The organism is Pseudomonas sp. HLMP (genome assembly GCF_046365545.1).
GTDB lineage: Bacteria > Pseudomonadota > Gammaproteobacteria > Pseudomonadales > Pseudomonadaceae > Aquipseudomonas > Aquipseudomonas guariconensis_B.
The window spans coordinates 2,237,826-2,465,922 of sequence record NZ_JBDLLR010000001.1; the positions used below are offsets into that span (position 1 = coordinate 2,237,826).

Here is a 228,097-nt window from a genome sequence, read left to right on the forward strand (position 1 = left end):
GATGGTAGTGTGGGGTTTCCCCATGTGAGAGTAGGTCATCGTCAAGATTCATTTCGCAAAACCCCTATCTGCGCGAGCAGGTAGGGGTTTTGTCTTTCTGGCGTCTGGCTGGGGATTGGCGGTAGCCCCATCGCTGGCAAGCCAGCTCCCACAGGTACAGCGCAGACCTGCAAGCCAGCGCCATCCCTGTGGGAGCCGGCTTGCCGGCGATGGGGCGCAAAGCGGCCACAAAGGCCAGCTCAGCCGACACCCCTCCAACGCAAAGCTCTTTTGCCCACCACCCCCTCACACTTCCTCCCGCCGGGTGCGACAATTAATGCCGCCAATTGACGTGACTTCTCCGTACCCAGCCTGCGTCAAGGCTTAGGTTCGGGGCAATTCCGGCTTCCGGACCGAGCGATGCCAGCGCACCGTGCTGCGCATTCCTGGACTTCACCACCGTCCTATCACTTGAGGTAGCAAGCAAGATGGCCAAGGCCGCCGATGTCGTAGTGCAATGCCTGGAAAACGAAGGTGTCGAGTATGTGTTCGGCATTCCCGGCGAGGAGAACCTCGACCTGCTGGAGTCCCTGCGCAAGTCGAAGATCAAGCTGGTCCTGACCCGCCACGAGCAGTCCGCAGGCTTCATGGCCGCCACCTACGGCCGCCTGACCGGCAAGACCGGCGTCAGCCTGTCGACCCTCGGCCCTGGCGCGACCAACCTGGTCACCGCCAGTGCCTACGCCTATCTGGGCGGTATGCCGATGATGATGATTACCGGCCAGAAGCCGATCAAGAAGTCCAAGCAGGGCCGTTTCCAGATCATCGACGTGTGCGGCATGATGGACCCCATCACCAAGTACACCCACCAGTTCGCCTCGGCCGACAACATCCCCGCGCGCATGCGCGAAGCCTTCCGCTTGGCTGAAGAAGAAAAGCCTGGCGCCGTGCATCTGGAGTTGCCAGAAGACATCGCCGCCGAGCAGACCGACTCGATGCCGATCCCGCCGAGCCTGCACCGCCGCCCGCTGGCCGAGCACAAGGCCGTCGAGGCCGCGGTCGAGAAGCTGCAGGCCGCCCGCAGCCCGATCCTGGTGATCGGTGCCGGCGCTAACCGCAAGATGACCGCCAAGGTCCTCAAGCAACTGATCGACAAGACCGGTATCCCCTTCATCACCACGCAGATGGGCAAGGGCGTAGTCGACGAGCGCCACCCGCGCTTTCTCGGCAACGCCGCACTGTCGGCTGGCGATTTCGTGCACCGTGCGGTCGAAGCCGCCGACCTGATCGTCAACATCGGCCACGATGTGATCGAGAAGCCGCCGTTCTTCATGGTTCGTGGCGGTACCGAGGTCATCCACATCAACTTCCGCTCGGCGGAAGTCGATGCCGTGTACTTCCCGCAGATCGAAGTGATCGGCGACATCGCCAACGCCGTCTGGCAGATCGGTGAAGCCCTGACCGACACCAGCCACTGGGACTTCACCCGCCTGCTGGCCATCCGCGAAGCCAACGAAGCGCAGGTCGCCGAAGGCGCCGACGACGACCGTTTCCCGATCTACCCGCAGCGCATGGTCGCCGACATCCGTCGCGCCTTGCCGTCCGAAGGCATCGTCGCCCTGGACAACGGCATCTACAAGATCTGGTTCGCCCGTAACTACAAGGCCCACAAGCCCAATACCGTGCTGCTGGACAACGCCCTGGCGACCATGGGCGCCGGCCTGCCATCGGCCATGGCGGCGCACCTGGTGTACCCGGACCGCCCGGTGATCTCGGTGTGCGGTGACGGTGGCTTCATGATGAACAGCCAGGAACTGGAAACCGCGGTGCGCCTGGGGATGCACCTGACCGTGGTGATCCTGCGCGACGATGGCTACGGCATGATCCGCTGGAAGCAGGCCAACATGGGTTTCACCGATTTCGGCCTGGACTACGGCAATCCGGACTTCGTCAAATATGCCGAAGCCTACGGCGCCAACGGTCACCGCGTGGAAAGCGCCGAGGGCTTCCTGCCGCTGCTCGAGCACTGCATCAAGACTCCGGGGGTGCATGTGATCGACTGCCCGGTCGACTACAGCGAGAACGATCACATCCTCAACCAGGAACTGCGTGAGCGTGCGCTGGCGGTTTAACGCCTGACGGCCCTATTTGCAACAAGCCCGTTCCCACAGGTACAGCGTACTTCTGCAATTCAGCGCTATCCCTGTGGGAGCTGTGGCTCGGTGCCTTGGCTGACCCGCAAGTAACCTCAATATTTACTAAAGCGGCGCTTAAATGCCTGTAGGGCTTGCTTGTAATAGCATTAGATCAGACAACACTGATCACGATTCGACGATAAACATCTACCGCTCCCTACCTTGCTAGCTCCGGCATGATCAGGTTTCTCATCTTCCATGGAAACCCGAGATCATGACCATCGGATCGACTCATAACCATCCCGCTGATCTGGCTATCGAGCCAGCATCCCCCGGCCAACCGTGGAGCGCGCGCTTTCCCAATCCTCCCGACCTGTGTTTCGACTACCGTCGTCTCGTTGAACAGCATGGCGGAGTTGGCCGTGCCTCCCGGCCAGAGCATCGCATCTGCATCGTCGGTGCCGGTGTTACTGGTCTTACGGTAGCTCGAGAGCTACTGCGTTGTGGCTTCACCCGAATTACTCTTATCGAACAAGCCCAGCGCATTGGCGGTCGCCACCTGACCGTGAGGAATAGTTCTGGTGATCAGAGGCAACCCTCGGCACCTTTCGAAATGGGTGCTATGCGCATGCCTTTCTTCAACCGAACCGGTGAGTCGCCAAAGGATGGTCGATCCCTGATGGCGCATTACGCGAATCTGTTCGAGCTGCGTCTCTCCGACTTTCCCAACCCAGGCACGCCTTGGGTCAATGCTACTGGGATCTATCTACGCGAGGGGCAGCTTGAAGGAGAGGGCGAGCCCAAGCTGCTGATCTGGAAAAACCCTGAAGGCCACACTTCACCACCTACTGCAGCACTGCAGAGGATTCAAGGAAAATGGCGGCGTTTTGCCGAGCGTTTCGCTGAGAAGGTAGCCGCTGTCTATGGTACGGAAGGCTGGGCACAGATGTGGACGGCGATCGTCGAGCGATACCACAGGTTGTCTTTCCGTGACCTTGTGTTCCTCCCTGCCCTAGATGCCTGGGACCCGGCGGATCCGGGGGATTTCGGTGGGCTAGGCATGGATCGCGATGAATCGGCGATCTTCTATGCAATTGGCATCGGCGATGGTAGCTGGGGAGCATTCTACGACGTTTGTTGCCTATATCCGTTGCGTACCGCGATTTTCGGTTTCAGTAGCCACTTGCAACTGGTGCATGGGCGTGTGGACGAGCACGGGATACCTCTCACAGCTCCCTATCTTGATGTCGATGCGGTGCGTGACAGCAAGGGCTTGTATTTCCAGGCACCAGCCTACGTTGGTCTTGCTGCTATGGATGAAGCTCTACTGTTCATGAACATCGAAGAGCTCGGCACATCGCTATACAGCCAGTGCGTGGCACGTGAGGATGGCTTGCTGACGGACAGTTCGGTTTGCGGCTTGCACAAGCTGGCCGACGGCCGTATTCGGGTTGAATATCGTTGGCACCAAAGTAATCCGGCCAAGGCGCAATTACTGAGCGATGAGTTCGACAGTGTGGTGCTCACCACTCCATCCTGGTTGATCGAGACAGGGATGTGTCTCGACGGCTTCACAAGGGAAATGCTGCCACAGCACATCATTGATGCCTGGAAGCATGCCCATTGGGAAACCAGTTGCAAGGTCTACGCGCCACTGCAGAAAAGCTTCCTCGATCGCAACCCACAGTTGCCACAGATTCTGGTCACCGACAGCTTCGTCCACGACGTCTATGCCTATCGCTATAGCGGTAGCTATGCCCAAGACTGCATACTACTCAGCTACACTTGGGAAGACGATGCCTCCAAACTAGCAGTGTTTTCCGATAGTGAGCTGGTGGACAAGTGCGTGAAAGAACTCGACCGGATCTTGCTGCGTTGCACAAATATCGGTGAGCCGATCTCGCCTTACATCGATACTGGAAACATCTGCATACAACGGTGGATTACAGACCGGAATGCGTTGGGTTGTGCGAAGTTGTACCGGGCTGGCACCTACTACGACGCTGTGAGCCTAATGAAGTATAACCGTGACCTGAGCAGCATTTCTGGGCTCTATCTGGCCGGCGAGTCGTTCTCTGTCGATGCCGGCTGGACCGAGCCCTGCCTGCGTACAGCTATCGATACTGTGATTAACCTCTGTGACCGCACTGCTGCACAATTCAACGGTGGTTTCAAGCTCGAATATTATCCGCATTACCAAGCGCGTTAAGGGAGAGTTTGAAACAACTATGTAGGACCGCTCTTTCTACTATCTTTGCTTTTTCTTCCAGATACATCGGACTGCCCTGACTGTCGCTCAGCAAGCAGCCCCCGTTCTACTGGCGGCTTCCATAACAACTCCAAGAAGGAAGCCACCATGCCCGACCACAGCATCCCCATCAGCCCCGTTCGAATCGCAGTCATCCAATACGATCCCCAGGTAGGGCTCGAGCACTGCGAGGGGAACCTGAGCAGGGGGCTGGCCTTGGCCCGGCGTGCCGCACGCGAAGGGGCCAACCTGATCGTGTTGCCGGAGCTGGCCAATACCGGCTACACCTTCCACTCCCGCGCCGAGGCCTACGCCCACGCCGAGACCTTGCAGGACGGTCGCAGCCTGCTGGCCTGGGCTGACTTCGCCCAAGGGCACCAGGTCTATCTTGCCGCCGGATTTGCCGAGCGCGACGGACTCAAGCTCTATGACAGCGCCGTACTGTTCGGGCCCGAGGGCCGCTTGGGGCATTACCGCAAGGCGCACTTGTGGAACCAGGAGAAACTCTGGTTCACACCAGGCGACCTGGGTTTCCCGGTATTCGAGACCCCCATCGGCCGCATCGGGCTGTTGATCTGCTGGGACATCTGGTTCCCAGAGGTCCCCCGGCTCATGGCCGCGCAAGGTGCCGACCTCATTTGCAGCCTCAACAACTGGGTATGGACGCCACCACCACTGTTCGATGAAGCCGGGCGCTGCATGGCGTCATACCTCACGATGAGTGCCGCTCACGTCAACAATGTCTACATCGCTGCGGCCAACCGCATCGGTCGCGAGCGTGGCGGGCGCTTCCTGGGTTGTTCGCTGATCGCCGGCACGAACGGTTGGCCTATCGGAGAGGTGGCGAGCGCCGAGCAGGAGGGCATCCTCTATGCCGACGTGGATCTCAGTACCGCACGCTCGGCCCCCATCTGGAACAGTCTCAATGATCTTCCCCGAGACCGGCGTACGGACCTCTACGACGCCATGCTGGGGTATCGGCTTCATTCACCGATGCCACGTTGAGGAGAGCGCCATGGAACAGACCTTCCCATCGCGTCGACCCCATACACCAAGCGTGATCCTGAGTGGTCTGGCAGTACTGCTCATTGTCAACCTGGCGCTGGGCCAGTGGCCAGACTACGCACAGCTCACAGCGACTCTGGACCAGCCATTGAGCAGGCTGCGCTGGATCATCGGCGACATCAGCGAAGTCGCTTTCTACAAGCACGAATTGCCGGCTCTCGGTTTGCTGCTGGGCGCTGGCCTGGCACATTGGACCCATGTCCGTGGGTACCGCTGGCAAGGCTTCGCCATCTGCTACGGTACAGGCCTGTGGCCATGGCTGTTCACCAGCTCTCTGCTTGGCTTGTTGCTCAGTCATGCGCTATGGGGGTGGACCCTCTCCAGTGGTACCTGGCAGCCGACGTTCGTCGCTTTCGTATCACTACCGGCGGCCATGGTGCTGCTGTTCGGCGGTGGCTGGCGGGTAGCGATCAATGGCGCGCTGCTTGGTGCATTGCTGGTAACGCCCATGAGCCTGTTGCTGGTCAACTACCTGTGCTATCCCCTGCAGTTGCCGGTGGTGATCGGCAATGTCAGTGGCATGGCGCTGGCAAGCGTGGTGGCTTTCCTGCTGTGCCGACGTTTCCCTTCGTTGGTACGTGGTGGCTTGCAACCTGCCACGCCGGTACCCTTTGCGACAAAACCGGATTACGGCGTGTTGTGGACCTTGCGCCGGGTACTGGCCGATTTCAGCGAAGCACCGTTCTTCGGCAATGAACTGGCCAGCCTAGGGCTGCTCCTGGGGGTATTGCTGGCCTACGTGTTGACCCCAGCAGCACCGGCCTATGGCTCGCATCTGGTGCTGCAGATGGTGATTGGGCAGGCACTGGCCTCGCTGGTTGGTGTGCTGGTCTGGCGGCGGCAGTGGATGGAGCATGGCTGGTATCCCACCTATATTCCCATCGTGTCGATCGTTCCTGCCGCAGTGCTCACACTAGGAGGCAGTTGGCAAGTGATAGTCGCCAGCGCGGTCCTGGGAGCATTGGTCGCACCGCCCTTGGCCGTGGCGATCAGCCAGCGGTTACCGGCCTACATGCACGGTTATATCGGCAATGTTTTGTCCATGGCCATCAGCACCCTGGGGATCTTGCCCCTGGTCGGGTTGCTTGCAGGAGGTAATGCATGACACAGAAGACAGAACTACCAAGGTTGTCGATCGGCAGTCTGGGCGGCACGGTCAGCATGCAGTGCGCAGCACCTGGGCAAGGGGTGATACCGAAGCTCGATTGCGAGGCGTTGCTGGCGTCACTGCCGCAGTTGGATGGGCTTGCGTGGTTCAGCACCGCCACGCTGTGTCTGGAGCCAAGCGCATCGCTCGGCTTCCAAGCACTGCTGGAAGTGCTGGCCTGGGTCCGTGGTGAGGTGGAGCACGGCGCTCAGGCCGTGGTCCTCACCCAAGGCACCGACACCCTTGAGGAAACGGCTTATTTCCTCGACCTGCTCTGGCCTTTCGACACCCCGCTGGTCATGACCGGTGCGATGCGTTCGGCCAGTCACCCGGGTGCTGACGGTCCGGCGAACCTGCTGGCGGCGGTGCAGGTGGCGATAGATGCGGGCAGTCGTAGGCGTGGCGTGCTGGTGGTGATCAATGATCACGTTCACTCGGCCGCCAGGGTTCGCAAGGTGGCCAGCCTGGCGATGGCTGCTTTCGAATCACCCGGTGGTGGACCTATAGGGGAGGTCGTGGAGGGAGATGTGACCTACCGCCACCCGCCCTTGCCGCGCACGGTGCTGCCTGCACCACGGCAGGTGGAGCATCGCGTCGCCTTGCTGGAGGCATGCCTCGATGCAGACACGGCGCTGCTGCAGGTACTCCCCAAGTTAGGGTACGCAGGGTTGGTGGTTGCCGGCTTTGGTGCAGGCCATGTCTCTAGCGCCTGGGCTGATGCGATGGCCAACGTTGCTCGGCACATGCCGGTCGTCGTGGCCACACGCACTGGCAGCGGTCCGACCGCGAGGGCGACGTACGGCTTTGCAGGTGGAGAAATCGATCTTCAGGCCAAGGGCATGCGTATGGCTGGCGCATTGTGCCCTCGCAAGTGCCGCATCCTGCTCTGGCTGCTGATTGGAACAGGCGACCCCGCGCTATTGGACACGTGGCCCCGGCACTTGTGCTAGGGTGCACGCACATTTACCCAGGACACGCTGCCCATGCTTCCCGCTCTCAGCGACAAAGAACTCGACCGCCTCGAAGACCTGCTGATCACCTACGGCAACGACTATTCGGTCCTCAACCTGGCCGAGCTCAATGGCTTCTTCACCGCCTTGGCCAGCTCGCCGGTCAAGGTCAACCCCGAGCAATGGCTGCCTGCGGTCGCTGGCGGCAAGGTGCCCAAGTTCAAGAGCCAGGCCCAGGAAGAGGCCTACACCGCATTGATGCTGCGCTATGCCAACCAGGTGGCTGGCGAGCTGGCCGACGACCTCGAGCATTTCGCGCCACTGTTCGAAGAGAGCGAAGGCGAGGAGGGGCCGGCGATCATTCTCGAGGAATGGTGTTTCGGCTACATGCGCGGCACGCAGGTGGCTGAATGGGGCGAGCTGCCGCCTGAGCAGGATCGTCTGCTCAAGGCCATTTCGTTGCATGGGTTGGAAGACAACTTCGAGCTGCTCGATTCGATGAGTTTCGACGAGCATCAAGCCTGCGTGCCGCAGGTGGTCGAGGCGGCCCGTGGGCTGTACCGGTACCAGAAGCAGCAGCGGCATTGAGTTCCAGATTGGGCAAGCCTTGCGAGAGGCCTTGTGGGAGCGGGCTTGCCCGCGAATAGGCCGGTGCCGTCTCCCATTATTCCGCCTACCGAAATTATGGATTGCTCCCCGCAACGATTCTGCTGCCAGCCGAACCAGTGCAGCATGTTCTCCAGCAGCGCCACTCCCGGCGCTGACCAGGAGCCGAGAACATGCCAAGCCCGATCAAACTCTATAACTTCCCCAAATCCGGCCACGCCCACCGCATCGAGCTGATGCTTTCGCTGCTGAACCTGCCCACCGAGCTGGTCTTCGTCGACCTGGCCAAGGGGGCCCACAAGCAGCCCGACTTCCTCGCCCTCAACCCCTTCGGCCAGGTGCCGGTGATCGACGACAACGGCACCGTCATCGCCGACTCCAACGCCATCCTGGTCTATCTGGCCAAGGCCTACGGCGGTGAGCGCTGGTTGCCCCAGGACCCAGTCGGTGCCGCGCGTGTGCAGCGCTGGCTGTCGGTAGCCGCCGGGCCGCTGGCCTTCGGCCCCGCCGCGGCACGCCTGGTGACGGTGTTCGGCGCCACGTTCAACACCGACGAAGTCATCGGCCGCGCCCACGCCCTGCTCAAGGTGGTCGACGCCGAACTGGCCGAGCGCCCGTTCTTGGTCGGCAACGAGGCGACCATTGCCGATGTCGCCAACTATTCGTACATCGCCCATGCACCCGAAGGCAATGTGTCGCTGGAACCGTACCCCAACGTGCGCGCCTGGCTCGCCCGGATCGAAGCGCTGCCGGGCTTCGTGCCGATGCCGCGCACGGTCATTGGCCTGCAGGAAACCCTCTGAGCCGAAGGCTCCGCGAGGAATGCCACCATGCACGACCGCCCCGAACATCGCACCTCGCCCTGGCACGCAGGTGAAAAGCAGTTGCAGGTGCAGGCCGGTGTCGCGCAGCGCATGGAGGTGTTCGGGCAGAAGGTCATCCGCGACTACATGCCCGATCAGCACCGCGCGTTCTACCATCAGTTGCCATTCCTGGTCGCAGGTGCAGTGGACCCGGATGGCAAGCCTTGGGCGACGCTGCTCGAAGGCCCGGAAGGCTTCGTTCGCTCGCCCGATGCGCGGCAACTGCTGATCGCTACCGATCTCGTCGCCGATGACCCGGCTACGCCAGGGCTGGTCGCCGGGGAGGCGATCGGGTTGCTCGGGATCGAACTGCACACCCGGCGGCGCAATCGTCTCAATGGCCTGATCCGCCAGGCCAACGGCGGCCAGTTGGAGGTCGGGGTGGAGCAGTCGTTCGGCAACTGCCCGCAATACATCCAGCAGCGTGACTACACCCGGGTCGACGAGCCTGCCCAAGGGCGCATCGACGCAGTGAACCTGGATGCCGACGCCATCGCCATGATCGAAGGCGCCGACACCTTCTTCGTCGCCAGCTACATCGAGCAGGTCGACGGCCAGCGCTCGGTGGACGTGTCCCATCGCGGTGGCCGGCCGGGCTTCATCAAGGTCGAAGGCAACCGCCTGACCATCCCCGACTACGCCGGCAACCTGCATTTCAACACCCTCGGCAACCTGCTGCTGAACCCCATCGCCGGCCTATTGTTCGTCGACTTCACCAGCGGCAACCTGCTGCAGCTGTGCGGGCGAACCGAGGTGATCCTGGACAGCCCTTCGATCGCTGCCTTCGAAGGCGCCGAGCGGCTCTGGACGGTGCAGGTCGAGCAGGTGGTGTTCCGTCCGGCCGCCGTGTCGCTGCGCTGGGCCTTCCAGGCATACGCCCCGACTAGCCTGATGACCGGCACTTGGGCCGAGGCCGAGCAGCGCCTGCAACAGCGCGAACGCCAGCGCCAGTGGCTGGCCTGGCGCGTGGTGCGTATCGAACAGGAGAGCCGCGAGATCCGCTCGTTCTACTTGCAGCCCGAGGATGAAGCGCCGGTAGACTTCGCCCCGGGCCAGCACATCCCCGTGCGCCTGCGGCTCGCTGGCGAGACGCCGCTGATCCGTACCTACAGCCTCTCCAGTGCACCATCCGACGGCTACCTGCGCATCAGCGTCAAGCGGCAGGGGGCGGTATCGCGGCATCTTCATGAGCACCTGAAGGTCGGCCACCGGCTGGACGTGCGTCTGCCCATGGGCCGCTTCACCCTCGATCGGCAGAGCCTGCGGCCAATCGTGCTGGCCGGTGCGGGCGTCGGCATCACGCCACTGATCGCCATGCTGCGCGAGCAACTGAACACCGGACAGGGGCGCCGTATCTACCTGTTCCATGGCGCACGCACGCTGGCCGACCTGCCGTTTCAAGAGGAGCTCGCCACGCTGAGGCAGCGAGCCGGTGGCCTGTTGAGCCTCCATCGCGCCCTGAGCCAGCCCGAAGCCCAGGCGGTGCAAGGTCGCGACTATGAGTTCGCCAGCCGCCTCGGTATCGAGCAGATCAAGGCCACCCTGGCGCTGGACGACTACGACTTCTACCTGTGTGGCCCAGCCAGCTTCACCCAGGATCTCTACGAAGGCCTGCGCGGTGTGCACGTGCCCGACGCGCGCATCCACGCCGAGGCCTTCGGCCCCTCGACCCTGCGTCGCCATACCGACGACCAGCCCGCCCTGCAACAGCCACCAGCGGCCACCGAATCGGTGCCGGTGTACTTCGCCACTTCCGCGAAGGAAGCTCGCTGGTCCCCCGGCAGCGGCACCCTGCTGGAACTCGCCGAAAGCCGCGGCCTGTCCCCGGACTTCAGTTGCCGTGGTGGCGCCTGCGGTACCTGCGCGACACGGTTGTCCAGCGGCCAGGTCCACTACCCGAACCCGCCCGCCGAACTGCCGCCCAGCGGCAGCGTGCTGATTTGTTGCGCCGTCCCGGCCCAAGGCGAGGAGGGCACGCAACCGCTGGTGCTGGAGCTCTAGCCCCGCCACTGGAATAATCGATCGACCACAACCACAGGGGCGCGGCATGGACCAGATCCACCTGATGAAGGTGTTCGTCGCGGTCGGCGAGCTGGAGAGCTTCGCCGCCGCCGCGCGTCGCCTGGGCATCTCGCCAGCGGCGGTTACCCGCGCCGTCAGCGCCCTGGAAGAACAGCTCGGGGTCAAGCTGCTGCAGCGCACCACCCGCAGCGTACGTTTGACCGAAGCCGGCGGCCGCTACCTGGAAGACACCCGGCATATCCTCGCCAGCATCGTCGAGGCCAACGAAGCCGCGGCCGGCATCAATGCGGCGCCCAAGGGCGATCTGGCGGTGACCGCGCCGATCCTGTTCGGCAAGAAGTTCGTCATGCCCTGCATCGTTCGCTACCTGCAGCAGTACCCCGAGGTGGACGTGTCCGCCTACTTCCTCGACCGTGTGGTGAACCTGGTGGAAGAGGGCATGGACGTCGCGGTGCGCATCGGCCAGCTCCCCGACTCTGGCCTCAAGGCGCTGCGCGTGGGCTCGATGCGCCGGCTGCTGTGCGCCTCGCCCGAGTACCTCGAGCGCCACGGTACACCGCGTCATCCGTCCGAGCTGCAAGGCCACGCGGTCATCGCTGCCGGCAATCTCTCGCCGCGCACCGACTGGCGCTTCGGCGCCCTCGACGATCCGACTCAGGTCCGCATGAAGCCGCGCCTGACGGTCACTGGCAACGACGCCGCCATCGCCGCTGCCAGTGCCGGGCTTGGCATTGCGCGGTTGTTGTCCTACCAGGTGGCCGACGAGCTGGCGGACGGGCGTTTGCAAGTGATCCTGGCTGCGTACGAGGAAGCACCGTGGCCGATCCATGTGCTGCACCGGGAGAGCAAGTACGGGGCGGCCAAGGTGCGGACGTTCATCGATATGCTGGTGGAGCATCTGCGGGGGCAGGTGCATTTAGGTTGAGGTACGCAGATTTCGGGTGCCCTCAGCGGCCCCAACACCACAAAGTACCGCTTGGCAGAAGTTCACATTCTTCAACACATCGCCGCCTCTGCATTGACCACCATCCAGACACCAACCAGGGACACCGCCGTGCCAAGTGCAATCTGCCACGAGAGCGGGTCGCCGAACATGGCCCAGGCCCACACCAGGGTAACGGCGGGGCTGAGATACAGGACGCTCGCAACCCGGGTGGGCGTGGAGCGCTTCAGGCATATCCAGTACAGCCCGTAGCCACCCAGGCTGGAGAGCAGTGCTGTCCACAGCACGCTCACGGCGAAACCCTGCGTCGGTAACGGAGCCAACCCGCCCTCGATACTCGCGAGCCCGGCGAAAATCACGCTGCAAGCGCAGCAGTGAAGCCACAGATTCGGCAACAGTCCGACGTTGGTCGCCACCTTCGAATGCTTCTGCCAAAGGGTCGCCAGCGCCAGGGACAGCATGCCGAGCAAGGGCAGTGCGTAGGCCCACAGCGGGGCGTGCCCCAGGCCCAGGGCATCGGCAGTCACCAGCAGCACGCCTGTCAGGCCGATCGCCAATCCGCCCCAGGTGCGCAAGCTCAGCCGCTGCCCCAGCAATCCGGCGGACAGCGCGGCGACACCCAAGGGCAGCAGGTCCGCCAGCAACGCGGCAAGGCCCGCCGGCACGCCCAGTGCGATGCCCTGCACGACACCGGCCAGGTACCCCGCCATGGCCAGCAGGCCGCTGCCTGCGGTGTGCAGCAAGGCCCGCGGTGACATGCGCAGCAGAGGGCGCCAGACGAACGGCAGGAGGATGAGCATGACGGCAATGCAGCGCCAGAAGACGACCAGCATTGGGGGCGCTTGGTCGACGGAGAAACGCGCGCCGACGAAACCAGAACTCCAGGCGAACACCAGCCCAGCTTCCAAGAGGGGCAGAGGCAGGGCAGTGGGCAAGCAACCGCAGTTCGAGGACAGGCTCATGACGGCTCCCAAGAGCAGAGGCATGCGCACACACTACGAATCAGCGCTAATCTAATAAATCAAAATTAATGGAAATACTGGTTCAGGATTCATGAACGATGAGCGCCATTCTGGATATCGAGCTACTCCGCACCTTCCACGCGGTCTCCCGTAGCGGTCGCTTCAAGGCGGCGGCCGAACAGCTGCACAAGAGCCCGGCCGCCATCAGCGTGCACATACAGCGGCTGGAAAGCATCGTAGGTGGGCGCTTGCTGGAGCGCGACAACCAGTCGGTCTCCCTCACGGCGCTCGGCAGGCGGTTGCTGGTCTCGACCACCGAGCTGCTCCACACTCATGATCGGGTGCTGTCCGAAGTGCAGGGCAGCAGTGTGACGGGGCGTATCCGCCTCGGCGTGCCGGATGAATATGCCGACCACGTCATCCGCGACATCCTGCCCTGTTTCGCCGAACAGCGTCCGAACGTGGTACTGGAAGTCAAGACCGGGCCCAGCCTCACGCTGCGCGAGCAGGTCCGGCGCGGCAGGCTCCATGCGGCGGTGGCCGTGGTGCCCAAGGGAGAACCTGTGGACGGGCAGAAGCCGCTTGCTGGCACCACGCCGGTGTGGGTCGGCGCAGCCAACGGCCCATCGGTTCTGGCCGACCCACTTCCCCTGGCGCTCTACGCAGCGGAGTGCCCCTATCGCGAGGCGATGCTGAGCGCACTTCGCAACAGTGGGCGGAAATGGCGCGTCGTGCTGGACAGCCCATCCAGCCAGGCAGTGAAGGCATGCGTGGAGACGGGCATGGCGATCACCCTGCTGGACCGCTCGCGTGTCACCGGCCGGATGGTGATATTGGCAGGCCTGCCCGAGGTCGCCGAGCACGACGTCGTGTTCCTCACGTTCGCCCAGGCCCAGTCGGAAGAGCCGGTGGTACTGCTCTCGCAGATGATCGGGCAGTACTTCAGGCTTTGAGCCCTCAGCCATCCGTGGAACGGGTGAGGGTTTCCCAGGCGGCGATTTCCTCCCCGAGCGCCCCGAGTTTCTGGCGAACCAGGCCAAGGGCATCGCTGCCGAGCAGCAAGTGGGCTGGCGGATGCTGCGAGTCGATTACCTCCAGCATGGCGCGGGCAGCTTTCTTCGGGTCTCCAAGCTGCTTGCCGCTTTTTTCCTGTCGCGCCTTGCGCACAGGGTCGAACAGCGTGTCGTAGTCGGCGATGCAGCGAGGGCTTCGCACCATGGAGCGGCCGGCCCAGTCCGTGCGGAAGGAGCCGGGCGCCACGGCGGTCACGGCAATGCCGAAGCCTTCGACTTCCTTGCCCACCACCTCGGAGATGCCCTCCAGCGCGAACTTGCTGCCGCAGTAGTAGGCGATGCCGGGCAGGGTGATGAAACCGCCCATCGAGGTGATGTTCAGGATATGGCCGCGCCGCCGTTGGCGCATGTACGGCAGCACGGCCTTCATCATCGCCACGGCGCCGAACACGTTCACCTCGAACTGCCGGCGCATTTCCGACAGCGGAGATTCTTCGAGGATGCCTTCGTGGCCATAGCCGGCGCTGTTCACCAGCACATCCACCGAGCCGACGGTCGTTTCGACCTGGGCGACCACCTGGTCGATGGCCGCGAAATCGGTCACGTCCAGCAACCGTCCGAATGCCCGGCCGGGGGCGAGCGCTTCGAGCGTGGCCTTGGCCTGCTCGCTACGAACCGTGCCCACCACACGATGGCCATCGGCCAAGGCTTCTTGGGCAAGGGCCAGCCCGAAGCCGCTGCTGGCTCCGGTGATCAACAGGGTTTTGCGAGGTGGCATGGCGATGGCTCCATTGCAGGGGGAATGAGCGCATAATACTCAGCCGCCAGCCGCTGCCAGAGGGCGTATCTTCTGACTTTATTGCCTAATTCTATGAAAGATGCCGTATCCGAACGCCACGATCACCAGGTGTTCCCGAACCAGGCGCGCATGGTTGCCCTGCTCGAGGCGCTGGCACCTAGCGAGGGGTACAACCTCACGCCCCTGGCCAGCGTCCGCCTCCTCAGATCGAATCGCCCCCTGGCGCGGACACCCGTTCTCTACGATCCCGGTATCGTGATCGTATGCCAGGGCTGCAAGCGCGGGTATTTCGGCGATCAGGTCTATGTGTACGACGAGCAGCACTACCTGGCCGTCGCCGTGCCCGTTCCCTTCACCATGGAAACGGACGCGACGGCCGAGCGTCCGCTATTGGCCATCTACCTGCACCTGGACTTCCAGCTCGCCGCCGAGCTGATGGTCCAGATCGACCAGCGGCAGGCGCCCTCGCCGAAGCAGGCGCCGCGGAGCATGATGTCGAGCCCCATGGATGAGCCGCTCGCCGATTCCGTCCTGCGCTTGCTGACGGCGATGAACGACCCCCTCGAAGCGACGATCCTCGGCCCCGCTTTGCTGCGCGAGCTGTATTTCCGCGTCCTGACCGGCGCCCAGGGTACTGTCATGCGTGCCGCGTTGGCCATGCAAGGGCAGTTCGGCAGGATCGCCAAGGCGCTTCGGCGTATTCACACGGCCTACGCGCAGCCGCTCGACCTTGCGCAACTGGCCGACGAAGCCGGCATGAGCGTGCCTTCGTTCCACAGCCACTTCAAGGCGATCACCCAGACGTCGCCGATGCAATATGTGAAATGCACCCGCCTGCATCAGGCCCGCTTGCTGATCGTGCGCCAGGGCATGACGGCGCAGGCTGCCAGCCATGCCGTGGGCTATGCCAGCGCCTCGCAGTTCAATCGCGAGTTCAAGCGGCTGTTCGGACGCTCGCCCCAGGCGGAGGCCAGGCGCATGCGCGAGAGTTTCGCTATTCCACCGGCGCATGCGCAGGCGTCGTATGTGTCTTCCCATTAGGTTCCGCTGCGCGGTGCTCTTGCCGGAGCCGTTCAGGCCGGCAAAAAACTCAATTCAGGCGCGCCCATGCAGTTTGCGAACGGTGAAGACCTTGCCCGTCGTAACCTTGCCCCGAGGCTTGGTTTCGCCAAACACTTCAACGCGACCGTCGGCATGGGGCGCGATAGTACGCTAGATGTGTGGCGGCGGCAGCTATTTCCGGGATCTGATTCTCCGGGCTCTCGATAGCCGCTTCGCTGAGTGGGTTCTTCGGAAGGGATGCCATTTTTCTCCTGGGGCCTGTCAGACGCGAAGACTCGTGTAGTTGTGCCGACGCTTACCCACAGGCAAAAGGGCTTCCTCATCACAGGACTGCGTCAAAAGCTTGCAAGATGCATGAGCGTGGGGATGTGGACGCTGCAGGCACAAAAAAGGCTGCCATTTGGCTAATGCCGTTCACTTAAGCCATTGGGGCCGCTTTGCGGCCCTTCGCGGGCAAGCCCGCGAAGGGCTGCAAGGCAGCCCCAATCGATGTCACATCAGACTTAAGTGAACAGCATTAGCCATTTGGCAGCCCTTTAGGTTTAATCCCAGCTCAACGCCCCACCCGTCTGATACTCGATCACCCGTGTCTCGAAGAAGTTCTTCTCCTTCTTGAGGTCCATGATCTCGCTCATCCAAGGGAACGGATTGGTCGTCCCGGGATACTCTTCCTTCAACCCAATCTGGGTCAGTCGACGGTTGGCGATGAACTTGAGGTAGTCCTCCATCATCGCCGCGTTCATGCCCAGCACGCCGCGTGGCATGGTGTCGCGGGCGTATTCGATCTCCAGCTGGGTCCCTTGCAGGATCATCTGGGTCGCTTCTTCCTTCATCGCCGCATCCCACAGGTGCGGGTTCTCGATCTTGATCTGGTTGATCACGTCGATACCGAAGTTCAGGTGCATCGACTCGTCACGCAGGATGTACTGGAACTGCTCGGCCACGCCAGTCATCTTGTTGCGGCGGCCCATGGACAGGATCTGGGTGAAGCCGCAGTAGAAGAAGATGCCTTCCAGCACGCAGTAGTAGGCGATCAGGTTGCGCAGCAGTTCCTTGTCGGTCTCGACGGTGCCGGTGTTGAATTCCGGGTCGGAGATGGCGCGGGTGTACTTCAGGCCCCAGGCCGCCTTCTTAGCGACCGACGGGATCTCGTGGTACATGTTGAAGATCTCGCCTTCATCCATGCCCAGCGACTCGATGCAGTACTGGTAGGCGTGGGTGTGGATCGCCTCTTCGAAGGCCTGGCGCAGGATGTACTGGCGGCACTCGGGGTTGGTGATCAGGCGGTACACGGCCAGGGCCAGGTTGTTGGCCACCAGGGAGTCGGCGGTGGAGAAGAAGCCGAGGTTGCGCATCACGATGCGGCGCTCGTCCTCGGTCAGGCCGTCCTGGCTCTTCCACAGGGCGATGTCGGCGGTCATGTTGACCTCTTGCGGCATCCAGTGGTTGGCGCAGCCGTCGAGGTACTTCTGCCAGGCCCAGTCGTACTTGAACGGTACCAACTGGTTGAGGTCGGCGCGGCAGTTGATCATGCGCTTCTCGTCGACACGCACGCGGGCGCTGGAGCCTTCCAGCTCGGCCAGGCCTTCGGCGATGTCCAGTTCGTCCAGGGCGGCCTTGGCGCGCTTGACCGCGTCGGAGTCGGCGGCGCTGGCCTGGCGGGCTTCCTGGGCGGCGGCGTCACCGGCGCTGTCCAGTTTGTCGAGGGTGGCAGCGGCGGCGTTGCCCTGCGCAGCGGTGTTGCCTTTGGCGGCGACTTCGCCGTCTTCTTTATCGAATTCGTCCCAGCTCAGCATGGTAAGTGCTCCTGCTCGAGGGCCATCTACAAGTATGGCCGGTGGATCTTGGTTGCGGTGCTTGAGCCCCGGTTCGGGGGTACTGCGGTGCACGCAAATCTGATGTGCCCGGGGAAGGGCTGACCGGGGCGGTGGGGCCCCGGCTTGTTGTGTCTGGCTGTAGGAGGGCGGTGGCCCTTTCGCGGGCAAACCCGCTCCCACAGGGTCTGTGCCGTGGCACAGAAAAGAGGCTTCCCGGAGGAAGCCTCAGCGAGCCTTACTGGCAGGCTTCGCAGTCAGGCTCGTCGATCGCGCAGGCCTTCGGCACCGGGGCTGGGCCAGCAGCCTGGAGCGGGGCGCTGTCGCCGCCGCTGGAGACGGCATTGAGCTTGCCGGTGTTGATGGTCGACTTCTCGGTGCTGGTCGCGGCCAGGGCACGGAGGTAGTAGGTGGTCTTCAGGCCACGGAACCATGCCATGCGGTAGGTCACGTCGAGCTTCTTGCCCGAGGCGCCGGCGATGTACAGGTTCAGCGACTGGGCCTGGTCGATCCACTTCTGGCGACGGCTGGCCGCTTCGACGATCCAGCGGGTCTCGACTTCGAAGGCGGTGGCGTACAGGTCCTTCAGCTCTTGCGGGATACGCTCGATCTGCTGGACCGAACCGTCGTAGTACTTCAGGTCGTTGATCATGACCGAGTCCCACAGGCCACGGGCCTTGAGGTCGCGGACCAGGTACGGGTTGATCACGGTGAACTCGCCCGACAGGTTCGATTTCACGTACAGGTTCTGGTACGTCGGCTCGATCGACTGCGACACGCCGGTGATGTTGGCGATGGTCGCGGTCGGCGCGATGGCCATGATGTTCGAGTTGCGGATGCCTTTCTTGACGCGCTCACGCACCGGCGCCCAGTCCAGGGTCTCGTCCAGGTTGACGTCGATGTACTTGGCGCCACGGGCTTCGATCAGGATCTGCTGGGAGTCCAGCGGCAGGATGCCCTTGGACCACAGCGAGCCCTGGAAGGTCTCGTAGGCACCACGCTCGTCGGCCAGGTCGCACGAGGCCTGGATGGCGTAGTAGCTGACCGCTTCCATGGAGCGGTCGGCGAACTCCACGGCAGCGTCCGAGCCGTACGGGATGTGCTGCAGGTACAGCGCGTCCTGGAAGCCCATGATGCCCAGGCCGACCGGGCGGTGCTTGAAGTTCGAGTTCTGCGCCTGCGGCACCGAGTAGTAGTTGATGTCGATCACGTTGTCGAGCATGCGCACGGCGGTCTTGACGGTACGCGCCAGCTTGGCGGTATCCAGCTTGCCGTCGGTGATGTGGTTCGGCAGGTTGATCGAACCCAGGTTGCACACGGCGATTTCGTCGGCGTTGGTGTTCAGGGTGATCTCGGTGCACAGGTTCGAGCTGTGCACCACGCCCACGTGCTGCTGCGGCGAGCGCAGATTGCACGGGTCCTTGAAGGTCAGCCACGGGTGGCCGGTCTCGAACAGCATCGACAGCATCTTGCGCCACAGGTCCTTGGCCTGGACGACCTTGAACACCTTGATCTTGTTGTACTCGGTCAGGGCTTCGTAGTACTCGTAGCGCTCTTCGAAGGCCTTGCCGGTCAGATCGTGCAGGTCGGGGACTTCCGAGGGCGAGAACAGGGTCCACTTGCCGTCGTCGAAGACGCGCTTCATGAACAGGTCCGGGATCCAGTTGGCGGTGTTCATGTCGTGGGTACGGCGACGGTCGTCACCGGTGTTCTTGCGCAGCTCGAGGAATTCCTCGATGTCCAGGTGCCAGGTTTCCAGGTAGGCGCAGACCGCGCCCTTGCGCTTGCCGCCCTGGTTGACCGCGACGGCGGTGTCATTGACCACCTTCAGGAACGGCACGACGCCCTGCGACTTGCCGTTGGTGCCCTTGATGTACGAGCCCAGGGCACGCACCGGGGTCCAGTCGTTGCCCAGGCCACCGGCGAATTTCGACAGCATGGCGTTGTCGTGGATGGCCTTGTAGATGCCCGACAGGTCGTCCGGCACGGTGGTCAGGTAGCAGCTCGACAGCTGCGGACGCAGGGTACCGGCGTTGAACAGGGTCGGGGTCGAGGCCATGTAGTCGAACGACGACAGCAGGTTGTAGAACTCGATCGCACGGGCTTCGCGGTCTTTCTCCTGCAGCGCCAGGCCCATGGCCACGCGCATGAAGAACACCTGCGGCAGCTCGAAGCGCACGCCATCCTTGTGGATGAAGTAGCGGTCGTAGAGGGTCTGCAGGCCCAGGTAGGTGAATTGCTGGTCACGCTCGTGGTCGATGGCCTTGCCCAGGCGCTCCAGGTCGTAGCCTTTGAGGGCCGGGTCGAGCAGCTCGAACTCGACGCCTTTCTCGACGTAGGCCGGCAGGGCCTTGGCGTACAGCTCGGCCATCTCGTGGTGGGTGGCGCTGTCGGCCACGTCCAGGAAGCCCAGGGCCTCGGCGCGCAGGGTGTCCATCAGCAGGCGGGCGGTGACGAAGGAGTAGTTCGGTTCACGCTCGACCAGGGTACGGGCGGTCATCACCAGGGCGGTGTTGACGTCCTTGATGGCCACGCCGTCGTACAGGTTCTTCAGGGTGTCGCGCTGGATCAGCTCGCCATCGACCTCGGCCAGGCCTTCGCAGGCCTCGCTGATGATGGTGTTCAGGCGCGCCATGTCCAGCGGCGCCAGGCTGCCGTCGGCCAGGGTGATGCGGATGGTCGGATGCGGCTCGACCACGCTGTCGGTGTTGGCGCGGGTAGCACGCTCCTTGGCGCGTTGCTCGCGGTAGATCACGTAGTCGCGGGCGACCTTCTGCTCGCCGGCGCGCATCAGGGCCAGTTCGACCTGGTCCTGGATTTCTTCGATGTGGATGGTGCCACCCGACGGCATGCGGCGCTTGAACGTCGCGGTGACCTGCTCGGTCAGGCGGGCGACGGTGTCATGGATGCGCGACGAGGCGGCGGCGGTGCCGCCTTCAACTGCGAGGAACGCCTTGGTGATGGCCACGGTGATCTTGTCGTCGGTGTAGGGGACGACAGTGCCGTTGCGCTTGATCACACGCAGTTGGCCTGGGGCGGTGGCAGCCAGATCCTGGTTCGAATCGGCGGCCTGCGGCGCCTTGGCCTGCGGGTTCTCGCGAGTTGTGTCGGTTTGCATGGGTGGGTGTCTCCACAGTTTCTATATTGTTCAGGCGCCTTTTGGGCGCCCACCGTTCCGTCCACTTGCTCGATGACCCGGGCGGGGATGCGTCGTGCGCGCGCATCCGCCCGCTCGGGCGTACCGACTTCGGGACAGACTCAGGAATAAGGGGCAATAACCTGCCGCTCCCTGGCCGAAGTCAAAGGTTCTGGGCTGCGCCCAAAAACTGTTGCTGATGAGTGCCCGGCGTAGCCTGCAACACCCATGCCCGAACAAGGCCCTGCAAGGGCTTGCCTCGGTCGCCTCCGCAGGAGCGGTTTGGCTGCTGAAATCACCTGAAGTTCAGCCAGAAAAATCGCTTGAATTTGCCTGGCGACTTGTGTTTGTGATTTTGCGCGAAACCCAATATCTAGTGGTCCGCTGCGATGGGGATACAAGATAATGCGGTATCGGGGTCTTTGCAAGGCGAGCGCCTGTGGATAACTTGTGCGTACTTTGTGTGTGATCCGTGGGTATTCGCTGTAGGCCTTATGCCCAGTGGTTTTCACCTTTTTTCTGCGTCCCAATGCCTCGCTGCGGATTTTGGCGGGCGCGAACCCTATCACAAAAAACGGTTCAGTCCAGGGGCGAGGGCGAGGTTGGCAGTACCCGGCGCGGAACGTAGTATCCGGGGGCGATGTTGCGCTTCGGTGACGGGCAATGGGCTGCGAAGCGGCCCGCCTCGGCAACATGGCAGCCCCAGCCCTGCATAACGACAACAACATCGAGGTAGGCCCATGGACCAGCCCAGCAACCGCATCCTGATCGTCGAGGACGACCAGCGCCTGGCCGAGCTCACCGCCGAATACCTGCAAACCAACGGTTTCGAGGTGGCGGTGGAGGGCGACGGTGGCCGTGCCGCGCGGCGTATCGTCGACAGCCAGCCGGACCTGGTGATCCTCGACCTGATGCTGCCTGGCGAGGACGGCCTGAGCATCTGCCGGCGGGTGCGTGGCCAGTACGCCGGCCCCATCCTCATGCTCACCGCCCGCGGCGACGAGCTCGACCAGGTGCAAGGGCTGGACCTGGGCGCCGACGACTATGTCTGCAAGCCGGTGCGCCCACGGCTGCTGCTGGCGCGCATCAATGCCCTGCTGCGCCGCAGCGAGACACCCGACAGCAAGCGCCAGCAGTTGCAGTTCGGCGCCCTGCGCATCGACAACCGCCTGCGCGAGGCCTGGCTGGGCGAACAGGCGATCGACCTGACCGGCGCCGAGTTCGACCTGCTCTGGCTGCTGGCGAGCAACACCGGGCGCGTGCTGTCGCGCGAAGAGATCTTCACCTCCTTGCGTGGCGTCGGCTACGACGGCCAGGACCGCTCCATCGACGTGCGCATCTCCAAGATCCGTCCCAAGATCGGCGACGACCCGATCCACCCGCGTCTGATCAAGACCCTACGCAGCAAGGGCTACCTGTTCGTCGGCGAGGCTGCCCAGGCACCCGGCCCATGAACTCGATCTTCCTGCGCATCTATGGCGGCATGCTCGCGGTACTGGTGCTGGTGGCCGTGCTGGGCGTGCTCAGCCTGCACCTGGTCAACGAAGTGCGTGCCGGCCAGCACCGTGAGCGCCTGGCCCAGGGGACATTCAGCCTGATGGCCGACAACCTGGCGCTGCAGAACGAGGTGGAGCGCAAGCGCTCGCTGGTGATCTGGGAGCGCCTGCTCGGTGTGCCGTTGGACTTGCAGCCCCTGTCGGCGCTCACCCTCGATGGCAGCCAGCGGGCCCGCCTGCGCCGTGGCCTGGTGGTGGTGGAGAAGACCGGCCCGCATGCGGTCCGGGTGCTGCGCCAGGTCGGCCAGGAGGACGAGCTGCTGGTCGCCCAGGTCAAGCAGGTCAGCGAGCAACTGGCGCGCGCCACCCTGTTCCTGCTGGCCGACGAGCTGGTGCGCTACCCGGTGACCGAACAGCAGCGGCGCCTGGCAGAGATCAAGCAGAGCAAGGGGTTTGGCTTCGACATCGCCTTGCAGCGCCTGGAGCGGGTCGGCCTGGACGACGACCAGCGGCGTCGGGTAGAGGAGGGCGACACGGTGATGGCCCTGGGCAAGGATGGCGACGCCATCCGGGTGTTCTCGGGGCTGGCCGGCTCGCCCTGGGTGCTGGAGATCGGCCCGCTGTACCAGCTCAACCTCTACCCACCGCAGTTGCTGGTGCTCATCGCCTTCCTCGGCCTGTGCCTGATCGGCCTGGTGGTCTACCTGCTGGTGCGCCAGTTGGAGCGGCGCGTGTCGGGCCTGGAGATCGCCGCCACCCGGTTGGCCAAGGGCAGCCTGGATACCCGCGTGCCGGCGGGCGATGCCGATTCGGTGGGGCGCCTGGCGACCGCCTTCAACGACATGGCCGAACACCTGCAGCGCTCCCTGACCATGCAGCGTGAACTGGTGCGGGCGGTGTCCCACGAGCTGCGCACACCGGTGGCGCGGTTGCGCTTCGGCCTGGAGATGATCGAAAGCGCCAGTACCGAACAGGCCAGGGCCAAGCACCTGGCCGGCATGGACAGCGACATCCAGGACCTGGACAAACTGGTGGACGAGATGCTGACCTACGCCCGCCTGGAGCAGGGCGCACCGGCGCTGACGTTCCAGGCGGTGGACCTGGATGCCCTGCTGGATCGGGTGATCGAGGAACTGGCCCCCCTGCGTGCCGAGGTCAAGGTGGTGCGTGGCGAATGCCAGGGGGGCGAGGCCACGGGGGCCTGGGTCGAGGCCGAGCCACGCTACCTGCACCGAGCCCTGCAGAACCTGGTGGGCAATGCCATGCGCCATGCCGAGTCGCAGGTTCGCTTGAGCTACCAGATCGGCCAGCAGCGCTGTCGCATCGACGTGGAGGACGACGGGCCGGGGATCCCGGAGGGCGTCTGGGATCGCATCTTCACGCCTTTCACGCGCCTGGACGACAGCCGCACACGTGCCTCGGGCGGGCATGGCCTGGGGCTTTCCATCGTACGGCGGATCATCTACTGGCACGGCGGGCGGGCCGTGGTGGGGCGCAGCGAGCAGTTGGGCGGCGCCTGCTTCAGCCTGAACTGGCCACGGGCCCAGGCGCCGGAGTGAAGGTCAGACGCTGACCAGGCTGAGCAAGTGGCCATCGGCGACGCGGAACTGGCCTTCCAGTTCTCGGCCGTTGTGCCATTGGGGGGACAGGTCGGTGAGCAGGCGCAGGCGGGCGAAGCCGTCGGTGGACCACTCCAGCAGTTCGGCGTGCTCGAAATAGAAGCGCTGCCGGGTCAGCGGGTAGAGCGTCTTGAACAGGCTTTCCTTGAGCGAGAAGGTCAGGGTCACGGCCAGGCCGACCTGCGCGCGATCCAGGCGCTGGAGCTCTGCCGGCGTGAGGATCTCGCCGGCCAGGCGCTCGGCGCGCTCGTCGTCCAGCAGGCTCTCCTGGTCCAGGCCCAGGCCTTGGCAAGCGCCCTCGGCGGCCACCACCGCGGCGGCCCAGCCCTTGCCGTGGGTGATCGAGCCATGGATGCCGGCCGGCCAGATCGGCGAGCGGTCCTCGTGGGTGCCCGGCACGTAGTCGCGCCCGTCCAGGCGTTGCAGTGCGGCGCGGGCGCAGACCCGGCCGGCCAGGTACTCGGCCTGGCGCTTGGCCACCGAGCGTTGCAGGCTAGCGCTCTGCTCGATACCGGCGCGCTGGAAGTCGTCGGCGGCCAGGTGGCTGGGGTCGAAGGTGCAACTGACCAATACCGCGCCGGGGACCGGGCGGGGCAGGGGCCAGTGGTGCTGGAGGGGGGTGCAGCAGGACGGGAGTTTGTTCATGCAGGCTATTGTGCCAGCCGATCAAGCGGCATGGGAGCTTGATCTACCAGGGAGCCTTGCAGCCCACCGCCGACAAGCCGGCGATGGGCCGCACAGCGGCCCCAATGCCTCGTCAGTCGAACAGTTTTTTGAAAAACGCCTGCATGTCCGCCCAGGAGCTCTCGTCCGCCGCCTTGTTGTAGGCAATGTCCGGCCCGCCATGTTCCCCATGGCTTAGCCGGTCGGCATCCGGGTTGGTGAAGCCATGCTTGGCCCCGGGGATGCTGACGAACTCGAAGCTCGCCCCGGCGGCGTCCATCTCCTTCTTGAACGCCTTCACCTGCTGCTCGGTGATCATGCTGTCGGCCGCGCCATGCTCCACCAGGATCCTGGCCTTGACACTGCCAGGCGCGGCCGGGGCCTGGGTGGCCAGCGCGCCATGGAAGCTCACCACCCCGGCCAGCGGCACGCCACGGCGGGCAGCGTCGAGCACCACCTTGCCGCCGAAGCAGTAGCCGATGGCGGCCAGCTTGGCCTCGTCGGTATAGGGCTGCAGCTTGAGCAACTCGAGGCCGGCATCGAAGCGCCGGGTCGCGGCCTTGGGATCCTTCATCGCAGCGGCCATGAAGGCCTGGGCATTCTCGGGATGCTCGGTGTTCTTGCCATCGCCGTACATGTCGATGGCCAGGGCGCTGTAGCCAAGGGCGGCAAGGTCCCGGGCACGGCGCTTGGCATAGTCGTTCAGCCCCCACCATTCATGCACCACGACGACGCCGGGGCGCTTGCCTTCGACGGCGTCGTCGTAGGCGTAATAGCCCACCAGGCGCTGGCCGTCGGCATCCTGGTAGGGGATTTCACGGGTCTGCACCGCCGCCTGGGCGAGGGCGGTGGCGCACATCAGGGCCAGGGCAAGCAAGGAACGCATGGTCGGTACTCCTTCACAGGGTGCAATTCGTTCAGCCAGGGTTCAGCCAGGGTTCAGCCAGGGTTCAGCGGCGGTTCAGGGCACCTTCCCTACTCTAGCCCCCAGACACAGACAACGCATCCAACTGGAGTAGCCAACCCATGAAAACACTCAACACCCTGATGGTCGCCATGGCCGTTTGCGCCGCCAGCCTCACCGCCCAGGCTGCCGATGACACCTTCGCCAGCCTGACCTACGGCCAGACCAGCGACAAGGTACGCAAGTCCGGCCTGCTGCAACGCAACGCCGGCCACCTGAACAGCGACGGCATCATCGGCAAGGACGACACCTGGGGCGTGCGCCTGGGCAAGGTGAACGACCAGGGCCGCTATTACCTGACCTACGACAACGTCTCGGGCGAGCACAGCGGCCTCAAGCTGCGCCAGGAGAACCTGCTCGGCAGCTACGATGTGTTCCTGCCGGTGGGCGACACCACCCAGCTGTTCGGCGGTGGCAGCCTGGGCGTGACCAAGCTGTCCCAGGAGTCTTCCGGCTACAGTCGCGACACCGACATGGGCTATGCCGTGGGCCTGCAGGCCGGTGTGTTGCAGCAGGTCACCGACAACGCTTCGGTGGAGCTGGGTTATCGTTACCTGCGTAGCAATGCCAGCACCGAGCTGGTGGAACACGGCGGTCCGAAGGTCGGCACCCTGCGCCTGACCAGCAGCGCCCAGACCTACCTGTCGGCCAACTACCGGTTCTGACCCTCGCTGGTATGCTGTAGCGGCCCCACGGTGCTTGGTCATTTGGGGCCGCTTCGCGTCCCAGGATGACGAAGCCGCGATACGGAAGGCTTCAGGCAGCGACGCCGGCGTCGTAATTTAAGGAGAGTGGCATGAAATTGCTGGTGGTCGAGGACGAGGCGCTGCTGCGCCATCACCTGTACACGCGCCTGAGCGAGAGCGGGCATGTGGTCCAGGCGGTCGCCGAGGCCGAAGAAGCGCTTTACCAGGCCGATCAGTACCACCACGACCTGGCGGTAGTCGACCTGGGCCTGCCGGGCATGAGCGGGCTGGACCTGATCCGCCAACTGCGCAGCCAGGGCAAGAGCTTTCCCATCCTGATCCTCACTGCACGTGGCAACTGGCAGGACAAGGTCGAAGGCCTGGCCGCCGGTGCCGACGACTACGTGGTCAAGCCCTTCCAGTTCGAGGAGCTGGAAGCCCGCCTCAATGCCCTGTTGCGCCGTTCCAGCGGCTTCACCCAGCCGACCATCGCCGCCGGCCCGCTGGTGCTGGATCTCAACCGCAAGCAGGCGACCCTGGACGACCAGCCGCTGGCGCTGACCGCCTACGAATACCGCATCCTCGAGTACCTCATGCGCCATCACCAGCAGGTGGTGGCCAAGGAGCGCCTGATGGAGCAGCTCTATCCGGACGACGAGGAGCGCGACCCCAATGTCATCGAAGTGCTGGTCGGCCGCCTGCGCCGCAAGCTGGAGGGCGACCGTGGCTTCAAGCCGATCGACACGGTGCGCGGCCTGGGCTACCTGTTCACCGAGCGCTGCCGATGATCCGTTCCCTGCGCCTGCGGCTGATGCTGGCCGCCGCGCTGCTGGCCCTGCTGTTCATGCTGGCGCTGTTGCCGGCCTTGCAGAAGGCCTTTAGCCTGGCCCTGCAGGAGTCGATCGAGCAACGCCTGGCCTCGGACGTGACCACCCTGATCTCGGCGGCGCGCATCGAGCATGGTCGCTTGCACATGCCGACGCTGTTGCCGGACGAACGCTACAACCTGCCCTATACCGGCCTCCTGGGCTACATCTTCGACCGTGAGGGCCGGCTGGTCTGGCGCTCGCGGGCCACGTCCGACCAGAACATCAACTACCGCCCACGCTACGACGGGCGTGGCAACGAGTTCGCTCGCATCCGCCAGGACGACGGCGAGGAGTTCTTCGTCTATGACGTCGAGGTCCAGTTGCTCGGTGGCAAGAGCGCGGCCTTCAGCATCGTCGCCCTGCAGCCGGTGCGCGAGTACCAGCACACCCTCGACGGCCTGCGCGAGAAGCTCTACCTGGGCTTCGGTGCGGCGTTGCTGGCGCTGATGGTGTTGCTCTGGGCCGGGCTGACCTGGGGCCTGCGTTCGCTGCGGCAACTGAGCGTGGAGCTGGACGAGGTGGAGGCGGGCGTGCGCGATGGCCTGAGCCGCGAACACCCGCGCGAACTGCTGCGCCTGACCGGTTCGCTCAACCGCCTGTTGCACAGCGAGCGCGAGCAGCGCCAGCGCTATCGTGATTCCCTGGATGACCTGGCGCACAGCCTGAAAACCCCGCTGGCCGTGTTGCAGGGCGTAGGCGAGAGCATGGGCCAGGGCAGCGGCGAGCGCGAGCAGGCGCGGGTGCTGCAAAGCCAGATCGAGCGCATGAGCCAGCAGATCGACTACCAGTTGCAGCGCGCCAGCCTGCGCAAGAGTGGGCTGGTGCGCCACCGGGTGATCCTGCGGCCGCTGCTCGAGACCTTGTGCAGCACGCTGGACAAGGTCTACCGCGACAAGCGCGTGAGCGTCGAGCTCGACATTGCGCAGCAGGCGTGGGTGCCGATGGAGCAGGGGGCCTTGCTGGAGTTGCTCGGCAACCTGCTGGAGAACGCCTACCGCCTGAGCCTCGGCCGGGTGCGCGTGGGCCTGGAGACACCACCGGGGCGGTTGGTGCTGTGCATCGAGGACGACGGCCCTGGCGTGCCACCCGACCAGCGTGAACGCATCCTCCAGCGTGGCGAGCGCCTCGATCGCCAGCACCCGGGGCAGGGCATCGGCCTGGCGGTGGTCAAGGACATCATCGACAGCTACGACGCCGAGCTGAGCCTGGACGATTCCCCGCTGGGTGGGGCGGCCTTTCGCATCGTCTTCCATCTTGATTGAGCGTAGGCTCGGCCCAATACCCGTCCGCATTGGGGCTGCGAAGCGGCCCCAGCATTCTCCAAACCCAACACTGCAAGTGCGCGAATGACGCGGTAAAGCCCACCGCCAACCGGGCGGATTCCCGCCAACCCTGCCTGTTCGATTCCCGCCGGCGGGCGGAAATCCGCCAACCTCCTCCTGCGCGACTGCCCTGTCATTGGGCAGCAAAGCCCCGAAAACACGGGGCCTGCACCCATGCTGGGCATTTTGGCACCGCCCTTGCTATCGACCCTGCAGACCTGCCCAGGCAGCTCGAACACAACGACAAATCCCTCCAGGTGCAGGAGGGTTCGCGCTTTAGGTGCCCCGACACCCTGGGAAGGGTGGAGCCGGCACACTTGAGGAAAATTAGCCATGACGACACGTCAGCCGCTGTACAAATCCCTGTATATCCAGGTGTTGGTCGCCATCACCATCGGTATCCTGCTCGGCCACTACGCCCCGGAAACCGGCGTCGCTCTCAAACCCCTGGGTGACGGATTCGTCAAACTGATCAAGATGGTCATCGCCCCGATCATCTTCTGCACCGTGGTCAGCGGCATCGCTGGCATGCAGAGCATGAAGTCGGTCGGCAAGACCGGCGGCTACGCGCTGCTGTACTTCGAGATCGTCTCCACCATCGCCCTGATCATCGGTCTGGTGGTCGTCAACGTGGTCAAGCCGGGCGCCGGCATGCACGTCGACGTCAGCACCCTGAACGCCAGCAGCGTCGCCGCCTATGCCGCCGCCGGCGCGCAGCAGAGCACCGTCGGCTTCCTGCTCAACATCATCCCCAACACCGTGGTGGGAGCCTTCGCCAATGGCGACATCCTGCAGGTGCTGATGTTCTCCGTGCTGTTCGGCTTCGCCCTGCACCGCCTGGGTAGCTACGGCAAGCCGGTGCTCGACCTGATCGACCGCTTCGCCCACGTCATGTTCAACATCATCAACATGATCATGAAGCTGGCCCCGATCGGTGCCTTCGGCGCCATGGCCTTCACCATCGGCCAGTACGGCGTCGGCTCGCTGGTGCAGCTGAGCTACCTGATGATCTGCTTCTACCTCACCTGCCTGCTGTTCATCCTGGTGGTCCTGGGTTCCATCTGCCGTGCCCACGGTTTCAGCGTGCTGAAGCTGATCCGCTACATCCGTGAAGAGCTGATGATCGTCCTGGGCACCTCCTCCTCGGAGTCGGCCCTGCCGCGCATGCTGGCCAAGATGGAACGCCTGGGCGCGAAGAAGTCCGTGGTCGGCCTGGTGATCCCCACCGGCTATTCGTTCAACCTGGACGGCACCTCGATCTACCTGACCATGGCCGCGGTGTTCATCGCCCAGGCCACCGACACCACCATGGACATCACCCACCAGATCACCCTGCTGCTGGTGCTGCTGATCGCCTCCAAGGGGGCGGCGGGGGTCACCGGTTCGGGCTTCATCGTCCTGGCCGCCACCCTGTCCGCCGTCGGCCACCTGCCGGTTGCCGGCCTGGCGCTGATCCTGGGTATCGACCGCTTCATGTCCGAGGCCCGTGCCCTGACCAACCTGATCGGTAACGCCGTCGCCACCGTGGTCGTGGCCAAGTGGGTCAACGAGCTGGATACCGACCAGCTGCAGGCCGAGCTGGCGTCTGGCGGTTCGCCGCTGGTCGACCCTCGTCCGGTCGACGACCTGGGCGTGGCCGAAGGTCCGGCCCGCTGATCCTTGTTTGAATGGAACAGGCGACCCTTGGGGCAATGCCTGTCAGTTAAGCGGCGTTCTGTCATTTTTGGGGCTGCCTTGCAGCCCATCGCCGGCTTGCCGGCGATGGGGCGCGAAGCGGCCCCGAATGGCAGCAAGAACCGCCATTGAGGCAAGCCCGCTCGCCGGCTACTCGAGGCGAGTCTCCCCGCTGTACACCAATATCTGCCGACACCGCCGGCACAGGTAGCGCCGCCCCTGGCGCACCAGCTTGTGCCGCTGCGCGGTGAACGGAAAGTCGCTCTCCGGGCATGGGCAGCGATAGATGTAGCGCATCGTCGTGCGCCGCTCCACGGCATAGTTGTGGCAGCGATGCGGCGGCAACTCGTACACCCCGCGCATGATCAACTGCCATTCCTCGCCATGGGGCTGGATGCTGTCGCCGAACAGCTGGTGCGCCACCAGGTGGGCGACCTCATGGGCCACGGTCTGGCGCAGGAAGTCTTCCTGGTTCTCGCGATACAGCTGCAGGTTGAAGCGCAGCAGGTTCTCGTGCAGGTGGGCGACGCCGGCCTTCTGGCCGCGCAGCTTGAAGCTGACTTCCGGGCGCGGGAAGGGGCGTTTGAAGAAGGCTTCGGCTTGCTGGTAGCAGGTTTCGACGCGTTGTCTGAGCAGTTCGGGCATGGCAGGCGGGTTCTCCTGGCCGGGCATTATGCCGCAAGCGCCAGGCGCCTGCCGAGCCATCGGTCTGCGCACGGCCAGAGGCCGCCTTGCGGCGGCCCCTGGTGATGCCCCAGTGTTGGAATCGATCTAGTTGGTATAGACAGGCCCTACGCCCAGGCCCCAGATGATCACGGTGGCGGCCATGATCGCCACCAGCACCACCAGGCCTACCGCCAGCACCGAACTGGAGAACAGGAAGCCCTCGTCGGTGGGGATGTTCATGAAGGTCGGCAGGCCGACATACAGCAGGTAGACCGTGTAGCAGATCGCCGCCGTGCCCACCAGCATGCCTAGCCACAGGTGCGGGTAGAGCGCCGCCAGACCACCGATGAACAGTGGGGTGGCGGTATAGGTGGCGAAGGCGATGCATTGCGCCATGGAAGGGTTGGCATCGTAGGTGCGCGCCATCCAGTGGATGAAGGCGCCCATCACCGCGACGCCGGCGAGCATCGCCAGGTAGGACATGATGCTCATCCATAGCGCACTTTCCATGGTCAGCATCACCGCCGGCCTGTCGCCGATGACCCAGCCGACCTGGGTCGTGCCGATGAACGCCGATACCGCCGGGATCGCCGCCAATATCAACGTGTGGGTCAGGTACATGTGGCTGATGCTTTCTTCCTCGCCACGAATCTCCCGCCACTCCTGATCAGGATGGGTAAACAGCCCCAGAACGTGATGGATCATGCCGGTCACTCCTATCGTCGTTGCCAAACGCCCCCCAAGTGGAGCGCTTGTGGCCCGAGGCCAGGACACCGATGCAAGCGGTCTTGTGGCCTTATGTCGCAGTATAGGAAGCCGTTACCCGCATAAAACCGGCTTTTTAGAGCAAATTGCGCTGTCAGGCGGGCTCTTGATTCTTTATCGGAATGGCCTACGCCAACGCTCGGTTTGTGCGTAAAATAGCCGGCTTTTGTCACACCTCGCGGATCCAAGCGCTATGGGCACCCTCTCGGTCAACCAGAACAAACTGCAAAAACGCCTGCGGCGTCTCGCCGGCGAAGCCATCACCGACTACAACATGATCGAGGATGGCGACAAGGTCATGGTCTGCCTGTCCGGCGGCAAGGACAGCTACACCATGCTCGATGTTCTGTTGCACCTGCAGAAGGTGGCGCCGATCCGCTTCGAGATCGTCGCGGTGAACATGGACCAGAAGCAGCCGGGCTTCCCCGAAGAGGTGCTGCCGGCCTACCTCAAGACCCTGGGCATCGAGTACCACATCGTCGAGAAAGACACCTACTCGGTGGTCAAGGAGCTGATTCCCGAGGGCAAGACCACCTGCTCGCTGTGCTCGCGCCTGCGCCGTGGCACCCTGTACACCTTCGCCGACGAGATCGGCGCGACCAAGATGGCCCTGGGGCACCACCGCGACGATATCGTCGAGACCTTCTTCCTCAACATGTTCTTCAACGGCTCGCTCAAGGGCATGCCGCCCAAGCTGCGTGCCGACGACGGCCGCAACGTGGTGATCCGCCCGCTGGCCTACTGCAGCGAGAAGGACATCCAGGCCTACTCGGACATGAAGCAGTTCCCGATCATCCCCTGCAACCTGTGCGGTTCCCAGGAGAACCTGCAGCGCCAGGTGGTCAAGGAGATGCTGCTGGAGTGGGAGCGCAAGCACCCGGGGCGTACCGAGAACATCTTCCGGGCCCTGCAGAACGTGGCGCCGTCGCAACTGGCCGACCGCAACCTGTTCGACTTCGCCGGCCTGAAGATCGACGAGAGCGCCACGCCGCGCTTTCTCGACGTGCTGAATATCTGACCCATGCGCGACTATCGGTGGCTGCATGAATACTGCCTGAACCGCTTCGGCTCGGCGGCGGCCCTGGAGGCCTTCCTGCCGCAGCCCAGGACGCCGGCCCAGTTACGCGACATCAGCGACGATCGCTACCTGTCGACCCTGGCCCTGCGGGTGTTCCGCGCCGGGCTCAAGCACAGCCTGGTGGACGCCAAGTGGCCAGCGTTCGAGCAGGTGTTCTTCGGCTTCGACCCGCACAAGGTGGTGCTGATGGGCGCCGAGCACCTGGAGCGGTTGATGCAGGACGAGCGCATCATCCGCCATTTGGGCAAGCTCAAGAGCGTGCCGCGCAACGCGCAGATGATCCTCGACGTGCAGAAGGCGCACGGCAGCTTCGGCGCGTTCATCGCCGACTGGCCGGTGACCGATATCGTCGGGTTGTGGAAGTTCCTGGCCAAGCATGGCAACCAGTTGGGCGGGTTGTCGGCGCCACGCTTCCTGCGCATGGTCGGCAAGGACACCTTCATCCCCACCGATGACATGAGCGCCGCCTTGATCGCCCAGGGCGTGATCGACAAGCAGCCCACCAGCCAGCGCGACCTGGCGCTGGTGCAGCAGGCGTTCAACCAGTGGCACGAGGAGAGCGGGCGGCCGCTGTGCCAGCTGTCGGTGATGCTGGCGCATACCGTCAACCATTGAGCCTGCGGCGCCCCCTTCGCGGGCACGCCCGCGAAGGGTTCAACACCCTTCCCCAGCCAGCCTCCGCTCATGCTGGAACTTCCAGCGCACATAAAGAAGCCCGCTGACGAACAACCCCAGGCTCACCAGCACCTCGATCCAGCCGAACACCGCCCGCGCCGGGTCGAACGCCGCCAGCACGCCCTTGATGAAATAAATGTTCACCACGAAGCAGGTCCAGGCGTGCGCCCGGGCACTGCCCAGCAGCATGCCCGGCAGCAGCAGGAGCAGGGGCACCAGTTCGATGGCCAGGATCACCTCGACCCGTGCCCCATGCAGGTTGGCGAAGAACAGGTTGTTCACCACCAGCAGGGCGATCAGGCCGAGAAAGAACGCCAGCCCCAGTGCCCGCGCCAGGCGCAGGCGAGGCTCAAGCCAGGCCAGTGGGGGCAGGGGCTTCTTAGCCACGCTGGCTCTCCAGGGCCTTGGCGGTATTCCCCAGGCGTTGGCCGAGCGCACGGCACAGGGCGATCTCGTGGTTGTCCAGTTCGCGCTTGCCATCGGCACCGGCATGGTGGCTGGGCCCATAGGGCGTACCACCACCACGGGTCTCGAGCAGTGCCGATTCGCTGTATGGCAGGCCCATCACCAGCATGCCGTGGTGGATCAGCGGCAGCATCATCGACAACAGGGTGGTTTCCTGGCCGCCATGCAGGCTGGCGGTGGAGGTGAACACGCCGGCCGGCTTGCCGACCAGTTCGCCACCCAGCCACAGGCTGCTGGTGCCATCGAGGAAGTATTTGAGCGGCGCCGCCATGTTGCCGAAGCGGGTCGGGCTGCCCAGGGCCAGGCCTGCGCAGTGGCGCAGGTCGTCGAGGGTGGCGTAGAGCGCACCGCTGGCGGGAATGTCCGGCGCCACCGCCTCGCACTCGGTGGAGATCGCCGGCACGGTGCGCAGGCGCGCTTCCAGGCCGGTCATCTCGACACCACGGGCGATGTGCCGGGCCATCTCGCTGGTCGAGCCGTGGCGGCTGTAGTACAGGACCAGGATGTACGGATCGCTCACGGCAGGATCTCCAGTACCTTCTCCGGAGGACGACCGACCACCGCCTTGTCGCCGGCGACCAGAATCGGCCGCTCGATCAGTTTCGGGTGCTGGACCATGGCCTCGATCAGTTGCGCATCGGTCAGTTCCGGGTTGGCCAGGCCGAGGGCCTTGTACTCGTCCTCGCCGGTGCGCAGCAGCTGGCGTGGGGCGATGCCCAGCTTGCCGAGCAGGGCTTCGAGGGTGGTGGCGTCCGGCGGGGTTTCCAGGTAGCGCACGATGGTCGGGGCTAGGCCGCGCGCTTCGAGCAGTTCCAGGGCGCCGCGGGATTTCGAGCAGCGCGGGTTATGATACAGGGTCAGGTCGGTCATGACGGGTCGCATCCAACGGGGTGTGGCGGCTATTCTAACCGCAGCGACTGGCGCATAGGCTTTAAAACTTCGAGAAGGATTGACCCATGGCAAGGCGTTTGGCAGCTGTACTGGCCATCACCGCGAGCCTGTTGCTCGGCGGTTGCGGTGCAGACTACGGCGTGGACCAGCACGGCAACACGGTAAAGGCCGAGCAGCTCGACGGACAGTGGCTGGTGCTCAACTATTGGGCCGAGTGGTGCGGCCCGTGCCGTACCGAGATTCCCGAACTCAACGCCGCGGCCCGGCAGTGGGAAGGCCAGGGCATCAAGGTGGTCGGGGTGAACTTCGATGGCCTGCAGGGCCAGGACCTCAAGCAGGCCGCCGAGACGCTGGGCATCGCCTTCACCGTGCTGGCCCAGGACCCGGCCGAGCGCTACGACCTGCCACGCAGCGAGGCGCTGCCGGTGACCTACATCATCGACGACAAGGGCAAGGTGCGTGAGCAACTGATGGGCGAGCAGACGCTCGAAGGGCTGCAGGCGAAGATCAAGGCGCTTAGGGGGTAAGCGGCAAGCTGCAAGCCGTCACCCTTCCTCAGGCCAGAAGCGCAGAGGCTTGCCCTCGGCAGGCCAGAAGCGTACCTGTTCGATCGGCGAGACATCCCAGCGTTGCACCGTCTCCAAGGCTTCCAGGAAGCGTCGCTCCTGGTCCATCAGCGCCGGCGCGCAGAGCTTGCGGGTCTTGCCCACCTTGCCGAAGCTCAGGCGTTCGCCCTCCAGCGTGTAGGACGCGAACCAATGGTTGCAGCCGGCATTGCCGTAGGCACGGCCATCGCTGGCGAGGGTCAGGGTCAGGCGGCTGTAGTCGATCAGCGGGCGCTCGCCGATCCATTCCAGCACGTAGCTGCGCTCCTGCTGCAGCTTCGAGGGCTCGGCGGCGCAGCCGAGCAGGCCGCAGGCCAGCAGCGCGGCGGTCAACAGGTGTTTCACCGGGCGCTCTCCTGGCATTGCGGGCACAGGTGCTGCTCGCCACGGCTGGCCCAGCCCAGCTCGGCGATACGTGCACTGGCCGCCGGCTGGCGGGCCTTGTTACCGAGCTTGGCATCCACGGCGAACTCGAAGTCCAGCACGGCATCGCAGCTGTCGCACTTGACCTGCCAGTTGAGGATTTCCAGCTCGTTGAACACCGGGCCACTGGCCACGGCGACCCATTGACCAGGGGGGTTGATCAGGTGGCGTACGCTTTCCACGGCCAGGCGCATGGACAGGCCCTTGCTGCCCTTGAGGGTGACCAACAGGGCATCGTCTTTCTGGATCGAGCCACCGTTGCCGGTCACCTGGTAGCGGCCCGGCGCCAGCGCGCGGCACTCGATCAGGGTGTGTTGCGGGTTGAATAGGGTGTAGCGGAAATCGTGTTCGACCATGGGTCCTCCAGAATTGCCGCGTATCCTAGCATTAACCTTCCACGGTGTTGCGCGGATCGCCCGCCGCCCAGCGGACGACATTGTCGAGCGTGGTCGCGGCGATCGCGTCCAGCGCCTCGCGGGTGAGGAATGCCTGGTGTGCGGTGACGATCACGTTGGGGAAGGTCAGCAGCCGCGCCAGCACGTCATCTTGCAGCGGCAGGTCGGAACGGTCCTCGAAGAACAGTTGGGCCTCCTCTTCATAGACATCCAGCCCCAGGTAGCCCAACTGGCCGCTCTTGAGCGCGTCGATCAGTGCCGGGGTGTCGACCAGCGCGCCCCGCCCGGTGTTGATCAGCATGGCGCCGGGCTGCAGCCAGGACAGGCTTTGGGCGTTGATCAGGTGGCGGGTCTGCTCGGTCAGCGGGCAGTGCAGGCTGATGATCTTCGCCTCGCGCAGCAGCTCGGGCAACGCCAGGTAACGCGCCCCGAGGGCCAATAGCTCGGGGTTGGGGTGGGGGTCGTAGGCCAGCAGCCGGCAGCCGAAGCCCGCCATGATGCGGGCGAAGGCTGCGCCGATCTGGCCGGTGCCGATCACCCCGACGGTCTTGCCGTGCAGGTCGAAGCCGGTCAGCCCGTGCAGGGTGAAGTCGCCTTCGCGGGTGCGGTTGTAGGCCCGGTGCAGGCGGCGATTGAGGGCCAGGATCAAGGCCACGGCATGTTCGGCCACGGCATGTGGCGAATAGGCCGGTACTCGCACCACCGCCAGATCCAGGCGCCGGGCGGCTGCCAGGTCGACATGGTTGTAGCCGGCCGAGCGCAGGGCGACCAGGCGGGTGCCGCCGGCGGCCAGGCGCTCGAGGACCGGTGCATCCAGTTCGTCGTTGATGAAGGCGCAGACCACCTCGAAGCCGGCGGCCAGGGCGGCGGTGTCGAGGGTCAGGCGCGCGGCCTGGAAATGCAGCTCCAGGCCGCTGTCGGTGGCGGCCCGGAGGAAGCTTTCCTGGTCGTAGTGCTGACTGCTGAACAACAGGATGCGCATGGCGGCTCTTCCTTGTTGGTGGTGTCGGCAGTCTAGCCAGCCTGCCGGGGCAGGTGTTGATCTGGGGCGGGCAAATGGATGGATTGCCTTGTGTCGCGAACAGGCTGCGAAGCGGCCTCAATGGCGCAGTCAGGCGCTCAAGCGCGCCTGTGCAGCCAACCGGGTGATGGCCCTGTCCAGCTCGTCCAGGGCCTGCTGCACCTGGGGGCTGTCCTGCTTGAGCAGGGTCTCGCTGCGTTGGCAGGCCGCGCGCAGCTGCGGTACACCGCAATAGCGCGAGGCACCGTTGAGGCGATGCACCCGCTCGATCATCGCCGTGCGATCACCGGCTTCGCGGGCGGCACGGATGGCTTCGCGATCGCTCTCCAGCGACGCCAGCAGCATGGCCAGCATGTCGGCGGCCAGGTCCGGTTTACCGGCAGCCAGGCGCAGGCCCTCCTCGGGGTCGAGCACCTTCAGCTCGCTGCTGTCAGGCAGGCGCTCAGGGCTGCGTTCCGCTTGCGGCGCAGCCAGGCTGAAGCCGGTCCATTTCATCACCACCTGGGCCAGTTGGCGCTCGCTGATCGGCTTGGTCAGGTAGTCGTCCATGCCACTGTGCAGCAGGGCACGCTTCTCGTTGGCCATGGCATGGGCCGTCAGCGCGACGATGGGCAGTGCCGGGCCGCTCTGGCTGCTTTCCCACTGGCGGATCTGCTCGGTGCAGGCACGGCCGTCCATGCCGGGCATCTGCACGTCCATCAGCACCAGGTCGAAGGGTTCGTCCTGTACCGCCTGGACCGCCGCATAGCCGTTGTCGAGCGCCAGCACCTCGGCGCCCAGGCCTTCGAGCAGGGTCTGCACCAGCAGCAGGTTGGCCGGGTTGTCGTCGACGCACAGGATCTTCGGCACCCGCTGGCCGGCGGCGCCACGCGGCTCGCTGGCCAGCCGGCGCGGCTGCAGCAGTTCCAGCAGCAGGCGGCGCAGCTTGCGCGTGCAGGTCGGCTTGGACAGCAACTGGCCGTGGGCATTGGGCAGGTAGGGGTGGTAGAGCGCCTGCTCGGTGGTCGGGCACAGCACCACGCACCGGCAGCCGAAACGCTCCAGTTGCGGGTGGTAGCGGCCGAGCTGCTCGGGCGAGAGGTTACCCAGGTTGGCGCCGAGCACGGCGAACTCGAACGGCTGGCCGGCCTGGCTGGCCGCTTGCACGCCCTGCAGCAGTTGCTCGAAGGAGGCGAACAGGCTGACGCTCAGGCCGCAGTCCTCCAACTGGTGCTCCAGGGCCTGGCGGGCCAGCTCATGGCCATCGACGATCGCGACGCGGCGGCCGAGCAGCGCCTGCAACGGCGCTTCCTGGGGATCGTCATGGGCCTTGGGCAGGCTGAGGCTGATCCAGAACTGCGAGCCCTCGCCAGGGGTGCTGTCGACGCCGATCTCGCCACCCATCTGCTCGATCAGGCGCTTGGAAATCACCAGGCCCAGGCCAGTGCCGCCGGGCTGGCGCGACAGCGAGTTGTCGGCCTGGCTGAAGGCCTGGAACAAGGTGCGCACATCCTGGGGCGAGAGGCCGATGCCGGTGTCCTGGACACTGATGCGCAGTTGCACGCTGTCTTCCTGCTCGTCCTCGAGCATGGCGCGCACGACGATGGTGCCTTCGCGGGTGAACTTGATGGCGTTGCTCACCAGGTTGGTGAGGATCTGCTTGAGCCGCAGCGGGTCGCCGACCAGCGACAGCGGCGTGTCGCGATAGACCAGGCTGAGCAGCTCCAACTGCTTGGCGTGGGCGGCCGGGGCGAGGATGGTCAAGGTGTCCTGGATCAGGTCGCGCAGGTTGAAAGGGATGCTGTCGAGCACCAGCTTGCCGGCCTCGATCTTGGAGAAGTCGAGGATCTCGTTGATGATCCCCAGCAGGTTGTCGGCGGATTTCTCGATGGTGCCCAGGTAGTCAAGCTGGCGTGGCGTCAGCTCGCTCTTTTGCAACAGGTGGGTGAAGCCGAGGATACCGTTGAGCGGGGTGCGGATCTCGTGGCTCATGTTGGCCAGGAACTCGGACTTGATCCGGCTGGCCTCCAGGGCCTCCTTGCGCGCCATGTCCAGCTCGATGTTCTGGATCTCGATGGTTTCCAGGTTCTGGCGCACGTCCTCGGTGGCCTGGTCGATGCTGTGCTGCAGCTCCTCGTGGGCGTTGTGCAGGGTCTGGGCCATGCGGTTGATGCCCGCGGCCAGCTCGTCCAGCTCGTGGCTGCCCATGGTTGGCAGGCGTTCTTCCAGGTTGCCGTCCTTGAGCTGGTTGACCGCATGCTTGATGCGTGCGATCGGGTCGTTGATCGTGCGGCTCATGCGCAGGGCGAGCAGGGCGGTGAGGGCCAGGCAGGCGAGGATCAGCAGCAGGCTGGTGAACAGGTTGCGGTAGGCGCGCAGCAGGGTGCCGTCATGGGACAGCTCGATCTCGACCCAGCCGAGCAGGCGCTCGGCCTCGGCGGGGACCGCATGGGTGGCCAGGTCGCGGTGATGGCCGAATACCGGCATCAGGTAGCGGGTGGCATCGTTGCCAGTGCGGTGCAGCAACTGGGTGCCGGTGCCACCGCTGGGCGGTGGGTTGAGCATGCTCGGGCCGGCATGGGCCAGGTCGGTACGGTCGGGGCGCAGGAACGCCACGGCGCGCACGTCGGCCTGTTCCAGGGCCTGGGCGGCGATGCGCCCGAGCTGGTCCTGGGTCTGCTTGGCGAGGGCCGGGGCGGCCAGCGGTGCCAGTTGCTCGGCGATCATCTTGCCGCGCTGGAGCAACTGGGTACGCAATTCGTTCTGTTGCAACCAGGTGAAATAGCTGCCCAGCACCAGCGCCATCAGGCTGGCCGGCAGCAGGGCCAGCAACAGGACCCGGCTTCTGATTCCCAAGCGATCTAGCACACTCGTCTCCTGTCATGTGCTTGCATGCCGTCGGTGTACGGACGGACCCAGGCGGAACGTTACCCCGGCTGCCAGGCCAATGCACTCATTTGTATCTGTTTCATACGGTCCTTGCCGGGAAGACAGGGGCTGCACCGCCAGCATAAAAGCGCAACCGGTCGCGAGCCGGTTGCGTTGGCAAGACAGCTTGCTCAATAATTGCGCAATTGAGAATCAATGTCAGAAGCCAATGAATCCCGTAGCCATTCAAACATCCAGCATTCTCGCCATCGAGGACGACCCCGTGCTCGGCGCCTACCTGCGCGAGGAACTGCAACGTGGCGGCTTCCAGGTGACCTGGTGCCGCAACGGCCTGGAGGGTCTGGAAACCGCCGGTCGCCAGGCATTCGACGTGGTCCTGCTGGATATCCTGCTGCCCGGCCTCAATGGCCTCGATGCCCTGGCCCAGTTGCGCCGGCGCAGCAGCACGCCGGTGATCCTGATGTCGGCGCTGGGCGCGGAGGCCGATCGCATCACGGGTTTTCAGCGCGGTGCCGACGACTACTTGCCCAAGCCCTTCAGCATGACCGAACTGCAGGTGCGCATCGAAGCGATCCTGCGACGCGTGGCCCTCGAGCGACGCCACCAGCCATCGCGTGAGTCGGCGCCTGGGCAGCTGCGCTTCGACGAGGACGCCTGCGACGTGTGCCTGGATGGCCGATGGGCGGGGCTTACACCCAGTGAATACCGCTTGCTGGACACCCTCAACCGCAGCCAGGACGAAGTGCTGAGCAAACCCTTTCTCTACCAGCAGGTGCTGCAGCGCGGCTATTCCCGCCACGACCGCAGCCTCGACATGCATGTCAGCCAGATCCGCCGCAAGCTCAAGGTGATCGGCTACCAGGAGCGGCAGTTGCGCACGGTCTGGGGCAAGGGCTATGTCCTCAGTGCCGGCGAGGTGGACTGAGCGTGCTCGACCGTCATTCGTTGTTCTGGAAGCTGGCGATCCTGCTGGTGGGGTTCTGCCTGCTGATGATCGGCCTGAGCTACACCTGGGGCCGGCACATGGAAACCCAGAACGCCTTCCTGGCCGAGTCGGCCCGGCAGCACTTGCGCGGCTATGCGGTGGAGGCCGAGCGGGCCTGGCGCGAAGGCGGCCGGGCCGGGGTCGATCGCTGGCTGGCTGACATGCGCCAGCGCGAGTCCGGCTGGGTCGGGGTGTTCGATGCCGAGCTGCAGCCGCTGGGCAGCGCCACGCTGACCCCCGAACACATCCAGCACCTGACCCGCCTGCGGGGCGTCGACTGGCCCATGAGCCGGCGCAGCATCGGCCAGCCCTGGCTGCGCCTGCCGTTCCCCGATGCACCGGAGCAGGGCATGCTGGTGATCGAGCTGCCGGAGCGTTTCAACCCTGGCCAGTACCGGCTGTTCTGGCAGGTCCTCACCAACGGCGTGATCCCGGGGCTGTTCACCCTGCTGCTGTGCGTCGGCCTGTACCGGATGCTGATCGTGCCGCTGAACCAGTTGCGCGAGCAGGCCAATGCCTGGCGCGCCGACCAGCTGTCGGCGCGCCTGGATGCGCGAACCATCGGCCGGCATGACGAGCTGGGCGAACTGGCCCGTGCCTTCGACCAGATGGCCGAGCGCCTGCAGGGCACCGTGGCCCTGCAGCAACAGTTGTTGCGCGACCTGTCCCACGAGATGCGCACCCCCCTCAGCCGCCTGCGCGTGGCCTGCGACGGCGAGACCGACCTGCAACGCCTGCGCGAACGCCTGACCCGCGAGGTGGACTGCATGCAGCAACTGGTCGAGGACACCCTGCAACTGGCCTGGCAGGATGCCGAGCGCGCGCCGATGAACCTCGAGCCGATCCAGTTCCAGGCGCTGTGGGACATGCTCGCCGAGGACGCCTGCTACGAGAGCGGCTGGTCGCCGGCCCGGCTGCGCTGCGAGGTGCCCGCCGACTGCTGGGTGCAAGGCAACCTCAACCTCCTCGCCCAAGCCCTGGAGAACATGCTTCGCAACGCCATCCGTCATTCGCCCGCGCAGGGTGTGGTGCGTCTGGGCGGGCAGCGCGAGGGCAACCATTGGCGGATCTGGCTGGAAGACCAGGGCGGCGGGGTGGCCGAGCAGGACCTGGAACGGATCTTCGCGCCGTTCTCGCGCCTGGACGGCTCCCGCCCCGGCGATGGTGGTTTCGGCCTCGGCCTGAGCATCGCCCGCAGTGCCATCCAGCGCCAGGGCGGCACGCTCTGGGCAGAAAACGGCAAGCAGGGCCTGCGCCTGTACATGCGCCTGCCGGTGCATGTGCAGGCCCCCTCGCGGGACAAGCCCAGCCCGACAGGCGCCGCGCTGAACCAGGCGCCTGTGGTGGGCGTCTAGATGGCCGGTTCGCACGTGCTTTATAGCTTGTAGCTATAGCGACCACAGATTGCGTGATATGGCCGGGAAAGGTTTGCCGGTATGATAGGCGCCCCTGCCGTCCGGATTGTGAAATACGCCCATGACCTTGCAGTACCCAACCATCGCCGATTGCGTCGGCAATACGCCCCTGGTTCGCCTGCAGCGCATTGCCGGTGAAACCAGCAATACCCTCCTGCTCAAGCTCGAAGGCAACAATCCCGCCGGGTCGGTCAAGGACCGCCCTGCGCTGTCGATGATCGCCCGCGCCGAACTGCGTGGCCAGATCAAGCCCGGCGACACCCTGATCGAGGCCACCTCCGGCAACACCGGTATCGCCTTGGCCATGGCAGCGGCGATCAAGGGCTACAAGATGATCCTGATCATGCCGGACAACTCCACCGCCGAACGCAAGGCGGCGATGACCGCCTATGGCGCCGAGCTGATCCTGGTCAGCAAGGAGGAGGGCATGGAAGGTGCCCGCGACCTGGCCGAGAAGCTGCAGGCCGAGGGTCGGGGCCTGGTTCTCGACCAGTTCGCCAACGGCGACAACCCGATCGCCCACTACACCAGCACAGGTCCGGAGATCTGGCAGCAGACCCAGGGCAGCATCACCCACTTCATCAGCTCCATGGGCACCACCGGCACCATCATGGGCTGCTCCCAGTACCTCAAGGAGCAGAACCCAGCGGTGCAGATCGTCGGCCTGCAGCCGATGGAAGGCTCGGCCATCCCCGGCATCCGCCGCTGGCCCGAGGAATACCTGCCGAAGATCTTCGACGCCAGCCGGGTCGACCGTGTGGTCGACATGTCCCAGGAGGAAGCCGAGCAGACCACCCGCCGCCTTGCCCGCGAAGAGGGCATTTTCTGTGGCGTGTCTTCCGGTGGTGCGGTCGCGGCCATGCTGCGCCTGTCCCGGGAGGTCGAGAACGCGGTGATGGTGGCGATCATCTGCGATCGCGGCGACCGTTACCTGTCCACCGGCCTGTTCGACGCGAACTGATGTCCAGGAAGAAAAGCAGCGGCGGCCTGCGCTTCCAGCCGGCCGGCGGCAACCGTGCGGCCCAGGTGCCGGTGGGCAAGAAGCAGCACCTGCAGATCGAGCGCCTGGCCGGCGATGGCCGTGGCATCGCCTTCCATGACGGGCGCACCTGGTTCGTCAGCGGTGCCCTGGCGGGCGAGGCGGTCGAGGCGCGGGTGCTCGGTGCCCGCGGCAAGGTGGTCGAGGCACGCCTGGAGCGGGTCCTGCAGGCCAGCCCCGAGCGCCGCGAAGCGCCGTGCCGCCACTATGCGCGCTGCGGAGGCTGCAACCTGCAGCACCTGCCCCATGAAGGCCAACTGGCGCTCAAGCAGCGCCTGCTGGCCGAGCAACTGCAACGGGTCGCCGGCGTGCAGCCCGAGGCGTGGGCGGCTCCCTTGAGCGGGCCGGAGTTCGGCTACCGGCGGCGGGCGCGGGTCGCCGTGCGCTGGGACGCGAAGGCCCGCCAACTGGCGGTGGGGTTCCGTGCCGAGGCCAGCCAGGACATCGTCGCCATCGACGAGTGCGCGGTGCTGGTACAACCCTTGCAGTCGATCCTGCGCCACCTGCCGACCGTGCTGCGCAGCCTGGGCAAGCCCCAGGCGCTGGGCCACGTCGAATTGTTCAGTGGTACCGCTGAGGCGGTGCTGGTGCGTCATGTGGCGCCGCTGCCGGCGGACGATCTGGCGCGCCTGCAGGCCTTCTGCAAGCAGGCCGGTGCCCAGCTATGGCTGCAGGGCGAGGGCGAGCCGGCACCGGTCGAGCCCGGGCAGACGCTGGGGTTTGCCCTCGAGCCCTGGGGGCTGGAGCTGGCCTGGCGGCCAGGCGACTTCGTCCAGGTCAACGCCCAGGTCAACACGGCGATGATCGAGCAGGCGTTGGCCTGGCTGGCGCCGCACGCCGAGGAGCGGGTGCTGGACTTGTTCTGCGGCCTGGGCAACTTCGCCCTGCCGCTGGCCCGCCAGGCCCGCGAGGTGGTGGCGGTGGAGGGTGTGCAGGCCATGGTGGACCGGGCGGCGGCCAATGCCCGGGACAACGACGTGCATAACGCACGGTTTTTTCAGGCCGATTTATCGCAGCCTTTGGCGGGTGCCGGATGGGCCGCCGAAGGCTTTTCTGCGGTACTCTTGGATCCACCGCGCGACGGTGCCTTCGAGGTGGTGCAAGGCATCGCCCGCCTCAAGGCCAGGCGGCTGGTCTATGTGTCATGCAACCCGGCCACGCTGGCGCGAGACGCCCAGGTGCTGGTCGGCCAAGGGTACCGGTTAACAAGGGCCGGGATTCTCGACATGTTTCCTCAGACGGCGCATGTCGAGGCCATGGCGTTATTCGAAGCGGGCTAGCCAGGCTGGCCCCTTGGTGCGGTTCCCAGGGAATGGGGGGCTGCACGGTGATTGCCAGCGCACCCGCGTGGTGCGCTGTATGGAAAGGTAGAAAAAAGATGGTACAGGTGAGAGTGCACCAGCCGGTCAATACCGACGGCAGTATCAATCTCGAAGCATGGCTGGATCATGTGGTGAGCGTCGATTCGGCGCTGGATCGCGAGGCGCTCAAGGAGGCCTGCGAATTCGCCCATGAGGTGGAGAAAAAGGGCAACCCGGCCAAGCATTCCTGGGCCGATGGCACTTCCAGCTTCCAGGCGGGGCTGGAGATCGCCGAAATCCTTGCCGACCTCAAGCTCGACCAGGACTCCCTGGTGGCGGCGGTGGTCTACCGCTCGGTGCGCGAGGGCAAGGTGACCCTGGCCGAGGTCGGGCAGCGCTTTGGTCCGGTGGTGTCCAAGCTGATCGACGGCGTGTTGCGCATGGCTGCCATCAGCGCCAGCCTCAGCCCGCGCCAGTCGCTGGTGCTCGGCTCCCAAGCGCAGGTCGAGAACCTGCGCAAGATGCTCGTGGCCATGGTCGATGACGTGCGCGTGGCGCTGATCAAGCTGGCCGAGCGTACCTGCGCCATTCGTGCGGTCAAGGCCGCCGACGACGAGAAACGCCTGCGCGTGGCGCGCGAGGTGTTCGACATCTATGCGCCACTGGCGCACCGCCTGGGCATCGGTCATATCAAGTGGGAGCTGGAGGACCTGTCCTTCCGCTACCTCGAGCCCGACCAGTACAAGCAGATCGCCAAGCTCCTGCACGAGCGTCGGCTGGACCGCGAGCGTTTCATCAGCGACGTGATGAACCAGTTGCAGAACGAACTGCTGGCCACCGGGGTCAAGGCCGACATCAGTGGCCGGGCGAAGCATATCTATTCCATCTGGCGCAAGATGCAGCGCAAGGGCCTGGAGTTCAGCCAGATCTACGACGTGCGCGCCGTGCGCGTGCTGGTCCCGGAAATCCGCGACTGCTATACCGCGCTGGGTATCGTGCATACCCTGTGGCGGCACATTCCCAAGGAGTTCGACGACTACATCGCCAACCCCAAGGAGAACGGCTACCGCTCCCTGCACACGGCGGTGATCGGCCCAGAGGGCAAGGTGCTGGAGGTGCAGATCCGCACCCACGGCATGCACGAGGAAGCCGAGCTGGGCGTCTGCGCCCACTGGCGCTACAAGGGCACCGACGTCAAGTCCAGCTCCAACCACTATGAAGAGAAGATTTCCTGGCTGCGCCAGGTGCTGGAGTGGCACGAGGAGCTGGGCGACATCGGCGGCCTGGCCGAGCAACTGCGCGTCGACATCGAGCCGGACCGGGTCTATGTGTTCACCCCCGACGGCCATGCCATCGACCTGCCCAAGGGTGCCACGCCGCTGGACTTCGCCTACCGCGTGCACACCGAGATCGGCCACAACTGCCGCGGCGCCAAGATCAACGGGCGCATCGTGCCGCTCAACTACAGCCTGCAGACCGGTGAGCAGGTGGAGATCATCACCAGCAAGCACGGCAGCCCCAGCCGCGACTGGCTGAACTCCAACCTGGGCTACGTCACCACTTCGCGGGCGCGGGCCAAGATCGTCCACTGGTTCAAGCTGCAGGCGCGCGACCAGAACGTCGCCGCCGGCAAGACCCTGCTCGAGCGCGAGCTGAGCCGCCTGGGCCTGCCCCAGGTGGACTTCGAGCGCCTGGCGGAAAAGGCCAACGTCAAGACCGCCGAGGACATGTTCGCCGCCCTCGGTGCCGGCGACCTGCGCCTGGCGCACATGGTCAACGCCGCCCAGCAACTGCTCGAGCCGGAGCGCAACGAGCAGATCGAGCTGGTCCCGCGCAAGGCCAGCAGCGCCAAGTCCGGCAAGCGTGGCGACATCCAGATCCAGGGGGTCGGCAACCTGCTCACGCAGATGGCCGGCTGCTGCCAGCCGCTGCCGGGCGATGCCATCGTCGGCTACATCACCCAGGGCCGCGGCGTGACCATCCACCGCCAGGACTGCGCCTCGGTGCTGCAACTGGCCGGCAAGGAGCCGGAGCGGATGATCCAGGTCAACTGGGGTCCGGTGCCGGTGCAGACCTACCCGGTCGACATCGTCATCCGCGCCTACGACCGCCCGGGCCTGCTGCGCGACGTGTCGCAGGTGCTGCTCAACGAGAAGATCAACGTGCTGGCGGTCAATACCCGCTCGAACAAGGACGACAACACCGCGCTGATGTCGCTGACCATCGAGATTCCTGGCCTGAACGCCCTGGGGCGCCTGCTGGGCAGGATCTCGCAGTTGCCGAACATCATCGAGACGCGGCGTAATCGTACCCCTTGAAACACTGCAATGGGGCCGCTGTGCGGCCCATCGCCGGCACGTCGGCTCCCACGGGCACCGGGCATGGCAGCCTCTTCGTGGGGGCTGGCTTGCCAGCGATCGGGGGCATGGCCCCCGCGAGGAAGAGACGCCTATGACCTACACCCTCGACGACCTGCTGCACCTCATGGCCCGCCTGCGCGACCCGCAGCACGGTTGCCCCTGGGACCTGCAGCAGGACTACGCCAGTATCGTCCCGCACACCCTTGAGGAGGCCTACGAGGTCGCCGACACCATCGAGCGCGGTGATTTCGAGCACCTGCAGGGCGAGCTGGGCGACCTGTTGTTCCAGGTGGTCTACTACAGCCAGCTGGCCCGGGAGGAGGGGCGCTTCGAGTTCGCCGGCGTGGTCGATGCCATCACCCGCAAGCTGATCCGCCGCCACCCCCATGTCTTCCCCACCGGCGACCTGTACGCACCGCTGGATACCCCGCGCCTGAGCGAGGCCCAGGTCAAGTCGCGTTGGGAAGCGATCAAGGCCGAGGAGCGCGCGGAAAAGAGCGAGCCCGAGCAACTGTCGCTGCTCGACGATGTACCGGCGACGCTGCCGGCCTTGTCGCGGGCGGCCAAGCTGCAAAAGCGCGCGGCCACGGTCGGTTTCGACTGGCCCGAGGCGCTGCCGGTGCTGGACAAGGTCCGCGAGGAGCTGGACGAAGTATTGCAGGCCATGGCCGATGGCGATGCCGAGGCCCTGGAGGACGAAGTCGGCGACCTGTTGTTCGCCACCGTCAACCTGGCCCGCCACCTCAAGCACGACCCGGAAAATGCCCTGCGCCGCGCCAACCGCAAGTTCGAGCGGCGCTTCCGTTTCATCGAGCAGGCATTGCGCGAGCAGGGCCTGTCCATCCAAGATCGTACCCTCGACGAGTTGGACGCCCTCTGGGGCGAAGCCAAGCGTCAGGAAAAGAACCTGCCCAGCTGCGGCTGAGCTGTTGCATAAGTGAGTGAACACCCATGAGCCTTTCCCTTCGCGATCAATTGCTCAAGGCCGGTCTGGTCAACCAGAAGCAGGTCAAGCAGGCTAACAAAGCCGAGAAGAAACAGAAGCGCCTGGAACACAAGGGCCAGGTCGAAGTCGACGATACCCAGCAGCGCCTGGCCAAGGAGGCCATGGCCGAGAAGGCCAGGAAGGACCAGGAGCTGAACCGCCAGCTTCAGGAGAAGGCCGAGCAGAAGGCCCGTGCCGCGCAGGTCAAGCAGTTGATCGAGGCGACCCGCCTGCCCAAGCTCAATACCGAGGACTACTACAACTTCGTCGATGACAAGAAGGTCAAGCGTATTGCCGTCAATGCCTTGATGCGCAGCAAGCTCAGCAATGGCGCCCTGGCGATCGTCGCTCATGGCGGTGGCTACGAAGTGATCCCACGCGAGGCCGCGGTGAAGATCCAGGAGCGCGATCCCAAGCGCGTGCTGCTGCTCAACACCCATGTCGAGGAGGCGGACGAGGACGATCCCTACGCGGCCTACAAGATCCCTGACGATCTCATGTGGTAAGCCACGAAAAACAGCCTTGGCTCAATGCCGGTCAGTTAAGATTTTCAGTTGTCATTTGGGGCGCGAAGCGGCCCCAAATATGACAAAGCGCCGCTTAACTGACAGGCATTGCGCCTTGGCGCGTTTTTTCCTGGGAACGTCCGGTCATTGCGCAGCGCGCTGGCTTTCCAGGCATTCGAGCTCGGTGCGGTACTGCTGGGCTTCTTGCTCGGTGTGGAACATGCCCACCAGTTCACCCTGCTGATGCACGTCCCAGATCCGCAGGCCGCAGGCCTGGCTTTCGTGGGACATTTTCGATTCGTCGCGTTCGGTTACTTGGACTGTCATCGGTAAACTCCACTTTCGGTTGACTGCGGCAACGTGTCGCAGGACTTCTTTATAGAGTTTGTTAGCAGGCTAAGTAAATAAATCGGCCATGAAACATGTTTCATGAAGCCTGGCTTCAAGAGAATGCGCGGCCTTCGACACCTTGCTCGGCATCAGGCCCACCACAAAACAGCTTGCAGCGTGCCGCTCGAAGCAAAAAAGAAACCCCGCACAGTGGCGGGGTTTCGGTTGGTGCAGGCAGCGGAGCGGGTGTCAGTTGCCCTTCACCGACTTGCCGTCGACCGTGCCGTCCTGCAGCACGATCACGTACTCCTTGCCATCGGTCTCGACCTGGCGCAGTTGTACCAGCAGGTAGTCCCAGTCCTTGGCGAACCACAGCTCGGTGATGCGTTTGCTCTGGCTCGGGTCGCGCACGCGCTCGACCTTGACCGCGTCGACCTGGCCGGCCTTGGTGGCCACTTTCTCGGTGCCGAGCACGCGGAAGTCGTAGGTGTCGATCTCGTCACCGTCGACCACCTGGTAGGTCATGCTCTTCTTGCCGGCGGCCACGTCATGCTGCAGGGCCAGCTGGTAGGACGACTTGTCCAGCACGCCGCGGTTGAGCGGCAGGTTGATCGCGTCGCCACGATCGCTGCCGGTGACCTTCTTGCTGGTCCAGTCGAAGTCCAGGTCGACCTTCTTCGCCTTGCCCAGGCCGCCACGTTCGAAGTGGTACTTCTGCGGCAGCAGGGTGTCGTTGTCCAGGCGCAGGGTGCTTTGCTCGGTCAGGCTGGCGATCATCATGGATGCCTTGAAGTTCAGGCTCCAGGTACCGTTGGCATTCTTTTCCAGGCTGCGCTCGGCGGTGCCGCTCATGGGCAGCTGTTTCCAGTCGGCGGTGTAGCTGGCCGAGAAAGGCTTCAGATCAGCTGCCTGGAGAGGCAGGGCGAGCACGGCGAGAGCCAAGAGCAGGGCGCGACGCATAAGTTCTCCTAGGGTCGAATCAAGTGGCCGCTGGCCGCCAGCGGCTGGCCATCCAGTAATGCACCCTGTGCGCCCAGACGCAAGCGTCCTTCGGCGAACCAGCGCACCGCCAGCGGGTAGATCTGGTGTTCCTGGCGGTGAACCCGCTCAGCCAGGGCCTGCGGCGTGTCATCCGGCGCCACCGGAACCACTGCCTGTACGACCAGAGGGCCGCCGTCGAGTTCCTCGGTGACGAAGTGCACGCTGCAACCGTGTTCGCTATCGCCGGCCTCCAGTGCCCGCTGGTGGGTATGCAGGCCCTTGTACTTGGGCAGCAACGACGGGTGGATGTTGAGCAGGCGGCCCTGGTAGTGACGGACGAAGCCACCCGTGAGGATGCGCATGAAACCGGCCAGTACCACCAGGTCCGGCTCGAAGCCGTCGATCAACGCCATCAGTGCCGCGTCGAAGGCCTCGCGGCCCTCGAAGCCGGTGTGCTCCAGCACGGCGGTGTCGATACCGGCCGCCTGAGCGCGCTGCAGGCCATAGGCGTCGGCACGGTTGGAGATCACGCCACGGATGCGCACCGGGCTGTCTTCGCCGCGGCTGCTGTCGATCAGCGCTTGCAGGTTGCTGCCGGAGCCCGACAGCAATACCACTACGTTGCAGGTCTCGCTCGGCATCAGTGCGCCTTGAGGTTGTGCAGCTCGACCTGGGCAGCGCCGGCCGGGGCCTCGGCGATGCGGCCGATGACCCATGGCTGTTCACCGGCTTCGCGCAGCACCTGCAGGGCGCTGTCGACCTGGTCCTGGGCCACGCAGATGACCATGCCGACGCCGCAGTTCAGTACGCGGTGCATCTCGTGCTCGTCGACGTTGCCTTTTTCCTGCAGGAAGTCGAACACCGCCGGGCGCTGCCAGCTGGCCACGTCGATGATCGCCTGGGCGTTGTCGGGCAGTACGCGCGGAATGTTGTCCAGCAGGCCGCCGCCGGTGATGTGGGCCATGGCCTTGACCGCGCCGGTGTCCTTGATCAGCTTGAGCAGGGGCTTGACGTAGATGCGGGTCGGCGCCATCAGCAGGTCGGCCAGTGGCTTGCCGTCGAGCTGGGTGTTGTCGATGTCGGTAGCGGACACTTCGAGGATCTTGCGGATCAGCGAGTAGCCGTTGGAGTGCGGGCCGGAGGAGGGCAGGGCGATCAGGGCGTCGCCGGTGGCCACCTTGGAGCCGTCGATGATCTCGGACTTTTCCACCACGCCGACGCAGAAGCCGGCCAGGTCGTAGTCCTCGCCTTCGTACATGCCCGGCATCTCGGCGGTTTCGCCGCCCACCAGGGAGCAGCCGGCCAGCTCGCAACCGGCGCCGATGCCGGTGACCACGGTGGCGGCGACATCGACGTTGAGCTTGCCGGTGGCGTAGTAGTCGAGGAAGAACAGCGGCTCGGCGCCGCAGACGATCAGGTCGTTGACGCACATGGCGACCAGGTCCTGGCCGATGCTGTCGTGCTTGTTCAGGTTCAGCGCCAGGCGCAGCTTGGTGCCGACGCCGTCGGTGCCGGAGACCAGAACCGGCTGCTTGTAGCCGGCCGGGATCTCGCAGAGGGCGCCGAAGCCGCCCAGGCCACCCATGACTTCAGGGCGCGCGGTGCGCTTGGCCACGCCCTTGATGCGTTCGACCAGTGCTTCGCCGGCGTCGATGTCTACACCGGCGTCCTTGTAGCTCAGGGAGGGTTGCTTGCTCATTGATCCAGGCCTTTAGGAGGGAGGGATTCGGAAAAACGACCAGGGCGGCCAAGGCCGGCTCGGGGAGCGGCGGCTGCCTGTACGTCACTGGTCTGCGAAGGCGCGCGATTTTATCAGGGTTGCTGTGCAGCGGCCATCCTCAGGCCGACGGGCAGGCCGGGAAATTGGCAAAAACTGGCCGTGGGTGGTTGGCGTGGTCGCTTCTGTATAAGCTGCAAGCTGCAAGAAAAAGCGGGGCGTGCATCGATCTGCCTTTTCTTGCAGCTTTGTAGCTTGCAGCTCACCTGGATAGGAATCCGCCATGCGTTTTATCAATCACCTGGCTGTGGCTTGCCTGGCTCTGGCCGGCACCGTCGCCCAGGCCGAAACCGTTTCCGGGCTCTATCAGGTCCGCGAACCCATCGAGGGGCAGGGCAGCGAAGCGCGCGCCCAGGCCACCGGCAAGGCCCTGGAAACCCTCGTGTTGCGCCTGACCGGCGACCCCAAGGCGGCGCAGAGCCCGGCGCTGGCCGGCCTGCGCAAGGACCCACGGCAGATCATCAACCAGGTCGGCACCGAGGCCGGCCCGCCCGAATCCGTGCTGGTCGAATTCGACCCCGGCAGCACCGAGCGCGCCCTGCGCCAGGCCGGTCTGGCGCTGTGGGGCAGCAACCGGCCGTCGATCCTCGGCTGGTGGCTGAACGACAGCGTCGAAGGCAGCAACCTGGTCGGCGATGGCCAGTCCAGTGCCGGCCCCCTGCGCCGTGCCGCCCAGCATCGCGGCCTACCGCTGCGCCTGCCGTTGGCCGACTTGCAGGAGCAACTGGTGGCCAATGCCAAGCAACTGGAAGGCAATGACCCGGCGCCGCTGCGCGAAGCCTCCGAGCGCTATGGCGCCGATGCCCTGCTGGCGGTGCATGCCCAGGAGACCGACGGCAAGTGGCAGGGCACCTGGCAACTGTGGCTGGGCGAGCAGCGTGAGCGGGGCAAGGCCGAGGGCCCCGACCAGGCGGCCCTGGCCGATGCCGTGATGCTGGCGGTGAGCAGCCGCCTGGCACCGCGCTACGCCACCCGCCCGGGCGCCAGCGGCGAGCTGCAGGTACAGGTACAGGGCATGAACCTGCAACGCTACGCCGAACTCGGCCGCGTGCTCGAACCCTACGGTCCGCGCCTGCGACAGGCCGAGGGCGACACCCTGACTTACAGTGTCACCGGCAATCGCGAGCAACTGCGCGCGCAACTGGGCCTGGCCAAACTGCAGGAACTGCCGGCCGATGCGGTGCCCCCGGCACCCGCCACCTCCGAAGACCAGGCGGCGCAGCAGCCAGGCGCGGCCCAGGCGGCCGCGCCCAAGCCGTTCGATGGCCTGCGGTTTCGCTGGTAGGGAGCGCCGCTCATGACCGATCTACGCCGTTGGGCCTGGCTGGGCGTGGCCCTGCTGGTCGCCGTGCTGTTGTACTGCCTGCACAACATCCTTTCGCCCTTCCTGGTGGGTATTCTCCTGGCCTACCTGGCCGACCCGCTGGTCGACCGCCTGGAGCGCCTGGGCCTGTCGCGGACCTGGGGCGTGGTCGTGGTGTTCAGCTTGTTCACCCTGATCTTCCTGGCCCTGCTGCTGGTGCTGATCCCCATGCTGGCCAAGCAGCTGGTGCGCCTGTACGAGCTGGCGCCGCAGATGCTCGACTGGCTGCAGCACGTGGCCCTGCCCTGGGTGCAGAGCCGCCTGGGCCTGGCCGATGGCTTCTGGAAGTTCGACAAGATCAAGGCCGCCATCGGCGCGCACATGGGCCAGACCACCGACATCGTCGGCATGCTGCTGTCCCAGGCCACCGCCTCGAGCCTGGCGTTGATCGCCTGGCTGGCCAACCTGGTGCTCATCCCGGTGGTGGGCTTCTACCTGCTGCGCGACTGGGACCTGATGATGGCCAAGCTGCGCAGCCTCCTGCCACGCCAGCGTGAGGCGCAGGTGGTGGGGCTGGCCGGCGAATGCCATGAGGTGCTGGGGGCGTTCGTCCGTGGCCAGTTGCTGGTGATGGTCGCCCTCGGCCTGATCTATGCCGGCGGCCTGATGCTGGTGGGGCTGGAACTGGGCCTGTTGATCGGCCTGCTGGCAGGGCTGGCGGCCATCGTGCCGTACATGGGCTTCATCATCGGCATCGGCGCGGCGTTGGTCGCCGGGTTGTTCCAGTTCGGCGGCGAGCTGTACCCCATGCTCGGCATCATCGCGGTGTTCATGGTCGGCCAGGCCCTCGAAGGCATGGTGCTGACGCCGCTGCTGGTGGGCGATCGCATCGGCCTGCACCCGGTGGCGGTGATCTTCGCCATCCTTGCCGGCGGTGAGCTGTTCGGCTTCACCGGGGTGCTGCTGGCCTTGCCGGTGGCGGCGGTGATCATGGTGCTGCTGCGGCATGTGCACGACCTGTACAAGGAATCGGACATGTATGCCGGGGATATCGATCCGCCGTTGTGAACGCAGCGGCGTAGCCCTGGGGAAGCAGGTGCAAGTCATTGATTTTGCTTGCTCTCCAAGCTGCGCCGATTGTGCCGCCCGCGTTGCGGGTATAGACTTTGCACACTGTTCACCAAAGGCCCCCTGTGGTCCTCGCGACCGCCCGCCAGCATGAAACCGATCCAGTTGCCCCTGGGTGTGCGCCTGCGCGATGACGCCACCTTCATCAACTATTATCCGGGCGCCAATGCCGCGGCATTGGGCTACGTCGAGCGGCTTTGCGAGGCCGACGCCGGCTGGACCGAGAGCCTCATCTACCTGTGGGGCAAACAGGGCGTTGGCCGTACCCACCTGCTCCAGGCCGCCACCCACCGCTTCCAGCAACTGGGCGAGCCGGCTGTCTACCTGCCCCTGGCGCAACTGCTCGACCGTGGCGTGGAACTGCTCGACTACCTGGAGCAGTACGAGCTGGTGTGCATCGACGACTTGCACGTGATCGCTGGCAAGGCCGACTGGGAAGAGGCCATGTTCCACCTGTTCAACCGCTTGCGCGACAGCGGTCGACGCCTGCTGCTGGCGGCGTCCAGTTCGCCACGCGAGCTGCCGATCAAGCTGCCGGACCTCAAGTCGCGCCTGACCCTGGCACTGATCTTCCAGATGCGTGGCCTGTCCGACGAAGACAAGCTGCGGGCCTTGCAACTGCGGGCCTCGCGCCGTGGCCTGCACCTGACCGACGAGGTCGGCCATTTCATCCTGACCCGGGGCACGCGCAGCATGAGCGCGCTGTTCGATCTGCTCGAGCGCCTGGACCAGGCTTCGCTGCAAGCGCAGCGCAAGCTGACCATCCCCTTCCTCAAGGAAACCCTGGGCTGGTGAGCCCTCGAAAGTAGCGGGCCAGAGCCTCGAAACGGAAAAGTCACATTTTTTTCGATAAAATTTGCAAATGGCCATGATAGAGGGCATAGTTTCCCCCTTCTAAAGGACTACAGACACGGTCGTGCCCATGCTCAAGCGCTTCGCACCCCTCGTGCCACTTGCACTCGTGAGCCTGCTTTTCGGCTGCGCCACCCAAGGCCCGGTTACCCAACCGCAGGATCAACAGCCCGTCACCGCCCAGTCCGCGGCCATGGCCAAGCCTTCCGCCTCTTCCGTTTTCGCCGAGGAGCCGCTGGCCACCGAGGAAGACCTGGACACTTTTTCCAGCAACGGCAAGCCCTACGAACTGCCGGCCCTGGCCGACAGCATCCTGGAGCGTGGCATGTCGCTGATCGGCACCCGTTATCGCTTCGGCGGTACTTCGGAGAAGTCCGGCTTCGATTGCAGCGGTTTCATCGGCTATCTGTTCCGCGAGGAGGCCGGCCTCAACCTGCCGCGCTCGACCCGCGAGATGATCAACGTCGATGCCCCCAAGGTTGCCCGCAACAAGCTCAAGCCTGGCGACCTGCTGTTCTTCAGCACCAATGGTCGTGGCCGGGTCAGCCATGCCGGCATCTACCTGGGTGACAACCAGTTCATCCACTCCAGCAGCCGCCGCAGCGGTGGCGTGCGCATCGACAACCTCGGTGACCGCTACTGGAGCAAGACCTTCCTCGAGGCCAAGCGCGCCTTGGCCATGGCGCCGACCACGATCTCGCGCAACTGATATCAAAATGCTGTACCCTGCCACGGCGGCGATGCTGAAAAAGCTCGCCGCCGTGCGCATTTACGAAAAGCGTCTAATCTGAATTCTCAACTCTTTTGACTTCGGCTACGGCCGAACGGTCTCGACAGGAAGTTCTGGCCATGGCGATGATGGCGCGCTTCGCACTCCTTTCCCTGGCGGCACTGCTCGCCGCCTGTTCCAGCCGAGCCCCGGCACCTGCGCCGGTGGCCAAGGCCCCCGTTACCTTCAACGCGCAGGCGGCGTCCTCGCCGGTGGCCGACGACGTGCTGTTCCGGGCTATCGGCCTGGTGGGCACGCCCTATCGCTGGGGCGGCAACACGCCGGACGCCGGGTTCGACTGCAGTGGGCTGATCGGCTACGTGTACCGGGATGCGGCGGGGATCAGCCTGCCGCGCTCGACCCGCGAGATGATCGTCATGCGGGCGCCGAACGTGGATATCGGTTCGCTGCAGTCCGGGGACCTGGTGTTCTTCGCCACCAACGGTGGGTCGCAGGTCAGCCATGCGGGGATCTACGTAGGGGAGGGGCGGTTCGTGCATGCACCTTCCACGGGCGGGACAGTGCGCTTGGATTACCTGTCCAACAGCTACTGGGCCCGGGCCTACCTGCAGGCCAAGCGGGTGCTGCCGCCGGGGCACCTGGCGCGCAATCCCTGAGTCCGATGCCCGCCTGCGAAACGGCATCGGGGCTACCTTGCAGCCCCACAGGTTCACCGTTGCCTCAAGATCAGTGGTGAACCTGTGAGGGCGGGCTTGTCGGGGCACGAACCGCCGTGAATGGGCCGGCACAGGCCAGCCCAAGCCCCTCACTGCTCCTTGCTCACCCGCCAGATCACGTTCCCGACATCATCGGCCACCAGCAACCCGCCCCGCTGGTCATTGACCACGCCCACCGGCCGCCCCATGGCCTTGCCCTTGCCATCGAGAAACCCCGTCAACAGGTCGATCGGCTTCCCGGCGGGTTTCCCCTCGGCGCTGAACGGCACGAAGATCACCTTGTAGCCACTGTGCGGCTTGCGGTTCCACGACCCATGCTGGCCCACGAACGCCCCCTGCTCGAACGGCGCCGGCAGCACACCCGGCTGGGCGAAGGTCAGCCCGAGGGATGCGGTATGCGGCCCCACCGCGTAGTCCGGCACGATGGCCTGGGCGACCTTTTGCCGATCCTGCGGCTCGACCCGCCGGTCCACATGCTGGCCGTAGTAACTGAACGGCCAGCCATAGAAGCCCCCGTCCTTGACTGAGGTGATGTAGTCCGGCACCAGGTCGCTACCGATCTCGTCGCGCTCGTTGACCGCCGTCCACAACGCACCGCTGTGTGGTTCCCAGGCCAGGCCGTTGGGGTTGCGCAGGCCGGAGGCGAAGATCCGGTGCTGGCCGCTGGCCGGGTCCACCTCCCAGATCGCCGCACGGCCTTCTTCCTGGTCCAGGCCGTTTTCGCCGACATTGCTGTTGGAGCCCACCGTGACATAGAGCTTCTTGCCATCGGGGCTGGCGATCACGTTCTTGGTCCAGTGGTGGTTGAGCCGGCCGCCGGGCAGGTCGACCACTTTCTTGCCTTCAGCGCGAATCTGCATGGCCCCCGGCTCGTAGTGGAAGCGCAACAGGCGGTCGGTATCGGCCACGTAGAAGTCCTTGCCCACCAGGGCCATGCCGAAGGGTGAGTTGAGCCCTTCGATGAAGGTGGTGCGAATTTCCGCGACGCCATCACGGTCAGCGTCGCGCAGCAGGGTGATGCGGTTGGCGCTGGGTACGCCGGCGCCGGCCCGTTTCATCACCTGGCCCATGACCCAGCCACGGATTCCCTTGCCGTCGTCGGGCTTGGCCGGGGCGTTGGTCTCGGCCACCAGCACGTCGCCGTTGGGCAGCACGTAGAGCCAGCGGGGATGATCGAGGTGCTCGGCGAAGGCCACCACCTGGGTGCCGGTCGCCGACGTGGGCTTGGCGCCCTCCGGCCAGCCGATCGCCGGGGCGATGTTGACGGTCGGGATCAAGGTCTTGTTCGGCTCGGGCAGTTGCGGGGACGGTCCCGATCCGTCGCTGACGTCCAGGCGCGCGGATTCTCCGCAGCCGCCGAGGCTGACGGCCAGGGCCAGCAGTAGCGCGATATGCATCCTGTCCATGCTCGGGTCCTCGTGGGGGCTCATGTGGAATCAGAGCGACGGGCCACCGTCGAGGTTCAACTTGTCGGTAGGGCGCATTCGGCTAGCTGGGCCCCGCTCAGGCCTGCTTGAGCAGCAGCGCCACGCCGGGAAAGTACTGCGCCGCTTCATTGTGCAACTTGCGATAGGCGTAGGGAAAATACCAGGCGATGGCGCAAGCGCTGTGCTTCTGCAGGTCGTCGACCAGGTCCTGCAACTCCTCGGGGCTGGCATGCTGGCCGGCTTTCCACGGGCTGACGAACAGGGCGCCGACCTTGAGTTGGCTGGGATAGGCGATCTGCCGGGCGAGGGCGGCGGTTTCCTGCACAGCCGTGCTCAGGTCCAGGCGGGCGATGCGCGGCCAGCGCTGGCTGGCGCGCAGGTGGACGCTGTCTTCCGAGGTGCTGATGGACAGGTCGCAGCGGCCCTCGCGCTCGCCCTCGTCACGTTGCTTCTTGCTCATGGACTGTTCCAGCGCCACCAGTTCGGCCTGCCAGGCCGCGGCCGCGAGCAGGCCGGTGTTGGCCGCGGCGCCATGCCAGTACGGGGCCTCGTTGTCGCCATGGACCTGGTTGAAGCGGTCGATGCATTCCGGCCAGCGCTCCAGCGCCGGGCGCAAGAACTCCAGGCGCGGGTTATTGATGATCAGGCCTTGCATGCTGCGCTCTCCTGTCGTTGTGATCGCGTTCAGCGAAAATTGATGGCTATGTGATATCACTGCTTTCAGTTTGTTACAAGCGGCCGGATCGGCCATTGATCCAGGCCAGATCGGCCTCGTTTCATTGACGCTCCGGGTGCAACCCTCTAACCTTCGCGGCGTGTTTCAGGTGCTCTGCCAGCCGAGGCTGGGCAGGGTGAAACTGGGAAGCCGGTGGGCGCCAGCAAGGCGCGATTCCGGCGCTGCCCCCGCAACGGTAGGTGAGTCGAGGACCGCGCAGGGCCACTGGATGCAGGCATCCGGGAAGGCGCGCGGCCCATGGGCCCAGGCCCTGCTCACGAGCCCGGAGACCGGCCTGTCACTGCCAACGGCATCACGGAGGGTGATGCGCGGTGCACCGTGGCGTCCGCCATGGCCCCTGCGCGTTCTCCGTCTGCCCGCCTATCGACCTGTCGTCGCCCATCCGTGCCGACAGCCTGCGGAGAACCCTGATGAGCGAATCCACCGAACGCGACGAACGCCACCTGGCGCGCATGCAGCGCAAGAAGGCGATCATCGACGAACGCATCGCCAACGCGCCCAACGAATGCGGCTTGCTGCTGGTGCTCACCGGCAACGGCAAGGGCAAGAGCAGCTCGGCCTTCGGCATGCTTGCCCGGGCCCTGGGCCACGGCCTGCAATGCGGCGTCGTGCAGTTCATCAAGGGCCGCAACAGCACCGGCGAAGAGCTGTTCTTCCGGCGCTTCCCCGAGCAGGTGCGCTACCACGTGATGGGTGAGGGCTTCACCTGGGAGACTCAGGATCGCCAGCGCGACATCGCCGCCGCCGAGGCGGCCTGGGCGGTTTCGCGCCAACTGCTGCAGGACCCGGGCGTGCAGTTCGTGGTGCTCGACGAGCTGAACATCGCCCTCAAGCACGGCTACCTCGACCTCGACCAGGTGCTCTCGGACATCCAGGCCCGTCCGCCGATGCAGCACGTCATCGTCACGGGCCGTGCCGCCAAGCCGCAGATGATCGAGCTGGCCGATACCGTCACCGAGATGGGCATGGTCAAGCACGCCTTCCAGGCCGGCATCCGCGCGCAGAAGGGCGTGGAACTATGAGCCGACCCCGGCATTGTCCGGCGGTGCTGATCGCAGCACCGGCGTCCGGCCAGGGCAAGACCACGGTCACCGCCGCCCTGGCGCGCCTGCACCGCAACCTCGGGCGCAAGGTGAGGGTGTTCAAGTGCGGGCCGGATTTTCTCGACCCGATGATCCTCGAACGGGCCAGCGGTGCACCGGTGTACCAGCTCGACCTGTGGATGATCGGCGCGCAGGAAAGCCGCCGCCTGCTCTGGGAAGCGGCGGGCACGGCCGACCTGATTCTTATCGAGGGGGTCATGGGGCTGTTCGACGGCACACCGTCGAGCGCCGACCTGGCGCGTCACTTCGGTGTACCCGTGCTGGCGGTGATCGATGGCACAGCCATGGCCCAGACCTTCGGCGCCCTGGCCTTGGGCCTGGCACGCTACCAGCCGGACCTGCCGTTCGCCGGGGTGCTGGCCAACCGCGTCGGCAGCCTGCGCCATGCGCAACTGCTCGAGGGCAGCCTGACCGAGGGCCTGCGCTGGTACGGCGGGCTCTCCCGCGAGCGTGGCATCGAGCTGCCCAGCCGCCACCTGGGGCTGGTCCAGGCCAACGAGCTGAACGACCTGGACCTGCGCCTGGACGCCGCGGCCGAGGCCCTGGGCGCCAGTTGCGACGCCACGCTGCCGCCAGCGGTGGCCTTTGCCGAACCCGACCCTATCGCCCCCGGGCCGTCGCTGGCCGGTGTGCGCATCGGCGTGGCCCGTGACGAAGCCTTCGCCTTCACCTATGGCGCCAACCTCGATCTGTTGCGCGAGCTGGGCGCCGAACTGCGCTTCTTCTCGCCCTTGCACGACCGGGAACTGCCCACGGTAGACAGCCTTTACCTGCCAGGGGGCTACCCTGAGCTGCATCACCAGGCCCTGGCGGCCAATGCCCCCCTGCTCGAGGCGATCCGCGCCCATCACGCCCAGGGCAAGCCGCTGCTGGCCGAGTGCGGTGGCATGCTCTACCTGCTCGAGGCCCTGACCGACGTGGCCGGTGAGCGCGCCACGCTGCTCGGCCTGCTGCCGGGCGAAGCGGTGATGCAAAAGCGCCTGGCGGCCCTGGCGCTGCAGGCTGTGGAACTTCCGGAAGGGACCCTGCGCGGGCATACTTATCATCACTCCCTGACCAGCACCCCGCTCGAACCGATCGCCCGCGGCCAAAGCCCCAACGGCGGTCGTGGCAACGAGGCGGTCTATCGCCAGGGACGGCTGACGGCGTCGTACATCCACTTCTATTTCCCCTCCAACCCTGACGCGGCGGCGGCGCTGCTGCGGCCATGAGCGAACACGCCTTCAGCGACGCCGAGCGCGCCGCGGTCTACCGGGCCATCGGCGAGCGCCGCGACATGCGCCATTTCATCGGTGGTGAGGTAGCGCCAGCGCTGCTGGCCCGCCTGCTGGCCGCCGCGCACCAGGCGCCGAGCGTCGGCCTGATGCAGCCCTGGCGCTTCATTCGCATCAGCCGACGCGAGCTGCGTAGGCAGATCCAGGCGCTGGTGGAGCAGGAGCGCGTGCGCACCGCCGAAGCCTTGGGCGAGCGCTCCGACGCTTTCATGAAACTCAAGGTCGAAGGCATCCACGACTGCGCCGAAGTGCTGGTGGCGGCGCTGATGGACAACCGCGAGGCGCACATCTTCGGCCGCCGCACCCTGCCGGAAATGGACCTGGCCTCCCTGGCCTGCGCGATCCAGAACCTCTGGCTGGCGGCGCGCGCCGAGGGCCTGGGCATGGGCTGGGTGTCGCTGTTCGAACCGCAGGCCCTGGCCCAACTGCTGGGCATGCCCGCTGGCGCCAAGCCGGTGGCAGTGCTGTGCCTGGGGCCTGTGGCGCAGTTCTATGCCGGGCCGATGCTGGTGCTGGAGAACTGGGCCGAGGAGAAGCCCTTGGGCGAGATGCTGTACGAGAACCAATGGGGAGAACGGCCATGAGCGTGGCCCTGCTGACCGTGGCCGGCGTGGCCCTCGATGCCTTGCTGGGCGAACCCCGGCGGCGCCATCCGCTGGTGGCCTTCGGCAACCTGGCGTCGCGCCTGGAGCAACGCCTCAACGCCGGCGGGCGCGGCTGGCGCAGCCACGGCGTGAGCGCCTGGTGCCTGGCGGTGGTCCCGCTGACCCTGCTGGCGCTGATCCTGTCCTGGCTGCCCTATGTCGGCTGGCTGGTGGACGTGCTGGCGCTGTACTGCGCCCTGGGCCTGCGCAGCCTCGGCGAGCATGTGCTGCCGGTGGCCGAGGCCCTGCGGCGTGGCGACCTGGACGCGGCCCGGCAGCGGGTGGGCTACCTGGTCAGCCGCGAAACCCGTGAACTGGACGAGCCCGCCGTGGCCCGGGCGGCCACCGAGTCGGTGCTGGAGAACGGTAGCGACGCGGTGTTCGCCGCGCTGTTCTGGTTCGTCGTCGCCGGTGCCCCTGGCGTGGTGCTGTATCGCCTGAGCAATACCCTCGATGCCATGTGGGGCTACCGTAACCAACGCTTCGAGCGCTTCGGCTGGGCTGCGGCACGCATCGACGATGTACTCAACTACCTGCCCGCCAGGTTGGTGGCGCTGACCTACGCCCTGCTCGGCAAAACCCGCCTGGCCCTGGCCTGCTGGCGCCAGCAGGGGCCCCAGTGGGACAGCCCCAACGCCGGCCCGGTGATGGCCGCTGGCGCCGGTGCCCTGGGCGTGGAGCTGGGCGGCCCGGCGGTGTACCACGGCGAGCTGCATGTGCGTGCGCGCCTGGGCGAAGGGCCGGTGGCCGACGCCCGGGCCATCGAGCGCGGCTGGAGCCTGGTGCAGCGCGGTGTGTGGCTGTGGTTGCTGGTGATCTGCCTGGGAGCCTATCTGAATGCTTGAACATGGTGGCCGGCTGCTGCGTGCGGTGCGGCAGTACGGTATCCCCCGGGAGCAGTGGCTCGACCTGTCCAGCGGCATCGCCCCGTGGCCCTATGCGATTCCAGCGATCCCATTGGAGGCCTGGGCACGCCTGCCCGAGACCGAGGACGGCCTGGAGCAGGCGGCGCGCACCTACTATGGCGCCAGCGCGCTGTTGCCGGTGGCCGGTTCCCAGGCGGCGATCCAGGCCTTGCCCTACCTGCGCCCGGCAGGCCGGGTCGGTGTGCTTACGCCGTGCTATGCCGAGCACCCGCATGCCTGGCGGCGGGCAGGGCACGCACTGGTCGAGTTGGATGACGCCCAGGTCGAAGACTGCCTCGACAGCCTCGACGTGCTGGTGCTGGTCAATCCCAACAATCCCACTGGGCGGCGACTGCCCCGCGAACGCCTGCTCGGCTGGCACGCCCGCCTGGCGCGGCGCGGTGGCTGGCTGCTGGTCGACGAGGCCTTCATGGACAACACCCCCGCCGACAGCCTGGTCGATTGTGCCGCGCGCCCTGGGTTGATCGTGCTGCGTTCGTTCGGCAAGTTCTTCGGCCTGGCAGGCGTGCGCCTGGGTTTCGTGATGGCCGAGCCACCCTTGCTGCAGCGCCTGGCCGAAGCGCTTGGCCCCTGGAGCATCAGCGGCCCGACCCGGGTGCTGGGGCAGGCCTGTTTCAGCGAGCGATCGGCGCACCCGGCGCAAATTGCCCGCTGCGCCCAGGCCAGCCAGCGCCTGGCCGCCTTGCTCGAGGCGGCTGGCCTGCCTGCGGCGGGTGGCTGCGACCTGTTCCAATACGTGCGTACACCGCACGCCGCCCACCTCCATGACTTTCTCGCCCGACGCGGCATCCTCGTGCGCCTGTTCGAGCAGCCGCCGGCGGTGCGCCTGGGGCTGCCTGCCAGTGCCGCACACGAGCAACGCCTGCGCCAGGCGCTGGCGGACTACCAGAAGGAATCGGCATGACCACGCTCATGGTGCAAGGCACCACCTCCGATGCCGGCAAGAGCACGCTGGTCACCGCACTGTGCCGCTGGCTGCTGCGCCAGGGCATCGGCGTGGTGCCGTTCAAGCCGCAGAACATGGCGCTCAACAGCGCGGTGACCGCCGACGGTGGCGAGATCGGCCGCGCCCAGGCGGTGCAGGCCCAGGCCTGCCGGCTGGCGCCGCATACCGATATGAACCCGGTGTTGCTCAAGCCCAACAGCGACACCGGCGCCCAGGTGATCGTCCACGGCCGTGCCGTCACCAGCATGAACGCCGTCGCCTACCATGACTACAAGGCCATCGCTATGCAGGCCGTGCTGGCTTCGCACCAGCGTCTGCGCGCAGCCTACCCGGTGGTGATGGTCGAAGGCGCGGGCTCGCCGGCGGAGATCAACCTGCGGGCCGGCGACATCGCCAACATGGGCTTTGCCGAAGCGGTGGACTGCCCGGTGATTCTGGTGGCCGACATCAATCGCGGCGGGGTCTTCGCCCACCTGGTCGGTACCCTCGAGCTGCTGTCGCCGAGCGAGCAGGCGCGGGTCAAGGGGTTCGTCATCAATCGCTTCCGTGGCGACATCGCCCTGTTGCAGCCGGGCCTGGACTGGCTGGAGCAGCGCACCGGCAAGCCGGTGCTGGGCGTGTTGCCCTACGTCAGCGACCTGCACCTGGAGGCCGAGGACGGCATCGACGTGCGCCAGGCCGCCAAGGGCGAGCGGGTGCTCAAGGTGATCGTCCCGGTGCTGCCGCGCATCAGCAACCATACCGACTTCGACCCGCTGCGCCTGCACCCCCAGGTGGACCTGCAGTTCATCGGCCCGGGCCAGCCTGTCCCACCCGCCGACCTGATCATCCTGCCCGGCTCCAAGAGCGTGCGCGGCGATCTGGCGCAACTGCGCGAGCGTGGCTGGGACACCGCCATCGCTCGCCACCTGCGCTATGGCGGCAAGCTCATCGGGATCTGCGGCGGCCTGCAGATGCTCGGCCACGCCGTGCATGACCCGCTGGGCCTGGAAGGGGCGGCGGGCTCCAGCCCGGGGCTTGGCCTGCTCGACTACGTCACCGTGCTCGAGGCCGACAAACAATTGCGCAACGTCTGCGGCACCTTGGGCCTGGAGCAGGCGCCTGTCGCGGGCTACGAAATCCATGCTGGCGTCACCCGTGGCCCGGCCCTGGAACACCCGGCCGTGCAACTGGCCGATGGCCGTTGCGACGGTGCCGTCAGCGCCGACGGGCAGATCCTCGCCACCTACCTGCATGGCCTGTTCGAAGGCAGCCAGTCGTGCGCCGCGCTGCTGCGCTGGGCGGGCCTGGAAGATGCCGAGGCCATCGACTACGAAGCCTTGCGCGAACGTGACATCGAGCGCCTGGCCGACCTGGTGGACAAGCACCTGGATACCGCGCGCCTGCGCCAGCTTTGTGGAGTCGCCTGACATGCGCAACCTGATCCTCGGCGGCGCCCGCTCCGGCAAGAGCCGCCTGGCCGAGCAACTGGCCACTGCCTGCGGCCTGCCGGTGACCTACATCGCCACCAGCGAGTCGCTGGATGGCGAGATGAACGAACGTGTCCGCCTGCATCGCCAGCGCCGTCCTGCGCAATGGGGGCTGATCGAGGAACCCCTGGCCCTGGCCGCCGTGCTGCGGGCCGAGGCCGCCGAAGGGCGCTGCCTGCTGGTGGACTGCCTGACCTTGTGGTTGACCAACCTGCTGATGCTCGACGATGAACGACGCCTGGCCCAGGAGCGTGACGCGCTGCTCGACAGCCTGGGGACGCTGCCCGGAACGCTCATCCTGGTCAGCAACGAAACCGGTCTGGGCGTGGTGCCCATGGGCGAGCTGACGCGCCGTTACGTCGACCAGGCCGGCTGGTTGCACCAGGCCGTGGCCGAACGCTGCGAGCGCGTAGTGCTGACCGTGGCCGGCCTTCCCCTCATGCTCAAAGGACCCGCTCTATGAACCAGCCCTGGTGGCGCGATGCCTGCCAACCCTTCGACACCGCCGCCATGGAGCAGGCCCGTGTGCGCCAACGGCAACTGACCAAGCCTGCCGGCTCGCTCGGCCAACTGGAGGACCTGGCGGTGCACCTGGCCGGTTTGCAAGGGCGCGAGCGGCCGACCCTGGAGCGGGTCGCCATCACTGTCTTCGCGGGCGACCATGGCGTGGTGGAGGAGGGGATCTCCGCCTACCCGCAGGCCGTGACCGGGCAGATGCTGCGCAACTTCGTCGGTGGCGGCGCGGCGATCAGCGTGCTGGCGCGGCAACTGGAGGCACGCCTGGAAGTGGTCGACCTGGGCACCATCGAGCCCGACCTGGAACTGCCAGGCGTGCACCACCTGCGCTTGGGCAGCGGCACGGCGAACTTCGCCCGTCGCCCGGCAATGACCGAGGTACAGCTAGGTGCCGCTTTTCAGGCCGGCCGCGACAGCGTGCGACGTGCCAGCGAGCAGGGCGTGCAGTTGTTCATCGGTGGCGAGATGGGCATCGGCAACACCACGGCCGCCGCCGCCCTGGCCAGCGTCTTGCTGGGGTGCCCGGCACGCGCGCTCAGTGGCCCGGGGACCGGCCTGGACAGCGCCGGCGTGCGCCACAAGGCCGATGTGATCGAGCGAGCCCTGGCATCGCACGGGCTGCGCGCGGACGATCCGCTGCAGGCCCTGGCCTGTGTCGGTGGTTTCGAGATCGCGGCCCTGGCCGGTGCCTACCTGGCCTGTGCCCAGCAGGGCGTGGCGGTGCTGGTGGATGGCTTCATCTGCAGCGTTGCCGCCCTGGTGGCGGCGCGCCTGAATCCCCAGAGCCGCCCCTGGCTGCTGTTCGCCCACCAGGGGGCCGAACCCGGTCACCAGGCCGTGCTGGAAGCTCTCGAGGCGCAGCCACTGCTGGCCCTTGGCTTGCGCCTGGGCGAGGGCAGCGGTGCGGCGCTGGCGGTGCCATTGTTGCGCCTGGCCTGTGCCCTGCACGGGCAGATGGCGACGTTCGCCGAGGCGGCGGTGGCGGACCGTCCGGCATGATCCTCGACATGTTGCGTCACGGCGAGACCGAACGGGGCGGGGGCTTGCGCGGCAGCCTCGACGACCTCCTGACCGAGCAGGGCTGGGCGCAGATGCGCGAGGCCGTGGCCCAGGCCGGCCCGTGGGATGCGCTGGTCAGTTCGCCGCTGCGCCGCTGCGCGCAGTTCGCCGACGAGCTGGGGGCACGGCTGGGTTTGCCGGTGCAACTGGAGGCCGGTGTGCGCGAGTTGCATTTCGGTGACTGGGAAGGGCGCAGCGCGGCGCAGATCATGCAGGACCAGGCCGATGCCCTGGGGCGCTTCTGGGCTGATCCCTATGCCTTCACGCCGCCTCGGGGCGAGCCGGTGAGCGCTTTTGCCGAGCGGGTCCTGGCTGCCCTCGATGGCCTGGGGCGGCAGCATGCCGGCAAGCGGGTGTTGCTGGTCACCCATGGTGGCGTGATGCGCCTGCTGCTGGCCCAGGCCCGTGGTTTGCCGCGCGAGCAACTGCTGCAGGTGGAGGTTGGGCACGGTGCTTTGGTGCGTCTGGCCCTGGGCAGCGACGGCCGGCTACAGGAGCGCTGCTGAGATGTCGCCGTTCTGGATTGCCCTGCAGTTTCTCAGCAGCCTGCCGGTACGCCTGCCGGGCATGCCGGCACCTCGGGAGGTGGGGCGGTCGCTGTTGTACTACCCGCTGGTAGGCCTGTCGTTCGGCTTGTTGCTGTGGTTGGCCAGTCATCTGTTGCAGGGCACGGCGGCGCCGCTGCACGCGGCCTTGCTGCTGGTGTTGTGGGTCGTGCTCAGTGGTGCCCTGCACCTGGATGGCCTGGCCGACAGTGCCGACGCCTGGCTGGGCGGTTTCGGCGATCGCGAGCGTACCTTGCGGATCATGAAGGATCCGCGCAGCGGCCCGATCGCCGTGGTGACCCTGGTGCTGGTGTTGCTATTGAAGTTCTGTGCCCTGTGGGTGCTGGTGGAAAGAGGCGCGGGAGTCATGCTGGTGCTTGCGCCGGTGGTGGGGCGAGCTGCCTTGCTGGGGTTGTTCATGACCACGCCCTATGTGCGTCCGGGCGGTCTGGGGCAGGCTCTTGCCGAACACCTGCCCAGGCGTGGGGCGGGATGGGTGCTGTTGGCCAGTGCCGGGTTTTGCGTGGTCGTTGGCGGGTGGCGCGGGCTGGCCATGCTGCTGCTTGCAGCGCTGGTGTTCGCCTGGTTGCGTCATGTGATGTGCCGGCGCCTGGGCGGTACCACCGGCGATACGGCGGGGGCGATGCTGGAGATACTGGAACTGGCGGTGGTGCTGGGGGTGGCACTGTTGCCGGTCGGTTAAGGCTTTGGCTGCCATCTGGGGCGCGAAGCGGCCCCAATGGGCCGGTCCAGACACCCGGCGACCTGAAGGCAACCTCTTGCTGTAATGTCTGGCAACCCTTTGGTAACTGCTTCCCTGTGCAACCGGGCGTATCCTCGGCCGCCACTGCAACCGGCCAGGGAGGCCTCCCATGCGTCACTGGATACTCGCCAGCCTGCTCGCGCTGGCTACCCTGCCAGCCACGGCAGCCGATCTGATCGGCTTCTGGAACAGCCCTCGCCATGGCGGCAACAGCTTCAACCGCCTGCCCCCTGACCAAGCCTATTTCGAAGCCCTGCGCGGCTACGGCGCTACCTGGGTGCGGCTGTCCTACGACAAGTGGCGGCCCGAGAAACGCGATTTCCTGCTGGGCAACGCCGATGCCTACCAGGGCCTCGCGGCAGCCGACCTGGCCCAGCTCAGGGCTGTCCTGGACCGCGCCCACGCCGCAGGCCTCAAGGTCGTGATCGCGCCCCTCTCGCTGCCCGGCATGCGCTGGGCGCAAAACAACGAAGGCCAGTTCGACGATCGCCTCTGGCAGGACAAAGGCTATTGGACCCAAGCCGCCAACTTCTGGCGTGACCTGGCCCAGGCACTCGGCGACCACCCGGCCATCGCCGCCTACAACCTGGTCAACGAGCCGGCACCGGAAAAGCAGGGCGGCCTGCCCGAGCATGCCGATCCGCTGCGCATGAAGCAGTGGTACCAGCAGGTGCAGGGAGGCGCGCGCGACCTGCCTGCCCTCTATCGGCAACTGATCGCAGCGATCCGCGAAGTCGATGCCACTACCCCGATCATGGTCGACGCCGGCTGGTACGCCGCGGCCGATGCGTTCAGCTATTGGCCGGCCCCCCTGGCGGACGAGCGCGTGCTGTACAGCCTGCACATGTACGAACCCTACTCGGCCACCAGTGCGCCGAACATGGCCCGCCAAGCGCCCATCGCCTACCCAGGACCCGCGCCCTTTGCGGGGCGCTCCGAGCCATGGGGGGCGAGGCGGGTGGCGCAGTACCTGCAGCAGCCGCTCGACTGGATGGCCACGATGAAACTGCCACGTTCGCGCCTGGTGGTTGGCGAGTTCGGTTGCATGCGCCGCCTGCCTGGTTGTCGGCAGTACCTGGAGGATGTACTCAGCGTGCTGGACCGTCAGCAGGTGCACTGGGCCTTCTACAGTTTCCGCGAAGACAGCTGGGATGGCATGGACTACGAACTGGGTTCGGCCAAGGTGCCCTGGCGCTATTGGCAGGCGATCGAACAGGGCGCGCCGGATCCGCTGCCGCGCAAGGCCACGGCTGAATTCGAGCCGATCCGCAGCCGCTTGGCCCGCTGATCGAGATGTGAAATGTCTTGCAACATTCAATGTACGGGTATATACACGCATTCATGTTGACCAGCGAATGCCTCTGTACCCACCTGCGTCGTGCCGCCCGTGGGGTGAGCCGGCACTATGACGAAGCCCTTGTCGGTTTCGGCATCAATGTCGCCCAGTTTTCCCTGCTTCGCCACCTGCAGCGGCTCGACCGCCCCAGCATCACGTCCCTGGCCGAAGCCATGGGGCTGGATCGCAGCACCCTGGGCCGCAACCTGCGGGTGCTGGAAGCCGAAGGTCTGGTGGCCCTGGCCGAGGGTGACGACCAGCGCAATCGCCTGGTGCTGTTGACCGAGGCGGGCAAGGTGCGGCTGCAGGCGGCCCATCCGGCCTGGGAGCGGGCCCAGCGGCAACTGGTGGAGCGGTTGGGGGAAGGGCAACGGGACGCACTGGTGCGGTTGCTGGAGCGCCTGGCCTGATTCACACACCAGAAGCGGGCAGCTACCCGCCTCAACCTTGCGATGCGCAGGAGAACGACAATGACTTCGGTATGGCGAACCAGCGGATGGATTCTACTGGGGGCGGCGTTGATCCTGGCGCTGTCGCTGGGCGTGCGGCACGGTTTTGGCCTGTTCCTGGCGCCAATGAGCGCCGATTTCGGTTGGGGGCGCGAGGTGTTCGCCTTCGCCATCGCCCTGCAGAACCTGATCTGGGGGCTGGCCCAGCCTTTCGCCGGTGCCCTGGCGGACCGCCTGGGCGCGGCGCGGGTGGTGATCATCGGCGGCATCCTCTATGCCGCGGGCCTGATGCTGATGGGCATGGCCGACTCGGCCTGGTCGCTGTCGCTGAGCGCCGGCTTGTTGATCGGCATCGGGCTTTCGGGAACGTCTTTCTCGGTGATCCTCGGCGTGGTGGGGCGTGCCGTACCGGCGGAAAAGCGCAGCGTGGCCATGGGTATCGCCAGCGCGGCCGGCTCCTTCGGTCAGTTCGCCATGCTGCCCGGCACCCTGGGGCTGATCCAGTGGCTGGGCTGGTCGGCGGCATTGCTGGTGCTGGGCCTGCTGGTGGCCCTGATCATCCCGCTGGTGGGGATGTTGCGGGATCGCCCGCTGCCCAGCCTCGGCGCCGAGCAGACCCTCGGCCAGGCCTTGCGCGAGGCCTGCTCGCACAGCGGTTTCTGGCTGCTGGCCCTGGGCTTCTTCGTCTGTGGTTTCCAGGTGGTGTTCATCGGGGTGCACCTGCCGGCCTATCTGGTGGACCAGCATCTGCCGGCCAGTACCGGCACCACCGTGCTGGCGCTGGTCGGGCTGTTCAATATCGTCGGTACCTACACCGCCGGCTGGCTGGGTGGGCGCATGTCCAAGCCGCGCCTGCTCAGCGCGCTGTACCTGCTGCGTGCTCTGGTGATCGTGCTGTTCCTGTGGGCGCCGGTGACCGAGGTCAGTGCCTACCTGTTCGGCATCGCCATGGGGCTGTTGTGGCTGTCCACGGTACCGTTGACCAATGGCACCGTGGCCACGGTGTTCGGCGTGCGCAACTTGTCCATGCTCGGCGGCATCGTCTTCCTGTTCCACCAGTTGGGTGCTTTCCTGGGGGGATGGCTGGGCGGCGTGGTGTATGACCAGTCCGGCAGCTACGAGCTGGTCTGGCAGATCTCGATCCTGCTCAGCCTGCTGGCTGCCGCGCTCAACTGGCCGGTGCGCGAGCGGCCGGTCGCGCGCTTGCAGGTGCAGGCCGCATGAACCGCTACCTGGCCCGCATCCTCCTGGTGGCGGGTGCGGCAGTGCTCCTGGCGCTGGTGTGGTGGGGCTGGCAACTGGGCGGGTTGCGGTTGATGCAGCTGGGCATGGGCGTTTGTTAGGCGCTACCCTGCAAGTTCAAGGATCGCCTTGCAGGAGAACAACGATGATGCGTGTACGCTGGCTGACGATACCCGCGCTGGCCCTGGCCACCCTTTCTTCCAGTTGGGCAGCGGATTGCCCGGCACTGCTGCAGGGCAGCCTGCCCGAGTTGCGTGGCAAGGAGCAGGTCGACCTGTGCCAGCGTTTCGCGGGCAAGCCGCTGGTGGTGGTGAATACCGCCAGTTATTGCGGCTTCGCCCCGCAGTTCGAAGGGTTGGAGGCGGTCTACAAGGAATACCACGAGCAGGGCCTGGAAATGCTCGGCGTGCCGTCGAACGACTTCAAGCAGGAGGACGCCGACAGCGAGAAGACCGCCAAGGTCTGCTATGCCAACTACGGTGTGACCTTCACCATGACCAAGGCCCAGGCGGTGCGTGGCAAGGATGCGGTGCCGCTGTTCGGCGAGTTGGCGCGCCAGAGCAGTGCGCCGAAGTGGAATTTCTACAAGTACGTGGTAGATCGCCGCGGCAAGGTGATCGCCAATTTCTCCAGCCTGACCAAGCCTGACGACCCGGCGTTCAGGACGGCTATCGAAAAGGCGATCGCTTCCCAACCCTGAGTGCCCGGCCTGGCGAGCGTCGCTGCCTTTCTCGGGCTGGGTCGAAGCGGTGCTAATACCTGGGGCCGCTTCGCGCCCCATCGCTGGCAAGCTCCCACAGTGGGGCCCATGCAGAGGACTCTGTGGGGATCACCCAGCCCTTCGGGCTGCGCTGTCGCGTAGAGAACATGCGGTTGACGCAGGCCCCTGTGGGAGCGGGCTTGCCCGCGAAGGGCCGCAGAGCGGCCCCATGGCCTGAAGAAGCCTACGTCTCTTGCAAGGCCCCGGCGACTCAGAAGCGGTAGGTGAGGGACGCGCCGATACCGTGGGCGCTGTTCTCGTACTTGGCTTGGTAGGAGCCCTTGGTCGCGCTGACCTGGTTGACCTTGGTGTCTTCCTCCCACAGGTAGGAGTACGCCACGTCGATGGTCATGTCGTCGGTCGGGCTCCAGCCGGCGCCGAGGCTCAGCACCTTGCGATCGCCAGTCGGGATGCGCGGCGAACGGTCGTGGTTGTTGGTCGGCGACTGGTCCACGGTGAAGCCGGCACGCAGGATCCACTCCTTGTTCACCTTGTAGGACGCGCCGATGGCGTGTGCCCAGGTGTCATGCCAGTTCTGCTCCTCGCTGATGGTCTGGAACGGCGAACCGACCAGTGCCGGCGGCACATCGTTCTGCACGGTGATGTCTTCCAGGCGGCTCCAGCGGGTCCAGGTGCTGCCCGCGTAGAGGGTCCACTGGTCGTCCAGCTCGTGGGTGATCGACAGGTCGACGGACTCCGGCGTCTTGATCTTCAGGCTGGCGTCGAACTTGCTGCCGTCGTAGGGGCCGATCAGCGGGGTGCTGACGCGGGTCTTGCCCTCGAGCTTGTAGTCGACCATGGAGTGGTAGGTCAGGCCGACGCGGGTGCGGTCGGTGGCCTGGACCAGGATGCCGATGTTGTAGCCGACTGCGGTATCGTCGCCCTTGATCTTCACTTCGCCATCGTTGCTGCCCGGGGTGAACGGGTTGATCAGGCTGGAGCCCAGCTCGCCCTTGATGCGGTTGAAGGTCGGGCCGAAACCGATCGAGACCTTGTCGTTGAAGGCATAGCTGACAGTTGGCTGGAAGGTGATGACCTCGACGTGGCTCTTCTTGCCCCAGTAGCGGGCGGCGTCGTCGCTGCCGTAGTCGGTGACCAGGCCGAACGGTACGTAGACGCCGAAACCGACGCTCCAGTGCTCATCGATTGGCTTGACGTAGTAGCCCATGGGTACGCCGACGGTCGGGACCATGTCGCCGTCGGTCTCTCCCCCCAGGTTGCTGCCTGGGCCCGAGATGTCGGACTTGGCGATGACGGCGGCGCCGCCCACGGTGATTTGCTCGCGCTTGAGGCGCGACATGCCGGCAGGGTTGCCAAAGACGGTGCTGGCATCTTCGGCAGAGGAAGAACGACCCGCGAAACCTGTACCCATGCCGCTGACGCTTTGCTCGTTGAGGGCGAAACCACTGGCGAGCAACTGGCTGGAAGCGAGGGCAACGGCAACGCCGAGGGAGGTTTTGAGCATTGCTTTTTTCATTATTGTGAAACTCCTTGGGATCTCCGGGGCGAAAAGCTACCAACAAATCACGCGCTGCGCCATAGGCTAGATCGCAGGAGTTAGAGCGGTTTTGTAGGACAATCCGACCAAAATTCCGTTTTTTCCGGTTTTAGCGTAGGACGTTTCTCAAGATGCCTGCGACATCATCGGCTCGACGCACAGATGCCAGGCTTGGGTGAAGTCGCGCAGGCGCCCCGGGGGGTGGAAGACCTGCCGCCAGATACGCGCCAACCCCAACAGGTCGTCGGCGGCGGGCAAGGGCGTGGCCTGTTCTTCGATGAGCATCCAGGCGATGGCGGTGGAGTAGCGCAGGTTGACCGCCAACTCCAGGTGCGGCCCGCGCAGGAAGGCGTGCTGGCTGGCCAGGCCACGGACCAGGCTGGCCAGGTCAGGGTCGCGGGCTAGGAAATCGTCCCACAGCGCCTGGTGACGCGTTTCGCCGATCCGGTAGAGACCATGCCCGCGCCGGTCGTGCAACGCCGAGCCGAGCGCCGATTGGCTGGCGGCGACGCCCAACAGCAGGGCCTCGGCGCTTTCGCAATGGCGGTCCAGGTAGACCAGGGTCGGCCGGATCACATACTGACACAACTCTTTCGCTGCGATACCCATGATGCCCTCGAACGATAAAGGCCGACGGGCACTGGAGCTTGGCAGCTGGTGGATTGATCAGGCCCGCCGGAAGCGGCTCGCACCGCTCGAGTTGAAGTGTAGTGTGATAATCATGGTGTAAAGGGCTGTTTTTAAATCGATTGCTGCCTGTCGTCCGGTGCTATATGCCCTACGGCAATTACGCCAAGAACGATCAGGCAGCGCAGTGGCGGGGATCGATCGCCTGAATGGGCGGGCATTCGCCGCTCATGCGGCCAGCGACTGGCGGGTTCGCTCGATCACTGCCTGCAGCGGTTCGCCGCGGCCGTATTGCTCGGGGTACAGGCGCTCGGTGTGGCACGCGACGCCATGTTCGTCGACCAGGGTGAAGCTGAAGCTGCCCTTGCGTGGGGCGACGATCAGGCACTTCAGTGGGGCGAAGGCCTGGGAAAGGGTGCCGATGGCAGCCTGGATCTGATGGTGCGTATTCATATTGTTGGATGTTCCTGCTTTAAACACGGGTTTCGATCCGTGCATCTTAGAAACGTTCCAGTGACGTCATTATTAAGGGACGCAGAACCTGACTGGAACAGGGCAGCCAGGGAGGCGCAATAAAAAGTGGGCGCTGGGCTGACTGGTAGGTACGTCAAAAGGCGGGCAAGCACACCAGGGCCAAGGTTCGTTGCCTCTGGGTGAAGATCCCGATCAATCTGTGCGTGATTCGTGCTAGGGCAGCTAGGGCTGCCGAGTGAACCATCGAATGGGCCGGTCCGTTTTCAGCATCGCCCGGAGGATCGAGCCGATGACTGAAGGGCGCTTGTGGCCAGAATTGACTTTCAGCTGGGTACTAACAGGGCGGCACCATACAGGAAGCACGCAGCAGGTGCAAGCCTTTGTTCGTTTCGCCAGGCGAGCCGAACAGTATGGCCTTTCTTGCTCAGTCTGTGAAGTAGGGCAAACGGATCATACGCGGCGGGATGATGCCATTTCGTGCATTCAAATGGAGGGATTCGGTGCACTTGTACACACTTGGTGCACGACTTGTAACGGCCCCGCAACATGTCTCGGCGGGCTCGCCAATGCCTTGACTGCACGCTTAAGTCAATGAAAAAAAACACTAATTTTTACTGGTGAAAAAATCGTCAGTTTGACTGAAACCCCCGTTTCATCGGGGTTTGAGGACTTGTCGAGGGGGTTGTCCACCGAGTTATCCACAGGATCTGTGGATTGTCCCGAGCGCTTGCTCTAGGACGGGCGTGCCAGCTCTTTTTCGAACTGTCCGACAATCGTCAACCCGGGATGATGGCAGGGACCACCCAATCGAAAACGTCAAGAAAAGATCATCGAATTTTTTTTTCGCCTGCGTGGCGATCGATCAGGCCATCGGCGAAAAAATGGAGTAGAGTGGCGCGCCTCTCGAGTTGCCTTCGCTGTTTGGTCATGAAGTTTCGCGGTAAATACCTCGCAAGCCCCGCTGCAACCCCGTCGGTGCCATCCCCCAAGCGTTTTTCCCTGAAAGTGGCCCTCTGGCTGCTCGATAGCCCGCGCCTGGGCGACAAGCCCAGCGTCAAGCACCTGGCCGGTCGTCTGCTCAAGCAGCCGGCGCGCCAGGGCGTGGTGGTCGCCCAGAGCCGCCTGGGGCAGATGCTCTGCCGGGACTGCGGTAACGCCCGTGACCGCCGCATCGGCCATGAGCTGCTGCGCCAGGCCGCACGGGCCGGCGACCGGCGGGCGCAGGTGGAGTATGCCCGCCTGTGCCAGCACAGTGAGCCGGAGCAGGCCCGCTACTGGCTGGAGTTGGCGGCGGGGCAGGGGTCGCAGGAGGCGCGGCGGTTGCTTGGGCAGTTGCGCTCGAGTTGATACCTGGGGCGGCACGACCACCCGGGCCTCACCTGTTAAGCTGCGCGCAGCATTGTCGAACATCGATCGGAGTAGCTATGGCAGTGGACCTTGCCAGTATCCTGCTGGGCATCGTGGCAGCAGCGGTTCCATGCCTGGCCTGGGCGTTGCAGGTGCAGCGACGGCTGTCGGCCCGGCAATCGGAACTGGCCCTGGTGCAAGAGCGTCTCACCGGTGCGCAACTGGCCCAGGAAGGCCTGCAGGCCCAGCTGGAGGCCTGCCGCGACGAGATCAGCGACCTGAGCGAGGCCAACGTGGCCAAGCAGACCACCCTGGCCGCCCAGGCCCGGGAACTGGAACTGCTGCAGATCGAGCGTGACAACGCCCGCGACGCCGCCCATGCCTGGCAACTGGAACGTGTCGGCCGCGAGGCCGAGCTGCGGCGCCTGGAGGCCCAGGTCGCGCGCCTGGAGGCCGAGTTGCGTGAGCAGCAGGAAAGCCACCAGCAACGCCTGGAAGACCTGCAGGAAGCCCGCGACACCTTGCGTGCGCAGTTCGCCGAGATGGCCACGAAGATCTTCGATGAGCGCGAGCAGCGTTTCGCCCAGACCAGCCAGCAGCACCTGGGGCAGTTGCTCGACCCGCTCAAGGAGCGCATCCAGGCCTTCGAGAAGCGCGTGGAGGAGAGCTACCAGCAGGAGGCCCGCGAGCGTTTTTCCCTGGCCAAGGAGCTCGAGCGCCTGCAGCAGCTCAACCTGCGCCTGTCCAACGAAGCCACCAACCTGACCCAGGCGCTCAAGGGCCAGAAGACCCAGGGCAACTGGGGCGAGCTGATCCTCGAACGGGTGCTGGAGCATGCCGGCCTGGAAAAGGGCCGCGAATACCTGACCCAGGTCAGCCTCAAGAGCGCCGAGGGCGAGCGCTACCAGCCCGATGTACTGATCATGCTGCCCGGCGACAAGCAGGTGGTGGTCGATGCCAAGGTCAGCCTCACCGCCTACCAGCAATTCGTCGGCGACGACGACGCCGAGCGCGCCCAGGCTGCGCTGAAGCAGCACGTGCAGTCCCTGCGCAGCCACGTCAAAGGGCTCTCCAGCAAGGACTACAACCGCCTGGAGGGCTTGCACAGCCTGGATTTCGTCCTGCTCTTCGTGCCCATCGAGGCGGCCTTCTCGGCGGCCCTGCAGGCCGAGCCCAACCTGTTCCAGGAGGCCTTCGACCGGCAGATCGTGATCGTCAGCCCCACCACCCTGCTGGCCACCCTGCGGGTGATCGACAGCCTGTGGAAGCAGGAGCGCCAGGGCCAGAACGCCCGGGAGATCGCCGAGCGTGCCGGGTGGCTGTACGACAAGTTCGTGTTGTTCATCCAGGACCTGGACGAGCTGGGCAGCCGCCTGCAGCAGGTGGACAAGGCCTATGCCGCGGCGCGCAACAAACTCTGCGAAGGGCGTGGCAACCTGGTCAGCCGCAGTGAGCAGCTCAAGCTGCTCGGCGCCCGGGCCAGCAAGAGCCTGCCGGCCGACTTGCTCGAACGCGCGCTGTCCGACGACGCGGTGCCTGACGAGGCGCTCACTGAACCAGGCTCAGATGCCGATTGAGCAGGGCGCGCAGGGCCGCTGGCTTGACCGGCTTGGCCAGGTAGTCGAGGCCGGCGGCATGGACCATGGCGATGGTCTCGTTGCGTCCGTCGGCGCTGATCACCACGCCCGGTACCGGTTCGCCCAGGCGGGTGCGTAGCCAGGCCATCAGCTCGGTCCCCGTCTCGCCATCGTCCAGGTGGTAGTCCACCAGCGCCAGGTGCGGGCGCATGCCCTTGGCCAGCAGGGCTTCGCATTCGGCGCGGCTGCGCGCGGTCCACACCTGGCAACCCCAGCGGCTGAGCAGGCTGTTCATGCCGACCAGGATGCTGTCTTCGTTGTCGACGCACAGCACCTGCAGCCCGGCCAGCGGTTGGCCAGCCTGTGGCTCCGGTGGCGCGCTGGGCGCCGCGACGGCGGCCTTGGCGATCGGCACGCCGACCCGGAACACGCTGCCCTTGCCTGGCCAGGAGCGCACCTGAAGCGGATGGCCGAGCACCCGGCACAAGCCGTCGGCGATCGCCAGGCCCAGGCCCAGGCCTTTTTCGGCGCGCGTCTGGTGGCTGTCCAGGCGCTTGAACTCCTGGAAGATCACCTGCAGCTTGTCGTCGGCGATGCCTGGGCCTCGGTCCCAGACTTCCAGCCACAGGCGCCCGCCCTGGCGGCGCACGCCAAGCAGCAGTGGGCTCTTGCCATAGCGCAGGGCGTTGGTCAGGAAGTTCTGCAGCACCCGCCGCAACAGTTTCATGTCGCTGTCGACCCGCAGGCGACTGCCGCGCAGGCGGAACTCCAGGCCCTTTTCCGCAGCCAGCAGCTTGAACTCGGCACCGAGGGTGTCGAACAGCTCGTTGAGGGCGAAGGGCTTGATGTCGGGGGTGATCCTGCCGTTTTCCAGGCGCGAGATGTCCAGCAGGTCGCTGATCAGTTCCTCGGCCGAGCGCAGCGAGCTGTCCATGTGCTGCACCAACTGCCGGGCTTCCTCGGACATGCCCTCGGCCTGCTGCGACAGGGCGGCGGAGAACAGCCGCGCGGCATTGAGCGGTTGCATCAGGTCGTGGCTGACCGCGGCCAGGAAGCGGGTCTTGGACTGGCTGACCGCCTCGGCATGGCTCTTGGCCTCGGACAGCGCCTGGTTGAGCTGGGACAGCTCATGGGTGCGCTCGGCGACCCGCTGCTCCAGGCCCTCGTTGGCGTCCTTGAGCGCCTGCTCGGCCTCGCGGAACGGGGTGATGTCGGTGAAGCTCATGACGAAGCCGCCGCCAGGCATGGGGTTGCCGATCAGCTCGATCACCCGGCCGTTGGGGAACAGCCGCTCGGAGGTATGGGCACGGCCCTGGCGCATCCAGTGCAGGCGCCGGGCCACATGGACCTGGGCCTCGCCGGGGCCGCACAGGCCACGTTCGGCGTTGTAGCGGATGATGTCGGCAATTGGCCGGCCCACGCTGATCAGCCCGTCGGGGTAGTTGAACAGCTCCAGGTAGCGCCGGTTCCAGGCCACCAGGTGCAGGTTCTGGTCCACCACGCTGATGCCCTGGTTGATGTTCTCGATCGCCCCCTGCAGCAGGGCGCGGTTGAACTGCAGCACCTCGCTGGCCTCGTCGGCGATGCGCACCACGTCCTCGAGCTGCATGTCGCGGCCTTCGATGGCGGCCTTGACCACCGCACGGGTCGAGGAGGTGCCGAGCACGCCGGCCAGCAGGCGCTCGGTGTGTTCGATCCAGTCGCCGTCGGCGTTCTGGTTGGGGTTGAAGCCCTTGCCCTGGCGGTAGGCGAAGCGGATGAAGCTCTGCCGCGCGCGTTCCTCGCCGACGAAGCGTGCCGCCAGCTTGAGCAGGTCGTCGATCTGCACCGCCAGCAGCGACCGGCTGTTGGGGCGGGTGGTCTGCTGGCCGATGAAGCGCCCGGCCTGCCAGTGTTCCGAGACCCGGGTGCGGGAGAAGATCGAGACCCAGGCGAACAGCACGAAGTTGCCCGCCAGCGACAGCACCACGCCCTGGGTCAGCGGGGTGATCGGCAGGTTCAACGGGTTGCCGTGCAGCCAGGCAAGGCCAGGGAACAATTGCAGCGACCAGCCCAGGCTGTGCGCGGCGATCGGCAGCACCAGGGTGTAGAACCACAGGAAGATCCCGGCCGCCAGGCCCGCGAACACGCCGCGCCGGTTGGCCTGTTTCCAGTACAGTGCGCCGAGCATGGCCGGGGTCAGCTGGGTCACTGCGGCGAAGGCGATCTGGCCGATGGTCGCCAGGCTCGCGGTGGAACCGAGCAGGCGGTAGCTGACGTAGGCGAGCAGAAGGATGACCACGATGGTCACTCGGCGGACCGAGAGCATCCAGTGGCGGAACGCCTCGAACGGCCGTTCGGCGTTCTTGCGGCGCAGCAGCCAGGGCAGCAGCATGTCGTTGGACACCATGGTCGACAGCGCCACGGCCTCGACGATGACCATGCCGGTGGCGGCCGAGGCGCCGCCGATGAAGGCCAGCAGGGCCAGGCTCGGGTGGGCTTCGGCCAGGGGCAGGCTGATGACGAAGGAGTCGGAGATCACCGTGCCCGGCAGCAGCATCTGCCCAGCCAGGGCGATCGGCACCACGAACAGCGCGGCCAGGGCCAGGTACAGGGGGAAGACCCAGCGCGCCATGCGCATGTCCTGGGGCTCGATGTTCTCCACCACGGTGACGTGGAACTGTCGCGGCAGGCAGATGATCGCCATCATCGCCACGGCCGTCTGCACCACCATCGAGGGCCAGTTGATGGTCTCCTGCCAATAGCTTTCCAGGTGCGTCGACTGGCGCGCCTGCTCGAACAGGTCGTCGAAGCCGTCGTACAGGTTGAACACCACGAAGGCGCCCACGGCGAGGAATGCCAGCAGCTTGACCAGCGATTCGAAGGCGATCGCCAGGACCATGCCGCGGTGGTGCTCGGTGACATCCAGGCTGCGGGTCCCGAAGACGATGGAGAACAGCGCCAGCACCAGCGACACCACCAGCGCGGTGTCCTGCACGCGGGTGCCGGTGGCATCGGCGCTGGCGCCGATCAGCAGGTTGACGCCGAGCACGATGCCCTTGAGCTGCAGGGCGATGTAGGGCAGCACGCCCACCAGGCAGATCAGCGCCACCACCACGGCCAGGGTCTGCGACTTGCCATAGCGCGCGGCGATGAAGTCGGCGATCGAGGTGATGTTCTGCTGCTTGCTGATCAGCACCATCTTTTGCAGCACCCAGGGGGCGAAGATCAGCAGCAGCACCGGCCCCAGGTAGATCGGCAGGAACGCCCACAGCTGTTCGGCGGCCTGGCCGACCGCGCCGAAGAAGGTCCAACTGGTGCAGTACACCGCCAGCGACAGGCTGTACACCCAGGCACGCAGGCGCGGCGGCAGCGGGGTGCTGCGGCGGTCGCCGTAGAAGGCGATGGCGAACATGATGGCCATATAGGCCAGGGCGACCACGGCGATCAGCCCGCTGGACAACGACATGCAAACTCCGGAGCAAAGAATAGAACGCGGTCCCGATCAATCAGTCTGGCATGGCGCCTGGCGTTCGTCAGCGCAGACGATGGTCGCAGTGGCAGGACGTCGCAGCCCTTGCTGCTCAGCATAAGGGCGAGGGCGGGGTTTGTCGTGAGTCTTTGTGGTGCTCAAGCTCGATGCCGGTCATTCGAGTGGCAGCGGGGCTGCTGTGCCGCCATCGTCGGCAAGCCCCACAGGGGGCGTGGTGCTCCTTCGGCATCTGCTTGGCAGAGGATTCTGTGGGTGCGGCTTGCCAATGGCCGGCTTTCCCATGCAGATTTGTGGCTCTGTGCGGCCTGCGGGCCTCCAATGACAAAAGCCCCCAGGAACAAGGACGATGAGTCACCCCTCGCAATTCACCTTGCTCGGCAAGCGGCGTTTCCTGCCGTTCTTCATCACCCAGTCGCTGGGTGCCTTCAACGACAACCTGTTCAAGCAGTCGTTGATCCTGGCGATCCTCTACAAGCTCAGCCTGGAAGGCGACCGCTCGATCTGGGTCAACCTCTGCGCCTTGCTGTTCATCCTGCCGTTCTTCCTGTTCTCGGCCCTGGCCGGGCAGTTCGGCGAGAAGTTCGCCAAGGACGCGCTGATCGGCGCGATCAAGCTGGCCGAGATCGTCATCATGGCCATCGGCGCCACAGGCTTCGTCACGCACCACCTGGAGCTGATGCTGCTGGCGCTGTTCGCCATGGGCACCCATTCGGCGCTGTTCGGCCCGGTGAAATACTCGATCCTGCCCCAGGCCCTGCGCGAGGAGGAACTGGTGGGCGGCAACGGCCTGGTGGAAATGGGGACCTTCCTGGCGATCCTCGCCGGGACCATCGGCGCGGGGGTGATGATGTCGTCCACCCACTACGCCACGGTGGCGGCGGGAGGCGTGGTGGGCACCGCGGTGCTCGGCTACCTGGCCAGCCGCTGGATCCCTCGGGCCGCGGCGGCGGCCCCGCAGATGAAGCTGGACTGGAACATCTTCCGCCAGTCCTGGGCCACCCTGCGCCTGGGCCTGGGGCAGACGCCGGCGGTTTCGCGCTCGATCGTCGGCAACTCGTGGTTCTGGTTCGTCGGGGCCATCTACCTGACCCAGATCCCGGCCTATTCCAAGGACTGGCTGCACGGCGACGAAACCGTGGTGACCCTGGTGCTGACGCTGTTCTCGGTGGGCATCGCGGCGGGCTCGCTGCTGTGCGAACGGCTCAGCGGCCGCAAGGTGGAGATCGGCCTGGTGCCGTTCGGCTCGTTCGGCCTGACCCTGTTCGGCCTGCTCTGGTGGTGGCACTCCGGCGACGTGCCAGCCGGCGAGGCGCCGCATGACTGGCTGGCCCTGCTGGGCATGGGCCAGGCCTGGTGGATCCTGGTGTCGATCGTAGGCCTGGGGGTATTCGGCGGTTTCTACATCGTGCCGCTGTATGCCCTGATCCAGGCGCGTACCCCCGAGGACCAGCGGGCGCGGGTGATCGCCGCCAACAACATTCTCAATGCCCTGTTCATGGTGGTCTCGGCGATCCTCACCATCGTCCTGCTGAGCCTGGCGCAACTGAGCATCCCGCAGTTGTTCCTGGTGGTGTCGCTGCTCAACATCGCGGTCAACGCCTATATCTTCCGCATCGTCCCTGAGTTCACCATGCGCTTCATGATCTGGCTGCTCAGCCATTCCATGTACCGGGTCGAGCATCGGGACCTGGAGCGTATTCCCGACGAGGGGCCAGCGTTGCTGGTGTGCAATCATGTGTCCTTCGTCGATGCGCTGCTGATCGGGGGGGCGATCCGCCGACCGGTGCGTTTCGTCATGTACTACAAGATCTACGACCTGCCGCTGCTCAACTTCGTATTCCGCACCGCCGGGGCGATTCCCATCGCTGGCCGCAGCGAGGACGAAGCCACCTACGAGCGGGCCTTCGCGCGTATCGCCCAGTACTTGGCCGCGGGTGAAGTGGTGTGCATCTTCCCGGAGGGCAAGTTGACCTCCGATGGCGAGATCGACGTGTTCAAGGGGGGCGTCAACCGCATCCTCCAGGAAACCCCGGTACCGGTGATTCCCCTGGCGTTGCAGGGCTTGTGGGGCAGTTTCTTCAGCCGCGATCCGGCCAAGGGCTTTTTCCGGCGCCTGTGGTCGCGGGTGACCCTCGTGGCTGGCGCCGCCATCCCGGTGGAGGCGGCGCAGCCAGAGGTGCTGCGCGAGAAGGTCATGGCCTTGCGCGGCGACCAGCGTTGAGGGAAGGGGCGTGGGTCAGCCGGTGCTGACCTTCAGGCCGACCAGGCCGGCGACGATCAGGGCCACGCTGGCCAGGCGCACCAGGGCCATGGATTCGCCGAACAGGATGATCCCGGCGATCACCGTGCCGACGGCGCCGACGCCGGTCCAGATGGCATAGGCGGTACCCAGTGGCAGTTCCTTCATGGCCAGGCCCAGTAGACCCAGGCTCACGGCCATGGCGGCGACGGTCAATACGGTGGGCAGGGGACGGGTGAAACCGTCGGTGTACTTCAGGCCTACGGCCCAGCCGACTTCGAACAGACCGGCGAAGAACAGGATGATCCAGGACATGAGAGCCTCCATCGTTTTCAAGGATGGGGCCGTCCCCGGAATGGTCACGCGGTGCGTCGTGAGGTCGTCCTCACAGTGCGCACTATAGTGCACATTTGCCATGGGTAGGGCAAGTCGGGCGGATCTGCGGTGCCTGTTCCGGCACAGTGGAGAACACCGGACGTGTGGATCAGGCTGCCGCGAACAGGCCGGTGCCGTCAGCCCATCAATGCCTGGCCGGCTCGGCCTCTACAGGAGCGCCGGGCTCTTCCATCCGGCGGAACCAGGTCGACAGCACCGCCCCGGAGATGTTGTGCCACACGCTGAACAGCGCACTGGGCACCGCTGCCAGCGGCGAGAAGTGCGCCGCCGCCAGTGCCGCGCCCAGCCCGGAGTTCTGCATGCCCACTTCCAGCGCCAGCGACTTGCGCTGGGCCAGCGGCAGCTTGCACAACTTGCCGGTCAGGTAGCCGAGCAGGAAGCCGAAACTGTTGTGCAATATCACCACGGCCATGATCAGCAGGCCCGACTCGGCGATCTTCGCCTGGCTGGCCGCGACCACCGCGCAGACGATCATGACGATGCTCACCACCGACACCAGCGGCAGCACCTGCACCGCCAGTTGCACCCGCGCGCCCAGTACCCGCTGGGCCAGCACGCCGAGGACGATCGGCAGCATCACCAACTGCAGGATCGACCAGAACATGTCCATGAAGGACACCGGCAGCCAGGCCGAGGCCAGGAACCAGATCAGCGCCGGGGTCAGCAGCGGTGCCAGCAGTGTGGTCACCGCGGCAATGGCCACTGCCAGGGCCAGGTCGCCCTTCGACAGCCAGACCATCACGTTCGAGGCCGTGCCGCTCGGGCAGCAGCCGACCAGGATCACCCCCACGGCGATCTCCGCTGGCAGGTGGAACAGCTGGCACAGCAACCAGGCCATGCCCGGCATGATCACGAAGTGCGCCACCACCCCCAGCGCCACCCGCCAGGGCTGGCGGGCGAGGGCGGCGAAGTCGTCGAGCTTGAGGGTCAGGCCCATGCCGAACATCACCAGGCCCAGCAGCGGCACGATGGCCACCTTCAGGGCGATGAACCACTGGGGTTGAAGGAAGGCCAGACAGGCGAACACCAGCACCCACAGGGCGAACGTGTTGCCGACGAAGCGGCTGAAGGCGGCCAGGGCACGCATGGGGGAAATCTCCGGTTTCAGCTTCAAGCTTCAAGCTGCAAGTAAAAGCGGGACGGTGTGGCCGTTCGATTCCGCATGTTCTCGAAGCTCTGTGCTGTCGCTTTGGCTTTTTCTTGCAGCTTGCAGCTGCCGTCAAACCCCTTGGGGAATCTCTTCGCCGCCCAGGGCCTCGAACAGCGCCGGGAGGAACTCGGTGAAGGTCATCATCATCAGGGTGAAGCTGGCATCGAACTGCTGCTGGGCCTCTTCGCCGCCATCCTGCTCGGCCTGCTCCTGCAGCAGCTCCTCGAACTTCAGGCGCTTGATCACGGTCTTGTCGTCCAGCACGAACGACAGCTTGTCCTGCCAGGCCAGGGCCAACTGGGTGACCACCTTGCCAGTGCCCAGGTGCAGCTGGATCTCCTCGCTGGCCAGGTCCTGGCGCTTGCAGCGCACGATGCCGCCGTCTTCATGGGTGTCGCGCAGCTCGCACTCGTCCAGGACGAAGAAGTCCGCAGCCGGCGCCTGGGACTTGACCCAGTCGGTCATGGTCGCGCTCGGGGCGGTTTTCACGGTGACCGGGCGCACCGGCAGCGAGCCCATGACCTCGCGCAGGGTCGAGAGCAGGTCTTCGGCGCGCTTGGCGCTGGCCGAGTTGACCAGGATCAGGCCCAGGCGCGGGGCGATGGCGGCGAAGATCATCGAGCGACGGATGAAAGCGCGGGGCAGGAAGCTTTGGATGATGTCATCCTTGATCTGGTCGCGTTCCTTCTTGTAGACCTTGCGCATCTGCTCGGTCTCGATCTCCTCGACTTTTTCCTTGACCGCATCGTTGACCACGCTGCTGGGCAGGATGCGTTCCTCCTTGCGTGCGGCGATCAGCAGGAAGTCACCGCTGACGTGTACCAGCGGTGCGTCCTCGCCCTTGCCGAACGGGGCGACGAAACCATAGGTGGTCAGCTCCTGGCTGGCGCAGGGGCGGGCCGGCTTGCTGGCCAGGGCGGCTTCCAGTGCTTCGGGTTCGAACGGGACATCCTGGGTCAGGCGGTAGGTCAGCAGGTTCTTGAACCACATGAGGGGGAATCTCTCCTTAATGCATAAGGCGGGCATTATTCTCCGAGTGACGGTTTGCGACCACCCCTGTCAGAGGGCCAGCAGCCATTAATCGCCAGGAAAAGGGCAGTGATGCTAGGTCTTTGAAAGGCTTCAAAAAAAATTTGAAAAAAGTGCTTGCCAGGGTGGCGGGTCCTCCGTAGAATGCGCGCCACACCGAGACGAAGGGTGGTTAGCTCAGCCGGGAGAGCATCTGCCTTACAAGCAGAGGGTCGGCGGTTCGATCCCGTCACCACCCACCAATCTCGATGTATAGCGCAGCGGTAGTTCAGTCGGTTAGAATACCGGCCTGTCACGCCGGGGGTCGCGGGTTCGAGTCCCGTCCGCTGCGCCATATTCCAGCTTCCAGGGCCCACTGAACACCCGGAAGCCACAAAGAAAGCGACCTTGAGGTCGCTTTTTTTGTTTATGGCATTGCGTCAGAATCCTTCCTGTCCGCCGGATGCGGCCAGCAGGTCGCGTTCCGGTTCTTCACCGCGAGCACGAGACCGACCATGCAGGATGCCAGTACCTCTCCATCCCCCGCGCAGCCAACCCCGCTCCTGGGCATCGACCTGGGCACCACCAATAGCCTCATCGCCGTCTGGCAGGATGGCCAGGCACGCTTGATCGCCAATGCCCTGGGCGATGTACTGACGCCGTCGGTGGTCAGCGTCGACGACGATGGCAGCATCCTGGTGGGCAAGGCCGCCCGTGCGCGCTTGACCACCCACCCGCAGCGCACCGCTGCGGCCTTCAAGCGTTTCATGGGCAGTGACAAGCGTTTCGAGCTGGGCGAGTACCGCTTCAGCCCCGAGGAGCTCTCCGCCCTGGTGCTGGGCGCGTTGAAGCAGGATGCCGAGGCCTACCTCGGCTGCCAGGTGAGCGAGGCGGTGATCTCGGTGCCGGCCTATTTCAGCGACGAGCAGCGCAAGCGCACGGTGTTCGCCGCGGAGCTGGCGGGGCTGAAGGTACAGCGGCTGATCAACGAACCGACCGCCGCGGCCATGGCCTATGGCCTGCATGAACAGGCATTCGAGCGCACGCTGGTATTCGACCTGGGCGGCGGCACCTTCGATGTCACCGTACTGGAGTACGCCCTGCCGCTGATCGAGGTGCATGCCTCCACCGGCGACAACTACCTGGGCGGAGAGGATTTCACCGACGCCTTGCTGGCCGCCTGCCTGCACGACTGGGGTCTCGAGGCCGAGGGCCTGGAACCCCAGGCGCTGGCCAGCCTGCATGACACCATCGAGCAGTTCAAGCACGACCTGGGCGAGGGCAAGCGCACCCTGGGCTGGAATGGCGATGGCCAACTGCGCGAGTGGACGCTCGACGAGACGCGCCTGCAGTCGATCTGGGCACCGTTGCTGGCCCGGGTGCGAGCGCCCATCGAACAGGCTCTGCGCGATGCCCGCCTGAGCCCGCGCGAGCTGGACAGCCTGGTGCTGGTCGGCGGTGCCACGCGCATGCCGCAGATCCAGCAACTGGTGGCCAAGCTGTTCGGCCGTCTGCCGTACCGTCATCTCGACCCGGACACCATCGTCGCCCTCGGCGCTGCCAGCCAGGCCGCCTGCAAGGCCCGTGACCAGGCCATCGACGAGCTGATTCTCACCGACGTCTGCCCCTATACCCTGGGCGTGGCGTCCCAGCGTGGCGAGGAGGTGTCCGGCGCCTTTTCGCCGATCATCGAGCGTAACACGGTCATCCCCACCTCCAAGGTGCAACGCTTCTACAGCAGCCATCCGCAGCAGAAAAGCGTGCGCATCGACGTGTACCAGGGCGAGCGCCCCTGGGTGCGCGACAACATCCTGGTAGACAGTTTCGAGATTCCCTTGCAGCAGACCGGGCAGGTGCAGTCGCTGGACGTGCGCTTCAGCTACGACATCAATGGCCTGCTGGAGGTGGACGTGACCTTCCTGGAAACGGGCCAGAAGCACAGCCACAGCATCGACCGCAGCCCCACTGGCCTTGACGCCGAGGCCCGCCAGGCCAGCCATGAGCGCCTGGCGCGGTTGAAGATCCACCCCCGCGACGCCTTGCCCAACCGCACCCTGCTGGCGCGCCTGGAGCGGGCCTGGATGCAGAGCCTGGGCGACGAGCGCGAGTTGATCGGCAGTTGGCTGGATGCCTTCAATGCGGTGCTGGCCAGCCAGCAGGCTGGCGAGATCAACCGGCAGCGCCAGCAGTTGAGCCAGGCGCTGGACGATCTGCGTTACTGAAAGCCAAGGCCCAGAGGTCAATGCCGGTCAGTCAAGGGGGACTGGGGCTGCAAAGCAGCCCCGGGGGCGGTGAAGAACGCTGACCTAGCGCCGCAACGCCGCTTGCAGCCCGTACTGCAGAACATCCTGCCTACTCGCGGTGATGCCATAGCGGTTAGGCAACGGATCACCTCCAAGACCGAGCAGCACCAGCACGGCGAACGGCAACAACCGGCTGACCCCCATCAGCACCAGCAGCGACGGTACGCCACGCCCCATGTCGCGCAGGCGGCGCAGGCAGGCGCTGATCAGCACCAGGGCGATCACCGGCAGCACCGCGGGCTGCGTGGTATAGAAGGGGGCCGCCAACAGGCACAGCAGCAATTGCAGGGCAAAGTTGCTGCGATCCAGGCGGCTGCGCAGTTTCCATAGCTCCCAGGCCGGTGTCGGGGGCGTCTGCGCGAACTCGAACAACAGGCGCTCGCTCCACGACAGCAGGGCGGTGAGGGCACAACGCAGGCCGAGATCGAGGTTCGGATCGTCCTTGCCCCGTTGCAATGCCCGCAGGGTACGGTGGCGTGGAATGCCATCCAGGCCTTGGCCTGCCAGGCTGCGCAGGCTGTTCAGGGCGCTGCGCAACAGGTCGTATTCCAAGCCCAGGCCAAGCGCCCTGGCATCCCGCGCAGACAAGACGGGCGTGCCCTTGACCAGGCTGTCGCGAAAGCGCAGCGCCAACTCGCTGCCCGCATCCAGGCCTTCGAGCCGTTCCAGCATGCGCTGGCGTTGCGCCCTGTCCAGGCTGGGGTCGTGGTAGAGCACGGCGTACAACAGCATCTGGTGGAGCCGATGCCCGTCAAGCAGCGGTGTGCAGTGTTCCAGGCAGGCATGCAGTTGCAGGTTGCTCGGCAGCCTGTCGCTGGCCAGCGCCTGGTGCAGGTCGAGCAGGCGTGCGCTGACGATGCGCTGCAGTGGATCATGGCCGTCCAGCCAACCGAGCAGGTGGTCGGTTTCGTCCTGGCGCTGCAGGTGCAGGAGCAGGTCGTGCAAGGCGGCGCAGGGGTGCCCGGCGGGAAACGCCAGTTGTGTGAGCAGTGTCGGCGAAACCAGCGCCAGCCAGCGGGCAGGGTCGAGCACCAGGGCGAGCATGAACAGGTTCTGCCGGTGCCAGCCCCACAAGGCCTCGTCGTCGTCGGGCGGCGCCGGCAGCAGCGCCTGCTCGGTCAGCAACGCCTGCACATCCATGGCGAAGGGGGCGGTGAACATGCGTTGCATCTGGAAGTGGTCGTTGCGCCGCTGCAGGGCGATGGCCGAGTAGGGGCGCATGCGCCGCAGCCATTCGCGGCACACCGGGTGAATGTCGACCTCGTCGAGCGCCTCGGGCAGCATGGGCGCCGGGTCGTCGCTGGCGCAGGCGCGCACCAGGGCCTGCACCACCGGCGAGTGCTCGAGCCAGTGCAACTGTTGTTCGGCCTGGCGCTGGAAGCCTTCCAAGATCAAGGCGTCGAGGGCATCTTCGCCGACAGGCTCGGCGAGGACCTGCCGCAGCAGGCCGGCCTCTCCCCGCTGCAAGGCCCAGGCATGCCGGTACAGGCGGTGCAGCGCGTGGTCCTGCTGGTCCTCCAGCAGCCAGGCGAGCAGTGGCAGTTCGTCGTCGCCATCCAGGCGCCACTCGACGAAGCGGCCGGCGATGCCGTCCAGTTCCAGGCGTGCGGCTTGTGACCAGCGCGCCAGGGTCTGCGGGCTTTGCGCCGGGCTGCCCCAGGCCTGCGCCGGATCGGCCAGGTCGTCGGGCCAGGTAGTGGGCCTGGCCTGTCGGTCGAAGGCCTGGATCAGCAGGGGCAGGCGCTGGGGCTGGAGCCGGGTGCACAGGTCGAGCAGCCAGCGTTCGGCCTCGGGGTGCGCCTGCTCGCGCCACAGCCGCAGCCAGCAGTCCAGGGCCTGTTCCTGCGCGCCGAGGGCATCGGCCTGGCGCGCCAGCAGGTAGAGCAGGTCGGGATCGTCCGGGGCCAGGCGCTGCCGTTCCAGCAGGAGCCCATGCAGGGTGCGGCTGGCGATCCCGGCCTGGCTGAACTGCACCAGCAGGCGCTGCACCAGGGCTTCATCGTCAGGGATCGCCAGGCAGGTATGCAGGCTGGCGAACTGCTCGTACTCGAACAGTGGACGGTTCTGGTAGCAGTACTCCAGGCTGCGGAAGTACCACAGCGTTTCCAACTGCGCGGTGGGAGGCCAGTCGCGCATCAGGCCGGTGTCGAACGGGTCTGGCTCTTCCAGGCGTTGCAGCAGGGCCTCCACCTCTTGCGGGTTGGGCAGGCGCAGCACCTGCTCGGCCCAGCCCAGGCGCCGGGCCAGCAGGTTGGCGCAGCGGTGGCCGAGCGGTCCGCAGTTGGGCAGTAGCGCCAGCAATTGCCGGCCGAGGTCTTCCAGCGTCTCCAGCGGCAACTCGTCGAGTTCGGCGATGTAGCGCTGCCAAGCCTGGGGATCGAAGCGTTGGGTGGGCTCCTCCAGCAAGCGGTGAAAGGCCGCCAGCGCCGGATGGCGTTGCGTATCGTCGTGGTCTGGCGCTCGTTCCTCCAGGCTCGACGCTGCGCCTTCGCGGGCCAGGCGCAGGGCTTGCTCATAGGCTGCGCGCAGGGCCTGGAAGCCCTCCGGGTCGGATTCCGGGTGGTGCGCCGGCAACTGGCGGCGGTAGGCCTGGCGGATGGCGTCCAGGTCGTGGGTCGGCTCCAGGCCCAGGTGAATCCAGCAACTCATGACCAGCAGCCCTCTTCCAGCGAGGCGGGGCGTTGCGGTTCGGGCAGCGGCAGGTCCCAGGGCAGGCTGCGCAGCAGGCTGCTGGCGCCGAGCCGCAGGTTGAGCACGATGCAACGGTTCCAGTGCTCGCTGCCTTGGCGCTCGAGGTCGGCGGCGAGGCTTTCGTCGCTGCTCTGCGAGACATTCCACAAGGCCTTGCCGAACAGGTAGCCGGCCAGGTAACTGTCCCAGCGGTTGTAGTAGTGGCGCGCGCGCAGGGCCAGGCGATGGTGCAGGTAGAGGCTCTCGTCGCGGCTGACCAGGCCCTTCTTCACCCCGGCGCGCAGCAAGAAACCCATGCGCCCCAGGTCCCAGGCACGGGTACCGCCGGGGCCGCAATCGGGGAAGGTGCGCGCGGCATATTCGAACTTGATGCGTTCGCGCAGCGGCAGGCCGTCGAGCAAGCTGCGCCATTGGCTGGGCAGGCAGCGCTGGAATTGCCAGTAGGCTTCGCTCAGCTCCGTGGCGTGGCCGTTGTCGGCCATGTGCAGGGTGTCCAGCAGTTGGCTGCGGTCGCTGATGCCCCAGCCGCGTTCCAGGTCGGTCTGGTCTTCGCCTTCGAAGTACTCGGCGGCGGTATAGCTGGCGCCGTTGAGGGCGGCCATGGGCGCCGAGAGGGCATGCAGCCAGCGCTGTGCGTGTTCATCCATGAGCGGGCTCCTGATCAGACGACGTCCTGGCGCAAGGCCCGTTCCTCTTCACGCAGGGTGAGCACCTCGAAGCCTTGGCCCGTGACCGCCACGGTATGCTCCCACTGCGCCGACAGGGCGCGGTCGCGGGTGATCACCGTCCAGCCATCGCGCAGGGTGCGTGTGCCGCGCCCGCCCTGGTTGATCATCGGTTCGATGGTGAAGACCATGCCAGGCTTGAGTTTCATGCCCATGCCCCGTTGGCCCACGTGCAGCACCTCGGGTGCCTCGTGCATCTGCCGGCCGATGCCATGCCCGCAGTATTCGCGCACGACGCTGTAGCCGGCGGCTTCGGCATGGGCCTGGATGGCATGGCCGATATCGCCGAGGGTGGCGCCCGGACGGACCTGCTCGATGCCCTTCCACAGCGCCGCGTAGGTGGTGTCCACCAGGCGCCGGGCCTCGTCGCTGACCGGGCCGAGGCAGTACATCTTCGACGAGTCGGCGATGTAGCCGCCCTGTTCCAGGGTGATGTCGACGTTGACGATCGAGCCTTCCCCTAGCACCTCGTCGGCATTCGGCACGCCGTGGCAGACCACGTGGTCCACGGAGGTGTTGAGGGCGTAGGGGAAACCGTACTGGCCCTTGCTCGCCGGGCGTGCCTTGAGCGTTTCGACGATGAACGCCTCGGCGCGGTCGTTGATCTGCAGGGTGGTCACCCCGGGACGGATGAAGCCGTCGAGGTGGGCGAAAACCTGAGCCAGCAGTTGCCCGGCGCGGCGCATCAGGTCGAGTTGGGCGGGGGTCTTGAGGATCACCTGGGACATGGGGGCAGGGGCGGATCTCGATCGATAGGGGTGTTCAGGATATCCCCATGAGGATCGCAGGTGCCACCGCTTGGTGCGCGGGTCACCAGGATGGTGCGGTATCGGGGTTTCCATAGGCGAGTGCTGGGGCGCGAAACGGCCCCAAAGCACGCTTCACAGCCTCGCCCTCCCACTGGCCCGCCTTTTGCTGCAGCTCGTCCATCCAGGCCATCAACGCCGATGGCCCACATCCTCTTCACGACAAAGGCGCCGTGTTGCCCCTCCTGCTCCAGCAGGCCGGGGCGGCCGGCGCTTTTTTCGTTCATTCGGGCAGGAGACAGATCGATGAGCAGCAGCGAGGTGCGCAGCGTTTGCCCGTATTGCGGGGTAGGGTGCGGCATCGTCATGTCTGTGGTCGACGGCAAGGTCAGCAAGATCAGCGGCGACAAACAGCACCCGAGCAACTTCGGCCGCCTGTGCACCAAGGGCCTGACGGCGCACCTGCCGCTGAGCGCTGCCGGGCGCATGGAGCATGCCTACGTGCGCCAGCAGCGCCACCAGGAGCCGGCACGCGACGCCATCGACCGCGCCATCGATCAGGCCGCCGGGCGCCTGCGGCGGGTCATCGACGAGCATGGCCCGGACGCCGTGGCTCTGTACGTTTCCGGGCAGATGTCGCTGGAGGCGCAGTACCTGGCCAACAAACTGGCCAAGGGCTTCATCCGCACCCGCCACATCGAGTCCAACTCGCGCCTGTGCATGGCCAGCGCGGGCAGTGGCTACAAGCTCTCCTTGGGCGCCGACGGCCCGCCCGGCAGCTACCAGGACTTCGAGCATGCCGAGGTGTTCCTGGTGATCGGTGCGAACATGGCCGACTGCCACCCGATCCTCTTCCTGCGTCTGCTCGATCGCGTCAAGGCCGGTGCCAGGCTGATCGTCGTCGACCCCCGGCGCAGCGCCACCGCCGACAAGGCTGACCTGTTCCTGCAACTGCGTCCGGGCACCGACCTGGCCCTGCTCAATGGCCTGTTGTACCTGCTACACCAGGACGGCAAGACCGACACCGGCTTCATCGCCCGCCACACCGAGGGCTGGGAGGCGATGCCGGCCTTTCTCGAGGACTACACCCCGGCGCGGGTCGCCGCCATCACTGGCCTGGCCGAGGCCGACATCCGCCAGGCCGCCGAGTGGATCGGCACCGCGGGCGACTGGATGAGCTGTTGGACCATGGGCCTGAACCAGAGCATCCACGGCACCTGGCACACCAATGCGCTGTGTAACCTGCACCTGGCCACCGGCGCCCTCTGCCGTCCTGGCAGCGGCCCGTTCTCGCTGACCGGCCAGCCCAATGCCATGGGCGGGCGGGAAATGGGCTATATGGGGCCAGGCCTGCCGGGGCAGCGTTCGGCGCTGGTCGAGGCCGACCGCGCGTTCGTCGAGCAGCGATGGGGCCTGGCCCCGGGTAGCCTGCGCAACGAGGGCGGCGAGGGTACCGTGGCGCTGTTCGAACACATGAAAGCCGGTGCGGTGAAGGCCTGCTGGATCATCTGCAGCAACCCGGTGGCCAGTGTCGCCAACCGCCAGCAGGTGATCGATGGCCTGCGCCAGGCGGAGCTGGTGATCAGCCAGGATGCCTTCCTCGACACCGAGACCAACCGTTACGCCGACATCCTCCTGCCTGCCGCCCTGTGGGCAGAAGGGGAGGGGGTGATGATCAACAGCGAGCGCAACCTGACCCTCATGCCCCAGGCCGTCGAGCCTCCCGGCCAGAGCCTGCCTGACTGGCAGATCATCGCCCGTATCGCCTGTGCCATGGGTTACGCCGAGGCCTTCGACTACCCCGACGCCGAGGCGGTGTACGACGAGATCCGCCGTTTCTGGAACCCCGCCACCGGCTACGACCTGCGCGGCATCGGCTATCCCGAGCTGCGCCAAAAGCCACGCCAGTGGCCCTGTGCACCGGGGCGCGAGGACGACCGCAGCCCGCTGCGTTATCGCAACGACGGCGTCAGCCAGCAGCTGTTGCGCGACGAGCAGGGCGAGCTGCCGGCGCTGGCGTTCCCCACCGCCAGCGGCAAGGCGCACTTCTTCGCCCGCCCCTGGCTGCCACCGGCCGAACTGCCCGACACGGACTTTCCGCTGGTGCTCAATACCGGGCGCGTGCAGCACCAGTGGCACACCCTGACCAAGACCGGCAAGGTACCGAACCTGAACAAGCTCGAGCCTGGGCCCTTCGTCGAGCTCAACCCCGAGGACGCCAAGCGCCTGGGCATCGCCGACAAGGACCAGGTGGCGATCCGCTCGCGTCGCGGCCAGGCCGTGCTGCCGGCGCGGATCAGCGAGCGGGTGATGCCGGGCAATTGCTTTGCGCCCTTTCACTGGAACGACCTGTATGGCGAGCAACTGGCGATCAACGCCGTGACCTGCGACGCGGTGGACCCTGTCTCGCTGCAACCGGCCTTCAAACACTGCGCCGTGGCCCTGGAGCGGCTCGCGGGAGAACGCATCGAGGCCCTTGAACTGACCCCAGCCATCACCGCGGAGCCTGCCAGCATGCCGACCGCCACCCTGTCCCGCCTGCTTGGCCTGGACACCCTGCCCACGCCCGTCCTGGCCGACGAGGAGCGTCATTACCTGCAGGGCTTCCTGCTTGGCCTGGAGCAGGGCCAGGCCAGGCAGGCGGTGCCGAGCCTGCCGGACGCCGCGCCGCTGTCACCGGCCCAGCGCTTGTTCGTCGATGGCCTGCTGGCCGGCCTGTTCGCGCAGCCGGCGACGCAGTCGGCGGAGCTGCCGGCGGCATTGCCAAAGGCACCGTGCCACCGGGTGCTGTGGGCGTCGCAGACCGGCAACGGCGAAGCCCTGGCCGAACGCTGCGCTCAGCGCCTGCGCGATGCCGGCCTGGCGGTCGAGCTCAGTTGCATGGAGGCGGTCAGCCCTCGTCAGTTGCAAGGGGCCGCCAGCGTGGTGCTGATCGCTAGCACCTTCGGCGACGGCGAGGCCCCCGACAGCGGCGCGGCGTTCTGGCAGGCCTTGCAGGGCGAGGAGGGCAGCCACTGTGCCGAGCTGCCCTATGCCGTGCTGGCCCTGGGCGACTCCAGCTACGCGCAGTTCTGCGGCTTCGGCCGCCGGCTCGACCAGCGCCTTGCCGAACTCGGCGCTCGGCGCCTGCTGTCGCGGGTCGACTGCGAGCCGGAGTTCGACGAGGCCTTCAGCGCCTGGCTCGACGCCCTGCTGCCGGAGCTGGGCAGCCCGGCAGCTCCGCCGGCGCCCCCCGTGTCGGCCCCGGTGTCCCTCTACAGCAAGCAGCAGCCCTGGCCAGCCAGGCTGCTGGAGAACCGCCTGCTCAATGGCCCGGGCGCCAGCAAGGAAACTCGCCAGTTGGTGTTCGACCTCAGCGGCAGCGATTTCACCTACCAGGCTGGGGACGCTCTCGGGGTGTGGCCGCGCAACTGCCCGGCGCTGGTCGAGGAGCTGCTGGCGCTGATGAAGCTCGACGGCCAGACACCGGTCGAGCTCAAGGGCCATCCGGCCATGCCACTGGCGACCGCCCTGGAGCGGCACCTGGAGATCGCCCGGGTCACCCGCCCGCAACTGGAGGTCTTCAGCCGTTGCGCCGACGACCTGCAGCGCCTGCTGCAGCCAGGGCAGGAAGCCGCGCTGGGCGACTGGCTGTGGGGGCGGCAACTGGCCGACGTGTTGCGTGCGTTTCCCCAGGACTTGCCGCTGGCCGACTGGTTGGCCCTGCTCAAGCCGTTGCAGCCGCGCCTGTACTCGATCAGTTCCAGCCCTGCGGCTCATCCTGGGCAGGTCCACCTCACCGTTTCCACGGTGCGCTATGGCACGCGCAAGGGCGTGTGCTCGACCTTCCTCGCCGACCGTGCCGAAGGGCTGGAGGTGGCGATCTTTCCCCAGGTGTCGAAGCACTTCCGCCTGCCGGACGATGACAGTGCCCCGGTGATCATGGTCGGCCCCGGCACCGGCATCGCGCCGTTCCGCGCCTTTCTCGAAGAGCGCCAGGCGCGTGGAGCGAGCGGGCGCAACTGGCTGTTCTTCGGCGAGCAGCACGAGGCGAGCGATTTCTACTACCGCGACCAGTTGCTGGCCTGGCAGGCCAGCGGCCACCTGCGCCTGGACACCGCCTTCTCCCGCGACCAGCAGGCCAGGATCTACGTCCAGCAGCGCATGCTCGAGCAGGGCGCGCAGCTGTGGCGCTGGCTGGAGGAGGGGGCGTATTTCTACATCTGTGGCGATGCCCAGCGCATGGCCAAGGATGTCGATGCCGTGTTGCGCCAGGTGGTGGCCGAGCAGGGCGGCATGAGCGCGGAGGCGGCGGATGCCTATGTCGAGGCGCTGAGCAGGGACAAGCGCTACCGGCGCGACGTGTACTGAAATGCACCGGGATGGGGAGAGGCGCACCGCAATGGTTCGATATCGTCAACGAGCATTCGGTTGCTCCTCCACAGGGGCGCTGCAAGTCCTGGGTTGAGCGCTTGGCACGCTCCCTGCTTTGAGAAGGTTACAACACGCCCCGCCGGTCAACGGCGACCCGCAGGGGCCTCACACTGATGAGTACAGGCAAAGGCGCCTGGAGCTTCGGCTCCAGGCGTTTTTTTTCGTCTTGAGCGCGGGTAGCCCCGCGAACCGTGAGCGAGGATCGGCGATGAAGGCAACAGAGAACGGCGGACAACGGCAACGATTGGTCATCGTTGGCAACGGCATGGTCGGCCATCACTGCATGGCGCAACTGGTCGAGCGCGGTGCCTTGGCGCACTTCGAACTGCGGGTGTTCGGCGAGGAGCGCCAGCACGCCTACGACCGGGTACACCTGTCGGCATACTTCAATGGCAGCGACGCCCAGGCCCTGGCCCTGTGCGAGGCGGGGTACCACGACCGCCATGGCGTGCACCTGCACCTGGGCGAGGCGGTCCTGGAGATCGACCGCGAGCGCCGCGAGCTGGTCACCGCCGAGGGGCGCTACGGTTACGACGTGCTGGTCCTGGCGACTGGCTCCTATCCCTTCGTGCCCTCGATCGAGGGCTCCAGCGGTGCCGCGCGCCTGGTCTACCGGACCCTGGACGACCTCGATGCCATCCGCGCCGCCGCCGGCGAGGCCCGTCGCGGCGTGGTGGTGGGCGGCGGCTTGCTCGGCCTGGAGGCCGCCAACGCGCTCAAGTCCCTGGGCCTGGAAGCCCATGTGGTGGAGTTCGCCCCACGGCTGATGCCGGTGCAACTGGACGGCGAGGGCGGTGCCGCGCTGCGTGCACGCATCGAGGCGCTGGGCGTTGGCGTGCACCTGGCCCGGGCCACCCAGTCGATCACCGCCGGGGAAGGCTATCGCTACCGCATGAACTTCGACGGTGGCGAGTCCCTGGAGACCGACCTGATCGTGTTCTCCGCCGGCATCCGGCCCCAGGATGCCCTGGGCCGCGCCTGTGGCCTGGAGATCGCCCCGCGCGGCGGTGTGGTGATCGACGGCGAATGCCGCACCAGCGACCCGCGGATCTTCGCCATCGGCGAATGCGCCTCGTGGAACGGCAGCGTGTTCGGCCTGGTGGCGCCGGGCTACGCCATGGCCCGCAACCTCGCCGCGCGCTTGCTCGGCGAACCTGCCGAGGCCTTCGCCGGGGCCGATATGTCGACCAAGCTCAAGCTGCTGGGTGTCGACGTCGGCTCCATCGGCGACGCCCATGGCGCCACGCCGGGCGCGCGCAGCTACCGCTTCATCGACGAGGCCAATGCCGCCTACCGGCGCCTGGTGGTGGACGCCAGCGGCAAGCGCGTGCTCGGTGCGGTGCTGGTGGGCGACAACAGCTACTACGACACCCTGCTGCAGTACGTGCAGAACGGCATCGCCCTGCCGGTTGACCCAGCGGCCCTGATCCTGCCGCAAGGGGGTGGCGCACCGGCGCTGGGCGCCGATGCGCTACCCGACAGCGCGACGCTCTGCTCCTGCCACAACGTCAGCAAGGGAGCGGTCTGCGCGGCCATCGACAGTGGCTGCACCGACCTGGCGGCGGTCAAGGGCTGCACCAAGGCCGCCACTGGCTGCGGCGGCTGTGCGGCGCTGCTCAAGCAGGTCTTCGAGCACGAGCTGGGAGCCCGTGGCATCGCCGTCGACAAGCGCCTGTGCGAGCACTTCGCCCATACCCGCCAGGAGCTCTATGCACTGGTGCGGGTCGAGGGCATCCGAACCTTCGACGAACTGCTCGCGCGCCATGGCGAGGGCCATGTCGGCTGCGACATCTGCAAGCCGGCGGTGGGTTCGATCCTCGCCTCGTGCTGGAACCAGCCGATCATGGACCCGGCCCTGGTGCCATTGCAGGACACCAACGACACCTTCATGGCCAACATGCAGAAGAACGGTACCTACTCGGTGGTGCCGCGTATTCCTGGCGGCGAGATCACCCCCGACAAGCTGATCGCGATCGGCCAGGTGGCGAAGAAATACGACCTCTACACCAAGATCACCGGCGGCCAGCGCATCGACCTGTTCGGCGCCCAGTTGCACGAGCTGCCGCTGATCTGGGGCGAGCTGATCGAGGCCGGTTTCGAGACCGGGCACGCCTATGGCAAGTCGACCCGCACGGTCAAGTCCTGCGTCGGCAGCACCTGGTGCCGCTATGGCGTGCAGGACAGCGTCGGCATGGCCCTGCGCCTGGAAGAGCGCTACAAGGGCCTGCGCTCGCCGCACAAGCTCAAGTTCGCCGTGTCCGGCTGCACCCGCGAATGCGCTGAGGCGCAGAGCAAGGACATCGGTGTGATCGCCACCGACAAGGGCTGGAACCTGTACGTGTGCGGCAACGGCGGCATGCGTCCACGGCATGCCGAACTGTTCGCCACCGACCTCGATGACGAAACCCTGGTGCGCCTGATCGACCGGGTGCTGATGTTCTACATCCGCACCGCCGACAAGCTGCAGCGTACCTCGGTCTGGCGCGAGAGCCTGGAGGGCGGCCTGGATTACCTCAAGGCGGTGATCCTCGACGACAGCCTGGGTCTGGCCGCCGAACTGGAGGCGCAGATGCAGCATGTGGTCGACCAGTACGAATGCGAGTGGGCCAACGCCCTGAAAGACCCCGAGAAACTCAAGCGTTTCCGTACCTTCGTCAACGACCGGCGCGCCGACCCGGACGTGCATTTCGTCCGCGAGCGCGAGCAGCGCCGGCCCGTTGCCCCCCTGCACCTGATCCCCACCATCGAGGAGGCTGTCTGATGAACCTGTCCAATGCCGCTGTCGTCCAACAACCCAACTGGCAGGCGGTCTGCCATGTCCAGGACCTGGTCGCCGATTCCGGCGTGGTGGTCTGGCACGAGGGCGCCCAGGTGGCGCTGTTCTACCTGCCGGGGCAGGCGCAGCCGCTGTACGCCATCGACAACCGTGACCCGCGTTCGGGGGCCAATGTCATCGGCCGTGGGCTGGTGGGCAGCCTGCAGGGCGAACTGGTGGTCGCCGCGCCCTTGTACAAGCAGCATTTCAGCCTGGAAAGCGGGCGCTGCCTGGAGGACCCGGCCCAGGCGCTGCGCGTGTGGCCGGTGCGTTTGAAGGGCGAGGCGGTGGAGTTGGCGGTCTGAACGATTCAGCCTGCTCTTGCAGCGTACGGTGCGACGCTGCAAGCTGCCGGGCATGAACCTCGATACCCGTATCAAGTACCGCCACCTGCTGTGTTTCCTGGAGATTGCCCGGCAGGGCAGCCTGGCCAGGGCGGCCGACATGCTGGCGATCAGCCAACCGGCGATTTCCAAGACCCTCAAGGAGCTCGAGGACCTGCTCGAGACGCGGCTGTTCGAGCGTTCCCGCCAAGGGGTCGAGCTGACCCCGGCGGGGGTGCGCTTCATGCGCTATGCCGGGCCCAGCGTGCAAGCCCTGCGCGATGGTGTGAGCACCCTGCGCGGCGAGGCCCGGGTGCTGTCGCAGGTGCGCATCGGCGTGTTGTCGACGGTCGAGAGCCTGCTGATGCCCGAGGTGCTGTGTCGCCTGCACCAGCGGCACGAGGCCCTGGTGGTCGGCGTGGTGACCGGTGCCAGCGCCCAGTTGCTCGGGCAGTTGCGCCTGGGCGAGCTGGAACTGGTGGTCGGGCGCATGACCGACAGCCCGCAGATCCAGGGGCTGTCGTTCGAGCACCTGTACAGCGAATCGATGACCTTGGTGGTACGGCCAGGGCACCCCTTGCTGGCGCGCCAGCCCGTGGAGCGCGCCCGGGTCGGTGACTACCCGCTGGTCTTGCCGCCGACGGGCACCACCATTCGCCAGCATGCCGACAGCCTGTTCGTGCAGTGCGGGATACAACTGCCGGCGCAACGCCTGGAAACCTTGTCCCTGGCCTTGAGCCGGCGCTACCTGCTGGGTAGCGATGCGGTCTGGGTGGCGCCCCGTGACGCCGTCCTGATCGATCTCGGGCGCGGCGAGCTGGCCGAACTCGACCTAGGCGTGCGCGAGCCTGGCGGTTCGGTGGGGATCTGTCGTAACGCCGCCTTGGCGCAGAGCCTGCCGGCGCAGTGGGTGTGCGAAGTGCTGCGGGAGGTCGCGGCGCAGTACAGGGACGGGCACTATCCCTGAACACGTCGCTGGCACCGCCGGATGAACAAGCCTTCATCCGCTGAACTTCTCGCCCGCAGGCCGTTCCTATGCCGGTAGCCATTGGTCGTGGCAGCCTGATAAGCTCGCGGCTTTACCCTGATTGCCCTCATGGCGCATGAACAAGGAAATAGCATGAAACAGCATCGTTTGGCGGCTGCGGTTGCCTTGGTTGGCCTGGTCCTGGCGGGCTGCGACGCACAGACCAGCAGCGTCGAGCTGAAGACTCCGGCACAGAAAGCCTCCTACGGTATCGGCCTGAACATGGGCAAGAGCCTGGCTCAGGAAGGCATGGAAGACCTTGATTCGAAAGCGGTGGCCCTTGGCATCGAGGACGCGGTCGGCAAGAAGGAGCAGCGCATCAAGGACGAAGAGTTGGTCGAAGCCTTCACCGCCCTGCAGAAGCGCGCCGAGGAGCGCCTGGCCAAGGCCAGCGAGGAAGCCGCTGCCGCTGGCAAGAAGTTCCTCGAGGAAAACGGCAAGAAGCCAGGCGTGGTCACCACCGCCTCGGGCCTGCAGTACGAAGTGGTGAAGAAGGCCGACGGCCCGCAGCCCAAGCCTACCGACGTGGTCACCGTCCACTACGAAGGCAAGCTGATCGACGGCAAGGTGTTCGACAGCTCCGTCGAGCGTGGCAGCCCGATCGACCTGCCGGTCAGTGGCGTCATCCCGGGTTGGGTCGAAGGCCTGCAACTGATGCACGTCGGCGAGAAGTACAAGCTGTACATCCCGGCCGACCTGGCCTACGGCGCGCAGAGCCCGAGCCCGCTGATCCCGGCCAACTCGGTGCTGGTGTTCGACCTGGAGTTGCTCGGCATCAAGGATCCGAGCAATCCGGAAGGCGAGGCACCGCAGGCCGAAGAACCGGCCAACTGAGCCTGGCTCCAGCCACGACGCCCCGTTTTGACGGGGCGTCGTCGTTTCTGCGCCCGACTCGCCCGCGAACCTCACGGGGCCTGTACTGTCCGAACAACAGCGTAGACTTTTCACGCGAGTGCTTCGGACGTTTCTGACGCAAATCGTTTGCGGATCTGAAACGACTGTGTAAAAAACGGCCGATCTGAGCGAGGCCCTTGCCCGATGGGCACCTCGCGGCGGAAACTGCACCCTGTTCACAAGGTTATCCACAATAAATGTGGATAACCTTCCTGCCGATCTGGAGGCCCCATGAGCGCACCCTGGAATTTCGCCCGCTTCCTGCCCCTGGCCGAGCGCCTGCTCAGCCGTGGCCGGCTGCCAGCCTTGCTGTTCGCCGTGGCGCGCAAGGGCCCGCGGCTTGGCCAGTTACGCGAGGATGTGCGCCTGTTGCAGGCGTTGTGCTTGGCCTGGTGGCGCGGCGAGTACCGTGCCATCAGCCCCAAGGCCCTGTTGACCGTGGTGGCGGGGCTGCTGTATTTCGTCAGCCCCCTCGATGCCATTCCCGACTGGCTGCTGGGCGTCGGCCTGCTCGACGACATCGCCGTGCTGGGCTGGGTACTGAAGACCGTGGCCCACGAGCTGGCGCGCTTCAAGGCCTGGCGCGACAGCCAGGCGCCCGACCGGCTGCGGGTGGTCGAGCGCCTGCCGGATACCCCCGAAGCCCTGCGTCTGGAGCGGCGTGCGCCCTGAAATTGGCTTGAACTGCACAGACTCCCGAGCTTGGTAATATAATTGGCATAAGGATTATGCCTACGGATTACATGCTGTAATCCTACGTAAGGGGGTGGTAATGGGTATTCAGGTCATCAGCCGGGACGGTCAGCCCGAGTACGCCGTCGTTCCCTGGGAGCAGTACCAGGCACTGCTCAAGGCCGCAGGACAGGCGCCTGCCGATGCTGGGGAGAGCGAGGCGGCAGCGGCGGTCGACGGCAGCAGCCAAGGCACCAGCCGGCCCTCCCTGGCCGAGCTGGCGCACTTGCGTCAGGCCAAGGGGCTGGCGCCGGAACAACTGGCGCGCAATGTCGGTATCAGCCCAGCCTACCTGGCCATGATCGAGGCCGGCGAGCGCCAGCCAGATGCCGCGATCCTGCGCAGCCTGGCGTGGCACCTGGGCGTTGCCGGCTGGAGCGAGCCGTCATGAGCCAGGTCAGGATCAGCCGCCAGCATTGGGAGAGCCTGCTGAGCGAGCTTGATCTGGCCCGCCGTCAACGCCACCTGCTCACCTACCGCGCGCTGCTAGAGCGCCTGCAGTTGCCCAGCCCGGCCATGCAGACCCTGACCGCTGCCCTGGAGTACCTGGCGGTGCTCGACGCCCGGGCCGACCAGCCGCTGCGCAGTTCGCTGGTGATCAGCCAGGGCGCCAGCCGGTTGCCGCGTACGGGGTTCTTCGAATGCGTCGAGCGTCTGGGGCGCTTCTCCGGACCGGTCGACGGCATGGAGGCGGCCTCCTGGCACGCCTCGGAAGTGGTTCGGGTATTCGAGTACAGCTATCCCGAAGAGGCGTGATGCGGGCACCCAGAAAAAGGGCCGGACGTTCGCACGTCCGGCCCTTCTTGTTTGCCGATACCGCGAGGCCGGATCATTCCGCCCTCGCGCTGTCGACCCGCATTCAGTGCTTGGCCACCTGGGCGTTCAGGCTCAGGTAGTCGAGCAGGATGCGGCCCGTCTCGGACAGGTAGGCGTCGTCCTCCGGCTTGGTGTTTTCCTCCTCGGCCAGCAGGGCATCCTCGTCTTCCTTCTTCAGCTCCTTGAGCGGCTCCTCGCCCTTGGCCTTGCGCCGGGTGTTCTCCAGCGCCAGCTGCTTGGCTTCGATCGCATCGTGGCGGGCGCGGCGCTCCTGTTCGTTGAGGCTGACGGTCTTCTCGTTCATCAGCTTCTGGGTCAGGGCCAGGCGGTCGCGGATGTAGGCGAACTCCGGATCCTTGGCGCTGCGCGCATCATGCCGTGCCTTGAGCTCGGCCAGGAACGGCTTGAACGGGTCCACCGCCGGGCGTACCACCGGGCGGATGGTGTCCCACGGCATGGCCTCGGGCAGGGCGCTCTCGCCGATTTCCTTGGTGTCGATGATCGACGGGTAGTCGATGTCCGGCAGCACGCCCTGGTGCTGGGTGCTCTGCCCGGAGACACGGTAGAACTTGGCCAGGGTCAGCTTGAGTTCGCCATGGTTGAGCGGCTGGATGGTCTGCACGGTGCCCTTGCCGAAGGTCTGGCCACCGATGATCAGGGCGCGGTGGTAGTCCTGCATGGCGCCGGCGAAGATCTCCGAGGCCGAGGCCGAGAGGCGGTTGACCAGCAGCGCCAGCGGGCCTTTGTAGAAGGCGCCGGTGTTCTCGTCCTCGAGCACGTCGACGCGGCCATCGCTGTTGCGCACCAGCACGGTGGGGCCCTTGTCGATGAACAGGCTGGTCAGCTCGGTGGCCTCCTGCAGGGAGCCGCCGCCGTTGTTGCGCAGGTCGATGACCACGCCGTCGACCTTTTCCTTGTTCAGCTCGGTGAGCAGCTTCTTCACGTCGCGGGTGGTGCTCTTGTACTCCGGATCACCGGCACGGTAGGCCTTGAAGTCCAGGTAGAAGGCCGGGATCTCGATGATCCCCAGCTTGTAGTCACGACCGTCCTGCTTGAGCTTGAGCACCGACTTCTTCGCCGCCTGCTCCTCGAGCTTGACCGCCTCGCGGGTGATCGACACCACCTTGGTGGTCTGGTCGTTGGGCGCATTGCTGGCCGGGATGATCTCCAGGCGCACCACCGAGCCTTTCGGGCCACGGATCAGCTTGACCACTTCGTCCAGGCGCCAGCCGACCACATCGACCATCTCCTTGTCGCCCTGGGCCACGCCGATGATCTTGTCGGCCGGGGCCACCTGCTTGGTCTTGGCCGCGGGGCCGGCCGGCACCAGGCGAACGATCTTGACCTGGTCGTTGTCGCTTTGCAGCACCGCACCGATGCCTTCGAGCGACAGGCTCATGTTGATGTCGAAGTTCTCGGCGTTGTCTGGCGACAGGTAGTTGGTGTGCGGGTCGTAGGACTGGGCGAAAGTATTGATGTAGGCCTGGAAGATGTCCTCGGCGCGGGTCTGGTCCAGGCGCGACAGCTGGTTCTTGTAGCGCTTGGTCAGGGTTTCCTGGATCTGCTTGGGTTCCTTGCCGGCCAGCTTCTGGCGCAGCACCTCGTCCTTCACGCGCTTGCGCCACAGGTCGTCGAGCTCGGCCTCGTTCTTCATCCAGGGGGCGTCCTTGCGGTCGACCAGCAAGGTTTCACGGACGCTGAAGTCCATCTTGTCGACGCCCTTGCCCAGTTCGGCCAGGGCGAACTCCAGGCGCGACTTCACCCGGTCCAGGTAGCGTTTGTAGATGGTGAAGCCGGGGTCGAGGTTGCCACTTTTGAGGAAGTCGTCGAACTGGGTCTTCCATTTGTCGAACTGGGCGATGTCGGCCGCGGTGAAATAACTGCGCGACGGGTCGAGCAGCTTGATGTAGCTGTCGTAGATGATGATCGAACGGGCGTCGTCCAGGGGGGGCTTGCTGTAGTGGTGGCGCTTGAGCAGTTCGACCACGTTGAGGCTGGCGACGATCTCGTCACGGTCGGGCTGCAGGCTGTCCCATTTGTTGGCGGCCGCCGCATTGCCACCGAGCGTCAGGCTGCCGAGGCCGATCATGAGGGCCAGGGCCGTGCTGGGCAGGAAATGCTTCATGCTGATTCGACGTAAAGGCAATTGATCACGCATAGTAGGCCGTCTTTTCCGTTCGCCGGTTCCACAGGAGCCGGACGCATACTGCAAAAAGCCTGGGACATGGCGATCCCAGGCTCAGTCATGACTCAACTATGGAGGCACTGTGAAGGCATTGCAAGGCGTTGACGGACATGTGGTGTGGGGCGAGGTCGAGCGCCCGATCTGTGATGCGGGCCAGGTACGCATTCGGGTGGCGGCCGCGGGACTCAACCGCGCCGACCTGCTCCAGCGCGCGGGCCTGTACCCGCCGCCGCCGGGTGCCAGCCCTTACCTGGGCCTGGAGTGTGCCGGGGTGATCGAAGAGGTCGGCGCCGGTGCCGACTGGCGTGTGGGCGATCGGGTCTGTGCGCTGCTGGCCGGGGGTGGCATGGCCGAGGAAGTGGTGGTGGATGCCCGCCATGTGTTGCCAGTGCCCGAAGGCCTGAGCCTGCACGAGGCGGCGGGGATTCCCGAGGTCTATGCCACGGCCTGGCTGAATATCTTCCAGCTCGGCGGGCTGAAGGCCGGCGAGAAGGTGCTGGTGCATGCCGGAGCCAGCGGCGTTGGCTCGGCGGCGATCCAGCTGTGCAAGGCGTTCGGCAATCCGGTGTGGGTCAGCGTCGGCTCCCGGGACCGCCTGGCCTACTGCCAGGGCCTGGGGGCGAGCGGTGGCGTGGTGCGCAACGAGAACCTCGACGACCTGGAGGGCCTTGCCCCGTTCGACGTGATCCTCGACCCGGTGGGCGCCAGCTACGGGCCGCTCAACCTCAAGCTGCTGGCGCGTGACGGGCGTTGGGTGATCATTGGCCTGATGGGCGGGCGCAAGGTCGAGCTGGACCTGGCGCTGGTGCTGGGCAAGCGCTTGCAGATGACCGGTTCGACCCTGCGTAACCGCGACGATGCGTTCAAGGCGGAGTTGCTGCGCGACCTCGGCCAGCAGGTGTGGCCGCTGTTCGCCGAAGGGCGGCTCAAGCCGCAGTTGGTGGACAGCTACCCGGCGGCCCTCGCCGAGGCGGCATTTGCCGAACTGGCCAGCAACCAGGTATCGGGCAAGCTGGTGCTGGTGATCGACGAGACCCTCGTCTAGCCAGCGCCGTTCCATTCGCGGCGGTCCAGCGCTCCGGCCCGCCGCGAATGGAGCCTCAGCTCCAGCTCAGGATCGGCCAGCCATTGATCTGGGCATGCTCGCGCAGCACTGGGTCCGGGTTCACCACGTGGGGGTGGTCCACCCTCAGCAGCAACGGCAGGTCATTGCGCGAGTCGGAATAGAAACTCGCTCCTTCCAGGTTCTCCTGCTCCTGGTCCAGCCACTCCAGCAAGCGGGTGATCTTGCCCTCGCGGTAGGTCAGCACGCCGTGGGTCTTGCCGGTGTATACGCCATTGACCGCCTCCAGTTCGATGGCCAGGTACTCCTCGACCCCGAGCCGCGCGGCGATAGGGCCGACCAGGTGGGTGCCGGAGGCGGAGATGATCAGGATGCGGTCACCCAAGCGGCGGTGCTCGGCGATGCAGCGGCAGGCATCGCCATAGATGATCGGCTCGATCACGTCCTCGACCCAGGGCTCGACCAGGTGCTCCACCTCTTCCAGGGTGCGCCCGGCGATCGGCTCCAGGCTGAACGCCATGTAGTCCTCCATCTGCAGGTGGCCCTTGCCGTAGGCCTCCATCAGCTCATGGTCGCGGCGCAGGAATTCCTTGCCATCGACCCAGCCCAGGCGGGCCATCTGCTCGCTCCACAGCGATGCGCAGTCGCCGTGGATGAGAGTTTCGTCCAGATCGAAAATTGCCAATGCCATTGCGTTAGTCTCCTAGGCCACTTCTCGTAGCGCCGTGGGGTCGATCGACAAGCCTACCTGCTGCCCGTCGGCATGCAGGTCGGCGGACGAGCGATTGAGCACGTCCACCACCAGTTCCACGCCACGAACCTCGACCCGGTAGCGGATCACGTTGCCCAGCAGGCTGTGGCTGCGTACGTAGCCTTGCAGCTCGCCGCCCGCGCCCAGGCTGATGGCCTCCGGGCGGATCGCCAGGCGGCTGGCCACCGGGCGTTGCAGCAGGCGGCTGGCGCTGTCGGGGTCGAGCAGGTTGTAGTTGCCGATGAAGCCTGCGGCGAACAGGTCCACAGGTGCGGTGTAGAGCGTCTCGGCATCGCCGCTCTGGACGATGCGCCCTTGGTTCATCAGGAAGATGCGGTCGGACATCGTCAGCGCTTCTTCCTGGTCGTGGGTAACGAAGATGGTGGTCAACCCCAGCTCGCGCTGGATGGCGCGGATCTGTTCGCGCAGGTGCTTGCGGATGCGCGCATCCAGGGCCGACAACGGCTCGTCGAGCAGCAGCAGGCGCGGCCGGGTCACCAGCGAGCGGGCCAGGGCCACGCGCTGGCACTGGCCGCCCGACAACTGATGCGGGTAGCGTTCGGCGAAACTGCCCAGCTCCACCAGCTCCAGGGCCTCGCGTACCCGCGCCTGGCTTTCGCCGGCCTTGATCTTCTGCATGCGCAGGCCGAAGGCGACGTTCTGTTCCACGGTCATGTTGGGGAACAGCGCATAGCTCTGGAACACCATGCCGACTCCACGCTTCTGCGGGCTGAGTGGCACCAGGTCGTGGCCATCGAGGAGGATCTGGCCGCTGTCCACCGGGGTGAGCCCGGCAATGCAGCGCAGCAGGGTGGACTTGCCGCAGCCGGAGGGGCCGAGCAGGGTGACGAATTCGCCGCGCTCGATCTGGCAGTCGATGTCGTGGAACACCGGGTTGCCGGCATAGCGCTTGTGCAGTTTGCGGATGCTGACGAAGCTCATCGTTGCGATTTGTCCTTGTTCAGGCGGTTGGCGACCCAGGTCAGCGCCAGCACGAAGGCGAAGTAGGATATTACCAGCGCGCTGTTGAAGTGGCCGCTGCTGTTGCGCATGTTGTTCAGGTACACCTGCAAGGTCTCGTAGCGGGTACCCACCAGCAGGTTGGCGAAGACGAATTCGCCGAACAGGAACGAGAACGACAGCAGCAGCGCCACCATCAGGCCCTTGCGCAGGTTCGGCAGCACCACCAGCAATGCCGCCTGCCAGGTGCTGGCGCCGAGCAACTGGGCGGCGTCCATCAGGTCGCGCAGGTTGATCGCCTGGAGGTTGTTGGTGATGGCCCGGTACATGAACGGCAGGGCGATGGTGAAGTAGCAGCCGATGAGGATCCACGGCGTGCCGACCATGGCCATCGGGCCGCTGCCATACAACTGCAGCAGGCCCACCGAGGACACCACCGGCGGTACCGCGAAGGGCAGCAGGATGAGGATGTTCATCAGTGCATCCAGGCGCGGGAAGTGGTAGTGCACCACGAACAGCAGCGGCAGGATCAACAGCACCGACAGCACCAGGGCCGCGACGCACACCAGCAGTGACTGGCCGAAGGCGGCGAGGAAGCGCGGTTCGCTCCACAGCGCCAGGTACCACTTGAAGGTCAGGCCGCTGGGCAGCAGGCTCGCCGACCAACTGGTGGCCAGGGAGTAGAGCAGGGTGCCGGCCAGCGGCAGCAGCAGGATGAGAAACAGCAGGTACACCACTATCCGGTGGTAGAGGCTGCCGCGGGGTTCAGCGCGCATGGTAGCTCCTTCTCAGCAGCCATTGGTGGACCACCGTGACCAGGGTCATCAGCCCCACCAGCACCATGGCCAGGGCGCTGGCCAGGTTCGGGTCGAGGGTGATGTCGCCGGCCACCAGGGCGGCGATGCGGATCGGCAGCACGTTGAAATTGCCGGTGGTCAGGGCGTAGACCGTGGCGTAGGCGCCCAGGGCATTGGCCAGGAGGATGACGAAGGTGCCCAGCAGCGCCGGGGTCAGCACCGGCAGGCCGATGTGTCGCCAGTACTGCCAGTGGCTGGCACCGAGCAGCGCGGCGGATTCGCGCCAGTCTTCGCGCAGGGCGTCGAAGGCCGGGTAGAGCAGCAGCACGCCCAGCGGGATCTGGAAGTAGGTGTAGACCAGGATCAGCCCGCTCTTGGAGTAGATGCTGAAGTCCTCCAGCAGGCCGACCTGCTTGAGCAGCAGGGTCAGGGCACCGTTGAAGCCCAGCAGGATGATGAAGGCGAAGGCCAGCGGCACCCCGGAGAAGTTGCTGGTCATGTTGGCGAAGGCGCTGACGAAGTCGCGCAGCTTCGAGTCGACCTGGCGCAGGGAGTAGGCGCCCAGGGTGGCGATCACGATGCCGAACAGGCTCGACCAGAAGCTGATTTCCAGGCTGCGTTGCAGCGCCTGCAGGTAGAACTTCGAGGCGAAGATCCGGCTGAAGTTGTCCAACCCCCAGCCGCTTTCGCCTTGCAGGCTATGGAGGGCGACCCAGCCCAGCGGGGCGATCTGGAAGATCACGAAGAACACGGCGAACGGCAACAGGCAGAGCAGGGCGAGGTAGCGGCCTCGAGGGCGGGCATTCACTTGAGCAGCTCCCGGCACAGCGATTTGTCGTGGGGGGCTCCGAGCAGTTCGCAGAGGGTGCCGCACAGCTCGGTCTGCAGGGGCTTGGCAGCCGGGTCAAGGCTGAATGCGTCGCCGAAGACGAACAGCGGCACCTCCCGTTCCTCGGCCAGCAGGCCGTTGTGCGAGCGATCGTTGTTCATGCCGTGGTCGGCGGTGACCAGCACCTGGTAGCCCTCTTCCAGCCAGCGTGGCAGGTAGTCGGCCAGGAGGATGTCGGCCGTGCGCGCGGCATTGCGGTACTGGGCGCTGTCCAACCCATGGCGATGGCCGGCGTCGTCGATGTTCATCGGGTGCACCAGCAGGAAGTTCGGGGCATGGCGGCGGCGCAGGTACTCGGCGTCGGCCAGCAGGTGCGAGTCGGGGTAGTGGTCGGCGTAGTAGAACAGGCCGTGCTGGATCGGCAGCTTCGGCGCGTGGGTGTGGCGGTCGCGCAGCGGGTCGAACGGCGAGCGGTTGTACAGCTCGCTGATCCAGTGGTAAGCCGCCGCCGCGGTACCCAGCCCGGCTTCGCGGGCATAGTGGAACACGCTGCGTTGGGTGGACAGGCGGTTGATGTTGTTGTGCACGATGCCGCTGTCGATCGGTGCGACACCGGTGAGGATGCATTCGTACAACGGCCGGGACAGTGCCGGCAGTTCGCACTCCAGGCGGTACAGGGCGGCGCGGTCGGCCTCGACGTAGGCATGCAGGTGGCCCATGGCATGGTGGGCCACCTGGTGGTTGAGGCCGTCGAGCAGGACCAGGATGACGTTGTGTTGCATGGGGGGCTCCGTTCAGCGGCAAGCTACAAGCGGCAAGTAAAAGCAGGGCGTGCGATGGGCCGCTTTTTTCGCACGGCTTGAAGCTGCGGTCTTCAAGCGGCAGGAAGAAGCGGGTCTATGCACGGCCCGCTTTTACTTGCCGCTTGCAGCTTGCAGCCGCCTCATTCCATCTCGATGATCACTTGCTCCTGCCACATCTGCGGCAGTTTCTTCGAGGTCGCTTCCCAGGCCTCGGCGTTCTTGATCGGCTGGGCGGCGGCGTACTGGTCGTTGGGCAGCAGCTTGGCCTGTACCTCGGCCGGCAGCTTCAGGTGCTCGGCGCGGATCGGGCGGGCGTGGCCGATGGCCAGGTTGGTCTGCCCGGCATCGCTGAAGATGTACTCGCGCGCCAGCTTGGCGGCGTTGGGGTGCTTGGCGTACTTGTTGATGAGCGTGGTGTAGCCGGAAATCACCGAGCCGTCGGACGGGATCAGCACCTCGAAGCGCTTGGGATCTATCTGTTCACGATAGCTCAGGCCGTTGAAGTCCCACACCACGCCAACCTCCACCTCGCCCTTCTCCAGGGTCTGGATGGTCGGGTTGGCCAGCGACAGGCGCTTCTGCTGGGCCAGCTTGGTGAACAGCTGCAGGCCAGGGGCGATGTTGCTTTCGTCGCCCTTGTAGGCGATGGCGGCGGCCAGCACGCCATTGGCGGCCTGGGCGGCGGTGCCGACGTCACCGATGGCGACCTTGTACTTGCCTTTTTCCAGGTCGTGCCAGGTTTTCGGGCGTTCGTCTTCCTTGACCAGGTCTTTGTTGATGATGAAGGCGATGGTGCCGGTATAGGCCAGGGCCCAATGGCCATCCTTGTCCTTGGCCCAGGCTGGGACCTGGTCCCAGGTGCTCGGCTTGTACGGCTGGGTCACGCCCTTGGCGACGGCGATCGGGCCGAAGGCGGCGCCGACGTCACCGATGTCGGCGCTGGCGTTGTCCTTCTCGGCCTCGAACTTGGCGATTTCCTGGGCCGAACTCATGTCGGTGTCGCTGTGCTTGAGGCCGTACTTGCTGGCCAGGTCTGCCCAGGTGTCTTTCCAGTTGGCCCAGGCATCCGGCATGCCCACGCTGTTGACCGCGCCTTCCTTGCGGGCGGCCTCTTCCAGGGCCTTGAGGTCGGTATCGGCGGCCATGGCCGAGGTGCACAGGGCGATGGCCGAGCCGAGCAGTGACGCCATGAAGAACTTTTTCATCCGAAGCTCCTTTGGTGGGGGCCTTGCAGTCGTCAGGGAGAAAACCTTGCGTGCGAACCTTTGGTCTAGGTCAGCAAACCTTGAGCCAAGGTAGGCCCGTTGCGTGACAGTTTGATGTAAGCGCCTCGCTGGCCCGGTATGCCAGCGACCTTGGAACTACAGCGTAGACCAGATCGAAGGCCTTGATTCCCAAGGCCTGGTTCGGTTCTGGCAAGGGGCTTGGGGATGCCTTTGTCACAGGATGTTCATCGGCCGTGCCTAGGCTTGCACTATTCTCCAACTGCCCTGTTCTGGGGCTGGACTAGTCCAGATAGGTAACCATCGATGCAGTCGACGCCACCGCGCGCGGTAACAGCCATCTGCCATGCCTTGCAGGAGCAGATCGAACACGGCCTGCTGGCGCCAGGCGGCAAGCTGCCGGCCGAACGCAAGCTCAGCGAGGTGTTCGACACCACCCGCATCACCCTGCGTGAGGCGTTGGTGCAACTGGAGGCCCAGGGCCTGATCTATCGCGAGGAGCGGCGGGGCTGGTTCGTCGCCCCGCAGCGGCTGACCTACGACCTGATCGAACGCAGCCACTTCCACGCCATGGTCCGCGACCAGGGGCGGGTGCCGAGCACCGAGCTGTTGTCAGCGCGCCTGCAGCCGGCTTCGGCGGCCATCTGCGCGCGATTGCGCCTGCCAGCGTTGTCCAGCGTGGTGCGCATCTGCCGGCTGCGGCGCATCGATGGGCGGGCGGTGCTGTATGCCGAGCACTATCTCGACCCGCGCTACTTCCCCGGGATTCTTGAACAGGACCTGAGCCAGTCGCTGACCGAGATCTATGGCCGGGCGTACGGCATCGCCTATGGCCAGGTGTGCTTCGAGATCCTGCCGACGGCCCTGCCGGTGGCGGCGGCCAGTGCCTTGAAAGTGTCGGTCGGCAGCCCGGGGTTGCATATCACCCGGGTCAACAGTGACCAGCATGGGCACCTGATCGATTGCGACCTGGAGTATTGGCGACATGATGCGATCCGCATCCGGGCGCAGGCGGGGTAGGGAACTGCCTTGCCGGCGAGGGGGCGAAGCGGCCCTAGCTGCCAGCACCTGCGGCCTCGCTCATTGCGCCGCCGCCGGCCGTCACCACCTGCACCGACAAGCGCGGCGTCGCCAGGTCCAGCCCGGCCTCGTCCAACTGCCGCTTGAGCGCCAGGTTGAACGCCCGCGACACTTCCCACTGCTTGATCGGTGCGGTCTTGAACCGCGCTCGCAGGATCGCCGACCCTGACTCGAAGCTCTCCACCCCCTGCAGCTCCAGCGGCGACCAGATGTTGCGGCGCATCAGCGGGTCGTTGCGCAGTTTCTGCCCCACGTCGCGAATCAGCGTGATGGCCTGGTCGATGTTCATGCTGTGGGGGATGGCCACGCGGAAGATGGCGTAGCCGAACTCCCGCGAGTAGTTCTTGATGCTCTTGATCTCGCTGAACGGAATGGTGTGCACGATGCCGTCGATGTCTCGCAGGCGCACGGTGCGGATGGTCAGGCCTTCGACGGTACCCAGGTGGCCGCCGACGTCCACGTAGTCGTCGATGGCCAGGGAGTCTTCGATGATGATGAACAGGCCGGTGATCAGGTCGGCCACCAGCGACTGCGCACCGAAGCCGATGGCCAGGCCGATGACGCCGGCACCGGCGAGCAGGGGCGTGACGTTCATGCCCATGTTGGCCAGGGCGACGATCACCGCGATGATGAAAATGGCCACGAACATCACGTTGCGGATCAGCGGCATCATCGTTTGCGCCCGGGCATTGGCCATGCCCCGGCGCGACCGCACCAGGGCATGGTGCACGGCGGTGTCGGCGAGGATCCACACCAGCCAGGCGACGATCAGCGTACCGGCCAGGCCCAACAGGCGCAGGCTGACCTCATGCCCCTCGCCCTCGGCGAAGTCGATCATCGACAGGCCCCAGACCCGCAGGCCCAGCTCGATGAACACCAGCCAGATGAACAGGTGCACCAGGGCATAACCGAAGTTGCGCAGGCGCTCGGCATACACTGCCTGGCGCCGGCTGGCCCGCTTGGGATTGTTGGCCTGGCGGCGCACCAGGCCGTTGAGCACCATGCACACCACCACCAGCACCGTGCACATCAGCGACTGGCGCAGGGCCGTGCTGGTGTCGCCGGCGGAGACGAAGGTGGCGAACAGCGAGATGGCCACCAGGATCAGCGCCGGCACGAACCAGAAGCTGCCGAGGATCTCGATGGTATCGCTGAGGGTGCGACGGGTCAGGCGCCGGGACAGGGGCTGGTTGCGGATCAGGTGGGCGATCGGCCGGCGGAAGCGCAGGATGAACAGCCCGGTGCACAGCGCCGCCAGGACGTTGGCCAGGGTCGCCAGGGAATGTGCCAGGTGGCTGCCCAGCGCGGTAGTCATGCGCGGGTCGCTCATCGCCTCGCCGAAGGCGGCGAAGCTACCGATCAGCCACAAGGGGCGGAACGCCTGGCGGCGCAGGATGTACAAGGCACGGTGGCGGTGCGGGCCGTCCAGCAGGGAGAAGGCGATCACGCAGATCGCCGAGAAGCAGGTGCCGACCACCAGGGCATAGGCCAGGACCATGGCCAGCGACTTGCCGAGTGACGGCGGCAGGGCGAAGCTCAAGTACACGGTGAACACCAGGGCCACCAGCCATGGCCCGAGCTTGCGCAGGGCGAAGCGCACCAGGTCCCAGGTGCGCGGGTGTTGCGGCAGTTCCTCGGTCAGGCCGAAGCGCAGGCGCACCCGGTGGCCGATCCAGTTGAACAGGTAGGCCAGCAGGCTCCACACCGCGATGATCGCGGCGAAGCCGAACAGGATCGTCGGCCATTGGTGTACCGGCACCACCAGCGCGGTCAGTTCCGACTGGGCCTGGTCGATCTCCCGGGACCAGCGGCGGAATGGGCTGGCATCGCCGCTGAACTGTTTTTCCAGGTCATGCAGGGCGCCGCCGATCAACCCGAGCACGCCCTGTTCGGCGGGCGGTTGCGATTGCCGGGTGGCGTCGCGCAGCTTCTTCAGGTCGCTCAGCAGCTTGGTCCGCTGCTGGTCGTTCTCCAGGGTCTTGATCACCTCGTCCAGCGACTTGCCCAGCGGCTCGGTGGCTTCGGGCTGCGCTGGCGCGCTAGAGCCGAGCAGACCGGGCAGGCCAGCGGCCTGCACCGGGGCGATGAACAGGAACAGCAGCAGGGTCAGGCAACGCAGGAGGGCAGGCACCGGGAAATCTACCTCAGGTCAAACGATTGCCCGAGTGTAGAGGTTTCTCAGGCCAGTTTCTCGAGGATCTTCCAGCACATGATGCCGATCATGCCGAGGGTGCCGATCCACATCATCAGCACGCCGATGTTGCGCTCGCGCAGGCTGAAGCCGATGGTCAGCAGAAGCAGGCCAGCGAAGACCGGCAGGAACAGGGAAAGGAACGGCGACATGGACAGGGATCCTTCTGTATGGGGGGCCATGTCCTAAGCATAGCGGTTTGGCTTGCCGGGAGGATTGATCGAGGGCAGGTAGGAGGCTGCTGTGCGGCCTGGGCTGGCCTGTTTGCGGGCAGGCCAGCCCAGGCACCGTGATGCTTCAGGGCAACTCGCGGCTACGGTAGAACGCCGTCAGCACCTTCACCAGGTGCGCCAGGTCGTGGCTGCCGCACAGCTCGCGGATCGAGTGCATGGCGAAGGTCGGCAGGCCGATGTCGACCGTGCGCACGCCCAGGTGGCTGGCGGTGATCGGGCCGATGGTCGAGCCGCAGCCCATGTCGCTGCGCACCACGAAGCTCTGCACCGGTACCTCTTCGGCCATGCACAGGTGGCGGAAGAAGCCCGCGGTCTCGCTGTTGGTGGCGTAGCGCTGGTTGGTGTTGACCTTGATCACCGGCCCGGCGTTGAGCTTGGGCCCATGGTTGCCGTCGTGCTTGTCGGCGTAGTTGGGGTGCACGCCATGGGCGTTGTCGGCCGAGACCAGCAGCGAGCGCTGGATGGTGCGTACGTAGTCGTCGCCGTCCGGCAGCAGGCGCTGCAGGGTCTGCTCGAGCATCGGGCCGTCGGCGCCGCAGGCCGAGCACGAGCCGACTTCCTCATGGTCGTTGCACACCAGCACGCAGGACTCGTCGCTGTCGGCGGCCAGCAGCGCCTGCAGGCCGGCGTAGCACGACAGCAGGTTGTCCAGGCGGGCACCGGCGATGAAGTCGCCGTTCAGGCCGACCAGTGCGGCGTCCTGGGTGTCGTAGAAGCTCAGCTCGTAGTCCAGCACCACATCGGCGTTGAGCTGGTGCTCGCGGGCCAGTTGCTCGGTGAGCAGGGCGCGGAAATCGACCCGCTCGTCGCCGGCGACCTGGGCGAGGATCGGCGGCAGTTCGTGCTGCGGGTTGATCGCCCAGCCTTCGTTGGCGGTACGGTTGAGGTGGATGGCCAGGTTGGGAATGATCGCGATCGGCAGCTTGAAGTCCACCAACTGGCTCTCGACCTTGCCATCGCGGCGGAAGGTGACCCGCCCGGCCAGCGACAGGTCGCGGTCGAACCAAGGCGCCAGCAGTGCACCCCCATAGACTTCCACGCCCAGTTGCAGGAAACCCTGGCGCTGCAGCTCGGGTTGTGGCTTGACCCGCAGGCACGGGCTGTCGGTGTGGGCGCCGACCATGCGGATGCCACCCAGCAGCGGTGAATGCTTGCCGAGCTTGATGGCGATGATCGAGGAGTCGTTGCGGGTCACGTAATAGCGCCCGCCGGGCACCGTGGCCCAGCTGTCACGCTCGTCCAGGCGCTGGTAACCAGCGGCCTCCAGGCGCAGGGCGAGGCTCGCGGTGGCATGGAAGGGCGTGGGGGAGGCCTTGAGGAAATCGATCAGGCCGGCATTCAGGGAATCGCGCATAACTCACTCCAACAAATCGAGCTGCAAGCTTCAAGCTTCAAGCAAGAGCGCCCACCGGAGCAAGCACCAACGCGATCCGCTCTGGCTTTTTCTTGCAGCTTAAAAAGGTGCCGGGCACTCGAATTTCAATCGTTCACCGGAAACCGGGTGGGTAAAGCCCAGCATGCTCGCATGCAGGCACAGCCGCTCATGAGCCGCCAAAGCCTCGGGGTTGGCATACAGACGGTCGCCCAGCAACGGGTGCCCGATCGACAGCATGTGCACGCGCAACTGGTGCGAGCGCCCGGTGATCGGGGTCAGCTCGACCCGGCAATGGTCGCCGCAGCGCTCGAGGATGCGCCAGAAGGTCAGGGCATGCTTGCCCTGCTCGTGATCCACCACATGGCGCGGCTTGGTCGGCGGGTCGTAGCGCAGGGGCAGGTCGATGCTGCCACTGTCCAGCGCCGGCTGCCCCCAGCACAGGGCGGTGTAGGCTTTCTCGGTCTCGCGGTCGTGGAACTGGCGCGACAGCTCGCGATGGCTGTCGGCATCGCGGGCCAGCAGGATGATCCCGGATGTCTCCCAGTCCAGGCGGTGGACGATCAGGGCGTCGGGGTAGCCGTTCTCCTGCAGGCGGGTGATCAGGCAGTCCTTGTTGTCCTCGGCACGGCCCGGCACCGACAGCAGCAGGGTCGGCTTGTTGACCACCAGGATGGCGGCGTCCTCGTGGAGGATCTGGATGTTCGACAGCGGCATTGTCGCAGGTTCTCTAAAGCACTGTGGGAGCGGGCTTGCCCACGAACGGGCCGGTAGGCGCCGTGGAGGATGGCGCCGGTACCGGCCCGTTCGCGGCACAAGGCCGCTCCCACAGGGATCGCGGTGTGCCCGGAATCGCTGGATCAGCGGTCGGGCAGGGTGATGTTCAGCTCGAGGATCGAGCAACTGCCCTGGTTCTCCAGCTCGATGTGCACGTCGTCGTTGCCGATGTTCACATACTTGCGGATCACTTCGAGCAGTTCTTTTTGCAGGGCTGGCAGGTAGTCCGGCTCGCTGCGCTGGCCTCGCTCGTGCGCCACGATGATCTGTAGACGCTCTTTCGCTACCGACGCGCTGCTCTGTTTCTGTCTGCCACGAAAGAAGTCAAAAAGGTTCATGGTTTATTTGCCTCCAAACAGGCGCGCGAAGAATCCTTGCTTCTGCACATCGATGAACCGCAGTGGCTTCTCTTTACCCAGCAGACGGTCGACCGTGTCGCTATACGCCTGGCCGGCATCGCTCTGGTCATCCAGGATGACCGGGATGCCCTGGTTGGAGGCCTTGAGTACGGCCTGGGATTCGGGGATCACGCCCTTGAGCTTGATGGCCAGGATCTCCTCGACATCGGCGATGCTGAGCATCTCGCCCTTGCTGACGCGCTCGGGGTGGTAACGGGTGATCAACAGGTGTTCCTTGATCGGCTCCTCGCCGTTCTCGGAGCGGCGCGACTTGCTCGAGAGGATGCCCAGCATGCGGTCGGAGTCGCGTACCGAGGAAACTTCCGGGTTGGTCACGACGATCGCTTCGTCGGCGAAGTACATGGCCAGGTGGGCGCCTTTCTCGATACCTGCCGGGGAGTCGCAAATCACGTAGTCGAAGGTTTCCTTCAGTTCCATCAGGACCTTCTCGACGCCTTCCTGGGTCAGCGCGTCCTTGTCGCGGGTCTGGCTGGCGGCCAGGACGTAGAGGTTCTCCAGGCGCTTGTCCTTGATCAGGGCTTGCTGCAGGTTGGCCTCGCCGTTGACGACGTTGACGAAGTCGTACACCACGCGGCGCTCGCAGCCCATGATCAGGTCGAGGTTACGCAGGCCGACGTCGAAGTCGACGATGACTGTCTTGTAGCCACGCAGTGCGAGGCCGGTACCGATAGCGGCGCTGGTGGTGGTCTTGCCCACGCCCCCCTTGCCGGAAGTAACCACGAGAATCTTGGCCAAGGTGTTTCACCCCTAAATAAACGGGACGCGAGTCCCTGCAAATACGAAAAACGGCAACAGCAAAAAAGTTGCGCTAAAAATGGCGGCAGTATCCGTTAAAGACGGGTGATGTTCAACACATCGCCAGACAGGCTGACCTGCACGCCGGCCCCCCACAACGGGTCGCGGCGCAGGTCTTCGCAGACCTTGTACTGGCCGGCGATGGACACCAGTTCCGCAGTCATCTGCTGGCAGAAGATACGCGCCCGGGTATTGCCCTTGATGCCGGCCAGGGCGCGGCCACGCATGGCGCCGTACACATGGATGTTGCCATCGGCGAGAAGTTCCGCACCCGGGCTGACCGAAGCGGTCACCACCAGGTCGCCGCCCTGGGCGTAGATCTGCTGGCCGCCGCGCACTGGCGAGGTGATGATGCGCGTGGGGCGCACCTCGGGTTCCGGCGCTGCCGGGGGGGCTGGCGCGGGCTCGGGCTTCTTCACCTCGGGTTCGGGCTCCAGCGGCCGCTCGCGGGCACCGGAAGGCGGCAGCACCGGCAGGTCGATGGCGATCGCCGCGGCGATGTCCTCGATGCGGTTGGCGCGGATCGCCAGGGTGCGCAGGCCGTGATGGCGACAGATGCGCATCAGCCCGGGCAGGTCGATCGCCCCTTCGCCGGCCGGCAGCTTGTCCAGGGCCAGCACCAGCGGCGTGTTGCTGAAGAAATTGGGGGCCTGGGCCACTTTCGCCGCCAGTTGCAGGTCGAGGGCTTCGAGGTCGTTGCGCGCGAGTTCCAGCACGGTGATGGCAAGCATGCTGCCCTTGAGCTGGAACACGGAGGCGATATCGGGTGTCTGGTTGAGGCTCATGGTCTGCATAGACGGCTTGTTGCGGAAAAAGTGCCCTGACTTATAGCGATAAGACCCGTTGGCCGCAACCGATGTAGAATGCCCACCTTTGTCTTTCCGGAAGCTTCAATGGAACGCCCGCGTTTTCGTCCCTCTTTCCTTCACCCGCGATTCTGGGGCCTGTGGCTGGGGCTCGGCCTGCTGTGGCTGGTGGCCCAGTTGCCGTACCGCGCCCTGCTGTGGCTCGGCCGTGCCCTGGGCGCGCTGATGTACCGGGTGGCCGGCGAGCGTCGGCGTATCGCCGCCCGCAACCTGGAGCTGTGTTTTCCTGAACTGTCCGGCGACGAACGGCAGCGTTTGCTGAAGGAAAACTTCGCCTCCACCGGCATCGCCTTCTTCGAGATGGCCATGAGCTGGTGGTGGCCCAAGGCCAGGCTGGCACGCCTGGCCCACATCGAAGGGCTGGAGCACTTGCAGGATGCCCAGCGCGAAGGGCAGGGCGCGATCCTCATGGCCGTGCACTTCACCACCCTGGAGATCGGCGCCGCGCTCCTGGGTCAGGCCCATACCATCGACGGCATGTACCGCGAGCATGGCAACCCGGTGTTCGACTACATCCAGCGCAGCGGCCGCGAGCGCCATAACCTCGACTCCCTGGCGGTGGAGCGCGAGGACGTACGCGGCATGCTCAAGCTGCTGCGCGCCGGCCGGGCGATCTGGTACGCCCCGGACCAGGACTACGGCGCCAAGCAGAGCCTGTTCGTGCCGTTGTTCGGCATTCCGGCAGCGACGGTCACCGCCACCACCAAGTTCGCCCGCCTGGGCAAGGCTCGGGTGATTCCCTTCACCCAGAAGCGCCTGGAAGACGGCAGCGGCTACCGCCTGGTGATCCACCCGCCGCTGGCGGACTTCCCCGGCGAGAGCGAAGAGGCCGATTGCCTGCGGATCAACCAATGGGTCGAAAGCGTGCTGCGCGAGTGCCCCGAGCAGTACCTGTGGGCGCACCGGCGCTTCAAGTCGCGACCGCCAGGGGAGGCGCGGCTGTATGACAAGAAGAAGCGTTGAGATGCGTGGCCTGCGCCGGCGATGGGGCGCGAAGCGGCCCTAAATGGCAGTTGAGCGTCATGGCTGACTGGCTTCGGTACTGACACCCCACCAGGGAGGCATTCGATGGCTTCACCCCCCACCACCGGCCTGATTCTCTCCGGCGGCGGTGCCCGCGCCGCCTACCAGGTCGGTGTGCTGGCCGGCATCGCCGAGCTGCTGCCAGCCGGTGCGGCCAACCCCTTCCCGGTGATCGTCGGCACCTCGGCAGGTGCCATCAATGCCGTGACCCTGGCCAGTGGCGCCACCCGTTTCACTGAGGCGGTTCAGCGGCTCACCGCCTTCTGGCAGCACTTTCGCAGCCACCTGGTGCTGCGCAGCGACTGGCCCGGGGTGATCCGCCAGGCCAGCCGCTTCGTCAGCCACAACCTGCTGGGCCTGGGGGGCCAGGTGCCGGTGGCCCTGCTCGACAGCAGCCCGCTGCGCTCGCTGCTGCAGTCGCACCTGGACCTGGACGGCATCACCCATGCCCTGGCCGCCGGGCAACTGCGGGCTGTCGCCATCACCGCGTTTGGCTACGAGTCCGGCCAGGCGGTGACGTTCTACCAGGGCCGTGGCGCCATCGAGCCCTGGCTGCGCCACCGGCGTATCGGCCTGCCGACGGCCCTGACCATCGAGCACCTGCTGGCCAGCGCGGCGATCCCGCTGCTGTTCGCCCCGGTCAAGCTCGGCGACGAGTACTTCGGCGACGGTGCGGTGCGCCAGTCGGCACCGATCAGCCCGGCGCTGCACCTGGGCGCCAGCCGCGTGCTGGTGGTCGGGGTCAGCGGCAACCCACAGCGGCCCGCGCCTCCCTTGCCGACCCAGCGGGTCTTCAGCGGCCAGCAACCGAGCCTGGCGCAGATCGGTGGGCACATGCTCAACAGCACCTTCATCGACAGCCTGGAGGACGATATCGAGCTGCTCCAGCGCCTGAACCACCTGAGCCACCTGTTGCCGGCCCACCTCGACGCCCGACGCCTGGGGCTGGCGCCGATCGAGGTGCTGGTGGTGGCGCCCAGCCAGCCGCTGGACGAGATCGCCGCGCGGCATCGGCGCGAGCTGCCGGCGGCGTTGCGCCTGTTCCTGCGTGGGCCGGGCGCGACCCGTACCAGCGGGGCAGGGGTGCTCAGCTACCTGCTGTTCGAGGCCAGCTATTGCAGCGAATTGATCGAACTGGGGCGCAAGGATGCCCTGGCCAAGCGACGGGAGCTGTGCCAGTTCCTGGGGCTGCCGGGCCAGCGGCCTTGAGGCCGCTTCACGCCCCAGGCGAACAGGGCGGCGCCTTACTCGGCGATCTGCAGCTTCCTCGCCTGGGTATACACGTACCGCACCTTCTCGTACTCGAACGGCGAGTTGAGCTGCCCATAGCGGAAGTTGGTCGTGTAGCGCTTGTCCACTGCGCGCAACACGGTGATCTCCGGGTGGTCGCTGCTGGCCTCGGCCACATTGAGGAAGTTGGCCTCCTGCTCGCCCACGTAGTCCACCACCAGCCCGGCGGTATCGCGCAGGTTCGACGGCCCGAGGATCGGCAGCATGATGTACGGTCCGTTGGGGACGCCATAGAAGCCCAGGGTCTGGCCGAAGTCCTCGCTCTGCCGTGGCAGGCCCATCTTCGTGGCCGGGTCCCATAGCCCGCCGACGCCGATGATGGTGTTGAACATCAGCCGTGCGGTGATTTCCGCCGAGCGCTTGCCCTTGAGCTGCAGCAGGCTGTTGAACAGGTTGGGCACGTCGCCCAGGTTGTTGAAGAAGTTGCTCACCCCCGTGCGCACGAAGCGCGGGGTGACATAGCGGTAGCCGTCCACCACCGGCAGCATCACCCACTGGTCGAAGCGGTAGTTGAAGTGGTAGATGCGCCGGTTCATCGACTCCAGCGGGTCATAGACGTTCAGTGCGGTCAGGGTCGAGCGCTCGAACTCGCGCTGGTCGAGCCCGGGGTTGAACTTCAGCTCGCGCAGTGGATCGAGGAAGCCGTCGGTTTCCACGGCCGGTGTGTCGATCGGGTCGGCCTCGACCACGCTGGTCCGTGGCGCGGTCTCCGCCGCCAGGGCATTGCCGGCGGCGAACAGGGCGGTGACGAGCAGCAGTTTGTTAACCACGGAAGAACTCCAGCATGGCGTCGCTGTTGACGCGGTAGTTGAGGTTGCCGCAATGGCCGCCATGGGGGTACAGGGTCAGGCGATCGCCGAACACCCTGCGCAGAAAGCCGATGTCGCCGGGGCCGAGGATGACATCGTCGGCGTTGTGCATCACGGCGATCTTCGTGCTCTGGCGCAGGTAGTCCTCCAGGGCGTAGAGGCTGGCCTGGTCGATCAGTTGCAGGATGCTGCCGCCGTCGGTGCGGGCGCGCCACATGGGGATCACCTGCTCGGTCATGTAGCACTCGAAATCACACTGCAAGGCACGCTTGAAGAACGGCGTGAGGCTGCTGCCCTCGGTGATCGGGTACTTCGGCGGGGTGATCAGCCCACGACGGTTGATCAGGTCGGAGGTGAAGGCGATGTCGGCCGCCGAGAAACGGAACGAGGTGCCGATCAGCATGGCCATCTGTTCGTTGGACAGGTGTTGGCGGGACTTCTGGAAGTCGTAGAGCAAGGCTTCGTTGAGGTCGATGTAGCCCTTTTCCTGGAAGTAGAGCGTGAGCTTTTCCAGCATCAGCTCGTAGAAGGTGGTGCTGCGGTCGATGCCCCTGACCCGCGTCTGCACCAGCTTGTCCAGGTTGCTGACCGAGGTGTACAGGTTGACCGGTGGGTTGAGCAGCAGCACACGCTTGAAGTTGAAGCTGCGCCGGGTTTCGTCCAGGTGGCTGACGAAGGCGGCGTCGAGGGCGCCGAGGCTGTAGCCGGTGAGGTTGAAATCGCTGACCGGCAGGCGCGGATGCTGGGCACGCACGGCCTGCATGACCCGGTACAGGTCCTCGGCATCCTCGCTGCTGACGCCAGGGGTGGCGAAGCGCGAGGCGGCGCTCATGAAGTCCCAGCTGGTGGGCGACGACAATTGCACCACGTGGTAGCCGGCCTGGTAGAACAGCTTCTTCAGGTATTCGTTGATGGTGCTGGTGTAGGGCGCGCCGGTGCCGGCGATGATGAAGATCAGCGGCGCCTCGCGGTCCTGGCGGGCCAGGCGGTACTTGAGCTTTTTCACCGGCCAGAAGTTGGCCGGTAGGTTGAAGGTTCGCTCCGGGCGCAGGTTCAGGCTGTAGTCGGCCTGGGTGATGTCCTCGTCGCTGGGCAGGGTAGGGCGTTGGTCCGGCGGCGTGGTGGCGATGGTTGCCTCGAACGGGTTGGTCAAGGGGTAGCCGTAGCTGGCGGCGTCGATATCCCGCGCCGAGGCGGCCGCAGCCAGGAGCAGGCCGCCGAGCAGGGCGGCGAGGCGCAAGGGTCGAAACATGAATTCCCCCAAAGAGATCGGCAAGGCGAAGCGATGACGAGCCTAGGACCGCAACGAACAGGGCAAAGTTGCCCATCGCCCCGCCATTTGTTGCACCAGATGTTGCCGCGAAGGTCTACGGCGCGGCAATGCTCGTTCTGTGGAACATAGCGCAAAGTGATGATTTTGCCTGGGCAGCGGGCCGCAGGCATGCAAGGATCGCGCAGGCTGGCGGGGCGATCTGGCGTTAATGGCGAAATGCTGTCGCTTACTGTTCGGTGAAGGTCGCTGACAGAGCAGGTCGCCTCGTGTGGCAGGTTGATGATGCAGTTTCCGAGACCTGACGAGGGGATGCTTTGATGAAAATGCGACGTTTCCTGGGCGTGGGGACAGCCCTGGTATTGGCCATGAGCGCTGCGCAGGCGATGGCCAAGCAAGTGAGCATAGGTTACGTGGATGGTTGGTCCGACAGCGTGGCGACCACCTTCGTGGCCGCCGAAGTGATCAAGCAGAAACTCGGTTATGACGTGGACCTCAAGCCCGTCGCCACCGGCATCATGTGGCAGGGCGTGGCCACCGGCAAGCTCGATGCCATGCTGTCGGCCTGGCTGCCGGTGACCCACGGCGAATACTGGGCCAAGAACAAGGACAAGGTGGTCGACTACGGCCCCAACTTCACGGATGCCAAGATCGGCCTGATCGTGCCCGAGTACGTCAAGGCCGCCAGTATCGGCGACCTCAAGACCGATGACAGCTTCAAGCACAAGATCGTCGGCATCGACGCCGGCTCCGGCGTGATGCTCAAGACCGACCAGGCGATCAAGGACTACGCCCTGGACGGCTACAAGCTGCAGGCCAGCTCCGGTGCGGCGATGACCGCCGAGCTCGGGCGTGCCTATGCCAAGCAGCAGTCCATCGCCGTGACCGGCTGGGTGCCGCACTGGATGTTCGCCAAGTGGAAGCTCAAGTTCCTCGAAGACCCACAGGGCGTGTATGGCGCTGCCGAGACGGTCAACAGCATCGGCAGCAAGGAATTGGCGAGCAAGGCACCGGAAGTGGTCGAGTTCCTCAAGAACTTCCACTGGCAGTCCAAGGACGAGATCGGCGAGGTGATGCTGGCGATCCAGGAAGGCGCCAAGCCCGAGGCGGCGGCCAAGGACTGGGTGGCCAAGCACCCGGAGCGGGTGAAGGCGTGGACCGGCAAGTGATCGGCTGGTATTGAGCGATCATCCAGGGCCGCTTCGCGCCCCATCGCCGGCAAGCCGGCTCCCACAGGGACCGAGTCGACCACATATGATGCGGTTTGCAGGGGCCATGTGGGAGCCGGCTTGCCGGCGATGGGGCGCGAAGCGGCCCCGGCATGACAAAGCCCTACCTGGCCGACCTTGGGCCTTGCTCTGGCCCCCAGGTTGTTACCGATCCTGCAAAACAGTTTCTCATCTAAGACTAAGGTCGTCTGGTTGGTGTCCATCGGCAGCATAAAGTAAGGGCGGGTTCTCCCTTATTTGTGTTGCTGCTAGGACAAAAACAATGAACGACAGCATCTACCAATCGATACAGAACAGTCCGCGCTTCAAGGAACTTGTCACCAAGCGCGAGCGTTTCGCCTGGATCCTCTCGGCGATCATGCTCGGCCTGTATTGCGCCTTCATCCTCCTCATCGCCTACGGTCCGCAGGTACTGGGCGCCAAGCTCAGTGTCGGCTCGTCGATCACCTGGGGTATCCCCCTGGGCGTCGGCCTGATCGTCTCGGCATTCATCCTCACCGCCATCTACGTGCGTCGCGCCAATGGCGAGTTCGATGAGCTGAACAAGGAAATCCTCAAGGAGGCGCAGCAATGATCCGCCAAACCAAAGCCTTGGCCGTGCTGGCCTTCGGTGCCTTCGCACCCGCCGTGTGGGCCGCCGACGCCCTGACCGGCGAGGTGCACAAGCAGCCGCTCAACGTCTCGGCGATCGTCATGTTCCTGGCTTTCGTCTGCTTCACCCTGGGGATTACCTACTGGGCCTCCAAACGTAACAAGTCGGCGTCCGACTATTATGCCGCCGGCGGCCGTATCACGGGCTTCCAGAACGGCCTGGCGATCGCCGGCGACTACATGTCGGCGGCCTCCTTCCTGGGGATTTCCGCCCTGGTGTTCACCTCCGGCTACGACGGCCTGATCTACTCGATCGGCTTCCTGGTCGGCTGGCCGATCATCCTCTTCCTGATCGCCGAGCGCCTGCGCAACCTGGGCAAGTACACCTTCGCCGACGTGGCCTCGTACCGCCTTGGGCAGAAGGAGATCCGCACCCTGTCGGCCTCTGGCTCGCTGGTGGTGGTAGCGTTCTACCTGATCGCCCAGATGGTCGGTGCCGGCAAGCTGATCCAGCTGCTGTTCGGCCTGGACTACCACGTCGCGGTGATCCTGGTGGGTATCCTGATGTGCCTGTACGTGCTGTTCGGCGGCATGCTGGCCACCACCTGGGTACAGATCATCAAAGCCGTGCTGCTGCTCTCCGGTGCCAGCTTCATGGCGCTGATGGTGATGAAGCACGTGGGCTTCGACTTCAACACCCTGTTCTCCGAAGCGATCAAGGTGCACGCCAAGGGTGAGGCGATCATGAGCCCGGGCGGCCTGGTCAAGGACCCGATCTCGGCGTTCTCCCTGGGCCTGGCGCTGATGTTCGGTACCGCCGGCCTGCCGCACATCCTGATGCGCTTCTTCACCGTCAGCGACGCCAAGGAAGCGCGCAAGAGCGTGCTCTACGCCACTGGCTTCATCGGCTACTTCTACATCCTGACCTTCATCATCGGCTTCGGCGCGATCCTGCTGGTCAGCACCAACCCGGACTTCAAGGACGCCGCCGGCGCCCTGATCGGCGGTAACAACATGGCAGCGGTGCACCTGGCCAACGCCGTGGGTGGCAGCGTGTTCCTCGGCTTCATCTCGGCGGTGGCCTTCGCCACTATCCTGGCGGTGGTCGCGGGCCTGACCCTGGCCGGTGCCTCGGCGGTGTCCCATGACCTGTACGCCAGCGTCTGGCGCAAGGGCAAGGCCAACGACAAGGACGAGATCCGCGTGTCGAAGATCACCACCATCGCCCTGGGCGTGCTGGCGATCGGCCTGGGCATCCTGTTCGAGAACCAGAACATCGCCTTCATGGTCGGTCTGGCCTTCTCCATCGCTGCCAGCTGCAACTTCCCGGTGCTGCTGCTCTCGATGTACTGGAAGAAACTGACCACCCGTGGCGCCATGATCGGCGGCTGGATGGGCCTGGTCAGCGCGGTGGGCCTGATGGTCCTCGGCCCGACCATCTGGGTGCAGATCCTCGGCCACGAGAAGGCGATCTACCCGTACGAGTACCCGGCGCTGTTCTCCATGATCATCGCCTTCATCGGCATCTGGTTCTTCTCGGTCACCGACAAGTCCAAGGCCGCCGACGAAGAGCGTGCGCTGTTCTTCCCGCAGTTCGTGCGTTCGCAGACTGGCCTGGGGGCCTCCGGCGCCGTCTCCCACTGATAGCGCAGGCCTGACGGCAAGCCGCAAGCGAGTGCCTGGTGCACTGGCTTGCGGCTTTTTCTTTTCTAGATCATGCCCAGCAACAACAGCACCAGCAGGATCACCAGCACCACGCCGATGATGCCGGAGGGGCCATAGCCCCAACTGCGCGAGTGAGGAAAGACCGGTAAGCCACCAATCAACAGCAGGATCAGGATGATGATGAGGATCGTGGTCATGGCGGAGTCCTTGCGTGGTTGAGGGTCAAGGGCCTCGGAATGCTGGCCTCTTGATAATTCCGACTGGGGGCGATGGCTAAAGATTCCATTTGCGGTCAGTTGGGGCTGCTCTGCAGCCATGCTCCTGCATTCACCAGCCTGATAGCAGCGCCCTGCACGCCAGGCCTTGTATAGACTCCCTCCATCACCTGTCAGCACAAGGCTTGCCACCATGCACGACCGCATCATGATCACCGGAGCCGGCTCCGGCCTCGGCCGCGAGATTGCCCTGCGCTGGGCCCGCGATGGCTGGCGCCTGGCGCTGGCAGACGTCAACGAGGCCGGGCTGCGCCAGACCCTCGAATTGGTCCGCGAGGCCGGTGGCGACGGTTTCGCCCAGCGTTGCGACGTGCGCGACTACAGCCAGCTCACCGCCCTGGCCCAGGCCTGCGAGGAGCAGTTCGGCGGCATCGACGTGATCGTCAACAACGCCGGGGTGGCCTCGGGCGGTTTCTTCGCCGAGCTGTCCCTGGAGGACTGGGACTGGCAGATCGCGGTCAACCTGATGGGCGTGGTCAAGGGCTGCAAGGCTTTCCTGTCGCTGCTCGAGCGCAGCAAGGGGCGGATCGTCAACATCGCCTCCATGGCTGCGCTGATGCAGGGGCCGGGGATGAGCAACTACAACGTGGCCAAGGCCGGCGTGCTGGCCCTCTCGGAGAGCCTGCTGGTCGAGTTGCGCGCGTTGGACGTGGCGGTGCATGTGGTGTGCCCATCGTTCTTCCAGACCAACCTGCTCGACTCCTTCCGTGGGCCGAACCCGGCCATGAAGGCCCAGGTCGGCAAGCTGCTGGAGGGTTCGCCGATCAGCGCCGCCGAGATCGCCGACTACATCCATGCCCAGGTGGCCGCTGGGGTGTTTCTCATCCTGCCCCATGAGGCTGGGCGCCAGGCCTGGGAGTTGAAGCGCCAGGCGCCGGCGCGGCTGTATGACGAGATGGCCGACATGGCGGCGAAGATGCGGGCCAAGGGGCGTAGTGGTACCTGATGTATCTTGGGGCCGCTGTGCGGCCCATCGCCGGCAAGCCCCACAGGGGATGTGGGGCATTCTTCAGATCAGGCTCCCAGGGAGGTGGGCCATTCTTCAGATCAGCGCTATCCCTGTGGGAGCGGGCTTGCCCGCGATGGGCTGCAACGCAGCCCCAAGGACCCTGACTGACCGGTGCTGGAGCGTACCTTGCGCGAACCGGACCCTCTGGCCAGGGCGCTCGATCAGGTATGCTGTGCGCCGCTTTGGACTGGCAAGGGTGCCTGGCGTGATCAATTACCTGTGGTTCTTCCTGGCGGCGATGTTCGAGATCGCCGGCTGCTATGCCTTCTACCTGTGGCTGCGGCTGGGCAAGAGTGCCTGGTGGCTGCTGCCGGCGCTGGTCAGCCTGACCTTGTTCGGGCTGATCCTCACCCGCGTCGAGGCCGCCTATGCCGGTCGGGCCTACGCCGCCTATGGCGGTATCTACATCGTCTCCTCGCTGCTCTGGCTGGCGCTGGTGGAGCGGGCGCGGCCACTGGGCAGCGACTGGATCGGCGCACTGCTGTGCGTCGTCGGGGCGACCATCATCGTGTTCGGGCCACGGCTGCAACAGGGCTGAAACCAGGCGATTTCTGTAGGGATAGTTACCCGTCTGCGTAGGCTGCGTCTATTTAATGGGTGAAGTGTTGAGTGGCCGAATGTACCCGATGCAGTCTCCGATTTTCCCTTGGGGTGGAGGATCGGATCATGCTGGTTATAGGGCGCGAAGTCGGGCAGGTCATCAACATCGGTGACGACATCCAGCTCAAGATCATGGCGATCGATGGCGGTGTGGTGCGTTTCGGCATCAGTGCGCCGCGCCAGGTCCAGGTGCATCGGGCGGAGGTCTACAGGCGCATCAAGGAGAAGGCCGAGCGGCAGGCTGATGGCTGACAGGGGGCTATTCGCGGCCCCAAATGGCAACTCGAAGTCTTGACTGACCGTATTGAGCAAGCCAACCGCTTCCCCGCTACTCAAGCCACTCCCGCGGCACCTCATGCCGGGCCAGCAGTTGGCACTGCTGGCTCTCGGGGTCGAACAGGATGAATGCCTGCCCCTTGGCCAGGGCCTGGCGTACCCGCAGCACGCGGGTTTCCAGCGGCGTGTCGTCACCGTTGTCGGTGCCGTCGCGGGTGACGAAGTCCTCGATCAGGCGGGTCAGGGTTTCGGCTTGCAGTTGGTCGTAGGGGATCAGCATGGCGGGCAGGGTTCGTTCATGAATGCCGCCATGCTACGCCAAACCCGCCGGGACATCAGCTTTTGTTGCCCAGCAGGCTGTCCACCGCCGGGACCCGGGTATCGCTTTCCATCTGCGCGTCGTGTTCCAACTGGTGGCTGAAGCGCTCGAGGGAGGCATTGGCCGGTTGCGAGTCGCTGGCGAACACCGGCGGGCTGAGCAGGTAGCCGGTCAGCAGGCGGCTGAGCGCTGCCAGGCTGTCGATGTGGGTACGCTCGTAGCCGTGGGTGGCGTCGCAACCGAAGGCCACCAGGGCGGTGCGGATGTCGTGGCCAGCAGTCACCGCCGAGTGGGCATCGCTGAAGTAGTAGCGGAACAGGTCGCGGCGCACCGGCAGGTCCTGGTCGGCGGCGAGCTTGAGCAGATGGCGCGACAGGTGATAGTCGTAGGGCCCGGAGGAGTCCTGCATGGCCACGCTCACCGCATGCTCGCTGGAGGCCTGGCCCGGTGCCACCGGGGCGATGTCGATGCCGACGAATTCGCTGACGTCCCAGGGCAGCGCCGCGGCGGCGCCGGAGCCGGTCTCCTCGGTGATGGTGAACAGCGGGTGGCAGTCGATCAGCGGCTGGCGGCCGCTCTCCACAACGGCCTTGAGCGCCGCCAGCAGCGCCGCCACGCCGGCCTTGTCGTCCAGGTGTCGGGCACTGATGTGGCCGCTCTCGGTGAACTCTGGCAGCGGGTCGAAGGCGACGAAGTCGCCGATGGCGAGGCCCAGCGCCTCGCAGTCGGCGCGGGTGGTGCAGTAGGCGTCCAGGCGCACTTCCACGTGCTCCCAACTGATCGGCATCTGGTCGATGGCGGTGTTGAAGGCATGCCCGCTGGCCATCAGCGGCAGCACGCTGCCCCGGTACACGCCGGTGTCGGTGAACACACTGACCCGGCTGCCTTCGGCGAAGCGGCTGGACCAGCAGCCTACCGGCGCCAGGGCCAGGCGGCCGTTGTCGAGCAGTTGGCGCACGCTGGCGCCGATGGTGTCCAGGTGCGCCGAGACGGCGCGGTCGGGCGAACTCTGCCGGCCCTTGACGGTGGCACGGATGGTGCCCCGGCGGGTCAGCTCGAAGGGGATGCCCATCTCGTCCAGGCGTTCGGCCACATAGCGCACGATGGTGTCGGTGAAGCCGGTAGGGCTGGGGATGGCGAGCATCTCCAGGAGGACTTTCTTCAGGTAGTCCAGGTCGGGTTCGGGATGTCGGTCCGGCATGTCCATTCCTCTGTTGGCATGGGCTGGGTGATGCATGGCTGACGCCTGTGGAGGGGGCACTTCGTGGGAGCGGCCTTGTGTCGCGAAAGGGCCGCTCCCACGAAGGCTGCTCCTGCAAGCGTGCGTCAGGCCAGCGGCCGGCTGTGCGGGAACAGCAGGTCGACGAAGCGTTCGGCGGTAGGTTGCGGTTCGTGGTTGGCCAGGCCGACCCGTTCGTTGGCCTCGATGATCACGTAGTCCGGCTGGCTGGCGTCGCGCACCATCAGGTCGAGGCCCACCACTGGGATGTCCAGGGCACGGGCGGCGCGTACCGCGGCATCGGCCAGCACTGGGTGCAGGCGCTCGGTGACGTCCTCCAGGGTGCCGCCGGTGTGCAGGTTGGCGGTGCGGCGCACGGCCAGGCGCTGGCCGGCCGGTAACACGCTCGTATAGTCAAGGCCCACGGCGCGCAGGGTGCGCTCGGTTTCCTCGTCCACCGGGATACGGCTCTCGCCACCGGTGGCAGCCTGGCGCCGACGGCTCTGGGCTTCGATCAGCGCGCCGATGCTGTGCTTGCCGTCGCCGATCACCTGGGCCGGATGGCGGATCGCCGCGGCGACCACTTCGAAGCCGATCACCACGATGCGCAGGTCCAGCCCCGGGTGGTAGCTCTCCAGCAGCACGCGGCTGTCGAAGCGGCGAGCCTGCTCGATGGCCTGGCTGACCTCCTCATGGCTGCGCAGGTCGACTGCCACGCCCTGGCCTTGCTCGCCATCCACTGGCTTGACCACCACTGCGTGGTGTTCTTCGAGAAAGGCCAGGTTGTCGTCGGCATTGCCCGCCAGCTGTTGCACCGGCACCTGCAGGCCGGCGGCCTGCAGGGCGTGCTGGGTCAGGCGCTTGTCCTGGCAGAGGGTCATGCTCACGGCGCTGGTCAGGTCACTCAACGATTCCCTGCACCGGACCCGGCGCCCGCCGAGGCTCAGGGTGAACAGGCCGGCGGCGGCATCGTCCACCTGCACCTCGATGCCCCGGCGGAAGGCTTCGTCGACGATGATCCGGGCATAGGGGTTGAGTTCGGCCTCGGGGCCGGGGCCGAGGAACAGCTGCTGGTTGATGCCGTTCTTGCGCTTGACGGCGAAGGTCGGCAGGTTGCGAAACCCCAGCTTCTGGTACAGGCGCTTGGCCTGGCGGTTGTCGTGCAGCACCGACAGGTCGAGGTAGGCAAGGCCGCGGCTCATGAAGTGCTCGATCAGGTGGCGTACCAGCACCTCGCCGACGCCCGGGCGGCTGCACTGCGGGTCGACCGCCAGGCACCACAGGCTGCAGCCATGCTCCGGGTCGTCGAAGGCTTTGTCGTGGTTCAGCCCCATGACACTGCCGATCACCGCACCGGTGTCTTCGTCCTCGGCCAGCCAGTACACCGGCCCGCCGAGGTGACGCGGGGTGAGCAGCTCGGGGTCGACCGGCAGCATGCCGCGAGCCTGGTACAGGGCGTTGATCGCCTGCCAGTCGGCCTCGGCCTGCGCCCGGCGGATACGAAAGCCGCGGAACACCCGTTGCGCCGGGCGGTAGTCGGTGAACCACAGGCGCAGGGTGTCCGACGGGTCGAGGAACAGTTGCTGTGGGGCTTGGGCCAGCACCTGCTGGGGGGCGGCCACGTACAAGGCGATGTCGCGCTCGCCAGGGCGTTCGTCGAGCAGCGCCTCGGCGAGCACGGCCGAGTCAGGGTAGGTGTGGCCGATCAGCAGGCGGCCCCAGCCGCAGTGCACGGCACGCGGCTGGTCGTGGGGTTCGCTGCCGTCGCCGGCCAGGCGCGCCTGCAGGCGCTCGTACGAAGGGGCTTGCCCGCGAAGCAGGCGCTGACCGTAGGCAGTATGGGCTTTCATCGGTCAGATTCCTTGTTCGCTGAGCCACAGGTTCAGGGCCGCCAGTTGCCACAGCTTGGAGCCGCGCAGCGGGGTGAGCTGGCCGTGGGGATTGCTCAGCAGGCGGTCGAGCATCGCCGGGTTGAACAGGCCACGGTCCTGGCTCGGGTCGGTCAGCAGCTCGCGTACCCAGTCCAGCGTGGCGCCTTGCAGGTGCTTGAGGCCGGGCACCGGGAAGTAGCCTTTCTTGCGATCGATCACTTCGTGGGGGATGACCCGACGCGCAGCGGCCTTGAGCACCTGCTTGCCACCGTCCGGCAGCTTGAAGCGTGCCGGGATGCGCGCCGACAGTTCCACCAGGCGGTAGTCGAGGAACGGCGTGCGCGCCTCCAGGCCCCAAGCCATGGTCATGTTGTCGACGCGCTTGACCGGGTCGTCCACCAGCATCACCGTGCTGTCCAGGCGCAGTGCCTTGTCCACCGCCTCGGACGCACCGGGGCGGGCGAAGTGCTCGCGGACGAATTCGCCGGCCACGTCGGTCTCCAGCAGCCAGGGCGCCAGCACCGTGTCGCGGTATTCGGCGTGGCTGCGGTCGAAGAAGGCTTCGCGGTAGGCGGTGTAGGCATCGTCGGCGCCATCGACCTGCGGGTACCAGTGATAGCCGGCGAACAGCTCGTCGGCGCCCTGGCCGCTCTGCACGCCCTTGCAGTGCTTGGCCACCTCCCGCGAAAGCAGGTAGAAGGCGATGCAGTCGTGGCTGACCATCGGCTCGCTCATGGCGCGGAAGGCGGCCGGCAACTGCTCGATGATCTCGCTTTCGGCGATGCGCAACTGGTGGTGACGGGTGCCGTAGTGACGGGCGATCAGGTCTGAGTATTGGAACTCGTCGCCGCGCTCGCCGCCGGCGTCCTCGAAGCCGATGGAGAAGGTCGACAGGTCGTCCACGCCGACGTCTCGCAGCAGGCCGACCAACAGGCTGGAGTCGACGCCACCGGACAGCAGCACGCCCACGTCCACCGCCGCGCGCTGGCGGATCGCCACGGCATCGCGGGTGGCGTCGAGCACGCGGGTGGTCCAGTCGTCCAGGTCCAGCTCTTGTTCGTCAGGGTTGGGGCCGTAGTGCAGTTGCCACCAGGTCTGGCGTTCTACCTGGCCATGGCGGTCGAGGCGCATCCAGGTGCCTGGCTCGAGTTTCTGCACGTTGGCCAGCAGGGTGCGCGGTGCAGGGACCACGGCGTGGAAGTTGAGGTAGTGGTTGAGCGCGACAGGGTCGAGCACCGGGTCGATGTCGCCGCCCTTGAGCAGCGCCGGCAGGCTCGAGGCGAACCGCAGGCGCTCGCCATTGCGCGACAGGTACAGGGGCTTGACGCCGAGGCGGTCGCGGGCGAGGAACAGGCGCTGGTTGTCGCGCTCCCAGATGGCCAGGGCGAACATGCCGTTGAGCTTGGGCAGCAGTGCCGCGCCCCAGGCGTGGTAGCCCTTGAGCAGCACTTCGGTGTCGCCGTCGGAGAAGAAGGTGTAGCCCAGGTCCTGCAGCTCTTGGCGCAGTTCCGGGAAGTTGTAGATGGCGCCGTTGAAGGCCAGCGACAGGCCTAGGGTGTTGTCGATCATGGGCTGGGCCGAGCCGTCGGACAGGTCCATGATTTTCAGGCGGCGGTGGCCGAGGGCGATCGGGCCCTGGCTATGGAAGCCCCAGGCGTCGGGGCCACGGGGTGCCAGGTGATGGGTCATGCGCTCCACCGCGGCGAGATCCGCCGGGCGAGGGGCTTGGTCGATGGGGGTGAAACGAAACTCTCCTGCTAATCCGCACATAGGTCCTTACCGGTTTTGCCGTTGGGGAAGTCTTTTTTAGGTATACCCCGAAATGGGGTGGTATGGAACCGACCTTTGAGATTTATGAGAGTTTTAGAACGATTTGCTATAAGCGTGGATGTTGGGGGCCGCTTCGTGCCCCCAAGGAGTCCCTACTTGCCGCGAATCAACCTGCGCAACGCAAAGCGATTCGGGTGACAGGCCTCGGCCACCGCGCGAGGCACCGGCAGGGGCTCGCCACTGGCCCAGGCCGCGATCAGCTCACCGCTCAAGGGCGCCGTGATCAACCCCCGCGAGCCATGCCCGCTGTTCACGTACAGCCCTTCCAGCCACGGGCAGGTGGTGTCGGGCACCTGGCGGGCATCCTTGGCCAGCACCGCATAGGCCTCGGCGAACGCCTGGGCATCGGCCAGCGGCCCGACGATCGGCAGGTAGTCGGGGCTGGTGCAGCGGAACGCCGCGCGGCCCTCCAGGTGTTCTGGGTCTAACTCATCGGTGTGCAGTCGCTGGGCAAGATCGGTGGAAATCGCCTCCAACAAAGCCAAGTTGCCTTGGTGTTCGGCGACAGTCGGCGCAAGGTCGTCACTGTGGAAGTCGAAGCTGGCGCCCAGGGTATGCTCGCCCTCGCGCGGGGGCGCCACGTAGCCTTCGGCACAGACCACCGTGCGCAAGGCGCGGCTGGCTTCGGTGCTGGGCAGGCGGGTAACTTGCCCGCGGATACGTTTGAGCGGCAGGCCGGCGCAAGGCGCGAAACGACGCACGTCGGCGGCGCCGGCCAGCACCACCAGCGGCGCACTGGCCAGCAGGCGCTCGCCATCCCAGGCCTGCCACAGGCCGTCGGCCTTGCGCAGCTCGATCACCTCGTGGTGCGCCAGCACGCGGATGCGTGGGTGCTGCAATTGCGCCTGGCACAGGGCCGGCGGATGCACCCAGCCGCCCTCGGGATAGAACAGCCCGCCAGCAGGCAGGGCCACGCCGGCCAGCGTTTCGGCCTGGGCCTGGTCGAGCGGCTGCAGCAGGCTGCAGTCGAAGGCCTGGGCCAGCTTGGCCTGGCGTTGCGCTTCCGGGGCGTCGAAGGCCAGTTGCAGAACGCCACAGGCGTCCCAGTCCTGGCCGCGTCGCAGGCGCTGCAGCCAGCGACGGGTATAGCCGAAACCGGCGAGGATCATCTGCGACAGGGCGGTGCCATGGGCCGAGAGCTTGAGGTACAGCACGCCCTGGGGGTTGCCGGAGGCTTCCCGGGCGGGGGCGTCGTGGCGCTCCAGCACGCTGACCTGCCAGCCGCGCGCGGCGAGGCTGGCGGCACTGGCGCTGCCGGCCAGGCCCGCACCGATGACCAGGGCCTGGCGTGCGCCGGGCATTGGCCGGGGGCGGGCATACCAAGAGGCCGGCCGCGAGGGCACGGGCTGCTCGGCGGGCCAGCCCTGGAAGTCGCCGCGCATGATCTCCCATTTCTTGCCGATGCCCGGCACCTTGTGCATGGCGAAGCCTGCGGCGATCAGGCCCCGGCGGACCCAGCCGGTGGTGGTGAAGGTGCCCAGGGTGGTGCCCGGGTGCGATAGCCGCGCCAGTTGCGCGAACAGCTCGGGCGTCCACATGTCGGGGTTTTTCGCGGGGGCGAAACCGTCGAGGAACCAGGCGTCGACCTGGGCATCGAGTTGGGGCAGTTGTTCGAGCGCATCGCCGACCAGCAATGTCAGGGTGACCCGCCCATCCGCGAAGGAGAACTGCTGGAACCCCGGATGAATCGCCACGTATTGCGCCAACAGCGGTTGCCAATAGGGCGCCAGCTCCGGCCACAGCTGCACGGCGCGTGCGAGGTCGTCATGACTGAGCGGGTACTTCTCGACACTGACGAAATGCAGGCGGGCCTCGTCAGGCGCCTGTTCGGCGAACAACTGCCAGGCGCAGAAGAAATTCATGCCGGTCCCGAAGCCTGTCTCGCCGATCACCAGGCAGGCGCCGGGCGCCAGTTCGGCGAAGCGCTGACGCAAGTGGTTCTGTTCGAGGAAGACGTGTTCGGTCTCCGCCACGCCCTCGTTCTTGGAGAAATAGACGTCGTCGTACTGCCGCGAATGAGGTCGGCCCTGGTCGTCCCAGTCGATTTGGGCGTGTTGGGGAAGGCGGGTATCTGGCATGGTCGTTTCAATTGCGGGTGATCGGGGAGCTGCAAGCTTCAAGCTGCAAGTTACGAGATGGTGCGCATGGTGGCACGGCCTACACTTTCTTGCAGCTTGCAGCTTGCAGCTTGCAGCTTGCAGCTTGCAGCCCCGACTTCCGCTAGTCTTGCTTATCCATTGAAGGAGCCCAGGCAAGCATGTTCGAATCCGCCGAAATAGGCCACAGCATCGACAAGGAGGCTTTCGACGCCGAAGTGCCCGCCCTGCGCGAGGCGCTGCTCGAGGCCCAGTACGAACTCAAGCAGCAGGCGCGCTTTCCGGTGATCGTGCTGATCAACGGCGTCGAGGGCGCCGGCAAGGGCGAGACGGTCAAGCTGCTCAACGAGTGGATGGACCCCCGCCTGATCGAGGTGCGCACCTTCGACCAGCAGACCGACGAGGAACTGGCGCGGCCGCCGGCCTGGCGCTATTGGCGAGCGTTGCCGCCGAAAGGGCGCATGGGGGTATTCTTCGGCAACTGGTACAGCCAGATGCTCCAAGGCCGGGTCCATGGCCTGTTCAAGGACGCGGTGCTCGATCAAGCCATCACCGGGGCCGAGCGCCTGGAGCAGATGCTCTGCGACGAGGGCGCGCTGATCATCAAGTTCTGGTTCCACCTGTCCAAGAAACAGATGAAGGCTCGCCTCAAGGCGCTCAAGGACGACCCGTTGCACAGTTGGCGCATCAGCCCGCTGGACTGGCAGCAGTCGCAGACCTACGACCGCTTCGTGCGTTTCGGCGAGCGGGTGCTGCGCCGTACCAGCCGCGACTATGCACCCTGGCACATCATCGAAGGCGTCGACCCGTACTACCGCAGCCTGGCGGTGGGGCGCATCCTGCTGGAGAGCCTGCAGGCGGCCCTGGCCAGCGAGCCGAAGGGCAAGCACAAGGGCAACGTCGCGCCCCTGGGCCGCAGCATCGACCAGAAGAGCCTGCTCGGCGCGCTGGACCTGAGCCAGCGCCTGGACAAGCGCGACTACCAGGAGCAGTTGGTCACCGAGCAGGCGCGCCTGGCCGGCCTGCTGCGCCACAAGCAGATGCGCCGCCACGCCCTGGTGGCGGTGTTCGAGGGTAACGACGCGGCAGGCAAGGGCGGTGCGATCCGCCGCGTCGCCGCCGCGCTCGACCCGCGCCAGTACCGCATCGTGCCGGTCGCCGCGCCCACCGAGGAGGAGCGCGCCCAGCCGTACCTGTGGCGCTTCTGGCGACACATCCCGGCGCGAGGCAAGTTCACCATCTTCGACCGCTCCTGGTATGGCCGTGTACTGGTGGAGCGGGTCGAGGGCTTCTGCACCCCCGCCGACTGGATGCGCGCCTATGGCGAGATCAACGATTTCGAGGAGCAGTTGAGCAACGCCGGCGTGGTGCTGGTCAAGTTCTGGCTGGCGATCGACCCGCAGACCCAGCTGGAGCGTTTCGAGGAGCGCGAGCAGATTCCCTTCAAGCGCTACAAGATCACCGAGGAAGACTGGCGCAACCGTGACAAGTGGGATGTCTATGCCGAGGCGGTGGGCGACATGGTCGATCGCACCAGCACCGAGATCGCGCCCTGGACCTTGGTCGAGGCCAACGACAAGCGCTGGGCGCGGGTCAAGGTACTGCGCACCATCAACGAGGCGCTGGAAGCGGCATTCGACAAGAAGTAGTCGTGGTGCGCTTTCAAGCTTCAAGCTTGCAGCCCGCCTGCCATGCCTGGGGGGAATGACCTGATGAAATCTTTTCCAGGCACTTCCCGCCAGCCAATCACAGCAAACCCTTAGAATTTCAGCACCCCCACCAAAGGGCTTGAGATCGAGGACGTTATGCACATTTCTTCCGGACGCTGGGTCTATGGCCTGTTCCTGGCACTTCTGACCGCGTTGCTCTGGGGCATCCTGCCGATCAAGCTCAAGCAGGTCCTGCAGGTGATGGACCCGGTGACCGTCACCTGGTATCGCCTGCTGGTCTCCGGCAGCCTGCTGTTCGCCTGGCTGGCGGCCAACCGGCGGTTGCCGTCGTTCGGCAAGCTCGGGCCCAAGGGCAAGGGGCTGGTGGCGCTGGCTGTGTGCGGCCTGATGGGTAACTACGTGCTTTACCTGGTCGGGCTGAACCTGCTCAGCCCCGGCACCGCGCAACTGGTGGTACAGATCGGCCCGGTGCTGTTGCTGGTGGCCAGTGTGTTCGTGTTCAAGGAGCGCTTCAGCCTGGGGCAGGGCCTGGGGTTGCTGGTGCTGCTGGCGGGCTTCGGCCTGTTCTTCAACCAGCGCCTGGAAGAGCTGCTGACCTCCCTGGGCACCTACACCACCGGTGTGCTGACCATCCTCCTGGCGACCAGCATCTGGGTGTTCTACGCCCTGAGCCAGAAGCAACTGCTGACCGTCTGGCATTCCCAGCAGGTGATGATGGTGATCTACCTGTGCTGCGCCTTGCTACTGACGCCCTGGGTGCACCCGCTCGAAGCGCTGCGACTGACCCCCGTGCAGGGCTGGTTGCTGCTGGCGTGCTGCCTGAACACCCTCGTGGCCTACGGCGCGTTCGCCGAGGCCCTGGCCCATTGGGAAGCCTCGCGGGTCAGCGCGACCCTGGCCCTGACGCCGCTGGTGACCTTCGTCGCGGTGGCCGTGGCGGCCTGGGTGTGGCCGGAGTATGTGCATGCCGAAGACATCAATGCCCTGGGCTATCTCGGCGCGGTGACGGTCGTGGTCGGGTCGGCGCTGGTGGCCTTGGGGCCTTCGCTGGTGGCCGGATGGCGGGCCCGGCGGGCGCGGTTGGCTCAGGTGCACTGAGCGCGGGTCGGCACCGACGCCGGTCAGGCCTGTAATCCTGGGGCGCGAAGCGGCCCTGAACGCCCGTCCAGGTGACGAAGACTCAGCCCTTGGCACCGGGGGCGAGCATGTTCTGCGGCCTTACCCACTGGTCGAACTGCTCATTGGTCAGGTACTTCAACTCCAGCGCCGCCTCGCGCAGGGTCTTGCCCTCGCTGTAGGCCTTCTTGGCGATCTCCGCGGCCTTGTCGTAGCCGATGTGCGGGTTGAGCGCGGTCACCAGCATCAGCCCTCGCTCCAGGTGCGCGGCCATCTGCTCGGCATCCGGCTCGATGCCGGCCACGCAGTGCTGCTGGAAGTTGCGGCAGCCATCGGCCAGCAGCTCGATCGACTGCAGCAGGTTGTGGATGATCACCGGCTTGAACACGTTCAACTGCAGGTGCCCCTGGCTGGCGGCGAAACCGATCGCCGCATCGTTGCCCAGCACCTGGCAGGCCAGCATGGAGAGCGCCTCGCACTGGGTCGGGTTGACCTTGCCCGGCATGATCGAGCTGCCTGGTTCGTTGGCCGGCAGGCGCACCTCGGCAAGCCCCGCGCGTGGGCCGGAACCGAGCAGACGCAGGTCGTTGGCGATCTTCATCAGGGCCACGGCCAGGGTCTTGAGGGCTCCGGCCAGGCTGGTCAGCGGCTCATGGCCGGCGAGGGCGGCGAACTTGTTCGGCGCGGTGACGAACGGCAGCCCGGACAGCGCCGCCAGCTCGGCGGCCACGGCCTCGGCGAAGCCATGCGGGGCATTCAGGCCGGTGCCCACGGCGGTCCCGCCCTGGGCCAGCTCGCAGACCGCTGGCAGGGTGGCACGGATCGCCCGCTGGGCATAGTCGAGCTGGGCGACGAAGGCCGACACCTCCTGGCCGAAGGTGATCGGCGTGGCGTCCATCATGTGCGTGCGGCCAGTCTTGACCAGGTGCTGGTGGCGCGCCGACAGCTCCGCCAGCCCCGAGGACAGTTCGGCGATCGCCGGCAGGAGTTTCTCCTGCACCGCCTGTACCGCGGCGATGTGCATGGCGGTGGGGAAGCAGTCGTTAGAGCTCTGCGAGCGATTGACGTGGTCGTTGGGGTGCACTGGCGCCTTGCCGCCACGGCCCTTGCCGGCCAGTTCGTTGGCGCGCCCGGCGATCACCTCGTTGACGTTCATGTTGCTCTGGGTGCCGCTACCGGTCTGCCAGACGACGAGCGGGAACTGGTCGTCGTGCTGGCCGGCGAGCACTTCGTCGGCAGCCTGTTCGATCAGCCGGGCGATGTCGGCCGGCAGGTCGCCATTGCGGTCGTTGACCCGTGCCGCGGCTTTCTTGATCAGCGCCAGGGCATGCAGCACGGCCAGGGGCATGCGCTCCTTGCCGATGGCGAAGTTGATCAGCGAACGCTGGGTCTGCGCGCCCCAGTAGGCGTCCTCTGGAACTTCGACCGGGCCCAGGCTGTCTGTCTCGATACGGCTCATGCTGCGTTCACTCCTTTGCGGGTTCGAAACCGCAGTTTAGGCCCTGATTCGACAGAGCGGTTCCATCGCTCGTCGTGCCACTTGAGCAGGGCGCCCGCCGCGGCGCAGAATGCTCTACTCTGAGGTATCCGCCTCCCTCTCTCATGAAGGAATTGCAATGACCCGTCTCCGTGCCCTCTGCGCCGCCGTCGCCCTGGTCTGTGCCAGCGGCCAGGTCCTCGCCGCCACCGCCAGCCACAACGCCAGCGCAGAAAAATTCCTGGTCCTGGCCAATGCCGACAAGCTGGGCACCCCGGTGTACATGCAGGTGCAGCAGATGTTCGCCCAGCGTTTCGCCCAGACCAAGGCGCCGACCTCCAAGCAGGCCGTGCTGGAGAGCTACCAGGCCAAGGCCAATGCCGCCCTGGACAACGCCATCGGCTGGAGCAAGATCAAGCCCGACATGGTCAAGCTGTACACCGACACCTTCACCGAGGCCGAGCTCAAGGACCTGGTCAAGTTCTATGAGTCGCCGCTGGGCCGCAAGGTCATGCGCGAGATGCCCAAGGTCACCCAGCAGTCGGCCCAGCTGACCCAGGCCAAGCTGGAGCCGGCGGTACCGGTGGTCAACAAGCTGCTCGAGGACATGACCAAGGAACTCGACCCGAACGCCGGCAAGGCCGCGCCAGCGAAGAAGTGAGTGCGACACCCATGAGCATGCAGCAACGCATCGAGCAGCAACTGGCTGCCCTCGGCCCACGCCATCTGGAAGTGCTCGACGAGAGCCACATGCACAGCCGTGGCCAGGAAACCCACTACAAGGCGGTGATCGTCAGCGAGCAGTTCGAGGGCCTGAACAGCGTCAAGCGCCACCAGAAGGTCTACGCCACCATGGCTGAGCTGATGAGCCAGATCCACGCCCTGGCGATCCATACCTACACGCCCGAGGAGTGGGCCCAGGTCGGCGCAGCGCCGGCATCGCCGGTGTGCGCTGGCGGCGGGCACTGAATCCTTTCCGGGATTCTGGTAGACTCCCGCGTCGATTATCGGGGCCGCTGCGCGGTCCTTTCGCGACACAAAGCCGCTCCTCCAGGTACCGCGCGGTACCTGGAGGAGCGGCTTTGTGTCGCGAAAGGGGTGCACCGCGCCCCGAACCAACCCGCACCACCTGTCATCCGGTCCGCCCTTTGCGAGGGCGACCACCTGGAGAATCGTTTCATGACCCAAGCTATCGTCGTGGCGGCGCTGTACAAGTTCGTCACCCTGGAAGACTACGTCGAACTGCGCGAGCCACTGCTCAAGACCATGCTCGACAACGGCGTCAAAGGCACCCTGCTGCTGGCCGTCGAAGGTATCAACGGTACGGTCTCGGGCACCCGCGAAGGCATCGACGCGCTGCTCGCCTGGCTGCGTAGCGACCCGCGCCTGGTGGATGTCGACCACAAGGAATCCTATTGCGACGAGCAGCCGTTCTACCGCACCAAGGTCAAGCTCAAGAAAGAGATCGTCACCCTCGGCGTGCCGGGCGTGGACCCCAATCACAAGGTCGGTACCTACGTCGAGCCGAAGGACTGGAACGCCCTGATCAGCGACCCTGAAGTGCTGCTGATCGACACCCGCAACGACTACGAAGTGGCCATCGGCACCTTCAAGGGCGCCATCGACCCGAAGACCGAGACCTTCCGTCAGTTCCCCGAGTACATCAAGGCCAACTTCGACCCCAGCAAGCACAAGAAGGTGGCGATGTTCTGCACCGGCGGCATCCGTTGCGAGAAAGCCTCCAGCTACATGCTCGGCGAAGGCTTCGAGGAGGTCTATCATCTCAAGGGTGGCATCCTGAAATACTTCGAAGAAGTGCCTCAGGAAGAAAGCCTCTGGGACGGCGACTGCTTCGTCTTCGACAACCGCGTCACGGTGCGCCATGACCTGTCCGAAGGCGACTACGACCAGTGCCATGCCTGCCGCCATCCGATCAGCGTGGAGGACCGTGCGTCCGAGCACTATTCGCCAGGCATCAGCTGTCCGCACTGCTGGGACAGCCTGAGCGAGAAGACCCGGCGCAGCGCCATCGACCGGCAGAAGCAGATCGAGCTGGCCAAGGCGCGCAACCAGCCCCACCCGATCGGTTACAACTACAAAGCCGAGGCCTGACGCATGTCCGCACGCCTGCTCTATGTGATGGACCCGATGTGCTCCTGGTGCTGGGGCTTCGCGCCGGTGGCCGAGGCGCTGATCGCCCAGGCGCGCGAGGCCGGCGTGCCGACGCGCCTGGTGCCCGGTGGTTTGCGCTCCGGCGGCAGCGCCCTGGATGCCGCGACCCGTCGCTACATCCTCGAGCATTGGCAGGCAGTGGCCGAGGCCACCGGCCAGGCGTTTCGTTTCGAGGGCGCCATGCCCGATGGCTTCGTCTACGACACCGAGCCCGCCTGCCGCGCCCTGGTCGCGGCCCGTGAACTCGACGCCGAGCGCACCTGGTCGTTGCTGGCACTGATCCAGCAGGCCTTCTACGAGCAGGGCGTGGACATCACCTGTGCCCCGCAACTGGTAGCGCTGGCCGAGCGTTGCGGCTTCGACCGCGGGCGTTTCGCCGAGGCCTTCACCCACGCCGAGACGCGCGCCGCCACCGCGGCCGACTTCAGCTGGGTGCAGGGCCTGGGTATCGCCGGCTTCCCGACCCTGCTGGCCGAGCGCAACGGCCAGCTGGCCCTGCTGACCAATGGCTACCAGCCGCTCGAGCGCTTGCAGCCCTTGCTCGGCCGCTGGCTGCAGCAGGCCGTCTGTGCTTGACCTGCCAGGGTCGTCTGACCCTGTGCCGGGGAGTGCCCCCGCCGTGGCCGATCGATTGAGCTGGGCGGAAATCCGCCGCCTGGCCCTGCATCACCGCAAAGCCCTGTGGAGCGCCAACCTGGTGGCGGTGCTCGCAGCCCTGTGCAGCGTGCCGATCCCCTTGTTGCTGCCCCTGCTGGTGGACGAAGTGCTGCTGGGGCATGGCGATGCGGCGCTGAAATGGATGAATCACCTGTTGCCGACCGGCTGGCAGGTGGCAGCCGGCTATATCGGCCTGATGCTCGTGGCCACGCTCGGGCTGCGCCTGGCCGCGCTGGCCTTCAACGTGGTCCAGGCCAAGCTGTTCGCCGGCCTGGCCAAGGACATCGTCTACCGCCTGCGCATCCGCTTGATCGAGCGGCTCAAACGCATTTCCCTCAAGGAGTACGAGAGCCTGGGCAGCGGCACGGTGACCACGCACCTGGTCACCGACCTGGACACCCTGGACAAGTTCGTCGGCGAGACCTTGAGCCGTTTCCTGGTCGCCGTGCTGACCCTGACCGGCACCGCTGCGATCCTGATCTGGATGCATTGGCAACTGGCCCTGCTGATCCTGCTGTTCAACCCGCTGGTGATCTACTTCACCGTGCAGTTGGGCAAGCGCGTCAAGCACTTGAAGAAGCTGGAGAACGACAGCACTGCGCGTTTCACCCAGGCCCTGGCCGAGACCCTCGATGCCATCCAGGAGATCCGCGCCGGCAACCGCCAGGGCTATTTCCTCGGCCGTCTTGGCCTGCGCGCCCGTGACGTGCGCGACTATGCCGTGGCCTCGCAATGGAAGAGCGACGCCAGCGGGCGTGCCAGTGGCCTGCTGTTCCAGTTCGGCATCGATATCTTCCGGGCCGCAGCCATGCTCACGGTGCTGTTCTCCGACCTGTCCATCGGCCAGATGCTGGCGGTGTTCAGCTACCTGTGGTTCATGATCGGGCCGGTCGAACAACTGCTCAACCTGCAGTATGCCTACTACGCCGCCGGCGGCGCCCTGAGCCGGCTCAACGAACTGCTGGCGCGGGCCGACGAGCCGCGCTACCCGGCCGCCAGCGACCCGTTCGCCGGGCGCGAGACGGTCGGCATCGAGGTGCGCGACCTGCGTTTCGCCTATGCCGAAGAGCCGGTGCTGGAGCACCTGGACTTGTCCATCGCCCCGGGCGAGAAGGTGGCCATCGTCGGCGCCAGCGGTGGTGGCAAGAGCACCCTGGTGCAATTGCTGCTGGGGTTGTACAGCGCCCAGGGCGGGACCATCCGCTTCGGTGGCGCCAGCCTCCAGGAGATCGGCCTGGAGACCCTGCGCGAGAACGTCGCGGTGGTGCTGCAGCATCCGGCGCTGTTCAACGACAGCGTGCGCGCCAACCTGACCATGGGCCGCGAGTGCAGCGACGACGCCTGCTGGCAGGCGCTGCGCATCGCCCAGCTGGACGCCACCATCGCTGCGTTGCCCCAGGGGCTGGACAGCGTGGTGGGGCGTTCCGGGGTACGGCTGTCGGGCGGCCAGCGCCAGCGCCTGGCGATCGCCCGCATGGTGCTGGCCGAGCCCAAGGTGGTGATCCTCGACGAAGCCACCTCGGCCCTCGACGCCGCCACCGAATACAACCTGCACCAGGCCCTGGCGCGCTTTCTCAGCGGCCGCACCACACTGATCATCGCCCACCGCCTGTCGGCGGTGAAGCAGGCCGACCGGGTGCTGGTGTTCGATGGCGGGCACGTCGCCGAGGAGGGCGATCACCAGCAACTGATCGCCGAGGGCGGGTTGTACGCCAAGCTGTATGGGCATTTGCAGCAGAGCTGAGGTTCCTGGGGCTAGACCCTGCATGCCTGGCAGTGGGGCGCGATGCGGCCCCAAATGGACGTCGAATGTTGTGAACGGCTCGAGCGAGTTTGCCGGATCGCCCCGAATGAGCCAGCGCAGGCCAGCAAAAAGCCCTTCAAAACCGTGGCAAATCGCCTACGCTGTGCTTGTCTGGATCGACCCAGTCTGATCCGCTCTACGACAGGGACTACATGAAGGGAACTCGCACACTCGAAGCCCCCAGGTTGCTGGGCATCATCTGGCCATTCATCGCCATCGTGGTCTTCCAGGTGCTGCTCGGCAGCATCAGCCTCTATGCCTTGTCGGCGGTACGCGCCTACGTGGCCGGCGAAAGCCTGTGGTCCAAGGCGCAGAAGGACGCTATCTACTACCTCGACCGGTACGCCGACAACCGCGACGAGCGCATGTTCCAGCGCTACCGGCAGGCCATCGCCGTGCCCCAGGGCGACCATGAGCTGCGCCTGGCGCTGGATCAGGCCAGCCCCGACCTGGTGGCGGCGCGCAACGGTATCCTGCAGGGCGGCAACCATCCGGACGATGTCGATCGGATCATCTGGTTCTACCGCAACTTCCGCCACATCAGCTACATGGAAACGGCCATCGCCTACTGGGATATCGGCGACGACTACCTGCGCCAGCTGGACACCCTCGCCACGGAGATGCGTGACGGCTTCGCCCAGGGCCAGGTCCCTGCGCACCAGGTGGACGCCTGGAAGGCGCGTATCGTCGCCATCAACGAAGGCGTGACCCCAGCCTCCAAGGCATTCAGCGATGCGCTGGGAGAGGGCTCGCGGATGTTGTTGCGGGTGTTGCTGATCACTAACCTGGCCACCGCGCTGTTCCTCATCGCCCTGGCCTGGCGGCGTTCGGGCAAGTTGCTGGCCCAGCGCCAGGCCTTCGCCACGGCCTTGCAGGCAGAGCGGGAGCGGGCGCAGATCACCCTGCAATCGATCGGTGACGCGGTGATCACCACCGATGTCGAGGGCTGCATCGTCTACATGAACCCGGCCGCCGAGCAGTTGACCCACTGGCAGGCCGGCCATGCCCAGGGCCTGCCGCTGGCGGCCTTGTTCAGCCTGGTCGACGAGCAGGCCGAGCACGACAGCCGTACCCTGGTCGAGCAGGTCCTCAGCGGCAGCCTGAAAGGGGACTCGGAGCATGCCCGGCTGATCCAGCGCCTGGACGGCAGCACGGTGTCGATCAACCTGGTCGGTTCGCCGATCCTCACCGATGGCCAGGTCAGCGGTATCGTGCTGGCCCTGCACGACATGACCCAGGAGCGCCAGTACATCGCCAACCTGTCCTGGCAGGCGACCCACGATGCCCTGACCGGCCTGGCCAACCGTCGCGAGTTCGAATATCGCCTGGAGCAGGCGCTCAATGGCCTGGCGCGCCAGAGCGGGCGGCATTCGCTGATGTTTCTCGACCTGGACCAGTTCAAGCTGGTCAACGACACCTGTGGCCATGCCGCCGGCGACGAGCTGCTGCGGCATATCTGTGCGGTGTTGCAGGCTGGCCTGCGCGAGGGCGATACCCTGGCGCGGCTGGGGGGCGACGAGTTCGGCGTCCTGCTGGTGAACTGTCCGCCGGAGCATGCCGAACGCATTGCCGAACAACTGCGCCAGAGCGTACAGAGCCTGCACTTCGTCTGGAAGGGGCGGCCGTTCGTCACCACCGTGAGTATCGGCCTGGTGCATGTCACCCAGGCACCGGGCACCCTGGAGGCATCCCTGCGCGCTGCCGACATGGCCTGCTACATGGCCAAGGAGAAAGGACGCAACCGGGTCCAGGTGTACCATGCCGACGACAGCGAGCTGTCCCTGCGCTTTGGCGAGATGGCCTGGATCCAGCGCCTGCACCTGGCTCTGGAAGAAAACCGCTTCTGCCTCTATGCCCAGGAGATCGCCCCGCTCAAGGCCCTGGAGGGGCCGGGCCATGTGGAGATCCTGCTGCGCCTGCACGACGAAAGTGGCCGCACCATCCTGCCCGACAGCTTCATCCCCGCTGCCGAGCGCTATGGCTTGATGACTGCTCTGGACCGCTGGGTGGTGCGCAATGTGTTCCAGGTCATCCGCCAGTGCCTGGACGAAGGCCGGGAGGGGCCGCTGGCGATGTGCGCGATCAACCTGTCGGGGTCGAGCATCGGCGACGACAACTTCCTCGAATACCTGCAGCGGTTGTTCGGCGAGTTCGGCATACCGCCACGGCTGATCTGTTTCGAGATCACCGAAACCATCGCCATCGCCAACCTCGGCAGTGCCATTCGCTTCATCAACGAATTGAAGGGGTTGGGTTGCCGGTTCTCCCTCGACGACTTCTGCGCGGGCATGTCGTCATTCGCCTACCTGAAGCACTTGCCCGTAGACTTCCTGAAGATCGACGGCAGTTTCGTCAAGGACATGCTGGATGACCCGGTCAACCGTGCCATGGTCGAGGTCATCAATCATATCGGCCACGTCATGGGCAAGCGCACCATTGCCGAGTTCGTCGAGACGCCATTGATCGAGCAGGCGCTGCAGGAGATCGGCGTGGACTACGCCCAGGGCTACCTGATCGAGCGCCCGCAGGTGTTCACCTGTGACAGCCTGCAGCGCCAACGGATTGCCGCGAAGCCCCTGTTACACCGGGCGCCTGGGACCTTTCGCTGAAACACCTGTCCGGAAAATCACAAGGAACCAAGGAGCTGAAAGTGATGGACGCATTCGTACGGATCGGGCCGCTGATGGACCCTGCCAGCTATCCCGACTGGGCCCAGCAACTGCTCGAGCGATGCCATGAAAGCAAGCAGCGGGTGGTGGGGCACGAGCTCTACCAGCGCCTGCGCGATGGCCGGCTAAGGCCTGCGACCCTGCGCCAGTACCTGGTCGGGGGCTGGCCGGTGGTCGAGCAGTTCTCCCTGTACATGGCCCACAACCTGACCAAGACCCGCTATGCCCGCCACCCGGGCGAGGACATGGCGCGGCGTTGGCTGATGCGCAACATCCGGGTCGAGCTCAACCATGCCGACTACTGGCTGCACTGGTGCCAAGCCCATGGCATCAGCCTGGCCGAGCTGCAGGCTCAGGAGGTGGCGCCCCAGCTCAATGCCCTCAACGACTGGTGCTGGCGGGTGTGTACCACCGAGCCCCTGGCGATCGCCATGGCTGCCACCAACTACGCCATCGAGGGGGCGACGGGGGAGTGGGCGGCGCTTGTCTGTTCGTCCGACACCTACGCCCAGGGCTTTCCCGAGGACCAGCGCAAGCGCGCCATGAAGTGGCTGAGGATGCATGCCCAGTACGACGATGCCCACCCGTGGGAGGCGCTGGAGATCATCTGCACGCTGGTGGGCGAGCGCCCGGCGCCGGCCTTGCGCGACGAACTGCGCAAGGCGATCTGCAAGAGCTATGACTGCATGTACCTGTTTCTGGAGCATTGCATGCAGTTGGAGAAACAGCGCCAGCCAGGGAGGGCGCGGCCGGCGTTGGCGGCGGGGTGAGGCCAGGGGGCCTGCCTTTGCCAAGGCCCCAATGCCCTATTGCGCGTCGAACGCCTGCCCATTCACCCCGGCGCTGTCCGGCCCCATCAGGTACAGGTAGACCGGCATGATCTCCTCGGGCAGCGGGTTGTTCTGTGGGTTCTCGCTAGGGTAGGCCTGGGCGCGCATGGCGGTGCGGGTGGCGCCTGGGTTGATGCTGTTGGCCCGTACCGGGGCGACACCTTCCAGTTCGTCGGCCAGGGTCTGCATCAGCCCTTCGGTGGCGAACTTCGATACCCCATAGGCCCCCCAGTAGGCGCGGCCCTTGCGCCCGACGCTGCTGGAGGTAAACACCACCGAGGCGTCCTCGGATTGCTTGAGCAGCGGCAGCAGCGTGCTGGTCAGCATGAAGGTGGCGTTGACGTTGATGTGCATCACGCGCATGAAGTTGTCGCCCGACAACTGCTCCAGCGGCGTGCGCGGGCCGATGATCGAAGCGTTATTGAGCAGGCCGTCGAGGCGGCCGAACTGCTCCTCGATCATCACCGCCAGCTCGTCGTACTGGTGGGGCAGGGCGGTTTCCAGGTTGAACGGGATCACCACTGGCTGTGGGTGACCCGCGGCCTCGATCTGGTCGTAGACCTCGTTGAGGTTGGCCTCGGTCTTGCCCAGCAGCAACACGGTCGCGCCCAGGGCGGCATAGGCCCTGGCGGCTGCGGCACCGATACCGCGGCCAGCGCCGGTGACCAGGATGATCCGGCCCTTGAGCAGGTCGGGGCGGGGGGTGTAGTCGAACATGTCGGGGTCCTTGGGGTTGGAGCGGCAAGCTGCAAAAAAGCAGGGTGCTGCACAATGCCGGTCAGTTAAGACTTTCAGTTGTCATTTGGGGCCGCTTCGCGCCCCATCGCCGGCAAGCCGGCTCCCACACTGTCCGTGCAAACCGCATCATGTGTGGTCGCCGCGGTCCTTGTGGGAGCCGGCTTGCCGGCGATGGGCTGCAAGGCAGCCCCAAAAATGACAAAGCGCCGCTTAACTGACTGACATTAGGGTGCTGCACGGTTTACTCTTTCTTGTGGCTTGCAGCTTGCGGCTGAAAATCAGCAGCCGCAGAGCGCGCTGTCGATCACCTTGCGCAGTTCCAGCGGGTGGTCCACCACCACGTCAGCGCCCCAGTTGTTGGGGTTGTCCTGAGGATGAATATAGCCGTAGCGGACCGCCGCCGTGCGGGTGCCGGCATCGCGGCCAGACTCGATGTCGCGCAGGTCGTCGCCGACGAACAGCACGCTGGCCGGGTCCAGGTTCAGTGTCTTGCAGGCCAGTATCAGCGGCTCCGGGTCGGGCTTGCTGTTCTTCACGTGGTCCGGGCAGATCAGCAATGCCGAACGCTCGGCCAGGCCCAGGCGCTGCATGATCGGCTCGGCGAAACGCACCGGCTTGTTGGTCACCACGCCCCACAACAGGTTGCCTTTTTCGATGTCGGCCAGCAGCTCGGCCATGCCGTCGAACAGGCGGCTGTGCACCGCGCAGTCGCGCTGGTAGCGTTCGAGGAACTCCAGGCGCAGGGCCTCGAAACCTTCGTCTTCAGGGTCGATGGCGAAGGTCGCCGCGACCATCGCCCGGGCGCCGCCGGAGATCACGTCGCGGATGCGCTTGTCATCGATGGCTGGCAGGCCGCGCTCTGCCAGCATGGCCTGGCAGATGGCGATGAAGTCCGGCGCCGTGTCCAGCAGGGTGCCGTCCATGTCGAAGAGTACTGCTCGCAAACGCATGCTCATTCCTCGCGCAGGGTCTGGATCATGTAGTTGACGTCGACGTCGCCGCTGAGCTTGTAGTGCTTGGTCAGCGGGTTGTAGGTCAGGCCGATGATGTCCTTCACTTCAAGGCCGGCAGTGCGGCTCCAGGCGCCCAGCTCCGAGGGGCGGATGAACTTCTTGAAGTCGTGGGTGCCACGTGGCAGCAGCTTCATGACGTATTCGGCGCCGATGATGGCGAACAGGTAGGCCTTGGGGTTGCGGTTGATGGTCGAGAAGAACACCTGGCCACCGGGCTTGACCAGGCGTTGGCAGGCCTGGATCACCGAGGACGGATCCGGCACGTGCTCGAGCATCTCGAGGCAGGTGACCACGTCGAACTGGCCGGGCATTTCCTCGGCCAGGGCCTCGGCGGTGATCTGCCGGTATTCGACCTCCACGCCCGACTCCAGTTGGTGCAGCTGGGCTACGGCCAGCGGCGCCTCGCCCATGTCGATGCCGGTGACGGTGGCGCCACGCAGGGCCATGGCCTCGCTGAGGATGCCGCCGCCGCAGCCGACGTCCAGCACCTTCTTGCCGGCGAGGCTGGCGCGCTCGTCGATCCAGTTGACCCGCAGCGGGTTGATGTCGTGCAGCGGCTTGAATTCGCTTTCGCGGTCCCACCAGCGGTGGGCCAAGGCTTCGAACTTGGCGATTTCGGCGTGGTCGACGTTGCTCATGGAACAGTCCTCTGAATCTTCGATAAAAGTGTCACAGGGCGGCAGCCGTGGCTGCCGGCCGGTCATTCCTTGCCTGCGATGCGCGCGCCCCAGGCGCGGGCGGTGGCCGTCAGGGCCTGTTCGTCCATCCGGGTCAGGCGGCGGTCGTCGAGCAATTGCTGGCCGGCCACCCAGACGTGCCGCGCGCAGTCGCGGCCTGTTGCGTAGATCAGTTGCGAAACCGGGTCGTGTACCGGTTGCTGGGCCAGGCCCGACAGGTCGAAGGCCACCAGGTCGGCGGCCTTGCCCACCTCCAGCGAGCCGGTGACGGCCTCCAGGCCCAGGGCGCGGGCGCCGTTGAGGGTCGCCATGCGCAGCGCCCGATGGGCATCCAGGGCCGTGGCCGAGCCCGCCACCGCCTTGGCCAGCAGGGCCGCGGTGCGGGTTTCGCCGAGCAGGTCGAGGTCGTTGTTGCTGGCCGCGCCGTCGGTGCCTACTGCCACGTTGACCCCGGCCAGCCACAGGCGTTCGACCGGGCAGAAGCCGCTGGCCAGCTTGAGGTTGGACTCGGGGCAGTGCACCACGCTGGTGTCGCTTTCTACCAGCAGGGCCAGGTCCTCGTCGCTGACCTGGGTCATGTGCACTGCCTGCAGGCGCGGGCCGAGCAGGCCGAGGCGGGCCAGGCGCGCCAGTGGACGTTCGCCACGTTCGGCCAGGGCCCGCTCGACCTCGCCGGCGGTCTCGTGGATGTGCATGTGCAGGGGCGCGTCCAGTTGGTCGGCGATGACGCGGATCTTCTCCAGGTTCTCGTCGTTGACCGTGTAGGGCGCGTGCGGCCCCAGGGCGATGCTGATGCGCGGATGGTGGCGCAGGTCGCCGAACAGCTCGATGGCCAGGTGCAGGCCCTCCTCGGGCGTGCGTGCGCCGGGGATGGGGAAGTCCAGCAAGGGCACGGCGACCTGGGCACGGATGCCGCTGCGGTGCACCCGGTCGCAGGCCTCCCGGGGGAAGAAGTACATGTCGGCGAAGCAGGTGATGCCGCCCTTGAGTTGCTCGGCGATGGCCAGGTCGGTGCCGTCGCGCACGAACCCTTCGTCGACCCAGCGGCCCTCGGCCGGCCAGATGTGCTGCTCGAGCCAGGTCATCAGCGGCAGGTCGTCGGCCAGCCCGCGCAGCAGGGTCATGGCGGCGTGACCATGGGCGTTGACCAGGCCGGGGCACAGCAGGCAGTCGGGCAGCTCGCGTACCTCATGGGCCTGGGGTGCCCGCTCGCGGGGGCCGATCCAGGCGACCCGCCCGTCGCGCACGCCCAGCGCATGGCCCTCCAGCACCACACCGGCCGGTTCCACGGGCACCAGCCATTGTGGAACGAGCAGCAGGTCGAGGGGGAAGGGGGCTGTGGGCATGCGCGGTACCTGGGCGATTCGGCGGAACGCGCAGTATACCCGAGCGTCTGCGGCCGAGGCTCGCTATAATCGTCCGCTTTTTATGTCCGGACGTTGGGGAGAGGCGATGCGTGAGCGACTTTTGGCGGCGGAGAAGGTGACCGGCATCCGCTGGCACGACGGCGCCTTGCACCTGCTCGACCAGCGCTTGCTGCCGTCCCGGGAATGCTGGCTGACCTGCACCGATGTCGCGGCGGTCGCCGAGGCGATCCGCGGCATGGCGGTGCGTGGCGCCCCGGCCATCGGCATCAGTGCCGCCTACGGCCTGGTCCTGGCCTTGCGCCAGCGCCTGGCCGAGGGCGACGACTGGGAGCAGGCGCTGGAAGAGGACTTCCTCTGCCTGGCCGAGGCGCGGCCGACCGCTGCCAACCTGTTCTGGGCCCTCAACCGCATGCGCGAGCGCCTGCAGCGCCTGCGTGCCGAGGAAGACGCGCTGGCAGCCCTGGAGGCCGAGGCGATGGCCATCCACGAGAGCGACCGCGAAGCCAACCTGACCATGGCCCAGCATGGCATCGAGCTAATCCGCCGGCACCAGGGCAACGAACAGGCCTTGCTGACCCACGGCAATGCCGGCGCGCTGGCCAGCGGTGGCTTCGGCACCGCGCTGGGGGTGATCCGCGCGGCCTACCTGGAGGGCATGGTCGAGCGGGTCTACGCCAGCGAGACCCGTCCCTGGCTGCAGGGCTCGCGCCTGACCGCTTGGGAGCTGGCCCGCGAGGGCATTCCCGCGACGCTGTTCGCCGACGCGGCGATGGCCCACCTGATGAAGACCAAGGGCATCACCTGGGTGGTGGTGGGGGCCGACTGCATCGCCGCCAATGGCGACGTGGCCAGCAAGATCGGCACCTACCAGCTGGCGGTGAGCGCCATGCACCATGGCGTGCGTTTCATGGTGGTGGCGCCGAGCACCAGCATCGACCTGAACCTGGCCACGGGCGACGACATCCCGCTGGAGGAGCGCGATGCCGATGAGTTGCTGGACGTGGCCGGCAATCGGGTGGCGGCCGAGGCCGAGGTGTTCAATCCGGTGTTCGATGTGACTCCGGCGGACCTGGTCGATGTGATCGTGACCGAGAAAGGTGTGGTCGAGCGGCCAGACACCGCGAAGCTGGCGCAACTGATGTGCCGCAAGCGGTTGCACTGAGCGGCGGGTTTCCAGCTTGCCGCTGGAGGCTTCGAGCATGTCGCTCGATCTCTGCCTTTGTGATACCATCCGACAGTTTCCAGGGCCGCCCATTGCAGCGGCTCTCATTGCGCAGATCCATGGCTCAACTCATTGATTTGTCGTAAGTCGTCGCACCACTGTGCGCTGCGGCGGCGAGCTTCGTTCGTCCTCCGAGGGAAACGACGAAGTTTCACCAGAAAAAGGAATCAGGCTTCTCATGGGCGAACTGGCCAAAGAAATCCTCCCGGTCAATATCGAAGACGAACTGAGACAGTCTTACCTCGACTACGCGATGAGCGTGATTGTCGGGCGAGCGCTGCCCGATGCGCGTGATGGCTTGAAGCCCGTGCATCGCCGCGTGCTGTACGCGATGAGCGAACTGGGCAACGACTGGAACAAGCCGTACAAGAAGTCCGCCCGTGTGGTCGGTGACGTCATCGGTAAATACCACCCCCACGGCGACAACGCGGTCTACGACACCATCGTGCGCATGGCCCAGCCGTTCTCGCTGCGCTACCTGCTGGTCGACGGTCAGGGCAACTTCGGTTCGGTGGACGGCGACAACGCCGCGGCCATGCGATACACCGAAGTACGCATGACCAAGCTGGCCCACGAACTGCTGGCCGACCTGCACAAGGAAACCGTCGACTGGGTGCCCAACTACGACGGCACCGAGCAGATCCCGGCGGTCATGCCGACCAAGATCCCCAACCTGCTGGTCAACGGCTCCAGCGGTATCGCCGTGGGCATGGCGACCAACATCCCGCCGCACAACCTCGGCGAGGTCATCGACGGCTGCCTGGCGCTGATCGACAACCCCGAGGTCACCGTCGACGAGCTGATGCAGTTCATCCCCGGCCCTGACTTCCCCACTGCCGGCCTGATCAACGGCCGCGCCGGCATCATCGAGGCCTATCGCACCGGCCGTGGCCGCATCTACATGCGTGCTCGCTCCGAGGTCGAGGACATCGACAAGGCCGGCGGCCGCCAGCAGCTCGTCATCACCGAGCTGCCCTACCAGCTGAACAAGGCACGGCTGATCGAGAAGATCGCCGAGCTGGTGAAAGAGAAGAAGATCGAAGGCATCACCGAGCTGCGCGACGAGTCCGACAAGGAAGGCATGCGCATCGTCATCGAGCTGCGCCGTGGCGAGGTGCCGGAGGTGGTGCTCAACAACCTCTACGCCCAGACCCAACTGCAGAGCGTGTTCGGCATCAACATCGTCGCCCTGATCGACGGTCGCCCGCGCCTGCTCAACCTCAAGGACCTGCTCGAGGCGTTCGTCCGTCACCGCCGCGAAGTGGTGACCCGCCGCACCGTGTTCGAGTTGCGCAAGGCTCGCGAGCGCGGCCACATCCTCGAAGGCCAGGCGGTGGCGCTGTCCAACATCGACCCGGTGATCGCCCTGATCAAGGCCTCGCCGACCCCGTCCGAGGCCAAGGAAGCCCTGGTCAGCACCGCCTGGGAATCCAGCGCCGTGCAGGTGATGGTCGAGCGCGCCGGTGCCGAGTCCTGCCGCCCGGAAGACCTTCCGGAGCAGTACGGCCTGCGCGACGGCAAGTACTACCTGTCGCCGGAACAGGCCCAGGCGATCCTCGACCTGCGCCTGCATCGCCTGACCGGCCTGGAGCACGAGAAGCTGCTGGCCGAGTACCAGGAGATCCTCGAACAGATCGGCGAACTGATCCGCATCCTCAGCAGCGCCGAGCGCCTGATGGAAGTGATCCGCGAGGAACTCGAAGCGATCCGTGCCGAATACGGCGACGTGCGCCGCACCGAGATCCTCAACGCCAGCCACGACCTCAGCTACGGCGACATGATCCCGGAAGAAGAGCGCGTGGTGACCATCTCCCACGGCGGCTATGCCAAGACCCAGCCGCTGTCCGCTTACCAGGCCCAGCGCCGTGGCGGCAAAGGCAAGTCGGCCACCGGCGTGAAGGACGAGGACTACATCGAGCACCTGCTGGTGGCCAACAGCCACGCGACCCTGCTGCTGTTCTCCAGCAAGGGCAAGGTGTATTGGCTCAAGACCTACGAAATCCCCGAAGCGTCCCGCGCCGCCCGCGGCCGCCCACTGGTCAACCTGCTGCCGCTGGAGGAGGGTGAGCGCATCACCGCCATGCTGCAGGTCGACCTGGAGGCCCTGCAGCAGAGCGCCGATGCCGAGGAAGACCTGGACGACGCCGACGACAGCGTGATCGAAGGCGAACTGGTCGAGGCCGAGGATAACGACGAGGAAGACGGCGATACCCCGGAATGGGCCGCCGAGCCGACCGGCGCCTACATCTTCATGGCCACCGCCTCCGGTACCGTGAAGAAGACCCCGCTGGTGCAGTTCGCCCGTCCGCGCTCCAGCGGCCTGATCGCCCTGAAGCTCAAGGAAGGCGACACCCTGATCGCCGCGGCCATCACCGACGGTGCCAAGGAAGTCATGATGTTCTCCGACGCCGGCAAGGTGATCCGCTTCGCCGAGAGCGCGGTCCGCGAGATGGGCCGTAACGCCCGCGGCGTGCGCGGCATGCGCTTGGGCAAGGGCCAGCAGGTGATCTCCATGCTCATCCCCGAGTCCGGCGCGCAGATCCTCACCGCCTCCGAGCGCGGCTTCGGCAAGCGCACGCCGTTGTCCAAGTTCCCGCGTCGCGGCCGTGGTGGTCAGGGCGTGATCGCCATGGGTACCAAGGGGCGCAACGGCAACCTGATCGGCGCCATCCAGGTGCAGGAAGGCGAGGAGATCATGCTGATCTCCGACCAGGGCACCCTGGTGCGTACCCGTGTCGGCGAGGTCTCCAGCCTGGGCCGCAACACCCAGGGCGTGACCCTGATCAAGCTGGCCACCGACGAGACCCTGGTGGGCGTGGAGCGTATCCAGGAGCCGTCCGAGGACGATTTCGATGACGTCATCGAAGCGGACGAGGAGGGCGTCGAAGTCGACGTGCCTGAGACGGCGGACGACAATGCGGGGGCCGAAGAGGCGCCGCAGGAGTAATGCTACACCCGGACGGGGCGACCAAGGTCGCCCCGTTTGACTGATAACAGCTGGTAAAGCCTGGCCCTGTGGGGGGCGGGCTTGCCCGCGAAGCAGACGCTGCGGTGTAGGGCGCCGGCCTTGCCGGTGTTCGCGGGCAAGCCCGCTCCCACAGGGTCGCTGCTAACCCATGTAATGGTTTTTGTTCTGTTTAGAGCGAGAGTGGATGTGAGCAAACGAGCCTTTAACTTCTGCGCAGGCCCTGCTGCGCTTCCCGACGCTGTCCTGCAGCGTGCCCAGGCCGAGATGCTGGACTGGCGTGGCAAGGGCTTGTCGGTGATGGAAATGAGCCATCGCAGCGACGACTATGTGGCCATCGCCGAGAAGGCCGAGCAGGACCTGCGCGACCTGCTGTCCATCCCCTCCAACTACAAGGTGCTGTTCCTCCAGGGCGGTGCCAGCCAGCAGTTCGCCGAGATCCCGCTGAACCTGCTGCCGGAAAGCGGCACGGCTGACTACATCGAGACGGGCATCTGGTCGAAGAAGGCCATCGACGAGGCGCGCCGTTTCGGCAACATCAACGTCGCCGCCAGCGCCAAGCCCTACGATTTCCTGGCTATCCCAGGCCAGAATGAGTGGAACCTGACCAAGGGCGCTGCCTACGTTCACTATGCGTCCAACGAGACCATCGGCGGCTTGCAGTTCGACTGGGTGCCCGAGACCGGTGATGTGCCCCTGGTGGTCGACATGTCCTCCGACATCCTCTCGCGCCCGATCGACGTCTCTCAGTACGGCCTGATCTACGCGGGTGCACAGAAAAACATCGGCCCCAGCGGCCTGGTGGTGGTGATCGTCCGCGAGGACCTGCTCGGCCATGCCCGCAGCAGCTGCCCGACCATGCTCGACTACAAGGTCGCCGCCGACAACGGCTCGATGTACAACACCCCGGCCACCTATTCCTGGTACCTCTCGGGCCTGGTGTTCGAATGGCTCAAGGAGCAGGGTGGCGTCGAGGCCATGGAGCAGCGCAACCGCGCCAAGAAAGATCGCCTGTACGGTTTCATCGACGACAGCGCGTTCTACAGCAACCCGATCAGCAGCAATGCCCGCTCCTGGATGAACGTGCCGTTCCGCCTGGCCGACGAGCGCCTGGACAAGGCCTTCCTGGCCGGCGCCGATGCCCGCGGCCTGCTCAACCTCAAGGGCCACCGTTCGGTCGGCGGCATGCGCGCCTCGATCTACAACGCCCTGGGCCTGGAGGCGGTGGACGCCCTGGTGGCCTACATGGCTGAATTCGAGAAGGAGCACGGCTGATGTCCGACCAGGAGCTCAAGGCCCTGCGCGTGCGCATCGACAGCCTCGACGAGAAGATCCTCGAGCTGATCAGCGAACGCGCCCGTTGCGCCCAGGAAGTGGCCAAGGTCAAGACCGCCTCCCTGGCCGAAGGCGAGAAACCGGTGTTCTACCGCCCCGAGCGCGAGGCCGCGGTACTCAAGCGCGTGATGGAGCGCAACAAGGGGCCGCTGGACAACGAAGAGATGGCGCGGTTGTTCCGCGAGATCATGTCCTCGTGCCTGGCCCTGGAAGAGCCGCTCAAGGTCGCCTACCTGGGCCCAGAAGGGACCTTCACCCAGGCCGCGGCCATGAAACACTTCGGCCATGCCGTGATCAGCAGGCCGATGGCGGCCATCGACGAAGTGTTCCGCGAAGTGGCGGCCGGTGCCGTGAACTTTGGCGTGGTACCGGTGGAGAACTCCACCGAGGGTGCGGTCAGCCACACCCTGGACAGCTTCCTCGAGCACGACATGGTGATCTGTGGCGAGGTCGAGCTGCGCATCCACCATCACCTGCTGGTGGGCGAGAACACCAAGACCGACAGCATCACCCGCATCTACTCCCACGCCCAGTCCCTGGCCCAGTGCCGCAAGTGGCTGGATGCCCACTACCCGAACGTCGAGCGGGTGGCGGTGTCCAGCAACGCCGAGGCGGCCAAGCGGGTCAAGGGCGAGTGGAACTCTGCGGCGATCGCCGGCGACATGGCAGCCAACCTCTATGGCCTGACCCGTTTGGCCGAGAAAATCGAGGATCGCCCGGATAACTCCACGCGCTTCCTCATGATCGGCAACCAGGAAGTGCCACCGACCGGCGACGACAAGACTTCGATCATCGTCTCCATGAGCAACAAGCCAGGTGCGTTGCACGAGCTGCTGGTGCCGTTCCACGAGAACGGCATCGACCTGACCCGCATCGAGACCCGTCCTTCGCGCAGTGGCAAGTGGACCTACGTGTTCTTCATCGACTTCGTCGGCCACCACCGCGACCCGCTGATCAAGGCGGTGCTGGAGCAGATCAGCCAGGAGGCCGTGGCGCTGAAGGTACTGGGGTCCTATCCGAAGGCGGTACTCTGATCGAGATTTCGGGGTCGCTGCGCAAACGCGGTACTTGTGGGGGCGGCCTTGCGTCGCGATGGGCTGCGCAGCAGCCCCCTGCGGTCTCACTGACTGGCATAGTTTCTGAACAGGGTTCGCACACGTGGTTGATGTGGTAGCAAACAAACCGGGGCCGATCATCGGTCGCCTGGTGGTCGTAGGCCTGGGCCTGATCGGCGGTTCCTTCGCCAAGGGCCTGCGTGAAAGCGGCCTGTGCCGCGAGGTGGTCGGCGTCGACCTGGACGCCCCGTCGCGCAAGCAGGCCGTGGCCCTGGGCGTGGTCGACCGCTGCGAAGAAGACCTCGCCGCAGCCTGCGTCGGCGCCGACGTGATCCAGTTGGCCGTGCCCATCCTGGCCATGGAGAAAGTGCTCGCCCGCCTCGCCGACCTGGACCTGGGTGATGCCGTCATCACCGACGTCGGCAGCGCCAAGGGCAATGTGGTGCGCGCGGCCCGTGCGGCCTTCGCCGAGCGCCTGCCGCGCTTCGTCCCCGGCCACCCGATCGCCGGCTCCGAACAGAGCGGGGTGGAGGCCTCCAATGCCGCGCTGTTCCGTCGCCACAAGGTGATCCTCACGCCACTGGCCGAGACCGACCCCGCCGCGCTGGCGCTGGTCGACCGCCTGTGGCGCGCGCTGGAGGCGGATGTGGAGCACATGCCGGTGGAGCGCCACGACGAGGTCCTGGCCGCCACCAGCCACCTGCCGCACCTGCTGGCCTTCGGCCTGGTCGACTCCCTGGCCAAGCGCAATGAAAACCTGGATATCTTCCGGTACGCTGCGGGGGGCTTCCGCGATTTCACGAGAATCGCCGGCAGCGACCCGATCATGTGGCACGACATCTTTCTCGCCAATCGCGAGGCCGTCCTGCGCACCCTGGATACATTTCGCAGCGACCTCGACGCCTTGCGCGACGCGGTCGATGCAGGGGACGGGCACCAACTGCTGGGTGTGTTCACCCGCGCCCGGGTCGCCCGCGAGCATTTCAGTAAAATCCTGGCCCGCCGGGCCTATGTGGACGCTATGAACGCCAACGATCTGATTTTCCTGGCCCAACCTGGTGGCCGCCTGTCCGGACGGATCCGCGTACCGGGCGACAAATCCATATCCCACCGCTCGATCATGCTTGGCTCGCTGGCCGAAGGCACCACCGAGGTCGAAGGTTTCCTCGAAGGCGAGGATGCCCTGGCGACCCTGCAGGCCTTCCGCGACATGGGGGTGGTCATCGAAGGCCCGCACCATGGCAAGGTGACCATCCATGGTGTCGGCCTGCATGGCCTGAAACCGCCACCCGGGCCGATCTACCTGGGTAACTCCGGCACCTCGATGCGCTTGCTGTCTGGCCTGCTGGCCGCCCAGCCGTTCGACGTGACCATGACGGGCGACGCTTCGCTGTCCAAGCGCCCGATGAACCGTGTGGCCAACCCGCTGCGCGAGATGGGTGCCGTGGTCGAGACCGGCCCCGAGGGCCGTCCGCCGCTGACCATCCGTGGCGGCCACACGCTCAAGGCGCTGAACTACACCCTGCCGATGGCCAGTGCCCAGGTCAAATCCTGCCTGCTGCTGGCCGGCCTGTACGCCGAAGGCACCACCACCGTCACCGAGCCGGCGCCGACCCGCGACCACACCGAGCGCATGTTGCGCGGCTTCGGCTATGCCGTGGAGTCCAACGGCCCGGTCGCCTCGCTGCAATCCGGCGGCAAGCTCACCGCGACCCGTATCGAAGTGCCGGCCGACATCTCCTCGGCAGCCTTCTTCCTGGTGGCGGCGTCCATCGCCGAGGGTTCGGAGCTGGTGCTCGAACACGTCGGCATCAACCCGACCCGTACCGGCGTGATCGACATCCTGCGCCTGATGGGCGGTGACATCACCCTGGAGAACCAGCGTGAAGTCGGCGGCGAGCCGGTGGCCGACCTGCGCGTGCGCGGGGCGAAGCTCAAGGGGATCGAGATCCCGGAAAACCTGGTGCCGCTGGCCATCGACGAGTTCCCGGTGCTGTTCGTCGCCGCGGCCTGTGCCGAAGGCCGTACCGTGCTGCGGGGCGCCGAGGAACTGCGGGTCAAGGAGTCCGACCGTATCCAGGTCATGGCCGACGGCCTGGTCACCCTGGGCGTGAAGTGCCAACCGACCCCGGACGGCATCATCATCGACGGCGGCCCGATCGGGGGGGGCGAAGTGCATGGTCACGGCGACCACCGTATCGCCATGGCCTTCAGCGTGGCATCGCTGCGTGCCACGGCGCCGATCCGCATCCATGACTGCGCCAATGTCGCCACCTCCTTCCCGAACTTCCTGGCGCTGTGCGCTGAAGTCGGCATCCGTGTTGCAGAAGAGGGCAAGTCGTGAGTTCGCAAGCACCGGTCATCACCATCGACGGGCCAAGCGGCTCGGGCAAGGGCACCGTGGCTGGCCTGCTGGCCCGCGAGTTGGGCTGGAAGCTGCTGGACTCCGGCGCCCTCTACCGCCTGCTGGCCTTCAACGCCACCAACCACGGCGTCGACCTGACCAACGAGGAACTGCTCAAGGCCTTGGCCGCCCATCTGGATGTGCAGTTCATCGCCGCGGAACCGGGTAAGCTGCAACAGATCATCCTCGAAGGCGAGGATGTCAGCAATGTCATCCGCACCGAGACGGTCGGCGCCGGCGCCTCGATGGTCGCCTCGCTGCCGGCGGTGCGCGAAGCGTTGCTGCAACGCCAGCGTGCCTTCCGCGAAGCCCCCGGGCTGATCGCCGATGGCCGCGACATGGGCACCGTGGTGTTCCCGGACGCGCCCTTGAAGGTCTTCCTCACCGCCAGTGCGGAGGAACGCGCTCGACGCCGTTATTTGCAGTTGAAGGCGAAGGGCGATGATGTTAGTCTGGCGAGTCTGCTAGATGAGATTCGTGCGCGCGACGAGCGCGACACCCAGCGTGCGGTAGCCCCGCTGAAACCGGCGGCCGATGCCATCCAGCTGGACTCCACCGAGTTGTCCATCGAGCAGGTGTTGCAACGCATCAGGAGCGAGCTCGTCCAGCGCGATCTGCTCTGATAGCCAGGAAGGCAGGCAGGGTCACCAGTCAACGTCCTGCCGGTCTTCCTTTACATGAACGAAACCCACATTGTCTGGAATGTGGCGATGGGCGTCTGTTTCGCCCGAATCTACAGGAATTAAAATGAGCGAAAGCTTTGCAGAACTCTTTGAAGAAAGCCTGAAAACCCTCAATCTGCAGCCGGGCGCGATCATCACCGGTATCGTTGTCGACATCGACGGCGACTGGGTTACCGTTCACGCTGGCCTGAAGTCCGAGGGCGTCATCCCGCTCGAGCAGTTCATCAACGAAGCTGGCGAGCTGACCATCAAGGTCGGTGACGAAGTTCACGTTGCGCTGGACGCGGTCGAAGACGGCTTTGGCGAAACCAAGCTGTCCCGTGAAAAAGCCAAGCGCGCCGAGTGCTGGATTGTTCTGGAAGCAGCTTTCGCCGCCGAAGAAGTGGTCAAGGGCGTTATCAACGGTAAGGTTAAGGGCGGCTTCACTGTCGACGTTAACGGCATCCGTGCGTTCCTGCCAGGCTCCCTGGTCGATGTCCGCCCTGTGCGCGACACCACCCACCTGGAAGGCAAAGAGCTGGAATTCAAGGTCATCAAGCTGGACCAGAAGCGCAACAACGTTGTCGTTTCCCGTCGCAGCGTGCTGGAAGCCGAGAACAGCGCCGAGCGCGAAGCCCTGCTGGAAACCCTGCAGGAAGGCCAACAGGTCAAGGGTATCGTCAAGAACCTCACCGACTACGGTGCCTTCGTGGACCTGGGTGGTATCGACGGCCTGCTGCACATCACCGACATGGCTTGGAAGCGCATCAAGCACCCGTCGGAAATCGTCAATGTTGGCGATGAAGTCGACGTTCGCGTCCTGAAGTTCGACCGTGAGCGCAACCGCGTTTCCCTGGGTCTGAAGCAGATGGGCGAAGATCCATGGGTCGCCATCACCTCGCGCTACCCAGAAGGTACCCGCGTACAGGCTCGCGTCACCAACCTGACCGACTACGGCTGCTTCGCCGAGCTGGAAGAAGGCGTCGAAGGTCTGGTACACGTTTCCGAAATGGACTGGACCAACAAGAACATCCACCCGTCGAAAGTCGTTCAGGTTGGCGACGAAGTGGAAGTCATGGTTCTGGACATCGACGAAGAGCGTCGTCGTATCTCCCTGGGCATCAAGCAGTGCAAGTCCAACCCATGGGAAGACTTCTCCAGCCAGTTCAACAAAGGTGACAAGATCACCGGTACCATCAAGTCGATCACCGACTTCGGTATCTTCATTGGCCTGGAAGGCGGCATCGACGGCCTGGTTCACCTGTCCGACATCTCCTGGAACGAGTCCGGCGAAGAAGCCGTACGTCGCTTCAAGAAGGGCGACGAGCTGGAAACCGTCATCCTGTCGGTCGATCCAGAGCGCGAGCGCATCTCCCTGGGTATCAAGCAACTGGAAGACGATCCGTTCTCCAACTTCGTTGCTCTGAACGACAAGGGCGCTATCGTCAAGGGTACCGTCAAGGAAGTTGACGCCAAGGGCGCCATCGTCACCCTGGCCGACGACATCGAGGCTACTCTGAAGGCTTCCGAAATCAGCCGTGACCGCGTCGAAGACGCCCGTAACGTGCTGAAGGAAGGCGACGAGATCGAAGCCAAGATCATCAGCGTCGACCGCAAGTCCCGCGTCATCAGCCTGTCCATCAAGTCGAAGGACGACGCTGAAGAGCGCGAAGCCATCCAGAGCCTGAAAAACGCTCCGGAAGCGGCTGCCGACACCACCATGGCTGCGCTGCTGCGCGAAGCGATGGCCAAGCAGAACTAAGTTCTGTTTGATCGGTAAAAAAGGGCGACCTTCGGGGTCGCCCTTTTTTTTGAGCTTTGTTGCGGGGTGGATAAGGGCGTCGTGGGTTTTGGTCGGCAAATCGAGCGCCGCCCGCGCGATCTCGCAGGCACCATGCGCCTTAAGGTGTGCCCCCCCTCGGCCCCAACCCAATCCCTGCCAAGCCCATCCAGTTCAAGACATATTTCACTTCGTTCAATCTTGAATTTTTTTATTAAGTCAAGAACCACCCTGTTCAAATCTGCCGTACCGTGCTACAAACTGGTTAAGCAATGATCTAGCTGCTTGATAACGAAGGGAAAAATATGACGAAGTCGGAGCTGATCGAACGTATTGTCACCCATCAGGGGCTGCTCTCGTCCAAGGACGTGGAGTTGGCCATCAAGACCATGCTTGAGCAGATGTCACAATGCCTGGCCACTGGCGATCGCATCGAGATCCGTGGTTTTGGCAGCTTTTCCCTGCACTACCGGGCGCCACGGGTAGGTCGCAACCCCAAGACCGGCCAGTCGGTGAACCTCGAAGGCAAGTACGTGCCACACTTCAAGCCAGGCAAGGAACTGCGCGACCGGGTCAACGAAGAAGACCAGGTCCCGCACTGATCGAAAAAGGAACAGCCTGATGCGTAACCTCAAGCGCGCCATCGCGGCGTTGTTCGTGCTGCTGTTGGCGGCAGTGGTCCTGTTCTTCGTTCTGGAGAACCAGCAAACGGTATCCCTGATGCTGTTCGGCTGGTCGGCGCCGGCCGTGCCGGTGGCGATCCTGGTGCTGGCAGCATTGGTCGTCGGCCTGGCCGTTGGCCCGTTGCTGGGGGCTTATGGCGTATTGCGCAGCAAGCGCAAGATCCGAGCTGCTGCGCGCGAGGCGGCGCTGTCTCGTAGTTAAAGGGCTTTTCCTATGCTGTTTTGAGAATCCTCTGACGTAAGTGCAGGCAGAGGCATGGAGTAATAGGGCGCTTCACTTCTCGCACCCGAAAGGCATCAGCAGCATGGCATATCCCGCCCTTGCGCATCATGGCGGCACCCGGGGTGTCACCGGTTCCTGCCACCAGTTGCACCTCGACAGCACTACCAGTCTCCTGATCGACTGCGGCCTGGAGCAAGGTGCCGAAGTCAGCCCCGAGGGTGAGTTTTCATCCCTAGGCTTCGCTATCGAAGGCATTCAGGCCCTGGTCATCACCCATGTCCACCTCGATCATGTGGGCCGGGTCCCCGCGTTGCTCGCCGCCGGTTACCGCGGCCCGATCCTCTGCAGCGAACCCTCGGCGGTGCTTCTGCCGCTGATTCTCGAAGACGCCTACAAGCTCGGCATCAGCAGCGAACCCACCCACGTGGCCCGTTACCTCGAGTTGTTGAATGGCCTCATCGAGCCCGTGCCGTTCGAACAGTGGTACTGCGTCGTCGACCGTGAGGGCCTGCAGTGCCGTATACGCCTGCAGCGTGCCGGCCACCTGCTCGGCTCGGCCTATGTGGAGTGCGATGTGCGTTACACGCAAGGTGAGCCAAGTACCCGTGTGGTCTTCTCCGGCGACCTCGGCGCCCCCTGCAATCCTTTGCTGCGCCCCCTGCAGCCTCCGGAGCGCGCCGACCTGTTGGTGCTGGAAAGCACCTACGGCGATCGCCTGCATCCCGACCGTAGCGAACGCCAGCAGCGCCTGGAGGCCGCCATCGATCGCGCCCTGGCCGACCAGGGTACCATTCTCATCCCTGCGTTCAGCCTTGGCCGTACTCAGGAGCTGCTGTACGAGATCGAAGACATCCTTCATCGCAAGGCCTTGCTGGCTAGCCCGACCGAGAAGGCTGACGGCGATCCTCTGGACTGGTCCCAACTCCCCATCATCCTCGACTCGCCCCTGGCTCAACGGGTGACTCGGGCATATAGGGCGCTGCACCAGTACTGGAATGACGAAGCCAGGCAGCGGCTGGGGGAGGGGCGTGATCCTCTCGGGTTCGGTCAGTTGATCTGTGTCGATACGCATGCCAGGCATCAGCAGGTCGTCAATTACCTCAAGAGCACGGGGCGGCCTGCTATCGTTATTGCTGGTAATGGCATGTGTTCTGGTGGGCGAATCGTCAATTACCTCAAGGCCATGCTGGGGGATCCACGGCATGAGGTGATGTTCATTGGGTATCAGGCCAGAGGGACGCCTGGGGCTTTCATTCAGGCCAGCCAGAAGGCTGGAGGCGTGGTGGGGGTTGACCTGGATGGACGAATGCTTGAGATTCGTGCGAAGGTCATGACGCTGGAGGGGTATTCGGGGCATGCCGACCAGGAAGGCTTGGTGCGGTTTGCTCTAGGGCAAGGCAATGCGGTGAAAAAGGTTGTACTTGTGCATGGTGAGGGGAAGGCGAAGCAGGCGCTGGCCCAGGCGTTGCGGCGGTGCTTCTCGAGGCTGGGATTGGAGCTGGAGATCAGCATACCGGGATGACCGCTTGGCGGAGGGCTGGGGGTTGGTCGGGAAGCGGGGAACTTCCTCGGTTGAGTTGCCTCTACTATTGATTAATGCTTAGGCATAAGGCACAACGAGCAGGTTGGCAAAATGACGCTACGCTTCATCGAGTACTCCATCTTTCCGACAGATGGACGGTTGATGGGGACCTACGGAGCAGGCGGATAGACGTGACCCAAGGAAAAGCAGAATAAATGCGCAATGAACCTGAGCGCCTACGTAGTAATGGTGACGAGATTGATCTTTTCGAGCTGATCGAGGGGTTGTGGAAGCAGAAGGTGCTGATTATCGTCGCGACCGTAGTCATAACGGCGATAGCAGTAGCTTACGCCTTGCTTGCCAAGCCAGTCTATGAGGCCAAAGTATTTGTCCAGCCGCCTAGCCAGAACGATATCGCTCCACTCAACTATGGGCGGGGTGGTAACACTGAGTTGAGCATGCTTACTGTAAAGGATGTTTATGAGATTTACCTCCGGAATCTTCAGTCGGAGTCACTGCGTCGGGAGTTCTTCCGAACTGTTTATTTACCGAGCCTGTCAGAGGATGAGCGGAAGGGATCGCAGGATGAGTTGTATGGCCGATTCCTGAATGTGCTGTCACTAGGTGTGGCCGCTAAGGAAACACCTGATCGGTTCTTTGTAAAAGCGAACGTATCGGATCCTCAACAAGCGGCCGAATGGGTTGTCCGTTATCTGGAGATGGCGGGCCATCGTGGACAGAAGGAGATTGTTGGGGATGTGAAGGCTGACGCTACGATCAAGGCGAACAACCTGGAACAGCAGATCAATGCAGCACTTGAAAGTGCCCGGAAGCAGCGCGAAGACCAGATTGTTCAATTGACCGAGGCATTGCGCGTAGCCAAATCCATCGGCTTGGAGAAGCCTCCAATCATCTCGAACACGTTATCGAGTGAGGTTTCTGCAGGTATGGACGGTTCGCTGATGTATATGCGTGGAACCAAAGCTCTAGAGGCCGAGATTAACAACCTACGCATGCGCACCTCGGATGCTGCATTTGTCAAGAATCTGCGGCAGTGGCAAGAGGCTCTGGCCTTTTATCGTAATTTACAAATTGATCCTAACGTTATTCAGGTTTATCGACAGGATGGGGCAATTGAGTCACCTGATAAGCCTGTGAAACCCAAGAAGTCGATTATCATTATCATTGGCGTGTTTGTTGGGATTTCCGTAGGGATAGCGTTTGCGCTTATCTGGTTTTTGTGGAGTCGCTCTAAGGAGCGTGAGCGGTCTTTAGCTTGACAGCCTTTTGCTGGTGTCGAGGGATATTAGTTGCCACAATGGCAAGCTTTCAGTCTTGGAGCAGAATCTTCGACCAGGCATGTCATGATGGCGAGATATCTGTTCCTGCCAGACGAAGCAAGCGTGCTAGGTTGAGTACGATCTCCAAGAATAGACCAAGATGCTGCTGAGCCATTGCCTTCTGTTTAGTCAATCCAAAAGCCTCGGTGTTGTGAAGAGTGTGTTTGTGGCGTTGATACTGTGCATACTTAGATGTTTTCCGTCTACTATTGGATGGGGAACCAGGGACATAAAATTATTCTGGGGACACTCAAGTAGCCTATAGGACTGCTGAGTAAGTATTGAAAAGTTTAGAGATCTTGCGGCGCGTTTTAATGATTTATGAATATGTAAAATTTTAGGTGATGTGGTCTTTAGCCGGTACTTGCTGTAAATAACCGTGAGCTGGAAGGATGTTGAAACTAAAATCATTAAAGCTGCTTTCTTTTTTGTGGGTGGGGTCTCTGGCAGGAGCTGGAATGGCCTTTGTAACTCAGGTGGTTATTGCACGTGTGCTGAATGTAGCACAGTTTGGAAACTTTTCGTCGGCCTTAGCTACAGTAACCTTGGTTGCCCCTTTGGCTGGTATTGGCGTGTCGGCATTATGGCTGAAAGTATTCGGAACCGAAGGTTGGCAGGCGGTCAGGTGGATTAGACCTTCTTTTACCTTTGTGCTTATAAGTACTACATTTGTAATTGTCGGGGTATATATCTGGGGCGGTCTGCATGATTCCACCAATAGATATCTACTGATGATTCTTTCGATTTTTATCGTCGGGCAAATATGTAATGACTTAGTAAGTAGCAAGCTTCAGCTAGAAGAACGCTTTTCTACGTTGGCTCTGTGGCAGGTTTTCCCACATTTAGCTAGATTTACTTTTGTATGTCTAATATTTTTTTCTTCTGACAAAGTAGTGTCGACTACATTGGTTGGCGGTATTTATGCATGCGTGGCAGTACTCTGTATTTTAATGAGTATAAAATCACTTCTCGGAATTTCTCGCGGGGAGCTTGATTTAAAAGGGCACGGTATAAAAGTCGTGTACAGCCATCAAGTTCCAACTTGGAGAATGGTCGCAAGCCAGTCGTGGCCTTTTGGGGTAGGTGCATTCGCGCATTTAATTTATTTCCAAAGCGATATTATTTTATTGAACTATATTGTGGGGAGTGAGGCCGCAGGGAATTATAATGTTGCTTTTACTGTGATGACCGCTGTCTACCTTTTTCCAAGTGTTTTATATCAAAAATATTTGTTGCCAAAATTTCATAGGTGGTCAGCCAATGATAGAGGCAAGTTTTATATGGTTTATAGGAAAGGTAACATTCTGATGTTGCTGTTTGGGTTGGGCGCTATGGTGTTCATCTGGGTTATTAGCGAGACTTTGATTTCCCGGGTTTTTGGCGAATCTTATGGTGAGTCAGTTCAACTGCTGCGAATACTTGCAGTATCAGCACCTCTGATATCGGTCGCTCTAAGTGCCGGTGCCACACTAGTCACAAGCCAAAATATTCGAATTAAAGTAAAATATATGTTGATTGTGGCCGTGTTCAATGTCGCTTTAAATTTTATCGTGATACCCACCTGGGGAAGCATCGGCGCCGCATACTCGACATTGTTAAGCAATTTGTTGCTATTGGTTCTGTATCTATATGGAGCGGAGCGCAAGGTGTTTGGGGAGATTCAGAATGAGCGCTGAAGCATTTTGTCTAGGCTTTGAAAAGTTAAATGACTTTTTGCTGGGCCAGGCGATACCATTCAAACGTGATTTTTGCTTGAAATATGAAACGTATTTTAAAAGGGGAGGGGTTGCCGCGTTTTACATCTCTCCCTCTACTGTTACGCAGCTACAAGCCACACTTTTGTTTTTAAGGAAAAATAGTTTGGGGTGGAAGCTTGTAGGGCTTTCGACCAATGTTCTTTTTTTGGATGATCTGGATTATGGGGTTATAATTACAGTAAAAAATTTAACAGGAATTGAGGTGGACGGAGAAGTCTTTAAGTTAGAGTGTGGTTATTCACTCCAAGACTTTGTACGAGTTGCTCTTATTAACGGTAAGGGGGGGATAGAAGGGCTCGAGGGAGTGCCTGGAACTTTAGGTGGCGGAATTTTCATGAATGCTGGTGCGTATGGCTATACAATCTCGGATCATCTAGTTTCAGTAGATGTTATCTCTCCTCAGGGAGACATGATTGTTCTTACGAAAGACCAATGTGAATTCAATAACCGATCTTCATTCTTTAAAAAGCACGCCGATCACATAATCGTATCTGCAAAATTTGAACTGCCCTCAGTAGATCACTCCGTCTCTGCGAAAAAAATTGAAACTTATCATATAGCTAGACATAGCTATCAGGAATTCGCTTACCCAAACCTCGGAAGTATGTTTTCGGTAAGGGGGGACTTTTATAAAGAGTTCCTTAAGGGGTCTGCCTTTTTCTATTTTACATGTATGGCTTTGAAGCTTCTTCTGAAAAATCCATTATCAAAATTCATACAGCGTAAACGACCTCACAATAAAGCTTTCAATAGACTGGCGATGTACTTTTTAGGTGGGGGGGCTCGGGCATATACCCCGTCAGTAAAATCAATGAATATTTTAATTAACGACGGAACTACAACAACGGAAGATGTTCTTTGTTACATGGCTATGGTCCGAAAACATCTTGATCCAGCTACGCCAATTGAAAATGAAATTATAAAATTTCCAGTGAATCTGGCGAAAGATAGGGCAAAAAAAATCCTTGCAAGTATCGATGAAAAGGGACTGTGAATTGAAAATTGCACTAATTAGTATTCACTGGGCGAATAATTATGGCGCAGCGTTGCAAGTGTATGCATGTGCGAAAAGCTTGAGAAAATTTGGTCAGGTTTCCGTAATCGATTATCGGTGTGAATACACCAGCAAGGGAATGCAGCTTTTTAGATTCGGGTGGGGCATAAGAGATGTACTGCGCATGGCTAAGGATGTCTTGCGAATTTTGCCAAGATATAAAGCCATTAAGAAATTTGCAAATTTCAACTCAAGCTATCTTTCCATAACAGATACTGTACGTAACGGTGATGACTTTCGACGCTTAGCTGAAGAAAACGATATTTTTGTGTCTGGAAGCGATCAAATTTGGAATCCAAAAATTGTTAGCGAGAATGGAAAATTTGACGGTAGATTTTTCCTAGATTTTGCACAAAATAAAAAACGAATCTCTTACGCTTCCAGCATGGGGAGTTATAGGTTTTCCCCTGTTGAATTAAAGGACGCAGTTGATTACTTAGAGCAGTATGAGCATATTTCGGTGCGTGAGCAGGACACAGCGATTTTCTTAGAGAGCGCGTTAGGGCGTCCTGTCGAGCATGTGCTGGACCCAACACTTTTGATGAGTAAAGAAGAATGGGCTTCCGAGTTTCCAAAGAAAAGCGAAATAAAGGATAATTACATTCTGGTGTATGCACTAAAGAAAGATAAGCTGCTAAAAAAGGTAATTGAGAAGGCAGCATCAGTGCTGGGGTTGAAGGTTTATGCGATCGATCAGGATCCATTAATAAATTACTCGTGCGACCGTCATATGATGGATGTTGGTCCAGAAGAGTTTGTTGATCTATTTTCTAGGGCTAGTTTTGTTGTCACGAACTCATTTCATGGTACTGCCTTTGCTGTTAACTTCAATATACCATTTATTGTGACAACTCCACCAACTGGTATAAATCGTATAAGCAGCCTTTTGCAGGCTTTAGGGCTGGATCAGCGTATTGTGCATGAGTTTGATGAAGAAAACATAAAAGAATATTTGGGGAGTTTTGATTTTACTGAGTCTAACAGGAAGTTAGATCAGCTGCGAACGCAGTCTTTTAATTTCCTGGAGAGGGCACTAAAAGATGCCTGATACTCAAAGAGATGTAGTGGTGGATAAGGCTGGTGCAGGTCGCCTAGTCATGTCTTTATTACTTCTTTTTGTGGTGCCAAGTTTCTTGTTTGTATTTTTCAAACTATCCTCGCTAGCTCCTGGTCTGCTACTGGCATGCATGTGTATTTTGGCGATAAATATTCGTGGGCTACTTGGCTTCCGAGTTTCGGCTGCAGGGATATTAATGTTTGCTTTCATGTTTGGAGGGGCCTTCGCTTTTGGAGCGTATGCATACTTAAGCGCCGGTGAAAGCAAGTCACTTATTTCGTTGTTGTTTTTCTTCGTCATCGCAGTTGCAGTTTTGCTAGGGCAGTCAATTGTCAATTACGATTTCTGCATTTTCAATAGGGCTTTAATTTTTGTTTTAATAACTCTAATTCTCCTGGGTTGGCTAAAGTTGTTTTGGCAGCCAAGTTTTTTAGGGTATGAAAACTATAGCAAGCCTGTTTTTCCATTTTCTGAGGAGAGTCATTATTCACTGTTCCTGGGTATAATTGCCTGCGGGGTGATCGTTAATCTTAGTGTTTTCGCTAGCATATTTCTAATCTTAAATATGCTGGTCTTGGCAGTGCTGATGCCAAATCTAACCCTATTATTATTCTCTTGCATATGTTGTTTTTTGTTTCTTCTAAGGATTAGGTTGTTGTATTTATGGGGGGTTCTAATTGTTGCATTGGCCTTGCTAGGCTGTTTTTTATATTTTTTCTTGCTGGAAAATGAATACTTCAAGAATAGATTGGATTTTTCAGGGGCGGATAATTTAACTGCTCTGGTGTTTTTACAGGGTTGGGCACTGGCATATTCGAATTTTATAGGGACTTCTGGCTTTGGACTTGGCTTTCAGATGCTTGGGTCAAACTTTACTTATCTACCAGAAATCTCAGAGATAATATACCGCCACGCAGGGCAGTACTTTAATGTAGCTGATGCCGGATTCCTTGCGGCCAAGCTCATTGCGGAGCTTGGAGTGCTCGGCTTACTGCTTTCTATTTTTTATTTATTTTTGTTGTTCAGTGTGATTTTTTCGATGAATTATTGGCTGCGTCGATCTTCGACGCTAGATAGTGTTGAAGGCGTGATAGTGAAAAACTATGTTGCAGTGGGGGGGATAGTTTTCGGCTTCTTAGTGGAGTTCTTCTTCCGAGGACTAGGGTACTTTTCGCCGGGTGTGTTTTTATTTTTTGTTGCACTTACTGTGTATTTGAAAAGCAGAACTTTTCTTCGCAGAATATAATATTATGAATATTTTAATTTTTAACGATTATGCCTGCATCCAGGGTGGCGCTGCCCAAGTTGCTATTGCGAGTGCCAGGGGGTTGGCTGACGTTGGTTACAAAGTCCATTATATCTATGCAGTTGGACCTGCGGCTAAGGAGTTAGAGCACCCCAATATAACACTGTTGGATCTAAAACAGTATGACCTTCTTTCGCACCCTAGTAAGGTCAAGGCTGCTACTGTTGGTCTTTGGAATAAAAGGGTTTCTGAGGAGCTGCATAGTTTTTTAGAGTCCTTCTCTCCGAAGGATACAATTGCCCATGTGCATAGTTGGGTTAAGGCTCTTACAAGCAGTTCTGTTGGTGCAATTCTTAAACGGAATATACCGATAGTTGTAACGCTTCACGATTATTTTACCGCTTGTCCGAATGGTGGTTTCTATAATTATCAGAGCTCATCCGTATGCAAGTTGAAGGCTATGTCTACGTCTTGCCTTATGAGTCACTGTGACTCTAGGAGCTATCCACAAAAATTATGGCGCTTTGCGAGACAGGTTGTAACCAATAAAGTTGGTATTCCCCAAAAACTTGAAAATTTTATTTATGTCTCTGATTTTAGCCTAGAAATCCTCAAAGAATATTTACCGGTCAGCGCTAAATATTGGCATGTGCCTAATCCCATTGATATTGAGAGGCTCCCTCAAGCTAAGCCAAGCGCGTCTGACGTCTTCACTTACGTTGGTCGATTTTCGCCAGAAAAAGGAGCACAACTATTTGCCCAGGCCGCACAAAACCTAGGAGTTCAAGCGCGGTTTGTGGGCGGAGGTGATCTGTCCCGGCAGCTTCAAGCAGTCAACCCTCGTGCTGAGTTTACTGGTTGGTTAGAGCGGGAGGCTATACCTGACATTATACGGAACTCCAGGGCTGTAGTATTTCCTTCTTACCTATATGAGACCCAGGGCATGGTAGTTGCGGAGTCTGCTGCACTAGGTATTCCGTGCATCGTTTCAGACGCTTGCGCAGGCAAAGATTATATCGTTGATGGAAAGACTGGGATTCTATTTAAATCGGGTGATGTTTTTTCTTTAGAATCCGCAATCAAAAGGCTTTTGGATTCTCCGCAGACCGCTGACGCTATGGGAGCTGCATCTTACATGGATTATTGGAAAGCTCCCCCTACACTTGAGCGACATATTGCTGAGCTGGTGGCGTGCTATAATGCAATTTTAGTCAAGGCGCCGTTATAAATTATTAGGGCTTTGTTTGCTTCAAGAGTGGGGGAGTAAGCTAATATGCGCGTGGCATGTATAGTACCTACGTATAATGGTGTTTCAGATTTTTCAAGATTGCTAGATTCATTAGAGGAACAAAGCTATAGATTTGATTTGTATGTTGTCGACTCAAGCTCTTCGGATGGTACTAAAGAGCTGGCTGAAAGTAGAGTTGAAAATCTATTAGTAATAAAAAGTAGCGAGTTCAATCACGGTGGTACCCGGCAGAGGATGGTCACTAGGCTGGCGGATTATGATGTATACGTGTTTCTCACTCAGGATGCATATTTAGAAGATCCTGATGCGATAAGAAATATTGTGAGTCCATTTGTGGACTCAAGTGTTGGTGCTGTTTGCGGTCGGCAGCTTCCTCATCATGACGCCAACTTATTGGCTCAACATGCAAGACTTTTCAATTACCCTCCTGAATCAGTGCTAAAGTCCTTGTCGGATGCACCCAGACTTGGAATTAAGACTCCTTTTATGTCTAATTCGTTTTCTGCATATCGTGCCCAAGCATTGTTGGATGCGGGTGGTTTCCCTGATCATGTGATTTTGTCAGAGGATATGTATGTTGGAGCCAAAATGCTGCAGGCGGGTTGGAAGATTTATTATGCAGGAGATGCGGTTTGTAGGCACTCACACAACTACACCATTAGAGAGGAGTTTTCACGCTACTTTGACCAAGGGGTCTTTCATGCAAGGGAGTGCTGGATCTCTGCTGCTTTTGGGGGGGCATCTGGCGAAGGCTTGCGTTTTGTAAAGTCTGAGTTAGAATTTCTAGGTTGGAAGAGGGTTTACTATTGGCCGGTAGCAATTTTTCGTAATGCAGTTAAGCTTCTTGGATTTAAGCTGGGGAAAAATGAAGGTAAATTTCCGGTAGCTCTTTCCAGAAAGTTAAGTATGCATAAGCGATATTGGGATGGCTCTCATTCAAAAGGTTTTTAGATGTGCCGCTTAGTGAAGCTTTACGATGGCCCAAGAACTGACTGTCTTGTGCTTGAGCTATATTTTAGTGCTTATTCAAAGCTGGAATAGGATTTTATAAAAAAATGAGAGCTGCACCTAAATATCAGCCAACTTTTGCAGAACGCTATCCGGTTTCTTTTTTGTTTGCGCTTTTGGATATGTTGATTGTTTTAGGGGCTGGGCTATTTGCGCACCATTATCGGTTTCAGAGTTTTGAAATGACTGGGCGCTATAGTATGGCTACAATGATAACTGCGATAGTTGTTGTTGTATGCTTGGCGTTTGTTGGAGTTTATGGTTCGCAAAGAGGTCGGTCTTTTTGGCAGCAGCTGGGTTTCCTTGTTGTAAGTTGGGCCTGTGCTGCAGGCGCTTTACTCTCATTAAGTTTTTTCTTAAAAGTTTCCGAAAATTATTCCCGTATTTGGTTCAGCGTTATGTTGCTTGTTGGTGCTGGGCTATGTGTGATGTTGCGTTTTGCTATATATATGTTCCTGAGAAAGATTCGAAGCTCAGGTTTTAATTTAAAAAGCATTCTTTTGGTCGATTCGGGGCGCCAGCTTATGAGTCAGTTTGGTGGCCGAAAGACATTAGAAGAAGATGGTTTTCATGTGGTTTCTAGATTGGCTTTTGATAAAGAGGATCAGTCTTGGGAAAAAAAACTTGTAGAGCAAGTGGAAAAGCTTGGTGTTCATGAGGTTTGGTTGTGTCTCCCTCTAAATCAGGGAGGGCAAATTAAATCGATTCTATATGCACTTCGTAATCATACCGTTGCGGTTCGATTTATTCCTGACTGGGAGGACATGCGTCTTCTCAATCACAAGGTTTCGTATGTTGCAGGGAATTATGCGATTGACTTAAGTTGTAGTCCTATTGACGGACCGGCTCGGGTTGTCAAGCGAATGGAGGACTTGATTGTCGGTGGGTTAATTAGTGTTTTGATCCTTCCGGTTTGTATTTTTATCGCAATTGCAGTGCGGATTTCTTCACCCGGCCCCGTGCTTTTTAAACAGCACCGAACCGGCATTAATGGGAAAAAATTTAAGGTCTATAAGTTTAGGTCCATGGTTGTCCATAGGGAGAGTGGTGTAACTCAGGCGGCACGTAATGATGCTCGTGTAACGAAAGTTGGAGCGTTTTTGCGACGTACTAGTTTGGACGAGTTACCGCAGTTCTTCAATGTTTTACAAGGACGGATGTCGATTGTTGGGCCTAGGCCACATGCGCTTTCACATAACGAGTATTATAAGGACCTGGTTGAGTCCTATATGCAGCGGCATAAGGTCAAGCCCGGTATCACGGGATGGGCCCAAGTTAGCGGTTATCGGGGTGAAACTGACACCCTTGAAAAAATGGAAAAGCGGGTTGAGTATGACCTTTGGTATATTGATAATTGGTCCCTCTGGCTTGATTTGAGAATCATTTTTATGACGGTTTTTAAGGGCTTCATAAATAAGAACGCATACTGATTGAGCCCTGTGGGGAGAAAAGCATGAGCAGTCGTCAGCAGGGCTTGAGGGAACGTTTTTTTTTCAGTGTGAAATGGCAAGTTGTTTTGGGTTGGATGTTGGCTATTGGTTTTTTTGTGCAGGTTAGTGGTAAGGTTTGGATTGTCTCGGGTAGTGCTCGAAATACTCAGGTCTATTTGTGGCTTCTATTGCCTGCGCTTGTTTTTTTGATTTATAAATTGATTGTTAGAAGCGACTGCAGGGCTGATTTTCAGTACGTGCCGTGGTTGCTATTTCTCGGGTGGGTAGCGCTCAGTACTCTGTGGGCCTCCAGTGCTGAATCTGATGCTCTTTCGTTGGCCAAGCGTGGCTTTTTTATTTTTCTCTATTTAGTGGCCATCTACTTGCTCATGAGTCGAAACGAAACCATGTTTCGACGTGCATTGTTGGCATCTGTGTTTATGGTTGCTCTCGGGGCTTTAGTGAGTTTGATTTATCAATATGGCTTCCTCGGAAAGCCTATGGGGTATCGTGCCTTTCGAATAGATCGTATGGGTATTGGAGATATCGCAAACTATGGCTGGCCGGTAGCTGCGGGGATTTTTAATGGCGCTGTCGCAATTTGGGCAATGGGTATAGCCCTAGACAGGAAGACTGACAATAAACAGGCCTTGATTTGGCTAATGGCGTTCTCTGTTTTAGTTGTTTATGTACTGATGACCGGTAGCCGAGGTGCTTGGTTCGCGATTTTAGCCGGCTGTGTGGCGTCTGTAATAATGCATAAGTCCAAGCGCGGTATGTGGGGTATGGGGCTTTGTGTTTTAGGGGCGCTGGGGGTTTCGGTGGTGCTTTGGGATCAGATAATTGTTGAGATTGAAACTCGTCAGTTGTCTGGTCGCGGACCGATCTGGGCCTATTATTTTGATATCATGTCTGGGCATTGGTTGTTTGGGTATGGCTTAGGTACGCCATTTGAGTACTTATGGCCTGATGGTAAAATGATCTCGCCTCATGCTCACAGCCTTTTCTTGCAGCAAATTTATGACAGTGGCCTGATCTCTCTTGGGCTTATGCTCTCAGGACTATTAGCGTTGTGCTATAAGTCTTGGTGTCTGCGTGAGAGTCAGTGGGTTCGGCTGGCTTTCCCCGCGCTGATTTTTGCTTTAGTTTCCATGTTGACGGATGTTGAACGAGTATTTACTCGACCTGGGGATTACTGGACGGTATTTTGGTTGCCAGTTGCTGTATTACTGGCAGTCCCAAATAAAAAAACCAGCAGTTAACTTGTTGAAGGCTTTTTATGAAGGCGATACCTCTAAGTTTACCAGATGTTATACTGTTCGAGCCTCGCGTCTTTGCGGACTCTCGTGGCTTCTTTTTCGAAAGCTTCAACCAACGCGTCTTCGAAGGTGCCGTCGGCAAACCTATAAGCTTCGTACAGGACAATCACTCCCGCTCTGCCAAGGGCGTCCTGCGTGGTCTTCACTACCAGATTCAGAGCGCCCAGGGAAAGCTCGTACGTGTAGTGGAGGGTGAGGTGTACGACGTCGCTGTAGACCTGCGTCGGTCATCCCCTACATTTGGCCGTTGGGTCGGTGCCCATCTATCTGCGGAAAACAAGCATCAATTGTGGATCCCGGAAGGTTTTGCGCACGGCTTTATCGTGCTCTCCGAGACTGCCGAGTTCCTATACAAGACCACAGACTACTATGCCCCTGCCCACGAGCGTTGCTTGGCGTGGGATGACCCTGATGTTGCCATTCAGTGGCCCTGGGTTGGTGAACCATTGCTCTCGGACAAGGACAAAGTCGGTAAGCTGCTCGGCGACGCGGACCTGTTTGACTGAATATGGCGCCCATGACTGGAACGCTGGCAGAGAATATCTCTGACTGGATGGATTTATGTGGGAGCCTGAAGGGCCCATGTGACTGTTCATTGGCAGGATGTCGAAGCCCAGTCCCTGGGTACAAGGCAGTCTCCTCAATCCCTTTCGTGAAATAACTGAAAAGATCTGAAAAATGACTATCTTGGTAACCGGCGGAGCCGGCTTCATCGGCGCGAATTTCGTACTGGACTGGGTGGCTCACTCGGATGAGCCAGTGATCAATTTGGACAAGCTCACCTACGCAGGCAACCTGCAGAACCTCGTGAGCCTGGAAGATAACACTCAGCACCTGTTCGTCCAGGGCGATATTGGTGATTTCGATTTGGTGCAGCGTCTATTGGCAGAGCACAAGCCAAGGGCGGTGATCAATTTCGCTGCCGAATCGCATGTGGACCGCTCGATTCATGGTCCGGAGGATTTCATCCAGACCAATATCGTCGGTACTTTCCGCTTACTGGAGGCGGTACGAGGTCACTGGAAAGGCTTGGAGAGCGAAGCGCAGCAAAATTTCCGCTTCCTGCATGTATCTACGGACGAGGTGTACGGCTCCTTGACCGTCGATGAACCAGCTTTCACTGAAAGTCACCAGTACGAGCCGAACAGCCCTTATTCGGCGAGCAAGGCTGCGAGCGACCACTTGGTTCGTGCCTACCATCACACCTACGGGGTGCCGGTATTGACCACCAATTGCTCCAACAACTACGGCCCATATCATTTCCCGGAAAAGCTCATCCCCCTGATGATCGTCAATGCCCTGGCTGGCAAGGCGCTACCGGTCTATGGCGATGGCCAGCAGATCCGCGATTGGCTGTATGTCAAAGACCACTGCAGCGCCATCCGCCGCGTGTTGGAGGTCGGTAAGGTGGGAGAGGTCTATAACGTCGGCGGGTGGAACGAGAAGCCGAACCTGGAGATCGTCAACCGGATTTGCGCCTTGCTCGATGAGTTGCGCCCACGCACTGATGGCAAGGCTTACAGTGAGCAGATCACCTTCGTTACCGATCGTCCTGGTCATGATCGCCGCTATGCTATCGACGCCCGTAAGTTGGAGCGTGATCTGGGTTGGAAGCCAGCAGAAACCTTCGAGAGCGGTATCCGCAAGACCGTGCAGTGGTACCTGGATAACTGGGAGTGGGTGGAGAATGTCCAATCCGGCAACTACCGTGATTGGGTGGAGAAAAACTATGGTGGGCGAACGGTATGAAGCTCCTGCTGCTGGGCAAAGATGGCCAGGTTGGTTGGGAGCTGCAGCGCAGCCTGGCACCTTTGGGTGAAATCTTGGCGCTCAATTCGCGGAGCGGGTCCTATTGTGGTGATCTGGCCGATTTGTCTGGTTTGGCACATACGGTCCAGACCTGGGCGCCGGATGTCATCGTCAATGCTGCCGCCTATACTGCGGTGGACAAGGCGGAGTCTGAGCGGGAGCAGGCCTACCGTATCAACGCGGAGGCTGTCGAAGTACTTGCGCAGTCCGCCTCGGCCTCCGGCGCTTTGCTGGTGCATTATTCGACCGACTATGTCTTCCCCGGGAACGGCGTAATCCCTTGGCAAGAGACGGATGAAGTCGGGCCACTGAATGTCTACGGCCATAGCAAATTGGCGGGTGAACAGGCGATCTTGGTTTCGGGCTGTGCGCACCTGATCTTTCGCACCAGCTGGGTTTATGCTGCACGCGGCAACAACTTTGCGCGCACTATGCTGCGGCTGGCCACGGAGCGTGACAGCCTTGGAGTAATCGATGATCAGTTCGGAGCTCCTACCGGGGCTGAACTGATTGCTGATGTGACAGCGCATGCCATCGTTGCGACTCGGCATGAACCGGCGCTTGCCGGGCTCTATCATCTTGCAGCTGCGGGGGAGACTACGTGGTGTGGCTATGCCCGTTTTGTGCTGGAGCAGGCTGCAGCCGCTGGCATGCCGCTGAAAGTAGCAGCTGAGGCGGTCACCCCCCTGACCACCGATGCCTATCCTACGCCAGCAAGAAGGCCGGCGAATTCGCGTCTTGACACGCATAAATTTGAGAGCGCGTTCGGTCTGCAGCTTCCTGGTTGGCAACAGGGCGTAGCGCGGATGCTGACGGAAATACAAGGGAAATAACGCTAATGAAACGCAAAGGCATCATTTTGGCCGGTGGCTCGGGTACTCGACTCCATCCCGCGACGTTGGCGATTTCCAAGCAACTGCTGCCGGTCTATGACAAGCCGATGATCTATTACCCTCTGACTACGCTCATGTTGGCGGGGATCCAAGACATCCTGATCATCTCCACGCCGCAAGACACGCCACGTTTCGAGCAGTTGTTGGGCGATGGCCAACAATGGGGCCTGAACATTTCCTATGCCGTTCAACCTTCGCCCGATGGTTTGGCGCAAGCGTTTATCATCGGTGAGGAATTCATTGGTAGTGATCCGTCAGCCTTGGTGCTGGGCGACAATATCTTCTATGGCCATGATTTTCAGCTCCTCCTGAGTAATGCCAGGGGCCGTACAACAGGTGCCAGTGTTTTTGCCTACCATGTGCATGATCCGGAGCGCTATGGCGTTGTTGAGTTCGATCTGCAGGGTAAAGCCATCAGCCTCGAAGAGAAGCCTCTGCAGCCGAAGTCCAGCTATGCAGTGACTGGGTTGTATTTCTACGATCAGGATGTTGTTGAAATTGCCAAGAGCATCCAGCCTTCCGCACGGGGAGAGCTGGAGATTACTGATGTAAACCGGGCTTACCTAGACCAAAACAAACTGTCGGTCGAGATCATGGGACGTGGTTATGCATGGTTGGATACCGGTACCCATGACTCTTTGCTAGAGGCCAGTCAGTACATTGCGACCATTGAGCGTCGCCAAGGATTGAAAGTGGCTTGCCCGGAAGAGGTCGCTTTCCGTCAAGGATGGATCGCTGCAGAAGAGCTTGAAGCGTTGGCTGCCCCTCTGGCGAAGAATGGTTATGGGCAATACCTTAAGCGTTTACTGCAAGACAAGATCTACTAATTAGCGATGTATATTGCCCGCTCCCTGTACGACTTTTCGTGTTGGAGTGGGCAATAAAATGTGACGTCTAATCCAGTAACCATTCCCTCGTATCGTTCTCGCTCCTGAGAAGCTAGTTTTGTCATGGCAGCCAGGAAACGCTGCCCAGCAAACTTATATCCACAGGAGTGATGATTCATGCGCAACACCATCCTTTCCTACCTCTTCCTCCCATTGTTCACCGGCCTGTCCTTTTCCCTCAGCGCCGCCCCGAACGCCACCCCTGTCCCGACAACCGAGCTAACCACTACCCAAACGGTCGCCTCGGCAGCAGACGCTCAATCCGCAAGAATCAACCTCAACACCGCCGACGCCCTAACCCTGCAAAAGGAGCTGAACGGCATCGGCAAGGCCAAGGCCGAAGCCATCGTGGCCTACCGCGAGGCCAACGGCCCCTTTGCCTCGGTGGACGAGTTGCTGGAAATCAAGGGTATCGGCAACGCGCTCCTGGAGCGTAACCGTGACAAGCTGGTGGTAGCGGAGTAACAGGCAGGGTAATGGCCGGCCCACGCGGGTCGGCCCATCGAGAAGAGGATCTCAACGATCCTTCGCCTCCTTGGCATCCATCTCGGCGTTGCGTTCATGGATCTTCTTCAACTGCTCTTCGGTCAACGGCAATTTCTTCGCCGTATCCCGCAACAGCAACAACCCGCCAACGATCGAGCCAAGGGCTATGATCAGTATCAACCAGGCATACCAGGGCATGATGTTCTCCTGTAGACCGGGGATGGCAACGCTCGTACGAGGTTCGAGCGATTCTTGCATCCTTTGGTTCAATTATAGGAGCCGACCACCCCTGGGCCAATTCTCATGACCCATGGCCCCCAAAGCCCCCGCCACATCGTTTACAATGCGCGCCGTTTTCGACTTGCCAAGAGACCCTGCCCATGTCCGCCTGCCAGACGCCCTTGATCGTCGCCCTGGATTTCCCCACCCGTGAGGCCGCTCTGAAGCTGGCTGACCAGCTCGACCCGGCCCTGTGCCGGGTAAAGGTCGGCAAGGAACTGTTCACCAGCAGCGCCTCGGGGATCGTCGAGACCCTGTGCGAGAAGGGCTTCGAGGTATTCCTCGACCTCAAGTTCCACGACATCCCCAACACCACGGCGATGGCGGTGAAGGCCGCGGCCGAGATGGGGGTATGGATGGTCAACGTGCACTGCTCCGGCGGCCTGCGCATGATGGCGGCGTGCCGTGAGGAACTGGCCAAGCGCAGCGGGCCGCAGCCGTTGCTGATCGGGGTGACCGTGCTGACCAGCATGGAGCGGGAAGACCTGGCGGGCATCGGCCTGGATATCGAGCCGCAGGAGCAGGTGCTGCGCCTGGCGGCGCTGGCCGAAAAAGCCGGGATGGACGGCCTGGTCTGCTCGGCGCTGGAGGCGCCGGCGCTCAAGGCGGCGCATCCGGCGCTGCAACTGGTGACGCCGGGCATTCGCCCCAGCGGCAGTGCCCAGGATGACCAGCGACGGATCCTCACGCCACGCCAGGCACTGGATGCCGGTTCCGACTACCTGGTGATCGGCCGTCCGATCAGCCAGGCCAGCGACCCGGCCCAGGCGCTGGCGGCGGTGGTGGCTGAAATCCGCGGTTGATCCTTACCCAGGATCGGCGCCTTGCCAATGCCGGAGTGGGGGCTGCATGGGCTTTTCCCTTTGCCCCCAGATCGCTATTATCGCGTCTATACATCAGCAATTTCTCACGCCACGCGTTCAGGCCTGGTCTTGCTTTTTTCCTGTACACAGCAAGGCACTCCCCGGAGTCGAACCGCTCTGGGGCGTTGAGCCGCTTTGCCGAAAATGTGTTGGCCAGACATACCGGCTGTCCGCAGGATGGGGCGGTGCTCGGAAGCGTTTTAAAGGAATAGGTTTTGATTAAGCGTAAACAGGTAGCAATTGTCGGTTGTTCTTTCCGTTTTCCGGGCTCCACCTCCAGCACTTTCTGGCAAAACCTGATGAATGGACGCGACCTGGTGACCCAGGTCGATCCTTCGCGTTGGGACCACGCACAGTTCCTGCACCCAGACAAGGCTCACCCTGCCACGAGCTACACCTTCGCCGCTGGTACCCTGGGGGATATCAGCGCGTTCGATGCAGGCTTCTTCAATATCTCGCCGCGCGAGGCGGCGATGATGGACCCGCAGCAGCGCATGCTCCTGGAGATGTGTTGGGAAACCTTCGAGAACGCCGGGGTCAAGCCGTCCAGCCTGCGGGGCAGCAATTGCGGTGTGTACCTGGGCATCGCGGGGGTTGAGCAGGCCTATCGGCTGGTCGAGGACTTGGCATCGATCGACGGTGCCTCCGCCACTGGCAACACCATGAGCATTGCCGCCAACCGCCTGTCCTTCTTCTATGACTTGCGTGGCCCGAGCATGGCCATCGACACGGCCTGTTCGTCGTCCCTGGTAGCTTTCCACCAAGCCTGCCAGGCCATCCTCAACGGTGATATCGACCAGGCCGTGACGGGTGGAATCAGCCTGCACATGCACCCGTTCGGCTTCATGATCTTCGCCAAGGCCACCATGCTGTCGCGCGGCGGCCGCTGCCAGTCGTTCGATGAACGGGGCGATGGTTATGCGCGTGCCGAAGGCGGTGGCCTGTTCCTGCTCAAGGACTACGACCAGGCCGTGGCCGATGGCAACCCCATCCTCGCCGTGGTAGCGGCGACCGCGGTCAATACCGATGGCCGCAAGTCCAGTCTGACCCTGCCGAATTCGCAAGCCCAGGCCGCGTTGCTCGAGAGCGCTTATGCCCGGGCGGGCATCGACCCGGCGCAGCTCGACTACTTCGAAGCCCACGGCACCGGAACGGCCGTTGGCGACCCGGTGGAAACCCGTGCCATTGGCGAGACGCTCGGCCAGGCGCGTGGCGATGGCAACCCGCTGCCGATCGGCTCGGTCAAGAGCAACCTCGGCCACCTCGAGGCGGCCTCCGGTGTCGCCGGCCTGGTCAAGGCCCTGTACAGCCTGCATGCGCGTGTCGTGCCGCCCACCATCGGCATCCAGGCGCTCAACCCGAACATCGACTTTGCCGGGCTCAACCTGCAAGTGGTCAGCGAGCCCCTGGCGCTCAAGGCGCAGGGGCAACTGACCGTTGGTGTCAACTCCTTCGGCTTCGGCGGGGCCAATGCCCACGTCATCCTGCAGAGCGCCGAGCCGCAAGCGCCATCGTCTTCTGCGCCGCAGGCGCGGCCGCTGCCATTGCTGCTCAGTGCCAAGACGGCCGAGGGGCTGCGTGCCAACGCCGAGCGTTTTTCCGACTACCTGGCCGGCCACGACGATGCCTGCTACTACGACGTGGCCTACCAGGCCATGTTCCGTCGCGACGCCTTGCCCCATCGTTTGCTGCTGGTCGAGGCCGATCCGGCCAAGGCTGCCCAGGCGCTGGCCGACTACGCCCAGGACCCGAGCCTCAGCGAGCTGAGCTCGGTGCTCGAGGCCGGTGTTGGTCTGGAGCAGGCCAACGGCCCGGTCTTCGTCTACTCCGGCAACGGCTCGCAGTGGCAAGGCATGGGGCGGGCGATGCTCGACGAGCCGGTGTTCGCCGAGGCGCTGGCGGACGTCGATGCGATCTTCGAGCCGCTGGCAGGTTATTCGCTGCGCGCCGAGTTGCGCGGCGAGCATGGTGACGACCGCTACGCGCTCACCGAGATCGCCCAGCCGGCACTGTTCGCCTTGCAGGTCGCGGTAACCCGTGTGTTGGCCGCACAAGGCGTGCAGCCGGTAGCCGTGGTCGGCCATAGCGTCGGCGAAGTGGCCGCCGCCTGGGCCTGTGGTGCCCTGACCCTGGAAGACGCGACCCAGGTGATCTACCACCGCAGCCGCCTGCAAGGCCTGACCCGTGGTTGCGGCCAGATGAGCGCTGTCGGCCTGAGCGGCGAAGCCACCGCAGCGCTGCTCGTCGAACTGGAGTTGGCCGAGCGCCTGGTCGTGGCCGGTGAGAACAGCGCCCGTGGCGCGACCGTCGCCGGTGATGTCGAGGCCCTGGCGGAGCTCGAGCAGGCCCTTGCCGAACGGCAGGTTTTCGTCCGCCGTCTGGGCCTGGACTACGCGTTCCACTCGCCAGCGATGAATGTCATCGAGCAGCAGGTCATCGCCGACCTGGCGCACATCCGCCCACGCAGCGCCAGCCTGCCGTTCTACTCCACGGTGACTGGCGGCCAGCTCGATGGCCTGCGCCTGGACAGCCAGTACTGGTGGCAGAACATCCGCTTCCCGGTGTTGTTCCAGGGCGCGATGGACAACCTGGTGGAGCAGGGCCTGAATGTCTTCGTCGAAGTCGGCCCGCATCCTATCCTGCGCGGCTATGTGGTCGACGCCCTGGCCCAGCGCGAACAGCCGGGGCAGGTGATCGCCACGCTGCTGCGCAACGACCACAGTCCGGTGCTGTTGCAGCGTAGCCTGGCCAAGTTGCTGATCGCCGGCATCGAGCCGCACTGGCAGGTGCATTTCCCGGTCGCGGGCAATCCCGTGCAACTGCCCAACTACGCCTGGCAGCATGACCACTTCCAACTGCCGGTGAGCGCTGAGTCGTTCGGCGTGCTGCAGCGCGCAAGCCTGCATCCGCTGTTGGGCTATCCGCTGGCCGACCATGCCCTGACCTGGGAGAGCCAGCTCGACATCCAGCGTTTCCCCACCCTGGCCGACCACAAGGTCGGTGAATCGGTGCTGTTCCCGGGGGCCGGCTTCACCGAGCTGGCCCTGGCCGTGGCCTTGGTGCAACAGCCGGGTGAGTACGTCGATATCGAGGAGCTGGAGATCCATAACCCGCTGCTGCTCGCCAGCGAGGGCAGCAAGAAGGTCCGTGTCACCCTCGAGGAGGCCGATGGCACCCTGCGCATCGCCTCGCGTACCCTGGCCCAGCGTGAAGAGTGGGTACAGCATGTGGTCGCGCGCCTGCCGGGCGAAGCCCGTGGCGTCCTGCTCGACGCGCGCGCCCCGGCCTTGCCCCAGCGCCCGGCCGACTACAGTAGCGAACGGCACCTGGCCCTGACCCGTGCGGTCGGCCTCAATTACGGCCCGGCCTACCAGGCCGTGGCGGCGGCCTGGGTGGAGCCGGCGCGCATCCTCGCGCAACTCGAGGCGCCGGCGGTCATCGAGGCCGAGTTGGCCAGCCTGCATGTGCATCCGGCGCTGCTCGACGGCGCCTTCCAGCTGATCACCGAACTGCTGGTCGACCAGCCCGGCAGCAACCGGGGGCTGGCGTTCATTCCGGTGCGCTTTGGCCGCATCGCCTATGCCGTGGGCAAGGGCGTGCCGTGCCTGGCCGAGGTTCGCCAGCTCAAGCGCACCGCGCATTCCCTGCTGGTGGATTTCACCCTCTTCGACGCTGCCGGGGAGGCCGTGCTGGCGATCAAGGAGGCGCGCTTCCGTGGCGTGCGCCTGCAGCGCGACCGCTCCAACGACGTCAAGCGCCTGGCCCATGTCGGCATTGCCGCGCCTGGCCAGGTGGTACCGCTGCAACGCCATGCCCAGGCTGCCACGCCGTTGCTGGCGCAATTGCAGGGCCTGGCCGACGACCCGCTGCAGGCGCGCTACCTCGATGAGGTCGAGCCCTTGCTCGATGCCCTTTGCTCGAGCTTCGTCCAGGACCTCGTCGAACACTGCGGCGGCAGCCTGGGCGCCGAGCAGTTGGCGCATTGGTCGCAGGTCGAAGGCGTGCCGGACGACTACCTGGCGACCTTGCTGCGCCATGGCGAGCAGGACGGCAGCCTGTCGTGCGCTGCCGACGGCAGCTGGCAGCTGGCCGACCCGGCACCGCGCCCCGCGTCCGAGGCCATCTGGCGCGAGCTGTTCCACAGCTACCCGGAATGCTTCCAGATCATTCATTCGGTGGGGCGTATCGGCCGCCACTTGAAAGCCCTGCTCGACGGCTGCCAGGCGATCGACCAGCTGCAACCGCGAGAAACCAGTGCCGCCAGCCTGGCCCGCATGGTCCTCGGCGCCGCTGGCCAGCAGCGCCTGCTGAGCGGTGTGCGCGAAACCCTGGCCCAGCGCCTGGCCGCATTGCCCGCAGGGCAACGCCTGCGCGTGCTGGAGTTTGGCTTCGGCGCGGCGTCGTTCGCCGAGCTGCTGTACCCAGGCATCGACTTCGACCGGGTCGACTATTGCTACTGCGTTCAGGCCCCGGAGCTGGAGCAGCGCCTGCGCGACGAATGCCCGGCCCTGCAGGTCCTCGCCCTCGAGCAATTGGCCGACGCTGGCGCATTCGATTGGGTGCTGGTGCCGACCGACCTGGCGCCGTTGGCCACCCTCGGCGAGGCCCTGCGCCTGGCCGCCCACCAACTCAACCCGCATGGCCAACTGGCCTTGCTCGCCCATTACCCCGCCCGCTGGGCCGAGTTCGTCTTCGGCGCCCAGGCCGATTGGTGGCTGGCCGGTCCGCAGCAGGCCCTGTCGCGTCAGCAGGCGCCGGCGTTCTGGAGCCACGAGCTGCAACGCCACGGCCTTGGCCCGGCGCAACTTGTCGAAGCGCTGCCGGGCAACGCCTGCGGCAGTTACCTGCTGCTAGCCGAAAAGCCGGCCACTCCTTTGGCCAGCCGAGCACCGGTCGCACAGCAGCGCTGGGCATTGCTGGCCGAATCCGGGCAGGAGGCTGCCGAGCTTCTGGCCAGCCTCCTGCGTGAGCAAGGCCAGCAGGTCAGCCTGCTGCAGCCGGGCGATGCCCAGGCGCTGGTGACGCAGTTGCGGGCCCTCGAACAGCCTCCCGAGCACCTGGTGCACCTGGCGGGCTTCGACAGCGACGCAGGCCTGGAGGGCCAGGCCGCACGCTGCATGCAGGCTGCGGCATTGGTGCAGGCCTGCGAAGCCCTCGGCGTTGCCCCGCAATGCTGGCTGCTGACCCGTGGCGCGGCCATGCACTGGCATGCGGGCGCCGAGGCCGAGAGCCTGGCGTCCATCGCCGATGCCGCGCTCTGGGGCTTTGGCCGTACCCTGGCCAATGAATCGGGCAACTGCCGCGTGCGCCTGCTCGACCTGGCGCACGGCGCGCGCGTGGAGCGCCTGGTGCCGGCCCTGCTGCACGCCGACGCCGAGACCGAACTGGCGCTCGACGCCGAAGGCCGGCGTTACGTACCCCGCCTGCGCGTGCTGCGCGAACAGGCCCAGGCCGACGACGGCCAGTGGGTGTGCCTGGGCTTCGACCTGCCTGGCCAACTGCGCAACCTGCGCTGGGAAGTACGTCCACCGCGTCAGCCGGCGGCGGACGAGCTGGACATCGCCGTGCGCGCCACGGGTCTGAACTTCCGCGATGTGATGTTCGCCCTTGGCCTGCTGTCCGACGAGGCCATCGAGAATGGCTTCTCCGGCCCGACCCTGGGCTTCGAGTTCGCCGGTGTGGTGCAGGGCAGGGGGGCCCAGGTGCCGGGCGACTTCGCCCCAGGCGACCGGGTTGTAGGCTTCGGCCCCTGCAGCTTCGCCACGCGCCTGGTGACCAACGCCAACGCCGTGGCGCGTATTCCGCAGGGTATGTCGTTCGAGGCCGCAGCGACCATCCCCAGCACCTTCTTCACCGTCTATTACGCCCTTCACCACTTGGCGCGCCTGGAGCCTGGCGAGAAGGTGCTGATCCACGGGGCCGCCGGCGGCGTGGGCATCGCCGCGATCCAGGTCGCCCGCTGGTGTGGCGCCGAGATCTACGCCACCGCCGGCAGCGACGAGAAGCGCGACTTCCTGCGCCTGCTCGGGGTCGACAAGGTGTACGACTCCCGTTCGCTGGCCTACGCCGACCAGATCCTCGCCGACACCGACGGGCGGGGCGTGGACGTGGTGCTCAACTCCCTGGCGGGCGAGGCGATCAACCGCAACCTGCGCGTGCTCAAGCCGTTCGGCCGCTTCCTGGAACTGGGCAAGCGCGACTTCTACCAGAACACGCGCATCGGCCTGCGACCGTTCCGCAACAACATCAGCTACTTCGGCATCGATGCCGACCAGTTGATGAGCGAGCGCCCGGCACTCACCCGGCGGTTGTTCGCCGACATGATGGCGCTGTTCGAGCAAGGCATCCTGCACCCGTTGCCGTTCCGCGAGTTCGATGCCAACCAGGTCGTCGAGGCCTTCCGCTACATGCAGCAGGCCCGGCAGATCGGCAAGATCGTGGTGACCTACGGCAACCCGATCGAGCAGCGGGTCGATACCCGCGAGCGCCCAGCCGCAGCCTTGCGCCTGTCTGGCGAGGCGACCTACCTGGTCACCGGCGGGCTGGGCGGTTTCGGCCTGCGCACGGCCCAGTGGCTGATCGACAAGGGCGCTCGCCACCTCGTGCTGCTGGGGCGTCGTGGGCCGGCCAGCGTCGAGGCGCAACCGAGCCTGGCGCTGTGGCAGGCCCAGGGCCTCGACGTGCAGGCCGTGGCCTGCGACATCACCGATGCCGGGCAACTGCGCACGGTATTCGAGCGCATCGCCGCCAGCGCCTACCCACTGCGCGGCCTGGTGCATGCCGCGACGGTCATCGACGACAGCCTGATCCGCAACCTGGATGACGAGCAGTTGCGCCGGGTGCTGCAACCCAAGGCCCAGGGTGCCCAGCACTTGCACGAGCTGACCCGTGGGCTGGCGCTGGACTTCTTCGTGATGTTCTCCTCGGCCACCACCCTGTTCGGCAACCCCGGGCAGGCCAACTACGTGGCCGCCAACCATTGGCTCGAAGCCCTGGCGCGCCATCGCCGCAGCCAGGGGCTGGCGGCCACCGCCGTGCTGTGGGGGGCCATCGACGACGTTGGCTTCCTGGCGCGCAACACGCAGATCAAGGATGCCCTGCAAAGCCGGATGGGTGGCGCCGCGTTGCGTGCCGAGGTCGCCTTGGCGCAGCTCGAGCGCATGCTGCTCGAGGGCGACGATGGCATCGGCGTGCTGGAGCTGGACTGGAAGGCCCTGTCGCGCTTCCTGCCCAGCGCTGCCACGCCGCGTTTCGTTGAACTGGCCCGTACCCATGGTGGCGACCAGGAAGACGACAACGACGGTGAGGACATCCAGCGCATGCTCGCCGAGCTGGATGACGCCGAACTGCTGGAGCGTTTCGCCGAGATGCTCAAGTACGAAGTCTGCGAGATCCTGCGCTTGCCCGCGGCGCGCCTGGACACCCAGCGCCCGCTGCAGGAGCTGGGCCTGGACTCGTTGATGAGCGTGGAACTGGTGGTGGCCCTGGAGGAGCGTTTCGGTATCCGCCTGCCGGTGATGGAGCTGAGCGACAGTTCCAGCATCGACAAGCTCAGCGTGCGCCTGCTGGAGCTGCTGCGTGGCGACGCCAGCGAGGAGGCTGCGCCGGCCAACCTGGCCGAGAACCTGCTGTCGCGCCACGGTAGCGAGCTTACCCGCGAGCAGATGGCCGAGCTCAATGCCGGACTGGCCGATGCCAGTGCGGCGCCCAATCGATTGATCGAGTAACAGACTTCATGAGCGCAACGACGCCGACCGGCCTGGCGGTCGACACCAAGCAACGCCTGATCCAGCAAGCACTGGCGCGCCGTCGCAGCGAGGGCCGGGATGCCGCCGGTGCGACCCTGGAGCAGGCGCAGCAGGCGAGCCTGAAGGTGCCCGAGGCGTTCTACCGCTTCGACCAGCACCCTGGCTACCAGCAGTTGCGGGTGATCCAGCAGAGTGCGCGACAGCTTGGCCTGGCCAACCCGTTCTTCCGCCTGCACCAGGGCACTGCCGGGGCGCAGACCTGTATCGGCGATCGGCAGTACCTCAATTTCGCCAGTTACAACTACCTGGGGTACTCCGGCCATCCCGAGGTGGTTGAAGCGGCCAAGGCCGCCATCGATCGCTATGGCACCTCGGTTTCGGCCAGCCGCCCGGTGTCTGGCGACCGGCCGCTGCACCGCGAGCTCGAAAGGGAACTGGCCAACCTGTACCAGGTCGACGATGCGGTGGTGATGGTCAGCGGCCATGCCACCAACGTCACCACCATCGGCTACCTGTTCGGCCCGCGTGACCTGGTGCTGCACGACGAGCTGATCCACAACAGCGTGCTGCAGGGTATCCAGTTGTCTGGTGCCCGCCGCTTGAGCTTCGCCCATAACGACTGGCAGGCGCTGGAGCGCCTGCTCGCCGAGCAGCGTCAGCATTTCGAGCGTGTGCTGGTGGTGGTCGAAGGCATCTACAGCATGGACGGCGACTACCCCGACCTGCCGCGTTTCGTCGAGCTCAAGCGCAGGCACAAGGTCTTCCTGATGGTCGATGAAGCCCACTCCTTGGGCGTGATGGGCGCCACTGGCAAGGGGATCCGCGAGCATTTCGGCCTGTCGGGTGATGACGTGGACATCTGGATGGGGACGCTCAGCAAGACCCTGGCCAGTTGCGGTGGCTACATCGCTGGCAGCACGGCGCTGATCGAGCACCTGAAGTTCCTGGCCCCGGGGTTTCTCTACAGTGTCGGCATGCCGCCCGCCGTCACCGCATCGGCCCTGGCCGCGTTGCGCTTGCTGGCCAGCGGCCGCGAGCGCGTGGCTACGTTGCAAGCCAGGGGCGAGCTGTTCCTGCGCCTGGCGCGCGAGGTCGGGCTGGACACCGCGACCAGCACGGGCCTGGCGGTGATCCCGGTGATCACCGGCAGCTCGTTCAAGGCCGGGCGGTTGTCCAGTGCATTGTTCGACCGGGGAATCAATGCCCAGCCGATCCTGTATCCGGCAGTGCCGGAGCAAGCGGCGCGGGTGCGGTTCTTCGTCTCGTGCGAGCATACCGAGGAGCAGATCCGCCAGACCGTGGCGATCGTTGCCGAGGAGATGGCAAAGCTGGGGTGAGAGGGGCTCGCCAGTGCCGCCCCAGGACGCTATACAACTTGCCGCCCTGGAAGTAATCGCCCTCACGCAGCGCGGCAATGTCCCGCACACGCAGGGTACGCTCGGACGCAGCGACGATGACGGATTGGCCGTCCGTGCGGGACTTGAGCCAATGGTTGAACGCCAGGTTCATCAAGATGGCCAGGATTGCCGCCGAACTGATCCCCGAATGGAAGATGGTCGCACCATGATCGGCAGTAGCCCCAGCACCACCAGGAATACCCCGCCAGTGGCCACGACGAAGCGGCTCTTGATGCCTGTTACGGCAACGAGCCCTACATTCTGGGCAAAGGCGCTCTGGGTGAATGAGCCGAACACTGGCGCAATCAGGCTCGACAGCATATCGGCACGTAGGCCGTTGCCCAGGACCTTGGTGTCCACCGGGGTATTGATGATCTCACCGACCGCGAGAATATCGGCAGAGGTTTCCACCAGGATGACCATGACGACGATGCACATCGATAGAACAGCGGCGACTTCGAAAACCGGCATACCGAACTAAAACGGCGAGGGTAGTGCCAGGAGCGGGCCGTCGACGGCTGTGGTGAAGTCGGCCATGCCCACGGCGGTCGCGATGAGGGTGCCGATGACCATCGCCAGCAAGATCGACAGCCGCGAAATCGCAGCTATCCCCAGCTTGCTCAGAATGAGGACGATGAGGAAGGTGACGGCTGCCAGGGCGATATTGGCCATGCTGCCGAAATCGCTTGCATGGCTGTTGCCGCCCATGATCCAGCGGGCCGCGACCGGAAGCAGGGAAAGGCCGATAGAGGTAATGACGATGCCGGTGACCAGCGGCGGGAAGAAGCGGATGATCTGGGAGAATATCGGTGTGATCAACAGGCCAAAGAGCGAAGCTGCCATGACGGCCCCGAGCACTGCCGGCATACCTCCTGATCCGCTGGTCAGAATAGCGCCCATGGTGGCCACGCCGGCGAAGGAAACGCCTTGAACCAGGGGCAATCTACAGCCGAAAAACGGGAGGCCTATCGTTTGCAGCAAGGTAGCCAAGCCACCGGTGAACAAGGTTGCAGCAATGAGCAGGCCTATTTCGCTGGGTGTCAGTCCGGCAATCTGACCCAGAATGAGTGGGGTGGCGACCATGCCGCCGTACATGGTCAGTACATGTTGCAGCCCGTAAACCACATTGGGGCCTATGCCAAGTCTTTCATCTTCAGGTCGTTGCGCTGCAGGCGTAGTCATGGAGTTCGAACCTCGTATTATTATGAAAATAGCCGATCATCCAGAAACATATGTATAGCGACCTTGTCAGGCTTATAAGGCGTGAGCTCCTTTTTATGTGAGTGTGGCGCGTGGGATAACGTTATTTTGCCAGTCAAGGTATTGCGACTGGCCCCGAGCAAACATCAGATGGCTCGAAGCCATGTCGCTGCAGACGGTATTCAACGTTTACAAGTGGGCCTCAGTAAACGATGGCAGAGCGTATCGGCTCTCCTCGCCTCATGAGGTAAATCACATCGAGCGCAAGTCAGTCGGATTTTTTTCAGCCTTTATTTCCTCCCATGTCGCGCGGAACCACTCTGCAATTGCCACGTTTTGCTCAAACAAAGAGTATTTAACGCCGCCGCCATAGTCAGGCATGTCGATCATGTCTGTCGTGATGTATCGCAGTGGGCTGTCGGGGGTGTCGCGATGATGACGCAATACTCTGCGCACAACATCCTTGCAGGGTTCGACCCGATACGCTCGCCATGGCAAATGCCACTCGCCCGGTGCTGGTCGGAAAAATGGATACTGGCACGCCCGACCGTAGGTCCCACCGTCCTTGAGCTGCCAAATGTTCTTTGGTCCTTGCGGCGAGACCGGACGAATCTGCAACCAGTGTGTCATGTTCATGCCGATCCATTCGTCGATGATATTGCCTGGTTCATACGGGTCGATCACCAGCTGGCCCGACTCGATGTCACCGCGAATGCCGCTGACATCCTGCTCTTCGAGACAATCGACTTTCAGCAGTACATGGCTATGATCGAGCACGAAGTTGAAAGGGACTCCGCGCGCGCTCACCTGTTTGGCCACCCGGCTAATGCGGCGGAAGTCTTCGGTCCACATATAGATATGAACTTCAAAGCCGATGGTGATGCCGATTGTTTCGCCGGCCTCGTGGGCGTGCAGGTAAAAGTCGACGATTTCATTGTCTGTCAGGGTGTGGCCTTGCGCATGCTTGGTGTAAAGCATGATGTTGTGAAATTCAGCGCCGGCTTCTTTGCACAATTTCAAGTTCTTGACCAGTAGCGCTTCATCACGACCTGCAGTATATGACCAGAGGCCTGTGCGAATAGGAATGCCGTATTTGTTGGAGGCACGCAGGTATTCAGATTCTTCGCCGGGCTGCGGCATGCGATCGAAGTGGTCGAAGACACCTGACTCCTTGATCATTCGAAACTGCTCGTCCACCGAAACGGGCTCAAGGTGTTGTACACCGCGACCATTGCAGCCTACTGAAAATTCCATGCTGTTCTCTCTTGTATTTGTTTTTAATAAACGAACGTCACGCGTCGACGGTCTGGACAGCGATCTGGGCTGGCACGTCACTGCGCTCAGCCGCTTGCAGGCGCTCTATCATCTTACGGATGCGCACGGGGGCATTATCGATGCCCAGGCGAACATACTCGCGCACCCCGGTTATCTCTTGCTGGGCCTGGACGTGGGTCAACAGCTCCAGGTCTTCATTGAATGTCAAGGTCATCAGTTCGGCGACTTCTTCATCCACGCGGGTATCATGAGGATGATAATTGCGAAGGTGAAGCCAGAAGTAGTGGGTCGTGCGTTCTGTTTCTGGGGTCAAGAAGTTGAAACTGAATGAGCGCAAGCCACGATCTTTGTTTTCTTCGGTGGGTTCGACACCGGCGTCTATCCCGCCAAAGTCTACATAGGAAACCGATGGCATATGCAGGTAATAATATTGCCAGCGATCGGTCAAGCCCTTGAAGTTACCCATTTTTTCAAACAAAGGGACAGGCGCGGCATTTTTGATCCAACGGTAAGCCAAGACATGGTCATCACCTTGCTCGACTTTGACTCCCACTTCAGCGCCATCGGTCCCACCGATAGTGTTTTTATGAACGTAGGTGGTGTGGGCGGGGTCCACCAGGTTGTCCGTAATGTTCAAGTAGTTTGACTTGAAGTACAGGTATTGGTTGTCGACCAAGCCCCAGCCTTTATCGCCATAGTGCGGAATGTCAATGATTTTTTCAGGGTCGGCCAGCGCAGGTTCGCCCATCCAGATCCAAACGGCATTGTATTTCTCGAATAGCGGAAACGCTCGCACTTTGGCGTTAGGGGGGATGCTGGCCTGGCCGGGAATGTGCGAGCATTGACCTTTGCAATTGAAGGTCATGCCATGATAACCACACTGAAGCTCGTCCCCCTTCAGCTCGCCGAGCGATAAAGGCGCAAGCTTATGGGGGCAGCGGTCCATCAAGGCAACGGGCTGCCCATCTTCGCGACGGTAAAATACAATTTGCTCATTCAGAATTGTCCGGGCCAGTAGTGTGCGACAGATTTCATGGCTCCAGGCTGCGACATACCACCCGTTTTTAACGAAGCTGCTCATTCTTATCTCCTCACGTTAGGGCACACTGACGGTTTAAGCATCCAGTGTTAAGCGTGGGCTAGTGGCACGGGACACACAGATGCATACTTTATTTTCGTTGTGACGCTCATCTTCGGATAACGCGTAATCGCGATGATCTGGGGTGCCGGTCAGTACCGTCTGCGCACACACACCGCATTCGCCGCGCTTACAATCAAACAGTGGATCGAGTCCCGCTTCGAGCATTGCATCGAGCAGGCTTTGCGACGCAGGTACATGGAGGACTCGCCCGCTCCGGCGCAGAACGAGTTCCACAGGCTGGTCCGACTGATGGCCGCTGCTGCCGAACAATTCGAAATGCACATGCGACGACGGCCAGGAGAGCTCCGCCGCGGTGGCGATCACGGCATTCAGTAGCGGCTTGGGCCCACACACGTAGACGTGCCGGGATTTATCATGGGGGCCTAGCAAAGCAGCCAGTGACATTGTTCGAGGTGCCGGCCCTTGGTCAAAGTAAAGGCTTGCCTGTGGCACCAGATGTTCTATTTCAGCGCGGTACGCCATCATCGCGGGCTCGCGCGCACCGTAATGCAGTTCAAAGCTGCTGTTGTTGCGCGTCAATATTCGAGCCATCGATAGAATGGGCGTGATCCCGATTCCGCCTGCGATCAGAACCGCATGGTGTTCCGTGTCGAGCAAGGCAAAGTCGTTCCTTGGCGTGCCCGCCAGTATTTGATCCCCGGCGCGAAGACCGTGCATGTACCTCGAGCCACCCTGGCCTGCATCTTCTCGCTTTACGGCGATTTCGTAGTAACCCGATGGGTTGTCACTGTTGACCAAAGAGTAGGCTCTTTCATCAGTGCGACCGTCTTCAAGTCGGACACACACTTTCAAGTGTGCGCCGGCCGAAAATACAGGCAACAGGGAATCGTCTGCAGCCTTTAGAATGAATGATTTAATTTCGGGTGAGCGTTGCCGTACTTCCGAGACGATCAGTCGAAGGGGATATTCTTTATTCGAATTCATTCTTTATCTCCGGGGTACGTTGAACTCAAGTCGAGCGCTACCGTCGCGCCCACACAGAAGGCACAGGTAGAGGGGCTCCAGGCGATAAAAATATTCCTGGAGTTTCAAGAGGCGTAGAGATGCTTCAGTACTTAAAAGGCGACAAGCCTGTCATGATCAGGCGCCAGGCAATCACATCTATCGATCAAGACACGTTGATAGAGCCGTCTGCGTCTAGGCAAATGGTAAAACGAGGTGGGTGATGCGAAAAGTGCTAAATAAACACTGCTGCGCTGTATTTTTTGCATCGCACGGCCGTCAATCGGCGCTACGCCGTTTCGTAGGCGCGCAAGAGTTCGCTGACGATGTTGACGAAGGCGGCGAGCGACGGAGATAGAGCCCTGCCTTTGCGAATGTAGACGCCAAGCTTCGCCTCCACTGCGCTGGGTGGGCGCAACGGTAGATGTACCAGCGAGCCCTCCTGGAGCTCTGCTTTCATCCCTAGCCTGGTTTGAAACGCCACGCCCATTCCTCGTTGTGCGAGCTTCTTCATCATGACCAGCGAGCTGGTCTGAAGCAGCACATTGGCGCAGCCTTGGTGTCCCTCTAGCAACGGCTGCATCAGGGAATAGATAGCGATCTCCGGTGTCCCCAGAATCAGCGGGTATGCCAGGCAATCGGCAAAGGTGATGTCGACCCGGCTAGCCAACGGGTGGCTTGGCTGTACGATTGCGCCCAGCTTCAAATTGACCGCTGCACAGCATTGAAGGTTCGCTTCTGACGGGATGGAAAACGCCAGCCCCAGATCCACCTCACCCTCTTCGATCAGCCGGGCAATATTGGCTGAGCCATCGAATCGACAGTTTATTTTCACACCGGGGTAGGTCGAGATCATTTTCTCGATCACAACCGGCATGAAGTCTTCATTGAGCCCCTCGACCGAAACGACGCTGATGTTCCCGCTGCGAATGCCTTTTAACCCTTCGAGTTCGCTTTTGAGCCGCTGCTCGTCTTGAAAAACCGTGACCAGGTGCTGCGCCAATAAACGGCCCGCTTCGGTAAGCTTCAGCCCGGACGGCAGGCGCTCGAAGACTTCTGCCCCTAAGGTTTCTTCTAGTTTTATGAGTTGGCGGTTGACGGCTGAGGCATCGACATGCAGTTGGCGTGCGGCTTCTCGAATGGAATGGCACTGACGAATCTTTTCAAAATAGAGTAAAGAGCGGGCATGGATCTTCAAGGTGTAGCCGCCTTAACGCCTTGCGTTTTTAACACGCTTGTTTGGATGGGGGCGAGTATGGTCGGGCGTGCCGTCGCACGCAAGATTGCATAAGCCCCAAATGGCGGGTGCAAGCAGGCCCTGCACAGGCCTGCAAGCCACATCATTGGTCGTTCAGATATGCGGCGCCTCGTAGGCATTCAATTGCTCGATGAAACGCCAGTGGCTGCGCTTGTCGAACCCCATCAGCCGCTTGAGACGGATATCCCAGCGCATGTGATGGTTGGCGATCCAGGGCAGGGCGAACAGGTGCGCGCCGCGCCAGGGGATGAAGGGGTTGCGCCGCAGGCTCGCATAGATCTCCACCCGATGGCTCGCCTGGCGGCTGGCGCAACGGGCATGGAAGCCGGAGGTGTCGGCCACCACCAGCGTGTTGGCGGGCACGGCGAAGCGGCGCGGGGCGGGCAGGCCGAGGGCCGCCAGTTGCTCCTCGTCGATACGGAACGAGCCTTCGCGGTGCATCTGCTCGCCCGAGCGGGCGGCATCCAGGCTCTGGCGGTATTCCCAGGCCAGGCGCTCCGGGGTCAGGCGATGGGAGCCGGGCACATAGCTGAACGGGCCCTGGTCATCGGCCACGTCGTCGAGGAACAACCAGGCCTTGGCCGTCGGGTGGAAGGTGTCGGCATGCAGGCGGGTCTGTGGGTCCTGGTCGGCATTGGCGGCGTCGATGATGATCGATTGCAGTTGATAGGTGATGCCACCGCTGTTGGACGAGGCATAGGCGATCAGGTCGCGTACGCCACGGTCGGCGACGAAGGCCGCGCTGGCCGGATTGTGCACCAGCACGTCCTGGTCGAGGCTGACCCGGCGGGTCACCGCACGGCCCTGGCGCATTTCCCAGCCGGTACTGCGCAGCGCGCCCAGCTCGGCGCGCAGCGCGGCGAACTGCTCGGCCGGCAAGGCGTTCTCGCGGATGAAGAAACCGTTCTGCTCGAAATGCTCGCGCTCGCGGGCATCCAGCCGCGACGCCAAAGCCCGCCGGCGCAACGCGGCCATGCCCATGGCCAACTGGCGGCGCTGCACATGCAGGCCCAGGGCGTTGAGCCGACGGCTGCCGATCAACGGGTTGTTCTCGAAGGATTTGGCATGGGTCGCCAGTTGCAGGCAATGCCAGGGGAGTGCCGCGTAGCGGCCGATGTCCTTGATCGAAACAGGCATGGTCTAGTCCTTTGATGGGGCCAGTGGCCGGCCGCAGCCGAGCATGGTCCAGGTGTAGTTGAGCAACGGCGCCACTCGGGCGTGTTCGGCCAGCCGCACAGGGCGCGGCGTCGACAGGCAGGCGAGGGCGTGCCAGGCATCGCAGGGCAGGGCTTGCTGGACGTCGGCATAGCGCGCATAGCGCAACAAGGCGCCGGCTACCAACTGGTCCAGGGTCAGGCGCCGGGTGCGGCGCGGCATTGGCTGGTGGTCGTGGGTCAACCCCCAGCCGGCATAGAAAGGTGTGCCATAGGTCACCACGGGCAGGCCGCGCAGCAGCGCCTCGAAGCCGGCTGTGGAACTCAAGGTGTGCAACTCATCGACCTGACCGTACAGCACGGCGATGTCGACACCGTCGAGCACCTGGTCGGCCAGCCCCGCCAGCTGTTGCGGGGCGATATGGCCCAGGCGCTTGCCGGCCTCGACATCCGGATGTGGCTTGTACAGGATCCAGGCAGCGGGCGCAGCGGCGCGTACGCGCTGCAACAGGCGCAGGTTGCAGCCCGGGCCGCCACCGCTGCACAGCGTCGAGGCGTCATCCTCGACCTGGCCGACCACCAGCAGGCGCCGCTGCCCCGGCCGGCCTAGCAGCATTGGCTGCGGCCCCTGGCGCAGGTTGAACTTGCTGGTACCGCTGGCGACGATGTGCGCCCGCAACTGCGCGGCTTCGGCGAGGCTGGCGGCATCGAACGCCTCGTGCTGCAGCAGTTGCTCGAGGTCGCTGGCCGAGGCGGCATCGTAGTGGATTCCCCCGCGGTCGAGCACCAGCGACAGTGCCGGGCTGTTGGTCGCCCCCAGCCCGATGGAGCGCAGGAAGCCGTCCTCGACCCGCCACAACGGCACCCCGGCCTGCCGGGCACGCTGGGCCAGGCCAGCGGGTTCGCGCGCCGCCCAGACCAGCAGGCGGCCTTGTTCGGCGGCCACCCGCTGCACCAGTCCTGGCCCATCCACGGCAAAACGCAACTGGCCCCAGCGGCTGGCGAAGAAGCGGCGGATGTTGTGCCGCTTGTGGCGCTTGACGCCGATCACCGTGGTAGGGCCGGCGAACGCCGCGTCGCGGGCCTTCTTGCGTGCCAACTGGCGGGCCACGGTCAGGGCGTCGGTGAGCTGGCCGGTGAGCGGGTCGACATAGCGGCAGTAGCGCACGTAGGCCGCCGCCACCAGTTGCACCAGGTCTGGCCGGCCCTGGCGCCGGGGGATCGCCATGCGGTCGTCGGTCAGCCCCCAGCCGGCATAGAACGGCAGGCCGAAGCAGGTGACCGGCACCCCCTGGATCAGCGCTTCCAGGCCGGCCTGGCTGGTGCCGATGTACACTCGCCGCGCGCGCCGGGCGAGCGATGCCCACGACACCGGGCGTGCCTCCAGGGTGACTCCGCGGGTCTGCGCCGCCGCCAGCAGGCAACTGGGTTTTTGCCCACCGAGGCAGTCGGGGTGGATGCGCACTCGCACATCGGCATCGGGGTTTTCCGCCAGGGCGGTGTCGAGCATGCGCACGTAGTCGGCTTCGCACAGCCCGCCACCGGGGATCGAATAATCGCCCGCCGTCTGGTCGACCACCAGCACCAGCGGGCGTTCGCGGCCCAGCGGGTCGTCGGCGGGCAGATCCTGGGCATTGTTGTACTTGCCGATACCGCTGCTGCGCATCAGCGCGATCAGCTCACGGGCGCAGGCCAGCTCGTCCTCGCCCAGACGCTCAGGGGACTGGAGGATGTTTTCCAGCAGCGATGGCCGGTCGGCCAGGTAATGGATACCGATGGGATCGACCACCATCGACATCGGTGTGTCGCCCTCGATGCCCAGTGACGACGAACGCAGGAAGCCGTCTTCCAGCGCGATATACGGCAGGCCCCAGCGCTGGCACAGCACCCGGGCATGGGCGGAGGAGGCCTTGTAGCCGATCCCGGCGATGGCCTTGAGCCCCTTGGGTGCCTTGCGGCCACGCCGCCACAGCCAGAAGGGCGGCCCCTCGGGGCCGAGGAACTGCGGCAGGTGCAGGACCTTCCATGCCACCCACTGGGACATGATGCCGATCCAGCCGGGGCCGTCGACCAGGGAGGGTACCGCGACCGGGCTGCCCAGACGTTCGCTCATGGCAGCGCCCTCCACATGCCGCGCACCGGCGGGAAGGGCACCCAGCGCTTGCGCCGCAGGGCGAAGCCATTGTGCAGGTAGAGGCGGCGCGCGCGCGGATTGTCCAGCGGCACTTCCAGGTCGACCCGGGCAAAGCCCTCGGCGGCGGCATGGGCGCAGCAGGCCTGGACCAGCGCCGAGCCCACGCCCCGGCCGCGTGCGGGCTTGTCTACCCGCAGGCCATACAGCAGGAACGGGTAGCGCCACTCGCGCAGCTCGCTCAGGCAGAAGCCGGCGAAGCGCAGCCAACCGCCGAGGTAGCCGAACTCACGGATGAACGGCCGCCAGTGCAGGGCGAACGGCCCGCGCCGATGATGCTTGAAGGCGGCAAAGCCCAGTACCTGGTCGCCCTCGAAGGCCAGCAGCACACGGTCCCAGTGGATGCTCGCGCCGAGCAGCCGATGGCGGCAGGCCGTGTCGCCGATCAGGAACGCCAGCGAGCCGCGCCCCTGGGTCAGCAGGCGCGCCAATGCCGGGTCGGCAGCACGTTCCGCTGCCAGGTTCGCGCCCAGGACGATGCGTACCACCTTGTCAGGCCACGCCCGAAACAGGCTTGACCTTGGGCGCACGGGCGTGCCCGAGCAGCGCACCCGACAGCGCCTCGACCCGGATCGGCGCGGGTGCGCAGCCAGGCTGGCGGCGATTCGACCAGATCAGGTAGTCGGTATCGCCCGCCGGTGCGCCGATCGCCTGGTAGACCTGCGGCAAGATCGGCACATGGTCACCGAAGAAGCACAGCAGCGCCTCGTTCGGCTGGGCCATCAGCGTGTCGCGGAGCATGCCGAGCATGCGATCGGCGTTGCCGATGTGCCGCAGGTAAGGCGCCAGGTCGCTCATGCCCGGTTGCAGCGGGCGCTCGAACCAGGCTGGCAGCTCGCTGTCGGCCACAGTCTCCAGGTGCAGCGGGCCGTGGTTCTCCATGGTCACGGCATGGATGAACAGCGGCTGCTCGCGGCCTGGCGCCTGCAGCAGTTCGCGGATCTTCTGCGCCACCGCGCAGTCGCCAATGAATGGCCCGGCCTTGTGCGAGGCGTCGAAGGCGCGCACATCGATGAAGGCGTCGAAGCCCAAGGCCGGCAGCACCTTGTCGCGGCCATAGAAACTGCCGTCGTAGGGGTGGATGCAGACCGTGCGATAGCCTTGCGCTTTGAGTGCCGAGGCGATGCTCGGCAGGCCCTGGCGAGCCAGCACGCGGTAGGGGTTGAAACGGTGCACGCCAAGGCGCCCGGCAGGGATGCCGGTGAGGTAGGCGAACTCGGTACGCACGGTGTTGGCCCCCCAGGCCGCCACCTGCAGCTTGCCCCGTGCCAGGGACTCGCGGCCCAGGCGGTCGAATTCGCCGAGGACTTCCCGGCGCACGCCGGGCCACAGGTCGCGGACGTCGAAGAACGACTCGCTCTGGATCGAGACCAGGTCGGGGAGGGGGCCTGTGGCGGTCTGCGCTGCCGTGCAGGCAAACGGCGACCCCAGCCCCGCCCGATCCACCGGCACCCGCGCCGCCCAGAAATACCGCCACAGGCTGGCTGCCAACCCCCACGTCCGTACATCCTGCTCGGCGTCGAAGCTCGGCGTCACCCGCCGGCTGCCCAGCCGCAACAACCCCAGCCCCAGCGCCAGTGGAACCAGCGCCTCCAGCCGCGCGCCCGACGTCTCGAAGCTCAAGCCCGCCCACAGGTACACCAGGAACCCCAGCGCCAGCAGCGCCGCCTTGCCGAAGCCGAAGAACGGCAGGTACAGGCGCGGAAAGCGCACCGCGTCGCTGAAGTACTCGAAGTCGGCGCACACGAAGGGCTCGCGCAACGAGTGGTACTTGGCGTTGCTCACCAGCACGATCAGCAACCACAGCAGCAGCAGGTTCACGCCGCTGAACAGGGGCCGCGCGGTGAGCCCGTACAGCAGCCCCAACCCCACGCACCACAGCCCCGCATGCAGCATCCAGCAACTGGCCGGGCGACGCAGGGCAGGTCGGGGCACCAGCAGGCGCTCCACCAGCACGGTCAACGACAGGCCGATCAGCGCGACCGGCAGGAGAGAAACGTCAATCACTGTACTTCAGCCCACGCAGGATCATCGAAGAAAGCCACTGCGGGATCAGCCCCAGCAGCCAGGTACCCAGGTTGAGCGGGAAGGGGAAACTGATGCGCGCCTGGTTCGCCGCCAACCCGCGCTTGATGCGCCGGGCGGCCTTCTCGGCGGTCCACAGGAAGGGCTTGGGCCCAGGCATCTCGAAGCACATCTTCGACTCCACGTAGCCCGGCACGATGACGTTCACCTTGATCCCCTCCGGCGCCAGCCAATCGCGGATCGCTTCGCCATACACGCGGATCGCCGCCTTGCTGGCGCTGTAGGTGGGCGTCACCGGCAGGCCGCGCCAGCCAGCCAAGGAGCTGAACAGCGCAATTTGCCCATGGCCGCGGCTGCGCATGGTGGGCAGTGCCGCCTCCACCGTAGCCAGGGCCGCCAGCACGTTGACCTCCAGCAGCGCACGGCTGTCGTCCCAGTGCTCGGCCTCGCCATTGCTGCCGACTGCCGTGTTGAGGCCGGCACCGACCAGCACCAGGTCTGGCTGCTCCTGTTCGCTGACGCGCCGCACCATGGCGCGCAGGGCATCGAGGTCGCGCACGTCGATGGCTTCGAGCAGCACGCGGGCACCGAGGGCACGGCATTGCTCGGCCATTTCATCCAGCCGGTCCTGGCGGCGGCCTTGCAGGATCAGGGTCACGCCCGGTGCGGCATAGGCCGGCGCCAGCGCGCCACCGATGCCGCCGGTAGCGCCGGTGATGAGGATGCAGCGAGGCGAAGCGGTGTGGTTCATAGGTAGTTTTCGATTCTCGACGTTCTGGCCATCAGGACTTCCAGGCAGTTGGCCACGGCCATCTCGATGCCGCAGCGGGTGTAGAAACCGCCATTGACCTGGGTGGTGTGGATGACCGTGTTGCGAAAGCGATGGAACAGGGTGTTGTCGGGCGCCTCGGGGTTCTGCCAGAAGTCGTCCAGATGGCCCTGGTGGGTGAGCCCCGGCATGGCGTAGATCGGGTCGGCCAGCACGCACGTCGGGCGGTGGTGCAGCAACGCCGAGGCACCGGCAGTGCTGTTGACCGTGATCAGCCCGGCAATGTGCGACAGCAGCGTGGGCATGTGCCCGCTTTCGAGGAAGTCGACCCGTTCGGCCACATCGTATTCGCGTGCCAGGCGCTCGGTGACCTTGCGGTAGTTGACCAGGCCCGGGGTCAGGGGATGGTTCTTGATCAGCAGCCGTGCATCGAACGGGGCATTGAGCGAGAACGAGTTGATCACGTGGTCGATCACCTCGATCATGTTCTGGAATGGCGAGTGGTCGCGGATCTGCGCATCGCTGTCCAGCTGCAGCGGCAGCAGGAAGGTCGGGTGTCGCTCACGGGCCACTTCCGCCACCAGCGCATCGTCATGCACCCGCGCGCGCAGCAGGCGCAGGCCCTGACGGACGAACCCCGCGTATTCCACCGCCGCGTTGAAAGGCGCATGGGTGCGGTACCTGGGGAAGCACAGCGCGTTGAGCGCACCGCCGGCGTGGTACAGCACATCGTGGGTGGCGCGGGCGGTGAACGACAGCTTGAAGGCGTTGCCGTTCTGGTAGCGCGGGATGTGCTTGCCGACCTGGCGGTACCAGTCCGGGTCGCGCGGCAGGCGCGAGTTGTTGTTGACCCCATCGCGCTCCAAGGTGACCCAGTAGGGGCGGAAATAGCCCTCCTCGAACACATGCACGCGAATGCCCAGCGTCCGTGCCAGGCTCACCGCTGGTTGGTGCACCGGCCGGCAATCGCCGAACAACACCAGGTCGGTGATATCCAGTTCGTGGAACACCTGGGCGTAATAGGCGTGCAGTTCTTCCTGGCGCTGCATGCAGGTGTGCACCGATCCACCGGCGCCGTAGAGCACGTCGCCGACGTTGAAGCGGATGCTGTGCACATGCTGCCCGATATCGCGCAGCGCCTTGGCCAACTGACGGAAGAACGGCGAGCTCACACCCTGCAGGAACAAGAAGTTGTTGCACGGAAGGCGCAGCAGCGGACCGCGCGGCGCCTTCGCATTCAGTTCGCTGGGCGCTTCATGCCCAACAAACTGCTCAAGCGTCGTATCAAGTCCTGCCATCGGGAGGGTGCTCCTGGCTGCGGTAGCGCGTGCCAATGTTGTAGTTCGTAAAGGGTCTGTTCAGCGGTGGTGAAACGGTTGGTGATGCGGCTGACATAGGTGGGGTAGAGCAGTAGCGTCCCCGCCACCAGTTCGTCGAGGGTGAGTCGGCGGCTGCGCCGGGCCTGCACCTGGGGATCCAGGTCGCGGTCTTCGGTAAGCCCCCAACCGGCGTAGAACGGCTGGCCGTAGGTAGTGACCGGTACGCCACGCAGCAGCGCCTCGAAGCCGGATTGCGACGTCAGCACGTGTACCTCGTCGACTACCTCCAGCAACTGTTGCAGCGGCGTATCGCCGATCACCTCGTTGCACCAGTGCACGGTCTGCGCCTCGTCGTCGCCGCGCGCGCGGGTGCCGGCCAGGACTTCCGGGTGCGGCTTGTACAGCACCCAGGCCTGCGGGTTGGCCTCGCGCACCGCACGCAGCAACTGCAGGTTGCTGCGAATACGGTTGCCACCGAAACGAATCGATGCATCGCCCTCGACCTGGCCCGTCACCAGGATCACCTGGTGCGCGTCGGCCGGCCGCTGCCAATGGGCACCGGGCAGGTTGTACTTGGTCAGCCCGGCGCGGCAGATGGCCAGGCGCAGGGCCGCGGCGCGCGCCAGCAGGTCGCTGTCGAACGCCTGGGTGGCGAGAATCCGCTCCAGGCGGGAAGGGCGCGTGGCGTCGTAGTAGATGCCCAGGTCATCGACCACCCACGACAACGGCCGGGCCTTGCCCGCGCCCAGGCCGACCGATCGCAGGAAGCCGTCTTCGACGCGGTTGATGGCGTGAGGGTGGTCGTGCAGGTCGTCGTCGTGCTTGCAGCCCCAGGTCACTACCGGCAGGTCGCGGGTCAGCGGTTGCTCGGGCTTGACGAAGCGAATGGCCGCGCCGTTGAAGAACAGGTCTGCCAGCGGCTCCTTCCAGCGGCTGAAACCGAGCATCTGCACCTGTTGTGGTAGAGCGCTGCGGTGATGACGCTGCAGGCCCAGCCACTCGATCAGCGCTTCTGGCGTGCACGGCTCGCCGCGCTCCGGGCACACATAGCGCGGGTAGCGCACCAGGCTGGCGTGGATCAGTTGGGCCAGGTTCACCGGCTGGCGCCGTGCCGGTGCCGGCAGACGGTCGTCGGTCAGGCCCCAGCCGGCGTAGAAGGGCATGCCCCAGGTGTGCACCGGCACATCCCACAGCAGTGCATCGAAGCCGAGTTGCGAGGTCATCACGAATACCGCGCGCATGCGTGGCAGCAGTTCGGCCGGATGGACATTGCGCGCCAGCACCTGCACCCGCGGATTGCCGGCCAGCGCTGCCAGGTCGAAGTGCCCAGCCTTACGGCCTGCCACCACGTCTGGATGCACCTTGAGCAGGATCGTGCTGTGTGGATAGCGCGCCAGTGCCGCCTCGAGCATGGCGCGAAAGTCATCGGCTCCGGCGCCCTGCAAGGACGCATCGGCGCAAGTCTGGTCGGCCACCAGTACACAGTCGTCGGGCAACTCCAGCGTTTCGATGCGCGCATCGTTGTACTTGGAAACCCGCTGGCGCTGCCACAGCGCCTGCAGGGCCAGGGCCCGTTCGGTTTCCTGCGCGGTGAGCGGCGTGGCGATCAACTGCTCCAGGCGCGAGGGCGCGCTGGCATCGTAGTACACGCCCACATCGTCGACGATCAGCGACAACGGCGGGTCGTCGGCACCGAGCCCCACCGAGCGGAGAAAGCCGTCCTCGAGCGTCAGCACCGGCTTGCCGGCCTTGCGCGCCTCGGCGATGGCCTTGAGTGCACTCGGCTTGCGTCCCCAGGCCATGATCCAATCCGCCTGCGGCACGTCGCGCACGGCACCGTTATGCAGCGCGTAATCGGGCAGCAGGGCGGGCAGTGTCGTGATGCTTTGGGCCCCCTTGGAAAGGACCAGCAGGCGTGGGCGGGACGAAGCGTCATCCATAGAAGTGAAGCGGCTTTCCGTGCGAAATGGGACGGTTTGGGCGTAGGCCCAATGGATCCAGAGGAGGAAGATTTAGTGCGCGGAATCTTAATACAAATTCACAGATTGTAGGATCTGTTCGACAGGAAATCGTATGAATAATTCCGGCATACCAGACATCGGTCAATGAATGATGTCAAAATGACAGTTTTACAGCAAGCTCAGCAGGTACTCGTACTTGTCGCGCAGCAGCGGCATACGCTCGCGAGCCTGGTATTCCTCGAGGGTTTCCGGGCGCAGGCAGTGGAAGAGGGCGGTCAGCAGGAACACATAGCGCAGATTGCCTAGCGCCTGCTCTCCCTCGAAATGCGCCGGCAGCGCCTCCCGGTAGGCTTCGGTAAACTCCGACTGGGCGGTGAGAAACATCGCCATTTCCTTGCGCCGGAACAAGCTGCCCAGGTACGCCCCCCCATCGAACCCCACCCGCCCGATTTTCACCTCGCTCCAGTCGATCAGGTGCAACTGGCCCTTGTCGATGAACAGGTTCTTGCGCAAATAGTCCATGTGGCTGATGCAGCGCGGGCTGCGCCGCGCCTGGCTGGCCAGGTGACGGACCAACGGCACGAAGCCGCTGAAACGCTCGGCCAGGCCGGCAAAACGCGCATCCTCCTGCCCCAGCTGTTGCAGCCCCGGCAGGCAACGGGCGAAGTTGAAGCGCGGGCGCAGCAGGAACCACGGCCGGAAGAAGTCCATGCTCCACAGCAGTGGCGCCTTGCCTAGCGGCTGCGCTGCCAGGTATTCATGGCTGCGGCTTTCCAGTTCCGCGATACCCAAGGCCAGTTGACGCGCGATCGCCTGCATGCGCGGCGGCTTGCCACGCACGAACTCGGTGAAGATCAGGCTCTCGAAGGGTGTTTCTATCACGCCCAGGCAGGATGGGTAGCGAAAGTGCGTGCTACCCGCCAGCATGCCTTCGGCGCGGTGGAAGCGGGCTTCCTGGCTGCTGATGAAGGCCAGCTTGCGGATCGACTTTTCCACCAACTCCACTGGCTGCCCCGTGCAGGGGTCGAGCAGGCGGTGATGGCGCACGTAATTGACGAACGACGCATTCGACGCCAGGTCCTGGCTGGTGATCGCCAACGGGAGCTCGCCCCAGTGGGGCATCAGTGCGCGCAGGTGATTTTCGAGAGGGGCCCGTTGCCAGCGGTAGAGCGTCTTGCGCTGCGCGGGCGAGGGAGAAGGGGCATTCATGACATCCAATCAGGCAGCGCCGTACGTCCGATTTGTAACTGTTCTGGTAACAATATGCTGCGTCATACGTCGGCGACACACAACGAAAAGTTTCAACAACGTATTGATTTGCAACGTCGCGACCTGTCGGTTGCGCTGTCCGGCGGGCTGATTCAACCACTCTGGAGCAGAGAAGAACCGCCGGCTGACGGCAGGCCCTGAGCTTTCTAGGGACTGTCAGATTTTTTGTGTGCGGGCCGGTAACGGCCTGCCGTCAGGCAGGCCCTGATTCTCACCAGGTCGGCCTGATGAACCGGTCTCCGTACAGAATCGCAAATTGATTCATCGCGCTTTTCCAATCATGGGCCGGTTTTCCCCAATTGGCTGTTATGTTGCGCAATCCCAGCCAAATCAGTTTGGCGATCACCTGGCCGTCGCGGTCGGCCAGGAAGGCATGGCCGATGCCGCCGAAGTCCACGGCGTTGATGATGTCCACCAGGGTGTCCAGGCTCAGGTCGCCGCCGACCACGCCCAGCAGTTCACCGTCGGCACGGGCCTTCACCGGGATGGCGATGGTCACTACCTGGCCGCCCACCGAGGCTTGGTAGGGCGGGGTCAGCAGGGTCTGGTCGGCGGTCACCGCCGCGGTGTACCAGGGGCGCTGGCGCGGGTCGTAGCCGTCGGGCATCTTGGCGTCCGGACGTTGGGTGAACAGCCCGTCGTTGCGGCCGAAGTAGGTGAACTGGAAGTTGCGGGTATAGGACGGCTGGTCGACCAGCCCCGGCAGGTTGTCGCCGGCACCTTGCTGGGCGATGTCCTGGGCTAGGTTCTCCAGCACCAGGATGCGCCCGCTCATCCAGTTCTGCACGCTGCTGGCGGTCTGCGCGCCGGCCTGGCGTACGGAGGCCTCGATGTTCTGGCGGATGATGTTGCGCTGCAAATAGTCGTTGTAGAGGGTGAACGAGGCGAATGCCAGGACCACGACGGCGCAGGCGCTGAGCAGGATCTTGTGGCGGAATTTCAGGTTCATGTTTCGAGACCTTGGGCCAGTGGGAGGGGGCGCCGCGCGCTTGTGGCGCGCATGGCGGGACCTGTCATCACCGGTATCGGCCGATCCTGAAAAATATTGAAAGGCCCTGCGTCGTAGGACATGGCCGGAATTCGTAACCCATTACTCGCGCGCCCTTGGCGTGCTGCCCAGCAGGCTGTCCTCGACTTGCCCGGACAGGTAGTAGACCCCGGCCATGGCGCCGCTCTGACGGTTCTCCATCAAGTCGCGCCATTCCTCGTTCAGTGCCACGTTGAGGAGCACCCGCAACTGCTCGACCATCTGCGGGTGCTCCTGGTCATGGCTGACCATGCCGAAGCCGGCCACCGCCACCGAGATCATCGCCCCGGCCGCCTTGCCCACCGCCGCCGCGACGGCGCTGGCGATGCCACGCGGGGCGAGGGTGGCGCCGAGTTTCTCGCTGGCGCGGTTGGCCACCGACGACAGCCCCGCCTGGGTCTGCCCCGGCGCTCGGGTGGCCTGCTGGTGCAGGTGCTGGCGCAGGGCCTGCCAGGCCGGTTGCTGTGCCAGGGACTTGGCCCGCAGGAGCTGGTACAGCGTGGCGTCGCGCGCCTGCGGCGGGCCCAGGGCGATGGCCGGGATGCGGTTCAGGCGTTGGCTGAACTGGTCGGGCGGGGCGTTGTAGCGTTGGATGATGGCCGGCAACTGCTGGCCGAGCAGTTGCAGGTACAGCTCGCTGGCGCGGTCGCGAATGGCTTCGGGGTCGATCTGTTCGGCGACGGGTTCGATCACCCGCTTGTGGTACTGCGCCTGCAGGTATTGGGCCAGGCGCCGTTCCGGCGGTTGCGCGCCGTTGCCGCTGTTCATCTTGTACCAGGCCACCTTGAGGGTGAGCCATTGCTGGGTCCAGTAGCCGGTGAACCAGGGGATGAAGTCGCTCTCGGTGCGTCGCTGCACCTGCTCCTTCCAGACCCGCATGGAGCGCCGGGCATAGTCGTTGGCCGAGCCGGTGGCGGCGACCGAGGCGCCGATCAGATCCTGGTCGATGCGCTGCCAGACCGCCGGTGTCGGGGTTATCGGCGGCGGAGCAGGGGGCTGCTTGCTGGCGCAGCCAGACAGCGCCAGGAGCAGGCAGAGCAGCAGGAGCGGGATGCGCGGGTTCACGCGGCGAGCCTCCCTGGATAGAGGCTGGAGTGATTCCCTGAGTATAGGTGGGGGGAGGTGGGGGCTGATCAGTTAAGCGGGGCCTTGTCATGTTGGGGCTGCTTTGCAGCCCATCGCGGGCAAGCCCGCTCCTACAGGTTCGGCGCCGCTCTGAAGAATGGCGCAGTCTCTGTGGAGCGGGCTTGCCCGCGATGGGCCGCAAAGCGGCCCTGAATGGCTCGCCAGGGGTTACGCCTGGCCGCTCTCATCCAGGTCGAGCTTGGCCTCCAGGCGGTCCAGGTGTTCGTTCATCAGCGCCTGGGCCGTTTCGACGTCACCGCTTTCCACGGCATCGATGATCGCCGCATGCTCCTGCCAGGCGCAGTGCTCGCAGCAGGGCGACTCGTAGCGGGCGATGATCAGCGAGGTCATCGGCACCAGCCCGTTGAGAAAGCGCGCCAGCGGCGCATTGGCCGCCACCTGGGCCAGCTTGAGGTGGAACTCGCCGCCCAGGCGGATCGCCGCGCAGCGTTCGCCGTGTTCGTGGTGCAGGCGCTCGCGTTCGACCAACTGGCGCAATTGGCGGATCTGCGCCGGGCGGGCGCGCTGGGCGGCCAGGCTGATCAGCGTGCTCTCGGCCAGGCGCCGGGCGCTGAGCACCTGGCGCGCCTGCTGCGGATCGGGGGTGGCCAGGTGCGCGGTGTGGCTGGGGCGCTGGACCACCACCTGCTGGTCCGACAAGCGTCCCAGTACCCGGCGGATCACCGTGCGGCTGACCCCGAAGGCATTGCCCAGGGCCTGTTCGGGCAAGGCGCTGCCGGGCGGCAGGCGCTGCTCGAGGATGGCGTCGAACAGGCGCGGGTAGATCTGCTCGGCCGACAGGCGGGTCTCGCCGGCGGCGAGCAGGGCTGGCAGGTGAGGGGCGGCGTGGGCGCAGGCGGTCATGGTCGCTCTCCTGGGGTCATGGGCCCGGGTGTTCGTCGGGGATGTTCAGTTCGATGCCCATGCGCTGGCCCTCCTCGAGGATGTGCCGGCGCATCTGGGCACTGGCCTGGGCGCTGTTCTTGTCGCGGATGGCACGCACCACGGCTTCGTTCTCGGTCAGCCGCGCGGCCAGGTGTTCAGGCGAGTTGCGCAGCATCTCGGCGCTCTGCTTGAGGGCATTGCCGGTCTGCTGCACCACGCTCTGGAAGATCGGGTTGGTGGTCAGGGCGAACAGCGCCTCGTGGAAGGCGATGTAGGCGTTGACGCCGGCCTCGCTGTCACCGGCCTCCAGGGCCTCGCGCATGTCCATCAAGGTCAGGCGCAGTTGGCCGATGTCCTGGCTGTTGGCCGATTGGGCGACCAAGCCGACGATGAAGGGCTCGAGGGTGTAGCGCAGTTCCAGCACGTCGGCCAGGCTGGCCGTGGCCAGGGTGTCGGCGGCCTGTTCCTGCTCCTGGGCGGCGACCTCGGCCTCGAGCACCAGCACGCCCTTGCCGGGCAGCGAGCGTACCAGGCCCTGGGTTTCCAGCACGGTCACCGCTTCACGCAGGCTGGGCCGGCTGATGCCCAGCTGTTCGGCCAGCTCGCGTTGGCCGGGAAGCATCTCGCCGCTGCGCCACTGGCCGCGGGCCAAGGCCTGGCGGAGTTTTTCCACCACCGAATTGACGACGGTCGATGAGCTGATCACGGTTCGCTCCCTTGAAGTTGCATCGGGTCTCCTTGCGGCCGGCGCATCGCACCGGCCGCGGGTCATTCAGAATTCCTGCTGGTGGGCCTGGGGGGGCTGCTTGCGGGGCGTCGGGGCGAAGCCAGGCTTGCCGGACAGTACATTGTGCGCACGCTCCAGGTCGATGTCCTTCTCCCAGCGGGCGATGGCCACGGTGGCGACGCAGTTGCCGATCAGGTTGGTCAGCGCCCGGCCGATGCCCATGAACCAGTCCACCGCCAGCACCAGCACCAGGCCCACCACCGGGATCGCCGGCACGGCGGTCAGGGTCGCGGCGAGGATCACCAGGGCCGAACCTGGGATGCCATGGGCACCCTTGGACGTCACCAGCGACACCAGTAGGATGGTCAGCAGGTCGGTCATGGCCAGCGGCGTGCCGGTGGCGTTGGCGATGAACACGATGGCCAGGGTCAGGTAGATGGAGAAGCCGTCGAGGTTGAACGAGTAGCCGGTGGGGATCACCAGGCCCACGGTGGAGCTGCCGATGCCCAGGTGCTCGAGCTTGCGCATGATCTGCGGCAGCACGGCGTCGGAGGAGGCGGTACCGAGGACGATGGTCAGCTCCTCGCGCAGGTACTTGATGAACGGCAACAGCTTCATGCCCGACAGGCGCATCACCGTGCCGAGGATGATCAGCACGAAGCCCGCGCAGGTCAGGTAGAACAGCGCCACCAAGCCGCCCAGGTGCTGCAGCGACTCCAGGCCGTACTTGCTGGTGGTGAAGGCGATGGCGCCGAACACGCCCAGCGGCGCCAGGCGCACGATCATGCCCATGATGCGGAACACCACGTGGCTGAGCTCGTTGATCAACCGCGAGATACCCGAGGCCGACTCGCCTACCAGGTTCAGCGCGCTGCCGAACAGCACCGAGAACAGCAGCACCTGGAGGATGTTGTTGTCGGCGAAGGCGCCGACCACCGATGTCGGGATCAGGTCCATGAAGAATGCTGCTGCGCCGTGGATGTGTTGGCTGCGCTCGGCCAGGTTGCTGGCATCGGCGCTGGAGAGCTGGTCCAGGTGGATGTTGGCGCCGCTGCCGATGCCGGTGCTGAAGGCGAACACCAGGCCGATCACCAGGGCGATGGTGGTCAGCACTTCGAAGTAGATCACCGACTTCAGGCCGATGCGTCCGACCTTCTTCAGGTCGCCCGCGCCGGAAATGCCGCTGACCACCACGCAGAAGACGATCAGGCCGATGAGCATCTTGATCAGCTTGATGAAGCCGTCACCCAGGGGTTTGAGTTGCAGGGAAAGGTCGGGGAAGCTGAGACCGCAGGCAATGCCGAGGGCCAGGCCCAGCACGACTTGGAGGAAGATCGAACGCGAGCACCATTTGAGCATGGGAGGGATCTCTGGTCGGTGTCCTTGCTTCGATGCCGGGAGGGGCGAAAGAGCGCAGGACTTAATTATTGTGGTCTTACCGGTTTGTTCAGCGCCGGATCATAAAACCGTGAAATTTTCGTTTTTGCAAGGATTTTTGGCCTTACCGGTCTGACCAGTTGTGGTGCAGTCTGGTACAACACGCTCTGGGACGGTGCAGAGGGGTCAATGGGGCCGTTCATCGCTCCCGGGGCGGGGCTTCAGGCGTGGCCAAGGCCTGGTCCACGGCTGCAATTAGCTTGCCAAGGTCCTTGGGCGGGGCCTTGTGGATCACGCCGAACAGGTAGGCACGCTGCTCCTCTTCGTCGTCCGGTTCGGCGAAGAAGGCCTTGGGTTTGACGCCCAGCACCGTGGCGAATAGCAGGAGGGCATCGATGCTGGGGGTGTAGGTACCGGTCTCGAAGCGGCTGATGGTCTTGGGATCGAAGCCGGTCCGCTCGCCAAGTTGCGCCTGCGTGAGGCCCGCCAGCTTGCGATAGCGGCGCAGGGCAGAGCCCAGACCTGATCTCGTCATCGCTTGTTTCCCATTTGGAATCAAGAACTTAACGCTAAATTTCAGCGTAAGGCAACAGCATGCGGCATCACCTTTGTTGGCAAAATGTGATGGTGTTCGTAGAATTCGATTTTCGGCCGATCAGCCATCGTTGATGTACGGGCCTCGGCCGGGTTCGTGCCGGGCCGTAGGTGAAGGCGCCAGCGGATATTGGAACTGATCGAGGATGAACGGTTCCGGCCTGCCTCCGTCATGGGGCGGGGCGTCGGATCGTCAGTGAATGGAGTCTCATCGTGCCTCTCGACCTGCCGGGTTTCCCGGCCGAACACTGCGTTCCCGACCAGCCACGGCGTATGCTTCATTGGCATGGTCGGATCGGTGCCGGGCCTCGCGCCCTGGCACGGCTCTTCGAACGCTAGGGTGCCGCGATGGACGAAAACTACCGCGCCGCCGTGGATGCCGCCGCGATCTTCTCGGAAACCGACCTGCGCGGGCGGATCACCTATGTCAACCAGCAGTTTTGCCGTATCTCCGGCTACAGCCGCGAGGAGTTGCTCGGGGTCAACCATCGCATTCTCAATTCCGGCCTGCACGAGCCGGAGTTCTTCAGCGGCATGTGGCGTGCCCTGGTCGCCGGCAAAGTGTGGCGGGGCGAGATCTGCAACCGTGCCAAGGACGGGTCGTTGTATTGGGTCGACAGCACCATGGTGCCGCTGCTCGATCCGCTCACCGGGACGGTGCGCAAGTACGTGTCGATCCGCTTCGACGTCACCGAGAAGCGCCAGTTGCTGCATACCCTGCAATGGCGGGTCGGTCACGATGTGCTGACCGGCCTGCCCAACCGCGCCTACCTCTGCGACCTGCTCGGCCAGGCCATGGCCTTTTCCCGCCGGGAAGACATTTCCCTGGCGGTCTGCATGCTCGACCTGGATGGCTTCAAGGCGGTCAACGACGGCTATGGTCATGCCATCGGCGACCTGCTGCTGGTCGAGGTGGCGCAGCGCCTGAAGGGTATCCTGCGCGGTGGCGATGCGGCGGCACGGCTGTCGGGCGACGAGTTCGTGCTGATCCTGCGGCATGTCGAAGGCAGCCGCCAGTTGCATGCCGCCCTGCAACGGATTCTCCGGGCCCTGGCTGCGCCCTATGTGATCCGCGGTCAGCCGTTGTCCTTGAGCGCCAGCATCGGCGTCACCCTGTTCCCCCAGGACGACGAGGATGCCGACACCCTGGTGCGCCATGCCGACCAGGCCATGTACGTGGCCAAGCAGCGCGGGCGCAATCGTTACCATGTGTTCGACGTGTCCCATGAGCTGGAACTCAGGGCTACCCACCAGGCCGTGGCCCGGGTGCGCAAGGCCTTGCGCCAGGACCAGCTGGTGTTGCACTACCAGCCCAAGGTGAACATGCGCAGTGGCCAGGTGCTCGGCTTCGAGGCGTTGCTGCGCTGGCTGCACCCGGACAAGGGGGCGGTACTGCCTGGCGAGCTCCTGTCGCAGGTGGAGCAGACCGACCTGGTCGTGGAAATCGGCGAATGGGCCATCGGCCAGGCCCTGGCACAGCTGCAGCGATGGCAGGGCTGCGGTTGGTCGGTGAGCGTCAACATCGCCGCACGACACCTGCAGAGTGGCGACTTCGTCGAACGCCTGGAGAGGTTGCTGGCGCGGTACCCAAGCGTAGGCCCGGGGCAACTGGAGCTGGAGATCGTCGAGTCGGTGGCGGTCGACAACCTGCAGCACGTCAGCCGCTGCCTGGAGGCCTGCCGGGCGCTGGGGGTCGCGGTTTCCCTGGACAACTTCGGCACCGGCCATTCCTCGCTGAACCACCTCAGGTGCCTGCCGGCCCGGACTATCAAGATCGACAGCACGTTCGTGCGCGATATCCTGCATGACCCTGATGAGCGGGCGCTGGTCCGTGCGGTGCTCGGCCTGGCCCATGCCTTTGGCCGCAGGGTGATTGCCGAGGGGGTGGAGAGCCTGGAGCATGGGCAGGTGCTGATGGAGCTGGGGTGTGATCTGGGCCAGGGGCACGGCATTGCCCCGCCGATGCCGGCGCAGGCGGTGCCGGGATGGGTGCAGAGGTTCCGGCAGCCGGTGGCGTGGCGGCAGGTGTGAGTCGGGGGAGGGGATGGTAGGAGGAAGAGAGGGCTTGCGAGTACTGGGACTGCTTCGCGCCCCATCGCCGATTGGTGAACACCGCTGGACCCTGTGGGAGATCCCCCAGCCTTTGGGCTGCGCTGTCACGCAGAGAACTGATAGTGGCTTTACGCGGCCCCTGTGGGAGCGGGTTTACCCGCGAAGACGTCGGTGAATCCACTACCGTCTTCGCGGGTAAACCCGCTCCCACAGGTCCCTGCTAAATCAATGAGTTAGCGTTTGTTCTATGAGCGCGGCCTTGTCGGGGCGCCGTACCGGTCGGAAAGGGGCGCGAAGTGGCCTCAGATTGCAGTAGGAAGTGGCCGCCACAGCAAGAAAGCCGGCTCACCCGCTCACTCGTTCGAGGCCGCCACCCCTCGCTCCCGCAGCCGCTTGTATAAAGTCGTGCGGCTGATCCCCAATGCCCGGGCCACCGACGAAAGATTGCCATTGGCCTGGCGCAGCAACTCGCCCAGGTCCGCCTCGCGTGGCGCTGCGCACACGGGGTACACGGACTCTTCCACCTCGGCCAGGAAGCTGCCGGGCAGATGCTCCACGCCAATGGGGGCCGGCCCCGCCAAGGCCAGGGCCACCTGCATCACGCTGACCAGCTCGCGCAGGTTGCCCGGCCAGGGATGGCGCTCGAACAAGACGAGGATCTCGGCCGGCAGGCGCTGCGGCTGGCCAGGCTCGCGGTAGCGCGCATGCACCTGTTCGATCAGCGCCCGCCGGTCGCTGCGCTCGCGCAAGGGCGGCAGCAGCACTGCCAGCCCGGCGATACGGTAGTACAGGTCCTGGCGGAAGCGCCCCGCCCGGACCTCGGCGGCCAGGTCGCGGTTGCTCGCCGAGACCACGCGAATGTCCACCGCCACCGGTTCGCCGCTGCCCAGCGGCTGGATGCTGCGCGTCTGCAGCACGCGCAGCAGGCGGGCCTGGGTCGGCAGGGGCATGTCGCCGATCTCGTCGAGGAACAGGATGCCCTGGTCGGCCTTGCGGATCAGCCCAGGGTTGCCCTTGTGATGGGCGCCGGTGAAGGCGCCTTTCTCGTAGCCGAACAGTTCCGACTCCACCAGTTCGGCAGGGATCGCCGCGCAGTTGACCGCCACCAGCGCTTGCCCGGCGCGGCTGCTGGCCTGGTGCAGGGCCTCGACGAAGACCTCCTTGCCAACGCCGGTCTCGCCCTGGACCAGCACCGGTATGTCCTTCTCCAGCAGCAGGCCGGCCTGGGCCAGGGCTTTTTCCAGCCGCGGGTCGCCGCTGCGGGGCGAAGGCGGGAGGGGCGCGCCATGCGGTGCATGCCATAGGCAATGGAAGCGATTGCGGCCGGTAGCCTGCAGGGCGAAGGCCTGGCCTTCGGCCTGTGCCAGGATCTGCCGCAGGGGGATCTGGAACAACTGCTCCAGGCTGTGTTGCAAGGGGTTGCGGCCGAGCAGGCTGTCGGCCCGGTGGTTGGCGGCCAGCACCCGGCCGCGCTCATCGAACACCAGCAGGCCGGCCCAGGGGCTGTCCAGGTTGTCCGGGGCGCTGTTGAACAATAGCTGCCGGTGCTGCCCGCCATGGCGAGCCAGGATCAGGCGGTTCTCCAGGCTCTGGCCCATCATGCGTACCAGGCCGAGGGTCTGGGCGGCGGGCAGGTAGCCGTCGCTGGCGACATCGAGCACACCCACCAGTTGGCGCTCGGCATCGAACAAGGGCGCCGCGGCGCTGGCCATGTAGCGGTTCTGGCGCAGGAAGTGCTCGTCCTGGCCCACATGCAGCGGCTCGCCGCAGACCAGCGCGGTGCCCAGGGCATTGGTGCCCACGCCGCGTTCGTGCCAATGGGCGCCGGCGACGAAGCCGTGTTGCTGGCGCGGGTCGACGAAGCGCCGCGTGCCCCATGCGTCGAGCAGGCAGCCGCTGGCATCGCCGAGCATCACCAGGTAGCTGGAGTTGCCCAGCAGGTGCGCGTAGTGCGGCAGGACCTCGTCGCGGGTCAGGCGCAGCAGGGCCTGGCGGCGTTCCAGCAGGGCGTTGAGCTCGGCCTTGGTGAGGCAGTCGAAGTCCGGCGCGCTCTGGGGCTCCAGGCCATGGTCGCGGCAACGCGCCCAGGAGGCCTGGATCAGTTGGGCATGGGTCGAAGCGGATGCGGCCATGGGCCTGTCCTTTAGGGTTATCGTTTTCTGCCGACCGCTGTTCAGTGTCGTCCAGGGTTGTTCATTGTCAAACCCACAGCTGTTCAGTTGTTCAGCGAATGTGTTCAGTTGCGAACCGGTGCTGGCCACTGTGAGCGCCCCACGCCCCGGGCCAGAGCGGGTGAGGGAAACTGGCACGGAACTGGCTTTTTTCGTCGGACGATCACCACAGGAAGGCCACGCCATGTCTCTGGTGCTGGAACAGGTCAGCCGTAGCGTCGACAACCAGGCATGGATCGCCGACGCCAGCCTGCGCCTGGAGCCCGGATCGTTCAATGTCCTGCTGGGCCGCACCCTGGCCGGCAAGACCAGCCTGATGCGCCTGATGGCCGGCCTCGACCGCCCGGACCGTGGCCGCGTGCTGATGGATGGCGAAGACGTCACTGGCCGGCCGGTACGCTCGCGCAACGTGTCGATGGTCTATCAGCAGTTCATCAACTACCCGACCCTCACGGTGTTCGAGAACATCGCCTCGCCCCTGCGCCAGGCGCGGCTGCCCGAGCAGCAGATCCGTCGCCGGGTACAGGAAACCGCCGAGATGCTGCACATCGAGCCCTACCTCCAGCGCCTGCCATTGGAGCTCTCCGGTGGCCAGCAGCAACGCACGGCGATGGCCCGGGCATTGGTCAAGGATGCCTCGCTGATCCTGTTCGACGAGCCGCTGGTCAACCTCGACTACAAGCTGCGCGAAGGCCTGCGCCAGGAGCTGCGCGCCCTGTTCGCCGCGCGCCGCTGCATCGCCGTGTACGCCACCACCGAGCCCAGCGAGGCCCTGGCCCTGGGGGGCACCACCACCCTCCTGCATGAGGGGCGCATCATCCAGAGTGGTCCCACGGCCGAGGTCTACCACCGCCCCTGCAACGTGCTCGCCGCCGAGCTGTTTTCCGAGCCGCCGATCAACCTGGTGCTCGGGCGTATCAGTGGTAACGAGGTGAGCCTGGCCGACGCCGTGCACTTCGCCCGCAATGCCGACCTGCGCCACCTGGGTGATGGTGGCTACCGCTTTGGCGTGCGGCCCAGCCACATCACCCTGGTGCCGTCCCACGATGACGACCTGGAGCTGGCGGTGCTGGTGGAACTGGCCGAGATCAGCGGTTCGGAGACCTTCCTGCATGTGCGCAACGAGCACTGGCGGATGGTCCTGCACCTGCCCGGCGTGCACGAATACCCGGTGGACACGCCGATACGCGTGTTCATCCCCACCCACAAGCTGTTCGTCTTCGACAGCGACGGGGCACTGGTGCAGGCACCGGGCCTGCGCGAAGCGAGGAGCGCCTGATGGCCGAGATCCGCCTGCGCCGACTGGCCCATAGCTATGAGCGTCGACCATCGACCCAAGCCGACTACGCCCTGCATGAGCTCGAACACGTGTGGGAGCAGGGCGGGGCCTACGCCTTGCTCGGGCCGTCGGGCTGTGGCAAGTCGACCCTGCTCAATATCATTTCTGGCCTGCTCAGCCCGTCCCAGGGCGAGGTGCTGTTCGATGACCAGCCGGTCAACCACCTCTCGCCCCAGGCGCGCAACATCGCCCAGGTGTTCCAGTTCCCGGTGGTGTACGACACCATGAGCGTCTTCGACAACCTGGCCTTTCCGCTGCGCAATCAGGGCCTGGATGAGGCGCGGGTGCGCGCCCGGGTCGAGGAAATCGCCGAGGTGCTCGAGCTCGCCGGGATGCTGGGCAAGAAGGCGCGCAACCTCAGCGCCGACGAGAAGCAGAAGGTCTCCATGGGCCGTGGCCTGGTGCGTGACGATGTCTCGGCGATCCTCTTCGACGAGCCGTTGACGGTGATCGACCCGCACCTGAAGTGGAAGCTGCGGCGCAAGCTCAAGCAGATCCACGAGCAGTTCAACATCACCATGATCTACGTCACCCATGACCAGTTGGAGGCTTCGACCTTCGCCGACAAGATCGCGGTGATGCATGGCGGGCGCATCGTCCAGTTCGGCACCCCGCGAGAGTTGTTCGAGCGGCCTGGGCATACCTTCGTCGGTTATTTCATCGGCAGCCCGGGGATGAACCTGGTCGAGGTGCGTGCCGAGGGCCGCGGGGTGGCCTTCGGCGATGTGCACCTGACGCTGCCGGAGGGGATCGTCGAACGCCTCGCCGAGCGCCCCGGCGCGCGGCTGCAGGTCGGCATACGCCCAGAGTTCGTGCAGGTCTGGGACGGGCCGTTCGACGGTGCTTTCGAGGCCCGCGTGCTGGATGTGGAAGACCTGGGCACCTACCGCATTCTCACCTTCGCGCTGGGCGGTGCGACGCTCAAGGCGCGCCTGGGCGAGGATCGCACCTTCCCCACCGGGACGGCCTGGGTCAGCCTGCCGGCGCAATGGCTGATGCTCTATGCCGACGACGTGCTGGTGGAGACTTAGCCGTGAACAAGGTGCCGAACAACAAGGCCTGGTGGCTGGTGCTGCCGGTGTTCGTCCTGGTGGCGTTCAGTGCCGTGGTGCCGATGATGACCGTGGTCAACTATTCGGTGCAGGACATTTTCGACCCGTCCAACCGCTATTTCGTCGGCACCGACTGGTATCGCCAGGTGCTGCGCGACCCGGCCCTGCACGATGCGCTGTTGCGTCAGTTCGTCTACTCGGGTTGCGTGCTGCTGATCGAGATTCCTCTGGGGATCGCCATCGCCCTGACCATGCCGGGCAAGGGGCGCCTGGCGTCGGCCTGCCTGATCGTCATGGCCATCCCGCTGCTGATCCCGTGGAACGTGGTGGGCACCATCTGGCAGATTTTCGGGCGTGCCGATATCGGCCTGCTCGGCGCGACCCTGGGGCAACTGGGGATCAACTACAACTATGCCAGCGACCCCTTCGATGCCTGGATCACCGTGCTGGTGATGGATGTCTGGCACTGGACGTCGCTGGTGGCGCTGCTGTGCTATTCCGGCCTGCGTGCGATACCCGACGTCTACTACCAGGCCGCGCGCATCGACCGTGCCTCGGCCTGGGCGGTGTTCCGGCACATCCAGTTGCCCAAGCTGAAGAACGTGCTGTTGATCGCGGTGATGCTGCGCTTCATGGACAGCTTCATGATCTACACCGAGCCGTTCGTGCTCACCGGCGGTGGGCCTGGCAACGCGACCACTTTCCTCAGCCAGACCCTCACGCGCATGGCGGTGGGGCAGTTCGACCTGGGGCCGGCGGCGGCGTTTTCGCTGGTGTATTTCCTGATCATCCTGCTGGTGTCCTGGCTGTTCTACACGGCCATGACCCATGCCGACAAGGACTAGGCCATGACCCTGCGCAAGGCGTTGCCGCTGCTCCTGTACGTGCTCTTCTTGCTGGTGCCGATCTACTGGCTGCTGAACATGTCGTTCAAGAGCAACAGCGAGATCCTCGGCGGCCTGACCCTGTGGCCACAGGACTTCACCCTCGACAACTATCGGGTGATCTTCACCGATGCCAGCTGGTACAGCGGCTACATCAATTCGCTGTACTACGTGTGCCTGAACACCCTGATCTCGCTGGCGGTGGCGCTGCCGGCGGCCTATGCCTTCTCGCGCTATCGTTTCCTGGGCGACCGTCACCTGTTCTTCTGGCTGCTGACCAACCGCATGGCGCCGCCGGCGGTGTTCCTGCTGCCGTTCTTCCAGCTGTATTCGTCCATCGGCCTGTTCGACACCCACATCGCCGTGGCCTTGGCCCATTGCCTGTTCAACGTGCCGCTGGCGGTGTGGATCCTCGAGGGGTTCATGTCTGGGGTGCCCAAGGAAATCGACGAAACCGCCTACATCGACGGCTACAGCTTCCCGCGCTTCTTTGTGAAGATCTTCATTCCGCTGATCGGCTCGGGGATTGGTGTCACGGCGTTCTTCTGCTTCATGTTTTCCTGGGTCGAGCTGCTGCTGGCGCGCACCCTGACCTCGGTGAGCGCCAAGCCGATCGCTGCGGTGATGACCCGCACCGTGTCGGCCTCGGGGATCGACTGGGGCGTGCTGGCCGCCGCTGGGGTGCTGACCATCCTGCCGGGCATGCTGGTGATCTGGTTCGTGCGCAACCATGTGGCCAAGGGTTTCGCCCTGGGCCGGGTGTGAGGAGGGCAGACGATGGAGTGGATGGCCTGGACCTTGCCCACGGCGCTGTTCTTCGCCGCCGTTGGCGTGCTGTTGGTGTGCATGACGTTTTACGAGCTGCGCCGCCCGTGCCTTGCGCGCCGCGGTTTCCTGCCGATCGCCACCACCCGCGGCGACCGGCTGTTCATCGGCCTGCTGGCCAGCGCTTACCTGCACTTGCTGGTGATCGGCGTCAGCGACTGGCCGCTGTGGGTAGCCTCGCTGCTGTCGCTGGCCTGGCTCATGGTGGTGCTGCGCTGGGGCTGACCGGCGCCGTGGATCAATCAATCGGGAGAGCACAATGTTCGATAACGACAAGAACCGGCGACATCTGACCCTGGCCGTGCTGCTGCTCGTCGGCGTGCAGGGTTCGGCCTGGGCCGACCAGTACGAGGACGCGGCGAAGAAGTGGATCGACAGCGAATTCAAACCCTCGACCCTGACGCCGGAGCAGCAGTTGGCCGAGCTCAAGTGGTTCATCAAGGCGGCCGAGCCGTTCCGTGGGATGAAGATCAACGTGGTGTCGGAAACCATCACTACCCACGAGTACGAGTCCAAGGTGCTGGCCAAGGCCTTCAGCGAGATCACCGGCATCCAGCTGACCCACGACCTGCTCCAGGAGGGCGACGTGGTGGAGAAGCTGCAGACCCAGATGCAGTCGGACAAGAACATCTATGACGGCTGGGTCAATGATTCCGACCTGATCGGCACCCACTTTCGCTATGGCAAGGTGGAGTCGATCACTGACCTGATGGCCAATGAAGGCAAGGCCTACACCTCGCCGACCCTGGACCTGCAGGATTTCATCGGCCTTTCCTTCACCACCGCGCCAGATGGCAAGGTCTACCAGTTGCCGGACCAGCAGTTCGCCAACCTCTACTGGTTCCGTGCCGACTGGTTCGAGCGGCCGGAGCTCAAGGCCAGGTTCAAGGAGAAGTACGGCTACGAGCTGGGGGTGCCGGTGAACTGGTCGGCCTACGAGGACATCGCCCAGTTCTTCAGCGAGGACGTCAAGGAAATCGATGGCAAGCGCGTCTACGGGCACATGGACTACGGCAAGAAGGATCCATCCCTGGGCTGGCGCTTCACCGACGCCTGGTTTTCCATGGCCGGTGGCGGCGACAAGGGCCTGCCCAACGGCCTGCCGGTGGACGAGTGGGGGATTCGCGTCGAGGACTGCCATCCGGTCGGCTCCAGCGTCACCCGTGGCGGCGACACCAATGGCCCGGCGGCGGTGTATGCCACGCAGAAGTACGTGGACTGGATGCGCGCCTATGCGCCCAGGGAGGCGCAGGGCATGACCTTCTCCGAGGCAGGGCCGGTCCCGGCCCAGGGCAACATCGCCCAGCAGATCTTCTGGTACACCGCTTTTACCGCCGACATGACCAAGCCTGGTCTGCCGGTGGTCAACGCCGATGGCACACCGAAATGGCGCATGGCGCCGTCGCCCAAGGGGCCGTACTGGGAGGAGGGGATGAAGCTGGGCTACCAGGATGCCGGCTCGTGGACCTTCTTCAAGTCCACCCCCGAGAAGCAGCGCCTGGCCGCCTGGCTGTACGCCCAGTTCGTCACCTCCAAGACCGTGTCGCTGAAGAAGACCATCGTCGGCCTGACACCGATCCGCGAGTCGGACATCAACTCCCAGGCCATGACCGACCTGGCGCCCAAGCTCGGTGGGCTGGTGGAGTTCTACCGCAGCCCGGCGCGGGTGCAGTGGACGCCCACCGGCACCAACGTGCCTGACTATCCGCGCCTGGCCCAGCTGTGGTGGAGCCACATCGCCGAAGTGGCCAGCGGCGAGAAGACCCCGCAACAAGCCCTGGATGGCCTGGCCCGCGACCAGGACCGCATGCTCGAACGCCTGCAGCGCTCCAACGCCCAGGCCACCTGTGCACCCAAGCTCAACCCCGAGCGCGGTGCCCAGTACTGGTTCGACCAGCCAGGTGCGCCGAAGCCGAAACTGGCCAACGAGAAGCCCAAGGGGGAGACGGTGAGCTATAGCGAACTGCTCAAGTCGTGGGAGGCGGCGCGCAAGTGATCGGGTGGGGAACCCTGGTTGTTCCGTCGCCGGCTTTCAGCGGTTTCGTCATTTGAGGCCGCTTCGCGGCTCATCGCCGGCAAGCCGGCTCCCATAGGTTCACCACTGCCTGCAAATCCGAGGGAGCGTGGGGGGGCGGCCTTGCTGGAGGAGGGGCATGCTTCCAGATACGACAAAGGCAGCTAAAAAGCTGCCTTTGTGTGCCCGAGATTCTCAAGGTCTTCCCAATCTTGTGAGCGGCTGGGGAGAAGCCTTTGAAAACGGGCAGTCATATGGTGCGGACGAAGAGACTCGAACTCTTACAGCTTGCGCCGCTGGAACCTAAATCCAGTGTGTCTACCAATTTCACCACGTCCGCGTGGAGCACTTAAAGCAAAGGCGCCAGATTATACAATCAAGGCGCCTTTGTGGAATATGGGGTGGACGATGGGAATCGAACCCACGACAACTGGAATCACAATCCAGCGCTCTACCAACTGAGCTACGCCCACCATATTGCGGTACTGCGTTACAACTTCACTTGCGTGCCAAAGCTGCCTAATGGCGCACCCGGCAGGACTCGAACCTGCGACCATCCGCTTAGAAGGCGGATGCTCTATCCAGCTGAGCTACGGGCGCATATTCAATCTGCTTTCTGTTACGATTGCAAATCAACTTTCAGCCCTACCGAACAAGCTAGCAAATCCGCTCATTCTGCCTGACCTTGCTAGCCAGTGCTAGGCTCTGCCCGACAAGTGCGACGAATGTTATAGACGAGCCGAAAGGTCGTCAACACTTTTTTCAAAAAAATTTAGTTTATTTAAGGGGTTAGGGGATTTGCCCGACCACCCGCCTTTGCCCTCGGGCCGTGTCGTGCGAGAATGCGCCCTCTTTTTATGTTCCCTTCTCGATGGTTAATCACGCGTCTATGACTGCACACCTAATCGATGGCAAGGCGATCGCCGCCAACCTGCGCCAGCAGATCGCTCAACGTGTCGTGGAGCGTCGCCAGCAAGGCCTGCGCACGCCTGGCCTGGCGGTGATCCTGGTCGGTACCGACCCCGCCTCCCAAGTCTATGTCTCGCACAAGCGCAAGGACTGCGAGGAGGTCGGCTTCATTTCCCAGGCCTTCGACCTGCCCAGCGATACCACGCAGCAAGCCCTGAGCGACCTGATCGACCGCCTCAACGACGACCCGGCCGTCGACGGCATCCTCCTGCAGCTGCCACTGCCCGCGCACCTGGACGCCTCGCTGCTGCTCGAGCGCATTCGCCCAGATAAAGATGTCGACGGCTTCCACCCCTACAATATCGGCCGCCTGGCCCAGCGCATCCCACTGCTGCGCCCCTGTACCCCCAAGGGCATCATGACCCTGCTGCACAGCACCGGCCAGGACCTGTATGGCATGAATGCGGTGATCGTCGGCGCCTCGAACATCGTTGGCCGCCCGATGGCGATGGAGTTGTTGCTGGCCGGCTGCACCGTCACCGTCTGCCACCGCTTCACCAAGGACCTGGCCGGCCACGTCGGTCGCGCCGACCTGGTGGTGGTGGCCGCCGGCAAACCGGGCCTGGTCAAGGGTGAGTGGATCAAGGAAGGCGCCATCGTCATCGACGTCGGCATCAACCGCCAGGAAGACGGCAAGCTGGTGGGCGACGTGGTGTTCGAAACCGCCCTGCCGCGCGCGGCTTGGATCACCCCGGTGCCAGGCGGCGTCGGCCCGATGACCCGGGCGTGCCTGTTGGAAAACACCCTGTATGCAGCGGAAGAGCTGCATAAGTAAGACGGCGCGTGGCGATTTTTCTTATCGCCGCCGCAGGTCCTGTGGGGCCAGGCTTGGTGCAATGCCAGCCAATCAAGTGGCATTGGGGCTGCAAGGCAGCCCCCTTGGCCCACGGCTCAAACACCTCGTCTTACACCTCCCCACAACGCTCGCTCGAATCGCGCACACCTGGCCTTTACGTACGCGATAATTGGCGAGCCCAAAAATAATTGATTTTCATTTCCCTTTTTCCGACCTTCGCGTGACCTCTCTTGCAAGAACATTTCAATCTGCAAGGGAGCGCTACGTGGAAAGCACACAGCCGATGCGATTACGCAAGTGGTAAAGCCAGCGGTGATGGTCGTTGTACAGCGTGCCCAGGTGGGCATTGAGCGCAGATGGGGAGTGACTGGTGTCCATTTGGAGCGAGACCGGCGTCGGCAAATCGAGTGCTCATTATATCGAGATTTATTCTCATATGAGAGTGACCGTTATTTTAGATGTGGTGCTCCACTTTGCCGTGGGCTCGAGTCGGACGGTTTCAGTGCTCCAGGCAGACCCGGGCGTGCCGATTGGCGTGCGGAGCTGGTGACGGCCTGGTAAAAACTGATAGATTTCAGCCGGTTGAAAAGGGGGCTCGCAGCCCCGATAAAGGAAGAGTCGCATGATCGCAAAAGAAGCCCGCCAGGCATTGGCGCTGCAGCGCTTCGCCGAGGCCAATCCGCAGTTGCTCGAGGAAATCCGCGAACTGGATGCGCGCGAGCAGGCCCAGCAGATCCAGTGGGCTTTCGAGGATGCGGCCGATGAGCAGGGGATCGAGCCCTGGGAACTGGCCCTGCAACTGATCGCCGAGAGCCCTGAGCAACTGAAGGCCATGCGCCTTGAGGTGCACCGCGAGGTGGCCGAGGCGCTGGGCTTGGCGTGGGAAGAGTACTGCCAGTTCAACGAGATCGATGCCCAATAGGCACTCCCTGCGTTTCGCTGCATTTGTTTGACAAGTTTTTACAACCCGCGCGATGACCAACCACCGCCGCGCGGCCAGCATCTGGAAAGGGGCCGACGGCGCGCCGTGCGGGCTTTTCAATGAAATCGACCGGCGTGGTTTCCCATCGTCCCGGGTGGGGTGACTTCTGGTGCGCGAGTCACTAGAATGCTTGCCCTTGATTCTGGAGTCGGGCTATCGCCGGCTAACGTCTGTGCAACGAGGAATATCCATGCAAGTTTCTGTTGAAAACACTTCCGCTCTCGAGCGTCGCATGACCATCGCCGTTCCGGCCGAGCGCGTCGAGACCGAAGTCAACAAGCGTCTGCAACAGACTGCCCGTCGCGCCAAGGTTCCAGGCTTCCGTCCTGGCAAAGTGCCTATGAGCGTGATCCGTCAGCGTTACGAAGACGCCGCCCGTCAGGAAGCCTTCGGTGACCTGGTCCAGGCT

The 228,097-nt window shown here is 64.2% G+C and carries 193 protein-coding genes, 5 tRNA genes, 1 pseudogene and 1 riboswitch (1 of these 200 running past the window's edge); of the genes and pseudogenes, 117 read left to right on the forward strand and 82 right to left on the reverse strand.

Annotated elements, in window-relative coordinates:
* The first annotated feature begins 467 nt into the window (after positions 1 to 467).
* The 9 genes from ABFA30_RS10555 (at position 468) to ABFA30_RS10595 (ending at position 11,940) form a co-directional block, all read left to right on the forward strand.
* Complete coding sequence (locus tag ABFA30_RS10555; RefSeq protein WP_225790949.1) at positions 468 to 2,111, forward strand: acetolactate synthase large subunit; 1,644 nt, start codon at positions 468 to 470, stop codon at positions 2,109 to 2,111.
* 277 nt (positions 2,112 to 2,388) lie between these two features.
* A complete protein-coding gene (locus ABFA30_RS10560) occupies positions 2,389 to 4,323 on the forward strand; it encodes a flavin monoamine oxidase family protein (protein ID WP_253091580.1) in 1,935 nt (644 codons plus the stop codon).
* Positions 4,324 to 4,470: 147 nt separating this feature from the next.
* Positions 4,471 to 5,367: a nitrilase family protein gene (locus ABFA30_RS10565; protein ID WP_225788354.1), complete on the forward strand. Its 897-nt coding sequence runs from the start codon at positions 4,471 to 4,473 to the stop codon at positions 5,365 to 5,367.
* A 10-nt stretch (positions 5,368 to 5,377) separates the two neighbouring features.
* Positions 5,378 to 6,532: a hypothetical protein gene (locus tag ABFA30_RS10570; protein ID WP_225788358.1), complete on the forward strand. Its 1,155-nt coding sequence runs from the start codon at positions 5,378 to 5,380 to the stop codon at positions 6,530 to 6,532.
* A complete protein-coding gene (locus ABFA30_RS10575; RefSeq protein ID WP_253091579.1) occupies positions 6,529 to 7,524 on the forward strand; it encodes an asparaginase in 996 nt (331 codons plus the stop codon). Before ABFA30_RS10570 ends, ABFA30_RS10575 begins: the two co-directional genes overlap by 4 nt.
* 33 nt (positions 7,525 to 7,557) lie before the next feature.
* The gene (locus tag ABFA30_RS10580; protein WP_410045407.1) at positions 7,558 to 8,112 is read left to right on the forward strand and encodes a UPF0149 family protein; all 555 of its coding nucleotides are present in this window, start codon (positions 7,558 to 7,560) and stop codon (positions 8,110 to 8,112) included.
* 191 nt (positions 8,113 to 8,303) lie between these two features.
* A complete protein-coding gene (locus tag ABFA30_RS10585; protein WP_410045408.1) occupies positions 8,304 to 8,933 on the forward strand; it encodes a glutathione S-transferase family protein in 630 nt (209 codons plus the stop codon).
* 27 nt (positions 8,934 to 8,960) lie between these two features.
* A complete protein-coding gene (locus ABFA30_RS10590) occupies positions 8,961 to 10,994 on the forward strand; it encodes a pyridoxamine 5'-phosphate oxidase family protein (protein WP_410045409.1) in 2,034 nt (677 codons plus the stop codon).
* Positions 10,995 to 11,040: 46 nt separating this feature from the next.
* Positions 11,041 to 11,940, forward strand: a complete 900-nt coding sequence (locus tag ABFA30_RS10595) for a LysR family transcriptional regulator (protein WP_253081708.1) — start codon at positions 11,041 to 11,043, stop codon at positions 11,938 to 11,940.
* Between the two features lie 71 nt (positions 11,941 to 12,011).
* On the opposite strand, the gene ABFA30_RS10600 is transcribed toward ABFA30_RS10595, so the two are convergent.
* Positions 12,012 to 12,920, reverse strand: a complete 909-nt coding sequence (locus ABFA30_RS10600; RefSeq protein WP_253091576.1) for a DMT family transporter — start codon at positions 12,918 to 12,920, stop codon at positions 12,012 to 12,014.
* Between the two features lie 98 nt (positions 12,921 to 13,018).
* Here ABFA30_RS10600 and ABFA30_RS10605 point away from each other — a divergent pair, with 98 nt between their 5' ends.
* Positions 13,019 to 13,873 carry a LysR family transcriptional regulator gene (locus ABFA30_RS10605; RefSeq protein ID WP_225788347.1) on the forward strand — a complete coding sequence of 285 codons (855 nt, stop codon included), beginning with the start codon at positions 13,019 to 13,021 and terminating at the stop codon, positions 13,871 to 13,873.
* 4 nt (positions 13,874 to 13,877) lie between these two features.
* Here ABFA30_RS10605 and ABFA30_RS10610 read toward each other — a convergent pair whose 3' ends face one another.
* Entirely contained in the window at positions 13,878 to 14,711 is an 834-nt protein-coding gene (locus ABFA30_RS10610) for an oxidoreductase (protein WP_225788346.1), read from the reverse strand.
* A gap of 93 nt (positions 14,712 to 14,804) precedes the next feature.
* On the opposite strand from ABFA30_RS10610, the gene ABFA30_RS10615 reads away from it, so the two are divergent.
* Positions 14,805 to 15,773: an AraC family transcriptional regulator N-terminal domain-containing protein gene (locus tag ABFA30_RS10615; RefSeq protein WP_410045410.1), complete on the forward strand. Its 969-nt coding sequence runs from the start codon at positions 14,805 to 14,807 to the stop codon at positions 15,771 to 15,773.
* 563 nt (positions 15,774 to 16,336) lie between these two features.
* On the opposite strand, the gene ABFA30_RS10620 is transcribed toward ABFA30_RS10615, so the two are convergent.
* Positions 16,337 to 17,590: a ribonucleotide-diphosphate reductase subunit beta gene (locus ABFA30_RS10620; RefSeq protein ID WP_225788344.1), complete on the reverse strand. Its 1,254-nt coding sequence runs from the start codon at positions 17,588 to 17,590 to the stop codon at positions 16,337 to 16,339.
* A 256-nt stretch (positions 17,591 to 17,846) separates the two neighbouring features.
* Positions 17,847 to 20,726 (reverse strand): ribonucleoside-diphosphate reductase subunit alpha, encoded by a 2,880-nt coding sequence (locus ABFA30_RS10625; RefSeq protein ID WP_410045411.1) that lies wholly within the window; start codon positions 20,724 to 20,726, stop codon positions 17,847 to 17,849.
* 758 nt (positions 20,727 to 21,484) lie between these two features.
* Between ABFA30_RS10625 and ABFA30_RS10630 the strand changes: the two genes are divergently transcribed.
* Both ABFA30_RS10630 and ABFA30_RS10635 read left to right on the forward strand, forming a co-directional pair.
* Positions 21,485 to 22,198: a response regulator transcription factor gene (locus ABFA30_RS10630; RefSeq protein ID WP_253091480.1), complete on the forward strand. Its 714-nt coding sequence runs from the start codon at positions 21,485 to 21,487 to the stop codon at positions 22,196 to 22,198.
* Positions 22,195 to 23,799, forward strand: coding sequence for an ATP-binding protein (locus ABFA30_RS10635; protein ID WP_253081556.1), 1,605 nt, complete (start codon positions 22,195 to 22,197; stop codon positions 23,797 to 23,799). The genes ABFA30_RS10630 and ABFA30_RS10635 overlap by 4 nt, the downstream gene beginning before the upstream one ends.
* Positions 23,800 to 23,802: 3 nt before the next feature.
* Here ABFA30_RS10635 and ABFA30_RS10640 read toward each other — a convergent pair whose 3' ends face one another.
* Positions 23,803 to 24,504 (reverse strand): 4'-phosphopantetheinyl transferase, encoded by a 702-nt coding sequence (locus tag ABFA30_RS10640; protein WP_253081557.1) that lies wholly within the window; start codon positions 24,502 to 24,504, stop codon positions 23,803 to 23,805.
* Between the two features lie 112 nt (positions 24,505 to 24,616).
* Entirely contained in the window at positions 24,617 to 25,408 is a 792-nt protein-coding gene (locus ABFA30_RS10645) for a dienelactone hydrolase family protein (RefSeq protein ID WP_225788337.1), read from the reverse strand.
* A 140-nt stretch (positions 25,409 to 25,548) separates the two neighbouring features.
* Here ABFA30_RS10645 and ABFA30_RS10650 point away from each other — a divergent pair, with 140 nt between their 5' ends.
* The 4 genes from ABFA30_RS10650 (at position 25,549) to ABFA30_RS10665 (ending at position 30,019) form a co-directional block, all read left to right on the forward strand.
* On the forward strand, positions 25,549 to 26,151 hold the full coding sequence (locus ABFA30_RS10650; protein WP_225788336.1) for an outer membrane protein: 603 nt from the start codon (positions 25,549 to 25,551) through the stop codon (positions 26,149 to 26,151).
* A 131-nt stretch (positions 26,152 to 26,282) separates the two neighbouring features.
* Positions 26,283 to 26,960 (forward strand): response regulator, encoded by a 678-nt coding sequence (locus ABFA30_RS10655; RefSeq protein WP_225788335.1) that lies wholly within the window; start codon positions 26,283 to 26,285, stop codon positions 26,958 to 26,960.
* Positions 26,957 to 28,303, forward strand: coding sequence for an ATP-binding protein (locus ABFA30_RS10660; RefSeq protein WP_225788334.1), 1,347 nt, complete (start codon positions 26,957 to 26,959; stop codon positions 28,301 to 28,303). Before ABFA30_RS10655 ends, ABFA30_RS10660 begins: the two co-directional genes overlap by 4 nt.
* Positions 28,304 to 28,696: 393 nt before the next feature.
* A complete protein-coding gene (locus tag ABFA30_RS10665) occupies positions 28,697 to 30,019 on the forward strand; it encodes a dicarboxylate/amino acid:cation symporter (RefSeq protein WP_225788333.1) in 1,323 nt (440 codons plus the stop codon).
* A gap of 168 nt (positions 30,020 to 30,187) precedes the next feature.
* On the opposite strand, the gene ABFA30_RS10670 is transcribed toward ABFA30_RS10665, so the two are convergent.
* Together ABFA30_RS10670 and ABFA30_RS10675 are read right to left on the reverse strand one after the other, a co-directional pair.
* Positions 30,188 to 30,682 (reverse strand): SprT family zinc-dependent metalloprotease, encoded by a 495-nt coding sequence (locus tag ABFA30_RS10670; RefSeq protein ID WP_225788332.1) that lies wholly within the window; start codon positions 30,680 to 30,682, stop codon positions 30,188 to 30,190.
* A gap of 126 nt (positions 30,683 to 30,808) precedes the next feature.
* Positions 30,809 to 31,408 (reverse strand): Yip1 family protein, encoded by a 600-nt coding sequence (locus ABFA30_RS10675; RefSeq protein WP_225788331.1) that lies wholly within the window; start codon positions 31,406 to 31,408, stop codon positions 30,809 to 30,811.
* A 253-nt stretch (positions 31,409 to 31,661) separates the two neighbouring features.
* Here ABFA30_RS10675 and ttcA point away from each other — a divergent pair, with 253 nt between their 5' ends.
* Together ttcA and ABFA30_RS10685 are read left to right on the forward strand one after the other, a co-directional pair.
* Positions 31,662 to 32,486, forward strand: coding sequence for a tRNA 2-thiocytidine(32) synthetase TtcA (gene ttcA, locus ABFA30_RS10680; protein WP_225788330.1), 825 nt, complete (start codon positions 31,662 to 31,664; stop codon positions 32,484 to 32,486).
* Between the two features lie 3 nt (positions 32,487 to 32,489).
* On the forward strand, positions 32,490 to 33,161 hold the full coding sequence (locus ABFA30_RS10685; RefSeq protein WP_225788329.1) for a DNA-3-methyladenine glycosylase I: 672 nt from the start codon (positions 32,490 to 32,492) through the stop codon (positions 33,159 to 33,161).
* Positions 33,162 to 33,200: 39 nt separating this feature from the next.
* On the opposite strand, the gene ABFA30_RS10690 is transcribed toward ABFA30_RS10685, so the two are convergent.
* From ABFA30_RS10690 to arsC, 3 genes are read right to left on the reverse strand one after another with little or no spacing between them, the layout of a single operon-like run.
* Complete coding sequence (locus ABFA30_RS10690; RefSeq protein WP_368815430.1) at positions 33,201 to 33,608, reverse strand: DUF2069 domain-containing protein; 408 nt, start codon at positions 33,606 to 33,608, stop codon at positions 33,201 to 33,203.
* Positions 33,601 to 34,206, reverse strand: a complete 606-nt coding sequence (gene wrbA, locus ABFA30_RS10695; RefSeq protein ID WP_253091477.1) for an NAD(P)H:quinone oxidoreductase — start codon at positions 34,204 to 34,206, stop codon at positions 33,601 to 33,603. The genes ABFA30_RS10690 and wrbA overlap by 8 nt, the downstream gene beginning before the upstream one ends.
* Complete coding sequence (arsC, locus tag ABFA30_RS10700; protein WP_253081559.1) at positions 34,203 to 34,556, reverse strand: arsenate reductase (glutaredoxin); 354 nt, start codon at positions 34,554 to 34,556, stop codon at positions 34,203 to 34,205. Before arsC ends, wrbA begins: the two co-directional genes overlap by 4 nt.
* A gap of 86 nt (positions 34,557 to 34,642) precedes the next feature.
* Here arsC and ABFA30_RS10705 point away from each other — a divergent pair, with 86 nt between their 5' ends.
* Positions 34,643 to 35,104, forward strand: a complete 462-nt coding sequence (locus ABFA30_RS10705; protein ID WP_225788325.1) for a TlpA disulfide reductase family protein — start codon at positions 34,643 to 34,645, stop codon at positions 35,102 to 35,104.
* Between the two features lie 18 nt (positions 35,105 to 35,122).
* Here the strand turns inward: ABFA30_RS10705 and ABFA30_RS10710 are convergent, their stop codons facing one another.
* The 4 genes from ABFA30_RS10710 to ABFA30_RS10725 form a co-directional block, all read right to left on the reverse strand.
* Entirely contained in the window at positions 35,123 to 35,527 is a 405-nt protein-coding gene (locus ABFA30_RS10710; protein WP_253081560.1) for an META domain-containing protein, read from the reverse strand.
* On the reverse strand, positions 35,524 to 35,961 hold the full coding sequence (locus ABFA30_RS10715) for a hypothetical protein (protein WP_225788323.1): 438 nt from the start codon (positions 35,959 to 35,961) through the stop codon (positions 35,524 to 35,526). The genes ABFA30_RS10710 and ABFA30_RS10715 overlap by 4 nt, the downstream gene beginning before the upstream one ends.
* A gap of 31 nt (positions 35,962 to 35,992) precedes the next feature.
* Positions 35,993 to 36,982, reverse strand: coding sequence for a 2-hydroxyacid dehydrogenase (locus tag ABFA30_RS10720; RefSeq protein WP_410045412.1), 990 nt, complete (start codon positions 36,980 to 36,982; stop codon positions 35,993 to 35,995).
* Between the two features lie 129 nt (positions 36,983 to 37,111).
* Complete coding sequence (locus ABFA30_RS10725) at positions 37,112 to 39,868, reverse strand: response regulator (RefSeq protein ID WP_253091475.1); 2,757 nt, start codon at positions 39,866 to 39,868, stop codon at positions 37,112 to 37,114.
* 229 nt (positions 39,869 to 40,097) lie between these two features.
* Between ABFA30_RS10725 and ABFA30_RS10730 the strand changes: the two genes are divergently transcribed.
* The 7 genes from ABFA30_RS10730 to ABFA30_RS10760 all read left to right on the forward strand — a co-directional run bounded on the left by ABFA30_RS10730 (position 40,098) and on the right by ABFA30_RS10760 (position 48,480).
* Positions 40,098 to 40,814 carry a response regulator transcription factor gene (locus ABFA30_RS10730; RefSeq protein WP_225788320.1) on the forward strand — a complete coding sequence of 239 codons (717 nt, stop codon included), beginning with the start codon at positions 40,098 to 40,100 and terminating at the stop codon, positions 40,812 to 40,814.
* A gap of 2 nt (positions 40,815 to 40,816) precedes the next feature.
* Entirely contained in the window at positions 40,817 to 42,229 is a 1,413-nt protein-coding gene (locus tag ABFA30_RS10735) for a histidine kinase sensor domain-containing protein (RefSeq protein WP_368815433.1), read from the forward strand.
* A 121-nt stretch (positions 42,230 to 42,350) separates the two neighbouring features.
* Positions 42,351 to 43,250: a cysteine synthase CysM gene (gene cysM / locus ABFA30_RS10740; RefSeq protein WP_225788318.1), complete on the forward strand. Its 900-nt coding sequence runs from the start codon at positions 42,351 to 42,353 to the stop codon at positions 43,248 to 43,250.
* Positions 43,250 to 44,608 carry a 23S rRNA (uracil(1939)-C(5))-methyltransferase RlmD gene (gene rlmD, locus ABFA30_RS10745; RefSeq protein ID WP_225788317.1) on the forward strand — a complete coding sequence of 453 codons (1,359 nt, stop codon included), beginning with the start codon at positions 43,250 to 43,252 and terminating at the stop codon, positions 44,606 to 44,608. The genes cysM and rlmD overlap by 1 nt, the downstream gene beginning before the upstream one ends.
* Before the next feature lie 98 nt (positions 44,609 to 44,706).
* Positions 44,707 to 46,947, forward strand: a complete 2,241-nt coding sequence (gene relA, locus ABFA30_RS10750) for a GTP diphosphokinase (RefSeq protein ID WP_225788316.1) — start codon at positions 44,707 to 44,709, stop codon at positions 46,945 to 46,947.
* A 133-nt stretch (positions 46,948 to 47,080) separates the two neighbouring features.
* Positions 47,081 to 47,914, forward strand: coding sequence for a nucleoside triphosphate pyrophosphohydrolase (mazG, locus tag ABFA30_RS10755; protein WP_225788315.1), 834 nt, complete (start codon positions 47,081 to 47,083; stop codon positions 47,912 to 47,914).
* A gap of 26 nt (positions 47,915 to 47,940) precedes the next feature.
* A complete protein-coding gene (locus ABFA30_RS10760) occupies positions 47,941 to 48,480 on the forward strand; it encodes a DUF2058 domain-containing protein (RefSeq protein WP_225788314.1) in 540 nt (179 codons plus the stop codon).
* A 144-nt stretch (positions 48,481 to 48,624) separates the two neighbouring features.
* Here the strand turns inward: ABFA30_RS10760 and ABFA30_RS10765 are convergent, their stop codons facing one another.
* The 4 genes from ABFA30_RS10765 to purM all read right to left on the reverse strand — a co-directional run bounded on the left by ABFA30_RS10765 (position 48,625) and on the right by purM (position 51,490).
* Complete coding sequence (locus tag ABFA30_RS10765; protein WP_253081561.1) at positions 48,625 to 48,807, reverse strand: hypothetical protein; 183 nt, start codon at positions 48,805 to 48,807, stop codon at positions 48,625 to 48,627.
* 252 nt (positions 48,808 to 49,059) lie between these two features.
* Positions 49,060 to 49,770, reverse strand: coding sequence for a DUF3108 domain-containing protein (locus tag ABFA30_RS10770; protein WP_225788312.1), 711 nt, complete (start codon positions 49,768 to 49,770; stop codon positions 49,060 to 49,062).
* Positions 49,771 to 49,778: 8 nt separating this feature from the next.
* On the reverse strand, positions 49,779 to 50,432 hold the full coding sequence (purN, locus tag ABFA30_RS10775; protein ID WP_253081118.1) for a phosphoribosylglycinamide formyltransferase: 654 nt from the start codon (positions 50,430 to 50,432) through the stop codon (positions 49,779 to 49,781).
* Positions 50,432 to 51,490, reverse strand: a complete 1,059-nt coding sequence (purM, locus tag ABFA30_RS10780; RefSeq protein ID WP_225788310.1) for a phosphoribosylformylglycinamidine cyclo-ligase — start codon at positions 51,488 to 51,490, stop codon at positions 50,432 to 50,434. The genes purN and purM overlap by 1 nt, the downstream gene beginning before the upstream one ends.
* Positions 51,491 to 51,791: 301 nt before the next feature.
* On the opposite strand from purM, the gene ABFA30_RS10785 reads away from it, so the two are divergent.
* From ABFA30_RS10785 to ABFA30_RS10805, 5 genes are all read left to right on the forward strand, one after another.
* Positions 51,792 to 52,853, forward strand: coding sequence for a DUF2066 domain-containing protein (locus ABFA30_RS10785; protein ID WP_410045413.1), 1,062 nt, complete (start codon positions 51,792 to 51,794; stop codon positions 52,851 to 52,853).
* A 12-nt stretch (positions 52,854 to 52,865) separates the two neighbouring features.
* Positions 52,866 to 53,939 (forward strand): AI-2E family transporter, encoded by a 1,074-nt coding sequence (locus tag ABFA30_RS10790; RefSeq protein WP_225788308.1) that lies wholly within the window; start codon positions 52,866 to 52,868, stop codon positions 53,937 to 53,939.
* 150 nt (positions 53,940 to 54,089) lie between these two features.
* Complete coding sequence (hda, locus tag ABFA30_RS10795) at positions 54,090 to 54,794, forward strand: DnaA regulatory inactivator Hda (protein WP_225788307.1); 705 nt, start codon at positions 54,090 to 54,092, stop codon at positions 54,792 to 54,794.
* 127 nt (positions 54,795 to 54,921) lie between these two features.
* Complete coding sequence (locus ABFA30_RS10800) at positions 54,922 to 55,560, forward strand: C40 family peptidase (protein ID WP_225788306.1); 639 nt, start codon at positions 54,922 to 54,924, stop codon at positions 55,558 to 55,560.
* Positions 55,561 to 55,700: 140 nt separating this feature from the next.
* Positions 55,701 to 56,237, forward strand: coding sequence for a C40 family peptidase (locus ABFA30_RS10805; RefSeq protein WP_225788305.1), 537 nt, complete (start codon positions 55,701 to 55,703; stop codon positions 56,235 to 56,237).
* 149 nt (positions 56,238 to 56,386) lie between these two features.
* Here the strand turns inward: ABFA30_RS10805 and ABFA30_RS10810 are convergent, their stop codons facing one another.
* Positions 56,387 to 57,703, reverse strand: coding sequence for a PQQ-dependent sugar dehydrogenase (locus ABFA30_RS10810; RefSeq protein ID WP_410045414.1), 1,317 nt, complete (start codon positions 57,701 to 57,703; stop codon positions 56,387 to 56,389).
* A 97-nt stretch (positions 57,704 to 57,800) separates the two neighbouring features.
* The gene (locus ABFA30_RS10815; RefSeq protein WP_253081115.1) at positions 57,801 to 58,379 is read right to left on the reverse strand and encodes a hypothetical protein; all 579 of its coding nucleotides are present in this window, start codon (positions 58,377 to 58,379) and stop codon (positions 57,801 to 57,803) included.
* Between the two features lie 150 nt (positions 58,380 to 58,529).
* Positions 58,530 to 58,753: riboswitch (cobalamin riboswitch) on the forward strand.
* A gap of 117 nt (positions 58,754 to 58,870) precedes the next feature.
* Between ABFA30_RS10815 and cobO the strand changes: the two genes are divergently transcribed.
* From cobO to ABFA30_RS10890, 15 genes are all read left to right on the forward strand, one after another.
* Positions 58,871 to 59,482, forward strand: coding sequence for a cob(I)yrinic acid a,c-diamide adenosyltransferase (gene cobO / locus ABFA30_RS10820; protein ID WP_225788302.1), 612 nt, complete (start codon positions 58,871 to 58,873; stop codon positions 59,480 to 59,482).
* Positions 59,479 to 60,774 carry a cobyrinate a,c-diamide synthase gene (locus ABFA30_RS10825; protein WP_410045415.1) on the forward strand — a complete coding sequence of 432 codons (1,296 nt, stop codon included), beginning with the start codon at positions 59,479 to 59,481 and terminating at the stop codon, positions 60,772 to 60,774. The genes cobO and ABFA30_RS10825 overlap by 4 nt, the downstream gene beginning before the upstream one ends.
* Positions 60,771 to 61,421, forward strand: coding sequence for a 5,6-dimethylbenzimidazole synthase (gene bluB, locus ABFA30_RS10830; protein WP_225788300.1), 651 nt, complete (start codon positions 60,771 to 60,773; stop codon positions 61,419 to 61,421). The genes ABFA30_RS10825 and bluB overlap by 4 nt, the downstream gene beginning before the upstream one ends.
* Positions 61,418 to 62,326 carry an adenosylcobinamide-phosphate synthase CbiB gene (cbiB, locus tag ABFA30_RS10835; RefSeq protein ID WP_253081113.1) on the forward strand — a complete coding sequence of 303 codons (909 nt, stop codon included), beginning with the start codon at positions 61,418 to 61,420 and terminating at the stop codon, positions 62,324 to 62,326. The genes bluB and cbiB overlap by 4 nt, the downstream gene beginning before the upstream one ends.
* Positions 62,319 to 63,311 carry a threonine-phosphate decarboxylase CobD gene (gene cobD / locus ABFA30_RS10840; RefSeq protein ID WP_253081112.1) on the forward strand — a complete coding sequence of 331 codons (993 nt, stop codon included), beginning with the start codon at positions 62,319 to 62,321 and terminating at the stop codon, positions 63,309 to 63,311. The genes cbiB and cobD overlap by 8 nt, the downstream gene beginning before the upstream one ends.
* Positions 63,308 to 64,762 carry a cobyric acid synthase gene (locus ABFA30_RS10845; protein ID WP_225788297.1) on the forward strand — a complete coding sequence of 485 codons (1,455 nt, stop codon included), beginning with the start codon at positions 63,308 to 63,310 and terminating at the stop codon, positions 64,760 to 64,762. The genes cobD and ABFA30_RS10845 overlap by 4 nt, the downstream gene beginning before the upstream one ends.
* A gap of 1 nt (position 64,763) precedes the next feature.
* Positions 64,764 to 65,285 (forward strand): bifunctional adenosylcobinamide kinase/adenosylcobinamide-phosphate guanylyltransferase, encoded by a 522-nt coding sequence (gene cobU / locus ABFA30_RS10850; protein ID WP_410045416.1) that lies wholly within the window; start codon positions 64,764 to 64,766, stop codon positions 65,283 to 65,285.
* Complete coding sequence (gene cobT / locus ABFA30_RS10855) at positions 65,282 to 66,337, forward strand: nicotinate-nucleotide--dimethylbenzimidazole phosphoribosyltransferase (protein WP_410045417.1); 1,056 nt, start codon at positions 65,282 to 65,284, stop codon at positions 66,335 to 66,337. The genes cobU and cobT overlap by 4 nt, the downstream gene beginning before the upstream one ends.
* Positions 66,334 to 66,903, forward strand: coding sequence for an alpha-ribazole phosphatase family protein (cobC, locus tag ABFA30_RS10860; protein ID WP_225788294.1), 570 nt, complete (start codon positions 66,334 to 66,336; stop codon positions 66,901 to 66,903). Before cobT ends, cobC begins: the two co-directional genes overlap by 4 nt.
* A gap of 1 nt (position 66,904) precedes the next feature.
* The gene (locus ABFA30_RS10865) at positions 66,905 to 67,645 is read left to right on the forward strand and encodes an adenosylcobinamide-GDP ribazoletransferase (RefSeq protein ID WP_225788293.1); all 741 of its coding nucleotides are present in this window, start codon (positions 66,905 to 66,907) and stop codon (positions 67,643 to 67,645) included.
* 169 nt (positions 67,646 to 67,814) lie between these two features.
* Positions 67,815 to 68,993 (forward strand): glycoside hydrolase family 5 protein, encoded by a 1,179-nt coding sequence (locus ABFA30_RS10870; RefSeq protein ID WP_410045418.1) that lies wholly within the window; start codon positions 67,815 to 67,817, stop codon positions 68,991 to 68,993.
* A 53-nt stretch (positions 68,994 to 69,046) separates the two neighbouring features.
* A complete protein-coding gene (locus tag ABFA30_RS10875) occupies positions 69,047 to 69,451 on the forward strand; it encodes a MarR family winged helix-turn-helix transcriptional regulator (RefSeq protein WP_253167961.1) in 405 nt (134 codons plus the stop codon).
* 60 nt (positions 69,452 to 69,511) lie between these two features.
* Complete coding sequence (locus tag ABFA30_RS10880) at positions 69,512 to 70,714, forward strand: MFS transporter (RefSeq protein ID WP_225788290.1); 1,203 nt, start codon at positions 69,512 to 69,514, stop codon at positions 70,712 to 70,714.
* Positions 70,711 to 70,833 carry a hypothetical protein gene (locus tag ABFA30_RS10885; RefSeq protein WP_410045419.1) on the forward strand — a complete coding sequence of 41 codons (123 nt, stop codon included), beginning with the start codon at positions 70,711 to 70,713 and terminating at the stop codon, positions 70,831 to 70,833. The genes ABFA30_RS10880 and ABFA30_RS10885 overlap by 4 nt, the downstream gene beginning before the upstream one ends.
* Positions 70,834 to 70,880: 47 nt before the next feature.
* A complete protein-coding gene (locus tag ABFA30_RS10890; protein WP_410046040.1) occupies positions 70,881 to 71,432 on the forward strand; it encodes a glutathione peroxidase in 552 nt (183 codons plus the stop codon).
* Between the two features lie 271 nt (positions 71,433 to 71,703).
* On the opposite strand, the gene ABFA30_RS10895 is transcribed toward ABFA30_RS10890, so the two are convergent.
* From ABFA30_RS10895 to ABFA30_RS10905, 3 genes are all read right to left on the reverse strand, one after another.
* Positions 71,704 to 72,969, reverse strand: a complete 1,266-nt coding sequence (locus ABFA30_RS10895) for an OmpP1/FadL family transporter (protein WP_225788289.1) — start codon at positions 72,967 to 72,969, stop codon at positions 71,704 to 71,706.
* Between the two features lie 147 nt (positions 72,970 to 73,116).
* Positions 73,117 to 73,599 carry a hypothetical protein gene (locus ABFA30_RS10900; protein WP_225788288.1) on the reverse strand — a complete coding sequence of 161 codons (483 nt, stop codon included), beginning with the start codon at positions 73,597 to 73,599 and terminating at the stop codon, positions 73,117 to 73,119.
* 246 nt (positions 73,600 to 73,845) lie between these two features.
* The gene (locus tag ABFA30_RS10905; protein ID WP_225788287.1) at positions 73,846 to 74,070 is read right to left on the reverse strand and encodes a hypothetical protein; all 225 of its coding nucleotides are present in this window, start codon (positions 74,068 to 74,070) and stop codon (positions 73,846 to 73,848) included.
* A gap of 948 nt (positions 74,071 to 75,018) precedes the next feature.
* Here ABFA30_RS10905 and ABFA30_RS10910 point away from each other — a divergent pair.
* Together ABFA30_RS10910 and rmuC are read left to right on the forward strand one after the other, a co-directional pair.
* Positions 75,019 to 75,438 carry a tetratricopeptide repeat protein gene (locus ABFA30_RS10910; protein ID WP_225788286.1) on the forward strand — a complete coding sequence of 140 codons (420 nt, stop codon included), beginning with the start codon at positions 75,019 to 75,021 and terminating at the stop codon, positions 75,436 to 75,438.
* Positions 75,439 to 75,629: 191 nt separating this feature from the next.
* Entirely contained in the window at positions 75,630 to 77,015 is a 1,386-nt protein-coding gene (gene rmuC / locus ABFA30_RS10915) for a DNA recombination protein RmuC (protein WP_225788356.1), read from the forward strand.
* On the opposite strand, the gene ABFA30_RS10920 is transcribed toward rmuC, so the two are convergent.
* A complete protein-coding gene (locus ABFA30_RS10920; protein ID WP_225788285.1) occupies positions 76,987 to 80,463 on the reverse strand; it encodes a PAS domain-containing hybrid sensor histidine kinase/response regulator in 3,477 nt (1,158 codons plus the stop codon). The two genes, rmuC and ABFA30_RS10920, sit on opposite strands and share 29 nt — an antisense overlap.
* 370 nt (positions 80,464 to 80,833) lie before the next feature.
* Here ABFA30_RS10920 and ABFA30_RS10925 point away from each other — a divergent pair, with 370 nt between their 5' ends.
* A complete protein-coding gene (locus ABFA30_RS10925) occupies positions 80,834 to 82,708 on the forward strand; it encodes an MFS transporter (RefSeq protein ID WP_410045420.1) in 1,875 nt (624 codons plus the stop codon).
* Positions 82,709 to 82,723: 15 nt separating this feature from the next.
* Here ABFA30_RS10925 and sugE read toward each other — a convergent pair whose 3' ends face one another.
* The 3 genes from sugE to rdgC all read right to left on the reverse strand — a co-directional run bounded on the left by sugE (position 82,724) and on the right by rdgC (position 85,262).
* Positions 82,724 to 83,041, reverse strand: coding sequence for a quaternary ammonium compound efflux SMR transporter SugE (sugE, locus tag ABFA30_RS10930; RefSeq protein WP_225788283.1), 318 nt, complete (start codon positions 83,039 to 83,041; stop codon positions 82,724 to 82,726).
* Between the two features lie 205 nt (positions 83,042 to 83,246).
* Positions 83,247 to 84,209, reverse strand: a complete 963-nt coding sequence (locus ABFA30_RS10935) for a bile acid:sodium symporter family protein (RefSeq protein ID WP_225788282.1) — start codon at positions 84,207 to 84,209, stop codon at positions 83,247 to 83,249.
* A 132-nt stretch (positions 84,210 to 84,341) separates the two neighbouring features.
* Positions 84,342 to 85,262, reverse strand: a complete 921-nt coding sequence (gene rdgC / locus ABFA30_RS10940; RefSeq protein WP_225788281.1) for a recombination-associated protein RdgC — start codon at positions 85,260 to 85,262, stop codon at positions 84,342 to 84,344.
* 205 nt (positions 85,263 to 85,467) lie between these two features.
* Here rdgC and ABFA30_RS10945 point away from each other — a divergent pair.
* The 3 genes from ABFA30_RS10945 (at position 85,468) to ABFA30_RS10955 (ending at position 87,502) form a co-directional block, all read left to right on the forward strand.
* Positions 85,468 to 85,543, forward strand: a tRNA-Val gene (locus tag ABFA30_RS10945).
* A 15-nt stretch (positions 85,544 to 85,558) separates the two neighbouring features.
* Positions 85,559 to 85,635 (forward strand) — tRNA-Asp (locus ABFA30_RS10950).
* Between the two features lie 160 nt (positions 85,636 to 85,795).
* Positions 85,796 to 87,502: an Hsp70 family protein gene (locus ABFA30_RS10955; RefSeq protein WP_410045421.1), complete on the forward strand. Its 1,707-nt coding sequence runs from the start codon at positions 85,796 to 85,798 to the stop codon at positions 87,500 to 87,502.
* 84 nt (positions 87,503 to 87,586) lie between these two features.
* On the opposite strand, the gene ABFA30_RS10960 is transcribed toward ABFA30_RS10955, so the two are convergent.
* The 3 genes from ABFA30_RS10960 to map are packed head-to-tail and all read right to left on the reverse strand — an operon-like array spanning position 87,587 to position 91,727.
* A complete protein-coding gene (locus ABFA30_RS10960; RefSeq protein ID WP_410045422.1) occupies positions 87,587 to 90,232 on the reverse strand; it encodes a molecular chaperone DnaJ in 2,646 nt (881 codons plus the stop codon).
* Positions 90,229 to 90,921 (reverse strand): DUF1266 domain-containing protein, encoded by a 693-nt coding sequence (locus tag ABFA30_RS10965; RefSeq protein WP_225788278.1) that lies wholly within the window; start codon positions 90,919 to 90,921, stop codon positions 90,229 to 90,231. Before ABFA30_RS10965 ends, ABFA30_RS10960 begins: the two co-directional genes overlap by 4 nt.
* A gap of 14 nt (positions 90,922 to 90,935) precedes the next feature.
* Complete coding sequence (map, locus tag ABFA30_RS10970; RefSeq protein ID WP_225788277.1) at positions 90,936 to 91,727, reverse strand: type I methionyl aminopeptidase; 792 nt, start codon at positions 91,725 to 91,727, stop codon at positions 90,936 to 90,938.
* Between the two features lie 324 nt (positions 91,728 to 92,051).
* On the opposite strand from map, the gene ABFA30_RS10975 reads away from it, so the two are divergent.
* From ABFA30_RS10975 to ABFA30_RS11010, 8 genes are all read left to right on the forward strand, one after another.
* Positions 92,052 to 96,095 (forward strand): bifunctional nitrate reductase/sulfite reductase flavoprotein subunit alpha, encoded by a 4,044-nt coding sequence (locus ABFA30_RS10975; protein ID WP_253091403.1) that lies wholly within the window; start codon positions 92,052 to 92,054, stop codon positions 96,093 to 96,095.
* A gap of 271 nt (positions 96,096 to 96,366) precedes the next feature.
* Positions 96,367 to 98,919 carry a nitrite reductase large subunit NirB gene (gene nirB, locus ABFA30_RS10980; protein WP_253091404.1) on the forward strand — a complete coding sequence of 851 codons (2,553 nt, stop codon included), beginning with the start codon at positions 96,367 to 96,369 and terminating at the stop codon, positions 98,917 to 98,919.
* Positions 98,919 to 99,278 (forward strand): nitrite reductase small subunit NirD, encoded by a 360-nt coding sequence (gene nirD, locus ABFA30_RS10985; protein WP_253081101.1) that lies wholly within the window; start codon positions 98,919 to 98,921, stop codon positions 99,276 to 99,278. The genes nirB and nirD overlap by 1 nt, the downstream gene beginning before the upstream one ends.
* A gap of 52 nt (positions 99,279 to 99,330) precedes the next feature.
* Complete coding sequence (gene pcaQ, locus ABFA30_RS10990) at positions 99,331 to 100,263, forward strand: pca operon transcription factor PcaQ (protein ID WP_253091405.1); 933 nt, start codon at positions 99,331 to 99,333, stop codon at positions 100,261 to 100,263.
* A gap of 153 nt (positions 100,264 to 100,416) precedes the next feature.
* On the forward strand, positions 100,417 to 101,157 hold the full coding sequence (locus tag ABFA30_RS10995; protein WP_225788272.1) for an FKBP-type peptidyl-prolyl cis-trans isomerase: 741 nt from the start codon (positions 100,417 to 100,419) through the stop codon (positions 101,155 to 101,157).
* Positions 101,158 to 101,448: 291 nt separating this feature from the next.
* Positions 101,449 to 101,889 carry a YkvA family protein gene (locus tag ABFA30_RS11000; RefSeq protein ID WP_253091406.1) on the forward strand — a complete coding sequence of 147 codons (441 nt, stop codon included), beginning with the start codon at positions 101,449 to 101,451 and terminating at the stop codon, positions 101,887 to 101,889.
* 100 nt (positions 101,890 to 101,989) lie between these two features.
* Positions 101,990 to 102,340 (forward strand): helix-turn-helix domain-containing protein, encoded by a 351-nt coding sequence (locus tag ABFA30_RS11005; RefSeq protein ID WP_225788270.1) that lies wholly within the window; start codon positions 101,990 to 101,992, stop codon positions 102,338 to 102,340.
* Positions 102,337 to 102,705: a hypothetical protein gene (locus ABFA30_RS11010; protein WP_225788269.1), complete on the forward strand. Its 369-nt coding sequence runs from the start codon at positions 102,337 to 102,339 to the stop codon at positions 102,703 to 102,705. Before ABFA30_RS11005 ends, ABFA30_RS11010 begins: the two co-directional genes overlap by 4 nt.
* Before the next feature lie 103 nt (positions 102,706 to 102,808).
* On the opposite strand, the gene ABFA30_RS11015 is transcribed toward ABFA30_RS11010, so the two are convergent.
* The gene (locus tag ABFA30_RS11015; protein WP_225788268.1) at positions 102,809 to 104,890 is read right to left on the reverse strand and encodes a carboxy terminal-processing peptidase; all 2,082 of its coding nucleotides are present in this window, start codon (positions 104,888 to 104,890) and stop codon (positions 102,809 to 102,811) included.
* A gap of 142 nt (positions 104,891 to 105,032) precedes the next feature.
* Here ABFA30_RS11015 and ABFA30_RS11020 point away from each other — a divergent pair, with 142 nt between their 5' ends.
* Positions 105,033 to 105,995, forward strand: coding sequence for an NAD(P)H-quinone oxidoreductase (locus ABFA30_RS11020; protein WP_410045423.1), 963 nt, complete (start codon positions 105,033 to 105,035; stop codon positions 105,993 to 105,995).
* A gap of 55 nt (positions 105,996 to 106,050) precedes the next feature.
* On the opposite strand, the gene ABFA30_RS11025 is transcribed toward ABFA30_RS11020, so the two are convergent.
* The 6 genes from ABFA30_RS11025 to ABFA30_RS11050 all read right to left on the reverse strand — a co-directional run bounded on the left by ABFA30_RS11025 (position 106,051) and on the right by ABFA30_RS11050 (position 111,358).
* Complete coding sequence (locus ABFA30_RS11025; protein WP_225788266.1) at positions 106,051 to 106,704, reverse strand: HAD family hydrolase; 654 nt, start codon at positions 106,702 to 106,704, stop codon at positions 106,051 to 106,053.
* Positions 106,705 to 106,716: 12 nt separating this feature from the next.
* Positions 106,717 to 107,706, reverse strand: coding sequence for an ABC transporter ATP-binding protein (locus ABFA30_RS11030; RefSeq protein WP_225788265.1), 990 nt, complete (start codon positions 107,704 to 107,706; stop codon positions 106,717 to 106,719).
* Positions 107,703 to 108,500 (reverse strand): ABC transporter permease, encoded by a 798-nt coding sequence (locus ABFA30_RS11035; protein ID WP_253091409.1) that lies wholly within the window; start codon positions 108,498 to 108,500, stop codon positions 107,703 to 107,705. The genes ABFA30_RS11030 and ABFA30_RS11035 overlap by 4 nt, the downstream gene beginning before the upstream one ends.
* Positions 108,490 to 109,329, reverse strand: a complete 840-nt coding sequence (locus ABFA30_RS11040) for an ABC transporter permease (RefSeq protein ID WP_225788263.1) — start codon at positions 109,327 to 109,329, stop codon at positions 108,490 to 108,492. Before ABFA30_RS11040 ends, ABFA30_RS11035 begins: the two co-directional genes overlap by 11 nt.
* Positions 109,326 to 110,132: an alkaline phosphatase family protein gene (locus tag ABFA30_RS11045; RefSeq protein WP_225788262.1), complete on the reverse strand. Its 807-nt coding sequence runs from the start codon at positions 110,130 to 110,132 to the stop codon at positions 109,326 to 109,328. The genes ABFA30_RS11040 and ABFA30_RS11045 overlap by 4 nt, the downstream gene beginning before the upstream one ends.
* A gap of 161 nt (positions 110,133 to 110,293) precedes the next feature.
* Entirely contained in the window at positions 110,294 to 111,358 is a 1,065-nt protein-coding gene (locus tag ABFA30_RS11050) for an ABC transporter substrate-binding protein (RefSeq protein WP_225788261.1), read from the reverse strand.
* Positions 111,359 to 111,682: 324 nt separating this feature from the next.
* Here ABFA30_RS11050 and ABFA30_RS11055 point away from each other — a divergent pair, with 324 nt between their 5' ends.
* A complete protein-coding gene (locus tag ABFA30_RS11055; RefSeq protein ID WP_225788260.1) occupies positions 111,683 to 112,396 on the forward strand; it encodes a UTRA domain-containing protein in 714 nt (237 codons plus the stop codon).
* 34 nt (positions 112,397 to 112,430) lie between these two features.
* Here ABFA30_RS11055 and ABFA30_RS11060 read toward each other — a convergent pair whose 3' ends face one another.
* From ABFA30_RS11060 to minC, 7 genes are all read right to left on the reverse strand, one after another.
* Entirely contained in the window at positions 112,431 to 114,587 is a 2,157-nt protein-coding gene (locus ABFA30_RS11060) for a mechanosensitive ion channel family protein (protein ID WP_410045424.1), read from the reverse strand.
* A gap of 47 nt (positions 114,588 to 114,634) precedes the next feature.
* Positions 114,635 to 114,799, reverse strand: a complete 165-nt coding sequence (locus ABFA30_RS11065; RefSeq protein ID WP_225788258.1) for a hypothetical protein — start codon at positions 114,797 to 114,799, stop codon at positions 114,635 to 114,637.
* Positions 114,800 to 114,944: 145 nt separating this feature from the next.
* Positions 114,945 to 116,234 carry a M18 family aminopeptidase gene (locus tag ABFA30_RS11070; RefSeq protein ID WP_253091410.1) on the reverse strand — a complete coding sequence of 430 codons (1,290 nt, stop codon included), beginning with the start codon at positions 116,232 to 116,234 and terminating at the stop codon, positions 114,945 to 114,947.
* A 99-nt stretch (positions 116,235 to 116,333) separates the two neighbouring features.
* Positions 116,334 to 116,969 carry an RluA family pseudouridine synthase gene (locus ABFA30_RS11075; RefSeq protein ID WP_225788256.1) on the reverse strand — a complete coding sequence of 212 codons (636 nt, stop codon included), beginning with the start codon at positions 116,967 to 116,969 and terminating at the stop codon, positions 116,334 to 116,336.
* Between the two features lie 143 nt (positions 116,970 to 117,112).
* A complete protein-coding gene (minE, locus tag ABFA30_RS11080; RefSeq protein WP_021782476.1) occupies positions 117,113 to 117,367 on the reverse strand; it encodes a cell division topological specificity factor MinE in 255 nt (84 codons plus the stop codon).
* 3 nt (positions 117,368 to 117,370) lie between these two features.
* Entirely contained in the window at positions 117,371 to 118,183 is an 813-nt protein-coding gene (gene minD, locus ABFA30_RS11085; RefSeq protein ID WP_225788255.1) for a septum site-determining protein MinD, read from the reverse strand.
* 95 nt (positions 118,184 to 118,278) lie between these two features.
* Positions 118,279 to 119,037: a septum site-determining protein MinC gene (minC, locus tag ABFA30_RS11090; protein ID WP_225788254.1), complete on the reverse strand. Its 759-nt coding sequence runs from the start codon at positions 119,035 to 119,037 to the stop codon at positions 118,279 to 118,281.
* A gap of 99 nt (positions 119,038 to 119,136) precedes the next feature.
* Between minC and ABFA30_RS11095 the strand changes: the two genes are divergently transcribed.
* Both ABFA30_RS11095 and ABFA30_RS11100 read left to right on the forward strand, forming a co-directional pair.
* Positions 119,137 to 120,072 carry a lipid A biosynthesis lauroyl acyltransferase gene (locus tag ABFA30_RS11095; RefSeq protein WP_225788253.1) on the forward strand — a complete coding sequence of 312 codons (936 nt, stop codon included), beginning with the start codon at positions 119,137 to 119,139 and terminating at the stop codon, positions 120,070 to 120,072.
* Positions 120,073 to 120,177: 105 nt separating this feature from the next.
* On the forward strand, positions 120,178 to 121,341 hold the full coding sequence (locus tag ABFA30_RS11100; protein ID WP_410045425.1) for a patatin-like phospholipase family protein: 1,164 nt from the start codon (positions 120,178 to 120,180) through the stop codon (positions 121,339 to 121,341).
* A 35-nt stretch (positions 121,342 to 121,376) separates the two neighbouring features.
* On the opposite strand, the gene ABFA30_RS11105 is transcribed toward ABFA30_RS11100, so the two are convergent.
* Positions 121,377 to 122,192: a VacJ family lipoprotein gene (locus tag ABFA30_RS11105; RefSeq protein ID WP_225788251.1), complete on the reverse strand. Its 816-nt coding sequence runs from the start codon at positions 122,190 to 122,192 to the stop codon at positions 121,377 to 121,379.
* Positions 122,185 to 123,483 (reverse strand): serine/threonine protein kinase, encoded by a 1,299-nt coding sequence (locus ABFA30_RS11110; RefSeq protein ID WP_225788250.1) that lies wholly within the window; start codon positions 123,481 to 123,483, stop codon positions 122,185 to 122,187. The genes ABFA30_RS11105 and ABFA30_RS11110 overlap by 8 nt, the downstream gene beginning before the upstream one ends.
* Before the next feature lie 338 nt (positions 123,484 to 123,821).
* On the opposite strand from ABFA30_RS11110, the gene ABFA30_RS11115 reads away from it, so the two are divergent.
* From ABFA30_RS11115 to ABFA30_RS11125, 3 genes are all read left to right on the forward strand, one after another.
* Entirely contained in the window at positions 123,822 to 124,670 is an 849-nt protein-coding gene (locus tag ABFA30_RS11115; protein ID WP_225788249.1) for a glycine betaine ABC transporter substrate-binding protein, read from the forward strand.
* 322 nt (positions 124,671 to 124,992) lie between these two features.
* Positions 124,993 to 125,304: a DUF485 domain-containing protein gene (locus ABFA30_RS11120; protein WP_225788248.1), complete on the forward strand. Its 312-nt coding sequence runs from the start codon at positions 124,993 to 124,995 to the stop codon at positions 125,302 to 125,304.
* Positions 125,301 to 126,965: a cation acetate symporter gene (locus ABFA30_RS11125; RefSeq protein ID WP_225788247.1), complete on the forward strand. Its 1,665-nt coding sequence runs from the start codon at positions 125,301 to 125,303 to the stop codon at positions 126,963 to 126,965. The genes ABFA30_RS11120 and ABFA30_RS11125 overlap by 4 nt, the downstream gene beginning before the upstream one ends.
* A gap of 65 nt (positions 126,966 to 127,030) precedes the next feature.
* Here the strand turns inward: ABFA30_RS11125 and ABFA30_RS11130 are convergent, their stop codons facing one another.
* Positions 127,031 to 127,183 (reverse strand): DUF3309 family protein, encoded by a 153-nt coding sequence (locus ABFA30_RS11130; RefSeq protein ID WP_003252624.1) that lies wholly within the window; start codon positions 127,181 to 127,183, stop codon positions 127,031 to 127,033.
* 211 nt (positions 127,184 to 127,394) lie between these two features.
* Here ABFA30_RS11130 and ABFA30_RS11135 point away from each other — a divergent pair, with 211 nt between their 5' ends.
* From ABFA30_RS11135 to csrA, 3 genes are all read left to right on the forward strand, one after another.
* Positions 127,395 to 128,207 carry an SDR family oxidoreductase gene (locus ABFA30_RS11135; protein ID WP_253167952.1) on the forward strand — a complete coding sequence of 271 codons (813 nt, stop codon included), beginning with the start codon at positions 127,395 to 127,397 and terminating at the stop codon, positions 128,205 to 128,207.
* Positions 128,208 to 128,475: 268 nt separating this feature from the next.
* Positions 128,476 to 128,808: a YnfA family protein gene (locus ABFA30_RS11140; protein ID WP_225788245.1), complete on the forward strand. Its 333-nt coding sequence runs from the start codon at positions 128,476 to 128,478 to the stop codon at positions 128,806 to 128,808.
* Between the two features lie 128 nt (positions 128,809 to 128,936).
* Complete coding sequence (gene csrA, locus ABFA30_RS11145) at positions 128,937 to 129,122, forward strand: carbon storage regulator CsrA (RefSeq protein WP_225788244.1); 186 nt, start codon at positions 128,937 to 128,939, stop codon at positions 129,120 to 129,122.
* Between the two features lie 76 nt (positions 129,123 to 129,198).
* Here csrA and ABFA30_RS11150 read toward each other — a convergent pair whose 3' ends face one another.
* The 5 genes from ABFA30_RS11150 to mnmC all read right to left on the reverse strand — a co-directional run bounded on the left by ABFA30_RS11150 (position 129,199) and on the right by mnmC (position 136,463).
* Positions 129,199 to 129,426: a YheU family protein gene (locus ABFA30_RS11150; RefSeq protein ID WP_225788243.1), complete on the reverse strand. Its 228-nt coding sequence runs from the start codon at positions 129,424 to 129,426 to the stop codon at positions 129,199 to 129,201.
* A gap of 55 nt (positions 129,427 to 129,481) precedes the next feature.
* Positions 129,482 to 130,666, reverse strand: coding sequence for an osmoprotectant NAGGN system M42 family peptidase (locus ABFA30_RS11155; protein ID WP_410045426.1), 1,185 nt, complete (start codon positions 130,664 to 130,666; stop codon positions 129,482 to 129,484).
* Between the two features lie 125 nt (positions 130,667 to 130,791).
* The gene (ngg, locus tag ABFA30_RS11160; protein ID WP_253167950.1) at positions 130,792 to 132,534 is read right to left on the reverse strand and encodes an N-acetylglutaminylglutamine synthetase; all 1,743 of its coding nucleotides are present in this window, start codon (positions 132,532 to 132,534) and stop codon (positions 130,792 to 130,794) included.
* Between the two features lie 3 nt (positions 132,535 to 132,537).
* On the reverse strand, positions 132,538 to 134,325 hold the full coding sequence (locus tag ABFA30_RS11165; protein ID WP_225788240.1) for an N-acetylglutaminylglutamine amidotransferase: 1,788 nt from the start codon (positions 134,323 to 134,325) through the stop codon (positions 132,538 to 132,540).
* Positions 134,326 to 134,477: 152 nt separating this feature from the next.
* Positions 134,478 to 136,463, reverse strand: coding sequence for a bifunctional tRNA (5-methylaminomethyl-2-thiouridine)(34)-methyltransferase MnmD/FAD-dependent 5-carboxymethylaminomethyl-2-thiouridine(34) oxidoreductase MnmC (mnmC, locus tag ABFA30_RS11170; protein WP_253167946.1), 1,986 nt, complete (start codon positions 136,461 to 136,463; stop codon positions 134,478 to 134,480).
* Positions 136,464 to 136,642: 179 nt separating this feature from the next.
* On the opposite strand from mnmC, the gene pap reads away from it, so the two are divergent.
* Together pap and ABFA30_RS11180 are read left to right on the forward strand one after the other, a co-directional pair.
* The gene (pap, locus tag ABFA30_RS11175; protein WP_225788238.1) at positions 136,643 to 138,130 is read left to right on the forward strand and encodes a polyphosphate:AMP phosphotransferase; all 1,488 of its coding nucleotides are present in this window, start codon (positions 136,643 to 136,645) and stop codon (positions 138,128 to 138,130) included.
* Between the two features lie 156 nt (positions 138,131 to 138,286).
* The gene (locus tag ABFA30_RS11180) at positions 138,287 to 139,249 is read left to right on the forward strand and encodes a DMT family transporter (protein ID WP_225788237.1); all 963 of its coding nucleotides are present in this window, start codon (positions 138,287 to 138,289) and stop codon (positions 139,247 to 139,249) included.
* A gap of 82 nt (positions 139,250 to 139,331) precedes the next feature.
* On the opposite strand, the gene ABFA30_RS11185 is transcribed toward ABFA30_RS11180, so the two are convergent.
* The gene (locus ABFA30_RS11185; RefSeq protein ID WP_225788236.1) at positions 139,332 to 140,726 is read right to left on the reverse strand and encodes a class II fumarate hydratase; all 1,395 of its coding nucleotides are present in this window, start codon (positions 140,724 to 140,726) and stop codon (positions 139,332 to 139,334) included.
* Between the two features lie 157 nt (positions 140,727 to 140,883).
* On the opposite strand from ABFA30_RS11185, the gene ABFA30_RS11190 reads away from it, so the two are divergent.
* The 7 genes from ABFA30_RS11190 to ABFA30_RS11220 all read left to right on the forward strand — a co-directional run bounded on the left by ABFA30_RS11190 (position 140,884) and on the right by ABFA30_RS11220 (position 148,816).
* A complete protein-coding gene (locus ABFA30_RS11190) occupies positions 140,884 to 141,405 on the forward strand; it encodes a DUF2059 domain-containing protein (protein ID WP_225788235.1) in 522 nt (173 codons plus the stop codon).
* 11 nt (positions 141,406 to 141,416) lie between these two features.
* Positions 141,417 to 141,713 carry a BolA family protein gene (locus ABFA30_RS11195; RefSeq protein WP_225788234.1) on the forward strand — a complete coding sequence of 99 codons (297 nt, stop codon included), beginning with the start codon at positions 141,417 to 141,419 and terminating at the stop codon, positions 141,711 to 141,713.
* A 210-nt stretch (positions 141,714 to 141,923) separates the two neighbouring features.
* Positions 141,924 to 142,856: a rhodanese-related sulfurtransferase gene (locus ABFA30_RS11200; protein ID WP_225788233.1), complete on the forward strand. Its 933-nt coding sequence runs from the start codon at positions 141,924 to 141,926 to the stop codon at positions 142,854 to 142,856.
* A gap of 3 nt (positions 142,857 to 142,859) precedes the next feature.
* Positions 142,860 to 143,492: a DsbA family protein gene (locus ABFA30_RS11205; RefSeq protein ID WP_225788232.1), complete on the forward strand. Its 633-nt coding sequence runs from the start codon at positions 142,860 to 142,862 to the stop codon at positions 143,490 to 143,492.
* Complete coding sequence (locus tag ABFA30_RS11210) at positions 143,485 to 145,317, forward strand: ABC transporter ATP-binding protein (protein WP_410045427.1); 1,833 nt, start codon at positions 143,485 to 143,487, stop codon at positions 145,315 to 145,317. The genes ABFA30_RS11205 and ABFA30_RS11210 overlap by 8 nt, the downstream gene beginning before the upstream one ends.
* A gap of 212 nt (positions 145,318 to 145,529) precedes the next feature.
* Positions 145,530 to 147,986: an EAL domain-containing protein gene (locus tag ABFA30_RS11215; protein ID WP_225788230.1), complete on the forward strand. Its 2,457-nt coding sequence runs from the start codon at positions 145,530 to 145,532 to the stop codon at positions 147,984 to 147,986.
* 41 nt (positions 147,987 to 148,027) lie between these two features.
* Positions 148,028 to 148,816: a TenA family transcriptional regulator gene (locus tag ABFA30_RS11220; protein WP_225788229.1), complete on the forward strand. Its 789-nt coding sequence runs from the start codon at positions 148,028 to 148,030 to the stop codon at positions 148,814 to 148,816.
* 36 nt (positions 148,817 to 148,852) lie between these two features.
* Here ABFA30_RS11220 and ABFA30_RS11225 read toward each other — a convergent pair whose 3' ends face one another.
* From ABFA30_RS11225 to ABFA30_RS11240, 4 genes are all read right to left on the reverse strand, one after another.
* Positions 148,853 to 149,593 (reverse strand): YciK family oxidoreductase, encoded by a 741-nt coding sequence (locus ABFA30_RS11225; RefSeq protein ID WP_225788228.1) that lies wholly within the window; start codon positions 149,591 to 149,593, stop codon positions 148,853 to 148,855.
* Between the two features lie 299 nt (positions 149,594 to 149,892).
* Entirely contained in the window at positions 149,893 to 150,564 is a 672-nt protein-coding gene (mupP, locus tag ABFA30_RS11230) for an N-acetylmuramic acid 6-phosphate phosphatase MupP (protein WP_225788227.1), read from the reverse strand.
* A 2-nt stretch (positions 150,565 to 150,566) separates the two neighbouring features.
* Positions 150,567 to 151,265, reverse strand: coding sequence for a bifunctional 2-polyprenyl-6-hydroxyphenol methylase/3-demethylubiquinol 3-O-methyltransferase UbiG (ubiG, locus tag ABFA30_RS11235; protein WP_225788226.1), 699 nt, complete (start codon positions 151,263 to 151,265; stop codon positions 150,567 to 150,569).
* A gap of 62 nt (positions 151,266 to 151,327) precedes the next feature.
* Entirely contained in the window at positions 151,328 to 152,650 is a 1,323-nt protein-coding gene (locus ABFA30_RS11240; RefSeq protein WP_410045428.1) for a TRZ/ATZ family hydrolase, read from the reverse strand.
* A 106-nt stretch (positions 152,651 to 152,756) separates the two neighbouring features.
* Here ABFA30_RS11240 and mtnA point away from each other — a divergent pair, with 106 nt between their 5' ends.
* The 24 genes from mtnA to ABFA30_RS11360 all read left to right on the forward strand — a co-directional run bounded on the left by mtnA (position 152,757) and on the right by ABFA30_RS11360 (position 182,036).
* On the forward strand, positions 152,757 to 153,833 hold the full coding sequence (mtnA, locus tag ABFA30_RS11245) for an S-methyl-5-thioribose-1-phosphate isomerase (RefSeq protein ID WP_225788224.1): 1,077 nt from the start codon (positions 152,757 to 152,759) through the stop codon (positions 153,831 to 153,833).
* 238 nt (positions 153,834 to 154,071) lie between these two features.
* Positions 154,072 to 156,840 (forward strand): DNA gyrase subunit A, encoded by a 2,769-nt coding sequence (gyrA, locus tag ABFA30_RS11250; RefSeq protein WP_410045429.1) that lies wholly within the window; start codon positions 154,072 to 154,074, stop codon positions 156,838 to 156,840.
* 207 nt (positions 156,841 to 157,047) lie between these two features.
* Entirely contained in the window at positions 157,048 to 158,133 is a 1,086-nt protein-coding gene (gene serC / locus ABFA30_RS11255) for a 3-phosphoserine/phosphohydroxythreonine transaminase (RefSeq protein WP_225788222.1), read from the forward strand.
* On the forward strand, positions 158,133 to 159,227 hold the full coding sequence (gene pheA, locus ABFA30_RS11260; RefSeq protein WP_253081300.1) for a prephenate dehydratase: 1,095 nt from the start codon (positions 158,133 to 158,135) through the stop codon (positions 159,225 to 159,227). The genes serC and pheA overlap by 1 nt, the downstream gene beginning before the upstream one ends.
* 157 nt (positions 159,228 to 159,384) lie before the next feature.
* Positions 159,385 to 161,592: a bifunctional prephenate dehydrogenase/3-phosphoshikimate 1-carboxyvinyltransferase gene (locus ABFA30_RS11265; RefSeq protein WP_253091305.1), complete on the forward strand. Its 2,208-nt coding sequence runs from the start codon at positions 159,385 to 159,387 to the stop codon at positions 161,590 to 161,592.
* Positions 161,589 to 162,275 (forward strand): (d)CMP kinase, encoded by a 687-nt coding sequence (gene cmk, locus ABFA30_RS11270; protein WP_253081299.1) that lies wholly within the window; start codon positions 161,589 to 161,591, stop codon positions 162,273 to 162,275. The genes ABFA30_RS11265 and cmk overlap by 4 nt, the downstream gene beginning before the upstream one ends.
* 124 nt (positions 162,276 to 162,399) lie before the next feature.
* Positions 162,400 to 164,076, forward strand: a complete 1,677-nt coding sequence (rpsA, locus tag ABFA30_RS11275; protein ID WP_225788218.1) for a 30S ribosomal protein S1 — start codon at positions 162,400 to 162,402, stop codon at positions 164,074 to 164,076.
* Positions 164,077 to 164,399: 323 nt separating this feature from the next.
* Positions 164,400 to 164,696 carry an integration host factor subunit beta gene (gene ihfB / locus ABFA30_RS11280; RefSeq protein WP_225788217.1) on the forward strand — a complete coding sequence of 99 codons (297 nt, stop codon included), beginning with the start codon at positions 164,400 to 164,402 and terminating at the stop codon, positions 164,694 to 164,696.
* A gap of 19 nt (positions 164,697 to 164,715) precedes the next feature.
* Positions 164,716 to 164,979 carry a lipopolysaccharide assembly protein LapA domain-containing protein gene (locus tag ABFA30_RS11285; RefSeq protein ID WP_225788216.1) on the forward strand — a complete coding sequence of 88 codons (264 nt, stop codon included), beginning with the start codon at positions 164,716 to 164,718 and terminating at the stop codon, positions 164,977 to 164,979.
* Positions 164,980 to 165,082: 103 nt separating this feature from the next.
* Positions 165,083 to 166,522: an MBL fold metallo-hydrolase gene (locus tag ABFA30_RS11290; protein WP_410045430.1), complete on the forward strand. Its 1,440-nt coding sequence runs from the start codon at positions 165,083 to 165,085 to the stop codon at positions 166,520 to 166,522.
* Positions 166,523 to 166,737: 215 nt separating this feature from the next.
* On the forward strand, positions 166,738 to 167,802 hold the full coding sequence (locus tag ABFA30_RS11295) for an LPS O-antigen chain length determinant protein WzzB (RefSeq protein ID WP_410045431.1): 1,065 nt from the start codon (positions 166,738 to 166,740) through the stop codon (positions 167,800 to 167,802).
* Between the two features lie 452 nt (positions 167,803 to 168,254).
* Positions 168,255 to 169,538, forward strand: a complete 1,284-nt coding sequence (locus tag ABFA30_RS11300; RefSeq protein ID WP_410045432.1) for a flippase — start codon at positions 168,255 to 168,257, stop codon at positions 169,536 to 169,538.
* A complete protein-coding gene (locus ABFA30_RS11305; protein ID WP_410045433.1) occupies positions 169,528 to 170,613 on the forward strand; it encodes a UDP-N-acetylmuramate dehydrogenase in 1,086 nt (361 codons plus the stop codon). Before ABFA30_RS11300 ends, ABFA30_RS11305 begins: the two co-directional genes overlap by 11 nt.
* Before the next feature lies 1 nt (position 170,614).
* On the forward strand, positions 170,615 to 171,721 hold the full coding sequence (locus tag ABFA30_RS11310) for a polysaccharide pyruvyl transferase family protein (protein WP_410045434.1): 1,107 nt from the start codon (positions 170,615 to 170,617) through the stop codon (positions 171,719 to 171,721).
* Entirely contained in the window at positions 171,714 to 172,976 is a 1,263-nt protein-coding gene (locus ABFA30_RS11315) for a hypothetical protein (RefSeq protein ID WP_410045435.1), read from the forward strand. The genes ABFA30_RS11310 and ABFA30_RS11315 overlap by 8 nt, the downstream gene beginning before the upstream one ends.
* Before the next feature lie 4 nt (positions 172,977 to 172,980).
* Positions 172,981 to 174,204 carry a glycosyltransferase family 4 protein gene (locus ABFA30_RS11320; RefSeq protein ID WP_410045436.1) on the forward strand — a complete coding sequence of 408 codons (1,224 nt, stop codon included), beginning with the start codon at positions 172,981 to 172,983 and terminating at the stop codon, positions 174,202 to 174,204.
* 45 nt (positions 174,205 to 174,249) lie between these two features.
* Positions 174,250 to 175,176, forward strand: coding sequence for a glycosyltransferase (locus ABFA30_RS11325; protein WP_410045437.1), 927 nt, complete (start codon positions 174,250 to 174,252; stop codon positions 175,174 to 175,176).
* A 104-nt stretch (positions 175,177 to 175,280) separates the two neighbouring features.
* Positions 175,281 to 176,663 (forward strand): undecaprenyl-phosphate glucose phosphotransferase, encoded by a 1,383-nt coding sequence (locus ABFA30_RS11330; protein WP_410045438.1) that lies wholly within the window; start codon positions 175,281 to 175,283, stop codon positions 176,661 to 176,663.
* A 23-nt stretch (positions 176,664 to 176,686) separates the two neighbouring features.
* Positions 176,687 to 177,925, forward strand: a complete 1,239-nt coding sequence (locus ABFA30_RS11335; RefSeq protein ID WP_410045439.1) for an O-antigen ligase family protein — start codon at positions 176,687 to 176,689, stop codon at positions 177,923 to 177,925.
* A 17-nt stretch (positions 177,926 to 177,942) separates the two neighbouring features.
* Positions 177,943 to 178,488: a dTDP-4-dehydrorhamnose 3,5-epimerase gene (gene rfbC / locus ABFA30_RS11340; protein ID WP_410045440.1), complete on the forward strand. Its 546-nt coding sequence runs from the start codon at positions 177,943 to 177,945 to the stop codon at positions 178,486 to 178,488.
* 172 nt (positions 178,489 to 178,660) lie between these two features.
* Positions 178,661 to 179,731 (forward strand): dTDP-glucose 4,6-dehydratase, encoded by a 1,071-nt coding sequence (gene rfbB, locus ABFA30_RS11345; RefSeq protein WP_410045441.1) that lies wholly within the window; start codon positions 178,661 to 178,663, stop codon positions 179,729 to 179,731.
* A complete protein-coding gene (gene rfbD / locus ABFA30_RS11350) occupies positions 179,728 to 180,624 on the forward strand; it encodes a dTDP-4-dehydrorhamnose reductase (protein ID WP_410045442.1) in 897 nt (298 codons plus the stop codon). The genes rfbB and rfbD overlap by 4 nt, the downstream gene beginning before the upstream one ends.
* Positions 180,625 to 180,629: 5 nt before the next feature.
* A complete protein-coding gene (gene rfbA, locus ABFA30_RS11355) occupies positions 180,630 to 181,511 on the forward strand; it encodes a glucose-1-phosphate thymidylyltransferase RfbA (protein WP_410045443.1) in 882 nt (293 codons plus the stop codon).
* Between the two features lie 177 nt (positions 181,512 to 181,688).
* Positions 181,689 to 182,036: a ComEA family DNA-binding protein gene (locus ABFA30_RS11360; protein ID WP_410045444.1), complete on the forward strand. Its 348-nt coding sequence runs from the start codon at positions 181,689 to 181,691 to the stop codon at positions 182,034 to 182,036.
* A gap of 51 nt (positions 182,037 to 182,087) precedes the next feature.
* On the opposite strand, the gene ABFA30_RS11365 is transcribed toward ABFA30_RS11360, so the two are convergent.
* Positions 182,088 to 182,255, reverse strand: coding sequence for a DUF2897 family protein (locus tag ABFA30_RS11365; protein ID WP_084854939.1), 168 nt, complete (start codon positions 182,253 to 182,255; stop codon positions 182,088 to 182,090).
* Positions 182,256 to 182,437: 182 nt separating this feature from the next.
* Between ABFA30_RS11365 and pyrF the strand changes: the two genes are divergently transcribed.
* The 3 genes from pyrF to ABFA30_RS11380 all read left to right on the forward strand — a co-directional run bounded on the left by pyrF (position 182,438) and on the right by ABFA30_RS11380 (position 192,284).
* Entirely contained in the window at positions 182,438 to 183,139 is a 702-nt protein-coding gene (pyrF, locus tag ABFA30_RS11370) for an orotidine-5'-phosphate decarboxylase (protein WP_225788203.1), read from the forward strand.
* Between the two features lie 275 nt (positions 183,140 to 183,414).
* The gene (locus tag ABFA30_RS11375) at positions 183,415 to 190,926 is read left to right on the forward strand and encodes an SDR family NAD(P)-dependent oxidoreductase (RefSeq protein ID WP_410045445.1); all 7,512 of its coding nucleotides are present in this window, start codon (positions 183,415 to 183,417) and stop codon (positions 190,924 to 190,926) included.
* Positions 190,927 to 190,934: 8 nt separating this feature from the next.
* A complete protein-coding gene (locus tag ABFA30_RS11380) occupies positions 190,935 to 192,284 on the forward strand; it encodes an aminotransferase class I/II-fold pyridoxal phosphate-dependent enzyme (protein WP_225788201.1) in 1,350 nt (449 codons plus the stop codon).
* A gap of 19 nt (positions 192,285 to 192,303) precedes the next feature.
* Here the strand turns inward: ABFA30_RS11380 and ABFA30_RS11385 are convergent.
* The 19 genes and pseudogenes from ABFA30_RS11385 to ABFA30_RS11475 all read right to left on the reverse strand — a co-directional run.
* Positions 192,304 to 193,526 (reverse strand): annotated as a pseudogene (locus ABFA30_RS11385) (solute carrier family 23 protein); the annotation flags it as partial.
* 270 nt (positions 193,527 to 193,796) lie between these two features.
* The gene (locus tag ABFA30_RS11390; protein ID WP_410045446.1) at positions 193,797 to 194,798 is read right to left on the reverse strand and encodes a hypothetical protein; all 1,002 of its coding nucleotides are present in this window, start codon (positions 194,796 to 194,798) and stop codon (positions 193,797 to 193,799) included.
* A gap of 37 nt (positions 194,799 to 194,835) precedes the next feature.
* Positions 194,836 to 195,900, reverse strand: a complete 1,065-nt coding sequence (locus tag ABFA30_RS11395) for a Rieske 2Fe-2S domain-containing protein (protein WP_410045447.1) — start codon at positions 195,898 to 195,900, stop codon at positions 194,836 to 194,838.
* Positions 195,901 to 195,933: 33 nt separating this feature from the next.
* Complete coding sequence (locus ABFA30_RS11400; protein ID WP_410045448.1) at positions 195,934 to 196,905, reverse strand: PDR/VanB family oxidoreductase; 972 nt, start codon at positions 196,903 to 196,905, stop codon at positions 195,934 to 195,936.
* 307 nt (positions 196,906 to 197,212) lie between these two features.
* Positions 197,213 to 198,121 carry a LysR family transcriptional regulator gene (locus ABFA30_RS11405; protein WP_225788197.1) on the reverse strand — a complete coding sequence of 303 codons (909 nt, stop codon included), beginning with the start codon at positions 198,119 to 198,121 and terminating at the stop codon, positions 197,213 to 197,215.
* Between the two features lie 153 nt (positions 198,122 to 198,274).
* On the reverse strand, positions 198,275 to 199,318 hold the full coding sequence (locus tag ABFA30_RS11410) for a phytanoyl-CoA dioxygenase family protein (RefSeq protein WP_225788196.1): 1,044 nt from the start codon (positions 199,316 to 199,318) through the stop codon (positions 198,275 to 198,277).
* Positions 199,319 to 199,321: 3 nt separating this feature from the next.
* Positions 199,322 to 201,448, reverse strand: coding sequence for a capsular polysaccharide biosynthesis protein (locus ABFA30_RS11415; protein WP_225788195.1), 2,127 nt, complete (start codon positions 201,446 to 201,448; stop codon positions 199,322 to 199,324).
* The gene (locus ABFA30_RS11420; protein ID WP_253091283.1) at positions 201,445 to 202,014 is read right to left on the reverse strand and encodes a GNAT family N-acetyltransferase; all 570 of its coding nucleotides are present in this window, start codon (positions 202,012 to 202,014) and stop codon (positions 201,445 to 201,447) included. The genes ABFA30_RS11415 and ABFA30_RS11420 overlap by 4 nt, the downstream gene beginning before the upstream one ends.
* 4 nt (positions 202,015 to 202,018) lie before the next feature.
* Positions 202,019 to 203,533: an LTA synthase family protein gene (locus ABFA30_RS11425; protein WP_410045449.1), complete on the reverse strand. Its 1,515-nt coding sequence runs from the start codon at positions 203,531 to 203,533 to the stop codon at positions 202,019 to 202,021.
* The gene (locus ABFA30_RS11430) at positions 203,526 to 204,302 is read right to left on the reverse strand and encodes an SDR family NAD(P)-dependent oxidoreductase (protein WP_225788192.1); all 777 of its coding nucleotides are present in this window, start codon (positions 204,300 to 204,302) and stop codon (positions 203,526 to 203,528) included. The genes ABFA30_RS11425 and ABFA30_RS11430 overlap by 8 nt, the downstream gene beginning before the upstream one ends.
* Positions 204,299 to 205,618, reverse strand: a complete 1,320-nt coding sequence (locus ABFA30_RS11435; RefSeq protein ID WP_410045450.1) for a capsule biosynthesis protein — start codon at positions 205,616 to 205,618, stop codon at positions 204,299 to 204,301. Before ABFA30_RS11435 ends, ABFA30_RS11430 begins: the two co-directional genes overlap by 4 nt.
* A complete protein-coding gene (locus ABFA30_RS11440; protein ID WP_225788190.1) occupies positions 205,558 to 207,579 on the reverse strand; it encodes a capsular polysaccharide biosynthesis protein in 2,022 nt (673 codons plus the stop codon). The genes ABFA30_RS11435 and ABFA30_RS11440 overlap by 61 nt, the downstream gene beginning before the upstream one ends.
* Positions 207,580 to 207,768: 189 nt before the next feature.
* Positions 207,769 to 208,809, reverse strand: coding sequence for a phosphotransferase (locus ABFA30_RS11445; RefSeq protein ID WP_225788189.1), 1,041 nt, complete (start codon positions 208,807 to 208,809; stop codon positions 207,769 to 207,771).
* A 271-nt stretch (positions 208,810 to 209,080) separates the two neighbouring features.
* Entirely contained in the window at positions 209,081 to 209,818 is a 738-nt protein-coding gene (locus ABFA30_RS11450; protein ID WP_410045451.1) for a cache domain-containing protein, read from the reverse strand.
* 141 nt (positions 209,819 to 209,959) lie between these two features.
* Positions 209,960 to 210,961, reverse strand: coding sequence for a hypothetical protein (locus ABFA30_RS11455; RefSeq protein WP_253081342.1), 1,002 nt, complete (start codon positions 210,959 to 210,961; stop codon positions 209,960 to 209,962).
* A 228-nt stretch (positions 210,962 to 211,189) separates the two neighbouring features.
* Entirely contained in the window at positions 211,190 to 211,885 is a 696-nt protein-coding gene (locus ABFA30_RS11460) for a GntR family transcriptional regulator (RefSeq protein ID WP_225790133.1), read from the reverse strand.
* Between the two features lie 16 nt (positions 211,886 to 211,901).
* The gene (locus ABFA30_RS11465) at positions 211,902 to 212,612 is read right to left on the reverse strand and encodes a FadR/GntR family transcriptional regulator (RefSeq protein ID WP_225790134.1); all 711 of its coding nucleotides are present in this window, start codon (positions 212,610 to 212,612) and stop codon (positions 211,902 to 211,904) included.
* A gap of 66 nt (positions 212,613 to 212,678) precedes the next feature.
* Entirely contained in the window at positions 212,679 to 213,992 is a 1,314-nt protein-coding gene (locus ABFA30_RS11470) for a C4-dicarboxylate transporter DctA (protein ID WP_253091345.1), read from the reverse strand.
* 217 nt (positions 213,993 to 214,209) lie between these two features.
* A complete protein-coding gene (locus ABFA30_RS11475) occupies positions 214,210 to 214,545 on the reverse strand; it encodes a helix-turn-helix domain-containing protein (RefSeq protein WP_225790136.1) in 336 nt (111 codons plus the stop codon).
* Between the two features lie 407 nt (positions 214,546 to 214,952).
* On the opposite strand from ABFA30_RS11475, the gene ABFA30_RS11480 reads away from it, so the two are divergent.
* Positions 214,953 to 216,635: a putative bifunctional diguanylate cyclase/phosphodiesterase gene (locus ABFA30_RS11480; RefSeq protein WP_410045452.1), complete on the forward strand. Its 1,683-nt coding sequence runs from the start codon at positions 214,953 to 214,955 to the stop codon at positions 216,633 to 216,635.
* Between the two features lie 374 nt (positions 216,636 to 217,009).
* Here ABFA30_RS11480 and ABFA30_RS11485 read toward each other — a convergent pair whose 3' ends face one another.
* The gene (locus tag ABFA30_RS11485; protein ID WP_368815987.1) at positions 217,010 to 218,788 is read right to left on the reverse strand and encodes a sigma-54-dependent Fis family transcriptional regulator; all 1,779 of its coding nucleotides are present in this window, start codon (positions 218,786 to 218,788) and stop codon (positions 217,010 to 217,012) included.
* Between the two features lie 223 nt (positions 218,789 to 219,011).
* Here ABFA30_RS11485 and ABFA30_RS11490 point away from each other — a divergent pair, with 223 nt between their 5' ends.
* Genes ABFA30_RS11490 through ABFA30_RS11515 form a run of 6 tightly spaced genes read left to right on the forward strand, consistent with a single transcriptional unit; the run spans position 219,012 to position 224,923 of the window.
* Positions 219,012 to 220,106, forward strand: a complete 1,095-nt coding sequence (locus tag ABFA30_RS11490; RefSeq protein WP_410045453.1) for an ABC transporter ATP-binding protein — start codon at positions 219,012 to 219,014, stop codon at positions 220,104 to 220,106.
* Positions 220,106 to 221,197: an ABC transporter ATP-binding protein gene (locus ABFA30_RS11495; RefSeq protein ID WP_410045454.1), complete on the forward strand. Its 1,092-nt coding sequence runs from the start codon at positions 220,106 to 220,108 to the stop codon at positions 221,195 to 221,197. Before ABFA30_RS11490 ends, ABFA30_RS11495 begins: the two co-directional genes overlap by 1 nt.
* Before the next feature lie 2 nt (positions 221,198 to 221,199).
* Entirely contained in the window at positions 221,200 to 222,063 is an 864-nt protein-coding gene (locus tag ABFA30_RS11500; RefSeq protein WP_225790141.1) for a carbohydrate ABC transporter permease, read from the forward strand.
* A 3-nt stretch (positions 222,064 to 222,066) separates the two neighbouring features.
* Positions 222,067 to 222,867 (forward strand): carbohydrate ABC transporter permease, encoded by an 801-nt coding sequence (locus tag ABFA30_RS11505; protein ID WP_225790142.1) that lies wholly within the window; start codon positions 222,067 to 222,069, stop codon positions 222,865 to 222,867.
* Positions 222,868 to 222,879: 12 nt separating this feature from the next.
* Entirely contained in the window at positions 222,880 to 223,152 is a 273-nt protein-coding gene (locus ABFA30_RS11510; protein WP_253168384.1) for a DUF2160 domain-containing protein, read from the forward strand.
* A gap of 34 nt (positions 223,153 to 223,186) precedes the next feature.
* Entirely contained in the window at positions 223,187 to 224,923 is a 1,737-nt protein-coding gene (locus tag ABFA30_RS11515) for an extracellular solute-binding protein (RefSeq protein ID WP_368815984.1), read from the forward strand.
* A 273-nt stretch (positions 224,924 to 225,196) separates the two neighbouring features.
* Here ABFA30_RS11515 and ABFA30_RS11520 read toward each other — a convergent pair.
* The 3 genes from ABFA30_RS11520 to ABFA30_RS11530 form a co-directional block, all read right to left on the reverse strand.
* A tRNA-Leu gene (locus ABFA30_RS11520) sits at positions 225,197 to 225,281 on the reverse strand.
* A gap of 57 nt (positions 225,282 to 225,338) precedes the next feature.
* A tRNA-His gene (locus ABFA30_RS11525) sits at positions 225,339 to 225,414 on the reverse strand.
* Between the two features lie 50 nt (positions 225,415 to 225,464).
* Positions 225,465 to 225,541: transfer RNA gene (locus tag ABFA30_RS11530), tRNA-Arg, on the reverse strand.
* Positions 225,542 to 225,830: 289 nt separating this feature from the next.
* On the opposite strand from ABFA30_RS11530, the gene folD reads away from it, so the two are divergent.
* From folD to tig, 3 genes are all read left to right on the forward strand, one after another.
* A complete protein-coding gene (folD, locus tag ABFA30_RS11535) occupies positions 225,831 to 226,685 on the forward strand; it encodes a bifunctional methylenetetrahydrofolate dehydrogenase/methenyltetrahydrofolate cyclohydrolase FolD (protein WP_368815983.1) in 855 nt (284 codons plus the stop codon).
* Between the two features lie 643 nt (positions 226,686 to 227,328).
* Positions 227,329 to 227,628 (forward strand): DUF6388 family protein, encoded by a 300-nt coding sequence (locus ABFA30_RS11540; RefSeq protein ID WP_410045455.1) that lies wholly within the window; start codon positions 227,329 to 227,331, stop codon positions 227,626 to 227,628.
* Between the two features lie 250 nt (positions 227,629 to 227,878).
* Positions 227,879 to 228,097, forward strand: the beginning of a protein-coding gene (gene tig / locus ABFA30_RS11545) for a trigger factor (RefSeq protein WP_253081334.1). 1,095 nt of this gene lie beyond the right edge of the window; the window shows 219 of its 1,314 coding nt (coding positions 1-219); the start codon lies at positions 227,879 to 227,881; the stop codon falls past the right edge of the window.

Bases quoted from the DNA above. Each gene is read 5' to 3' on its own strand.
- ABFA30_RS11435 (WP_410045450.1), bottom strand. From the start codon at position 205,618: ATGGCAGGACTTGATACGACGCTTGAGCAGTTTGTTGGGCATGAAGCG.
- ABFA30_RS10705 (WP_225788325.1), top strand. From the start codon at position 34,643: ATGGCAAGGCGTTTGGCAGCTGTACTGGCCATCACCGCGAGCCTGTTG.
- ABFA30_RS11100 (WP_410045425.1), top strand. From the start codon at position 120,178: ATGGCTTCACCCCCCACCACCGGCCTGATTCTCTCCGGCGGCGGTGCC.
- ABFA30_RS11540 (WP_410045455.1), top strand. From the start codon at position 227,329: ATGATCGCAAAAGAAGCCCGCCAGGCATTGGCGCTGCAGCGCTTCGCC.
- ABFA30_RS11450 (WP_410045451.1), bottom strand. From the start codon at position 209,818: ATGAACCTGAAATTCCGCCACAAGATCCTGCTCAGCGCCTGCGCCGTC.
- ABFA30_RS10595 (WP_253081708.1), top strand. From the start codon at position 11,041: ATGGACCAGATCCACCTGATGAAGGTGTTCGTCGCGGTCGGCGAGCTG.
- ABFA30_RS10825 (WP_410045415.1), top strand. From the start codon at position 59,479: ATGAGCCGACCCCGGCATTGTCCGGCGGTGCTGATCGCAGCACCGGCG.
- ABFA30_RS10580 (WP_410045407.1), top strand. From the start codon at position 7,558: ATGCTTCCCGCTCTCAGCGACAAAGAACTCGACCGCCTCGAAGACCTG.
- ABFA30_RS11480 (WP_410045452.1), top strand. From the start codon at position 214,953: ATGGACGAAAACTACCGCGCCGCCGTGGATGCCGCCGCGATCTTCTCG.
- cobO (WP_225788302.1), top strand. From the start codon at position 58,871: ATGAGCGAATCCACCGAACGCGACGAACGCCACCTGGCGCGCATGCAG.
- ABFA30_RS11495 (WP_410045454.1), top strand. From the start codon at position 220,106: ATGGCCGAGATCCGCCTGCGCCGACTGGCCCATAGCTATGAGCGTCGA.
- ABFA30_RS11290 (WP_410045430.1), top strand. From the start codon at position 165,083: ATGGCATATCCCGCCCTTGCGCATCATGGCGGCACCCGGGGTGTCACC.
- ABFA30_RS11295 (WP_410045431.1), top strand. From the start codon at position 166,738: ATGCGCAATGAACCTGAGCGCCTACGTAGTAATGGTGACGAGATTGAT.
- ABFA30_RS11360 (WP_410045444.1), top strand. From the start codon at position 181,689: ATGCGCAACACCATCCTTTCCTACCTCTTCCTCCCATTGTTCACCGGC.
- ABFA30_RS11365 (WP_084854939.1), bottom strand. From the start codon at position 182,255: ATGCCCTGGTATGCCTGGTTGATACTGATCATAGCCCTTGGCTCGATC.
- cbiB (WP_253081113.1), top strand. From the start codon at position 61,418: ATGAGCGTGGCCCTGCTGACCGTGGCCGGCGTGGCCCTCGATGCCTTG.
- ABFA30_RS10845 (WP_225788297.1), top strand. From the start codon at position 63,308: ATGACCACGCTCATGGTGCAAGGCACCACCTCCGATGCCGGCAAGAGC.
- ABFA30_RS11110 (WP_225788250.1), bottom strand. From the start codon at position 123,483: ATGTTTCGACCCTTGCGCCTCGCCGCCCTGCTCGGCGGCCTGCTCCTG.
- ABFA30_RS10875 (WP_253167961.1), top strand. From the start codon at position 69,047: ATGTTGACCAGCGAATGCCTCTGTACCCACCTGCGTCGTGCCGCCCGT.
- cysM (WP_225788318.1), top strand. From the start codon at position 42,351: ATGACCTTGCAGTACCCAACCATCGCCGATTGCGTCGGCAATACGCCC.
- ABFA30_RS10655 (WP_225788335.1), top strand. From the start codon at position 26,283: ATGAAATTGCTGGTGGTCGAGGACGAGGCGCTGCTGCGCCATCACCTG.
- purN (WP_253081118.1), bottom strand. From the start codon at position 50,432: ATGCCGAGCGAGACCTGCAACGTAGTGGTATTGCTGTCGGGCTCCGGC.
- ABFA30_RS11185 (WP_225788236.1), bottom strand. From the start codon at position 140,726: ATGAGCCGTATCGAGACAGACAGCCTGGGCCCGGTCGAAGTTCCAGAG.
- ABFA30_RS10760 (WP_225788314.1), top strand. From the start codon at position 47,941: ATGAGCCTTTCCCTTCGCGATCAATTGCTCAAGGCCGGTCTGGTCAAC.
- ABFA30_RS11000 (WP_253091406.1), top strand. From the start codon at position 101,449: ATGAGCGCACCCTGGAATTTCGCCCGCTTCCTGCCCCTGGCCGAGCGC.
- ABFA30_RS10650 (WP_225788336.1), top strand. From the start codon at position 25,549: ATGAAAACACTCAACACCCTGATGGTCGCCATGGCCGTTTGCGCCGCC.
- ABFA30_RS11300 (WP_410045432.1), top strand. From the start codon at position 168,255: ATGTTGAAACTAAAATCATTAAAGCTGCTTTCTTTTTTGTGGGTGGGG.
- ABFA30_RS10935 (WP_225788282.1), bottom strand. From the start codon at position 84,209: ATGCGTGCCCTGGCCGCCTTCAGCCGCTTCGTCGGCAACACGTTCGCC.
- ABFA30_RS11165 (WP_225788240.1), bottom strand. From the start codon at position 134,325: ATGTGCGGATTAGCAGGAGAGTTTCGTTTCACCCCCATCGACCAAGCC.
- ABFA30_RS11490 (WP_410045453.1), top strand. From the start codon at position 219,012: ATGTCTCTGGTGCTGGAACAGGTCAGCCGTAGCGTCGACAACCAGGCA.
- ABFA30_RS10645 (WP_225788337.1), bottom strand. From the start codon at position 25,408: ATGCGTTCCTTGCTTGCCCTGGCCCTGATGTGCGCCACCGCCCTCGCC.
- ABFA30_RS10955 (WP_410045421.1), top strand. From the start codon at position 85,796: ATGCAGGATGCCAGTACCTCTCCATCCCCCGCGCAGCCAACCCCGCTC.
- hda (WP_225788307.1), top strand. From the start codon at position 54,090: ATGAAACCGATCCAGTTGCCCCTGGGTGTGCGCCTGCGCGATGACGCC.
- nirB (WP_253091404.1), top strand. From the start codon at position 96,367: ATGAAGGCAACAGAGAACGGCGGACAACGGCAACGATTGGTCATCGTT.
- ABFA30_RS10685 (WP_225788329.1), top strand. From the start codon at position 32,490: ATGCGCGACTATCGGTGGCTGCATGAATACTGCCTGAACCGCTTCGGC.
- ngg (WP_253167950.1), bottom strand. From the start codon at position 132,534: ATGAAAGCCCATACTGCCTACGGTCAGCGCCTGCTTCGCGGGCAAGCC.
- nirD (WP_253081101.1), top strand. From the start codon at position 98,919: ATGAACCTGTCCAATGCCGCTGTCGTCCAACAACCCAACTGGCAGGCG.
- ABFA30_RS11070 (WP_253091410.1), bottom strand. From the start codon at position 116,234: ATGCGCGATTCCCTGAATGCCGGCCTGATCGATTTCCTCAAGGCCTCC.
- ABFA30_RS11470 (WP_253091345.1), bottom strand. From the start codon at position 213,992: ATGCTCAAATGGTGCTCGCGTTCGATCTTCCTCCAAGTCGTGCTGGGC.
- ABFA30_RS10555 (WP_225790949.1), top strand. From the start codon at position 468: ATGGCCAAGGCCGCCGATGTCGTAGTGCAATGCCTGGAAAACGAAGGT.
- pcaQ (WP_253091405.1), top strand. From the start codon at position 99,331: ATGAACCTCGATACCCGTATCAAGTACCGCCACCTGCTGTGTTTCCTG.
- ABFA30_RS11050 (WP_225788261.1), bottom strand. From the start codon at position 111,358: ATGAAAAAGTTCTTCATGGCGTCACTGCTCGGCTCGGCCATCGCCCTG.
- ABFA30_RS11380 (WP_225788201.1), top strand. From the start codon at position 190,935: ATGAGCGCAACGACGCCGACCGGCCTGGCGGTCGACACCAAGCAACGC.
- ABFA30_RS11215 (WP_225788230.1), top strand. From the start codon at position 145,530: ATGAAGGGAACTCGCACACTCGAAGCCCCCAGGTTGCTGGGCATCATC.
- ABFA30_RS11035 (WP_253091409.1), bottom strand. From the start codon at position 108,500: ATGCGCGCTGAACCCCGCGGCAGCCTCTACCACCGGATAGTGGTGTAC.
- ABFA30_RS10670 (WP_225788332.1), bottom strand. From the start codon at position 30,682: ATGCCCGAACTGCTCAGACAACGCGTCGAAACCTGCTACCAGCAAGCC.
- ABFA30_RS10665 (WP_225788333.1), top strand. From the start codon at position 28,697: ATGACGACACGTCAGCCGCTGTACAAATCCCTGTATATCCAGGTGTTG.
- ABFA30_RS11315 (WP_410045435.1), top strand. From the start codon at position 171,714: ATGCCTGATACTCAAAGAGATGTAGTGGTGGATAAGGCTGGTGCAGGT.
- gyrA (WP_410045429.1), top strand. From the start codon at position 154,072: ATGGGCGAACTGGCCAAAGAAATCCTCCCGGTCAATATCGAAGACGAA.
- minE (WP_021782476.1), bottom strand. From the start codon at position 117,367: ATGAACCTTTTTGACTTCTTTCGTGGCAGACAGAAACAGAGCAGCGCG.
- ABFA30_RS11475 (WP_225790136.1), bottom strand. From the start codon at position 214,545: ATGACGAGATCAGGTCTGGGCTCTGCCCTGCGCCGCTATCGCAAGCTG.
- ABFA30_RS10785 (WP_410045413.1), top strand. From the start codon at position 51,792: ATGCGTTTTATCAATCACCTGGCTGTGGCTTGCCTGGCTCTGGCCGGC.
- ABFA30_RS11440 (WP_225788190.1), bottom strand. From the start codon at position 207,579: ATGGATGACGCTTCGTCCCGCCCACGCCTGCTGGTCCTTTCCAAGGGG.
- ABFA30_RS11460 (WP_225790133.1), bottom strand. From the start codon at position 211,885: ATGACCGCCTGCGCCCACGCCGCCCCTCACCTGCCAGCCCTGCTCGCC.
- ABFA30_RS11325 (WP_410045437.1), top strand. From the start codon at position 174,250: ATGCGCGTGGCATGTATAGTACCTACGTATAATGGTGTTTCAGATTTT.
- mupP (WP_225788227.1), bottom strand. From the start codon at position 150,564: ATGCGTTTGCGAGCAGTACTCTTCGACATGGACGGCACCCTGCTGGAC.
- ABFA30_RS11125 (WP_225788247.1), top strand. From the start codon at position 125,301: ATGATCCGCCAAACCAAAGCCTTGGCCGTGCTGGCCTTCGGTGCCTTC.
- ABFA30_RS11330 (WP_410045438.1), top strand. From the start codon at position 175,281: ATGAGAGCTGCACCTAAATATCAGCCAACTTTTGCAGAACGCTATCCG.
- ABFA30_RS11415 (WP_225788195.1), bottom strand. From the start codon at position 201,448: ATGAGCGAACGTCTGGGCAGCCCGGTCGCGGTACCCTCCCTGGTCGAC.
- folD (WP_368815983.1), top strand. From the start codon at position 225,831: ATGACTGCACACCTAATCGATGGCAAGGCGATCGCCGCCAACCTGCGC.
- ABFA30_RS11180 (WP_225788237.1), top strand. From the start codon at position 138,287: ATGCACATTTCTTCCGGACGCTGGGTCTATGGCCTGTTCCTGGCACTT.
- ABFA30_RS11130 (WP_003252624.1), bottom strand. From the start codon at position 127,183: ATGACCACGATCCTCATCATCATCCTGATCCTGCTGTTGATTGGTGGC.
- ABFA30_RS10605 (WP_225788347.1), top strand. From the start codon at position 13,019: ATGAGCGCCATTCTGGATATCGAGCTACTCCGCACCTTCCACGCGGTC.
- ABFA30_RS11320 (WP_410045436.1), top strand. From the start codon at position 172,981: ATGAATATTTTAATTTTTAACGATTATGCCTGCATCCAGGGTGGCGCT.
- ABFA30_RS11510 (WP_253168384.1), top strand. From the start codon at position 222,880: ATGGAGTGGATGGCCTGGACCTTGCCCACGGCGCTGTTCTTCGCCGCC.
- ABFA30_RS11410 (WP_225788196.1), bottom strand. From the start codon at position 199,318: ATGCCTGTTTCGATCAAGGACATCGGCCGCTACGCGGCACTCCCCTGG.
- mnmC (WP_253167946.1), bottom strand. From the start codon at position 136,463: ATGCCAGATACCCGCCTTCCCCAACACGCCCAAATCGACTGGGACGAC.
- ABFA30_RS10610 (WP_225788346.1), bottom strand. From the start codon at position 14,711: ATGCCACCTCGCAAAACCCTGTTGATCACCGGAGCCAGCAGCGGCTTC.
- ABFA30_RS10890 (WP_410046040.1), top strand. From the start codon at position 70,881: ATGCGTGTACGCTGGCTGACGATACCCGCGCTGGCCCTGGCCACCCTT.
- ABFA30_RS11055 (WP_225788260.1), top strand. From the start codon at position 111,683: ATGCAGTCGACGCCACCGCGCGCGGTAACAGCCATCTGCCATGCCTTG.
- ABFA30_RS10900 (WP_225788288.1), bottom strand. From the start codon at position 73,599: ATGGGTATCGCAGCGAAAGAGTTGTGTCAGTATGTGATCCGGCCGACC.
- ABFA30_RS10640 (WP_253081557.1), bottom strand. From the start codon at position 24,504: ATGAACAAACTCCCGTCCTGCTGCACCCCCCTCCAGCACCACTGGCCC.
- ABFA30_RS10810 (WP_410045414.1), bottom strand. From the start codon at position 57,703: ATGGACAGGATGCATATCGCGCTACTGCTGGCCCTGGCCGTCAGCCTC.
- ABFA30_RS11095 (WP_225788253.1), top strand. From the start codon at position 119,137: ATGGAACGCCCGCGTTTTCGTCCCTCTTTCCTTCACCCGCGATTCTGG.
- ABFA30_RS11430 (WP_225788192.1), bottom strand. From the start codon at position 204,302: ATGAACCACACCGCTTCGCCTCGCTGCATCCTCATCACCGGCGCTACC.
- ABFA30_RS10800 (WP_225788306.1), top strand. From the start codon at position 54,922: ATGCTCAAGCGCTTCGCACCCCTCGTGCCACTTGCACTCGTGAGCCTG.
- ABFA30_RS11205 (WP_225788232.1), top strand. From the start codon at position 142,860: ATGTCCGCACGCCTGCTCTATGTGATGGACCCGATGTGCTCCTGGTGC.
- ABFA30_RS10885 (WP_410045419.1), top strand. From the start codon at position 70,711: ATGAACCGCTACCTGGCCCGCATCCTCCTGGTGGCGGGTGCGGCAGTG.
- ABFA30_RS11030 (WP_225788265.1), bottom strand. From the start codon at position 107,706: ATGAGCTTCGTCAGCATCCGCAAACTGCACAAGCGCTATGCCGGCAAC.
- mtnA (WP_225788224.1), top strand. From the start codon at position 152,757: ATGCGTGAGCGACTTTTGGCGGCGGAGAAGGTGACCGGCATCCGCTGG.
- ABFA30_RS10865 (WP_225788293.1), top strand. From the start codon at position 66,905: ATGTCGCCGTTCTGGATTGCCCTGCAGTTTCTCAGCAGCCTGCCGGTA.
- ABFA30_RS10600 (WP_253091576.1), bottom strand. From the start codon at position 12,920: ATGAGCCTGTCCTCGAACTGCGGTTGCTTGCCCACTGCCCTGCCTCTG.
- ABFA30_RS10630 (WP_253091480.1), top strand. From the start codon at position 21,485: ATGGACCAGCCCAGCAACCGCATCCTGATCGTCGAGGACGACCAGCGC.
- ABFA30_RS11010 (WP_225788269.1), top strand. From the start codon at position 102,337: ATGAGCCAGGTCAGGATCAGCCGCCAGCATTGGGAGAGCCTGCTGAGC.
- ABFA30_RS10805 (WP_225788305.1), top strand. From the start codon at position 55,701: ATGGCGATGATGGCGCGCTTCGCACTCCTTTCCCTGGCGGCACTGCTC.
- ABFA30_RS10625 (WP_410045411.1), bottom strand. From the start codon at position 20,726: ATGCAAACCGACACAACTCGCGAGAACCCGCAGGCCAAGGCGCCGCAG.
- ABFA30_RS10585 (WP_410045408.1), top strand. From the start codon at position 8,304: ATGCCAAGCCCGATCAAACTCTATAACTTCCCCAAATCCGGCCACGCC.
- ABFA30_RS10870 (WP_410045418.1), top strand. From the start codon at position 67,815: ATGCGTCACTGGATACTCGCCAGCCTGCTCGCGCTGGCTACCCTGCCA.
- pap (WP_225788238.1), top strand. From the start codon at position 136,643: ATGTTCGAATCCGCCGAAATAGGCCACAGCATCGACAAGGAGGCTTTC.
- ABFA30_RS11335 (WP_410045439.1), top strand. From the start codon at position 176,687: ATGAGCAGTCGTCAGCAGGGCTTGAGGGAACGTTTTTTTTTCAGTGTG.
- ABFA30_RS11515 (WP_368815984.1), top strand. From the start codon at position 223,187: ATGTTCGATAACGACAAGAACCGGCGACATCTGACCCTGGCCGTGCTG.
- ABFA30_RS11115 (WP_225788249.1), top strand. From the start codon at position 123,822: ATGAAAATGCGACGTTTCCTGGGCGTGGGGACAGCCCTGGTATTGGCC.
- ABFA30_RS11190 (WP_225788235.1), top strand. From the start codon at position 140,884: ATGACCCGTCTCCGTGCCCTCTGCGCCGCCGTCGCCCTGGTCTGTGCC.
- ubiG (WP_225788226.1), bottom strand. From the start codon at position 151,265: ATGAGCAACGTCGACCACGCCGAAATCGCCAAGTTCGAAGCCTTGGCC.
- ABFA30_RS10570 (WP_225788358.1), top strand. From the start codon at position 5,378: ATGGAACAGACCTTCCCATCGCGTCGACCCCATACACCAAGCGTGATC.
- ABFA30_RS10790 (WP_225788308.1), top strand. From the start codon at position 52,866: ATGACCGATCTACGCCGTTGGGCCTGGCTGGGCGTGGCCCTGCTGGTC.
- ABFA30_RS10590 (WP_410045409.1), top strand. From the start codon at position 8,961: ATGCACGACCGCCCCGAACATCGCACCTCGCCCTGGCACGCAGGTGAA.
- ABFA30_RS10905 (WP_225788287.1), bottom strand. From the start codon at position 74,070: ATGAATACGCACCATCAGATCCAGGCTGCCATCGGCACCCTTTCCCAG.
- cobU (WP_410045416.1), top strand. From the start codon at position 64,764: ATGCGCAACCTGATCCTCGGCGGCGCCCGCTCCGGCAAGAGCCGCCTG.
- ABFA30_RS11015 (WP_225788268.1), bottom strand. From the start codon at position 104,890: ATGAAGCATTTCCTGCCCAGCACGGCCCTGGCCCTCATGATCGGCCTC.
- map (WP_225788277.1), bottom strand. From the start codon at position 91,727: ATGTCCCAGGTGATCCTCAAGACCCCCGCCCAACTCGACCTGATGCGC.
- ABFA30_RS11400 (WP_410045448.1), bottom strand. From the start codon at position 196,905: ATGAATTCGAATAAAGAATATCCCCTTCGACTGATCGTCTCGGAAGTA.
- ABFA30_RS10615 (WP_410045410.1), top strand. From the start codon at position 14,805: ATGAAAGATGCCGTATCCGAACGCCACGATCACCAGGTGTTCCCGAAC.
- ABFA30_RS10815 (WP_253081115.1), bottom strand. From the start codon at position 58,379: ATGCAAGGCCTGATCATCAATAACCCGCGCCTGGAGTTCTTGCGCCCG.
- purM (WP_225788310.1), bottom strand. From the start codon at position 51,490: ATGAGCAAGCAACCCTCCCTGAGCTACAAGGACGCCGGTGTAGACATC.
- ABFA30_RS11045 (WP_225788262.1), bottom strand. From the start codon at position 110,132: ATGCAACACAACGTCATCCTGGTCCTGCTCGACGGCCTCAACCACCAG.
- ABFA30_RS11240 (WP_410045428.1), bottom strand. From the start codon at position 152,650: ATGCCCACAGCCCCCTTCCCCCTCGACCTGCTGCTCGTTCCACAATGG.
- rfbC (WP_410045440.1), top strand. From the start codon at position 177,943: ATGAAGGCGATACCTCTAAGTTTACCAGATGTTATACTGTTCGAGCCT.
- ABFA30_RS10895 (WP_225788289.1), bottom strand. From the start codon at position 72,969: ATGAAAAAAGCAATGCTCAAAACCTCCCTCGGCGTTGCCGTTGCCCTC.
- ABFA30_RS10715 (WP_225788323.1), bottom strand. From the start codon at position 35,961: ATGGTCGAACACGATTTCCGCTACACCCTATTCAACCCGCAACACACC.
- bluB (WP_225788300.1), top strand. From the start codon at position 60,771: ATGAGCGAACACGCCTTCAGCGACGCCGAGCGCGCCGCGGTCTACCGG.
- ABFA30_RS11150 (WP_225788243.1), bottom strand. From the start codon at position 129,426: ATGCTGATCCCCTACGACCAACTGCAAGCCGAAACCCTGACCCGCCTG.
- ABFA30_RS10880 (WP_225788290.1), top strand. From the start codon at position 69,512: ATGACTTCGGTATGGCGAACCAGCGGATGGATTCTACTGGGGGCGGCG.
- rfbA (WP_410045443.1), top strand. From the start codon at position 180,630: ATGAAACGCAAAGGCATCATTTTGGCCGGTGGCTCGGGTACTCGACTC.
- rdgC (WP_225788281.1), bottom strand. From the start codon at position 85,262: ATGTGGTTCAAGAACCTGCTGACCTACCGCCTGACCCAGGATGTCCCG.
- ABFA30_RS11485 (WP_368815987.1), bottom strand. From the start codon at position 218,788: ATGGCCGCATCCGCTTCGACCCATGCCCAACTGATCCAGGCCTCCTGG.
- ABFA30_RS10925 (WP_410045420.1), top strand. From the start codon at position 80,834: ATGAGTCACCCCTCGCAATTCACCTTGCTCGGCAAGCGGCGTTTCCTG.
- ABFA30_RS10560 (WP_253091580.1), top strand. From the start codon at position 2,389: ATGACCATCGGATCGACTCATAACCATCCCGCTGATCTGGCTATCGAG.
- ABFA30_RS11305 (WP_410045433.1), top strand. From the start codon at position 169,528: ATGAGCGCTGAAGCATTTTGTCTAGGCTTTGAAAAGTTAAATGACTTT.
- ABFA30_RS10765 (WP_253081561.1), bottom strand. From the start codon at position 48,807: ATGACAGTCCAAGTAACCGAACGCGACGAATCGAAAATGTCCCACGAA.
- ABFA30_RS11005 (WP_225788270.1), top strand. From the start codon at position 101,990: ATGGGTATTCAGGTCATCAGCCGGGACGGTCAGCCCGAGTACGCCGTC.
- relA (WP_225788316.1), top strand. From the start codon at position 44,707: ATGGTACAGGTGAGAGTGCACCAGCCGGTCAATACCGACGGCAGTATC.
- ABFA30_RS10920 (WP_225788285.1), bottom strand. From the start codon at position 80,463: ATGTCGTTGTCCAGCGGGCTGATCGCCGTGGTCGCCCTGGCCTATATG.
- ABFA30_RS11065 (WP_225788258.1), bottom strand. From the start codon at position 114,799: ATGTCGCCGTTCCTTTCCCTGTTCCTGCCGGTCTTCGCTGGCCTGCTT.
- cobT (WP_410045417.1), top strand. From the start codon at position 65,282: ATGAACCAGCCCTGGTGGCGCGATGCCTGCCAACCCTTCGACACCGCC.
- ABFA30_RS11395 (WP_410045447.1), bottom strand. From the start codon at position 195,900: ATGAGCAGCTTCGTTAAAAACGGGTGGTATGTCGCAGCCTGGAGCCAT.
- ABFA30_RS10730 (WP_225788320.1), top strand. From the start codon at position 40,098: ATGAATCCCGTAGCCATTCAAACATCCAGCATTCTCGCCATCGAGGAC.
- rlmD (WP_225788317.1), top strand. From the start codon at position 43,250: ATGTCCAGGAAGAAAAGCAGCGGCGGCCTGCGCTTCCAGCCGGCCGGC.
- ABFA30_RS11135 (WP_253167952.1), top strand. From the start codon at position 127,395: ATGCACGACCGCATCATGATCACCGGAGCCGGCTCCGGCCTCGGCCGC.
- mazG (WP_225788315.1), top strand. From the start codon at position 47,081: ATGACCTACACCCTCGACGACCTGCTGCACCTCATGGCCCGCCTGCGC.
- ABFA30_RS11025 (WP_225788266.1), bottom strand. From the start codon at position 106,704: ATGGCATTGGCAATTTTCGATCTGGACGAAACTCTCATCCACGGCGAC.
- ABFA30_RS11195 (WP_225788234.1), top strand. From the start codon at position 141,417: ATGAGCATGCAGCAACGCATCGAGCAGCAACTGGCTGCCCTCGGCCCA.
- ABFA30_RS10995 (WP_225788272.1), top strand. From the start codon at position 100,417: ATGAAACAGCATCGTTTGGCGGCTGCGGTTGCCTTGGTTGGCCTGGTC.
- cobD (WP_253081112.1), top strand. From the start codon at position 62,319: ATGCTTGAACATGGTGGCCGGCTGCTGCGTGCGGTGCGGCAGTACGGT.
- ABFA30_RS11200 (WP_225788233.1), top strand. From the start codon at position 141,924: ATGACCCAAGCTATCGTCGTGGCGGCGCTGTACAAGTTCGTCACCCTG.
- ttcA (WP_225788330.1), top strand. From the start codon at position 31,662: ATGGGCACCCTCTCGGTCAACCAGAACAAACTGCAAAAACGCCTGCGG.
- ABFA30_RS11225 (WP_225788228.1), bottom strand. From the start codon at position 149,593: ATGTTCGACTACACCCCCCGCCCCGACCTGCTCAAGGGCCGGATCATC.
- arsC (WP_253081559.1), bottom strand. From the start codon at position 34,556: ATGACCGACCTGACCCTGTATCATAACCCGCGCTGCTCGAAATCCCGC.
- ABFA30_RS11505 (WP_225790142.1), top strand. From the start codon at position 222,067: ATGACCCTGCGCAAGGCGTTGCCGCTGCTCCTGTACGTGCTCTTCTTG.
- ABFA30_RS10675 (WP_225788331.1), bottom strand. From the start codon at position 31,408: ATGATCCATCACGTTCTGGGGCTGTTTACCCATCCTGATCAGGAGTGG.
- ABFA30_RS11285 (WP_225788216.1), top strand. From the start codon at position 164,716: ATGCGTAACCTCAAGCGCGCCATCGCGGCGTTGTTCGTGCTGCTGTTG.
- ABFA30_RS10960 (WP_410045422.1), bottom strand. From the start codon at position 90,232: ATGAGTTGCTGGATTCACCTGGGCCTGGAGCCGACCCACGACCTGGAC.
- rfbD (WP_410045442.1), top strand. From the start codon at position 179,728: ATGAAGCTCCTGCTGCTGGGCAAAGATGGCCAGGTTGGTTGGGAGCTG.
- ABFA30_RS11075 (WP_225788256.1), bottom strand. From the start codon at position 116,969: ATGCCGCTGTCGAACATCCAGATCCTCCACGAGGACGCCGCCATCCTG.
- ABFA30_RS11390 (WP_410045446.1), bottom strand. From the start codon at position 194,798: ATGGAATTTTCAGTAGGCTGCAATGGTCGCGGTGTACAACACCTTGAG.
- ihfB (WP_225788217.1), top strand. From the start codon at position 164,400: ATGACGAAGTCGGAGCTGATCGAACGTATTGTCACCCATCAGGGGCTG.
- cobC (WP_225788294.1), top strand. From the start codon at position 66,334: ATGATCCTCGACATGTTGCGTCACGGCGAGACCGAACGGGGCGGGGGC.
- ABFA30_RS10660 (WP_225788334.1), top strand. From the start codon at position 26,957: ATGATCCGTTCCCTGCGCCTGCGGCTGATGCTGGCCGCCGCGCTGCTG.
- ABFA30_RS11445 (WP_225788189.1), bottom strand. From the start codon at position 208,809: ATGAATGCCCCTTCTCCCTCGCCCGCGCAGCGCAAGACGCTCTACCGC.
- ABFA30_RS11155 (WP_410045426.1), bottom strand. From the start codon at position 130,666: ATGCCGGACCGACATCCCGAACCCGACCTGGACTACCTGAAGAAAGTC.
- ABFA30_RS10770 (WP_225788312.1), bottom strand. From the start codon at position 49,770: ATGCGTCGCGCCCTGCTCTTGGCTCTCGCCGTGCTCGCCCTGCCTCTC.
- ABFA30_RS11120 (WP_225788248.1), top strand. From the start codon at position 124,993: ATGAACGACAGCATCTACCAATCGATACAGAACAGTCCGCGCTTCAAG.
- ABFA30_RS10965 (WP_225788278.1), bottom strand. From the start codon at position 90,921: ATGGATGAACACGCACAGCGCTGGCTGCATGCCCTCTCGGCGCCCATG.
- ABFA30_RS10575 (WP_253091579.1), top strand. From the start codon at position 6,529: ATGACACAGAAGACAGAACTACCAAGGTTGTCGATCGGCAGTCTGGGC.
- csrA (WP_225788244.1), top strand. From the start codon at position 128,937: ATGCTGGTTATAGGGCGCGAAGTCGGGCAGGTCATCAACATCGGTGAC.
- ABFA30_RS10635 (WP_253081556.1), top strand. From the start codon at position 22,195: ATGAACTCGATCTTCCTGCGCATCTATGGCGGCATGCTCGCGGTACTG.
- rpsA (WP_225788218.1), top strand. From the start codon at position 162,400: ATGAGCGAAAGCTTTGCAGAACTCTTTGAAGAAAGCCTGAAAACCCTC.
- pheA (WP_253081300.1), top strand. From the start codon at position 158,133: ATGTCCGACCAGGAGCTCAAGGCCCTGCGCGTGCGCATCGACAGCCTC.
- ABFA30_RS10720 (WP_410045412.1), bottom strand. From the start codon at position 36,982: ATGCGCATCCTGTTGTTCAGCAGTCAGCACTACGACCAGGAAAGCTTC.
- ABFA30_RS10910 (WP_225788286.1), top strand. From the start codon at position 75,019: ATGAAGTTTCGCGGTAAATACCTCGCAAGCCCCGCTGCAACCCCGTCG.
- ABFA30_RS10620 (WP_225788344.1), bottom strand. From the start codon at position 17,590: ATGCTGAGCTGGGACGAATTCGATAAAGAAGACGGCGAAGTCGCCGCC.
- minC (WP_225788254.1), bottom strand. From the start codon at position 119,037: ATGCAGACCATGAGCCTCAACCAGACACCCGATATCGCCTCCGTGTTC.
- pyrF (WP_225788203.1), top strand. From the start codon at position 182,438: ATGTCCGCCTGCCAGACGCCCTTGATCGTCGCCCTGGATTTCCCCACC.
- rfbB (WP_410045441.1), top strand. From the start codon at position 178,661: ATGACTATCTTGGTAACCGGCGGAGCCGGCTTCATCGGCGCGAATTTC.
- sugE (WP_225788283.1), bottom strand. From the start codon at position 83,041: ATGTCCTGGATCATCCTGTTCTTCGCCGGTCTGTTCGAAGTCGGCTGG.
- ABFA30_RS10565 (WP_225788354.1), top strand. From the start codon at position 4,471: ATGCCCGACCACAGCATCCCCATCAGCCCCGTTCGAATCGCAGTCATC.
- ABFA30_RS10975 (WP_253091403.1), top strand. From the start codon at position 92,052: ATGAGCAGCAGCGAGGTGCGCAGCGTTTGCCCGTATTGCGGGGTAGGG.